The organism is Corynebacterium tuberculostearicum SK141, from assembly GCF_000175635.1.
Lineage (GTDB): Bacteria > Actinomycetota > Actinomycetes > Mycobacteriales > Mycobacteriaceae > Corynebacterium > Corynebacterium tuberculostearicum_C.
On record NZ_ACVP01000023.1, the window covers coordinates 1 to 230,686 of the forward strand.

Sequence of the window (230,686 nt, forward strand, 5' to 3'; positions counted from 1 at the left end):
ATGGAACCAGACACCCCCTCGGGCACAACCGGACCGGCGGTTACCACTAAGGTAGCCGCCGGATTTTTCTATTCAGTACTCCCACAAGGACTACGATCTCCCCCATGACCACACTTTTGAGTTGGGCGCGCAGCTTCGGCCATTTCCTCAAATCGCTCGCCTGGTCCGCTTGGCGGTCAATTCTCCAGTGGTCGATGCGTCGTTGGGTAGCCGTCCTCGCCGCCATCGTCACCGGCGTCACCCTCCTTTACTTCTTCGATCTGCCGGACGTGTCCCAGCTGCGCGACGCTTCCACCCGCTATGGCGCGTGGTTTCCTCTCCTTTTCACCCTAGGTTATGTCATATTTACGCAGCTTCCCTTTCCCCGGACGTTGTGGACGGTAGCCGCAGGAATACTTTTTGGCCCATGGAAGGGCCTCGCCCTCTCCTTGTGCGCCTTGACGGTGTCTGCGGCCCTGTCGCTCCTCATCGTCCGCACGCTCCTTGGAGACTGGATCCGTCCGCACCTGACCCACCCCGCAGTGTTTAAAATCAATGCCCACTTGGAGCGACGCGGCTGGCTGGCCATCGCTTCGCTGCGAATGGTAGCCGGCGTCCCCTTCAGTCTCCTGAATTATGTTGCCGCCCTAACTCCGGTGAAGCTTAGCCATTTCACCGTGGCCACCCTCCTCGGTTCCATCCCGACTACTGCCCTCGGCGTCTTCTTCGGCGATGCCCTCACCGGCCACACGTCGCCCGGCATCATTGTCGCCATGGTAGCTTTTGCCGCGATTGGTATGGGCGGGCTGTATATGGATTCGCGTCTCCCCACTCGCCCATAAGTCAAGTACGAGCGGTAGACTATTTCGCAATTGGTTCCTTAAGGAGGATTTTCTGTGCTTGCTGTCCACGCCCGCTACCGGGGCCGCTCCGTGCGTCGCGCAGATTTGGTCCAACGTTCTGCAACGGCTCTATCCACCCTCAATGGTGTGGGCGAGTTCCACGTGCTCGGCGTGGAAGATATTTGCGCCGTAGTTGATTCAGCAACTGCCGTGTGCGACGTGGTCATGGCCTTGCTTGCCGACGGCGACTGGGCTATCGGCATCGGCATTAGCCCCGGCAACCAGGAAGATGAGGAAGGCGCGCGCCAGGTAGCAACCGCTGCATTGCGGAAGTCCGCCCGCATGGGGCAGGTCTACGCCAAACTCAATAAGCGCGGGCGCGCCTCGGAGGCAAGTGATATTGCAGCCACCTTTGCCCTGCTTGGGTACGTTCTGCACAAGCGCACCATCGAAGGGCGCGAAGCAACCTCGCTCGTCCGCGCAGGACTCAACCAGAATGAGGCCGCCGAAGAGCTAGGAATTTCCAAGCAAGCCATGTCGCAACGCCTCCAAGCGGCCGGCTGGAGCGCGGAGATGGCGGGGTGGCAGTTGGCCGTCAACCTCATTGAACGCGCCAACCTTGCCCACCCCTAGAGCAAGTCGGACTTGCTCAACTCAGATGTAGTAACGAAGTCCACGAGGCGCTCCACGGCGCCGATCAGGCTGGAGTCCAGGTCACGGAAGGAATGCACGGAGTTATAGACATGACGCCACCCATCCTTCGGGTCGCTCCACCCTACGCGGCGGCAAATACCGGTTTTCCAATCCTCGCCGTAGGGCACATCTGGCCATTCGCGCAGGCCTACGCGCTGCGGCTTTACCGCCGCCCAGATATCGATGAAGGGATGTCCAGTGACCAGGACATGCTCTCCCACGGTTTCCGTTAATCGGGTTTCCTTGGAGCCTTGAACCAAGTGATCGGCCAATACGCCGACCCTGCGGCCCGGCCCTGGCTGAAATTCTGCGAGGCGCGCCTCCAAGTTGTCCAAACCCTCGAGGTATTCGACGACCACGCCTTCCACACGCAGGTCGTGACCCCACACTTTCTCCACAATGGCGGCATCATGCACGCCCTCCACCCAAATGCGCGATGGCGCGGCAACCTTTGCCTCCACGTTTTCTACGCGGCGGGAGCCGGAGTTGGATTTGCGGGGAGCCTGCTTTTCGACGTACCGGGTAAGCGTTACCGGCTTTCCTTCCACTAGGAACCCGCCTTTAACCAGGTTAAAGACCCGTTCTACGCCATGGCGATCCTCAAGGCGTACCACCTCACCGAAAACGGTTTTATCCACGCCCATAACAGCCCCCACAAAGTCATCGCCGCGCACTTCCACTACCATTCCGGGCTCGGCTGGTACTTCCGGGTACTGGCGCGGCTTCGACCGCGAGTGGCCAGCAAAAATATCTCCGCCATAAGGATCAAAACTCATGGCCCGTTAGTCTATCTACTAGACTGGCTCGCCATGGATATGCGCGCCGAAGTATGGTCACCTTTACAAAACACCGCCGTCTGGCTTGGCTCGTGGCTGTGGGGACATGAAACCACCGATGACTTGCTGGACGCGCTTACTGAACTAGGCGGACGTCCAGAATGCTTGGACGAATCCCCCTTCGTCGATGTGTTAGCCATGCTGCGCGCGGAGACCTCCGAGCTTACCGCTCATCGCGGTGTACGTGCAGAACCTATCGTGCGCCTCGCACTGTCCGGGCCAGGCGAGCCACCCGCATTGCCGGCAGGATCGGAGTCCTATCGCGCGGCCGCACAAAGTTCTGCCGGGGCAATCATAGTTCGCACCAATGATCCCTTGCGTAACTTAGTCCTCGTCCCCCACATTCGCCACAGCCATACAGCGTGGCAAGTGGTCGTCGAAAAGCAGCAGCTCCCCGCGCCCGCCTGGCTAAGCCCCGGTGAAGCTGATGCCCTCCTCTCTCAGGCAACCAATGAGTCCGCCGATCTCATCGCCGCAACCGGGTATAGCACCGAGGCCTTGCCCAACCCACGCCTCACCGTGGGAACCCTGAGCGACTTCTATGACACACCCGGACTTCCCCGTTCAACGCCAGCTCGAGCAGCCAAGCTCTTTGCCCGTGCCGACCGAGTGGCCGCGATCATCGAAACCGTCACTGACCGCATCAATGACCACAGCCTTGATCCACAATTGCTTCGCTTGTGGCGCCACATCCGCCAGGCCCGCATGACGGGCGTGTCTTATGCGCTTGGAGAGTTTGCCCGTTAACGCGACCAGATATCGCAGCACCCCGCCGCGCACGGCTCACCATTGACTGTGCACCCTTGCACCGTGACGCTCCCGCTGGTCTCCCACTCGCGGCCCTGCTCTAGCTCATCGATGAGATCAACGACCATCTCCGCAAACCGTGGAGTCGGACCCGCTGTACGAGTGCGCAGGACCTTGACGCCCATCTCTTCGGCTGCCTTCTGCAGCTCGGAATCGAGATCCCAGATGACCTCCATATGGTCTGAGATGAAGCCAATCGGACACACCACTACCGTGTCGATACCTTCGTTGTGGTGGATATCAGTGGTGTGATCAATAATGTCAGGCTCGAGCCACGGAGTGCGTGGATTGCCCGAACGTGACTGCCATACAAGGTCATAATCAGAAATACCGGCCCGTGCGGCCACCAACCGCGACGCCTCTGCCACCTGGCGGGAGTAAAGGTTTTTATCCCCTTCTGCGCCGCCCACGTTATCGTGCGCGACGGGAACCGAATGGGCGGTAAACAGCAAGCGAGTGGATTCCTTCTTTTCTTCCGGAACCTGTCCCCAGACCTCCGTGACAGCGGCTGCCATTTCGGCCACGAACTTCGGATGGTCGAAGAATTGGCGAATCTTAGTAAATTCAATGTCCGGCAGACCCTGCTCCGCCAGATGCTCGCGCATCCGCTGAATATCCTCATCATATTGCCGGCATGCGGAGTACCCACCCCATGCAGAGGTAGCGAAGACAGCTACCTTGCGCACCCCGTCCTGAGACATCTTCTCCGCAGTCTCACTGGCAAAGGGGTGCCAATTTCGATTGCCAAAGTAGACAGGTAGATTATGTCCGCGTTTTTTCAGCTCCACTTCGAGGTGATCGATGATTTCGCGGTTAAGCGCATTGAGCGGACTTACCCCTCCGAAGTGGTAATAATGCTCGCCCACCACTTCTAGCCGCTCGCGAGGGATACCTCGACCTCGGGTAACGTTCTCCAAAAAAGGAACGACCTCCTCGTTTCCTTCCGGGCCACCGAAAGAAAGAACGAGGAGGGCGTCGAAGTTTTGGGCATTCTGTTGTGCGTCAGTCATGCCCTAAACCATACCAACCAAAAGTTGGAGATTAGAGAAGGCGCACAACATCGGGAGTAGCGCCACCCCAGCGAACTGGAACTACTGAAACAGTCTGACCAGACTGTGGCGCTTCAATCATTTGGCCGTCGCCTAGGTAGATAGCTACGTGCTGGCTTCCACCAGCTCCGTAGAAGATAAGGTCACCGCGCTGTGCATTCGCACGAGGAACCTTCTTACCCTGCTGGTACTGCGCACCAGTGTAATGAGGAAGGTCCAGGCCGGCTGCCGCGTAGGCGTACTTGACTAGCCCCGAGCAATCGAAGCCAGACTGACCGAAGTCACCGAAGGAGTCAGCCACGCCACCATCGCGAAGCCCACCAGTAGGACCATTATTATCGCCGCCACCCCACACATAAGGGACACCAACCTGGGACTCGGCGCGAGAAATCACGGCCTCGATCTGAGCGTCTCGGCCCGCATCTGCACCAGTGGTGGTTTCCTCGGACTCAGTTACCTCATCCACCTCGGGAGCGTCAACACTGGCGGCAGGTGCAGTGTTCGGACTGCCCAAACCAAGCAAGTCAGATGAACCTTGCATGAGGGTGCGCACATCGTCCTCATCAACGGCTGCGGCGATATCATTCGCAAGTCCGAGCGCATCGTTCACGGAGGATCCAGTGCCAAAATCGACGTTCTGGAACGTCGGCGTTGTACCCTTGTTGAGGGCGTTTCCGAAGTCCGCTTCTGGAGTAGTCTTCTCCTGCTCAGCAACGGATGGAGCCTCCGGATTATCGGCAACGTCCGCACTGCCAGGAGCCTCAAGCGAGCCCCGATCTACTACCTCATCTGTAAAGCCCTGAGACTTGTCCTCGGAAGTCAAGTCTTCAGAGTTGACCGTAAAGGCGTTAGTCGAAGCTGCAGAATCAAGATTATCAACTTGATTTGGCGAGGTTGGAAGAGAATCCTGCTGCGAGAGCTGTATCCCGCTTGCTGCCCCCTCTTGGGGCGCAGCCTGCTGCTGGCGGGCAAAAGTGGCCTCCGCAAACCTTTGGGTAGCGTTTAGTCGAGCTTCATTCTGGGCCAGCTCTCGACGCTCCTGCGCGACCCGACTCTCGGCTTCTCGCTTTTCCTCCCCCGCCTGGCGCAGCTCATCTTCCAAGCTGGCAACATACTCTTCATTAGTGCCCGGCTCGCCATTCACTTGTTCCAATTGGGTTCGAATCTGAGCAATACGGTCTTCCGCTCCGGAAACATCCGCTTCCGCGCGACCTAGCTCTGCCCGGGACTCCTCTACAGCGGCCTGCAGTGAATCTGCATTGGCAACCGCACGGTCAATTGCTACGTGGTCTGAGTTTTGATCCTGGACCGTACCCGGGTTTGGCGTCGATACTTCATCGGCGCCCGCTGGGGCTACGGTGGAAAGCGTTGAAATAGCTGCGGTACCTGCTACTGCAGCAATGAAAGCGCGAACATGTCGAATGCGCGGAAGGCGAATGGTGGCCACTGAAATACTCCTAGTTTGGGCCCACGCTGCTCGTTTAGTGAGAGTCCATGAAGACTCCGGACATAGGTATGCCCGGGATCCCCGCCTGTATATTTCGCACAAACACAGGCGTTATCGCATGCCTTATTGGGCGGCCTAGAGGTTCGCCTCGAGTAGTTATTTATAGATACGCGAAACTATCCCCTGGTGCCCGCAGACACTAGAGCGGTAATTGGTATTGGACTGCCTACATTGGCTGAGACTTCACTCCGGGCGTGCACATTCTGTGGACGCTCAGCAGACTTAGGGCTTTCATGTTGGAACTAGAGAAAGTTGTGAACTTTTCGCGCCAAATATTGGCCGCCTCAAATCGCTACTGTTTCCCCACAACAGCGACATCCGGACAACTCGTACCCTGGCAAGAGAGCCTAAAGGTCTACTTGCGCGAGTCCGCCAAGCCGGACACAGATGGTCTACAACTATCCTCTGTTCAAACAAAGTCCCACGACTGTGAAATCCACTTCTATTCTTGCGCTGCGCGCGACATACGCTCCAGGGTGCGTTTTACAACCCGCGATTCCGTATGCCCCGATCACGTCTTCGTTGCACTGAGCACCGTGAGAACTGCTCTACGGGTTCTGGCAGACCTCGCCGCGGCGCCAACTGGAGTCCAAAAGGTCTAACCTTTTGAGCACTACCGAGCCGTCGAGGGCAAGCAGCCACAAACCATGAACAGGCCGCACGAAGCTGACCCTTGTGGAGTGATTCGGCGTTCCCGGACCCTATCCCTATGGACCTCTCCGTACGCACCTTCTGTAACAACAGGCTTTCAGCCTTAGCCATATAAAGGTTCGCACCAAAATTTCCACACGGTGGAGTTCTAATGAACCCGTCTCACCTCATAAACGGAAGGTGGGTTGATGTGTAATTTTTCGAACATTGTAATCGCTCAAGTTCTTTGCCTGCGTCCCAATCGTTATCGATAGGTCCCGGTTCATTGACTTCCAAGAACGGCCACTCGACGTTCTAACTTTCGCTTGAGGCGTGCTTCCCCACATACCCGTGCGAGTTCTCTCGTGACAGTCAAGGCTAAGCCCATGAACCCAGGAAGCAAGGAATGTCTCCTGAGTCGACAACCGAACCTTACGTCACGACACGCCCGTTTCGCACAATTTTCCCGCAATTCACGTGAGTCAAGTTAATTCACATGACTCAACATGTGCACCTAACCTGCAATGATTTTGTTACCATCCCGTTATTGTGACTTTAATCACTAGACAACCGGAGCCCCATACGCCCTACTAGCCCCGAGTCTGACCATAACCAGGACAACTCAACCACTCCCCCACCGGATGTCAACCCCTAAGGGTTTACTTTGACCACTCCCCCGCCCCATCCACGATCCCCAATTAGGTATCCGGCTCACGTTAAGTCCAGGCCGAACTTCTGCCTCCCCAATCCGCAACCGACTCTCCCGGCACCCCGTGAGTGAACGAAACTGCGTCATCCACATTCGCCCGGAGTCCTTCAGTACACGCCTTCGGGTCAGTTGCCCGAATTTTCCGCGCATCAAAGGCCCGCAAAAGTTTCACCCTCTAACGTGATACTTTCTCGAACAAACTTAATTTTCAGGTACTATTTGTCGAATTCTGGAAGGCCATGTTCCACGCTTCTCGCCCGACTTTCATTACTAGCCCGTCTCGCACCCTCAGGTTCCGTAGATCCTTTTCAACCATTAGGGCTTGCGACGGCCGGCCGCTAGGAAAGAGCCAACCAATACAATCACGGCGATTACGGCAACTGCCCCCACCACTGCGCCGACCGGGAAGCTGATTTGGTCTAGCCCCCTGTAGTACTCAGACAGAAGGTCTACTTGTTTAACCCCAGGCGGGATCTGTGCCTGCACCGACTCAATGTCGGCACGGCTATAAGTGTCGCTGACGGAAGAAACATGGCGAGGGGTTTGTACGATGACGGTATTCAAGCCTGTCGCATCCTGGAGCTCTTGGGCAATGTCACGGACATCAGGTGCCCGATCAGCCACCACATCAACCACGGCCACTCCGTCACCGTCTCGCAAGCCTTGAGCTACCTCCGCGTTGAGCTGTGCATCTTGGCTGAGCGTTGGGGACGTGTAGGCCACGCCATCCTCTTCCAGCTGGCCTGCCAAATCAGCTACATCTACGCCCGCGGGAACCATGTGTATCTCTTCCTTATATATAGGGCTCCTAAACTTCTTCTCCCCCAAGATACGGGCGGGCCACAGACGTCCTTCCCCTCAACTCGCCGAATTTCTCGAAAAGGTGAAAACAGAACGCTTGTACTGTTACAATGGCAGCGACCGAAGGTTTTAGCCTCTACAATATCTAGGTGAACCATCGCGTTCTTTGTCGCCTTCAACACAGCGGGCCCCATGGTCGCGTCGCGTCACACCAGTGACCAATGATGCCGAGCACTGCCCCGCGGTGACGACTGGCGGCGAGTACCAAACAGAACACACTGTTTATTAACAAGGAATGGAGCTCCCTGTGACTGAAAGCTTGAACTCCTTCGAGGCCAAGAAGACCCTTGACGTCAACGGCAAGTCTTATGACTACTTTGACATCAACACCGTCTCCGGCTTGGAGAAGTTGCCTTACTCCCTCAAGGTGCTGGCAGAAAACCTGCTGCGTAACGAGGACGGCAAGAACGTAACCAAGGACCACATCAACGCCTTGGCAAACTGGGATCCGGAGGCAGAGCCGGACACCGAAATCCAGTTCACCCCAGCACGCGTCCTCATGCAGGACTTTACCGGTGTTCCTTGCGTTGTTGACCTCGCTACCATGCGTGAGGCCGTCTCCGCACTGGGTGGCACCCCGGATCAGGTTAACCCTCTCAACCCGGCCGAAATGGTCATTGACCACTCCGTCATCGTTGAGGCTTTCGGCTCTACCGATGCGCTGGAAAAGAACGTTGAAATTGAGTACCAGCGCAACGAAGAGCGCTACCAGTTCCTCCGCTGGGGTGCTGAGAACTTCTCCAACTTCCGCGTTGTTCCTCCAGGAACCGGCATCGTCCACCAGGTAAACATCGAGTACCTGTCCCGCGTTGTATTCGACAACGAGGGCCTCGCTTACCCGGATACCTGTATCGGTACTGACTCCCACACCACCATGGAAAACGGCCTGGGCATTCTGGGCTGGGGCGTCGGCGGCATCGAAGCAGAGGCTGCCATGCTCGGCCAGCCGGTATCCATGCTTATCCCGAAGGTCGTAGGCTTCAAGCTGACCGGTGAGATTCCTACCGGCGTCACTGCAACCGACGTCGTTCTTACCATCACCGAGATGCTGCGCGAGCACGGCGTTGTTCAGAAGTTCGTTGAGTTCTATGGCAACGGCGTTAAGTCTGTCCCGCTGGCAAACCGCGCCACCATCGGCAACATGTCCCCTGAGTTCGGTTCCACCGCTGCGATCTTCCCGATTGACGAGGAGACCACCAAGTACCTCGAGCTCACCGGCCGCCCGCAGGAGCAGATCGACCGCGTCGAGGCCTACGCCAAGGCACAGGGAATGTGGCTGGAAGAGGACGCTCCAGAGGCAAAGTACTCCGAGTACCTCGAGCTGGACCTGTCCACCGTTGTTCCTTCCATTGCCGGCCCGAAGCGCCCGCAGGACCGCATCCTGCTGACCGAGGCCAAGGAGCAGTTCCGCAAGGATCTGGCTAACTACACCACCGACGAGGTTTGCGTTGACGAATCCTCTGTCGAGGCAAAGCGCATGTCCGCAGAAGGCGGCGCTCCAGTTATGGAGGACGTCACTGGCGGCTTGAACAAGGCTCGTGAGGGTCACGGCGAGTCCTCGGCTACTGGCGCGAAGGGCCGTCACTCCAACCCAATTACCGTTGAGTCCCAAAACGGTGGCGAGTTCACCTTGGACCACGGCATGGTTGCCATTGCCTCCATCACTTCCTGTACCAACACCTCTAACCCATCCGTTATGGTGGGCGCAGGCCTTATCGCCCGTAAGGCAGCAGAAAAGGGTCTGCAGTCCAAGCCATGGGTTAAGACAATCTGTGCTCCTGGCTCCCAGGTTGTTGATGGCTACTTCCAGCGTGCAGACCTGTGGAAGGATCTCGAAGCCATGGGCTTCTACCTCTCCGGCTTTGGTTGCACCACCTGTATTGGTAACTCCGGCCCACTGCCGGACGAGGTTTCCGCAGCCATCAACGAGAACGACCTCGCTGCCACCGCGGTCCTTTCCGGTAACCGCAACTTCGAGGGTCGTATCTCCCCGGATGTCAAGATGAACTACTTGGCTTCTCCAATCATGGTCATCGCCTACGCCATCGCCGGCACCATGGACTTTGACTTTGATGCACAGCCGCTGGGTCAGGATAAGGAAGGCAACGATGTCTTCCTGAAGGACATTTGGCCATCCCCGCAGGAGATTGAGGACACCATCCAGTCCGCTATCTCCCGCGAGATGTACGAGGCTGACTACGCCGACGTCTTCAAGGGCGACGATGCTTGGCGCAACCTGGACGTGCCGGAGGGCGAGACCTTCAAGTGGGATGAGGATTCCACCTACATCCGCAAGGCTCCTTACTTCGACGGCATGCCTACCGAGCCGAACCCGGTTGAGGACATCAAGGGCGCACGCGTTCTGGCAAAGCTGGGCGATTCCGTCACCACTGACCACATCTCCCCTGCTTCCGCTATTAAGCCGGGCACCCCGGCCGCGCAGTACCTCGATGAAAACGGCGTTGCCCGCCAGGACTACAACTCCTTGGGTTCCCGTCGCGGTAACCACGAGGTTATGATGCGCGGTACCTTCGCGAATATTCGCCTGGCCAACCAGTTGGTCGACGTCACCGGTGGCTACACCCGTGACTTCACCCAGGAAGGCGGCCCGCAGGCCTTCATCTTCGATGCTTGCCAGAACTATAAGGAAGCCGGCATCCCGCTCGTTGTCATCGCCGGCAAGGAGTACGGCACTGGCTCTTCCCGTGACTGGGCAGCCAAGGGTACCAACCTGCTTGGCGTGAAGGCTGTTATTACTGAGTCCTTCGAGCGCATCCACCGCTCCAACCTGATTGGTATGGGCGTTATCCCACTGCAGTTCCCGCAGGGCGAGTCCCACGAGTCCTTGGGCCTGGATGGTACGGAAACCTTCGACATCGAGGGCATCTCCGCATTCAACGATGGTTCCATCCCGAAAACCGTCCACGTCACCGCTACCAAGGAGTCCGGCGAGGCCGTCGAGTTCGATGCCGACGTCCGCATCGACACCCCGGGTGAGGCTGACTACTTCCGCCACGGCGGCATCTTGCAGTACGTTCTGCGTCAGATGGTCAAGAACTAAGCGTCTTCGCGCAGTCCTTTAGCCCAACCGATGGGTTAAAGGACTAAGTTCAGTCGACAACGCGGGGTTGCACCGCCCTCTCTCAGGAAGGGCAATGCGGCCCCGCGTTTCGTCACGTCGATTTTATTTCTTATTTAAAATTACTGATTAAACAATCTTTAGATATCCCCCATTAAGGAGAGTTCCCTACTATGCCCATCGTGAGCGAATCTGAACTTAGCCGCCGCCGGCACGACATTCTCGTAGGTGCCCGCCGCTGCTTTGCAGAGCACGGGTACGAGGGAGCGACTGTTCGGCTACTCGAACAAGCTACGGGTAAGTCACGTGGCGCAATTTTTCACCACTTCGGTGACAAAGAGTCACTATTCCTTGCCTTGGCGCAAGAAGATGCCGCTCGTCAGGCCGAAGTCGTGGCTCAAAATGGCTTGGTAGAAGTCATGCGGGAAATGCTCCAACATCCTGAGCGCCACGATTGGCTGGCCACACGCTTGGAAATCACCTCCCTGCTACGCACTGACCCCTCGTTCGCCGCTCGGTGGAAGGAAAACCAGTCGGTTCGTGATGAAGCCGTTCGCGCACGCTTGGCATCTAATGCGGATAAGGGCCGCCTTCGGGATGATGTAGAAATCGATACCTTGGCCATCTATCTTGAGGTATTTATGGATGGATTCATTAATCGGCTTGCCTTGGGCGATACCGCGGAACTAGAAAATGTTCTTGACTTAGTAGAGCAATCCATCCGCGGTGCTCAGGCGAGCCCACAGTAATCCCCCGTACATCCAATCCTGCTCCCGGCTGCTTCTTAACTGATATTGGAGAGAGCCGGGAGCAGTTTTGTATGCGCTTATAGCTGCGGCGCCAGCAGTGTCTTTTCCGTTACTTCAGCATAGGTTTCTATTTCTGCCACAAACTTAGAATCGTGGCAGGTAACTACGATGGCGCTGCCGGACTGCAGTGCGTAGTGGATGAGTTGGTGCATGAGCCAGCGGTCGGCAGCTGAAAGCAAGGTGTCTGGTTCGTCGAGCAGAACCACCGGTCGCTGCTGCCCGATCACGTGGGCAATCTGCGCAAGCCGCAGGCGAGACGATGATAGATCGAGAGGATGATCCGCCGGATTTAGTCCCAACAGGTTGCGCAAGGTGTCATTGGGGACGAATTCCTCCACTGTTGGGAACACTGCCTGATCAAATGGCGATTGCAGGGCAAGAGCGGGTGGATTCGGGACAGCTCCGGCGCCATCGAGCCCAGCCGCGGCGCGCAGGAGCGTGGTCTTGCCACTGCCGTTATCGCCACGCAGCCACGTAACCGCGGATTCCGTGATAGGGATTTCCACCGGTCCGACGCTGAAGGAAGTGCCACGGGGCTGAGAAAAGTGCCACCATTTCTTCTTTGCTGCACCCCGGCGAGCCGTTAGCGGACCGATACTCCCTGTCCGGGGGCTTGCAGAAACCCGCGGTAAGTCGACGGCCGCTACGAGTGGGTCTGTTCCGATGATGTCGCCACCCAAATCTGGCCAGGAGGAACTAGAAACGGAAATGACGCAAGTCTCCGGCATTGCCTGCAAGAGGCGAACCACTTGCGTGCGCGAATCAGCATCAAGCCCGGCTCCGGGCTCGCACACAATCATGATTTCTGGCTCGCGAATGGCAACGCAGGCTGCCGCCAACCTGCGCGTTTGGCCACCGGATAGCTGTGTTGGGTTATGTTCACAGTAGTCAGACAGTCCTACAGCGCGAAGCATTCGCTCCCCGCGCCGCTGCATTTCAGGGGCAGGCACGCCGGCATTTTCGAGGCCTAAAACCACTTCTTCGATACAGGTTTCCCGCAGGAAGCTAATCTGTGCTGAGGCATCCGCGCCGATGATGGCTTCGGTAGATAGGTGCTCGGCTAGGTGCACGGCAACGTCTTCGACGGCTGTGTCGGGCTCGACAAGTACTTGATATATGGCCCCAGGATTGGGCTTAATGCGGGCTAGATCCATGTAGCAATCACCACCGCAAGGGTTACTAGCGGAATGAGGAAGCGTACGACGCGGGAGGCCATGGAATCAGCAACGGGGCGCAGTAGGGTGCGTTGCCCTTCTTGGTCGAATCCGACGGCGGCGAGGGCCTGGCCACGTTGGGTTCCTTGGGTAAGGAGGCGAGCGATGACGGGAATAATGACGCGCGAGATGGTATTGCGCCAGGTCACGGTGATGCCGGCGAGCTGGTTTGCGTCACGCACGCAACGCCAAGCGTGCGCACCTTGGGGCAGGGTTTGCAGCGAGGCTCCAACGATATAGGCAACCTTGTGGCCAGCGCGCGACACTTGCAGCCACTTGGCGATATCAGCAATGCGCAGGGCTGCCATGGCCGCGATGAAGCAGGCCATGAGGGCGCAGAACCGCAGGGTGAGGGTGGCGGCGAGAACCAGGCCGTCGCTTGTTAGCAGCGGCAGCACTGGGTCATCACCGTAGGGGGCGTGAATGACCAGCATGGAAAGGGCCGCTGGGGCGCTTAGCGCCAATGTTGTCAAAATCACGGAAGCGTTGCGGGTAGCGGCAGTACCGCAGGCTAGGGCGATGAGCGCTACGCTTGCCGACGCCACCGGGTTATTCAGCGCCAAAGTAAGGATCCAGCCGCAGGCCGCGATGGTGACAACGGTGGCGGGATGAAGGCCGTGCATTAACGTGGCTGAAGGGATTCTCGGGTGCGCTGCGGCAGTGCCTTGACCGCTGCCCAGACAATGAGGAAAACCAGTGCCTTATCCAGGGGATCCGAAATAAAGGACTGCAGCGTAACCGAGGCGATGAGGGAATTGCCCAATTCTCGGAAGAGCGAAACAACCGCGCCCGTACCAAGACCTGCGGTACCGCCATAAACAAAGGCAGCCACTGGTGCGGCGAGCATGCCGGAAATGATTCCAATGATGGCGCCGCTGAGAATGACCCACCACACCTTAGTGAAAGCGCCCTTCTTGATTACCAGTCCGGAGAGGAACCCCGTGGCGGCGGACACGGCGGCGAAGGGCAAAGCGGCGGGGTTCAACAGTCCCCATACGACGGAGGACAAGGTACCAGTAGCCAATCCGGCGATGGGTCCCGCGAGCGCGGCTACCAGGATCGTTCCCACGGAGTCGATATACAGCGGAACACCGATAGAACCGATGATTTCGCCGACAACAATATTGAGCACTAGTGCTACCGGGATGATGGCGATGGTTCGCGCCGGTAATGCCGGAACGGTGCCGGTGAGAAGGAGCGCGGCGCCAACGAGGTAGCCGGCGAGGGTAATGAGCGCCTCGGTCGAGCCGGCAACGGATTCCCAATCAGTAGGACGCAGAAGAACCAGATAAATCCAGGTTGCGGCGACGATGAGTGCACCCGCGATGACCATAGCCTTGCGGACGGGGGTGAGAGAAAGCTGTGACACAGTAAAAGTCCAAATCCATATACCGAAAAATGGGCAAAATAAACGCCGACCGCGGATGGTGCTGCTTTCCTATGTCACCTCGGAAAGCGAGCTCGCACGGCACGTGCGCCGCGGATAATAGTAGAGGCTCTGCGTGCTAAAAGCCACTAATGCGAAACCAATAGCGTCAATGCCCGCGCGCATTCGTGGTGTGCGGCCTCCATGTCTGCGCTTGTTACCAGCCGCGCGTTGTGGGCGCGGCCCCAATGGTTGCGCAAATCTGCGACGCTCGTACCACGCAGCAGTGGCGATTCCGCCTCGACGTCCATGGTGGTTTCTATCGCGTCGAAATTGATGCGTCCGAGTGCAATCATGCAGGTCAAGAGGTCGTGAATCTGAGCTTGATATCCCTCCCCCTGTGCCTGGTGGAATTCAAAATAAAAACGCAGCACGTCCGGCAGGATTTGTGCCGTGGGGTGCTCCCCCAACAATTCCAAGGCCTCGTCTAGGCGCTGCGGAGTAATGAGAAACTGTTCCGTTACTTCGAGGGAACACAGCGTGGTGAGAACGCGTGGGGCGTTTGAATGAAAATGTTGGGCGGCGGCGTGCGGATCCACCCAAAAGTTCCATTCGGCAGTTGGCGTGGTGTTTCCGCCGTAATTGACCGCGCCGCCCATGATGGTGATGGCACCGAAGCGCGCGGCAGCCTCGCTATGGGTTGCTTCGAAGGCCGCAAGGTTGGTGACCGGTCCAGTAACGATCAGCTGCAGATCGTCATGGGTGGCTAATGCTTCTTCCCATACCTGCTGCCAATCGCGCTGTTGTAGCTTGGCGGCGGCAGCGGGGGCGTGTGCGTAGCCCAGCCCTGTCGGGCCATGGGTCTCAGGGGTGGTGGTGAGATCTACCTTGAGGGGTTGGGGTAGGCCGGGGGCTACGGGGACGTCGGAAAGCGAGCACAGGTCCAGAATCCAGCGGGCATTATCCGCGGTCCGGTGGACCTCGACGTTGCCGGCCGTGGTGGTAACCCCCACCAGCTCGATCTCCCCGGCATGATGCAGCCCCGCCAGGTACATAAGGGCGAGGCAATCGTCGACGCCGGGATCGCAATCAATAAGTACAGCTGGTGGCTTAGCAGTCATAATGCCAGCCAGTCTAGCGCCTTACTTGATGGAGCTCACCGGATTGTCGCCATCAACGAAGGCAAGCGGGGATCCCGGCAGGTTTTCACGGCCAAGGGACTCGACGATGACGTCCGCAACCAGCTCGCGAGAAGAAGTCAGAGACTCCTTCAGCTTCTTATCCTCAATCTGCTCAATGCCCTTGGCTGGTTCCTCGGTCAGCATCGCTGGCTTGAGGATGAGGTGCGGGTAGCTGGCCTGTACAAGGCGGTTGTCTACTTCCTTCTTGGACTCCACGTAGGCATACCACTTCTCATCGGCAGGATCCGTGGTTGCTACCTGGGAGCCGACATAAGAGATCATCACATAGGCAGGCACATTCTTGCCCTCCTGCTGCAACTTGTCCATGGCGTCGAGGGTAGCGAGGGCGCCATCGCGGTCGACGGCCCAGGTGAGGTCTGCCCCACCGCGGCCGCCATTGCCAGCGCCCCAGACTACAGCGTCATAAGCGGCGAAAAGCTCTGCCCACTGATCCACGGTTTGTTCAGTAATATCAGCCATAACCGGGGTCGCGCCGAGCTTTTCAATCTCGGCCTTCTGCTCTGGGTTGCGGATGAGGGAGTGGACCTCATGGCCGGCGTCAACCAGCTTAGGGGCGGTCAGCAGCCCGACCTTGCCGTGTCCACCGATGTACAGAATCTTCTTCTTATCAGTCATACCGCCCCACCGTAACAACGGCGCGGCCGGCGTGCAGACGGCCTCCTTACTCCGGCACGCACAAACCACCGCGGCGCGCTCGGCAAGCAGATAGAATTGCACGCATGTATGCCATTATGACCGTCACCGGAGCCGATAGCACCGGCATCATCGCCGCGGTGACCACTACCCTTGCAGAACTCGATATCAACGTCATTGACGTCTCCCAGACGCTCATGGGCGGATACTTCACCATGATCCTGCGCGTCGAATTCGATGCGGACAAGGTCTCCATCCAGGCCATCAAGGAGCGCATGCGCCCCGTGGCGGAGGAAAAGCACCAGTCCATCCGCATTCAGTCCGAAGACCTCTTCACCGCCATGAACGAAATTTAATATGAGTACGCGTTTTAATACCACCAATATCTTGGACACCATCGAGATGATTGAGAACTATCGTCTCGATATCCGCACCGTGACCATGGGCATCTCGCTCCTCGGATGCACCCGCTCCACCATGGAGGCTACCTGCCAGGCCATCTATGACCGGGTCACCCAGCAGGCAGGGCGCCTCGTCGAGGTATGCGAAGGCATCGAGGGCGAGCTCGGCATCCCCATCGTCAATAAGCGCATTTCCGTAACCCCCATCTCCTTGGTGGTGGCCGGCGTAGAGGGAAACCCCGTTGATGCGGCGAAGGCACTGGACAAGGCAGCCAAGGAGGTAGGCGTCAACTTCGTGGGCGGCTATTCCGCCTTGGTAGAAAAGGGCGCTACCACCGCGGAGCAAAAGCTCATCAGCTCCATTCCGGAGGCGCTGGCTACTACGGACGTCGTGTGTTCCTCCGTAAACATCGCCAGCTCCCGCGCGGGCATCAACATGGATGCAGCCAAGAAGATGGGCGAGGTCATCAAGGAAGCGGCCGAGCTGACCAAAGACGATTCCGCCATTGCGTGCGCCAAGCTCGTGGTCTTTGCAAACTCCGTGGGAGATAACCCCTTTATGGCCGGCGCCTTCCACGGCATTGAGGAACCCGATTGCGTGGTCTCCGTGGGCGTTTCCGGCCCGGGTGTGGTCGACCGTGCCTTGGGCTCGCTCGAGGGGGCCAGCTTAGACCAGGTTGCAGAAGAGGTGAAGAAGGCTGCTTTCAAGATCACTCGCGCCGGGCAGCTGGTGGGCAACATGGCCTCGGAGCGCCTGGGAGTGCCTTTCGGCATCATCGACCTTTCGCTTGCCCCCACCGCCGAATTGGGCGATTCGGTTGCGCACATCTTGGAGCACATGGGCCTAGACCAGGTAGGCACCCACGGCACCACTGCGGCCTTGGCTCTGCTTAACGACGCCGTTAAGAAGGGCGGCATGATGGCTTGTTCCCGCGTGGGCGGGTTGTCAGGTTCCTTCATCCCCGTTTCCGAGGACAAAGGCATGATCGACGCGGTCAAGTCCGGCTCCATTTCCATGGACAAGCTGGAGGCCATGACCGCTATTTGCTCGGTTGGTTTCGACATGATTGCCCTGCCGGGCGACACCTCTGCCGCGACGATCTCGGGCATGATCGCTGATGAGGCCGCCATTGGCGTGATGAACCATAAAACCACCGCAGTACGCGTCATTCCGGTACCTGGCGCCCAGGTAGGCGACGAGGTCAGCTTCGGCGGGCTTCTTGGCTACGCCCCTGTCATCCCGGTCAATCAGGTGGGCAATACGCAGTTCATAAACCGCGGCGGCTTCATCCCCGCCCCGGTGCATGGATTCCGCAACTAGCGCCAGCGACAACCGCGCCGCGGTCTAATCCGCGGCGTGCTCCTCGCCTGGCTTATCGGATTCCGCCCACGCAGCTAGGTTGGCCTGGAAGTGCTGGTAGGAGGCCTCCAACTGTTTCAGCTCCACCTCGCCGCCTACCTGGCGGCGGGCATCGGAGTAGATGGCCCGGGCGGCGTCGTCAAGCACGCGCCGGCGTTCCGCTGTGCGAAGAAGGGCAACCACCTTAGCGAGGTTATCCAGCATGCTGAGGTAGATCTCCGCATTATCGGCCGCATCGCGCCGAATCTGTGTAAACATCGCCTCGACGATCTCGTCATAGCTAAAGGTCTGATAATCCAGCCGAAATTCGCCGTCCACATGCACAATGCCCTGCGGAAGCCGCTTATCCCCAATCACGGTGAGAATCTGGGTAAAGCGGTCAATGATGTCAATTACCGTAAATGGGTCATTAACGCCGGTGCTCAAAGCGCGGGCAGCAATTTCTGCAAGGTGCCGAGCGGTAAACCGAGGATCGTGGGCAGAGGCGTTTTCGCGGTGTTGCGTGAGCACGATATGACGCTCAATATCTTCCGGCAAACGTGGCACGCCGTGGGCAATGACCTCGCCTTCCAATACGAGGTCTCCCGGTGCCACGCCGAGGTGCACCGCGCAATCCTCTTGCGCTGCAGCCTGCGCGATGGCGTCATAGTCCACGAATTTGAGATAGCCAGTCTCACTACTGCGGCGCTTTTGCGCGTTCGTGTAGAACTCTGGCCCCGGCGCTTTTACTTTCTCCTCCTCCTCACCGCGGCGGATGAGCCGGCGCATGTGGCTTTCTACGTCTTGGGCAACCACGTGCACCACGTGGGACATGCTGATGGATTGCGCAATGTGCACGATGAAGTAGATGAGGAAGACAACGCAGGCGATGGCCAGCAGAACCGTGACGGCTACATTGAGGGAAGGAACGTATTCTTCTACCCCACCGCCGCCGGTACGAACCGCGCGCAGGGATAGGAGCGCAAAAATAAAGGTTGCCAGGTAGATCGCCAACGTGGATTGAATGGAGCGATCCTTTAAAAACTCGTGCAGGAGGCGCGGGCCCATCACCGTGACGACACCGGATAGCGCGGTCAGCGTGATGAAAAAGACGGTGCCGGCCAAGGAGAGTGACGAGGTTGCTACCGCGCTTAAAATCCCTTGCGCGCTATCGGCGCTGCCGTCATAAAAGGGCGTGTCCGACACGTCAAAATTGCTACCAACCGCAATGAGCAATTCCGCGCCGATCGCGGCGATGGCCACCGCCACGGCGGGGATGAGCCAAAACTTCTCCCGCCAAGCGGGCATCCTCTCCAGCAGTGTCTTCATAAATCCCTAAGCTAGCTCCACGATCTCCATATAGTCATCGGACCACAGGTCCTCATCACCATCGGGCATGATGATCACGCGTTCCGGATCCAGTGCCTTAACCGCACCCGGATCGTGCGTCACCAGCACCACAGCGCCCGTATACGTTTTCAGTGCATCAAGCACCTGCTCGCGCGAAATCGGATCCAGGTTATTGGTCGGCTCGTCTAGCAACAGGACGTTCGCGCGGCTGGAGACCAAGGCGGCTAGCGCAAGGCGCGTCTTCTCACCGCCGGAGAGGGTACCCGCAGGCTGCTCCAGCTTCTCACCGGAGAACATGAAGGCGCCAAGCAGGCTGCGCAACTCCTGCTGATCCGCGTCTGGGCAGGCATCGATAGTGTTTTGCCACACGGACTTATCCGGGTCGATGGTGTCATGCTCCTGCGCGAAGTAGCCGATGCGCAGGCCGTGGCCGCTGACGATGCCACCTTCACCATCGGTGCGTTCCACGCCGGCAAGCAATTTCAACAGGGTGGTCTTACCTGCACCGTTGTAGCCGAGAACAACCACCCTAGAGCCTTTGTCGATAGCGAGGTCTACGCCCACGAAAACCTCCAGCGAGCCGTACATCTTGGTCAGACCCTTGGCATTCATGGGCGTCTTGCCGCACGGCGCCGGCTCGGGGAACTTAATATTGGCCACCTTATCGGCCACGCGGACCTCGTCGAGCTCGCTCATCATGCGTTCAGCACGGTGGAGCATCTGCTTTGCCGCGGCGGCCTTGGTTGCCTTGGCACCGAGCTTGGCAGCCTGCTTTTGCAGTGCAGACGCCTTCTTTTCCGCATTGGCACGCTCTCGGCGACGCCGCGCTTCATCGGTAGCACGGGCATCGAGGTACTTCTTATAACCCATGTTGTAGACGTCGGCCTCGCCGCGGACCGCGTCAAGGAACCACACCTTGTTGCACACGGCCTCCAGCAGTTCGACGTCGTGGGAAATCATAATGAGCCCGCCCTCATGCTTGGACAGGAATTGGCGCAGCCACGTAATAGAGTCGGCATCCAAGTGGTTAGTCGGCTCATCCAAGAGCAGCGTGGTCTGGGATTTGCCGGAGCCTTCAGTAGCTGCAAAGAGGATCTGTGCCAGCTCCACGCGGCGACGCTGGCCGCCTGAGAGGGTCTTGAGCTTCTGGTCTAGGACACGCTGTGGCAGGCCCAAATTATCGCAAATCTGCGCACACTCGGAATCGGCTTCATAGCCGCCGAGCGACTCGAACTGCTCCTCCAAGCGGGAATACTTACGGATAGCCTTATCCCGGAACTTATCGTCCGTGGCCGATTCCATGAGCTCTTGTTGCTTCGCCATGCGGCGCTTAAGATCATCCAGGCCGCGTGCGGAGAGAACGCGCTCGCGCGCCGTTTGCTCGATATTTCCCTCGCGGGAATCCTGGGGCAGATAACCAATGGGGCCCGAGCGAGTCACAGAACCACCATAAGGCTCCGTCTCCCCTGCCAAAATGCGCATGGTCGTCGTCTTGCCCGCGCCGTTGCGGCCGATGAGGCCGATGCGGTCGCCGGGCTGCACGCGGAGGTGCTGCCCGGGGGCGTCGAGAAGCGTGCGCGCTCCTACCCTGACTTCGAAATCATTGGTTACAATCACGAAGAAATAGTCTAGCAATTGACGCGGCCAACGCTAAGACGCACTAACGCCCCCAACAGTCACTTCCCGAATCCGAGAAATGCGCTGTTGGGGGCGTGTGATTAATACGCGATTTTAAACCGCGAAGCCGAGGGCCTGAAGCTGCTCGCGGCCCTCCTCAGTAATCATTTGCGGTCCCCATGGCGGCATCCATACCCAGTTGATGCGGACGGCATCGGCCAGCTTATTGGCCTTGACGATGTCTTCCACCTGCTCTGCAATGACATCGGTCAGCGGGCACGCCGGCGAGGTCAGCGTCATATTGATCATGACGATCTCCTTGCCATTGTCCTCTTCAAACCAAAGATCATAGACAAGGCCCAGGTCAACGACGTTAATGCCGAGCTCGGGGTCAATGACATCACGCATGAATTCGGTGACATCAAAGGCCTTAGAAATCTGCTCTTCAGTCTGCTCCGGGCGCTCGCCGCTGCCGGAGAATGAAGAGTTCTCGTTCTGATAAGGATCTACGGGTTCGGTCATCTAGTTCTCCACTTCAGTTAGTGCATCGGCGGATGCAGCCTGGAAGGCCTTCCAACCGAGGAGCGCACACTTTACGCGCGCTGGGTACTGGGACACACCGGCGAAGGCGACGCCGTCACCGATGAGGTCTTCATCGCCCTCTTCTTGGCCACGAGAGGTAATCATCTTTTCGAACTCGGCCAGCTTCTCATTGGCTTCCGCGAGCGGCAGTCCAACGATCTCTTCAGCCATAACCGAGGTGGAAGCCTGCGAAATGGAGCAGCCTTCCGCGTCATAGGAGACGTCCTCTACGGTCTTGCCGTCGTCCGAAAGGCGCACGCGCAGGGTGAGCTCATCGCCGCAGGACGGGTTCACGTGGTGAACCTCGGCCTGATATGGCTCCCTCAGGCCGGCGTGTTGGGGGTTCTTATAGTGATCCAGGATGACGTCCTGGTACATGGAATCTAGGTTCATGAGGCAACTCCAAAGAATTCGCGGGCAGCCTTGATTGCGTCCACCAGCTTATCTACTTCTTCCTCGGTGTTATATAGGTAGAAGCTAGCGCGGGCGGTGGACTGTGCGCCGCAGGCACGGTGCAGTGGCCACGCACAGTGGTGGCCAACGCGAATGGACACACCGTGGTCATCGAGGACCTGGCCCAAGTCGTGCGGGTGAACGCCTTCCACAGTGAAGGAAATGGCGCCACCGCGATTTTCGGTGGTCTCTGGACCGATGATGCGCAGACCCGGGATTTCCTTGAGCTGGCGCAATGCGCGCTCGGTGAGCTTCTTTTCGTGCGCGTGGATATTGTCCATGCCCACTTCTTCCAAGAACTTCACCGCGGCTCCAAGGCCAACCACCTGGCTGGTCATCTGCGTGCCCGCCTCAAAGCGCGTCGGCGGCTCGGCAAAGGTGGTCTCTTCCATCTTGACGATCTCAATCATGGAGCCACCGGTCAGGAAAGGTGGCAGCTTCTTGAGCAGCTCATCCTTGCCGTACAGCACACCAACGCCGCTGGGGCCACACATCTTGTGGCCGGAAAAGGCCGCGAAATCCACGTCCAAAGCATGGAAATCAACCGCCATGTGTGGCACCGACTGGCAGGCGTCGAGGACAACCATGGCGTCCACCGCGCGAGCACGGCGCACCAGTTCATCCACGTCCGCCACGGCACCCGTGACATTGGATTGGTGAGTAAACGCAACTACCTTGACGGAATCATCGAGCTCGAGCGAATCAAGATCGATACGGCCGTCTTCGGTCATGGAATACCACTTCAACGTAGCGCCGGTGCGAGCACACAGCTCCTGCCACGGCACCAAGTTGGCGTGGTGCTCCAATTCGGTGATGACAACGGTATCGCCCTCGCCCACGTAGAGGTCCCCCGCGCGCTCGTCGCCAAGCACATAGGCAACTTCGTTCAGGGCCTCAGTGGCATTTTTGGTAAAGGCGATCTCGTCGCGGTCCGCGCCCACGAATGCGGCGATAGCTTGGCGCGCGGACTCGTAGGCATCATCGGCCTCTTCTGCCAGTTGATAGGAACCGCGGTGAACAGGGGCGTTCGTGTGCAGCACAAACTCCTCTTCCGCCTTCCATACCGGCAGCGGGCGCTGGGAGGTAGCACCCGAATCCAGATACACCAGTGGCTTATCGCCACGCACCGTGCGCTGGAGAATCGGGAACTGTTCCCTAATTGCGTTTACATCAAATCCAGACATGAATCTTCTTTGGATAGTCGCGGTTGACCGGCCGAGGGTCGGTCCTTACTTGAGGAACTGGTCGTAGCCGTCAGACTCGAGCTGGTCCGCCAATTCAGCGCCACCGGTCTTGATGACGTGGCCGTCAGCGAAGACATGGACGAAGTCCGGCTTCACATAGTTCAGGATGCGCTTGTAGTGGGTAATCATCAAGATGCCACCATTGGTTTCCTTCTGGTAGCTATTGATGCCCTCAGACACGATGCGCAGAGCGTCAACGTCCAGGCCGGAGTCGGTCTCGTCCATGACTGCGAACTTCGGCTTCAGGATATCCAGCTGCATGACCTCGTGGCGCTTCTTCTCACCGCCGGAGAAGCCTTCGTTTACGGAGCGGGAGATGAAGGACTTATCAATCTTCAAGTTCTCGCGGGCCTGGGTAAGCTCCTTGTTCCATTCGCGCAGCTTCGGTGCCTCGCCGCGAATGGAGGTGACTGCGGAGCGCATGAACTGAGAGACCTTTACACCCGGTACCTCAGTTGGGTACTGCATCGCCAGGAAGAGGCCGGCGCGAGCGCGCTCATCGACGGGCATCTCCAGCAGATTTTCGCCGTCGAGAAGCACCTCGCCCTCGGTGACCTCATACTTCGGGTGGCCGGCGATGGTGTAGGACAAGGTGGACTTGCCGGAACCGTTCGGGCCCATGATGGCGTGGATCTCGCCGGAGTTGATGGTCAGGTTAACGCCCTTGAGGATTTCCTTCGGCTCGCCGCCTTCTTCCGTCGGCAGCACCTGGGCGTGGAGGTTCTTAATTTCCAGAGTAGACATAATGTGTGTGGGTTTCCTTCTATGAAAGAGTTAGGCGGAGATCTTTTCCAGTTCTTCGGAAATGCGGTTTTCCAATTCCTCGGACAGGGACTGCACCGGAATACGGTGGATGACCTCATTGAAGAAGCCACGGATGATGAGGCGGCGTGCTTCAGCCTCTGGAATGCCGCGAGACATCAGGTAGAACAACTCGATGTCATCGAAGCGACCAACGGTGGCCGCGTGGCCTGCACCGGTAATTTCACCGGTCTCAATCTCCAGGTTAGGGATTGCGTCCGCGCGAGCGCCCTCAGTCAGGATCAGGTTGTTGTTGGTCTCGTAGGTATCGGTGCCCTGTGCATTGGAGCGGATAAGGACATCGCCTACCCAGCAGGTGCGGGCCTCATTGTCCTTGGTGCCCTGCAGTGCGCCCTTATAAAGGACGTGGGAGCGGCAATTAGGGACGGAGTGATCCACCAACATGCGGTTTTCAAAGTACTGGCCTTCATCAGCGAAGTAGACGCCCAGCAGCTCTGCGTCGCCGCCTTGCTCGGTGAAGTTCACGCGAGGCACGATGCGTACCACCTCGCCGCCAAAGATGGCGGAGTTGTGGCGCAGCACAGAATCGCGGCCGAGCTGTGCCACGTGGTTAGACAGGTGTACGGCATCGTCTTCCCAATCAACGTCAACGACGACGGTCAGGTGAGCGCCATCGCCCACGATGAACTCGACGTTATCTGCGTGGGTGCCAGAGCCGACGTACTTCAGGATGACGGTGGCTTCCGCGTGGTGGCCTACCTCGATGGAGGTAGCGCCAAAGGAAGTTACGCCCTCGCCCTTGCCGGTGTAGGTAATGACCACGGGCTCTTCCACCTGAGCCTCAGCGTCAATGGTGACAACCTGGCCCTCAGGCATAGAAGTCCACGCCTGTGCCGCGACGCGGTCAGACGGGGTACCAACGCGGCCCAAGCGCTCGTCATCGCGAGCGACGGTCTCGGAGCTTACGCCTGGATGTTCGCTCACGGTGACGTCCTGTGCCACTGCCTCAGCGAACTCGCCATTGTGGAGTCCACGGAGCTTGCGCAGGGAGACAAAGCGCCACACCTCATCGCGGCCGTGCGGCACCGGGAAGTCCTCCACGTTGGTGGAGGTAAAGACGTCACCCTTGGTGATCTTATCCGGATTGAATTCGTTCGAAGCGACCATTTTCTTTAGCCGACCGATCCTTCCATTTGCAGTTCGATGAGGCGGTTGAGCTCGAGGGCGTACTCCATCGGCAGCTCCTTAGCAATCGGCTCAACGAAGCCACGCACGATCATCGCCATTGCTTCTTCTTCCGCAATACCGCGGGACATCAGGTAGAACAGCTGCTCCTCAGAAACCTGGGAAACGGTTGCCTCATGGCCCAGCGTGACGTGGTCATTGCGGATGTCGTTATACGGGTATGTATCCGAACGCGAGATATTGTCCACCAGCAACGCGTCGCACTCGACGTTAGAGGTGGAATGGTGCGCGTTCTGATTAACCTGCACCAAGCCGCGGTACGCGGCGCGGCCGCCGGCACGGGCAACCGACTTGGACACAATATTGGAAGAAGTGTGCGGGGCCATGTGAGTCATCTTGGCGCCCGTGTCCTGGAACTGGTTCTCACCAGCAAAAGCAACGGAAAGAACCTCACCCTTGGCGTAAGGACCGGTCATCCATACGGCTGGGTACTTCATGGTGACCTTGGAGCCGATGTTGCCGTCGACCCATTCCATGGTGCCGCCTTCTTCTACCTTGGTGCGCTTGGTCACCAAGTTGTAGACGTTGCTGGACCAGTTCTGAATGGTGGTGTAGCGGCAGCGGCCGCCCTTCTTCACGATGATCTCTACTACCGCGGAGTGCAGGGAATCAGACTTGTAGATAGGAGCGGTACAGCCCTCGACGTAGTGAACATAAGCGTCCTCGTCGACGATGATGAGGGTGCGCTCAAACTGGCCCATGTTTTCCGTGTTGATGCGGAAGTAAGCCTGCAGCGGAATATCTACATGCACGCCCTTGGGCACGTAGATAAAGGAACCACCGGACCACACTGCGGAGTTCAGCGCGGAGAACTTATTGTCACCGGCTGGGATAACGGTGCCGAAGTATTCCTTGAAAAGCTCAGGGTAATCACGCAGTGCGGTATCAGTATCGACGAAGATGACGCCCTGGCTTTCCAGGTCCTCACGGATCTGGTGGTAGACAACCTCGGACTCATACTGGGCTGCCACACCGGCAACGAGGCGCTGCTTCTCAGCCTCTGGAATGCCCAACTTATCGTAGGTGGCCTTGATGTCGTCCGGGAGGTCTTCCCAGGTCTGGGCCTGCTCCTCAGTGGACTTCACGTAGTACTTAATCTGGTCGAAGTCGATGCCAGACAAATCCGCGCCCCAGGTGGGAACGGGCTTCTTATCAAAGATGTTGAGTGCCTTCAGACGCTGGTTAAGCATCCATTCCGGCTCGCCCTTCTTGGCGGAAATATCGCGTACTACATCTTCATTCAAGCCGCGGCGAGCAGAAGCACCAGCCGCGTCCGAGTCGTGCCAGCCGTACTCATATGCACCAATGGAATCAATGATTTCATCATCGGTCATCTTGTTTTCGGGTGCCGATTGTGCCTGGGTCATGACTCGCTCCTTTCAGTATCTGTATTAACGGGTGTCAAGGGGATGTTCGTGGTACAGATCCCGTGACCGCCAGCAATGGAGGCCAAAGGTTGTACGTGTTTGCCTAATAGAGCAGAAAAGACTTCTTGTTCCGCCTCACACAGCTCCGGATGCTCGGCCGCCACATGGGAGACCGGACAATGATGCTGACAGATTTGCACTCCCTGACCAGCGCGGTCCACCGTGGCGGCATACCCGTGTCCGTCCAAGACCTCAGCCAGCTTACGGGCCACGTCCTCTACAGATTCGCCCTCTTCTATCAAGGGACGCACATCTGCAACGAGTCGCTCGAAGCGGACCTTGGCAAAGCGCTTAACAGCCTCAGACCCGCCGACGGCGCGTAGTGCCGTCAAGGCATCAGAGGCCAAATCATCGTAGGCGTGGCCGAATTGCGCTCGGCCACGATCGGTGAGGCGGAAATGTTTGGCTGGTCGCCCGCGACCAGAGCCGCTACCCGCTGAACCGCGGGTAACTGGGCGGCGGCGCACAACCTCCGTCAATTCCTCTTCCACCAAATTGTCTAAGTGCCGGCGGATTCCGGCAGCAGAAAGGCCAAGGCGTTCACCCAAGTGGGAAGCGGTAACGGGCCCGTCCTTCAGCAGCAACAGCATCACTTGCCGGCGGGTATCGCCATCCGTAGTGCGGGATTCCTTAGCCGCCTTGTGCGTAGTTTCTACGCGCTGAGGTGTGCTCATGCCGGGACCTCCCTTCGTGCTTCGCTCACTTACAGCCGCCCTGCAGCCGGCTCCCGTAATTCCGAGAGTCGCGCCGCAGTCCAACTGCGCCTCCTTTATTAGACAACACTAGTGTTCCTTAATTCATTCCGGAATGCCACCATTGGCCTTTCTTCGGCGTGGCACGGGGGTGGCTAACTCCCCTCATCGCCACAACTGGCGGTGCTGCGCGCGTTAAAAGGGCGGGCCTGCTGGGGTTGGGGCGGAGGATTCGCGTAAGGTCTTAACCCATGACAGGCAAATTCCGCGGCTTCCTTTCCGGCGTCAAGGCCGAGCTGCCGCAGCTGGGCACCGCTGGTTCTCGGTCTGCGCGACTACACGCCGAGGACACCGGAGCCGCGGAGCCTGATTCTCGTTTTGATTTTGTCCCCGCCAATGCGGATGGCCTAAAGCGCACCACCACCGCACAGTGGCGGACATTTTTTATCCTGCGCTGGGTGGGCACAGTTGGATCCCTGCTTATCGCCTTCGGCGCGTTGGGCGCCGGTGCCCTCCCAGTAGTGGGAAACCCTTATGACAACGTGCCTTTTGGCTCCCTCATGTCCCGCATGCTGCAGACCTCTTCTGCCATAGTCATGGTGGGAGTAGGGCTGTTGGTGGCCGCCTGGGTGTTCCTTGCCCCTTTTGTGGGCACTCCGCTGCGCCAACCCCAGGAAGGTTCGCTCACCCCAACGCGCGCCCGCCGGCTCGTGACCACCCACCAACTGTGGCGCACGTGGGCCGGCTGGGTCATCCCGCTGATTTTTACCGCCCCGCTCTTTACCCAGGACATCTACTCCTACTTGGCCAACGGTTCCATCGTGATGCAAGGCATGGATCCCTATTCTGCAGGACCGGTGCAATTGCTTGGCGCGGGTGATGAGCTCGCCCGATCCGTACCGTTTATCTGGGCCAACTCCCCCTCCCCTTATGGCCCCGTAGCACTCGGGCTCGCTGGAGTGGTGAGCGCAGTTACCTCTAATTCCATCCTCTTGGGAGTAATCGCCCACCGGCTCTTATCCATCGCCGGCATCATGCTTGCTGGGTGGGCAATCAGCTGTCTCGCGCGGCGCTGCCGGGTATCTCCAGAATCTGCCCTGTGGCTCGGCATTCTCAACCCACTGACCATCTTGCACCTGGTGGGCGGAATCCATAATGAATCCATCATGCTGGGCCTGCTCTTGGTGGGTATGGAGCTGGGCCTGCGGGGCGTCGACAAGCTAGAAAAGTCCACGCGCAGCGCCTACCTAGCACTCATTGCTTCTGGAGTTTTCCTGTCCTGCGCCGGAATGGTCAAGGTTACCGGCTTTATCGGGCTGGGCTTTGTAGGGATGGCATATGCCCGCCACCTGATAGACAAGGAGCGTGCATCACGCTGGAAGGCCTTGGCCTACGCCATTGCTCTGCAGCTAGTCATTTTAATTGCAACCATCGCCCTTATTAGCGCCCTGACCGGCATTGGCCTGGGGTGGATCACAGGACAAGGCGGGGCGGCCTCCATCCGCTCGTGGCTTTCTACCTCCACCGCCGTAGGCGTGGGTACCGGCTTTATCGGAATGCTACTGGGCCTAGGTGACCACACCGAAGCTATTCTCACCGTAACCCGTACCTTTGGTGTGCTGGTGGCAGTAGCTTTCATGGCCCGCATGCTCTTTGCAACGTTGCGCGGCCGCATCCACCCTGTGGGAGGACTCGGCACCGCCTCCTTAGTGCTGGTTATCTTCTTTCCCGTGGTCCATCCGTGGTACATCCTGTGGGCGGTACTGCCTTTGGCTGCATGGGCCAACCGGCTTATCTTCCGGTTCTGCGTCGTGGCTTATTCGGCAGCTATGAGCTTCTTTGTGCTGCCACGCGGGCTCGGGTTGCCGCCCAGCACCATCATCGTCATCTATGTGTCGGCAGCCTGCACTTTCGCAGTCATCGCCACCCTGTGGTGGGTTGCAGTGCGGCGCAGCGGAATCCGTGTCCTAAACTAATCCCACGTGAATTCCATTTCAGCCGATCGCCCAGCCCTCACCGTGGACAACGTGGTGAAAAAATATGGCTCCACCACCGCCGTTAATGGTCTAAGCCTTAGCGTTGCCACAGGTGAGGTCTTTTGCCTCCTTGGCCCTAATGGCGCCGGAAAGTCCACGACGATTGAGATGTCAGAGGGTTTTATCCACCCCACCAGCGGCACGATCGACGTCCTCGGGCTAGACCCGAGTTCCGCACCGGACAAGGTGCGCGAAAAGGTCGGCATCATGTTGCAGGGTGGTGGTTCCTACTCCGGCATCCGTGTTCTGGAAATGCTTGAACTTTCCGCTAGCTACAGCGCCCATCCCCTCTCCCCGCGCTGGCTACTGGAAACGCTCGGGCTGGAAGGGGTAGCCCGGACTCCCTATCGCAGACTCTCCGGCGGGCAGCAGCAACGGCTTTCCCTCGCCCTAGCAATCATCGGTCGGCCCGAACTAGTTTTTCTCGATGAGCCCACCGCTGGCATGGATGCACAATCCCGTTTGGCGGTCTGGGACCTTGTTCGAGCCCTTAGGCACGATGGCGTCACCATTGTTCTTACCACCCACCTCATGGATGAAGCGGAGTCACTAGCGGACCGAGTGGCCATCATGGATCATGGCGAGCTCGTAGCCCACGGCACTCCCGCGGAACTTACCGCCCAGTCGGACTCGGCAGGGCTTAGTTTCAGCACCGATATCGATGTTGATGTGGAGGCTCTGGCTAAGGCTGGAATTCGAGCGACCAAATCGCGACCGTTGCACTACCGCTTAACCCAGGCCGGCACGCCCGAGACGATTGCCGCGCTGAGCGCCGAACTTGCCCGCCAAGGAGTCCTGCTGCGGCGCTTAGACGCAGCCCACCGCAACTTGGAGGAGGTCTTCCTTGACCTCACCGGGCGCCATTTGCGCAGCTAGCTGCGCCCTCCGCCAAGATCGAATTCAATCAACTGCGTTGCGGAAAGAAGCCACCACATGAGCACTACCTTTAAAACTGGAACCTTTACCCCGGCCCCTAAACGGGCCAGCGCCGGCGCCATGTTGCTTGCGCAAGGAAAGATGGAAGCAAAACTCATGCTGCGCCACGGCGAACAGCAATTGCTCAGCGTCATCATTCCGCTGGCCCTGCTCATAGGCGCGGCCCACTTAGAGTCCCTTACCGGACATGGCCTGCACGAGGTATTTCCCATGGTGCTTGCAGTAGCGGCCACCTCCGCAGGCTTTACCGGTCAGGCCATTTCACTTGCCTTTGACCGCCGCTACGGAGCCCTTAAACGCACCGGCGCGTCCGGTGTGCCGGCTTGGGCCATCATTGGCGGCAAGATCCTCGGCGTACTCACCATGGTGGTATTCCAAATCCTCGTCCTGGGTATAGCGGCCTATATTCTGGGCCTCCGCATCAGCCTGGGCGGGGTGCTGCTCATGATTCTTTCGCTATTTTTTGGCGTTGCGGCTTTTACCGCCATGGGGCTGTTGCTCGGCGGCACCCTCAGTTCTGAGGTAGTGCTCGCGCTGGCCAACCTCATCTGGTTTCTGCTCCTCGGCGTAGTCGGCTGGACCCTCTACTCCCAGGGCCTTGGCGATAATGGCATCCTCAACGCGGTGCCGACCGTCGCCCTAGCAGGCGCGCTTACCGACGCCTCTAATTCCACCTTTCCCGGCCTCGAGCTCCTATCCTTGTTGGCGTGGCTAGCGGTGGCGTCGTTCGCTGCGGTCCGTTGGTTCCGCTTCGATGGCTAAATGTGACTTTTGTCCGGTTCCTTTCGAAACCAGAGGAATTTTTATGCCCAAAATCTCCCGACTAGTAGGATGCAATGCGTGAATTACTGGACGAAGATCAAGCGCTTCTTTAAGGAAGCCGCCCCTACACTGCAACAGCAGCGCCTCATCGCGCTCATCCTCCTCTTGTGCCAGGGTGGCATCACCGTGTCTGGTTCCATTGTCCGCGTGACCGGCTCGGGATTGGGCTGTCCCACCTGGCCGGAATGCCAACCAGGCTCCCTTGTCCCTATGGAAGGCGCTGCGCCTGCTCTCCACCAGGCCATCGAGTTTGGTAACCGCCTGCTTACTTTCGTCGTATCCGCAGCGGCAGTCGCCGCTGTCATTGCTATGCGTATGGCGCGTCGCCGCGCAGAGCTCAAGGTGTACGCATGGCTCAACGTCGCCGGCATCGTCCTGCAGGCGGTCATTGGCGGCATTTCTGTCCATCTGGACCTTCGCTGGTGGTCCGTGGCTCTGCACTTCCTGCCTTCCATGCTCTTGGTATGGCTGGCGGCAATGCTTTATTCCCGCATTCTGGAACCCGATGACGGGACGCCGCGCGCTCGCTTCCCTCAGGCGATCCGCCTCCTTGCAGCGGTCGCTACCGTTGCCCTGAGCATTGTGCTCATCACCGGCACGATGGTTACCGGTTCGGGCGTTCACTCTGGCGATTCCGGGGTGGGAATGGAAGGCCGCCTGCAGGTAGATACCGAAGCCATGGCCGTCACCCACGCCATGTGCATGTACGTCTACCTGACGCTAACGGTTGTTACCGTCTTCCTGCTTTACAAGAACCGGGCGCCACAAGATGCCAAGAAGGCTGGCTGGGTCCTCGTTGTATGCATCCTCATTCAGTGGGCAGTAGGCGTTTACCAGTTCTACATGAGCATTCCGCGCTGGACTGTCCCTTTCCACATTGCGCTCTCCTCCTTCGTCACCGCGTATACCGCCCTGCTGTGGGCGCACGGTGTACGCCGCACCGACGGCACCGCAGATCTCATCACCGGCTCTCCCAGCGGCGATGAAAAGTACGCCGCGCGCCAAGCCTCTCTCGAACGGGAGCGCGCGAACGCTTAACCCATAACGCTCACGGCCGGCCGAGGTACTGCACTCGGCCGGCTTTTTGCGCTAGCCTGGCTATATGCACGCAATTCAGGTCACAGAAACCGGCGGACCAGAAGTACTTCGCTATACCGAAGTACCCGCCCCCACCCCTAATGACGACGAGGTTTTGGTGGACGTCATCATGGCTGGCGTCAACTACATCGATACCTATTATCGTGAGGGTATCTATAACGCGGCCACCCCGTTCATTCCCGGATTCGAAGGCACCGGGCGCGTAGTCCACGACCCCAAGGGGGAAATTGCCGAGGGCACGATGGTGGCCTGGAACCAGGCTTTTGGCTCCTACGCCGAGCAGGTGTGCGTCCCACGCGAGGGACTAGTGGCGGTCCCGGATGATTTCCAGCCAGAAGTCGCTGCTTCCATGTTGCTGCAAGGCATTACCGCACACTACTTGGCGCATGGCGTTTATCAACTGGGTGAAGGCGCTTCCTGCCTGATTACCGCCGGCGCCGGCGGTGTCGGCCAGATCCTCACCCAAATGGCATCGTCGCTCGGCGCTACCGTCTATACGGTGGTTTCCACGGACGAAAAGGAAGAACTCTCCTACGCAGCCGGTGCGGATAAGGTATTTCGCTATGGCGACGGACTCGCCGAGCAGGTACGTCGCTACAACGGTGATAGGGGCGTTGACGTAGTTTACGACGGCGTCGGCAAGGCGACCTTCCACGAGTCACTCGAAGCAGTACGCCCCCGTGGCACCGTCGCGCTCTTCGGCGCCGCCTCTGGCCCAGTTGAGCCTATCGACCCCCAACTGCTGAACAAGCATGGGTCCATCTTCCTTACCCGGCCTTCCCTCGGCGCATGGACAGCCCAAGAAGGCGAGTTCCAAATGCGTGCCCAGGCGGTCGTCCAAGCTGTTATCGACGGCGATCTGAGCTTCAACGTCACGGCCTCCTACCCACTGGAAGATGCCGCTGCGGCCCACCGCGATCTCCAAGAGCGCAAGACTACCGGTTCCATCGTGCTGCGCGTCCAAGCTGGCGATAAAGCCTAAACCCACCCACGAACACCAAAAGCGCGGGAAAGCATTTGCCTTGCCTTCCCGCGCTTTCTGGTTCCTATCCTAGGTATTTGGGCACAGTTAAAATAACGTGGCCGACCAGCCGAGCATCCGGCCTAGTGGCTCCCAGCCCAATACTGCGTCGATGGACAACCCGATAAAGAGCACCGACAGATAGTTATTGGAGTAAATGAACAGGCGCATCGGCTTAACCTTGGCACCGTTCTTGACTCCCTTGTGCAGGCGGATAGCCATCCACAGGAATACCGCGCCGGAGGCAAGTGCTGCGGCCAAGTAGATCCACGAGGCAGCGGGGACGATAAGTAGGGTCACGATAACCGTGCCCACGGTATACCACACGATCTGTCGAGTGACTTCCTTCTCATCGGCCACTACGGGCAGCATCGGCACGCCGGCCTTGCGGTAGTCTTCCTTGTACTTCATGGCCAGCGCCCACGTGTGTGGCGGGGTCCAGAAGAAGATGATGAGGAAGAGTACGATTGCCTGCCACCAGCGGTCAGGTTCTCCAGCAGGAGCGTTATCCCGGATAACTGCCCAGCCGACCATCGCCGGCATGCAGCCGGCCAAGCCGCCCCAGACAATGTTTTGGGCATTGCGCATCTTCAAAAACTTGGTGTAGACGAAGACATAGAAGAAGTTCGTCAAAACCACGAAGAAGGCCGCCAGCCAGGAATGAGCTAGGACGCCCAACCACAGCACGGAGATAATGAGCATTATCCACGCGAAAATTGCTGCGTTTCGCTTGGAAATCTTGGCCCTTACCAGTGGTCGGGCCCTGGTGCGCTGCATTTTTTGATCCAGCTCGTAATCCACGACGTTATTGAACGTGTGGGCGGCAGCAGCGCCCATCCAACCGCCAAAAATGGTCGACACGATAAGCCAGATATTGTCTGAAACGGCCTCCACACCGCGTTGCGCTTGGAGCATCGCCGGGATTGCGGCCACGAGGAGGAGCTCAATGATCCTCGGTTTCGTTAGCGCAAAATAGGCCTTGATGGTCTCCAAGGGATTCCTCCACTATCTGAACGTTGGTGAACTGTGCCCCGCGCACTTCCTGCGCACGGTCACCCCTAGCGGTCGCACATGCCCGTGAAAAAGTTCCAGTTCTCTCACTCACAATTTTCGGCGCAGGGGCGAAAGACTACAGGCCTATGGCCGCTAGATTCAGTGCGCGCTCTAGCGCCCGCGCGCACTCCACTTAGCCATGCCAGCATACCTTTTATGCCTAGCTTTCTATAATTGCGCACCGCCGGTTAGAAAATTACTAGACTGAATAAAGTTAAGTACTTTTTGCCTAGACGTAAGCGAGGCTTTCCAGTGTCGAAAGATAAGTTGTCCCCAGAACTCCAAACTATGGTCGAGCGCCGTTATCCGGAGGATTGGTCGGAGTTTGACACCCGCGCCGTCGACACCGTGCGAGTTCTAGCCGCAGATGCTGTACAAAAGTGCGGTTCCGGCCACCCCGGTACGGCAATGTCCCTCGCTCCCCTCGCCTACACCTTGTATCAGCGCGTCATTAACCATGATCCCGCCGATGTGCACTGGGCCGGCCGCGACCGCTTCGTTCTATCGGTTGGTCACTCCTCCCTCACCCAGTACATCCAGCTCTACCTGGGCGGCTTTGGTTTGGAAATGGACGACCTCAAGCAGCTACGTACCTGGGGTTCGCGCACGCCCGGCCACCCTGAGGTGCACCACACCGATGGCGTGGAAATCACCACCGGACCCCTTGGCCAAGGCTTGGCTTCCTCCGTGGGCATGGCCATGGCCGCACGAAAGGAGCGCGGGCTTTTCGATCCAGAGGCACCGGCCGGCGAGTCTCCCTTCGACCACTACATCTACACCATCGCTTCCGATGGTGACCTGCAGGAGGGCGTAACCGCTGAGGCCTCTTCCCTGGCGGGTACGCAAAAGCTGGGCAACTTGATTGTCTTCTGGGACGATAACCGCATCTCTATTGAGGACGATACGAATATTGCTTTCAACGAAGACGTGGTCGCCCGCTACGAGGCCTACGGCTGGCACGTCCAAACGGTCGAATCCGGCGAAGACGTCGTAGCTATTGAGGAGGCCGTCAAGGCCGCACAGGCAGAGACCGAGCGCCCTTCCTTCATCCGCGTGAAGACCGTCATCGGCTACCCGGCCCCGAATAAGATGAATACCGGCGGCGTTCATGGCGCTGCGCTGGGCGATGACGAAGTTGCTGCCACCAAGGAGGTCTTGGGCTTCGATCCGGAGCGCAGCTTCCACATCGACGACGAGGTCATCGCACACACCCGCAAGCTGCGCGAGCGCGGCGCCGAAAAGCACGCCGCGTGGCAGAAGAAGTTCGACGAATGGGCTGCGGCTAATCCGGAGAATAAGGCACTCTTTGACCGCATGCAGGCGCACGAATTGCCGCAAGATTTCGACGCTGAATTGCCGGTGTGGGAACCGGGTGAATCCTTGGCCACCCGCAAGGCTTCTGAGGCCACCATCCAAGCCTTGGCCGCTTCCCTTCCTGAGATGTGGGGTGGCTCTGCTGACCTTGCCGGCTCCAATAACACCGTGATTAAGGGCGCGGACTCCTTCGGCCCCGCAGCCATTACCACCGATATGTGGTCGGCTCAGCCGTATGGCCGCAACCTCCACTTCGGCATTCGCGAGCACGCGATGTCTGCGATCATGAACGGTATTGCTCTGCACGGCAATACCCGCGTTTACGGCGGCACCTTCCTTATTTTCTCCGAGTACCAGTACCCCGCTGTCCGCCTGGGCTCGTTGATGTCTACCGATACCTACTATGTCTGGACCCACGACTCCATCGGCTTGGGCGAGGATGGCCCGACCCACCAGCCGGTAGAGACCCTTTCTGCCCTTCGCGCTATCCCGAACCTGTCCGTTATTCGCCCGGCCGATGCCAACGAAACCGCTCAGGCTTGGGCCGCAGCGCTCGAGTACAAGGCCGCACCAAAGGGCCTGGCACTGAGCCGCCAGGGACTGCCGGTACTGGAAGGCACCAAGGAAAAGGCACATGAGGGCGTGCGCCGCGGCGCTTATGTTCTGGTGGAAGAGTCCAAGGAAACGCCAGACGTGATCCTCATCGCTACCGGCTCTGAGGTGCAGCTTGCCGTCGCCGCCGCTAAGGAACTGGAGGCCGCCGGAACTGCCACCCGCGTTGTCTCCGCACCGTGCCTTGAGTGGTTTGATGAGCAAGATGACGCATACCGCGAATCCGTGCTGCCTAGCGAAGTACAGGCCCGCGTGTCCATCGAAGCCGGCATCGCTATGCCGTGGCACAAATACACCGGTTCCTTCGGCCGGACCATCTCCATCGAGCACTACGGCGCCTCCGCTCCTGCGGGCGAGCTCTTTGAGAACTTTGGCTTCACCACCGCAGCGGTTGTTGAAGCGGCGCAGGAATCGCTCGCCGCCGCGAAGAAGTAAACCTCCAGGACTGGATAAGGAGTAATCATGAACCACATTTCCGAACTTGCCCAGCTGGGAACCTCAACCTGGCTCGATGACCTTTCTCGCGAGCGCCTAGTATCGGGCAATCTCGAGGAGATAATTTCCACGAAGTCCATCGTGGGAGTTACCACCAACCCGGCTATTTTCGCCGCAGCGATGACCAACGGCACCGCCTACGACGCCGAGCTTTCCACGTTGAAGGAAGCCAAGGCTTCCGCGGATGAGGCGGTGTACGCATTGGCTATTGAGGACGTCAAGAATGCCTGCGACCTCTTTGCAGATATCTACTCCTCTACCAACGGCGCAGATGGCCGCGTGTCCATCGAGGTCGACCCGCGCATTTCTGATGACGCTAACGCCACCCTTGAACAGGCGCGTGAGCTGTGGTCCAAGGTTGATCGTCCCAACGTGATGATCAAGATTCCGGCCACCACCGGCTCCCTTCCGGCCATCGAAGATGCCCTGGCAGAGGGAATCAGCGTCAACGTCACCCTTATTTTCTCCGTGGATCGCTACCGCGATGTCATTGAGGCTTTCCGTACCGGCCTCAAGCGTGCCGCCGAAGCTGGCAAGGACGTCTCTACCATTCACTCCGTGGCTTCCTTCTTTGTTTCCCGTTTGGATACCGAAGTAGATAAGCGCTTGGAAGCTATTGGCAGCGAGATTGCTCTGGCACTGCGGGGTAAGGCGGGCGTCGCCAATGCACAGCGCGCCTATGCCCTCTTCCAGGATGCCTTGCTTGACGACGCCGACTTGCCGGAGGGCGCCAACCTCCAGCGTCCACTGTGGGCATCTACTGGCGTGAAGAATCCGGAATACCCAGCCACCTTGTACGTATCTGAGCTGGCTGGCCCACATACGGTCAACACCATGCCGGAAAAGACCATCGATGCGGTTCTCTCCGAGGGCAACCTCCACGGCGATGCCCTCTCTGATAGCCGCGAGGCTGCAGAAGGCGTCTTTGCCCAGCTAGAAGAGGTTGGCATTGATTTCGATGATGTCTTTGCAGTGCTGGAGCGCGAGGGCGTAGATAAGTTTGTCGCCGCGTGGGAGGAACTGCTTGCTTCCATTGAGGAGCGACTCGCGTAAACTAGCCGTGTGACTTGTGCCCCGCCGAGAATTCGGCGGGGCATTCTGCCGCTAGAATATTAGCGAGCTTAAAGCCCATAAACTCAGGAAGGATTCTTCGTGACCGACTCAGCCGCTTGGGTCAACCCCTTGCGCAATGCCAGCGACAAGCGATTGCCGCGAATCGCAGGACCCGCGGGCATGGTCATCTTCGGCGTTACCGGTGACCTAGCATATAAAAAGCTACTGCCCGCCATCTACGACCTAGCGAGCCGTGGTCTCCTCCCCGCTGGCTTTACCCTTGTGGGTTATGGTCGCCGCGACTGGGACAAGGTCGCATTCTGTGACTACGTTCGCTCAGCCGTCATCGCTGGCTCACGTACCGAGTTCAATGAAGATGTCTGGCAGCATCTATCCCAGGGCATCGAATTTGTACAAGGCTCTTTCGACGACGCTGGATTCGATCGCCTCTCGGCGCGTTTGGGCGAGCTAGATCGCGAGCGCGGCACCGGCAGCAACTGGGCATACTACCTTTCGGTTCCACCGGAATTCTTCTCCAATATCTGCCACCAGCTGGAGCGGGTGGGCATGGCCAACTCCGTCGAGGACTCGTGGCGCCGAGTAATCATTGAAAAGCCTTTCGGCCACGATCAAGAGTCTGCCCGCAAGCTCAATGAGATTGTCAACGCCGTCTTCCCTGAGTCCGCGGTGTTTCGCATTGACCATTATTTGGGCAAGGAGACGGTGCAAAACATCATGGCTTTGCGCTTTGCCAATCAGATTTTCGAGCCCATGTGGAACGCCCACTACATCGATCACGTCCAAATCACCATGGCCGAAGATATTGGTCTGGGCGGCCGCGCTGGCTACTATGACGGCATCGGTGCGGCTCGCGACGTCATCCAGAACCACCTGCTGCAGCTTTTGGCTCTGGTTGCGATGGAAGAACCGTCCTCCTTCGAGCCTGAGGCCCTGCAGGCAGAAAAGGTCAAGGTGCTGCGCGCTACCCACGCCGTGCACCCACTCAATAAGACTACAGCTCGCGGCCAGTACTCCGCCGGCTGGCAAGGCTCCGAGTTTGTCAAGGGCTTGCGCGAAGAAGAAGGCTTCGATCCGGAGTCCACGACGGAGACCTATGCAGCCTGCACCTTGGAAGTAAACTCTCGCCGCTGGGGAGGAGTACCCTTCTACCTGCGCACGGGCAAGCGCTTGGGCCGGCGCGTGACCGAAATTGCGCTGGTATTCAAGGCAGCGCCAAATCAACCATTCGTTGACGGCCAGACCGATGCGCTGGGGCGAAACGCCGTAGTCATCCGCGTACAGCCGGATGAGGGCGTCACCATGCGCTTTGGTTCCAAGGTGCCCGGCTCCACCATGGAGGTCCGCGACGTCAATATGGACTTTGCTTATGCTGAGGCCTTTACCGAGGAATCTCCGGAAGCATACGAGCGATTGATTTTGGATGCCCTCCTCGATGAGTCCTCGCTCTTCCCCACCAACGAAGAGGTAGAGCTTTCCTGGTCGATTTTGGATCCCATCATCGATTACTGGGCCGAAGCAGGCCAGCCGGAGGAATACCGCGCTGGCACGTGGGGCCCGGAATCCGCCGATAGAATGTTGCGCCGCCGGGGCCACTCCTGGCGCCGCCCATAGGAGGGACGCAGACAATGATTATTCCATTGCCCAACACCACTACGCGTGAAATCTCCAAGAAGCTAGTAGAGGCCCAAGAGCATTACACCCTTACTACCGGCCGAGTACTTACCCTAATCGTGGCGGCCCGCGAGGACGATGATCTGGAAAACATCCTGTCCTCCGTGCGCGATGCCTCCCACGAGCACCCGTCGCGCGTTCTGGTCGTCGTGACGGGCGACCCGCAGGCAGATACCCACCTAGATGCGCAGCTGCGCGTGGGTGGTGAGGCAGGTGCCTCTGAGATGGTCATCATGAAGTTGCACGGCGCTTTGGCGAACCAGGACGAGGCAGTCGTTACTCCACTGCTGCTTCCCGATACCCCCTTGGTCGCCTGGTGGCCTACCTTGTGCCCGCCTGACCCAGCTTCCAGCTCGGTGGGCAAACTGGCTCAACGCCGCATCACCAACGTTGCCCATGACGGACGCGTCACTGGCGAAGATCTGCGCACCTTATCCGCCGGTTACACGCCGGGCGATTCCGATATGTCCTGGGCCGCCATCACTTTGTGGCGCGGCGTCGTGGCCTCCGCATTGGACCGCCATCCTCACGAGCCCGTGCAGTCCGTCGAAGTGGCGGGACCTGCGGGCCACCCAGCCCCAGACTTCGCGGCCGGATGGCTCCTCGATCGTTTGGCAGTGCCCGTCCACCGCACTGTCACCGACTCTCAGGAGCCGCACTTCCCAGTGACCCACTTGCGGTTTAACCGGGAAACGAGCCACGTCGACGTAGATGTCGTCGACGAGCGCACGGTGCGTGTGTGCGTTCCAGGTTCCCCGGATTCCTTGGTGAGCCTTAGCAAGCGCTCCCAAGCTGAGGTTCTCTCTGAAGAATTGCGCCATCTGGATGCCGATAAGACTTATGCGCAAGCGCTCCGTGCGCTAGCCCAAGTAGACTACAGTAAGCAGTAAAACGGCTTAACTCTGATTCTTTGCAAAGGATAGCGATACCTCATGGTAACTCTTCACCGCGTAAGCGATGTGGATGACCTTATCTCCCAGGCCGCGCTGAAATTCGTGGATACCGTAGCGCGTATCCAAGCCGCCGGTGGCGGGCTCCACCACGATGGGGTCGCGCGAGTTGTCCTAACCGGCGGCGGCGCTGGAATTGGCGTTCTTCACGAGCTGGCCCGTTTGGATTTCGCGGCACAGCAGCAAGGCGAGGACTTTCCAGCCCAGCGCATCGATTGGTCGCGCGTTCACGTCTTTTTCGGCGACGAGCGTAATGTGCCCGTCTCTGACGCAGATTCTAATGAGGGTCAAGCACGCAGTGCCCTGCTCAACCACGTAGATATTCCGGACCAGAATATTCACGGTTTTGATCTGGGCGCGGTGTCCATGGAAGCCGCGGCGAGCGCCTATGAACCGGAGCTGAAGGAATTTGCCCCAAACGGCTTCGACCTCCATCTGCTAGGCATGGGCGAAGAGGGCCACATCAATTCCTTGTTCCCCCATTCTGAGGCGGTTCGGAAACAAGAAGAGCTAGCTGTTCCCGTTCATGACTCTCCCAAGCCGCCGAGCGAGCGGATTACCCTTACTCTTCCCGCAGTCAACAAGTCTGATCGTATCTGGCTTCTTGTAGCAGGCGAGGCCAAGGCGGAAGCTGCCAAGCACGTCGTTGAAGGCGCTGAAGCCGAAGAATGGCCGGCTGCAGGCGTGCACGGTAAGGAGGAGACCATCCTCTTCCTTGCCGATGACGCCGCATCCGAGCTCTAGGCACGGCCGCCTAGCGCGCAGCCGAGCCATACTTGAGGCTCGGCGCCAAGAAAAAGCGCCGGTACCGCTTCCCCGCCCACAGTTCCCATAGGGAACCGAGAGGTTGGAAGCCGGTACCGGCGCTTTCGCTATTCCAGCTGGTGGCTTAAGCGAATGCCTGGATGAGGTTGAGGCCTACGATGCACGCAAGCCAGATAATTACCATGACCACGGTGTAACGGTCCAGGTTCTTTTCCACGACGGTCGAGCCGGACAGGTTCGACTGCACGCCACCGCCGAAGAGGCTGGACAGGCCACCACCTTTGCCCTTGTGCAGCAGCACAAAGATGGACATCAAAATAGCTGCGATGACCAAGATGATTTCCAGTGCCAAGACCATGAGGATAATCCTTATTTCTAACGTGCGCCCCTGCGGTTGACTCTCGCCACCCGCTAGCGCGGAATCGAACTTTTAAGCTTCGCGTACAGCAAAGCAATCACACCGGCCCACTGTACACGATGGCGCGGGCTGGAACCATTCCAACCCGCGCCTTTGCGCGAACCTGTGATAGGTGATAACTCCTGTTAGCTCAGGGCATTAGCTGCGTTGGCAGCCAACTTGGCAAACTCCTCGCCGACCAAGGAAGCGCCACCGATAAGGCCGCCGTCGACGTCAGGCTTGCTGACGATCTCTGCAACGGAATCAACCTTGACGGAACCGCCGTAGAGAATACGGATACCTGCAGCAACCTCCTCGCCTGCGAGCTCCTTTACGAGCTCACGGATGGCGGCGCAGACTTCCTGGGCATCGTCTGCAGAGGCAACTTTGCCGGTTCCAATCGCCCAAACTGGCTCGTAGGCGATGACGGTCTTGGCAAGCTGGTCTGCGCTCAGGCCAGCCAAAGAATTGCGGGTCTGGTTGACCACGTAGTCCACGTGGGTACCGGCCTCGCGTACAGCCAGCGGCTCGCCTACGCACACGATAGGGCTGATGCCATTGTCCAATGCTGCGGCTGCCTTTTCTGCAACGAGCTTATCGGTCTCGCCGTGGTACTGACGGCGCTCCGAGTGGCCCACGACCACCCAGCTGCAGCCGAGCTTGGCCAGCATCTTGCCAGATACTTCACCAGTGAATGCGCCGGACTCATGCTTAGAGATATCCTGCGCACCGTAGGTGACCTGCAGCTTGTCACCTTCTACCAGCGTTTGGATAGTGCGAATATCAGTAAACGGGACCATGTAGGCCACGTCGACCTTCTCGTAGTAGTCCTTTGGCAGGGAGAAGGCGAACTTCTGAACGGAGCCGATGGCCTCGACGTGGTCGAGGTTCATTTTCCAGTTACCTGCAATAAGTGGGGTGCGTGCCATGAATATTTCCTCTCTTTTGGCAAGTTGATCAGGCAGTTTTAGGCTTCCAGGACAGATACGCCCGGAAGCTCCTTGCCCTCGAGGTACTCGAGGGAGGCGCCGCCACCGGTGGAGATGTGGCTGAAGCCGTCCTCGTCCAAGCCCAGCATACGCACGGAGGCAGCGGAGTCGCCCCCACCGACGACGGAGAAGGAACCGTTGTTTGCGGTGGCGTCGATAATAGCCTGCGCTACACCAGCAGTGCCCTTGGAGAAAGCTTCCATTTCGAATACGCCCATCGGGCCGTTCCAGAAGACGGTCTTGGAAGAAGCAAGAACCTCTGCAAATTTTTCCACGGACTTTGGTCCAATATCCAGAGACATCCAGCCCTCAGGGATGCTATCGAGCTCGACCACCTGGGTCTCTGCATCCGCCGCGAACTTGCTTGCAGCAATCAGATCAACCGGAAGCACCAGCTTGTCACCAAAGCGCTCGAGCAGGTCCTTGCAGTTTTCGATCTGATCTTCCTGCAGCAGGGACTCTTGAACGTTGTAGCCCTTGGCAGCCAGCAGGGTGTAGCACATGCCGCCACCAATGATGACCTTGTCTGCCTTGCCGGCCAGTGCTTCAATCACGCCGAGCTTATCCGAAACCTTGGCGCCGCCGAGGACGACCACGTACGGGTGCTCCGGCTCCTTAGCTACCGTGGACAGAACCGACAGTTCCTTTTCTACGAGCTTGCCTGCGTAAGCCGGCAGGCGCTTAGCGACGTCATACACAGATGCCTGCGCACGGTGGACAACGCCAAAGCCATCGGAAACAAAAGCGCCGTTATCGGCTGCCAGAGCAACGAGCTCGTCAGCGAACTGGCCGCGCTCAGCCTCGTCCTTGGAGGTCTCACGAGGGTCGAAGCGGACGTTTTCTACCAACATCACGTCACCATCGTTGAGGCCGTTGGCACGCTCATGAGCGTCTTCTCCGGTGACGTCGCCGGCTAGGGCAACGTACTGGTCAAGCGCTTCAGACAGCGCTTCAGCTACTGGAGCCAAAGAGAACTTAGGGTTTACCTCACCCTTTGGACGACCCAGGTGAGCGGAAAGAATGACCTTTGCGCCACCTTCTACCAGTGCCTTGATGGTCGGAAGAGAAGCGTTAATACGTCCGGGATCGGTAATGTTTCCCTCTTCATCAAGTGGAACATTGAAGTCAGAGCGGACGAGGACGTGGCGGGATTCGACGCCCTCCTTGAGAAGATCGTCAAGTGTCTGGAAAGCCATTATTTACTCCTTAATTAATTCGGACGGGTTAAAAGGCTATAGATATAAGAATACCGGCCACGACGCAGCGCCGTTAAGGCTTGCATCGGGACCGGATTCTCATTGTTTGAGCTCTAGTTTAGAGCTTGTCTGCCACCAGGTTGGTCAGGCGAACGAGCTGGGAGGTGTAGCCCCACTCGTTGTCGTACCAACCCAGAACCTTGACCAGGTTGCCGTTGGAGACCTTGGTCATGCCGGAGTCGAAGATGCAGCCGTGCGGGGAGGTAACAATGTCGGTGGAAACCAGCGGATCCTCGGTGTATGCGAGGGTGTCCTTGAGCTCGCCCTCAGCAGCTTCCTTCAGGGCGGCGTTGATTTCCTCGGCGGTGACATCGCGGGAAGCGGTGAAGGTCAGGTCGGTAGCGGAGCCGGTGATAACCGGAACGCGCATTGCGTAACCATCCAGCTTGCCGTCCAGCTCAGGCAGAACCAGGGATACGGCCTTAGCAGCGCCAGTGGAGGTAGGCACCATGTTTACTGCAGCGGCACGGGCGCGGCGCGGATCCTTGTGCGGAGCGTCCTGGATGCGCTGGTCGCCGGTGTAAGCGTGAACGGTGGTCATCAGGCCCTTTTCAATGCCGAACTTGTCATTGAGAACCTTTGCCATCGGTGCCAGGCAGTTAGTGGTGCAGGATGCCGCGGAGATGAGGTTGTGGTTTGCCGGATCATAGGTGTCAGAGTTGACGCCATAGACGAAAGTTGCGTCTACTTCCTTGCCCGGAGCGGAGATGATGACCTTCTTGGCGCCCGCCTCGAGGTGAGCCTTGGCATCGTTGCCGTTGGTGAAGCGGCCGGTGGACTCGATGACGAGGTCTACGTTGTACTCGCCCCACTTGAGCTGCTTCGGGTCCTTCTCTGCGGTTACCACGATGCGGTGGCCGTTAACAGTAATGGACTCATCGTCGTGAGTAATTTCGCCATCGAAGCGGCCCAGTACGGAGTCGTACTTCAGCAGGTTAGCCAGCGAGCCGTTGTCGGTCAGGTCGTTTACTGCAACAACTTCGAGGTTGTTGTCACCCTGAGCGACTGCACGGAAAAAGTTACGGCCGATGCGGCCAAAGCCATTGATACCTACGCGGATAGTCACTGTATATCTCCTCAAAGAGTCGAGTAAATGTGTGTACGGGTATTAGCGCGGGTCCTTCAATGAAGTCTGTGTTTGAGAAGCGCCCGAACGTTTTCCCTTACATTGCCAATACTACCGAGCGATTTTTGTCAGCGCAGGCTCCCAGCAACCTTGAGAACTAGTGGATGACAGACTTTCCAAAAGCGCGTACACTCTTTCCGATCCTTTTTATTTCCCACATACAAACCCGCTGGATAGGCCCGAACACGTGGGTTTGTGTTGGGTTTACAGCGTTACCGTGAGATATATCACTGCCACGCTTTAGTGATTGCGCCCGCCTCTGTCCGATCGGACATTTCGCAGCATTACTGCTGGCACCTAATAAGACGACCGTATTGTTTCCGTGACACCCACCGCACGATATGCTTTCTGTACTCACTGGCTCACAAAGCGTTTAAGGCAACCCTGCCTGCTCTAGCGCCACCGTTGGTCACCGTGAGAATGCTTCATGTGCCCGTAATCTCCTACGGGCAAGACCACCGTAGAAATCAAGGACTTCTCTTGTTCGAAATAAATACCTCTGCTGTGGGTGACAGCCTCGGGCTTACCGCCCTGGTGGCGATTCTCCCGCTCATTGCATTCTTTATCATGCTGCTAGGCGTAAAGGCACGCGCGCATACTTCTGGCGCCGTTGCCCTGGCAGTATCCCTCATTATTGCCATCGCCGGCTTCTCCATGCCGGTAGATATGGCTTTGTCCTCTGCCGTACGCGGCGGGCTGTTCGGGCTCCTGCCCATTGTCTGGGTCATCATTACTGCAATCTGGTTCTATGAAATCACCGTAGCTTCCGGGCGCTTCGAGGACCTGCGCAAGACCTTTGACCTTTTGGGTGACGGCGATATTCGCATCCAGGCTATCCTCATCGCCTTCTGTTTTGGCGGTTTGTTGGAGGCCCTCGCCGGTTTTGGTGCCCCCGTAGCCATTACCGCGACCATGGTCATGGCCCTCGGTGTGAAGCCACTGCGCGCGGCTACAGTAGTTCTGATTGCTAATACCGCTCCGGTTGCTTTTGGCGCGGTTGGCATCCCCGTAACCACCGCTGGCGAGGTAGCCGGTCGCAGCGCCGAGCAAACCCACGACATCGCAGCACTTATCTCCTTGCAGGTGCTGCTCATCGCCGCCATCGTGCCATTCCTCATCGCCTTCATCTTGGATGGCTTCCGCGGTGTCAAGGAAACTGCCCCGGCTGCTGCCGTGATTGGCATTTCCTTCGCGTTGACTCAGTGGTTGACCGCGACTTTCTTTGCGTACCAGCTCACCAACGTCATCGCCTGCATCGTCTCTTTGGGCTGTGCTTTCGCCTTCCTCCGGGTATGGAAGCCGAAGGGCGTCAAGGAGTTGCGCGAGCGTCTCGAGCTGCCTGCCGCTGAGTCCACCACCGACCTCAACGGACGCCGTATCTGGATGGCGCTGCTTCCCTACGCCGTAGTGACCGTGGTCTTTGCCGTGGCCACCGCCGCCCCAGCCATCTTCGGATTCCTCAAGCTCCACTTTGCCTGGCCTTTGCTTGATGACGCGATTGTCGACGCCGACGGCAAGCTCATGGATACCAGCTTCAGCTTCAATGTCTTTGGCAATCCAGGTACGCTCCTGCTGCTCTCGGGCATTATTGTTGCGGTTGTCTACCACTACTTCAATGAAAATGGCCGCTACAGCCTAAGCTTTGGGCAGCCGGTAAGCGCCTTTGGGGACGTAGTCAGCCGCATGAAGTTCTCGGCTCTTACCATCATCCTGGTGCTGGCCTTGGCCTATACGATGAACTACTCCGGCCAGACTATTGCTATTGGTGAGTTCGTCTCTTCTGCCGGCAGCATCTTTGCGCTCTTCGCCCCAGTCCTGGGCTGGATTGGTACCGCGGTTACTGGCTCCGATACGTCTGCTAATGCCCTCTTTGCCAACCTGCAGGTTGCAGCGGCAGAGCGAATCAGCGTGAATCCTGACCTCATGCTCGCGGCCAATACCGCAGGCGGCGTTGTGGGCAAGATGATCTCCCCGCAGTCCCTTGCAATTGCGGCTACCGCCGTCAATATGGAGGGCAAGGAATCAGTCATCCTGAAGAACGTAGTGGGCTACTCCGTGGCCTTCCTGGCCTTTGTATGCGTCATCGTGTTCTTGATGACCAACGTCCTAGGATTCCTCGTGCCCTAGTCTTTAACGCTTCTGGCTAGCCGGTTGCGCACCTGCTAGCCGGGAAGGCACTAAAAATCTCCCCGCAGCTGCGCCTACCGCTTTGGTAGCCGCACTGCGGGGAGTTCTTTTAATGTAGGTGATTCCGAGGGTCAGGATTCGTTGAAGAGGTCATCTGTAATCGCTTGATTGGTATCGGGAATATCAAGCTCTTCGGCTCGTTTATCGGCCATCGACAGCAAGCGGCGAATGCGCCCGGCTACTGCGTCCTTGGTCATGGGAGGCTCGGCCAAGCGGCCTAGCTCTTCGAGCGAAGCCTCGCGGTGCTGAACTCGCAAGCGGCCCGCGTCTGCCAAATGCTCAGGAACATCATCGCCTAGGATCTCCATGGCGCGGTCAACACGCGCTGCCGCGGTAACTGCAGCGCGAGCAGAGCGCCGAAGGTTGGCGTCATCAAAATTGTCCAGGCGCCGCGAGGTATCGTGCGCCTCCCGCTTAACGCGCTTCTTTTCCCAGCTCATTCGAGTCTCCTGAGCACCCATACGCGTAAGAAGCGCCCCGATAGCATCACCATCGCGTACAACGACGCGATCTTCGCCACGAGTCTCCTTCGTCTTCGCAGAGATACCAAGGCGGCGGGCGCAGCCCACCAGTGCCAACGCAGCCTCTTGGCACGGGCAGGTTACTTCCAGCGCGGAAGAGCGGCCTGGCTCCGTGAGGCTGCCATGGGCAAGGAAGGCTCCGCGCCATGCTGCTTCGCTATCGGCTACGGTGCCGGAGATGACCTGCGGCGGCAGCCCCACTACTGCATGGCCGGAGCGGGTGATAAGGCCCAGCCGACGGGTCAGCTCTTTCGCACCGGTGGAGATGCGAACCGTCACGCGAGTCTTCTTGGTGGTTCCTGCCGGGCCGGCGACATGGCTTTCGGCAGTGATGCCATAGAGGTCATCAAGAGCGTTGATGAAGCGCCGTGCAATAGCGTGGCTTTCTAGCTCTAGCTCATAGGACATGCTGTCGCCGGAAATATCTAGGTCGCCGGCGAAGCGCAACATCGCCGCCAGTTCGGCAGCGCGAGCGGACTGGCGTGGCACAACGACAGCCGTCAATTCTTCTTTGACCTGGTCGGTCAATGGTGTGGTCACCTAGTTCGCCCCATTTCTTTTCTCACAGTCACAAAGTTCGCATACCGGCCAGAGCCATCGCTCCCAGCCCAGTGCGGTGAAAGGATTTCTGACATCATACCGCGCGCGCCCAGTCGACGTGCAGTCGGTCAAGCGCGATCGGCCGCACGCTAGCCGGAAGAGTAGGCGCCAGTTCTAATCGCGAGCGCTGCGATAGTCCGAATATAGGTCCAGAAGTGCTGTAGACAGCTTTTCAGGGTCATGCTTATTGATGCTGCGACCATTGGCATCAACTTGGCTCACATCCGCGAAGGTAGCGCGAGCGCCTAGGGACTGCGCGGCGCGCTGAATATAGACGCGCTCACTATCGGTGGGTAAAGCCGCCTCGTCCACCAAAATGCGGTCAATCCGCAGATCGGGGGCGTGTTGAGCGAGCACATGCAAGTGGCGCTCCGCGGAGAAACCATTAGTCTCACCGGGCTCGGCCGAAAGGTTCAAAACAACAACGCGCAGCGCATCGGAAGCAGAAATCGCATCCACTACCTCCGGCACGAGAGTATGTGGCAATACCGAACTAAACCACGAGCCTGGACCGATGGTGATGAGATCCGCGCGCTGGATGGCATCGAGCGCATCCGGATTCGCGCTGGGCTGTTCGGGCACGATGCGCACGCGCCGCACCTGGCCCGGCGTGGAAGCGACGGCAACCTGGCCGCGGACTTGGCGCATGACACGGGGGTCGTCGTCAAGCCCGGCTACGTCCGCTTCAATCTCTAGGGCCTGGTTGACTACTGGGAATACCCGCCCCTGGGAATTGGTAAGTTCTGCGATGGTATCCAGGGCAGCTTGATAATCGCCGAGCACATCCGTCAATCCCGCAATCATCAGATTGCCCACCGCATGTCCTGCCATCGCGCCATTGCCACCGAAACGGTGTTGCAAAGTTCGCGCCCACAAGTCCCCCACTGGGTCACTATTAGCCAAGGCAGCCAGCGCCATGCGCAGGTCACCCGGTGGGATGATTTCCAGCTCGCGGCGCAAACGGCCAGAGGAGCCGCCATCATCCGCGACCGTAACAATGGCAGAAATATCGGCCGCCTCGCTAAAGCGTGCGGACAGAAGGGTTTGATAAAGTCCATGGCCGCCGCCAAGGCAGACCATGTGTGAAGGATTGGTCATAAAAGCGTTAAAACTCCTGTGCTCTAACCTCGAGCGATATCCCTATGTAAGGTGCTGACGTCTAAGGTGTCATTGTCCCGCAGGCGCGCCGCAATAGCCTCTGCGACGGCAACGGACCGGTGGTGACCGCCCGTGCAACCGACGCCAAGCGTGATGAAGTTCTTACCCTCATGGCGGTAGCCATCCAGCATGGTGGAAAACATCTGCAAGAAATTGTCTACGAATTCCTGCGCCGCTGGCTGCGAGAGCACATAGTGGGCAACTGGTTCATCCGTACCGCGGTATCCGCGCAGTTCTGGAACCCAATAGGGGTTGGGCAGGAACCGCACGTCTACTACTAAGTCAGCATCGCGGGGCGAGCCATTCTTAAATCCAAAGGATTCCACGGTGACATGCTGCTTTGCATTTTGCATCTCACCAAAGGCGGCCTCAATGGCACGGCGGAGATCATGAATGGATAGGTTGGTCGTATCGATAATGATATCCGCATGGGAACGCACTTCTGCCACTGCCTGGCGCTCGCGTTGGATTCCTACTTTGAGCGTGTCCCCCTCCTGCAAGGGGTGGGTGCGCCGCACCGAATCGAACCGGCGGATGAGTACATCATCGCGAGCATCCAAAAAGAGCACGGTGGGCTTCATATTTAGTTCCGTAAGCTCATCCATAATCTCCAACAGAGACCCTGGGAACATGCGCGAGCGCACATCCGTTACGGCTGCTACCTTGCCCACCGGAGTTTCCTCTTGGTTGCACAGCTTGAGCAGGTCAACAATGGCGCGAGGCGGAATATTGTGGGCCACGTAGTAGCCCTTGTCCTCAAACACTTTGGCAGCGGAACTCAACCCGCCGCCGGACATGCCGGTTATCAAAATGGGTGGAGTTTCGAAATGCGTCATGCCCAACATTCTAGCGCTTTAGGATTCGCTGCCTCTAGGAGAATTCCACTTAGTTGCCCGCAGAATCATGCAAACTCTCGTAGACGGTCTGGGCCAGTTTTGGACCAAAACCGTTGACCTCACAGATCTCTTCCACAGTGGCGGCCTTGAGCTTTTTCACCGAACCGAAATGCTTGACCAGATCGGTGCGCCGTTGCGGCCCCAATCCCGGCACGGAATCGAGAACCGAGGAACGCATCCGCTTAGAGCGCTGCTGCCGATGGTAAGTAATAGCGAAGCGGTGGGCTTCATCACGAATTTGCTGCAGGAGGAAGAGCGCTTGCGAGTTGCGCGGCAAAATCACCGGCTCATCATCGCCGGGAACCCAGATTTCCTCGAGGCGCTTGGCCAGGCCCACTAGGGTCACATCCACGATGCCTAACTCATCAAATACCTCTTGAGCCGCGGCCACCTGGGGCGCGCCGCCATCCACGATGAAAAGCTGCGGCGGGTACGCAAAGCGACGACCCGCTTCGGCAGATTCTTCCGCCACCTTCTCCTCTGCAAAGGAAGACTCTTCTACTTCCTCATCGGGATGGGCGAGCTTATCTTGCTTATGGCGCTTAAACCGACGGCGCGTGATCTCTGCGATAGAACCGACGTCATCCGACCGGCCATCGCCAGCCGCCTCCTTAATGCGGTAGCGCCTATAGTCCGACTTCTTGGGCAAACCATCTTCAAAGACCACTAGAGAAGCAACCACATCTGTGCCTTGAATGTGCGAGATATCGGTACATTCGATGCGTAATGGGGCTTGTTCCATGCCTAGGGCTTCTTGAATATCCTGCAAGGCCGCCGAGCGTGCGGTGAGGTCTCCTACCCGCTTGAGCTTATGTTGGCGCAATTGCTCCTTGGCGTTTTTCTCCACCGTGGCCATAAGCTGTTTTTTATCGCCGCGCTGAGGAACGCGCAGGTCTACTTGGGCGCCGCGCAGCTCCTCCAGCAGCGCGACGACCTGCTCCGGTTCATCCGGCAGGGCCTGAACCAAAATCTGGCGTGGAATAACCTGCACGCGGCGGGATTTCATGTGCGATTCTTGGTCCACCCCGCGCCGCTTCACGTCCGCGGCGAGCGCAGCATCTTCCCGCGCCTCTTGTTTCTCGCGCTCTACCGCATCGGAATAGAACTGGATGAGGAAATTTTGTACCAACGCGGGCAGCGCGGGATCAGGCTGCCCCTCTTCCAAGGGCTCTGAACTCGCCTGATCGCCGGCGCGTTCGACTACCCAACCGCGCTGACCGCGAATGCGCCCATCGCGAACGTGGAAAATCTGTACCGCTGCCTCAAGTTCATCCGAGTTAAAAGCAATGAGATCAGCATCCGTGCCGTCTGTAAAGACCACGGCTTGCTGTTCCATGATCTTGTCAATAGCGCCCAAGTCATCGCGCAGGCGCGCAGCGCGTTCGAACTCTAGGTTCTCGGCGGCCTGCTCCATGTCCTGGGTGAGTTTGCGGCGCACTGAACCGGTGTTGCCATTCATGAAGGACACGAGATCGTTGACCGTCTCGCGGTGGTCTTCTTTGCTTACTCGGCCAATGCAGGGTGCATCGCATTTGCCGATATAGCCCAATAGGCACGGACGCCCGAGCCGCTCATGCCGGTTATAAACGCCCTTCGAGCAGGTGCGCATGGGAAAGACGCGGGTAAGCAGGTCCAAGCTTTCCCGCACGGCCCAGGCATGAGAGTAGGGTCCGAAATAGCGCACTCCTTTGCGCCGCGGGCCGCGGTAGAAGAAGGCGCGAGGGACCGTCTCCCCGACCGAAACCGCGAGCATAGGATAGGTCTTATCGTCGCGGTACATGACGTTGAAGTGCGGATCAAAGCGCTTGATCCACGTGTACTCCAACTGCAAGGCTTCCACCTCGCTGGCAACTACCGTCCACTCCACCGAGTTGGCGGTAAGCACCATTTGGCGCGTGCGTGGGTGCAGTTGCGTGATGTCCTGAAAATAGTTGGACAGCCGAGCGCGCAGGTTCTTGGCTTTGCCCACGTAGATAACGCGGCGGTTTTCATCGCGGAACTTATAGACGCCCGGGTCGGTGGGGATGGTACCAGGAGCCGGGCGGTAGGTGGTGGGGTCAGCCAATTGTTAATCCTGAGGCATGTACTTGGCTTCCACGTCGCGGAAGCGGCGGACGTTGTCGATGACGGTGTCCTTATCGCCAGATTGCAACGCCCAGACGGGGACGAATTCGAATTCGGGCAGCTCAAGGCGTGCCATACGCTGGCCTACGGGGAAGGAAAGTCCGTAGACCACCTGCCACGGATAAAAGCGCGTGCCCACGATATTGCGGACCTCTACCCCATCCTCATTGGCGCGCAAGCGTGGACGGTTAAGAGCGATCCAGGACAGAACGGAAATCAGAACACCAACGCCAGGGAAGGCGAATTTATCGATGGTAGTCACGTGCGCACCGGTAAAGGACACATCCAAGGTGATTCCCATGAAGATATGGATGGCCATAACGAGGATCACCCAGGCGATAGCCACCTTGCGGAGGAAAGGCGAGGTTGCCGTAAACTCCCATGGCTTAGACGTGGTCTGGGCGAAGGGATCGGCACTGGTATAGGCCAATACTTCGGCGTCGCTAAGCTGGCGGCTGTGCTGCGGATTCTTTGGGGCCTGCGCCTCGTTCATGTGCATACTCCTTTGGGGCGCGCCCCGCCGGCCACCTTAGTGGTCAAGCATCGGGCGCTGACGCATTGCTAGCGGTTACTTCTGTGCTGCGTTTAGTGTACGCAACTGCAGCGCGGTATCTAAAGCTGCAATCATAGCTTCGGCGCCCTTGTTTTCTACCGAATCTGCAAAACCGGCACGGTCGATGGCTTGCTGCTGGTCGTTGACTGTCAGCACACCGTTAGCAACCGGGGTGGATTCATCGAGCGAGATGCGAGTCAGCGCCTGGGTGACAGAGTCGCATACGTAATCAAAGTGCGGGGTGCCGCCACGGATAACGCAGCCTAGCGCCACCACGGCATCGTAGGCACGGGCTGCTGCTTGGACCACAACGCCAAGTTCCAGCGCACCTACCACTCGGTATTCGTCAACCTCGGCCCCATTATCGGTTGCAGTCTGCACCGCCTGGGCATGGAGCTGGTCGCAGATTTCTGCGTTCCACGTAGCAGTAACCACGGCAACGCGCAGTCTACTGCCATCTACCTGGGCAATATCAGGCAGGCCTTCTTTACTCATCGCTATCCTTTCAATCGCACGTCAAAGATTTATTTATGTTCGGCGTCCCACTGGGCAACCTGCGGAAGGTCGTGTCCCATGCGGTCGCGCTTAGTACGCAAGTATTCAATATTATCCGCGTGTGCTGGGGTGGCCAGCGGCGTGTGGTGGCTGGCATCCACACCAAAGCCGCTCAGACCTTCGCCCTTATGCGGATTATTGGTCAAAAGGTTTGCGGATTCGATGCCGAGATCGCGAAGGATCTGCCCGGCCACGGAATACTCGCGGGCGTCCTCGGGCAGTCCCTGCTCTAGGTTGGCATCGACGGTGTCCATGCCCGAATCCTGCAGGCGGTACGCCTCCAACTTATGCAAAAGCCCGATGCCGCGTCCTTCCTGACCACGCAGGTAGATGACCACGCCGCGGCCTTCCTGGCTGATAAGGCGCATGGATTCATGCAGTTGGGGCCCGCAATCGCAGCGCCGTGAGCTAAAGGCATCACCGGTTAGGCATTCGGAATGGACGCGCACCATAACGTCGCGTGCGCCGCGCAGTTGGGCGGGATCCCCAGCGACCAGCGCAACGTGCTCCTGCCCGTCTACCTCATGGCGGTAACCGATGGCGGTGAAGTGACCATATTCGGTGGGTAGCTCAGTGGCAACCTGGCGGGTGACCTGCGTTTCATTATGGCGGCGCCACTCGATGAGCTGCGCGATAGAGATCATGGAGAGCCCATGTGTATCGGCAAAGCGGCGCAACTCTGGCGAGCGTGCCATATCCGTGGGGTCATCCTCGGAGACGATCTCGCACAGCACACCGGCCGGGCGCAGGCCCGCCAAACGGGCCAGATCAATGGAAGCCTCAGTATGGCCGTCGCGCTCCAGAACGCCACCTGGGCGGGCGCACAGCGGCACCACGTGACCTGGCCGGGTGAATTCGCCGGGCGTGGTGTTTGGGTCTGCCAGACGCCGGATGGTTTCTGCGCGCGAAGTCGCAGAAATACCGGTACTGCCCGTTGCTGCGTCCACGGTCACCGTATAGGCGGTGCCGCGCACATCCTGGTTGACCGCCAGCATCGGCGGAAGGTTCAGGCGGTTGCAATCGTCTGGCAATAAGGGTGCGCAGATATATCCAGAGGAATAGCGCACCATGAAGGCTACGAGTTCCGGGGTGGCTAGCTCCGCGGCGAAAATCAGATCGCCTTCATTTTCGCGATCCTCATCATCGATGACAACAACCGGCTTACCAGCGGCGATATCCGCGATGGCCTGGTCGATGGAATCTAGACGGATGGAATTATCACTCGCGCTCATAAGGTAGCAGTCTAGTCCTTAGCCTCAAGGGGTTGAGCTTCGGGGTGAAGCATCTTTTCTACATACTTGGCCAGCACATCCACCTCGAGATTTACCTCTCCTCCCACCGGCAAGGCGCCATGAATAGTATCGCGCAAAGTGGTGGGGATAAGGGATACCTCGAACCAGTCTGGGCCCACGGCGCTCACAGTCAGCGAGGTGCCGCTCACAGCAATGGAGCCCTTTTCCACGACGTATCGGGAAAGCTCCGACGGCAAGCTAAACCGCAGCACATCCCAGTTCTCGGAGTTAGTTCGGCTCTGCAGCGTAGCGGTGCCGTCCACGTGGCCTTGCATAATGTGCCCGCCCAGCCGGGTGGTGGGAAGCAGCGCCGGTTCGACATTGACCGGATCGCCCTCGGCAAGGCGCCCCAGGGCGGTGCGGTCAAGGGACTCCTGCATCACATCCGCACAAAAAGTATCGGCCGACAGATCCGCCACGGTAAGGCATACGCCGTTAATGGCAATGGAATCACCCAGTGCGGCCTCCGCAACGGTACGCGGGGCACGAATGCTCAAACGCAGCGCGTCTGCATGCGGTTCCATTGCCTCCACGGTGCCCAACTCTTGTACTAGCCCAGTAAACACGTCCAACCTTTCTCGCTCACTGCTTTGTCCAGCGCCTAGCGCACGTATTCAATAAGAACGTCATCACCCAGCGCCTTCATTCCCACCCGGCGGAAACGGGTGGCTTCTGCCAGCGTCTGGGTCACGGGGTGCGCGAGCACGCCGCGACCTTCGCCCAGCAAAAGTGGCGCAATATAGGCGGAGATGGCATCCACCAAGTCAGCCTTGAGAAAGCTGCTGGCCAGGCCTGCGCCTCCTTCCACGAGGACGTCGCGGGCACCGGTGGCGTAGAGTTCGTAGAGAGCTTCTTCGATGCTGTCGTACTGCTCGTACCCCAACTCGCGCAGGTGGCTTGCTGCATCGCCCGCCGATTCCAAATCACGCTTGCCAATGACCACCCGGCGGGGCTGGTGCGCGCGCAAGCTGCCGTCGCTCAAGCGCGCGGTGAGCGAGGGATTATCAGCCAGCGCCGTACCGGTACCTACCACGATGGCATCGCGGTGCGCCCTATCGGCATGCACCCAGTCACGCGCTGCCTCGCCCGTAATCCATTGGCTGGTTCCATCGGCCGCGGCCGTAAAACCGTCCAGCGTTTGCGCGAACTTCAAGGTGACGTGGGGCCGTTGGGTGCGCACGGCGAATAGCCATGGCACCAAAGCATCCTCGGCGTGCGGGGGCTTTTCTAGCTTGGCGACGTCCACTCCAGCCCCCGCCAGTACTTCTGCTCCACCCGCAGCCTGCGGGGTGGGATCGGCGTGGAGGTAGTACACGCGAGCCACGCCGGCATCGATAAGCGCCTGCGCACAGGGACCCGTGCGGCCGGTGTGCGCGCAGGGTTCCAAGGTGACCACGGCCGTGGCCCCGCGCGCCTTATCTCCGGCCTCACGCAACGCCATGACCTCGGCATGCGCACCTCCTACGGGCTGGGTGGCGCCGACGCCCACAATTTCCCCGGCTGGGGACACGATGACCGCGCCTACCGGTGGATTAGGGCTCGTGGTTCCGCGGACCTCAGCACCCGCGGCCATTGCGCGCAATAGCGCTGCGGAGATGTTGCTGTCTTGTAGCCCCGCGCCCATTAGGCACCAGCCGCCAGATCACGCAGCTGCTTCACGACGCCGGCGGGATCGTCCGACTTGAATACGGCTGAGCCTGCCACGAAAGCGTCGCAGCCCGCCTCGGCGGCTGCCCCGATGGTCTCGGGTGAAATACCGCCATCGATCTCGATGACGGTATCAAGGCCCTGATCATCAATGCTGCGGCGCAACTTACGGACCTTCTCCAGCATCTCCGGCATGAACTTTTGCCCACCGAAGCCAGGCTCCACAGACATCACGAGCACCTCATCGAAATGGTGCAGCTTATCTAACCACGGTTCGATGGCGGTGCCTGGCTTGATGGAAAAGGCCGCACGCACGCCCAAATCGCGGATGCGCTGGGCCAAGTCCACTGCCGCCTGGTCATCGGCGACGGCCTCCACGTGGAAGATAATCGTATGTGCGCCCGCCTTGGCATAGGTCTCCACCCACTTTTCGGGTTCCTCGATCATGAGGTGGACATCTAGTGGCTTATCGGTGCTGCGATGGACCGTGGCCGTGATATCTGGGCCGAAGGACAGGTTGGGCACAAAGTGCCCATCCATAATGTCCACATGGACCCAGTCTGCGGTATCAATCGCCGCTAGTTCCTCGCCCAAGCGAGAAAAATCGGCAGCCAGGATGGAAGGGGAAATGATCGGTGCGGACATGCCCACCAGTCTATCGCGATTAGTCGGCTGCGCGGCGAAGCGCCGCAAAGAACATGGCGTCGGTACCGTGCCGATGCGGCCACATCTGCACGGATTTCTCATGGCCCACATCGCCCATATCAGGAATGAGAGCATGTGCATCGAGTTCTTCGGCGCCGAGTTCGCGCACGGCGCGGTCAACGATGCCCCGGGTTTCGCGCAGATCTGGCGAACACGTGGAGTAGATAACCACACCACCTGGACGCACCAGGTTTAATGCGGAAGACAAGAGCTCGAATTGCAGCTGGTTGAGCTCAGCAATATCGGCCTCCGACTTGCGCCACCGCGCCTCTGGGCGGCGACGGAGCGCGCCAAGGCCGGAACAAGGGGCGTCGACAAGCACGCGGTCAAAGCCCTCTCCCACGCCGGGATTTCGGCCATCTGCCACACGAACGTCTACGGGCAAGTCGCTCACCGTCTTTTCAATCAGCGCCGCTCGGTGCGGAGATACCTCCACTGCATCAACATGCGCGGAGTCGATGCGGGCAAGCGCCCCCATCAAGGCCGCCTTTCCGCCGGGACCGGCGCAGAGATCCAGCCACCGGCCGGTGTCCTCGCCCTCGAGGGGCGCCTCGCATACCGCGCGGGCAATCAGCTGCGAACCCTCGTCCTGCACGGCCGCCAATCCTTGGCGCACGGGTTCCAATTGGCCGGGGTCACCGGATTCCATGTACACCGCATAAGGGGAATAACGCCCCTCCTCATTGCCGGTCATCAGGGCCAATTCCTCGGCCGAGATTTCCCCTGGGCGAGCCACCAGATGCACCGAAGGTCGATCCGAATCCGCCGCCAGGGCAGTCTCCAACTCCCCAAGGCCCAACACGCGGCTAAACGATTCCGCAATCCAGGTGGGGTGGGCATGCTTAAAGGCGATGCCGGCGATTTCCCCCTGTGGAGCGAGCTTGTCCAGCCAAGCCTTGGCCGGCGTCCGCGTAATGGTGCGCATGATGCCATTGGCAAAGCCTTTGGCCTTGACTTCACCGGCGGCTTCTACCAAACGAACGGTGGTATCAACCGCCGCGTGTGGCTCCACGCGGGTATAAAGAACCTGATAAGTGCCCAGGCGCAAGGCATCAACCACGGCGGGGGAAATGGCCTCGAGGCCGCGCGAAGAGCACTCCGCGATGACGGCATCAACTACGCCAAGGGTGCGCAGCGTGCCATAGGTGATTTCGGTGGCGAAGGCGGCGTCGCGCCCCTTGAGCTTTTGCTTGCGCAGTGCCTTGGGCAAAATGAGGTTAGCGAAGGCATCATCATCGCTTACCCTGCGCACCACGTCGAAGGCGACCGAACGCGGCGCATCCACGCCCGCGGCCAGCGCGGCCTGAATCAGACCGCCTTCCTGGCGCTTGCCGGGACGCTGGCCCTTAGCAGCCTGCCGGCCCCTATGCTGCCCACCGCGGCCGCCACGCTGCTGCCGTTGCGGGCGGCCACCGCGGCCCTTCGCACCAGTGGATTTGTGGGAGTCCTGCGGCTTGCCCGCCGGGGACTTATCCCCGGACTTGCTGCGGGAACGGAAACCACCACTCATTGAAACTTCACCTCGGCATCCTTGCCTAGTCCGCGGGCCCAATCGGCCGCATTCATCATCTTCTTTCCCGGAGGCTGGATTTTACCCAGCTGGACTGGCTGCGAACCGGTACCGATGAATACGGCTTTCTTGGCAATGTGCAGCTGCCCTGGTTCTAGTTCCTGTGGAACCGCCGCCTCTTCTATGCGGCTGACCGGTCCAATCTTCACGCGGGCCTCGTCCCACATGGTCCATGCACCCGGCCCAGGCGTGTGTGCGCGAATATGCCGATCGATGGCAAAGTCCGGTTGGGCCCACTCCACGCGTGCCTGCGCGGTAGAGATTTTCGGTGCATAGGTAGCCTCCCCCTGCTGCGGCTGCGCCTCCAGCTGTCCCGCCGCTAGGCCATCCATGGTGGCCACGAGCAGATCGCCGCCGGAATAGGCAAGGCGCGTCAACAGGTCATCGGCAGTATCGGTTCCTTTAATCTCCTCCGTCACGGTGCCGAGCACCGGGCCGGTATCAAGGCCCTCCTCAATGCGGAAGGTTGATGCGCCGGTCACGTCATCGCCTGCGGCAATGGCAGCCTGCACCGGGGCCGCGCCGCGCCATGCCGGAAGCAAGGAAAAGTGCAGGTTTACCCAGCCATGCTGTGGTAGTTCCAGCAGGTCCTTAGTCACCAGATTGCCGTAGGCCACCACCGGAATCGCCTCAGGCTGCAATTCCTTTAAGCGGGCGCGCAGCGCCTGCCCATCCTCCGAGTCAGGGCGCAGGGTGGTTGGGGTCAATACTTCAATGCCATGTTCTTGGGCGAGCGCCTTCACTGGGCTCGGGTGAAGAGTGCGGCCGCGGCCCTTCTTCGCGTCTGGGCGAGTGATTACCGCCACCACCTCGTGCGACGAGGCAAGCAGCTTTTCCAAGGCTACAACGGCTGGCTCAGGGGTACCGGCAAAAATAATCCGCATGCGGGGAAACTCTCCTCTTAATATCGTTCAAAATACTAGGCTACAACGCCGCAACGCTGCCGCCACAGCGAGTGGGCTACGAGGCGTTAAACCACTCGGATTCACGGATGGCGCGCATGGCCTCCTTGCGCACTGGCGCCTCTAGGCGTTGTAGGAAGAGCACCCCATCGAGGTGGTCGGTCTCATGCTGGATGCACCGAGCCATCAGTCCTGAGGCCACCATGGACACAGGGCGCCCCTCAATATCCTGGCCAGACACAAAAACCTGGTTGAACCGCGTGGTTTCCGCGCTAATTCCCGGAATGGATAGGCATCCTTCCGGGCCTGTTTGCTGCTGCTCTCCCACCGGAGTCCAGACCGGGTTAACAATCGCCCCGCGCAGCCCAGATTGGGTATGCGAGCAGTCATAGACAAAGATGCGCTTCAAAATCCCCACCTGATTAGCCGCTAGCCCTACTCCTCCGGCGTTATCCATGGTCTCGAGCATATCGCTCGCCAAAGCACGCAGACCGGCATCAAATTTACTAATTTCCTCCGCGCGGCTACCCAAGACTGGGTCGCCGTAGATACGCAGCTCTCGAAGGGACATGGCAATCACACCTTTCTCATGGCACCGAGACCAAGCCGGCCGGCGGTGGCGGCTTCCTCCGTCGAGACTAGCGCATGAGCACCTATGGTCCCGATATGGCTAACCCACGTGGATGGGGTCAACCACGATGCGCAAAGGCAGGTCATCCTTGCGGGCGCTGCGCGCGGCGTTGGCGCTGCGCAATGCCCGCCCCAATTGGGAACGCGGCCCCAGCGGGGTGCGCACGACCAGTCGCTGCGGTGGGCCAAAGCGCTGGCTATCGTAGTCACCAGGCAGGCTCTGCCCCGGTGGAAGGGGAACTGGGCCCAAGACCTCCGCGTGGTCTGGAAGATCCACAAGCTCGGCAAAGCCATCTAGGGATGCATCCGCACCGTCGATGGCAGCAAAATGCACCGCGGGTGGGAAGCGCACTTCGCGCCGGGCAGCAAGCTCTGCCGCGGCCGCGCCCACCATATCCCAACGCAGGAAATGCTGGACTACGGTGAGCGACTCATCGGCGGCCAGGATTACTCGACCACCCTTGAAATGCGGCTGCACCAAGGTAGCCGCCTGCGCCCACTTCGCTAGGGTATCCTCCGTGGCACGCAGGTCTTGCCGGTTGAGCAATGCCCCGGCATCCAAGAGCAACGCCGCGCCATAGGCACCATCTTTTACTTTCGGTTCCGCACCAGGGGTGGCAATCACCAGCGCCGGCGCATTGTCCACCGCATCGAGCACCTTGTTTCCGCCCGAGACCACCACCCGCGTATTGGGAAAGGCCCGGCCCATTTCTTCCGCAGTGCGCTCCGAGCCCAACACGATGGCCCGCAGGCGCGGAGACCCGCATTCGGTGCACCGATGCCGTGCCTCGATTCGGCCGCACCAGCGGCACGTAGGCATTCCTGCTTCTTCCGAGCCCGCGCTTGCCGACGCCCCCTTGGGCGGCAGCCCCAATGGCCCATTGCAATGCCGGCAGCGAGCCGGCGCTCGGCACTGGCCACAGGCCAAAATGGGTGCATACCCCTTGCGCGGTACCTGCACCAGCACCGGCTCTCCCCTATCCAGCGCCTGGTGGGCGGCTTGGAAGGCCTGTGCTTGCACTTTTGTGGTGCCGCCCCGCAGGTCGCGGGCGATCGATAGCCCAAAGGACCCGACCGCCTCGATAGCCGGGCAACGCGCCGTTATGGTTTGCTCTTTGGCCACCACATCGTGCGCCCATCCGGATTCCACGAGGAGCTGTGTCTCCGCCGTCCGCGAGTGGTTGGCCAAAACCATGCTGCAGCCTTCGAAGGCTGAGCGGGTGGTGAGCACTTCCCTCGCGTGAACATAGGGCTTGAGGTTGTCGACCAAATTATCATTGCCATCATCAAGGATCACCGCCAGCTGCAGGTCTTTGACCGGGGCAAAGGCAGCGGACCTGGTGCCAATGACCACGCGCGCTTGGCCCACTAGTGCAGAGAGATAGCGGCGATAGCGCGCCTGCGGGCCCATGCTATTAGTCAGCACCGTTATCTGCTTTGCCCCAAGTACCTGGCGCAGCGCGGCCTCTACAGCATCGACGCTCTTTTGGTCCGGGGCGACGAGGAGAACTCCGCCACCGCCAAGCGCCACTTTGGCAGCGAGGGCAGCGAGCGCATGTGCCCAATCATCGCCCGGGGCGATTTGCCAAGCGGCACGGGCGAGCTTGCCGGCCAGAATCGAATCGACGAAAGCCTCGCCATGTTGATAGGCCGACCAGCCTGATAGGTCGGGCTCGCTCGTGGTGCCGAGCTCCTCCCACGGGGTCTCTAAATCGGATTCCTCCGCCTTGGCGTGCCGCGGCGGGATAGCAGAGCGGATAATGTCCGAGCGCACGCCGCCGTAGCGGTCTGCCAGGGCGTCGACAAGCCGGGCCAGCTGCGGCGGATAAACCTGGAAGGGTGAGATAATGCGCTCGATAAAGCGCAGGTTGCCGCCAAATTCGGAGTCATGCCGGCGTTCTAAAACAATCGCGTCCACCAAGCGCCCATTGAAGCGGATGCGCACCTTAATCCCCGGTTGGGCGTCCTCCGAATCTGCCTCTTGTACGAGGTAATCAAATCCCCGGTCTAGGTGCGCGACGCCTAAAAGAGGCAACACCCGCGCAACCGGCTTCCGGGTGGCGGGTGTTTTCTTAGGCATAGGCCTCGATTCTACAGACCAGCGGCAGCACGCAATGCTTCCACTCGGTTCAACTGCTCCCACGGCAGCTCAACGTCGGTCCGTCCAAAGTGACCGTAGGCCGCAGTTTGCGCATAGATGGGGCGCAACAGATCGAGCTCGCGAATGATAGCGGCCGGGCGCAGGTCAAATACCTGATTTACCGCAGCCTGGATATTCGCATCGCTCAGGCCTTCCTTGGCAGTACCGAAGGTCTCCACGTACAGACCCACCGGCTTTGCGCGGCCGATTGCATAAGCCACCTGGACTTCAGCGCGATCTGCCAAGCCCGCGGCGACGATATTCTTAGCCACCCAGCGCATGGCATAAGCAGCGGAACGGTCCACCTTGCTCGGGTCCTTGCCAGAGAACGCGCCGCCGCCGTGGCGAGCCATGCCGCCGTAGGTATCGACGATGATCTTCCGGCCGGTAAGACCGGCATCTCCCATCGGACCGCCAAGGATGAAGGAACCGGAAGGGTTGACCAACAAGGTCGTGTCTTCGGTGTAGTACTTCTCCAAGCCGGCGTCCTTGATAACCCATTCAAGGACCTCACTGCGCAAGGGGCCTTCCAACCAAGCGCTATCGACCTCGGCATCGTGCTGCGTGGAAATCACCACGGTATCCAGGTGGGACGGCTCATTGTCATCGGTGTAGGCAAAGGTCACCTGGGTCTTGCCATCCGGACGGAGGTGATCGACGATGCTTTCCTTGCGTACCTGCGTCAGGCGGCGGGACAGGCGATGCGCCAAAGCGATGGGCAGTGGCATGTACTCAGCGGTCTCATTAGAGGCATAGCCGAACATCAGACCCTGGTCGCCTGCGCCAGCGGTATCGTTTTCGGCGTCATAGTCCTCGTCATGGGCGCGGGCTTCAGTGGAGTTGTCCACTCCGGCGCCAATTTCCTGGGACTGCTCGCCAATGGCGATATTCACGCCACAGGTGTTGCCATCAAAGCCGACTTCCGAAGAAGTAAAGCCGATGGACTTAAGGGTATCGCGCACCAGCGCCGGGATTTCCACGTATGCCTCGGTGCGAACCTCGCCCACCACGTGGACCTGGCCGGTGGTTACCAACGTCTCAACGGCCACGCGGGATGCTGGATCCTTTTCAAGCAGGGCATCAAGGATGGCGTCAGAAATGGCGTCACAAATCTTATCGGGATGGCCTTCTGTCACGGACTCGCTGGTAAAAAGACGAGTTGCCACTGCAGCGTTATCAGTCACAAAAACTTCCTTTGTTCTCACTGTTGATTCGATGCTGTGGGTTTTCTACGCCCAAGCCTAATACCTCGCAATCCTAGACCAAGCGGTCTATAAATGCAATTTTAGTTGTCTACACCTGAAACATTTCATTCACAGCCAAAAGAATCTGAGCGGCAACAACCTGCTTCGAGCCATGCTCCACGCGTTGTGGCGCGCAATCCGGACGCAAAATCCACCCTTCATTGGACTTTTGACCAAAGGTTTTTCCTCGCCCGACCTCATTGGCCATGAGCACGTCGCAGCCCTTACGCGCAAACTTTTCCTGGGCATAGTCCAAGGCGGACTTCTGGGCATCGCCAGTTTCGGCGGCGAACCCTACAATCACGCACTCGGCAGGAATTTCCGAGCGCTCGCGCGCAGCGACGAGCCCTTTGAGCACATCCGGGTTTTCCACCAGATGGAGCGTCGAGAGTGCATCGTCTGCCTGTCCCTTCTTCATCTTTGATTCGGCAACCTGCGCGGGACGGAAGTCAGAGACTGCAGCGGCCATGATCACCACATCCGCATCGCGGGACTCCTCGCGCATGGCGTCCTCCAACTCACGGGTGGAGACAATGTGCCGGAGCTTCGCGCCGCTCGGCACAGGAAGTTGTGCTGTATTACCCGCCACGAGGGTGACCTTGGACCCCATCTGGGCGGCCCATTCCGCGAGTGCAAATCCCTGCCTGCCGGAAGAACGATTACCCAAGTAGCGGACCGGATCCAGCTCTTCCTGGGTGCCGCCGGCTGATATGACGACCTTCTTGCCCTGCCAGGTGTGTTGCACTCGGTAGCCCGCCAGTTCAGTACGGACAATCTCCGCAATCTGTTCCGGCTCCGGCAAACGACCCGGGCCAGAATCTTTGCCGGTTAGGCGGCCATGGGCGGGCTCGATGACGGTGATACCGCGACGTCGCAAAGTAGCCACGTTGTCCTGCGTAGCGGGGTTATGCCACATCTCAGTGTGCATGGCCGGGGCCACAATAACCGGGCACGTCGCGACCAATACGGTGGCTGTGAGCAAATCGTCGGCTCGGCCTGCAGCCAACCGCGCGATAAGGTCTGCGGTGGCGGGCGCAATGACCACTGCATCCGCATGCTGCCCTACGTTGACGTGCTGTACCTCATCCACGGCCTCAAACACACTCGTGGAGACTGGATGGCCGGATAGAGCCTCAAACGTAGCCGCGCCCACGAAGTTCAGTGCACTTTCCGTGGGGACAACGCGGACATCATCGCCCGCTTCCCTGAGATTGCGCACAAGGTGGCACGCCTTGTAGGCGGCGATGCCGCCAGCGACGCCCAGAACAATATTGCGAGAGGTATCTTTATCAGTCACACCGCACGATGGTACCTGCCGACATAGAGAAAGGCTCCACCCGCCGCGACCAAGAGGTGCACCCCAAACCGGGGATACACGTCTGTGGCGGCGCGTGGAGCCTTAAAGCTATTACACGCTTAGTGCTAGCTACTTGCCTTCCTCGTGGTCAAGCAAGCCAGCATCAATCTCGCGCAATGCGATGGACAAAGGCTTTTCGCCTGGCTCTGGGGTAACCAGCGGGCCTACGAACTCGAAGACACCTTCATCCTGCTCTTGGTAGTAGCTATTGATCTGGCGTGCGCGCTTAGCGGCAAAGATGACCAAAGCGTACTTAGAGGAAACCTTATCCAAAAGCTCATCGATCGGGGGATCAGTAATGCCGATCGGATCATCAAATACTGGCTCCGCCTTTGCGGCTTCAGTGTTAGAAGGGGTGGTCACGTTAGTCACATGCACCTTTACATTGATTGAAGATGGTCAAAAAGGAGGTCTATGCCCGCAGGATATCACTAATGGCAGCTACTGCCTCGTCCAAATCCTCGTTCACAACGACGTGATCGAACTCGTCCTGTGCGGCTAGTTCCTCATGCGCAGTTTGCAACCTACGGTCAATGACGTCTTGTGGCTCGGTACCGCGGCCGGTGAGCCGCTCCACAAGTACCTCCCATGACGGGGGTGCCAAAAAGACCAGGTCTGCCTCCGGCAGCGCTTTCTTAACACTCCGAGCACCCGCGAGGTCAACCTCAACAAGTACTGGGCGGCCAGCGGCCAAAGCTTCCTCTACCGGCTGGGCGGGCGTTCCAGAGCGCTGCAATCCGCCGTGGATATCAGCCCATTCGAGCATCTCCCCGGCATCGATTCGCTGCTGGAAGGCTTCTGGGGTGACGAAGAAGTAGTCGACACCGTCCTGCTCCCCGGGGCGGGGCTGGCGCGTGGTCATAGACACGCTGAAGTACAGCCCCTCGACGTCACTGCGCAGACGCGAAACTACGGTGGATTTTCCCACTGCGGAAGGCCCCGCCAATACGACGAGGCGCCCGCGTGCAGTTGCGTCAGCCATGGTTGTGACTATTCGCCGTAGCCGAAACGCTCGAGGAGAGCACGACGCTGACGCTCACCTAGGCCGCGCAGACGGCGGGTCTGAGCAATCTCCAGGTCCTCCATGATTTCCTTAGCCTTGACCTTGCCAACCTTCGGCAGAGCCTCGAGGAGTGCAGAAACCTTGGTCTTGCCGATGATCTCATCGGTCTCAGCCTTTTCGAGCACGTCCTTCAGGTCGGTCTCGCCGCGCTTGAGCGCAGCCTTGAGCTCGGCGCGAGCCTTTCGGGCCTCAGCGGCCTTTGCGAGAGCTTCCTTGCGCTGCTCATCAGTCAACTTTGGAAGGGCCACGGGTTTCCTCCGATTCATTAGATTGATTCTGTTACGTCTAGTACTTGGTACCAGATTACGGCTGCCTAACGCAGTTTATACACCGCGGAAAGTCATCAATAACCTTCGAGCAAACCGACTTCTGGCAATCCTAGCACTGCTCATTGAACGGTGACGATTAGCGGGTCCAAAAGCACGCCTATTTTAGCACGTCACCGCACATACCTTAAACAAAGTACCAGGTAAACGGCGCGGCCGTTAATCAGCCACGCCGCCCCTTTTAGTCCCGGAACTCGGCCGCCACCTGAGCAACCGCTTTGCGCAGGTCAGCGACGTCAGGCCCCTGCTCCAGCACTGCTCGAGACACATTGGCGAATCCCAGCGATGGACGAGCAGAAACAATGCCGTGCACCTGCTCTGGGCCGGCGCCCTGAGCGCCAACACCGGGCAGAAGAACCGGTCCATTGAGCGCATCGAGGCGCGGTGGATTGTCCAACGTAGCGCCGACGACTACGCCGACATCGCCAGGCTTGTTAGCCTTCTGCGCCTCGACATTGAACGCGGCGCATTCATCGACGACGCCCTGAGCGATAGTGCTTTCCTCGCCCACCGGGACCGACTGGATGGCACGTGCCTCCGGGTTGGAGGTAGCCGCCAAGACGAATACACCGCGGCCGGTTTCTTCGGCCTTGGTGAATACCGGCCCGAGTGCACCAACGCCTAGATAGGGCGACACGGTCACAGAGTCTGCGCGCAGCGGCGAACTATCGCCGAGCCATGCGTCTGCGTAGCCGGCCATAGTGGAGCCAATATCGCCGCGCTTGGCATCGGCCACAGTTAGGCAGCCCGCTTCGCGCAGGGCGGCCAGAACGTCTTCGAGGACCGCAAAACCCTGGGAGCCAAAGCGCTCAAAGAAAGCAACCTGTGGCTTTACCAAGGCAGCGGTATCGCTAAAGGCTTCAACGCAGCGCATGCTAAAGGTCCGCAAACCATCAGCGGTGGGCTCCAGCCCCCACTTCTCCAAGAGATATGGGTGTGGGTCGATGCCGACGCACAGACGCCCACGTTCCTGACCGGCTTCTTCTAGCCGCTCGCCAAATCCTTTAGTGCTGTGGGCCATGCTCAAGCTCCTGGAGTGCGCGTACCTGGAGGTTGCCAATGCGCATCGCTTCGATGCCCTGGACAGCCGCGGTTACACCCTGCACGGTGGTCACCAGCGGAATCTCCATGTGGACAGCCGCGGCGCGGATATCGTAGCCGTCGTGGCGGGCACCGGCGGAGCCGGCCGGGGTATTGAGAATCCAGTCGATCTCGCCGTTGAAAATCTTATCCACGATGGACTCTTCGCCTTCCTTGGCCTCAGAGACCTTGGCGGCAACCTCGCACTCGATACCGTTGCGGCGCAGCATCTGGGCGGTGCCGGCGGTAGCGACGATGTTGTAGCCCATGTTGGCCAGGCGCTGAATCGGGAAGATCAGGGTGCGCTTGTCGCGGTTGGCAACAGAAACGAAGACGGTGCCCTCCGTGGGCGGCACGGCGAAGGCTGCAATTTCGCCCTTGGCATAGGCCGCGCCAAAGTTGGTAGCCAAGCCCATGACCTCACCGGTGGATTTCATCTCTGGCGAGAGCAACGTATCGAGCAGGCTGCCATCAGGGCGGCGGAAGCGGTTGAATGGCAAGACTGCTTCCTTGACGGCAATCGGGTGCTCCAGCGGCAAAGAGCCACCGTCGTATTCGGAAGGAATCATGCCTTCGGCGCGCAGGTCGGCGATGCTCGAGCCCATCATGACGCGAGAAGCTGCCTTAGCCAGTGGTACGCCGGTGGCCTTGGAGACGAACGGCACGGTACGGGAAGCACGTGGGTTGGCCTCAATGACGTAGAGGATGTCATCCTTCAAGGCGAACTGGACGTTCATCAGGCCCTTGACGCCAATGCCCTCGGCGAGCAAGCGGGTAGACGTGCGGACCTTTTCAATGTCCTCGGGTCCGAGCGTCATCGGTGGCAGCGCACAGGAGGAGTCACCGGAGTGAATACCGGCCTCCTCGATGTGCTCCATGACGCCGCCCAGGTAGACCTCGTTGCCGTCGCACAGTGCATCAACGTCAATCTCGATGGCGGAATCCAGGAAGCGGTCCACCAGAACCGGGTGGTCCGGAGACAGCTCGGTGGCACGCTCAATGTAGTCTTCCAGCGCCTTTTCGTCGTAGACGATTTCCATACCGCGGCCGCCCAGCACGTAGGACGGACGAACCAGTACTGGGTAGCCGATGGAGGAAGCAACCTCGCGGGCCTCCGCGAAGGAGGTGGCGGTGCCGTATTCCGGAGCTGCCAATTCTGCCTCATCGAGGACCTTGCCGAATTCGCCGCGGTCCTCGGCGGAGTCGATAGCTGCAGGGCTGGTGCCCACGACCGGAACGCCTGCCTCCTCCAAGCGAGCGGCAAGGCCCAGCGGCGTCTGGCCACCCAGCTGGACAATCACGCCAGCAACGTCACCGGAAGCGGCCTCCGCGTGGTAGACCTCCATTACGTCCTCAAAGGTCAGCGGCTCGAAGTAGAGGCGGTCTGCGGTGTCATAGTCGGTGGAGACGGTCTCCGGGTTGCAGTTGACCATGACGGTCTCATAGCCCTGCTCCGAAAGCTCAAGGGCCGCGTGAACGCAGGAGTAGTCGAACTCAATACCTTGACCAATGCGGTTAGGACCGGAGCCCAAAATGATGACCTTGCCCTTGGAGCCTTCCGGTGCCGGGCGAACCTCGGTCTCGGCATCCGGGTCGAGCTCATAGGAGCTGTAGTGGTACGGGGTCTGGGCCTCGAACTCGCCGGCACAGGTATCTACGGTCTTGTACACGGGGCGGATGCCCATGCGCCAGCGCAGGCTGCGTACGCCATCCTCGCCGTTGAATTCGGGGCGAAGGGCGGCAATCTGGGCGTCGGAAAGCCCAAAGACCTTGGCCTCGCGCAGCAGCTCCTCGGTGAGCACTGGGGCGTCGATAAGCTCCTGGCGGAAGGCCACCAACGTGGCCAGCTCAGCGATGAACCAGGGGTCAACGCCGGAAGCTTCGTGGACCTCGTCGATTGAAGCGCCAAGGCGAAGGGCCAGCTCGATGTCGTACATGCGGCCCTCGGTCGGGCGCTCCAGATCCTTGAGCACGGCCTGCAGGTCAGTAGCACGCTCGCCCGCGAAGTACTCATCCGGCTTGGTCCAGAAGCCATTGGGCTTGTTTTCCAAAGAACGCATGACCTTGTTCAGGCCCGCGATATAGTTACGGCCGATGCCCATGGCCTCGCCCACGGACTTCATGGTGGTGGTCAAGGTGTCATCGGCACCCGGGAACTTCTCAAAAGCAAAGCGTGGGGCCTTGACAATGACGTAGTCCAGGGTCGGTTCGAAGGCTGCCTTGGTCTCGCCGGTGATGTCGTTTTGCACCTCGTCCAAGGTGTAGCCAATGGCGAGCTTGGCCGCCAGCTTGGCAATCGGGAAACCGGTGGCCTTGGAGGCCAGCGCGGAGGAACGGGACACGCGCGGGTTCATCTCGATGACGATGATGCGGCCGTCTTCCGGGTTAACCGCGAACTGAATATTACAGCCGCCAGTATCGACGCCGACCTCGCGGATGATGGCAATGCCCAAGTCACGCATCTTCTGGAACTCACGGTCAGTAAGCGTCAGCGCCGGGGCGACGGTGACGGAATCGCCGGTGTGCACGCCTAGGGCGTCGACGTTTTCGATGGAGGCAACGACCACGACGTTGTCATCGCCATCGCGCATGAGCTCGAGCTCGTATTCCTTCCAGCCCAGGATGGATTCCTCAATGAGCACGTTGGCCTCAGGGGATGCAGCCAAGCCGCCGCCGGCGATGCGGTCCAAATCCTCATTATTGAAGGCCAGACCGGAGCCCAAGCCACCCATGGTGAAGGAGGGGCGGACAACAACGGGCAGGCCGAGCTTGTCGACGGTCTCGTGAACCTCATCCATGTTGTGGCACACAGCGGAGCGGGCGGACTCACCGCCGATGGAGGCGACGATGTCCTTAAACTTCTGGCGGTCCTCGCCGCGCTCGATGGCGTCAATATCTGCGCCGATGAGCTCGATGCCGTACTTGTCCAGAATTCCCTGGCGGTCAAGCTGAACTGCTGCGTTCAGCGCGGTCTGGCCGCCCAAGGTAGCCAGCACGGCGTCGATGGGGTTGCCCTCTTCGCGCTCCTTGACCAGAATCTTTTCGATGTATTCCGGCTCGATAGGCTCGACGTAGGTGTGATCCGCAAACTCAGGGTCGGTCATGATGGTGGCCGGGTTGGAGTTGACCAGAGTTACGCGCAGGCCCTCCTCCTTGAGCACGCGGCAGGCCTGGGTACCGGAGTAGTCGAACTCGCAAGCCTGGCCGATGACGATTGGGCCGGAGCCGATGACCAGGACGTGGTTGATGTCGTTGCGCTTTGGCATAGTTATTCTTCCTTTTCCTGGTTGTCTACTTATTTGGGGTGTGGTTAGCCATCAGTTCTTCAAACTGATCAAATAGCGGGTTGGCATCGTGCGGGCCCGCAGCGGATTCTGGGTGATACTGCACGGAGTAGGCCATGCCGTTGCGCAATGCCACGCCCTCGACGGTGTCGTCGTTGAGGCAGATGTGGGTGACCTGCGCGGGGCCGAAGTCGGTGGCGAACTCGGCGTCATTGCTGTTTAGGTCATAGCCTTCCGGCGCCTTCAGCGCGAAACCGTGGTTCTGGGAGGTGATATCAATCTTGCCGGTCACGTTATTGCGCACCGGCACGTTGATGCCGCGGTGGCCGAACTTCATCTTGTAGGTGTCCAGGCCCAGCGCGCGGCCCAGGAGCTGGTTGCCAAAGCAGATGCCGAAGAACGGGATCTTGGCTTCGAGCACCTGCTTGATGATGCCCACCATTTCATCGGCGGTAGCCGGGTCACCCGGGCCGTTGGAGACGAAGACACCATCCGGGTTATAAGACTTCACCTTGTCAAAGGAGGTATTCGCGGGCACGACGACGGTTTCGATGCCGCGCTGAGAAAAGTGGCGCGGGGTTGCGGTCTTCACACCCATATCGAAGGCAACGACGGTGTACTTCTTCTCCCCTACGGCCTCAACCGTGTAGGGCTCGTCAGTAGATACCTCCGCGGCGAGGTCGGCGCCTTCCATGGAGTCCTGGGACTTAACTTCCTTGAGCAACTCCTCTACCGGGCGCTTTGCAGCTTCGCCGGAGAACAGGCCGGCGGCAATGGAGCCGTAGTTGCGCAGGTGGCGTACCAAGGTGCGGGTATCGATGCCGCGGATGCCGATGACACCCTGCTTTTCCATCTCCTCGCTCAGGCTGCGCTCCGCGCGCCAGTTGGATACGCGCTGCGCGAGGTCGCGGATGACGAGGCCCGCAACCCAGATGTGGTTGCCGTGGGACTCATTGTCCTCGTCGTTCCAACCGGTATTGCCAATGTGCGGCGCTGCGGAAACCACAATCTGGCGGTGGTAAGACGGGTCCGTCATGGTCTCCTGGTAGCCGGTCATCGCCGTGGTGAATACGGCCTCGCCCAAGGTGGTGCCGGTGGCGCCAAAGCCATAACCGCGGAAGGTGCGCCCGTCCGCGAGAACGAGGATTGCTGGGGTTCTATCAGTCACGTCGTGGCCTTTCTCTGCCATATAGGTGGTCTCAGTGTGCAAGGTTAGTCTTCTTCGGAGGCTGCCAAGTCAAAAGTGACGGCACCTCGCAAAATGGTGTGGGTAACGCGGGCGCCAAATTCTTCGCCAGCGTAAGGGTTGTTTTCGGACTTGGAGGCCAGCTTCGAGGAATCAGAAACCCAGTGGTGGTTTGGGTCCACAATGGTCAAGTTAGCTGGCTCGCCCTCTGCGATGGGGCGGCCATGGCCTGGCAGGCGGGTGATTTCTGCGGGGCGCTCGGACATCACGCGGGCGACAAAGCGCCAATCGGCCAAGCCGGTCTCGACGAAGATCTTGGCAATGACGGCCAGGGAAGATTCCAGGCCCAACATGCCTGGGCGGGCATTTTCAAACTCCACGCACTTGTCTTCGGAGCCGTGCGGGGCGTGGTCGGTGGCGACGCAGTCAATGGTGCCGTTGAGCAGCGCCTCGCGCAGGGCCTCGGTATCGCGTTGTTCGCGCAGCGGCGGGTTGACGCGGAAGAGACCATCGTAGGTGCGCAGCTTGTCATCGGTCATCAATAGGTGGTGCGGGGTTACCTCGGCGGTGAGAGGAATATCCTGCTCCTTTGCCCACTTCAGCAGCTCCACGGTGCCCTGGGTCGAGGCGTGGCAGATGTGCACGCGGTTGCCGTAGTCGCGCGCCAACAAGGCGTCGCGGGCCACGATGGATTCCTCCGCCACGCGCGGCCACCCGCGCAGGCCGAGCTTGGCCGCGGTCTCGCCTTCATGGGCGGAAGCACCGCCGGTCATGCGGCCATCCTCCGCGTGCTGAGCCAGCAGCACGTCCATGCCCTTGGCATATTCCAAGGCGCGACGCATGAGCTGCGGATCCTGGACGCACTTGCCGTCATCGGAGAACATGCGCACCTTGGCGTCCGAGCGGGCCATCATGCCGAACTCAGTGAGGGTCTTGCCTTCCAGGCCCTTGGTAATGGAGCCCACCGGGTGGACGTCGCACAGCGCCAGTGCTTGGGACTTGGCCCACACGGACTCAGCGATGATCGGCTGGTCTGTCACCGGGTTGGTATTAGCCATGGTGAACACGGCGGTGAAACCGCCTTTGGCGGCAGCCTTGGAGCCGGTCTCGATAGTCTCGGTATCCTCGCGACCGGGCTCGCGCAGGTGCACGTGCATATCCACCAGGCCCGGCAAGAGCACGTTGCCCTGGCCGTCGATGACCTGTGCATCCTCGGCTTCTGGCGTGGCGCCGATGGCAGCGATGATGCCGTCCTTGACCACGACATCGGTGGGCTCGCCTTCGCCGTACAGGCGCACATTCTTAATTACCAGTGGGGTTTCCGCCGGCGCGGAAAGGCGACCGGTTTCCGGGTAAGTAGTCATTGTCTCTCCCTAAAGTTGAGTGTGGGTCGCGGTTTTAAATGCCGGCGTTTTCGCCATTGGTCAGCAGGGTAAACAGCACCGCCATGCGGGCGTGTACACCGTTGTGCACCTGCTGGAGGACTGCAGTTTTGTCCAAATCTGCGACGCCGTAGTTAATCTCCATGCCGCGCAGCATGGGGCCTGGGTGCATGACGATGGCGTCCTTGTGCATGGCCGCCGCGCGATCCTTGGACAGGCCAAAGAGGTTGGCGTATTCGCGGTGGGAGGGGAAGAAGCCGCCATTCATGCGCTCTTGCTGTACGCGCAGCATCATGATGACGTCGGCGTCTGCGATTTCCGCATCAAAGTCATAGGACACGCGCACCGGCCAATTCTCCACCCCAAAGGGCATGAGGGTGGCTGGGCCTACGAGGGTTACTTCTGCACCGAGGGTAGTGAGCAGATCTACGTTGGAGCGCACGACGCGCGAGTGCAGGCAATCGCCCACGATCTTTACCTTCAGGCCGGCAAAGCCTTCCTCGCTGTGCAGTCCTAGGCGCTGGCGCATCGTGACGGCGTCGAGAAGCGCCTGCGTTGGGTGCTGGTGCGCACCATCGCCCGCGTTGATCACTGAAGGTCCCTTGCCATTAGGGGCAACCCACTGGGCCAGCTGCTGGGGCGCACCAGAGGAAGGGTGGCGCATGATGATCGCATCGGCGCCGATGGCGGCCAAGGTCAGGCCCGTATCCTTCAGGGACTCGCCCTTCTTTACCGAGGAGGTGGAGGCGGACAGGTTAATAACGTCCGCGGACATCCACTTGCCGGCCGTTTCAAAGGAAGAGCGGGTGCGGGTGGAGTTTTCATAAAAGAGGGTATAGATGGTCCGGCCCCGCAGGGTCGGCAGCTTCTTTACCTCACGGCCTTCGAGGGCCTCGCGGAAGCGATCTGCTTCATCCATTAGACCGATAATTTCGCTTCGGTCCAGCTCTGCCATATCGATGAGGTGCTTCATGGTTATGCCTCCCCCGTTTCGGAGCCGGTTCCGTTAGTAGTTGCGGCGGCTCGGGTCAATACGACCGCATCCCGGCCGTCAATCTCGCTGTTGTATACGCTGACGTCTTCTTCTCGCGCGGTGGGCAGATTCTTTCCCACATAGTCGGCGCGGATAGGAACCTCGCGGTGGCCGCGATCTACCAGGACGGCCAGCTGAATAATGTCGGGACGGCCCACGTCACTCAACGCGTCCAAGGCGGCGCGGATAGTGCGGCCGGAATACAGCACATCGTCGACCAAAATAACGGTGGAGTTATCAATGCCACCGGTGGGAATGGTCGTCGGTTGGAGAGCGCGATGCGGTTTTCCTAGCAGGTCATCGCGGTAGAGGGTGATATCGAGGGAGCCCCACGGGACTGCAACCCCGGAAAATTCTTCAATCTTGTGCGCTAGGCGCTGTGCAAGCGGCACGCCACCAGAGGGAATGCCAAGCAGAATGACCCGCGGTGCGTCCGCGGAATCGAGCGCCGTTTTTTCAATGATCTGGTGCGCGATGCGTGCAACGGTACGCGAAACATCGTCGGAGCTTAAAAGCTCTAGCTTGTTCGCGGTAGCGTCAGTTCCACTCATCGTGACCTCCTTCCCCGCCTCACGGTGCGGTCTTTAAAGGATGCCGGTTGATGGTCTAAAAAATGTCTATGCTGTTAGACACAAAACACTCTAGCACCTTCCCCACCATTTGGGTGAGGGCGAAAAGAAGGAGGCGCATCAAGAAGTGAGTTTTTCCGCCGAACACATAGTCCCCGCCCCGCGCGAGCAGGTCTGGCAATGGCATACCCGCCAAGGCGCTTTAACCCGCCTGAACGCCCCCTTTTCCTTCATGACGCCCATCCAGCAGGCAGACAGCCTGGGCGATGGCACCTCCATCCTGGGCCTTCCGGGCGGCCTGCGCTGGACCGCTCAGCATAAACTTTCCCAGTACCGCGAGGGCTATGAGTTCACCGATGTGTGCGTAAACTCCCCCATTCGCAAATTTGCCACATGGCAGCACCACCACACCTTTGCGGACCACCCGGACGGCACGCTCGTTCGCGATGAAGTTACTACCCGCATCCCTTCGGCGGCGCTGAAATCGGTCTTTGCTTATCGGCAGCACCAGCTCATTGAGGATTTTTCCTTTCTCCAGCGGCTTGCCGACGCCTCCTTGAACACCCAACCACTTACCATCGCCATGACCGGCTCCCGCGGCAGCGTGGGTACAGCGCTTACCGTCCAACTGCGCACCGCCGGGCACACGGTGATCCAGCTCGTGCGCGGCACAGCTTCCAAGGGCCAGCGCACCTGGCGACCAGAGCAGCCCGATCCCGACCTCCTGCGCGGGGTCGACGTCCTCGTCCACCTGGCAGGCGAGCCCATCTTCGGCCGCTTTAATGACGAGCACAAGGCCGCCATCCGCGATTCCCGCGTTGGCCCCACCGAGCGCCTAGCTCAGGTAGCAGGGACTACAGATTCCGTCCACACCATGGTCTGTGCCTCTGCCGTGGGCTACTACGGATCCGACCGCGGCGATGAGGTCCTCACCGAAGACTCCGCACCTGGCGAAGGCTTCCTGGCAGACGTAGTAGTCGACTGGGAGCGCGCCTGCGAGCCTGCCCGCGCCGCGGGCGCCCGCGTGGTCAATATTCGTACCGGCATTGCCATGTCGGGCGGTTCCGGCCTCCTGCCGCTGCTGCGCGCCCTCTTCTCCACCGGCCTAGGCGGCCCCTTCGGCGACGGTGAGTTCTGGTTCAGCTGGGTTGCCCTCGATGACCTGACGGATGCCTACTTCCGCGCCATCGTGGACGATTCGCTGGAACGCCCGGTCAATGCGGCCTCGCCTAACCCGGTGCTCAACAAGGACTTCGTCAAAGCCCTTGGCTCTGAGCTACACCGTCCGGCATTGCTTCCCGTTCCACCCTTCGGTCCCGCAATCTTGCTGGGCAAGGAAGGCGCCCAAGAGTTGGCCTTGGCGCAACAACGCGTAAGCCCTACGGTTCTACACAACATCGGGCATACTTTCCGCTACCCCACGATCGATACTGCTCTCGCGCACGAACTTGGCGGCGAGCGTCTATGGCAGTCCCACTAACTGGATGGGAACTTAGGTAAACTGGCAAAGGTTGACCTTTATCCCCGATTAGTACATGGATTGAGACTACTTAAGTGTCTGAAGAACCAACCCTGTATCCCGATACGCCGGTAGAGCCCGTAACTCTCGAGCGCATCGGCGAGATCTTTGCATCTGAGAACCTGGAATACCGCCTCGAAGAGCAGCCAGTGAGCGAGGAAGAAACCGTGCAGATCCTGCGCACGGGTTTCTCCAACGTCGCCATCGCCATGCAGGTGCGCGATGATGTGCTCGTGGCGGATTCCGTGTGGCGCGGCAATGTGCCTTCTTCTGAGGGCCCTACCCTGTTGACGGTGCTCAACCAGTGGAACCAGCAGCACTTCGCGCCGACCCTGCGCTTCTTTGAGTCAGCCGAGAATACCCTCGCCGTCTCCGGCGTGCGCGAGATCAACATTGCCCACGGTTTGTCCCGCAATCAGATCGGCGCCTTCGTGATGTCCACGCTGGATTCTATGCTGCAGTCCTTCGCCTTCGTGGAAGAACACTACCCACAGCTCGTGACTTGGGAGGAGCACAACCATGACTAATGCCTCTACCGAAAACAATCTGCCGGAGATCACCCTTGACCGCGTTGTCGAGGCCATGCGCACCTTCGACATCGAATTGACCAAGATGGACAGCGACATCGAGGCAGCTACCGCCAACCTCAACGGCCTGCCCACCATGTTCGCGGTTCTCGATTCCGTGGTTATTGTCCGCTGCGATGTGCCTACCGACGCCGCCTACTCCAAGGCCGATGCCGGCCTCTTCCTCGCGGCTAACCAGATCAACTCCGTAGCCTTCGGCGCCCGCGCAGTTATCTCGGAGCACGATGACATGCTCGTGGTGCGCACCGAGCGCGATATCCCTGCCGCCGCCGGCATGACCGATGAGCAGCTGCAGGCTGCCCTGAAGTCCGCCGTGGATGGCGTCATCCGCGGCCAGGACGCCATGGTTTCTGCCGCCGAAGAGATGGCCAAGCTTGGCTCCGAGACCGCAGCCAACGCCGGATCTGGCGACGCTGCCGCAAGCGACGCCCCGCAGAGCTAAGCCGCCCTAGAATTCACTGCTCTCCCCTCTCCTTCTGCCTTAACAATGACGCAAGGGTGACGGGGAGAGTTCTTTTTGCTCTTGGCCATACTGGGCACACGGAGACGCGAGGATGAGCGTCGATTGGCACGGTCTTGGGCATGAAAATACCGCCCGCCACAGCTCTTCACCATCGAGCTGGGCGGGCGGTTTAAGTATGCGGGCCAGTCTAAACCTGACTATTCCGCAGTGGGGTCCTGCTGCGCAGAACGGTCTGCTACAGCCGAGTCATCGGCCGCGGCAGCGAAGTCCGAAGCGGTGGATGCGGAAGTATCCACGGCCGCATCATCCGCGTTGTCGGAGTCTAGCGGCTCCTCGTCGGTCGAATCTTCGCCGTCCGTATCCGCATCGCTACCCTGGTGTTCTGCGGACATCGGGTTTTCCGCAGAACGGGATTGTGCAACGTCATCCAACACAGCGTGAATGTATGGCGCCGCTTGATCGTTGGAATACTGGGAGGCAATCTCCACGCCTTCCACGACCGCAGTAGCGGTGGGAATATCCGGGTTGAACAGCAGCTCCCATACCGACAGGCGCAGGATCGCACGGTCAACGGCCGGAATGCGGTGCAGTTCCCAGTCCTCGGCAAGGAAGCGAGAGATGGTGTCATCGATGGCATCCAGCTCTTCGGCTACGCCCTTAACAATCACCTGCGTGTATTCGGCCACAGGCGCTACCGCGTTGCGATCCTCACGTGCCAAGGCGATGCGATCCTCCACGATGGCAACGGGGTCAACGTCCCTGTTTTCTGCTTCGTAGAGGATATCGGCGGCACGACGACGTGCACGGTACCGCGCGGTGTGCCGCTTGTAGTTGATATCGCGCTTAGGGGTGTTATCAGACACAGTCAGATGCCCTAGTTGTTAACGCGGGAGAGGTACTCGCCGGTACGGGTGTCGATCTTGAGAACGTTGCCGATCTCGATGAACAGCGGAACCTGGATCTCAGCACCGGTTTCCAGGGTGGCAGGCTTGGTGCCGCCGGAAGAACGGTCGCCCTGCAGGCCAGGCTCGGTGTGCTCGACCTTAAGGTCTACGGAAATAGGCAGTTCTGCAAAGAGTGCCTCATCCTCGTAGAAGGAAACCTGAACACGCATGTTCTCCAGCAGGAAGCGAGCGGCATCGCCGAACTTCTCCGGCGGGAGCTCGTACTGCTCGAAGGTCTTTTCATCCATAACAACGTAGCTGGTGCCATCGTTGTACAGGTAGGTCATATCGCGGCGGTCCACGGTAGCGGTCTCTACCTTAACACCAGCATTCCAGGTCTTGTCCACGGTCTTACCGGAGACAACATCCTTGAGCTTGGTACGCACGAAGGCTGGGCCCTTGCCCGGCTTCACGTGCTGGAACTCAACGATCTGCATCAGTTTGTTGTCGATCTTCAGAACGAGACCGTTCTTGAAATCAGTAGTATCAGCCATTGCGGTTAAACTCCCGAAAATTGTGGACTAAAGGTTGAAAACAATGTTTAAGCCTACCGGACAACTGCCCCTTGGGGTATTACCGGTCCCCCATTTCTTCCCCACAGTTACCAGCGGAGTGACTTTCGGGGCCCGCCGCCTGCCCTAAACCATCAGACACGCGAACAATCGAAGGTTTTTATCCAGCAATAACTCGCTGTACGATAAGGCTTTGCTTAATTGATTTTTCACATACCTACCAAGGATTTTTGCGATGCCTCTCAAGAAGCTCTACGCCGCGGCTACCGCTACTGGCGCAGCCGTAGCAGCACTGTCCGCTCCGCAGGCCATGGCAGCAGACGCCCAGACCGTGATGTTCGGCGATTCTGTTTTCGCCAACCCAACCTATGGCCAAGTTGGCACGACCTCGAGCTTGTCCCCTTCGGCGGGCACTACGCTCTCGTCTGCCACCCACGGCATCGAAGACGCTCCAGGCGCACCATCCCCACAGGGCTGCCCGCAGGGTCAGAGCAACGTTGGCCGCGAGCTGGGCCGTGTTTCTGGTCAGCATGTAGCCAACTACGCATGCTCTGCGGCGAAGGCCGCCGGCCACTCGCACCGCAAGGACTTCAATGAGCAGATCAACGGAGCCATTGCTAATAATGATCTCAATGGCCAAACGAAAAACGTTTTGATTCAATTCGGCGCTAATGACTTCCAGGAAATCGTGCGCCCATCGCTTTCTTCTTCCAACCCTTACTACGACGGCATGAAGAATTCGATCCAGCGGGTCCGCCACGCTGCCCCGAATGCCCACATCACCGTTGTAGGCTATCCCGCCATCTCCGCCCGCAATGGCGCGGTTTGCCCGCTGCGTACCTCCGCACCGGGTTCCTCTGAAGCCGGTTTCAACATGGACTACGCGGGCTTGGTTCGCACCGGCGAGGACCAGGTTAATAGCGCCATGTACAAGGCAGCCCGCGCAAACGGCGTGCAGTACTACGACCTACGCGCCGATTCCATTGATCACGGCATGTGCGCGCCGGACAGCACCCGCTGGGTTTCCGGCAAGTGGGAGTACTCCGTACCGCACAACCTCTTCAATCACCTCACGCACCTGGGCAACCGCAACGTCGCCCAGCTGCTTAACTCCAAGGTGCTGGCTCACTAGGCGGGCAGTTCAGTAAATTCCTTCGTCGCGGCGGTAATGATCTTCGGTGCGCCATCGGTAATGATGAGGGTATCTTCGATGCGCACGCCGCCCTTGCCAGGCACATAGATGCCCGGCTCGATGGTCAGGGTCATACCGGCGGCGAGCTCGCCCTTACCGGTCTGTGCCGCGGACGGTGCTTCGTGGACGTCTAGGCCCACACCGTGGCCCGTCGAGTGCACAAAGTAGTCGCCATAGCCGGCGGCGGAGATGAGATCGCGGCAGGCGGCGTCGACGTCGGCAAGCTTAGCGCCCGGCACCGACGCTGCCACGCCTGCCTTTTGGGCGCGGAGCACCACATCATAGATTTCCTTGGCAAAGTCATTCGCCGTGCCCACGACGTAGGTGCGGGTGCAATCGGAGTTGAACCCGCGTAGGTGAGCACCAAAATCGATGGTCACTAGGTCACCGTCCTCGATGACCCGGTCATCAGCGCCATGGTGCGGCATCGCCGAGTTCGGACCGGAAGCCACGATGGTATCGAAGCTCACTCGCTCCGAGCCGAGCATGCGCATCCGATATTCCAAATCGGCAGCCACCTGGCGCTCGGTGCGGCCGACACGCAGCTCACCAGCGGCGAGCAGATCCTCCAGCGCCTGATTAGCCAGCGCGGCAATCTCTTCCAGCTTCTCTAGCTCGAGCGAATCCTTGACCAAGCGAATTTTTTCAATGACCCCGGCAATGGGAACTAAGGTAACCGACTCCGGGGCGGACTCTTCCAGGTCCTTCAGCTCTGAGACCGAAAGGTAGTCTGCTTCAAAACCGACTCGAACTGGCCCCTCGACATCGGCAAATTGCTGCAGGAGCACCTTTCCTACCGCGCGGCCTTGGATAGCCTCCAGATCGGGAACCTCGCGGGCAATCTGCGTGGTGTACCGGCCGTCGGTAGCAACCTGCGCGGTAAGGTCCTTACGCAGCAATAGCCCGCCATTCGAGCCGGAGAATCCCGAAAGGTAGCGCACGTGCGTGAGGTGGGTGACCAGAACGGCATCGATGCGCTGGCCGGCTAGCTCCGCGGCAAGCTTGCGGCGCCGGTCACTAAAACGGGTATCTGCCAAAGCCATGATTTCATCCTTCTGGGTCGACTGCGGTGTAGAAAGTATCCACCCAGTATATCGACCCTGCCACCGCAGTTGGGCGGATTTCTTTCTAGCCGGCTGCCACCCAGCCCGTTCGTGGGGCCTATTGGCAGAGGTAGTCCACTGCCGCCACGTAGCCGAAGACACCCAACCCGGCGATGACGCCGCGGGCGATAGGGCTGAGATAGGAGTGATGGCGGAAGGGCTCGCGCGCATGCACATTGGAAATATGCACCTCTACGAATCCGGCGCCATCGGCTACCTCTGCCAGGGCATCCCGCAGGGCCACTGAGGTATGGGTAAAACCGCCGGGATTGATAATCACTGGGTGGCCCGCATCCGCGGCGGCATGCACTTTCTCAATGAGCTCGCCCTCATGGTTGGACTGAAAGCACTCTACTTCTGCACCGTGCGCGGCGGCGCGCAAGGCAATCATTTGCTCTACATCAGCCAGGGTGGTGGAGCCGTAGACATCCGGCTGGCGTTTTCCCAAGCGGTTCAAGTTCGGGCCGTTGAGGACAATAATCTTCATTTTCTACTCCGATATCGCGGCGTAGGCCGCCTCTAGCTCTTCCGTGCTGGGCCCCTCAAGACGGGTGGTCTCGCCCACCCCGGTCAAGGCTACAAACCGGATCTTTCCGTCGCGGTTCTTCTTATCGTGGGTCATTGCCTCATATAGGTCCGCGAACTGACCTGGCCAATACGTGGTTGGCAGCCCAATGCTGTGCAGGATTCGGCGGTGCTTTTCCACGAGTTCCGCGTCAATGAGGCCGCGCGCATGCGCCAGGTGGGCGATGAACATCATGCCCACGGCCACCGCGTTGCCATGGCGCCACTGATACTGTTCATGGCGCTCCACCGCATGGCCAAAGGTATGACCGTAATTGAGCGTTTCGCGCAGGCCCGATTCTTTAAGATCCTCGCCCACCACCGCGGCCTTTACCGCGATGGAGCGCTCAATTAGTTCTGGAAGATAGCCCTGGGGGTCCACGCATGCGCCGGGATCGCTCTCATAACGCTCAAGGATTACCGGGTCATGGATGAAGCCGGTTTTGATGATTTCTGCCGAGCCAGCAATGATCTCCGCCGCAGGCAGGGTATCGAGGCGCTCGAGATCCACAAACACAGAATCCGGCTCATGAAAGGCGCCAACGAGGTTCTTGCCGGCCGCGGTATTGATGCCGGTTTTGCCGCCGACGGCCGCGTCAACCATGGCCAATAGCGTGGTAGGCACCTGAATGACCTTGATGCCGCGCATCCACCCGGCCGCAGCGAACCCCGCCAAATCGGTGGTGGCGCCACCGCCGAGGCCGATGATGGCGTCACGGCGGTTAAAGCCCTTCTCCCCCAGCTGATCCCATACGCTACCGATGACGCTGAGCTGCTTGGCGGCCTCGGCATCGGGGACGTCGATAAGCGTAGGCTCCACCCCCTCAGCGGCGACGAGTTCCGCTAAGCGCTCGGCCGCGGCACGCAGCGGCGGCTGGCAGATAATGCCCGCCTGGCCTGCACCAATCTGCGCACAGCGCTGCGCGATGTCCCGGTTGAGATCGGCGCCAATGCGAACTTCATAGGGCTGTGGTCCATTAACGGCAATGCTGGGCATGATGGTCCTTTCCGTTCGCCGCCAAGCCAGCATGGCGAGGAACTAGTGGTAGCGCTGCGGAGAATCTACAGGGTATCGAGGAAGCCGAGAATATCGCCTACTACCTGCTGTGGGGTCCGGGCATCGGTGCGTACCCGGTAATCGGCCACCTCTTGGTAATAGGGGCGCCGCGCCTCCACAAGGTTGCGGTAGTGCTCAAGGGGATCTGCGGCTGCGAGAACCGGCCGATTGCTGTCCCCGGACGTCCGCCGTGCACCTTCTTCAGGGGAAATATCCAAAAAGATGACGGTATGGCGCTCCAGCAGCTCACGGGTGGCGTCCGTCAGCACTGCCCCGCCGCCGAGGCTGACTACTCCACCGGTGCGCAGTGCCGCAGCAACGTGCTCGGCTTCGAGCGCGCGAAAGTCTGGTTCACCAAGCTCGCTAAAGACTTCTCCGCACGGCTTATCCTTAGCCTGTTCGATAAGGTGGTCCGAATCCACCAGTTCGCAGCTCAAGGCGTGGGAAAGGCGGCGGCCGATGGTGGATTTACCCGCACCTGGCGGGCCAACCAAAACAACGCGTGGACGGGGCAGGCCCGTAACGGCGGTTGGGGTGGTCATAACTTACTCCTGGTCAAAAGCAAGGCGGTCCGAAACGTATTTATCATACGCGGCGATGGCCGCAGAGGTTTCTTCGAGGCTATCGCCACCGAATTTTTCTAGCACGGCGCGTGCAAGGACGAGGGCAACCATGGCTTCTGCAACGACGCCCGCCGCCGGAACCGCGCACACATCGGAGCGCTGGTGAATGGCAGTAGCTGCAGCGCCGGACTCCATATCGATGGTGCGCAAGGCACGCGGCACGGTAGAAATCGGCTTCATTGCCGCCCGCACGCGCAGCTGCTGCCCGTTGGTCATGCCGCCTTCGAGTCCGCCAGCACGGTTGCTCAGGCGGGATACGCCGTCTTCGGTTCGCACCATCTCATCGTGGGCAGCGGAACCGCGACGACGGGCCTCGGCAAAGCCATCGCCAATTTCCACGCCCTTGATAGCCTGAATGCCCATCAATGCGCTGGCCAATTGGGCGTCCAAGCGGTCATCGCCGGAAGTATGCGAGCCCAGGCCGATAGGCAGGCCATCGACCACAACTTCAACGATGCCGCCCAAGGTATCACCCTGCTTCTTTGCGGCCTCAATTTCCGCAATCATGGAGGCTTCAGCCGCCTTATCGCAGGCGCGGACCGGCGAGGCATCGATAGCCTCGATGTCCGCGAACGCTGGCGCAGGCCCCTCATAAGGCTCGGAAGCGCCAATGGAAATCACGTGGGAAAGAACCTCGACGCCCAAGGTCTCGCGCAGGAAATTGCGCGCAACGGTAGCTGCGGCCACTCGCGCCGCCGTCTCACGCGCAGAGGATCGCTCGAGGATGGGGCGTGCTTCCCTGTGGCGGTACTTCACCATTCCGGCAAAGTCCGCGTGCCCTGGGCGCGGCCTCGTCAAGGCGGCACCGCGGCCGGAGTTCATCGCTTTAATAGTGTCTTCATCGTCCATATCCAGCGGATCGGCCGACATGATGGTGGTCCATTTGGGCCACTCCGTATTGCCAATCATGATGGCGATGGGACTACCCAAGGTAAGCCCGTGGCGGACTCCACCCAGCACGGTGACCTCATCAGCCTCAAACTTCATACGGGCACCGCGGCCATAGCCTAGGCGGCGCCGGGAAAGCTGATGGGAAATATCGGCGCGGGTAATGGGGACCCCAGCGGGCATGTGCTCCAGCATCGAAATAAGAGCCTGGCCGTGGGATTCACCTGCAGTAGTCCAACGAAGCATGCGGGTATTATCGCACGGCCTGGCCAATCCAGTACCAACTTGGCCCCGCAATATATTCTTCCACCCCCTCAAAGAGGGTGCGCACATGCGATAACGACCGTTGCCGCTAGCAGCATTGCAGGACCATGCGGGCTCTCCTTCTGCCCACTGCACGCCGACCACATAAGCGTCAGGAGGGACGCGCAGCCGCTTGCCGCTACCACGCCCATAAACCCGGCCACATGCCCCACCAGCATTCCCAAGGGCCAAGCGAGTTTGATGTCGCCTCCACCGACTCCTGCACGAACTAGCCCTAGCACCAGGTACAGCCCCGGCCACCACAGCCCACTCCAATTGGCAACGGCGAGCGAGAGCACCGCAGATGGAAGGGTTAACCAGTCTGGCAATCGGCGCTGCCGAATATCCCACCAAGACAAGGTTGCTGCCCACAAACCATAAATAATTCCCCCGACTATTAGCACGGGGATCACTCTAAGGCACGCTGTGAGGAAGCGCTGGGCGTCAATGTCTACATGGCGAAGTCTGCAGTTCCTGCTACACGGGGATTCCAGCCCGCGCTTGCCGACGCCCCCTTTTTTACTTAGTCGTCTGCGACCGCTTCTGCAGCTCCTCGTGCAATGCCTTCAGCATGTCTTCCCGCGGGGCGGCCACCCCGGTAAATTGCTCGAACTGGCTAAATGCTTGGTGCGCGAGCATGACATGCCCGCCCACGGTCTTGTACCCATTGGCCGCCGCGCACGTGGTCAGCGGTGTGGGCCAAGGATCATAGATGACGTCCAGCACCGGTGCGTGGGCGAGGTCAAAGACATAATCTTTCACCGCCGCGGCTGGAACGGTGGACACAATGACATCGACGCTGCGAGCCAGCGCGGATAAGTCCCCGTCGAAGCTAACAAAGGAAAGTTCCAGCCCTAGGTTCTGCGCGAGCGGCAAAAGTTCGGTGCTGCGGTCGGAACGGTTGAGGACCGTAACCTTTTTCACCCCGCGCTCGGAAAGCGCCCACAACGCGGGACGAGCGGTGCCCCCAGCACCAATGAGCAGCGCATGAGCTGCTGGATCATCCCCCAGAAGTTCGGCGAGCGCACCGCGTACGCCCTCGGTATCGGTATTGTCCGCATACCAACCATCAGCCCTGCGCACCAAGGTATTTGCTGAGCCAATCAGTTGGGCCCGGTCACTTACGGTGTCCGCAAAGCGGAGGGCGGCAAACTTGCCGGGCATGGTCACGGAGAAACCAACAAACTCTGAGTCGCTTGCCGCCACCAATTCCGGCAAGCCTTCCGCCGATGTTTCAAAGCGGGTGTAGTCCCAACCGGCCAGCCCGGCGGCCTCGTAGCCAGCATTGTGGAGCACCGGAGACAAGGAGTGCTTGATGGGGCTACCAAGGACCGCCGCACGTGGCATGGTGTTCTACCTCTTTGTGGTTGTCGCGACTCTACTGGGCGGGCTGCTCGGCAGCGGCGTCGCCGTTGCCGGAACCAGCGCCCTCACCTTCGCGCTTGGAGTCAAGCACGCCGGAGCGGATGGCGTCATCGACGCGGCCCAAGTGCTCATCGTAGGAATCGGAGAAGACGGTGGTGCCCTCCTTGTCCACGGTGACGAAGAACTTCCAGTTGCCTTCAGCCGGCTCTTCCATGGCCTTGATTGCATCGTCCGAAGGAGAAGCAATCGGGGTATCCGGTAGGCCTTCCTTCGCGTAGGTATTCCACGGGGTCTTCTCCCCACGGGCCTCATCGGTGGTGGCCAGCTCAACGTCTTCCAAGCCGTAGTTCACGGTGGAGTCAAACTCCAGGCGCATTGGCTCGTCCAAGCGGTTGAGGATAACGCGGGCAACCTTATCGAACTCGCCCGCCGGAGCCTCGCGCTCCACCAAGGAAGCGGAGGTGAGCAGTTCATAAGGGCTCAAGCCGATAGCCTGGGCGCGTTCCTCGATATTGGTCTCGTTGTAGCGCTTGGTGGAGCGGGTGATGAGGTCCTTGAGGATATCCTTGGCCTCCATGTTGGGGTCGAGGACATACTGGCCTGGGGCAATAAGGCCCTCAATGCGCTTGGGATCATTGCCGCGCTTATTGATGGCGTCCAAGGCCCACTCCGGTGCGCCCAGCTCGGCAGGGTCGGTTTCCGCCGCAACCTTTTCCAAGTCCTCCTTCTTCAGGCAGTTGCCATCGTTGCAGCTGACCTCAGAAATCAGGGAGTAAATGCCGTAGCGGACGTCTCCGCCCACAACCTTGACGTCCTCCAAGGTGGCGCCACCTTGGACCTCGAGCATGTCCACGCGGTTATTCTCATCCAGCAGTGCCTCGACTGCCGCGTCCGCGCTCATTTCTTCCTGCAGACGATAGAAGCCCGGCTGGATTTGGCTCGCGCCGTGGTTCATCGACGCAGCAGAATCGAAAGCGTCCTGCGTCTTCACCACATTCTTTTCTACCAATGCAGGTCCGAGCTCGGACATGGACGAGCCTTCCGGCACCTCCACCAGCTGGGTGGTACCGTTGCCGGTTCCTTCATAATCGGCGGAGGTATTGCCGAGTCGGAATCCGATGTAGATAAGGGCGCCAAGGATGACGATGATCGACGCAATAACAACGGCAATGCCGCGCTGGCGGCGCTTGACGTATTTCGGCTCCATCGATCGGCCGAGGCGTTCTTGATTACGGCTCACGTGTTTTAGTCTCCTGAGTCTGAAGGCTGGTCTATTGCATCATGGGATCGTAGCGCGCTCGCGCGCCCATCCAACCAAGTCTGCAATATCTCCACCGCTGCTGCTTGGTCGATGACTTTACGGCCCTTCTTCTCGGACACGCCGGACGCGCGCAGCGCGGTGGTCGCTGCCACGGTAGTCAGACGCTCATCAGCCAAACGTACTGGTGGTGGAACTTTATCTATATTTGCATCTCGATTCAACCGACGGCGGATCCGAAACGCAATTTCTTTAGCGTGTTTTACGCTTTTGGAGCCATTTCCCTGCAAGTCCCGTGGCAGGCCAACGACAACTTCAACTGCATCATAGGAATCAATGAGCTCCAGGATGCGGTCAATATCGCCCTTATCGCGGTCTTTGAACCCGGTTTCTCGGCGCACGGTCTCCACTGGAGTGGCAAGCGTTGCTTCCCTATTGGACACTGCCACACCAATGCGCACCGTACCGACATCGAGCGCGAGCCGGCGGCCCTGCCCCGGGTCATCAACTCCGGGGCTATCTGGTTCCACTTTTGCCACGGTCGAACTCCTACAGGGACTCGAGCATGTCCTTGACAGCTTCAAAGCCGCGCTCAGCGCCGGCCGCAGTAGAGCCAGAGCCCTGGGCCATATCCGGCTTTCCGCCACCGCGGCCGTCGACGTACTGTCCAAACTCCTTGACGATGTCGCCGGACTTTACGCCGCGGCCAACAGCCTTGTCCGTGGCTGCCGCGATGAATGGGAACTTGCCCTTGTCTTCGGCGCCCAGGACGATGACGGCTTCTTCTTCGCGCAGGCGGTTGCGCAGGTCCGTTGCAACGGTGCGCAGGTCGCCACCGGTGGTGCCTTCTGGCAAGGTCAGCGCAATGACCTTGAAACCATTGACGTCCTTAGCTGCGCTGACGAACTCGGAAGCACGCGCAGCCAGCTGCTGCTTGCGCAGGGTTTCAATTTCCTTCTCCGCTGCCTTGAGTTTTTCAGACAGCTGCGCGATGCGCTCTGGCAGATCCTCGGTCTGCACCTTCAGCTCGCGGGAAACGCCCTCTACCAAGGCGGTTTCCTTGGAGTAATAACGGAAGGCATCCAAACCGGAGTAGGCCTCGATACGGCGAGCACCAGAGCCAACGGAGGACTCACCCAGCACGGACACCGGTCCGATTTCAGCGGAGGAACCAACGTGGGTACCACCGCACAGCTCGATGGAGAACGGTCCGCCGATTTCTACTACGCGGACCTCCTTGCCGTAGTTCTCACCGAATAGTGCCATAGCGCCCATGGCCTTGGCCTCCTCCAGGGAGGTCTCAATGGTGTTCACGGCAAAGTTGGAGTCGATTGCCTGGTTGGTGATCAAAGCAATCTCTTCCAACTGTGCCTGGCTGAGCTGCTCGGTGTAGTTGAAGTCAAAGCGCAGGTAGCCCGGACGGTTCATGGAGCCGGCCTGGACGGCGGTGGGGCCAAGCACCTGGCGCAGTGCGGCGTGAATGAGGTGCGTAGCAGAGTGTGCCTGGGTAGCACCGTGGCGCCACTGCTCGTCGACGGCCGCCTCAACGGACATGCCCAAGTCAAGGCCGCCGGCAGTAACCGTCGCCTTGTGTACCCACAGCTTCTTACCGATCTTTTGAACGTCGTTGACCTCAAGGAGGGATTCGCCGGCCATGATGCGGCCGCGGTCTGCCATCTGGCCGCCTGCTTCGGCGTATAGCGGGGTGTGGTCCAAGATGACCTCAACCTGCTCGCCCTCGCGTACCTGGTCGACCTTCTCGCCGCCGCGGACGAGGCCGATCACGCGGGCGTCGGAAGTAAGCTCCTCAAAGCCAGTGAAGACGGTGGGGTTATTGTCCACCCAGTCGCGGTAGAGGGAAAGGTCAGTGTGGCCGTGCTTCTTGGCCTGATTATCGGCCTTGGCGCGGCGGCGCTGCTCGCCCATGGCGTCGTTAAAGCCATCCATGTCGACCTCAAGACCAGCCTCCTGGGCCATCTCCAAGGTCAAGTCGATAGGGAAACCGTAGGTATCGTGCAGCTCAAAGGCCTTCTCGCCTGGCAGGACCTTTGCGGTCTTCGCGCGGGAGGTGGACTTGAGCTCCTGGACGGCATCATCGAAGAGGCGGGTGCCGGACTCGAGGGTCTTCAGGAAGGCCTTTTCCTCATTCACGGCAACGCGCAGGATGCGCTCACGGTTGTCTGCAATCTCCGGGTAGGACGGGGTCATGGTGTCCATGACCGTATTCATGAAGCGCTCCATAGTCGCGCCCTTAGCGCCCAGCAGCTTGGCGGAACGGATAATGCGACGCAGCAGACGGCGCAGGATGTACCCGCGGCCCTCGTTGCCCGGGGTCACGCCATCCAGGATGAGCATCATGCCGGTACGGGAGTGGTCAGCTACCACGCGGAAGCGGATATTGTCCTCGTGGGAGGCCTTGTCACCATAGGTGGCGCCGGTAAGCTCCTCGGCTACGTCAATGACTGGGCGCAGCAGGTCCGTTTCATAGACGTTGTCTACGTCCTGCAAAATGCAGGCCACGCGCTCGATGCCCAGGCCGGTATCGATGTTTTTCTTGGGCAGCTCGCCGACGATCTCAAAGTTGCCCTTGCCAATGCCCTCGCCGCGCTCATTTTGCATGAAGACCAGGTTCCAGATCTCCATGTAGCGGTTGTCATCGGCAATCGGGCCGCCGTCCTTGCCGTACTCGGGACCGCGGTCATAATAAATCTCAGAGCACGGGCCACAGGGTCCAGGGATACCCATGGACCAGTAGTTGTCCTCCATGCCGAGGCGCTGAATGCGCTCTTCTGGAACTCCGATCTTGTCGCGCCAAATTTCGGCGGCCTCATCATCATCCAGGTAAACGGTGACCCACAAGCGATCTGGGTCTAGGCCAAAGCCGCCCTCATCGACGGAGCCGGTAAGCAAGGTCCACGCATTGGTGATGGCGCCTTCCTTGAAGTACTGGCCAAAGGAGAAGTTGCCGGCCATCTGGAAGAAGGTGTTGTGGCGGGTGGTAATGCCCACCTCATCAATGTCCAAGGTGCGCACGCACTTTTGGATGGAAGTAGCAAGGCCCTTGGCAAAGGGCGGGTTCTGCTGGCCTAGGAAGTAGGGCTTAAACGGAACCATGCCGGCATTAACGAAAAGCAGGTTAGGGTCATCCAGGATCAGCGAGGCGCTTGGTACTGCCTCGTGACCAGAATTGACGAAGTGCTGGGTAAACCGTTCCCGGATCTCATGAGTCTTCACGAGCAACAATCCTAACTGTCTGAGCTTTCATCTTCTATCAAGAAGTTTCTAACCCGCCCAACTCTACCCTTCGCTGCACAGCGATTTCCCATCGGTGGGGATCAGCGCGACCGGCGAGCGTTTTTGCCTGGGCCGCGATTGCCGCGAATAATGCTGCGCAAGCGGCCTATATAGTCATAAACTCGCTTCTCAGCCCCGTGATCGGTGGGTTCATAGTAAACCGAGCCCTCCAGCTCATCGGGCAGGTACTGCTGCTCTACAACGCCGCGGGGATCATCGTGGGGGTAGACATAGCCCACGGCATTTCCCATCCGCTTGGCGCCCTCATAGTGCCCATCGCGCAGGTGCGGTGGCACATGGCCCACCTTGCCGGCCGCTACATCGGTTTGGGCCTGCGTGATGGCAGAGATAACCGAGGGCGATTTCGGCGCGGTGGCCAGGTGGATGGTGGCTTGCGCGAGCGGGATTCGCGCTTCTGGCATGCCAATGAGCTGAGCGGCCTCGGCCGCCGCCACGGCCACCTGGAGCGCGGTCGGATCGGCCATGCCGATGTCCTCGGAGGCGTGCACAATGAGCCGCCGGGCGATAAAGCGCGGGTCCTCCCCGGCTTCTACCATGCGGGCGAGATAATGCAGCGCAGCGTCGACATCGGAGCCGCGAATGGACTTAATGAACGCGGAAACCACGTCGTAGTGTTGGTCGCCGTCGCGGTCGTAGCGCACCACCGCCTTATTGACGTTGTCCGTGACCGTTTGTGGGGTAATCTCCCCTCCATCGTCGACCGCCTCGGCCGCAGCCTCGAGATAGGTCAGCGTGCGCCGCGCATCGCCACCGGCGAGGAGTACCAACTGATCCAAGGCTTCATCGGTAATCCGAATCTTGCGCTCGCCCAGGCCACGGTCGCTTTCGAGCGCGCGCTTGGCGACGCCCCTTAAGTCATCGTCGCTTAGCGAATGCAACTGCAACAGCAGCGAGCGAGACAAAAGCGGCGCGACGACGGAGAAGGAAGGGTTTTCCGTGGTTGCCGCAACGAGCAGTACCGTGCGGTTTTCCACGGCTGCGAGGAGTGCATCCTGCTGGGTTTTGGAAAACCGGTGCACCTCATCAATAAAGAGCACGGTCCGCCGGCCGTGAATGAGCTCTTGCCGGGCGTGGGTGATGACCTCGCGAACCTGCTTGACGCCCGAATCAAGCGCGGAGAGGCCCACGAAGTTCTGCCCCATTTGGCTGGCGATGAGCGAGGCAATGGTGGTCTTTCCGGTACCCGGTGGCCCGTACAAAATGACGGAGGCCTCTCCTGATCCTTCCACGAGGCGGCGCAATGGCTTGCCGGGGGCCAGAAGGTGGTCTTGCCCTACTACCTCATCCAGGTTTTGGGGACGCATCCGCGCCGCCAGTGGGGACCCAGCGTGGGTGGCGAAAAGGTTCTTCCCCGGCAGCGACGGTGCGCTGTTGTCCGGACTGGGCCCGCCAAATAATGAGTCTTGAGACACTGGAAAGCTACCTCCTAAAAGCGTGCGGGCACATCGTGATTGTCTATTCGTCATCCAAGCGGCGCGCAATGGCGCTGCCAAATTCCGCGATGGGCGCGCAGGCGGGGCCATCGCAACGCGCGGCATATCGAGATAGCGCCTCAAAGGTTTCATAGAGGTCGCGGCGCACGAGCAATTCATCTTCCGTGAACGGACCATGGTCAGCAGGGCGCAAGATGGAGCGCTGCGGATCGTGGACCACTTCGGCTTCACCCCTGGCTAGGGCAACCAGCCCTTCGATGCCGCCGGCGTGCATCGTGGTCACGCTCGATAGCGCCCAGCCGATGAGCGAGGCCACAATGAGACCATGGGTTTCTTCCGCATTGGAAAATAGCGGCCACACCTCAGATACGGCACGGGACCAAGCAGAGATGAAGATATCTGCCTCTTCGTCCGTAATCGGCTTGGAGAAGAGGAACTGTGGGAATCCGGCGATAACGCAGGCTACGTCGAAGCCAACATTGCGGAATCCTGCCCATTCATAGTCCAAGAAGTGCAGGCGCTGGGACACAATGATGTTATCCGGTGAAAGGTCGAAGGGAGTAAAGGCCCGGTCCTTGCCGGATGCCAGGGAGCGTGCGGCTTGACCCGCAAGATCCCGGAAGCTGGCCGGTGCCTCGAGCCCGGCTTTATCCAGCAAGTCGAGGCCGATGCCAATGGAGCGCTCCAGCGCCTCATCGCGCACGGACTGGTGCGGGGCCAAGTCCGGATTCTTGCGCAGCATCCTATTGAGCAGGGTTTCATAATCTTGCTCATGGCCTGCGGTTCCAGCGTGCATGTGCCCCAACGCACTGCCCAGCGAGCGCAGCACCCGCACGCGGTCATCATCGGTGGACTGTACGAGGACGTCGGCAAGCGTTTCGCCCTCGCCCAAGTCCGTCAACACAATAATGCGCTGCTCCAGATCGTGGGCAAGAAGCACCGGCCCCGGACGCACGTCCTCAGATAGCGCGGTGGTGAACTGATAAGCCACCACCTCGCGCAGCATCGCGGCATCATCGACGCCATAGCCGGTGACCGGGTTGTACTTAATGACTACCGAGCGGTGCGGCAGGAAGGCTCCGGGGGCAATCCTGGCGCGCAGGACCATTGCATTGCCGGAACCGTCCAAGCGCTCCACACCCGACATCTCCGGGGTACCACCAAAACGGCGCGACAACATCTCCGAGGCGGCCTTGATGACATCCTCGGGTGATAGCACAGCTTCGTTATCAACCATAGTTCTATCCAGTATGCCCCCTCACACCAAAGCGGGGTCACAAGTTCGCCCGCAGCGAAATTGCCGCGGACTACGATGTGCCCCGCACGGTGCGCCTGAAAGGCCGAGGTTTAAGTTCCCGGCTTACTTCTCCTCAGCAGTCTCGGCCGCAGTGGAACCAGACTTTTCCTGTTCCTTCTTCTTTTCCGGCTTGTAGTCTACGCCGGTCTCCTTGCGCTGTGCAGCAGGGATTGCCGCAGGGGCGTCGGTAAGCGGATCCACGCCGCCGCCGGACTTCGGGAACGCAATGACGTCGCGGATGGAGTCGAAGCCGCCCAACAGGGAGACGATGCGGTCCCAGCCGAAGGCGATGCCGCCGTGTGGTGGGGCGCCGTACTGGAAAGCATCGAGCAGGAAGCCGAACTTCTCCTGAGCCTCCTCGTCACCGATTCCCATAACGTCGAAGACGCGCTTCTGCACGTCCTGCTGGTGGATACGGATGGAGCCGCCGCCGATCTCATTGCCGTTGCAGACAATGTCATAGGCGTATGCCAGCGCCTCGCCCGGGTTCTGGTCAAAGTTGTCCAGGTACTCCGGCTTAGGAGAGGTAAAGGCGTGGTGAACCGCGGTCCACTTGGAGTGCCCCAGTGCGACGTCGCCAGAAGCGGTCGCATCAGCGGAAGGCTCAAAGAGCGGAGCATCTACAACCCAGGTAAAGGCCCAGTCGCCTTCCTTGATAAGGTCCAGCTTCTTTGCAATCTCGCCACGTGCAGCGCCCAGGAGGGCACGGGAAGACTTGGTGTCACCAGCGGCAAAGAAGATGGCGTCGCCCGGCTTGGCGCCGACGTGCTCTGCAATGCCCTCGCGCTCGGCGTCGGTAATGTTCTTAGCTACCGGACCGCCCAAGGTGCCGTCCTCACCCACGGTGATGTAGGCCAGGCCCTTGGCGCCACGCTGCTTAGCCCAGTCCTGCCAAGCATCGAACTGACGGCGCGGCTGGGAGGCGCCGCCCTCCATGACCACTGCGCCGACGTATTCGTTCTGGAAGACGCGGAAAGTGGTGTCCTTGAAGAACTCGGTGCACTCTACAATCTTGATGTCGAAGCGCAGGTCCGGCTTATCGGAACCGTAGTACTTCATCGCATCGGCGTAGGTCATGCGCGGGATCGGAGTCTTAATCTCGTAGCCAATGAGCTTCCACAGCTCAGTGACAATCTCTTCCGCCAAGGCGATGACATCGTCCTGGTCTACGAAGGACATCTCCACGTCCAGCTGGGTAAACTCCGGCTGGCGGTCAGCGCGGAAGTCCTCATCGCGGTAGCAACGCGCGATCTGGTAGTAGCGCTCCATGCCGGAGACCATGAGCAGCTGCTTGAAAAGCTGCGGGGACTGTGGCAGTGCATACCAGGTGCCCGGCTTCAAACGTGCTGGAACCAGGAAGTCGCGTGCACCCTCCGGGGTGGAACGGGTCAGGGTTGGAGTCTCGATTTCAGCAAAGTCATGCGAATCCAGCACCTTGCGGGCCGCGCGGTTGGCTGCAGAACGCAGGCGCAGCGCCTGTGCCTGGCGCTCGCGACGCAGGTCCAGGTAGCGGTACTTCAGGCGAGTCTCCTCGCCTACCTCACCCGAGGTGGAAGGATCATCAATTTGGAACGGCAGCGCTGCGGACTTATTCAAAACCTCAAGATCCGCGACATTGACCTCAATTTCACCGGACGGCAGGTTGGGGTTTTCTGAGCCTTCTGGGCGAGGCTCCACGGTACCGGTGACCTTAACGCAGTATTCGGAACGCAGGTCGTGGGCGCGCTCCGCCACGTCAGATTCACGGAAGACAACCTGGGCGATGCCGGAGCGATCGCGCAGGTCAATGAAGATCACACCACCGTGATCGCGGCGGCGGGAAACCCAACCGGTTAGGGTGACGGTCTCTCCTGCGAGTTCTTTGCGGAGCTCACCTGCTAAGTGGGTACGCAGCACTGTTGTTCAATCCCTTCTGAAAATTGTGTCACTTGCGGGTCCCGCCACGCGTAAACAGCGCGCGCCAAACCAAGCACAAGACTAGGAACGCGCACAATTCTACATCCCTACCGGTACGCGGAGCGCAGTTAGGTGGACGCAAGCTAACCCTGAAGGCCGCAGAAGAACCCCCGTTTCCCTCCTTCGGCTTCTTTGCAACAATCTCCATCCAGTGTATGAGGGGACCATGTGGCACTATTTAGGCATGACTTTTAGATCAGGTGCCGATTTCGGCGGCAAAGAAGCGCGTTCGGGTGGTGGTGGCGGTGGTATCGCCATTGGCGGTGGCGTCGGCTCGATTGTTCTAGTAGGCCTTTTCCTCCTCTTGGGCGGCAATCCCTCAGACTTGGGCTCAATTCTGGGCAGCGAGCAGACCCAATCCGACGGCGCTGCACAAGGCGAAAGCCCCGAATGCGAAACTGCAGAAGATGGCAACACCAAGGATGAATGCCTCGTTGAGTTCACCGGTCGCAGCGTAGACAACGTCTGGTCCAAGGTCTTGCCGGAACAGGCCGATATCCAATACACCGAGCCGGAGCGCGTGGTCTTCCACGGCGGCGTTAATACCGGTTGCGGCGCGGCCTCTTCTTCTACCGGCCCCTTCTACTGCCCGCGCGATGAGTCCGCCTATTTCGACACCGCGTTCTTTGATTCCCTGCGCAACTTCGGCGCGGAAAATGCCCCCTTGGCCCGCATGTACATCGTGGCGCACGAGTTCGGCCACCACATTCAAAACCTTGAGGGCACCCTCGGCCTGTCGGACTATGACGACCCAGGCGCCGATTCCAACGCGGTGAAGATCGAGCTCCAGGCTGACTGCTACGCAGGCCTGTGGGCTTCCTACGCCGACAAGGGCGATAACCCCTTGCTCGAGCCGATTACTAAGGAACAGGTCTCAGACGCTGTCGCGGCTGCCCAGGCGGTGGGCGATGACAATATCCAGCGCCGCTCCGGCGGCCAGGTCCAGCCTGATTCCTGGACGCACGGTTCCTCCGAACAGCGTGAGAAGGCATTCCTCGCCGGATATAACTCTGGCAAGATGTCCCAGTGCGACACCCTGGAGCGCGGCGCCTACCGCGGCTAAAACTCTCAACGTGGCCGTCGCCGAGAGCGGCGGCCATTATGTTCACAAATAGCCACATTGCTTTCACGAACTCCACATCTTGAGTTCACTTTCCTGACACCTAGGGCCTTTAGTCTGAGTGTGCATTCTCTACATAAGAATTTCCTTTGAGAATCCTCTTAACCACGCTGAGAAGCGCGGTCATCCCTCTCGTGCACGCTTTTCCTGAAAGGTTCTTCCTGTGTCTACCCCTACCACCCACATGACGGACATTGAGGCCGTCAATGGCAAGGGCAACGACTGGATTTGGCACGCCATCTTTGGCGGCCTCACAGCCGTTACCCTCATCGGTTTTATGATCTGGGGCCACGACTACGTCGATGGCTCTAAACCTATTCTGCTTGGCACTGCCATTCTCTTCGCTCTCTTCATGGCCTTCAATATTGGCGGCAATGACGTTGCCAACTCCTTCGGCACCTCCGTAGGTGCCGGGACGCTGTCCATGAAGCAGGCCCTCGTCGTCGCCGCCATCTTCGAGGTCTCCGGCGCCATCCTCGCCGGCGGCGAGGTCACCGATACCGTGCGTTCTGGCATCGTCGACCTTGACGCCATCGATGGGCTCGACCCCATGGAGTTCGTCTACATCATGATGTCGTCCCTTTTGGGTGCGGCCATCTGGCTCCTCGTTGCCACCCGTATGGGTTGGCCAGTGTCTACCACCCACTCCATCGTCGGCGGCATCGTCGGCGCCGCGCTCACCGTTGGCTTCATCACCGGCAAGGGTGGCTTGGACATGGTGCAGTGGGGCGGGATTGGCACTATTGCCATCTCGTGGGTGCTCTCCCCTGTTCTCGGCGGTCTCGCTGCGTTCATCCTGTTCAAGTGGATTAAGACCTCCATCTTGGTCTACAACGAGGAAGCAGACCAGAAGCTGCGTGAAATCAAGACCCGTCGTGCGGAGCTGCGCCAAGAGCACAAGTCTCGCTTTGCTCGCCTCAATGAGATCCAGCAGATTAGCTACACCAACGCCATGGCCCGGGACGCCGCCTTGGTGGCGGAAGAGGACTTCGATCCGGATCAGCTGGAATCTGAGTATTACCGCGATCTGTATAACCTCAACAAGGACATGGATGATGTCAAGGCTCACCGCGCCCTGGAGAGCTGGGTACCGGTACTAGCCGCCATTGGTGCCATCATCATTTCCGCCATGGTGATGTTCAAGGGTCTCAAGCACACCGGACTCGATTTCAGCGTTCTTCAGAACCTCTTGGTCATGGGCATGGTCGGCGCCGTGGTGTGGATGGCCGTCTTCATTTTCGCTCGCTCCCTGAAGAAGAAGTCGCTGGCTAAGTCCACCTTCCTTCTCTTTTCTTGGATGCAGGTCTTTACCGCTTCCGCCTTCGCCTTCTCCCACGGTTCCAACGACATTGCCAATGCCATTGGCCCCTTCGCTGCGGTTATTGACGTCCTCAAGACCGACCAAGTAAGCGATGAAGCTTCCGTGCCCGTTGCCGTCATGATTGCCATGGGCGTCGCCCTGATTTCTGGTTTGTGGTTCATCGGTCGCTTCGTGATTCAGACCGTGGGCTCGGGCCTAACCCAAATGCACCCCTCCTCCGGCTTCGCTGCTGAGCTTGCCGCCGCCGGTGTGGTGATGGGTTCATCGATCTTGGGCCTTCCGGTTTCTTCCACCCACATCCTCATCGGCGCCGTACTGGGCGTGGGCATTGTCAACAAGGCAGCCAATTGGAACCTGATGAAGCCCATCGCTTTGGCGTGGGTCATCACCCTGCCCGCCGCGGCAGTCATCGCCGCCATTACCGTGTCTGTGCTGCGCGTAGTCTTCTAGGGATAGCTCAGCGCCGCATATCCTCAGCACCCCCATTTCATCCGCTAGCCACACCGGCCATTGTGCCGGGGCTAGCGGATTGTCCATTAGGTAGCTTGGACAAACGCCCTGCTTGGCGACGCCCCCTTCTCTACACTGGCCCATATGACCGCGCACCGAGCTACTGCATTCCTGGCCGCATTCAACGACATAGAACAACACTTGCGCTCGGCTCTCAACGCTGAGAACTCCGATTCCTTCTGGTGGATAGTAGACAGGGCACGAGACAAGCACGTGCTTTCTAGTAAGCAAGCCGAGGCACTAAAAGAGTTTTCCAACCTACGCAATGCAATTGCCCACGGGCGCTACTACAAATCAGAGCCCATCGCTGAACCGCACGAGGCAGTGGTTAAGCAGATTTCAGCTCTCCGAGACATAGTGGTGTCCCCTCCCGACACACTCCAGGTTTTGCAGCCACAAAAGGTATTTACCTTGACGTCTGCCACATCAATCATGGAGGCATTTAGCGTCATAAAGGATAAGGACTTCTCCCAAATCCCCATCTACGATGAGGGCCGATTCACCGCTTTGCTAACCACCAACACTATTGCGCGATGGGTAGCCAGAGACCTCAGCGATAATCACGAGATCGATGCCGCGGACATCGCGGACATTGTGGAATACAAAGAACCCAGTGATCGCGCTATCTTTCTGGCCCGCACAGTAAGTGTGCAGGAAACGGTGGACGCCCTTTCAGAAACCGATAGCCAAGGGCATCGCCCTTGCGCCGCGGTCATCACGGAACACGGCAAGGTCAATGAGAAGCCCCTGCGCCTAGTTGCACCGGCCGATCTACCGGCACTTTTTGATGCCCTAGAATGGGAATAATTCTCCCGCAGTCGGCTTTCCCGCAGTCGGCACTGCGTCTATCTTTACTCCTGTGCACCGCATAGAAAGGCAACCATGCAATTCGGCATCTTCACTATCGGGGATTTAACTACAGACCCCATCTCAGGAAAGACACCCAATGAGGCTGAGCGCATCCGCAATTTGACGGAGATTGCGTTGAAAGCCGAAAAGGTTGGCCTTGACGTCTTTGCCACCGGCGAACACCACAACCCGCCCTTCGTTCCGTCCTCTCCTACAACGCACTTGGCGTATATCGCCGCGCAGACGGAGCGCTTGCAGCTATCTACTGCGACCACGCTCATTACTACCAATGACCCGGTGAAGATCGCAGAGGACTATGCCTTTCTGCAGCACCTTGCTGACGGCCGCGTAGACCTCATGCTCGGCCGCGGAAATACCGGCCCGGTCTATCCCTGGTTTGGCAAAGACATCCAGCAGGGTATTCCTTTGGCGATTGAGAACTACCACTTGCTGCGCAGGCTCTGGCGTGAGCCGGTTGTTAACTGGCAAGGAAAGTTCCGTGCGGGTTTGGAAGGATTTACCGCTACTCCGGCACCACTAGATGGAATTCCGCCCTTTGTCTGGCACGGCTCCATTCGTTCGCCGCAAATCGCAGAACAAGCCGCGTACTACGGCGATGGCTTCTTCCACAACAATATCTTCTGGAATAAGGAGCACACCGCCCAGTTGGTGGACCTCTACCGCCGTCGCTTTGAAAGCTATGGCCACGGCCAAGCGGACCAAGCAATCGTGGGACTTGGCGGCCAAGTCTTCATTGGCGAAACCGAACAAGAAGCCAAAGACTTCTTCCGCCCCTACTTCGACAACGCCCCAGTCTATGGCCACGGGCCAAGCCTCGAGGATTTCACGGCGCAGACTCCATTGACAGTCGGCACCGTGGAACAGGTAATCGAAAAGACCCTCAGCTTTGCAGAATGGGCCGGTGACTACCAGCGCCAGCTATTCCTCATCGATCACGCGGGACTTCCACAAGAAGTAGTTCTCCAACAGATAGAAATCCTAGGCACGCAGGTTGTCCCCGAGCTGCAACGCCGCTTTGAGCAGCGCCGTCCGAGCCACGTGCCTTCTGACCCGCCGACGCACGCAAGCTTGCTCTCTGAGCCGAATCCTTCGCACCTTCAGGTCAGCCCAGGAAAGGAAAACTAGTTATGCGCTCCCTCCTCGTTGTCTCAGCTGGCCTTTCGCAGCCGTCTTCCTCTCGCAGGTTGGCGGACATGCTCGCAGAAGCCACCCGCGCCAAAATCTCCGCGCGCGGTGAAGGAGCCGAAATCGATGTCATTGAGGTCCGCGATCTCGCTTTCGAACTAGCTACCGCCATGACCGATCAGACTGCGCAAACACCCCTTTTGGCTCGAGCCAAGCAGCAAGTTGCCGATGCCGATGGACTCATCGCCGTCACCCCTGTATTCCAAGGCAGCTATTCGGGCCTTTTCAAGATGTTCTTTGACACCTTGGAACCCCATGCCCTCGACAACCTACCCACCATCATCGCAGCGACGGCAGGGTCTTCGCGCCATGCCCTCATTTTGGACTACGCGCTCCGCCCGCTATTTAACCAACTGCACGCAAACATCGTGCCGACGGGTGTTTTTCAGGCCGCAGAAGACCTAGGCACTCCGGAGGGAGAGCGCATTGCCTCCCGCATTGAGCGCTCTGCCATCCAGCTGGCTGACCAGATCGTTACCCCGCGGGACCGGGTACCAGGAATTGCCGGCGATCTCACTGGGTTGGGAGGCCGCTCCACCGTACGGCTAGCAAAGGAGAACTTCATCCCCCTCGACAAGCTCCTGAATGGGTACGGCAAATAAGCCACAACGCGAGCAGCGCTACGCATAGACAGCGATTGATAGAAGGTGTGACTTTCGCTACCCTGGTCACATAAAATCTGCCTCTCCCCTTTGGGTCCAGCTTGACCCCAATAACGGCACAGCAAGCACCCTATAGCTATCCCTCCAGAAAGGTTCGGCACAGCTTAACTATGACAATTAGCGTCACGGACATCTTCTCCATCGGCATTGGCCCTTCCTCTTCGCACACCGTCGGGCCCATGCGCGCGGCTAAGCAATTCCTCGATTCCCTCGAGAAGCACCCAGCCAAGGTCTATACGGAGTTGCGCGGCTCGCTTTCCGCCACTGGCCGTGGCCACGCTTCCGATCGCGCCGTAATCCTTGGGCTCGCTGGCTGGGATCCGCTGAGCGTGCCTGTCGACGCCGAGCCTCACGCGGGCGGCTTTATCCCTAGCGAGGGAACCATTTCTGGTCCCCGGGGCACGGTGGACTATGAGATCGTTTTTGATAATGAACCGCTGCCCCAGCACCCGAATGGCATGATTTTTAGCGCCTGGGATGACAGCGGAAACCTGCTCGCAGAAAAGGAAGAGTACTTTTCTGTCGGCGGCGGCTTTATCCTCTCCCGCGCCGAGCTCGATGCAGAAGTCGCCGAAAGCCATGAGGTTCCCGCCGGCGTAGCCGCAGCCCAGGTAGATGACTCCGTTCCCTATGAGTTCACCACGGGCGAAGAACTGCTCAACCTCTGCGAAGCTCATGACAAAGCAATTTGGGAGCTCGTCCTTGCCAACGAGGAGGCCTTGCACCGCGATGAAGGCGGCGCGGAATACGTTCTGCGCCACCTTGATTTGGTCTGGGACATCATGCGTGAGTGTGTGACTGAGGGTATTTCCACCAAGGGCCTTCTTCCAGGTGGCCTGCGTGTGGCACGCCGTGCCCCGAAGATGTATGCCCAGTTGCTAGAAAACCAGGACGATACCAGCTGCGGTTTCTCCGCCATGGAGTGGGTTAACCTGTACGCCCTAGCGGTTAATGAGCAAAACGCTGCCGGTGGCCGCGTCATTACTGCACCTACCAACGGCGCATGCGGCATCATTCCAGCAGTACTGCATTATGCGCGCGATTTCCGCGCAGATTTCACCCGTTCGACTGCCCGTCGGTACCTATTGACCGCCGGTGCCATCGGCATGATTATCAAGGAAAACGCGTCCATCTCCGGAGCTGAGGTGGGCTGCCAAGGCGAGGTGGGTTCCGCCTCCGCTATGGCCGCCGCAGGCATGGCAGAGCTGCTGGGAGCAGCCCCGGCGCAGGTGGAAAACGCCGCTGAGATTGCTTTAGAGCATAATTTGGGCCTTACCTGCGACCCAGTGGGCGGATTGGTGCAGATTCCGTGCATCGAGCGCAATGCCATTGGCGCGGTAAAGTCCATCAACGCCGCGCGCATGGCCAAAATGGGAGAAGGCACTCACCACGTGACCTTGGATAATGCGGTACAAACCATGGCTGAAACCGGCCGCGATATGCTCTCCAAGTATAAGGAGACCTCCCTGGGCGGATTGGCCAAGACCATGGGCTTTAGCGTTTCGCAGGTGGAGTGTTAAAAAGGACTGCATGCGCGCAGATGCTCTTCACCGCCGCACCGCCATTATCGCTGCGGCATGCCAGCTCTTTCGTACCCACGGCGATGATGTCGCTTTGGAAAAGGTGGCTACGCAGGCTGGCGTAAGTGTGGCTACGGTCTATCGCAATTTCCCCAACCGTGCGAGCCTTATCCGCGCGTGCGCGGAATATATGGGTGATGGCTTTGCCGAGTTTCAACAGCGCCTCATCGCGGACTTTGAGAACTCCACCCATTCTGGGCAAGACTACGTCCGGACCTACGCCACTCATATCCTGACCATGGGACTGAACACCCTTATTCCAGCGTTCGTCCCGCAGGATTTGGACTCTCTGAGCCCCGAGCTGACTGCCCAGCGCGATCTCCTAGAGCGCAACGGCCGACGGTTTATTGAGCTGGGCCAAGAGCAAGGCGAGATTGGCCCCGGCGTCACCCACCTCGAATTCATTGTGGGACTGTTGAGCCTGGCACGACCCCGCGAGGTTGATATCGATGCCTACCAGCCGGATATTCAAGAAAAGATCATTGACCTCTTTCTGGCGGGCATAAAAAGTGGGCACCGCGCCTAAGCGCAATGCCCACCGGCTAAAGGAAATTTAGGCCTCGCCGTTCATTTCCCGAGCAAGTACGGACACTAGGTCAGAAACCTTTACGTCGTGCTGCTCATGGGCGGCAAGGTCCTTGAGCGCAACCGTACCATTTTCTAGCTCCTGCTCGCCCAAGACCAGCGCGAAGCGTGCACCGGCGCGGTCGGCACCCTTCATCGCGCCCTTCAGGCCGCGGTCTCCAAAGGACATATCCGCAGAGATTCCAGCCTTGCGGAGGTCATTGATCAGGGTGGTCATGGTGCGCTTGGCGGCAGCACCCAGTGCAACGCCAAAGACATCCACGCGCGACTCAACGCCGTCGAGGGTGATGCCCTCAGCCTCTAGCGCTAGCAGGGCGCGGTCGACGCCCAGACCGTAGCCGATACCAGATAGGTCTTGACCGCCCAGCTGGGCCATCAGCCCGTCGTAGCGGCCACCGCCACCAATGCCGGACTGCGCACCAAGTCCGTCATGGACGAACTCGAAGCAGGTCTTGGTGTAGTAGTCCAAGCCGCGGACCATACGGGGATTAATCTCGTAGGCTACGCCCATATCATCCAGCATGCCGGTGACCGTTTCGAAGTGCTCGCGGCATTCGTCATTGAGGTGGTCGAGCATCAAGGGGGCGTCGGCAAGCTGCTCTTGGACCTCTGGGCGCTTGTCATCCAGCACGCGCAAAGGGTTGATCTCTGCACGGTGCCGGGTCTCTTCATCCAAGTCGAGCTTAAAGAGGAATTTCTGCAGCTTCTCGCGGTAAGCCGGGCGGCAGTTGCGATCGCCCAGGCTGGTGAGCTCGAGGCGGAAGCCGCTTAGCCCCAGCGCGCGGAAGGAACGATCCGCCAAAGCGATGACCTCGGCGTCAAGCGCAGGATCGTCTACGCCAATGGCTTCTACACCAACCTGCTGTAGCTGGCGGTAGCGGCCAGCCTGGGGGCGCTCATAGCGGAAGAAGGGGCCAAAATAGTTGAGCTTCACGGGCAGCTGGCCGCGGTCTAGGTTGTGCTCGATGACCGAGCGCATCACGCCAGCGGTGCCCTCCGGGCGCAAAGTAACGGAGCGGTCGCCGCGATCGGCAAAGGTGTACATCTCCTTAGACACCACGTCGGTGGACTCGCCCACGCCACGGGCGAAAAGCGCGGTGTCTTCGAAAATGGGCAGCTCAATGTGCTGGAAGCCGGACAGATGTGCCTGCTCCACCATGGTCTGGCGCACCTTATAGAATGCGGCCGACTGTGGCGGGAAATAGTCTGGGACACCTTTGGGGGCGGACAGGGCTTGGAACTGCTTCTTTTTACTCACGGGTATTACAGTACCTCCCTCAATGTTGCGAAGAAGGGATTGGTCGCCCTCTCCTTGCGCATCGTGGTGGTGGGACCGTGACCGGGCAGAATGTCAAGGTTATCGGGCAGACTCCACACTGGGCCGGCAAGAGATTTTTGCATGGCATTGGGGTCCGAGTGAGGTAAGTCGGTGCGTCCAATGGCCCCGGCGAAGAGCACGTCCCCTGTTAAAGCAAAGTCCTCGGAGACAATCATCACGCATCCCGGCGAATGCCCGGGCGCGTGTTTGAGAGCAAAGGTATGACCGATAAGCTCCAGGGTTTCGCCATCGCGTAGCTCGCGGAGGTCGGAGATGGGGGTCATATGGGCGGCGTCGAAAAGCTCTTGCGCCTGGGGCGAAACACCTTCACCGCTGTCAAGCATGAACTTGTCAGCCGGGTGGATATAAACAGGGATGTCGAGCTCTTCTGCCAAAGATCCGGCATCCCGAGTGTGGTCAATATGGCCGTGGGTGAGCACGATAGCCTCATAGTCCAAGTCATGCTCGAGGACTTTTTCCATCGCATCCATGCCCGGGTCCACTATGAAGGCGCGGCGGCCTTCCGCAATCACATAGGTATTGGTCTGAAACGGACCGGCAGTAAAACCGTAGATTTCCATACCCACTACCCTAGCTGCCCGAAACAAAAAAGAGCCGGCCTCCCCCATTTTCATGATGAGTAGAGGCCGACAGCGCCGAACGGCTTAACGCAAAATATCCCAGACCTCGTCATAATCAAGCTCGGTAACCACACCTGGAACCATTTGAGTGTGGATGACCTTGTGGTTTTCATCAGCCACCACCACGGAGCGGGCAAGCAAGCCTTCCAAGACGGAATCGCGCACAGTCACGCCGAACTTCTCACCAAAGTCAGAGCGAAATGCGGAGGCAGCGATGACATCATCAATGCCGTCAGCCGCGCAAAAGCGCTTGAGGGTAAAGGGCAAATCGAGAGAAACGGAGAGAAGCTTAGTGTTATCTAGCTGCGAAACCTGCTCATGAAAACGGCGCAGCTGCTCCTGACAGGCAGGGGTTTCAATAGAGGGCAAGATGGAAATAATAAGGCGCGTGCCCGCAAAGGTCTCATTAGTAATCTGACGCAGGTCGGTACCGATGAGTTCAAATTCGGGCAGCGGGTCTCCCACTGCGGGAAGTTCACCAACGGTGGGCGTTGGCGGATCGGTAAAATCTGGTTCAACCATAGAAACCAGCGTACTTATGATTGGGCTTAAAAGCTATTAACTTGACCTATTTTCATGCCAACGCTCTCGCGAGAGTATGGAACCGCTAGACTCGGTCAGGTTGAATCATGCCACCGATAATCGCTAGAAAGGTTGACTCCCGGTGCCAAATAATCAAAAGCGCGGCGAAGAGGCGCTGAGCAAGCTCGAGCGCGAGCTGAAATCCCGTGAACGCAAACAAAAGGCACGCCCCCTAGGCGTTGTTGCCGCCTCCCTCGTAGTAATTCTCGCCCTCGTCGGCGGCATCTACTTCTTGTCCACCCGCGAAGGCGACGATGAAAACGTACAGGCTGAAGAGTCTTCCACAGCTGAGACCTCGCAGGAAACCCCACAGGCGCAGCCCATCGCTGACAAGCGCGCCAAGGCCCTGCCGGATACCGTGACCTGTAAGTACGAAGACAACGGTCAAGAGTCCAACGGCGCGAAGAAGCCAAAGGGCAAGGATATTTCCACCAAGGGCACCGTCACCGTTTCCTTTGAAACCAACCAGGGCACCATTGAGATGGAAATGGACCGCGCCAAGGCGCCGTGTACCACCAACGCTATTTCTGAGCTAGCCAAGTCGGGCTACTACGACGACACCGTCTGCCACCGTATGACCTCAGGCGGGCTCAACGTGCTGCAGTGCGGCGACCCCACCGGTTCCGGTTCCGGCGGACCTGGCTTCAGCTTTGGTGATGAGTACCCCACCGACGAGGTGGATGAGAAGGACGCACAGAACCCCGTTGTCTACCCGCGCGGCTCCGTGGCCATGGCCAACAGCGGCCCGGACACCAATGGTTCCCAGTTCTTCCTCAATTACGACGATTCCGAGCTAGCCCCGAACTACACCTACTTCGCCACCATCACCGACAAGGGCATGAAGACGATGGACAAGATTGCTAAGAACGGTGTCGAAGGCGGCCAGCCAGACGGCAAGCCGGCAAAGGAAGTCAAGATTAAGAAGGCAACCGTCAAGGCTTAAGCGGCAGAAAAGCCCTGCTTGGCGACGGCTCCCTGTAACCCACCGCACCACACCCCCTAACGGGGGCGGGTACAAGGCCCCGGCCATTCACCACACTTTCCGTGGACGAATGCGCCGGGGCTTATCCTTTCCTTAAATTAAGCTGAGCTCGACTATGGGGTTTAAGCTGCAGAAACACGAGAACACCGAAACTCCCCCAGATCACAAGAATCACAGTAGTAAACACGCAGCACACAGCGGACTTTCAGCTAGTTCATCCGATGAACAAAAACCTGCCAATACTGTTGCGGAAGGCTGTCAGCCTGTCTAGTATTTGAATCGTCTTTGAACATCCCAAGCTTGTTAGGAATCAAAAAATGAAGCTTTTCTCCCGCAAGGCACTCGTTGCTGGCGCAACCGCTCTGTCCATGACCTTCGCTGGCACCACCGTGGCTACCGCTGCTGAGTCGACCACCCAGTCCACCACTGCTAAGCCGACCACCACCAAGCCAGCTGAGCCGGCTGAGCAGGGCTCCTCCCTCAAGGATGCTGACCCTCAGGAGATCAAGGCTTGGATCGGCGTCTTCACCGCCGTTATCGGCGCTCTGGGCACCCTGTTCGCTTTCGCTGACAAGTACTTCGACCTGCCTTTCGGCAACAAGTAAGGTCACCGCTTCATAGCGATTCTTAAGCCGCTGCTTCCCTTAGTGGAAAGCAGCGGCTTTTTCGCGTGCTTTGGGGCAAAGGGAGCGCAGGGATGGTCTTTGCGTTCCTTGCCAAGCTCTGGCGTGTGCCCTAAGCGTCTTTAGCGTCTTCGATGTACTCGGACCCCACGAGGTCTTTGAAAAGCTCCGGGTCGATGGCTTGACCGACCTTGATGACGGAGACATGGCCTGTAGGCTCAAGGATCATTATCTGTACGTCTTCCATGCGGCTAATGCCGGCTCTACGGGCCGCCGAGTAGATATCCGACTCCGTAATGTGTGCGAGCGCCAAGTTATCTTCAACCATCTCGCCACTAAAGACTAAGAGGATGGGACGACGGTCTAGAAAGCGCGTCCACTTCACTACCTTGCGAATGGTACCGAAGGCTGCTTCGAGCGCCATCAGCGTGGTCAGGCCGATGACGCCGGCGGCAAGGGTCGGTGGATTGCCCACGATGACGCGGCCTGCGACCGCGCCAAACATGATAATGATGATGGCATCTGAGGCCGTCATGGACGTAAGCACACGAGAGCCAAATAGCTTCACCAGCACCATGAAGGATAGGTAGATACCCAAAGTCGCCAGCACGACAACGGGGATACGGTGCCATTCAATACCCAGTTGATAGGTAATCTCGCGCAGAAAGAGTTCTAGAGTATCCACGACTGCTTAGGTTACCTGGCAGCCACGAGACATACAGAAAAGGCGGAGCGTCACTCCCCCGTTCAGGAAGAGCCGCTCCGCCTAGTGCTGTGCTGTCTTAGATGTGGAACTGCTTGCGCAGGTCCTCAATCATCTTGCGAGCTGGGGCAGGAAGAATCTGCGGGTTCATGCCCACAACCGCAACGCCAGCTACCAGCGCTGCAACGATGGCGAATACTGCGCCGCCCACGGAAGAGCCGTTGGAGGACAAGGAAGAGCCCTTTGGCGCAGGCTTAGCTCCCGGCTCTTCGGAGCCCTCGCCGCTTACCTCGAGTGGCAAAGTTGCCTTAGTGCCGGCGTCGGTGGTGATTTCCAGGTTCTGGGTACCGCTCAGGTTCTCCGGAACGGTGAGCTTTACCGTTGCGCGACCGCGCTCACCAAATTGCGCATCGCCTTCTTGCGCAGCGTTGTCGATATCGACGGTCTGCTCAGCGTCGCCTAACTTGACGGTTGCCTTCTTGGCCATCGGCTCACCGTCGGTGGAGTAATTGAGGCTGGACAGGTTCACCGTGATTTCCTCGCCCGGCTTCACGTCCCCCTCGATGTTGGCGCCAATCTGGCCCTGGCCCGTGCGGACCTCCGATTCACCCGACTTGATGTAGTCGATCATGGCCTGAGTGTCCATGTAGCCCACATCGTTCTTGTCCTTGATGGAACCAGCGTTGAAGTAGCCGTCGCCGCCTGCTTCTTCATCACTGGAAGCAAGGAAGGAAGACAGCGCAATGGAGTAATCCTTCTTCGGATCGATTTGCTCGCCGTTGATGGTCACAGACTGTACGCGCTCGCCCTTGTCGGCCTTCTGGTCGTAGACTACTTGGACGTTATTGGAAAGCCCCATGGCCAGGCGTGGTCGGCTTCCCTCCTGCCACTGGTTTTCCAAAGCCTGGATGAACTCTTCACCGGAAATCTTGGCGGTAATCACGGAGTTGCCAAAAGGCTGTACTTCAAAGATGTCCTTGTAGGTTACGTCTCCGCCCTTCAGGTCAGCGCGCACGCCGCCGGCGTTCATAACACCGATCTCAATGTCTTCGCCCACCTGCTTGCTCATGGCATAGCGCTGGCCATCCGCAATGAAATTGTTGAGGGTGGATTCCACGCCGCGGTTGGAGCCAGGTTCTGCGCCTTCATCAGAGCCACGGAACAGGTCTTGCTGCACCTTGCCGGCGGTCTTAGAGCCTTCCACCTCGGCTTCCTTCTGCGCCTTCTCAACGATGGACGCAATCTCGGCGTCCGGATCAACAGTGGCAGCATCCGTAGCGTCGTACTGGCTGAGCTTGATGTCGGTTACCTTCTTGGCGGACTTGTCAAAGGTGATGTCGACGTCGTTAAGCAGCTTGCCATACTCATGACCCTGCGCCCACTGCAGTGGAAGGGCACCTTCGCGGGGGATTTCGCCCTTGGTGCGCTGGTGGGTATCGCCGCCGAAGAGCACGTCTACGTCCTTGTTGAATCCCTGGGCATACTCCTGGGCGTCCTCATGGAAAAGCGCGACGACGACGTCCGCCTCGCCGGATTCCTTCAGGCGGGTGGCCTCATCGTTGGTGGCCTTTACTGGATCCGTGAAGGTAACACCTGGGATCTTTGCGGCGGATACCTTGTACTTGGTGTTCTCCGTTACGGTTCCGACATAGCCCACCTTGACGCCGTCCACCTCTTCAACGTGAGAAGGCTTGAGCAAGGGTTGGCCATCCTTAAGCACGTTTGCACCCAGGATGGGGTACGTGGAGTTCGGCTGAATACGCTCGGTGAGATCTTCGGTTCCCTTATCAAACTCGTGGTTGCCTACTGCAGAAACCTTCATGCCCATCTGGTTGAGAGCCTCGAGGGTGTACTTGTCATCAGAAATTGCAGATACGAAGGCGGAACCGCCCACGTTATCGCCCGAGGAGGTCAGGTTGAATTCCTGACCTTCATTCACCTGCTTGATAAGGGTCTGCAGGCGAGCTACGCCGATTTCATCGCCAGCCTTTGCTGGGTCACCAATCTTGTCCTCCAAGTGACCGTGAATATCGGTGATATTGGTGACGGAGATGGTGGTTTTGTTTTCCTGTGCTACCGCCTGCGCGCCGGAGAGAGCAACGGCGGAAACAGTAGTGGCGGCCACAAGCTGGCCGATGCGACGGAACTGCATTGAAGTACTCCTAGATAGTGGAAAGCGACAGGATAATTTATATCGCTTTGCTAACTACTTGGCAGGAGAACTTAAGCCTGCTTGCTGGCGCTTTACCTTGCAGCAGTCAAGAATTCACGCACAGGTAACCTCCCCGATGCCTTTGCGTTGCTTGCCCCGCCCCTCCTTGAGGGTGAGGAAAGCGCCCTAGGCGGTTACGCGGTAGACGTCGAAGACGCCTTCGGTATTGCGCAGTGTGGTCATCAAGGTGCCCAATTGCTTGGTATCCGACACGGAGAATGTGAACCGTACCGTCGCGATATGGTCATCGCCGCGATTAGAGTTCATGGTCAAAACGTTGATGTTCTGATCGCTCATTACCCGAGTGAGCTCCGAGAGGAGGCCCTGACGGTCGAGGGCTTCCAATTGCAGCGTCGCAGAGAAAGCGCCCGTTGCCGAGGTAGCAGAAGACCAGGCCACCTCCAACATGCGCTCTGGTTCCGCCTTGAGCTTTTCCGCGTTAGTGCAGTCGGCTCGGTGCACGGAGACTCCCCCGCCGCGGGTAACGAAGCCGAAAATGGCATCGCCCGGCACGGGCTGGCAGCACTTGGCGAGCTTTGCCATCACATCGGGGCTGCCTTCCACCAAGATGCCCGTGCCCGATGCCGAGTCTTCGGTGTGTTGGGCGCGGGAGTGCTCAATCTCAGACAGTGGCGTGCGTGAGGCCAGGGTGTCGATGGCATCGTCTTGGTCGCCGAACATGGCAACCAATTGGTTGGCCACGTGTTGAGGAGATACGTGGCCCGCGCCGATGGCGGTATACAGCGAATCGACGTCGGTATAGTGCAGCTGCTCCGCTACCTGCTTCATGGAGCTGGCAGTAAACAGGCGGTGCATAGGCAGGCCGCCGCGCTGGACCTCGGTAGCCAGGGCATCGCGGCCGGCTTCCAAGTGTTCTTCGCGGCGTTCCTTAGCAAACCACTGCCGCACCTTTGTCTTGGCTCGAGCAGACACGAGGAAGTCTTGCCAATCGCGGGACGGACCGGCGTTGGGATCCTTTGAGGTAAAGATTTCCACCTTGTCGCCGGACTTTAGCTTCGATTCGAGCGCGACGAGCTTGCCATTGACCTTGGCACCAATACACCTATGCCCCACCTCAGTATGTACTGCGTAGGCAAAATCCACCGGTGTAGAACCGGCAGGAAGGTTTACCACATCGCCCTTCGGGGTAAAGGCGAAGATTTGCTTGGCGGTCAGGTCGTAGCGCAGCGAGTCGAGGAACTCATTGGGATCGGCGGCTTCCTTCTGCCAGTCCAGAAGTTGGCGCATCCAAGCCATCTGGTCCACTTCTTCTTGGTGGCCCGAGTTCTTGCCCTTGGTTTCTTTGTAGCGCCAGTGAGCAGCCACACCGAATTCGGCGTTGTAGTGCATCTCGTGGGTACGTACCTGGACTTCCAAGGTAGCGCCGCCATTTGCCAGCACCGTGGTGTGCAGCGACTGATACACGCCGAATCGCGGCGAGGAAATATAGTCCTTGAAGCGCCCCGGCAATGCCTGGTAGATCGAATGCACCACACCAATAGCGGCATAACAGCTATTGACGTCCTCGACCAAGATGCGGATTCCTACGAGGTCAAAGATCTCCGCGAAGTCACGGCCACGTACGATCATCTTTTGATAGATGGACCAGTAGTGCTTTGGACGGCCCATGACCTCGGCTTCAATGCCGTTTTCCTTCAGCGCCCCACTGACCTGGCTAATGATCTCCTTCAGCGCGCGGTCGCGGGAGGGGGCACGATCTGCCACCATGCGCACGATCTCGTCGTACTTCTTTGGATACAAGATGGCAAAGGACAGGTCTTCCAGCTCCCACTTCACACTGGCCATGCCGAGGCGGTGAGCTAGCGGAGCAATCACCTCGAGGGTCTGCCGCGCCTTTTTAGCCTGCTTTTCGGGCGGGAGGAACCGCATCGTACGCATATTGTGCAGGCGGTCGCTGACCTTAATGACCAGGACTCGGGGGTCGGTGGCCATGGCGACAATCATCTTACGAATGGTCTCCGCCTCTGCGGCCGAGCCCAGTGCCACCTTGTCCAGCTTGGTCACGCCATCGACCAAGCGAGCTACCTCAGGACCGAAATCCCGAGTGAGGTCCTCTAGCGAGTAGTCCGTATCCTCCACGGTATCGTGCAGCAGCGCTGCCACGATGGTGGTGGTGTCCATACCGATCTCTGCCGCGATCGTCGCCACGGCGAGCGGGTGGGTGATATACGGTTCACCGGATTTGCGAAAGACACCCTCATGGAGCCGCTCCGCGGTGTCATAGGCGCGATTGAGCAGATCAGCATCGGCCTTGGGGTGAAACTTGCGGTGGATGGACATCAACGGGTCCAGCACCGGATTTACCTTCACTCGGCCGCCGGTAAGCGAACGAGCTAGGCGAGCCGACATGCTGCGCATTCCGCCGCCGGACTGGCGCTTTACGGGTTTGTCCATGGCCAAATCTACCGCCCTTCACAGTGCCACGGGCCTTGTGGCCTCATGTCCAACTAAATCGTGCGATCTAGCTTAGGCATCCCATCTTAGTCTGTGGCATTCAACACAATGAGCGGTGGGCCGGATAAACGCTCACGCCCATTGAGACCCTTGACTTCCAGCACCACCACATTGCCAGCGACTTCGGCACCTGCGGACTCAAGCAAAAGCTTGGCACCGTGGAGGGTGCCACCGGTGGCTAAGACGTCGTCGACAAGCACCACGCGCTTGCCCTTGATGTCAACGCCGCTGGCTGGAATCTCCAGCGCCGCGGAGCCATACTCCAGCTCATATTCTTCGGTATATACCGGTGGGGGAAGCTTGCCCTTCTTGCGGATGGCCAAGATGCCTAGGCCCATCTTGTAGGCGACGGCCGAGCCGAGGAGGAATCCACGGGCGTCGAGGCCACCAATCATATCTGCGCCCAATTCCTCGCAGGCGGCCGCCAAGCCGTCCACTACGGTGCGAAATGCCTCTGGGTCCGCCAAGACTGGGGTGAGGTCCTCGAAGAGGATGCCCTCCTCCGGGAAGTCTTGAACGAGGCGAACCTTATCCTTGAGTGCCTGTGCTGCTGATTCGTAGTGCGAACTCATAATCTTCCTTGAGAAATAATTGCGAGAGGTTTTGAACGCCCGATATTCGGGGCCTATTCCTTGTCCGTTGGGGCGGTGCTGTGCCAGCGATCCATATTCCAACCGATGCCCGAGACGCCAGTGTACGGCAGGACGCCTTCCACGTCGCGGCGGACGAGGAAGACGCGCGGCTGCGCGGAGAGAGGAATGGATGGTACATCCTTCCACAGAGCCTCTTCTGTCCTCTTCAGCTCCGCAGAGTTCTTCATGCTCGACTCCACAGTGGAATACTCCGTCTGGGGATCGACTGGGCCGAGGAAGGCGTCGACGGTAGGCGCCCAGGTTTCCGGCTCCATTTCCAAGTAGTGCGGGGACATGAACTCCGCAGACGCGTCCTCGATGGTGATACCAGCCGGCTCACAGGATGCACGAAGTTGTTCCACCATGGCGGCATAACGTTTATCCGGTCCCAAGTAGCCCACCTTGATAGTGGTCCCGTTGAGATCGCCGGCCTTGGCTAAATCGGTGCCCTGGTGATCCTTCCCCACCTTGTCTAGACCGCCGGCGACCGGGTTGGTCACGGAAACGGTACGCAGGTAGGCCGGTGGCACTTCCACACCAGAGGCTGCCGAGCTTGCCTGAGCAACCGCCTGCTGATCGACGCAGGCCGCAAAGCTCTCGCGCGCCCACGGCTCCGCGAATACTCCAGCTTCAGATAGCGTGAGCGTATCCGTTAGCTCGCCGACCATTGGAGTAACCTCGTAGGGGGACTCCCCTGCCTCATCCTTCGTGCTGTCCAGCCAGTCAGGATTTTCGCTTGCGGCATCGACTACGCGCAACGCGCCTTTATCTGCGAGCTTCTGTGCATCAGCCTCCGAAGGCCAGACCACAACATGATCTTCCGCTGGGGCGTCTCCGAAGTACTTTTCGTTTGCTTTGAGAATTATCTCCCCTTCGTCGCCTACCTTGTCAATGACATAGGGTCCAAAGGAGACCTGCAGCTCGGGATCTAGTTGATCCTCGGCCACGGAAAAGCCATAGCGCCATTCCTTAGCAACCGGCGCAAGCGCCTGCATGTCTTCTACTGTCAGGGCGGCGTTGAGTTCCTCAATGCTCAACTCGGACTTCTTGGCCAGCGCATGGGCCGGCATGACCGTGCCGGCGCCAAACATGTGGCGCCAGCGCTGCCCCTGATCCTTGTTAAAGGTCAGGGTGAAGGTTTTGCTTTGGGGCTCACAGCTAAATTCCGAGATGTCATTCATCAACGGCATATGGGAGGCAAATTCAGCTGGATGAGTACCGGCCACATACGTCAACAAGTAATCATCGCAGGTAACAGGAGTGCCATCGGAGAATACGGCGTCCTCCTCCAAAGTGAGCTGAACGCTGCGCTGGTCGCTGCCGGCAACGGGCGGAAGCTCTTCAGTTTCAACCAGATCCGCATTGGGAATTAATTCGCCAGAGGGACCGGGCACAAAAAGCCCCGGATAAAGCCGCGTAGACAGCAGTCCGGCGGAGGTAGCATCACCAAAAGACGTGCCAGCATTAGTGGTGGCCAAGCGGGAATTAACCTGGTAGCCAAAGTATCCATAGGATTCTGGCTCCTGGGGAGCACTAGAGGTGTCCTCCTCGCCGCCCTGCCCGCTACAGGCAGAAGCAGCTAGAGCTAGAGCTGAAACGCACGAGGCAATGGCCTTCCTTCCCCAGTGACGATTTCTAGAACTGCTCTTTGATTTAAGCACCGTAATTTGCCCTCACTTCAGCTACCGCTTCGCCAAAATTTTACTACCGCAAGCTACCGGCCCGGGCGCCAGGTTGCGCCAGGGTGCCCAGTGGACTCGGACGGATCGTCTTCGATCTCAGCCGGGGTGGATTTTGCGCTCACTGGTGAGACCACGGTGCGACCGGAGGATGCTGCGCCGGATTCTACCGCTGCATCCTGGTCCTTGCCGGCACGGTAGTCCGCGACCCGCTTGTTGTGGCGCTTGATCTTCTTGGACATGTTGGCGAAGGTCACGACCAGCGGCGTAGCAAAGAAGATGGAGGAGAAAATGCCCTCGACCACGCCGATGAGCTGGATGAGTGCCAAATCGCGGAGGGTACCGATACCCATGAGCCACACGGCGACCACGAAGAGCGCGATGATAGGCAGCGCAGAAATTACCGAGGTAGAAATCGAGCGCATGACGGTCTGGTTAATAGCCAAGTTTGTCAGCTCAGCAAAGGTCTTCTTGCGCTGGCCCTCGAGGCCTTCCGTATTTTCGTTGATCTTGTCAAAGACGATGACCGAGTCATACATGGAGAAGGTCAGGACGGTAAGCAGACCAATAATGACGGCCGGGGAAACTTCGAAGCCAAAGAGGGCGTAAATACCGGCGATAATCACGCCGTCTGCAATCAGCGCGATGATGGCGGCAAAAGCCATGTTCTTCTGCAGGCGGATGGCCACGTAGACGGTCGCAGCCACCAAGAAGACCAGCATGGCAATGAGCATGCGCTGGGTAATAGAAGAACCCCAGGATTCGGATACCGTGGACGAGCCAATGGCATCCGGGGTGGCCTTGCCGTTTTCATCCTTCGGCTGGAAGTTGTCATAGATAGCCGCGCGGGCCGCATTCACGTCCTCTTGGCTCAGGCGCTCAGAAACGATTTCCAAGGTCTCGGAATCGCCAGCGCCCACGATGTGAACCTGCTCGGGTTCTACACCGGTGGAGTCTTCGAAGACCTGGCTTACCTCGTCTTCCTTGAGGTCGCCTGCCGGCATCGACAACGTGGTGCCGCCTTCGAAGTCAATCGAGAGCGAGAAACCACGAATGAGGATCGCGGCCACTGCGGCCACGATCAACGCGGCGGTGATGCCGTACCACAGCTTGGTGCGACCGATGAAGTCATAACCGCGCTCGTCCTCGTAGAGGCGGTCCATCCGGGAAATCTTGTGCTTAGTCGAAACAGCCATGCTTATTTCTCCTCATCTTCCGCAGCATCTACGGGACGTGCGGTTCCTGCGGCAGAACCTTCTGCCGTTTCCTTGGTGGCTGGCTCCTTTGCACTCACGGATTCAGCAGCGTTCGCTTGACGACGTCCCGATCCGAAGTAGCCGCGCTCACGGCGCTCTTCCACCAGTGCGTAGATACCGCCGAGGCCATTCATCGAAGGTTTAGCGGCAGCCGGACGGCGGCCGACCATCTGCATCAGTGGCGCCATAACCAGGAAGGATACGACCAGGTCGAAGACCGTGGTCAGGCCCATGGTAAAGGCGAAGCCCTTCACCTCACCGATGGCGAGGAAGTAGACCACAACAGAGCCAATCAGGGTCACCGCGTTACCGGTCACAATGGTGGCACGAGCGCGCTCCCACGCCTTTTGCGTAGCGGAGCGGAAGGTGCGTCCCTCGAGGAGCTCGTCCTTGATGCGTTCGTAGTAGACCACGAAGGAGTCAGCAGTTGCGCCCACACCGATGACCAGACCCGCGACACCGGAAAGGTCCAGCGAGTAGCCGATCCAGCGGCCCAGCAGAACCAGGGAGCCATAGGTCAGTACGCCAGAGGCAATGAGGAAGATGAGGGATACGCCGGCCAGCGCGCGGAAGTAGTACAGCGAGTAGGCCATCACGAGTACCAGGCCAACAAGGCCTGCAATGAGGCCGGCCTGCAGAGCGGCCTTACCCAGTGTTGGCGGGATGGACTCTACGGTGCCACCCGGCTCGCCATTTTCACCGGCGAAGGACAACGGCAGTGCGCCATACTTCAGGTTATTAGCCAGGTTTTGTGCCTCTTCCTGGCTAAAGTCACCAGTAATGGAGGTAGCAGAACCGACTGGAGTTGCTCCCTGAATGACCGGTGCGGAAATAACGCCAGAGTCAAGGGTGATGGCTACCTGGTCCTTGAGGTGTTCCTGCGTCAGGTCTGCCCAGGTCTGAGAACCGTTCGGGCCATCACCGGTCTTGAAGGAGAAGTTGATCTCCATCTGGCCGGACTGACCGTTCAGGCCGCCTTCGATCGGAGAATTGGTATCGATCTCGTTACCGGTGAGGCGGGTGCCGTTTTCGTCCTTGATGCCATTGAGAAGCGGTGCTGGCTCCAGAACGTACGGGTTGCCGTTGGAGTAGTCACAAGTAACAAATGGCTTGGCAGGATCATCGGCGCCGGCCAGTGGATCGGTGCTGCCCTGGCAGGTCATCAGCGCGGAGGCCGCAGCCTGGGTGGTCGGGTCCTCGGACTGACGATCCTTCAGCAGCATCTCCGTGACTTCATCGCGGCGCTTAGTCTGCTCGATGGAGTTGCTTGGCTCCTCAAGCGGCTTGGCGCTGACCTTAGGAGCCTTCTGTTTCTTTGGCTCCTTGCCAGTCATCTGCGCTTCTTGCTGAGCGATGGCCTGGGTCATCTGCTCCATCTGCTTATTGGCCTCGTCTGCGCTCAGTACGTCGTACTTCACCCAACGATTGGCCATATCTTCCAGCTCTTTATTGAGCTTTTCCATGTCCGGCATGGATGGCTTTGCCACCGGACGGAAGAACAGCTGCGAGGTCTGGCCCACGGCCTGTGCCTGGGAGGCGTCTTCACCTGGCACGGTAATGACCAGGGTATTGCCGTTGATGACAACCTCAGAACCAGAAACACCCATGCCGTTAACACGCTGTTCCAAAATATTGCGTGCTTGCTTGAGTTGGTCTTGGGTGGGTTCCTCGCCTTGCGGCGCCAGCGTTACGCGGGTACCGCCCTGCAAGTCGATGCCAAGCTTTGGAGTGCTTTGACGGCTACCAGTTAAAAAGATAAGCGCATAGATAACAACCACAATGAGAACGAAGAGCGCGATCGCACGCTTCGGCCATTGGCGTTTGCTATTTTTCATAGCGCCACGGGATTTTGCGGACAACGATAATCTCCTGTGCTGCTTATAACAGGGTGTTTAAACATTAAATACGGCCCCGCCATACGGCGCAGGCACGTCAACAACGCACAATCGTACGTCATCAGGCGGAGTTTTCCTTAACGAGGGCCGGAAAAGGCCCAAAGTGTGACGGGGTCTACGCTCCGCGAAGGCCCCACCTACCTAGCAAACATTAAGGTAACTCTTAGGAAGTGGCGGGCTATTTCTTCTCCTCGCCGTCAAACGGAGGGTACTTCTCATCTGGCAGGTCATCTGCCGCATCATTCTTCTCTTCCCCAGCAGCGGGACGAGACAGGTTATTGGCCTCTTGTTCGGTGCGAATCACGGCCATCTTGTCAAAAGTAACCACCACGCCAGGCGCGATTTCTAAATCCACATCCTTGTCGCTGGTGCTGCGCACCACGCCGTGCACGCCGCCCGCCGTAACGATGGCGTCGCCCGGCTGCAGGGAATTCTGGAGGGCCTGCATCTCATTTTGGCGCTGGCGCTGCTTTCGCATGGCCATAAACGAGGGAACGACGAAGAGGATGCCAATAATGATGAGAATGATGATTTCCATAGCACCCTAGTGTGCCAGACGGCGGTGCACACAGGAACCCCAGGGTGCGTCGCCAAGCAGGCTAGCCCTTGAATTAAAACAGCCCGGCCGCGCCCTCCGGCGGGGTAAGCCCCAGGTGTCGCCATGCTGCAGCGGTAGCTACACGGCCGCGTCCAGTGCGCGCAACCATCCCGGCACGCACCAGGTAAGGCTCACACACCTCCTCGACCGTCGAGGGCTCCTCGCCCACTGCGATGGCCAGCGTGCTCACGCCAACCGGTCCACCGCCGTGCCCCTTAATCAAGGCATTGAGCACCGCCCGGTCGAGGCGGTCAAGTCCCATGTCATCTACGTCAAAGACTTCGAGCGCTCCCTGGGCCGCGCTGAGATCAATCAGGCCGGTGCCATTGACCTCGGCATAGTCACGCACGCGGCGCAGCAAACGGTTAGCAATACGCGGGGTTCCGCGCGACCGAGAGCCAATTTCTACCGCCGCATCGTGGTCAATTTCCACGTCCAAGATGTGGGCGGCGCGCTTGATCACCTGGGTGAGATCGGCCGTGTCGTAGTACTCCATCTGCGCGGTGAAACCGAAGCGGTCGCGCAATGGGCCCGTGAGCATGCCGGCACGCGTGGTCGCGCCAACCAAGGTAAAAGGCGGAATCTCTAGCGGAATAGAAGTAGCACCAGGCCCCTTGCCCACAATGACGTCAATGCGGAAGTCCTCCATTGCCATGTACAGCATTTCTTCTGCTGGCCGGGCAATACGGTGGATCTCATCGATGAACAAGACATCGCCTTCCATCAGGTTAGAAAGCATTGCGGCCAAATCACCGGCGCGCTCCAAAGCCGGCCCGGAAGTCATACGCAGCGAGGTGCCCAGCTCCTGGGAAATAATCATCGCCATGGTGGTCTTACCCAGGCCAGGCGGGCCAGAGAGCAGAACGTGGTCCGGCGTAACTCCACGATTCTTAGCGCCTTTGATCACCAAGGAAAGCTGCTCGCGCACCTTGGGCTGGCCTATAAACTCATCCAGCGACTTCGGGCGCAATGACCGCTCAATATCATGTTCCTCGGAGTGTGCGGTCGCTTCGACGTCGCTATTGCGCTGCGAAGAATGCGCCGCGTCGACGCCGTCGGGGAGGTTAAATTCGGTGCGCTCAATATCGGACATGATTTTCAGCCTTCCTGCCGGTTATTTCTTCTTGCCCAACTGCGCCAGCGCCGCACGCAAGAGAGAAGACGTATCGACATCGGGATTTTCCGCGTAGGCGGATTCCACCACGGGACGCGCTCCTTTATCGGTAAACCCAAGGCCAACAAGTGCCTCAGTCACGCTCTCTACCACGGCACCACCGGCCGGCGCGATGGCGGTCTCAACCGAGCCTGCGGCGGCAGGCTCGCTTGGCGCAAAACCCGCTACCTTATCTTTCAGCTCCAGCGCCAAGCGTTGGGCCATACGCTTGCCGACGCCCGGGATAGACTGCAGCGCCTTCACATCTTCCGCACCAATTGCCGCAGCAAGCTCCCCTGCCCCCATGACCGACAGCGCCGCCAAGGCAAGTTTAGGCCCTAGGCCGGACACGGATTGCAGCACGTGGAACATCTCGCGATCCTCATCAGCGCTAAAGCCATAGAGAGTCAGAGAATCTTCCTTGACCACCAAGTTAGTAAGGACCGTGGCTTGTTCCCCGCGGCGCAAGGTGCCCAGTGTTTTTGGGGTAGCCAGAAACTTGTACCCCACGCCTGCACAATCGATAACCCCATGGTCGAGTCCAATATGGATTACCTCTCCACGCAGTGCAGCAATCATTGGCTTCTCATCCTTCCACTCTCAGTAAATTTCTCTACCGCTTCTTAGCTTGTCCGCGCACGCCACTTGTCTTGGCCCCAAGCCCAAGACCATTCCGGTCCATCCGCGCAATAGCAGGGGCACGCCAACAATGACATACCGCCAGGGCAAGTGCATCGGCGGCGTCGGCAGGCTTGGGCGGCTCCGTCAACCCCAGAATACGGGTAATCATGGTGGTCATCTGCTTCTTGTCTGCGCGTCCGTTCCCAGAGATGGCCTTTTTCACCTCGGACGGGGTGTACATGTACACCGGAATATCACGTTCAGCCGCAGCCAGCACCAGCACCCCTACGACGTGGGCCGTTTGCATGACTGTGGACACCTGGCCGCGTTCGAAGACGCGCTCGATCGCAACCACATCTGGCGAATAGTCATCCATCCACTCTTTCGCTGCCACCGAAAGGCGCAGGAGGCGCTCCGTCAAGTCCTTATCACTGGGGGTGCGAACCACGCCGACCGAAACGGGAAGGATTGCTCGGCCACGACCAGCCTGAACCACGGACAGTCCGCAGCGCGTCAAGCCTGGGTCAATTCCCATCACGCGCATTCCTTCTAGGTTCATCTCTCCCCCATTGTCATGTCGGCACCACCGTGCACTGCCTACCGCCCCATTATGGACTACACACAGGTGTTCTACAAGCGTAGCATCCAGTCAACCCATGGAAAAGCGCCGGCAACGCCTCCTGCGAACAATATCCGCGGAGCGCTACCGGCGCTAAGAGCCGTCGTTGCTACGAGGTGGTTAGTCCTCGTTCAGCTCGGCCAGAACCTCGTCGGAGAGATCCATATTGGTGTAGACGTTTTGCACATCGTCGGAGTCTTCCAAGGCGTCGATGAGGCGGAAAATCTTCTTGGCGTCATTGGCCTCCAGCGGCACCTCGACAGACGCACGGAAGTCATTGTCGGAGTCATCAACCTGAATGTCAGCTTCCTTGAGCGCGTCCTTGACTGCCTGCACGTCCGTCGGCGCGCAAACAATCTCAAACTTCTCGCCCTGGTCCTTGACCTCTTCCGCACCTGCTTCCAGCACGGCCATCAAGACGTCATCCTCCGTCAGCTCGCCCTTTTCTACCAAGACGTAGCCGGTACGGGTGAACATGTAGGCCACAGAGCCGGACTCACCCAGGTTGCCGCCGTTCTTGGACATCGCAGTGCGCACGTCGGTCGCCGCACGGTTGCGGTTATCCGTAAGGCACTCAATGAGCATGGCTACACCGTTCGGGCCGTAGCCTTCGTACATGATGGTTTCCCAATCGGCGCCGCCGGCCTCTTCACCGGAACCGCGCTTGCGAGCACGCTCAATGTTGTCATTGGGGACGGAGGCCTTCTTGGCCTTCTTGATCATGTCATCAAGTGTTGGGTTAGCCGCTGGGTCACCACCGCCGGTACGAGCCGCCACTTCGATGTTCTTGATCAGCTTGGCAAATTCCTTGCCACGCTTGGCATCGTTGGCAGCCTTCTTATGCTTGGTAGTTGCCCATTTCGAGTGGCCTGACATGTAGTCCCTTTCTAATCGGGTGCTGAAACTGGTGGCAATTATACGTGTGCTGCACGAATGCGTGAAAGCGACCCCCTTATAAGCGGGACGTTCTTATACATTGTGCCAATTGCCATGGGCAGAGCCGCTGCCCAAAATTTCATCTAAGTAACGCGTAAGCCCCTCTTGGTTCACCAACGCCACCAATTCACCCTGCTCGGTAAAAATCTTGCCACGCGCAACCGCCGTAGCATTCGACGCTGTGGGTGATACCTGCTCATACAGCAACCACTCATCCACGCGGAAGGGGCGCAGGAACCATATCGCATGGTCAAGGCTGGCCAATTGCACCTTTTCTCCCTGATGCGGAATAAGCGCGGAGCGAATCAGCGTCATATCAGACATATAGGTCAGCGCCGCACGGTGAAAGGAAGAACCCGCAGGCAGCCTGCCAGTATTGCGGAACCAGATATACCGATAGCCGGCGCCGGTGCGCTCTGCAGCCACCGGATCGCGGCCTTCTTCTGGCACGAGGCGAATATCCCACTCCTCCCACTCTTTGAGGATGATCCGGGTGGAGTACGGGGCTCCGCCGCCCATCCGAGCTGCTTCCTCGGGCCCTGGCACCTCTGGCGCAGGATCCTGATGCTGCGGGCCGCGATCCCTGTCGCGATGGAAACTAGCCATAAGAGTAAAAAGGAGCACGTCACCCTGGTAGACGCGTACCTGCCGGTTGGCGAATGATTTCCCCTCCCGAATGCGTTCGACCCGGATCTCAATTGGTTGGCTCGCATCGCCAGGGCCTACAAAGTAGCCATGCAGGGAGTGGATGTCTTTGCCAGACACAGTGCGCTGGGCTGCGGCCACTGCTTGCGCAGCAATCTGCCCGCCAAAGGTACGCTCAATCCGCGACTCCACAGCAGGGCCTGTAAAGACATCGGCCGTTTTCGTTTCCTCGACAGCCAAGACCTCGCGAATGGATGGCATCTGCACGCTCCCTATGCTCTACGTCACTTCTGCCAGCGTTTGCTGACCACACTACTCACCGGACGAGCCGACAGTTGGTTTTTCCAATTCGTCCCCCCACTTCTGGGCGCAAAAGTAGAGGAATTTTCTAGAAGAAACTATGTCCGCTACCGAAGCTGGCGCGCATTGAATAAAGTCTTTCTAGTGAAACGCATCGCTTCTGTTCCAGCAGTATGGATTGGGTGGGTCATCGCCCGCCTGGTCCTTATTTACCTACTCAAGATTGACCACAATCCCAGGGGCGATGTCGCATACTATTTTGCCGGACTCTTTGGCGACGACCCGACGATGATGACCGAATACCCTCACTCGGGCACCTGGCCCACGGTGGTCTTGGGCTGGCTGACCGGTGAGAATATCACCGCATTCTATATCGGCTTCACCATCATGACCCTGCTAGTGGACGCCGCCTTTTTAGCCCTCCTTCTGCGTCACCACGCGACTCAACCGCGCAGTTTCCAGGCCGCCTGGTTCTGGGTCCTCTTTGGCACCGCAGCTGGCCACACCTTTGTGTGGCGTCTCGATATATTCCCCGCCCTAGCCGTGGCCGGGGCAGCTGCCCTTCTAGCTACCCGCCCGCTCATCGCCTCGGCGGTACTGGGTTTTGCCACCACGATGAAGCTATGGCCAGGAGTCCTCGCTGCCGGCTTAGTGGGCCGCTTCAACAGATCCGCAACCTGGCAACGCCTACTCGCGTTTTTCTGCACCATCGTCGCAGTCTGCACCGTCACGATTGCTGCCTCTGGTACCGAGCGCCTGCTTTCACCGCTGAACTATCAGGGCGTGCGCGGTCTCCAGTTGGAGTCCATCCCGGCGACGTTCCTGTTGCTGCAGGCACATCGCACTCCAGGGCGCTGGCACTTGGGCTACGCCCCGTCCAAGAGCTTTGAGATTTCCGGGCCTGGCGTAGATACCGCAATGACGTGGAGCACGATTGCCACCATTGCCATGCTCGTTTTCGCAGTGGGCTGGGCGCTGTACCGGCTGTGTGCCGGCGGGTGGACCACCCGCACAACCATGGCGTTTTTTACCGTTATGGTCCTGCTGCTCATCGCGACGAATAAGGTTTTCTCCCCGCAATACATCGTCTGGCTGGGCCCCTTGCTTGCCGTGGTGATCCGCCAGCGCCTTCCGCAAGAATTCGCCCCCTTGCGGATATTCCAAGGCTTGTTAGCGTCCTGCACCATTATCGCCGCCGTGCTGGGCACCTTGGTCTACCCATTCAACTATGACTACATCTGGAACCACGTGGGCGAGAACATGTTCGCCGTCTACCTATTGGTAGCCCGCAATATCCTCATCGTTGTCATGGCCATCATCGGACTTGTCTGGTTTGCAGTCGAGGTGGCTCTGGCTTCGAAGATCGAGCAGGCGCAGATGCAGCAGCAAGCGCCTAACGCCCCGGAGGAAGACCCGGCCGCTAGCACCGAGGCGAAGCCGGTATTCCGCCGCCGACGCGGCCGGCACGCACTTGCGTCCTGAAATTGAGGTAGAACTGCTGCCTACTCGGCCAGCATATAGTCAAAATATTCCGGCAGCTTCGCGGTGCCGCCCAGATGAAAGAGCCGTACCGCAGGTCGCAGACGCAGCGCCCGAGTGTCGCTGACCGCCTCATTGTAGAAGCGGTGGGCAAGTTGGATGCGGCCCTCGGCGTCGGCAAGCGCGGCCGGGCGACGGTCCGCAGGAAACTCCCGCACGATGGCGGCAGATAGTTCCCGCTCGGCCATCGTGCGCGGTTCGAAGTGTCCTTGATAGAGCTCGGTAGATTCCGCCCGCTGAGCTAGCGCCGCGAGCTCTGGTGCAACGGCCGCTGTCACCGCTGCCCTGCGGTCTAGTGCCGCCTGTAGCTGGGCCAGCGAGGCATCAGTGCGGATGTGCAGCGAGTTAAGCCGCTGGGCGGTAAAAAGCGCCCACAAACCTACGATGATAAGTAGGAAGAGGACTAGGGCAATTTCTATGGCCATCAACGCTTTACCCTCACCTTGGTACCGTCTTGGACAGTCTCGTAGACCTGCATCACGGCCGCCGCTACATGGTCCCAATCATAGGTGCTGGCGCGTTGGACGCCATTGCGCACCAACTGGGCCCGATACTCGGCATCATCAAGCACCTCGTTGAGGACGCGAGCCAGATCCTCGCTGTCTTCATTGCGAAAGAGTGCGCCGGCAACCTCGTCGGAATCGGCATTGCACACCGCACGGAAGGCTTCCAGATCGGAAGCAACGACAGCTGCGCCGGCCGCCATGGCCTCTACCAGCACGATGCCGAAGCTTTCGCCACCGGTATTGGGGGCCACGTAGACATCGGCACGGCCCAGGATTTCTGCCTTTTCGGCGTCGCTGACCCGGCCTACAAAATCCACACCCTCGACCTCGCGGGCGCGGCCACCGCCCATGATGGTTACACGGATATCGTGGTGTACTTGGCGGAGCGCGCTCAGCAGGATATCGAGGCCCTTGCGCGGTTCATCCAACCGTCCCAAGAAGACAACTTCCAAGGGATCGCCGGGGGCTTTGGCCGGGCTGCGGCGCCGAGCCTGCGCGTAGACCGATGTATCCACGCCGTTGGGAATGAGCACCGGGTCGCCGCCCAATTGCTCCACCTGCCACCGCCGCGCCATATCGGATACCGCGATGCCGCCGCGGATCTTTTCCAAGAAGGGAACGAGGAATGGTTTGGCCAGAGTCAGCACCAGGGAGCTCGATGCAGAGGCGTGATAGGTCGCCACCAGTGGGCCTTGGGCCACGGCCAGCGCGGTCATGGAAAAGCTCGGGGAGTTAGGCTCATGGATGTGCAAGACATCGAAGTCGCCCTGCTTGATGAATTGCTTTACCTTGCGTGTTACGTGGGGTCCCACGGACAGGCGCGCCACCGAACCGTTATACGCGATGGGGAAAGCCGGCCCTCCCTTGACTACGAAATCTGGCAGCTGGGTGGATTCCGCAGCGGGGCCAATGACCTGAACGTGGTGCCCTTGCTCAATGAAAACTGTGGCTAGATCAAGGATATGGGCTTGAACTCCACCTGGTTCATCGAAGGAATAGGGGCACACGATTCCTATGCGCACTAGCTCTCCCCTTCCTGCGATGGCCCGGTGTGGCGGGCATTGCGGGCTTCTTTGCCCGCCCGCGCTTGCCGACGCCTCTCTATGTCCACATTCCACTGCGGCTGCAGCATATGCCAATCCTCCGGGTGGCGGCGGATATTGGCGGCGAAGCCATCGGCCATGCGCTGAGTTGTCTCCTGCAGGTCCGTTACCTCGAGCTCAGGAGACACAGAGAGCCCCCAGCCCTCGCCCTCAAACCACGAGTGCACCACGTGCAGGGCGGCGCCGGTCTCTATAGCAAGCTGTGCGGGACCGGCGGCCATATTGGCCTTTTCCCCCATGAAATCCACGGTAACGCCGCTTCGGGTCAGGTCGCGCTCAGCCAGCAGGCAGACCACGCCACCGGCTTCCAGCACCTCTTTGAGGCGGGCAAAAGGCGAGGATTCGCCGCCGGTGAGGGGAAGAACCTCAAAGCCAAGGGTTTCGCGGTAGTCCACAAAGGCGTCGAAAAGCACTGCGGGCTTAAGGCGCTCCGCAACGGTGGTGAACTGCCCATAATGGCCAACGAGGAAGACGCCCGCCATATCCCAATTCCCGGAATGCGGCAACGCCAAAATGGTGCCGCGCCCGGATTGAGCCGAAGCATCAAAATGCTCGAGGCCTTCCAAGCCACTGAGCAAGCGCTCATGCAGCCCGGCATCACCGTGGATGGCTGGCAGGCGGAAGGCCTCCATCCAATAGCGCATATAGGAGCGCACGGAATCGCGCACCAACGCGCGGGTAACGTTTTCTGGGCCTACCACGCGCGCCAGGTTGCGGCGCAAGCCCTCCATTCCGCGACCGTTGCCGCTTGCGTAGTCCGCACCCCAGCGAAAAAGCGTGCGCGCGATGGGCTCGGGCAGACGGCGCACCACCTTCCACCCCGCGAGGTAACCCGCCGCGGAGAGGTCTTCTTTGTCCCACATGGTGTTACAACCTCCTGGTTTTAGGTGGTGCAGTATGAGCTACTGCTGCTCCTGGCGGGCGGCGATAACCATACGTTGGCACACGGTAAAGACGGAGCCCACGGCCAAGATCCACAGCGCAACCTCAATGGCATGCGGTACTCCTAGGCCTTCGAGGCCGATGCCGCCCAGGGCCAAAATAAGCCGCTCGGGACGCTCGATAAGGCCGCCGACCATCTTGAATCCGGACGCTTCTCCCCTAGCCTTGATATAGGAAATGACCTGGGAACATACCAAGGTGACAAAGCAGGCAATGACCGTGATGCGGGAAGAATCCGCAGAATAAATCAGCCACCATGCAATAGCACTGAACAATGCGCCATCGGTGATGCGATCACAGGACGCATCCAAGGTCGCACCAAAGGCAGTAGCCTTGCCGCTCAGGCGCGCCATGGTGCCGTCGAGCATGTCGAAAGCGGCGAAGAGACCGGACAGGACCGCAGCGAAAAAGAGGTGGCCGGTAGGAATAAGGATCACCGAAATCGCAATGGTGACGATGGTGCCCACAACCGTGACCACATTCGGGGTCAGGCCCAGCTTCAAAAAGGCCTTCGCTATAGGTTCCACCACCACGGCGGCGGGCTTTCGCCCATGCACGCTAAGCACGCGAATCCTCCTCTTCCATCTCGCGCCATCCTTCTGCCAGCACGCGGCGCGTATCCTGCAGAAGCTGCGGTAATACCTTAGTCCCATCGAGGACAGTCATAAAGTTACTATCCCCGGGCCACCTTGGCACCACATGCAGGTGCAGGTGATCTCCTACCGAGCCGCCCGAAGCGCGACCCAGGTTCAGGCCCACATTGATGGCTTCTGGGTGCGAAACCCGTTTGAGCACCCGGACGGCCTTTTGCGCGAAGGCCATCAACTCCTGAGATTCCTCTTGCGTGAGGTTCTCCAGCTGCGATTCCTTGCGATACGGCACAACCATGAGGTGCCCGGCGTTGTACGGAAACAGGTTCAGCAATGCATAGACGGACTTGCCTCGAGCAATGATGAGCCCGTCTTCGTCGCTCCCCTGTGGGGCTTCTACGAAGGGGTCTTTAGAACGCTTGGCAATATAGGCCATGCGATAAGGAGCCCATAACCGCTCTAGGCGGTCCGGCTCGCCAGCGCCTGAGTCAACGAAGGTCTCCTCCGCAGCTTGGTTTTCAGCGACGGCGGAGCTGTCGGTTTCGTGTGTCTCTTTAGCGTCGGGCACTGATGAGCTCTTCGGTCGGCTGCTCGTTGTTGCGCTCTGCTACCCATGCGGCGATGAGCTCCACAGCTTCCTTTACCGGCACACCATTGACCTGGGTGCCGTCGAGGAAGCGGAAGGACACGGCATCAGCTTCTACGTCGCGCGCGCCAGCCACCAGCATGAACGGAACCTTACCGGTGGTGTGGTTGCGAATCTTCTTCTGCATGCGGTCATCAGAGGTATCCACATCGGCGCGGATACCCTTCTGACGCAGCTGGGTGGCAACCTCTTCGAGGTGCGGGGAGAATTCGTCAGCCACCGGAATGCCCACCACTTGGTGCGGTGCTAGCCATGCTGGGAAGGCGCCGGCGTAGTGCTCCAGCAGGACGCCAAAGAATCGCTCGATGGAGCCGAAGAGCGCACGGTGAATCATGATTGGGCGCTTCTTAGTGCCGTCCGACGCGGTGTATTCCAGCTCGAAGCGCTCCGGCAGGTTGAAGTCCAACTGCACGGTAGACATCTGCCAGGTACGGCCGATGGCGTCGCGCGCCTGCACAGAAATCTTCGGGCCGTAGAAGGCTGCACCTGCGGGATCCGGAACCAGCTCCAAGCCGGACTTTTCTGCGACCGACTGCAGGATAGACGTAGAGCGCTCCCAGATCTCATCGGAACCGACGAACTTATTCGGGTCCTTGGTAGAAAGCTCCAGGTAGAAGTCAGACAGGCCGTAGTCCTTCAGCAAGGAAATGATGAAGTCGAGGACCTTGGTTAGCTCTTCTTCCAGCTGCTCTTCGGTGCAGTAGATGTGGGCATCGTCCTGGGTAAAGCCGCGGGCACGGGTCAGGCCGTGGACCACGCCAGACTTTTCGTAGCGGTAGACGGTACCGAACTCAAATAGACGAAGCGGGAGCTCGCGGTAGGAACGGCCACGGGATGCAAAAATCAGGTTGTGCATCGGGCAGTTCATGGGCTTGGCGTAGTAGTCCTGCGGCTCCTTGACGGTATTGCCCTCTTCGTCATACTCGCCATCGAGCTGCATCGGTGGGAACATACCGTCGGCGTAGAAGTCCAGGTGGCCAGACTTCTTGAATAGGTCACCCTTGGTGATATGCGGGGTATTAACAAAGGAGTACCCAGCCTGGACGTGGCGGTTGCGAGAGTGGTTTTCCATCTCCATGCGCACGGTCGCGCCATTCGGGTGGAATACCGGGAAGCCGGAGCCAATCTCATCCGGGAAGGAGAAGAGATCTAGTTCCTGACCCAGGCGGCGGTGGTCGCGCTTTTCAGCCTCTTCCACCATGGTCTGGTAGGCCTCCAGCGCCTCCTTGGACTCAAAAGCGGTGCCGTAAATGCGCTGCAGGCCAGCCTTGGACTGGTCGCCGCGCCAGTAGGCAGCAGAAGAACGGGTCAGGGTGAAAGCCGGGATGTACTTGGTGGTCGGTACGTGCGGTCCGCGGCAGAGATCGAACCACTCTACTTCCCCGGTGCGCGGGTTGATGTTGTCATAGTGGGTGAGATCGCCGGAACCGACTTCTGCGGCCTCGTCGGAGTCAGGGTCAACATTGCCCTTGTCCTGGACCAGCTCGAGCTTGAAGGGCTCCTCGGCGAGGGCCTTTTCCGCTTCCTCAGCAGATTCGTAGACGTGGCGCTCGAAACGCTGGCCGCCCTTGATGATCTTCTTCATGCGCTTTTCAATCGCCTTGAGATCTTCCGGCGTGAAAGGCTCGGCGGTCTGGAAATCGAAGTAGAAGCCATTCTCAATGGCCGGGCCGATGCCCAGCTTAGTGCCGGGGAATTCGGCCTGCACGGCCTGGGCCATAACGTGGCCACAGGAGTGGCGGATGACGGCGCGGCCGTCTTCCTCGCTGGCGGCAACCGGGGTAAAGGTGGACTCCGTGTCTGGGGTGTGCGACAAATCAAAGAGAGTGCCGTCCTCACCGCGAACGACTACGACAGCCTCAGGGCCCTTATTGGGAAGGTTGAGCTCTCGCATTGCTGCGCCCACGGCCTGGCCGGCGGGCACGGTGAAGGAATCGTAATTGACCGGTACTGCGGGGATGAGTTCCGCCATAATCGCGCTCCTTTATGCGCTCGTGCGTCGGCGGCATACCTGGCCGCGTCCGCTATTTAAATTTTCCGATAGCCATTCTACAACCCTGCATGCTCGCAGAGCGATTTTGCCCACCATGACTCGCGCCCGTCGGCATCGCGGGTGCCCGGCGGGCAGAAATACATAGCGGAGCCAATATGGGTCAGCCACTCGTTCAGCAGGTCCGATTTATCCAAACGGGCCTGGATAGGCTCGAATTGCTTGGTGGGATCTTGCTGATAGCAGATGAAAACCTGGCCAATATTGGAAAGCTGCCCGTCCTTGCCATCGGGAGCTAACTCATAGCTGTACGGGCGGCGCAGGATGCGCTGCTCTGGATGATCGGCCGGCGGGGCGGCAACGGCCATGTGCGAGTTTTTATCGATCACTGGCAGGCCGTAGTCATCCACCGCTTCAAAGTCCGCGGCGTCAAACTCTTCTTTACCGGTAAGCGGGGCACCATTGTCGAGCCTGCGCCCCACTGCATTCTCGCGAGAAGAGCGATCTAGTTTCTCCCAGGTATCCACGTTCATCCGGATGCGGCGCACCACCATCGCCGTTCCCCCTTTGGCCCACTGCGGGCCCTCATCGATCCAGACTTGCTCTGCGAAGTCTTCTTCGCTGCGCGGATTAACGGTGCCGTCCTTTTGTCCGAACATATTGCGCGCGGTGGCGCCCTTTTCCTGGCTGCCATAGGCGTTAATAAAGCCCTGCTGCAACCACTTCACGCTGGCATAGTGCTCACCGGCGCGCACCATGTGCCGCAGGGCGTAGGTATTCATCAGTGGGTCATCACAGCAGATCTGCAAGACGATATCGCTTTGTCCCCACTTAGGCTCCAGCGCATCGCGTTTAAAGGAACGCACATCTTTCAACCACTGGGGCTTGTCCACTCCGAGCAGGTTAAAAACCTCTTCGCCTAGACCGCAGGTGATAGTTAGGTTGGCGGGTTGCTGCACCATTTCCGGCTCTAGCGTGCCTAGCGGCGGCTCCCCGGTGCACAGCGCGCGGGCGTCCTCGGTCCACAATTTCATCAGGCTGGCAAACCCCCGCTTGTCGACGCCCCTTTTAAGGTCAAACCCCACCAGGTTCAGGTGCGCCTGCTCTGCAGTAGCAATGCCCGCCTGATGCTCGCCGTCGAAAGCCACGAGGGCGTCGGCAAGCGCAGGCTGCTCCTGGGCCTCAGCACCCGGGGAAGAACCCTGGTTATTGCAGCCTGCCAACGCGAAGGCGCTAGTCGATACCGCAGCGCCGGTGAGAAATCCCCTTCTGCTGAATCCAGACATAACTAGTGGTTGTGGCCTTCCATACCGTGGCCTGCCATATCGCCGTAGTCCTCATCGCCGGCAGGCATGCTGCGCGTTTGAATCTCGCCCAGATCGAGCTCTTCGCCGCCCTCTAGCTCCACTTTGAGGTCAAGGGATTCACCGGGAGCGATGTGGTTTTCCATCTCCATGAGCATGAAGTGGTCACCACCAGGTGCCAGCTCGTGGGACTCGCCAGCTTTAACTACCAATGGGCTCGACATTTCCTGCATCTTGCCATCGACAGTCTCATGCATCTGGTTCACTTTGGCATTGAGGCTGGTGGAAAATCCAGTGATGGTGATGTCCTTGTCGGAATGGTTGACCAGGGTGCCAAAGATGGCGGTCATGTCCTTGTCCTCATTGGCGCGCACGACAGCATCCTCAAAGGTCAGTTCCTTAGATTCCGCAGCGGAGGATGTTTCCCCTGTGCTAGTGGCAGCATCCGTCTTCGACTCGGTGGAATCATTTTGGTTTTGCGGTGAGCAACCCGCCAGGGCGAGGCCGGCCACAGTCAAGCCCACAAGGGCGATGCTAGAAATCTTGGACATTATTTTTCACCTTCCGAATCAATGCGACGAGACTTGGCAATAAATAGGGCAACTACTGCGGCAATTGCCAAAACGCCGCCCACACCCAGGATGATTTTCAGCGCGGTCGGTAGGCCCTCATCCCCATCCTGGGACGCCGAATCAGCTTCAGTCGCCTCGGTGCTCTCGGAGGAGTCACCCTTGACGGAAAATTCCACTCCCCCGCGGGTAGCGTGTCCGTCCGAAGACGTGATCTGGAAACCCACCTGGTAATTACCCGGCCCAGGGTGGACATCCGCAGGGGTTTCAATGGTGAGATCCCGCTCATTGAGCTTCGGTTCCTGGCTAAAGAGTTTCTCACCAGTATCCGCGTTGGTCACGGCAAAGGTATTGAAGTCTTCTTTGGGGATACCAGAAAACTCGAGGGTGATTTCCTTCGGAAACTCGTCGAGTTGGTCGCCGTCTTTGACCGAACCGCCAATAACGGAGTCGTGCGCGAAGGCGGCCGGCATCGACCCGCCCAGAACTAGTGCTGCAGTGCCGACTGCTGCCGCCGTGCGGCGCAGCCAAGGTACGCGGTAGCCCATAAATAGCTCCTTTTGTGTTGAAAATGCACAAGTTGAATTGTCAGACATACTAGCCGCGCGGTTTGCCGGAGCGGCAATCGCGATAAGCAGCGCGTCGAGTCATATGTCGGGCTGTAGTGCGCACAAGTTCCCCGCCTTGAATAAAAAGAGGCATTTATCACTATTTAAGGAATGCCAACTCAATGATTGGAGCTGGCTCCCTCAGCATTCCCCAGCACGCCTGCTTTCAAATGCAGGACCAGTCAGCATCAAGGCAGTGACTATCGAAACCGTACCTGCAACGATGAGAGCGCAGGGCCAAATCGCGTTACCGGAATTGCCACCGATATCCGCCTCCGATAGCCCCACAGCAAATAGTGCGCTTCCTACCAAGAGTGACAGGCAGCCTGAGGCACCCACCAGTAGCGGAACTAAAACATTGCGTGACATCGCTACCCCTTCCACTGTGGCTACTGCAACTAACAGCTGTTCACCCTGCGATCCTAGCTAGACATGCGAAAAGCCACCCTATTTCTAGGGCGGCTCACCTGAGCGGATGACGAGACTCGAACTCGCGACCCTCACCTTGGCAAGGTGATGCGCTACCAACTGCGCTACATCCGCATAACAAACCGGAGTTTGTTGCAGAGCCCCAAATAGGACTCTCGTGCGCGATACTGGGATTGAACCAGTGACCTCTTCCGTGTCAGGGAAGCGCTCTCCCACTGAGCTAATCGCGCTTAATGCCCGAAGGCATTAAGAAGTTGAGGTGGAAACGGGAATCGAACCCGTGTGCACGGTTTTGCAGACCGTTGCCTCACCACTCGGCCATTCCACCGTGGCGATACCGCCTCACACAATACAGTGCTGGAGCGGATGACGAGACTCGAACTCGCGACCCTCACCTTGGCAAGGTGATGCGCTACCAACTGCGCTACATCCGCATGCGAAACCAAGCCCGGTTTCTAGGACAAAGTCCTTGTGCGCGATACTGGGATTGAACCAGTGACCTCTTCCGTGTCAGGGAAGCGCTCTCCCACTGAGCTAATCGCGCGCTATTCATTTAGAATCACTCTTCACGGGTGAAACCCAAGAAAAGCGTGGAGCGGATGACGAGACTCGAACTCGCGACCCTCACCTTGGCAAGGTGATGCGCTACCAACTGCGCTACATCCGCATTGCCCCGCGAACTTTGTACCGTTGCGGTGCGAGAAGAAACATTATCGTGCTCCGCGCCAGTTTCCAAATCCCCAGCCCAGCGGCATTCTTTCCGGTACCGATTTTTCACATTTGGGCCATCCCAAAACACACTGGTGTGATTCTCCCAAGACACTGGACCGCAGGCCGCCTCCCCTTGATGCGCACTCCTGCCCAGCCAATTAGGTGTTTGAATTTGGTGCGGTGTAGATTTAGCCACCGCAAGGTCCTATAGCTCAGTGGGAGAGCGTTCCGTTCACACCGGAAAGGTCACTGGTTCAATCCCAGTTAGGACCACAATTTCCCGCCCACCGCTCCACTCCAAAGGGGCTTGGGCGGGTTTCTTTATATGCCTGTAAAGTGTCCCGACGTGTTGTGGATTCTCTTAGGCATTTTCGCCGGACTCGTTCTACCCGTTCAGACCCTGGTTAATACGCGCCTTCGCGCATCTACTGGCACGCCGTTTTCCTCGTCGCTCATCTCGTTTGCCGTGGGCACGTTGACGTTGCTTGTCATTGCAACAGCCGTCACCGGCGGCGAGTTTGGCATTTCCCGTGCCTTTGGGGAACCGCTGTGGGTTTGGTTCGGTGGCCTGCTCGGCGTGGTTGCGCTTACTGGAAATATCCTGTTGTTTCCTCATCTGGGCGCGGTCCAGACCGTAGTCCTTCCCATCGCGGGCCAAATCATGATGGGCCTTGTCATCGATCACTTTGGGCTGTTTGACTCCCCCACTTCCCCACTGTCCCTGATTCGCACTCTAGGGGCACTAGTTGTTCTCGGTGGAGTGATTTCTATTGTCGCCAGCCCCGGCGCGCCAACGAAGCAAGAAGACAGCGCTATGGCGTTGTGGCTGTGGCGCCTCGCAGGCTTTGTCTTTGGTTGCTTTACCGCAAGCCAATCCGCCATTAACGGCCACCTGGGCCAGATTACCGGGTCGCCCGTTAGTGCGGCTTTGGTGTCTTTTAGCATTGGCGTTTCCGCGCTCGTAATGCTCAATATTGTTTTGCGCTGGCGCCCTCGCATTGAGCGTCCCGAGGGAAAGGCTAACCCGTGGTGGATGTGGGCAGGCGGCGCCTTGGGAGCCTTGTTTGTCTTTGGCAACGCGGCCTTAGTACCGCAGATTGGCACTGGGCTTACTGTGGTGGCAACCCTTCTTGGTTCCATGTTGGGCTCCGTGCTCATTGATCGGATGCGGGGTGCCCGCGTCGCCATGCGCCAGGTAGCCGGCATTGCAGTGATCTTGGTTGGCGTAATACTCATCCGCCTGGTGTAAGCCCCTCTCCTGTAGCTATGCCCGGTACTTTGCCGTGCTGGGTATCTGGTGCCTTGACTAGGCTGGGAAGGCATGGATATCTCTTCGCTATTGGGCCCCGATTCCGGTGATGTATTCACCGTCCGCACGAATATGGTCAGCACGCTAACAGGATCGGCAACCATGAACCATGTATCCGAAGACATGGGAAATGACACTGATGGGCAGCTTTTTGCTGCGCTACGTAATTGGGCAGACGTCGTGCTGGTGGGCGCGCAAACGGTGCGCGCGGAGGACTACTCCGGAGTACAACCTAACGGGGATGGTTCGCGGCCGGCTCCTATTGCCGTGCCTTCCCGCAGCCTTGATTTCGATATCACCGCGGACTTCTTCACAGACTTCACTACCCCTCCCATCATCCTGATCCCCCATAGCAGCCGGGACAATCAAGAGCTTATAAAGCGCATCGCGACCATCGAATCCACAGGCGCGGAAGTCTGCGATGCTGGCGAAGGAACCGTGCAGGACTACATATCCGTTTTAAAGGACCGCGGGTTTAAGCGCGTGCTCTGCGAGGGCGGGCCAGGAATGATTGGGCAGCTGGTAGACATCGATGCCATCGACCAGATGTATTTGACGCTGGACCCACATCTATCCACTGGTGTGGAAACTCCCATGGCAACCTTTAAGGGCGAGCATTCCCATCGCCGCATGCAGTTAGAAAATGTGGCGGACGATAAGGATGGCACGGTGTTTCTGCGGTATTCCCGCGCCCGCTAGGCCGTAGACTAAGGGGCCGTGAATTCCCGAATCAATGTCGCCGCCTGGCCCGTGGCCATCCTGCTTGTTGTGCATCGCGTGTTCATCATCGCGCGCAATGGCACGCCGACGGATGATTTCACCACCGTGTATAACGCTGTGGCACGCATGTCCACTGGCCAGCCGGTCTACGAGCAGGCTTATAACCACGTGGACCCGCTGTACCTGTATACCCCGGGAGCCACGTTGCTGCTCGCACCGCTAGCTCATATTGATTTTTCGCTAGCACGGGGACTATTCATCATCGCCAACGCGGCTGCAATCGTGGCAGCGCTAGCGGTGCTCACCCTTACGGTGGGCCGCACACTTACTTCGGCAGTGTGGCCAGTATCTATCGCTTTGGCCTTTGTCACGGAATCGGTGACCAATACACTCGCATTTACCAATATCAACGGCATTCTCTTGCTATGCATGACCGTGTTCTTGTGGGCTTTCGTGCGCGCCGAGCGCACCCCATGGCTGGGCTGGGTGGCGGGCGTGGTCATTGGCTTGGCCATCGTCATTAAGCCACAGTTTGCGCCGTTGCTCTTCCTGCCCTTGGTCAAGCTGCAATGGCGCAGTCTCGCGACTGGCATTGGCGTACCGGTCGTTCTCAACCTCCTAGCGTGGCCGCTCGTGCCGGGCGCTAGCGGCTTTGTGGATAACCTCCTGCCCTACCTCTCAGAACCCCGTGACTATGCCAATTCTTCCTGGGCAGGCTTCCACGCCTACGTTGACTTTGGTGCGGGGCTGTATTGGACCGTGTGGTTGATTTTTGCCGCGCTTTCGGCCGCAGCGATTCTCGGGCTTTTGCGCTGGCGCAACTCCGACCCGACCTTGTGGGCACTAACGACCAGCGGGGCGATCATGGTGGGTATCTTCTTCCTGTCTTCCCTTGGCCAGCAGTATTACTCCATGTGGCTATTCCCATTGATGTTTACCGTGGTGCTCAAGCGTTCGGTTTTCCATTCTGCGGGTGCGTGGTTTGCGGCCTTTCTCTATTTGGCTCCCGTTTCCTGGGCGTCTACAGCGCACCCGGATGCTGGTCGGTGGATGAATTTTTTCACGGCCACGGCGGGATGGGCGCTGCTTATCGTCGCAATTTTCGCTACGGTCGCCGGCTGGTGGCGTGCCGCACGCAGCACGGTTTAGACTCGGCCCATGACCGATTTCAAGCTCATTGCCGATACTGAATGGCGCCAGCGCTTAAGCCCCGAGGAATACTACGTCCTGCGCGAAGCCGGCACCGAGCCGCCCCACGTAGGCGAGTACACCAATACCACCACCGAGGGGGTCTATTCTTGCCGCGCGTGTGGAACGGAGCTTTTCCGCTCTACGGAAAAGTTTGAGTCCCATTGTGGCTGGCCATCTTTCTTCTCCCCGCTTGCCGGAGACAAGATCATCGAGCGCGAAGACAACTCCCTAGGCATGCGCCGCGTAGAGGTTCTGTGCGCCAACTGCGAGTCTCACCTAGGGCACGTCTTTGAGGGCGAGGGCTACGACACCCCCACTGACTTGCGCTATTGCATCAACTCCATCTGCTTGGACCTGGAGGAAAAGCCGGTAGAAGGAGGCACCGCCTAAGGTGCCATGCACAAGAAAGCGCGCCCCGTCAGCAGCCTAACGTGCAGGCTAGTGACGGAGCGCGGCTAAGGGGGGACGTCGCCAAGCAGGGCTACTGCTGGGCGGCGTTACTTTTAGGGCAGAACTGCGATGAGCTCTGCGACGTCCTTGACGCGGCGACCGGTGTGGAAAGGAATCTCCTCGCGCACGTGGTGGCGGGCTTCGGTGTAGCGCATCAGGTACATCAGGTCGACGATGCGGTGGAGCTCATCCGCCTCGAAGGCCAAAATCCACTCATAGTCACCCAGGGCAAAGGCTGGGACGGTATTTGCACGCACATCGGGGTAGTCGCGCGCCTGCATACCGTGCTCCATGAGGATGCGGCGGCGCTTTTCATCCTCCATGGTGTACCAGTCATAAGAGCGCACAAAGGGGTAAACCGAGATCCACTCCTTGGGCTCCTCACCCATGATGAAGGAGGGCAGGTGGGACTTATTGAACTCTGCTGGACGGTGCAAGGCATTGCCCACCCAGGTCACTTCGCTTACCTGGCCCAGGGTGGTCTCGCGGCGGAAGTCCCCGAAGACCTTTTGTAGGTCAGAGAATTCCTCGGCGTGCCACCAGATCATGAAGTCGGCGGAATCGCGCATAGCCGTGAGGTCGTAAATGCCGCGCACGGTTACCTTTCCGGCTTTTTCCACGCCGGCAAAGAACTCCTGCGCTTGGGCGATGATCTCCGCTCGCTCGGTGCCGAGCGAGCCCGGAATCACCTTAAAAACTGCGTGCTGGGAATATTGCTGAACCGCGTTGAGTTCCTTGTAGTCAAGCTTCGCCATTGCGTTCTCCTTTGCAGAAGCCTTTGGGTTAACGAACATATCCATCATAAGTTGGATATGAAACCTTGTCACTTCTCGGCCATAAGGAGGACGACACGCCTCCGCATCGGCGCGCCTCCCCCAGCTAGAGGACGCGAAACTATAGCTTGAACGTCGTGAGCAATTCCGAATCGACCACCCCACGCAGCGCCGAGGCCTCCGCCCCCACCCCTTTGCACGGGCAGGCGGAAAGCCACGAGCCAGCTACCCCCGCCGCTTTCACCCAAGCAGTGGAGTCCATGCACGCGGCCGACCTGCGCCCTGAGATCACCCTAGGTTCCATTCGCCCACCGCAACGCCTTGCGCCGTTTAGCCACGCAATCGGCCTCGAAGTGGGAAACGAAGACGACCCAGATATCGTGCCCACCGATGCAGAGGGCGACGCCTTTGGCCGCCTCATCCTGCTCCACGATCCGGGCGCTGAGGAAGCTTGGGAGGGCGCCATGCGCCTTGTGGCCTATATCCAGGCGGATATGGACGACGCCGTCGCCGGCGACCCGCTCTTGCCCGATGTGGCGTGGCAATGGCTCAATGAAGGCCTGGAAAAGGAAGGGGCCGACCACACCAATTTGGGCGGCACCGTCACTTCCACCGCATCCGTGCGTTTTGGCGAGATTGGCGGGCCACCGCGCGCCTACCAGATCGAAATGCGCGCTTCGTGGACTGCTGCAGGCCTCGATCTCGCACCCCACGTGCAGGCCTTTGCCCAGGTATTGGCCAACGTTGCCGGACTACCCCCTGAGGGCGTCACCGAGCTCGGCCGCTAATATGCCAGAATTGCGCAGCCGGCCGCTCGAGGGCATCCCGCCGGTTCTTGCCACCCCGGAGGAATTCACCGCTGCCGCAGCCCGCCTCGCCGCAGGTACGGGCCCCTTTGCCATCGATACCGAGCGCGCCTCCGGCTATCGCTACGATGATCGCGCCTTCGTGGTGCAAATTCGCCGCCGCGGCGCGGGCACGATGCTTTTTGCCCCTGAGGGCCACCGCGAGGAGCTTACGGCCGCCCTTGCCCCAGTGCTCAATGGCACGGAGTGGATTATTCACGCCGCCCATTCGGATTTGCCTTGTCTCGGGTGGCTCGGTCTCTTTCCCGGCTCCATCTTTGACACGGAACTGGCGGCACGGCTCGCGGGTTTTGAACGGCCCAATCTGGGCACTATGGTCGCAGAGCTTTTTGACGTCGAATTGGAAAAGGGCTACGGCGACGCCGACTGGTCCACCCCGCAGCTTAGCGAGGAGCTCAAGGCCTACGCCGCGCTCGATGTGGAACTGCTCCTCGAGCTAGCCGACGCCCTGCGTGACATTTTGGCCGAACAAGACAAGATGGACTGGGCGCTGGAGGAATTTTCCGCCATAGTCCAGGAACATTCCGGAGACTTCGCTCCCCAGCCGCATACGTGGCGCGATTTGAAGGGCATCTCCAGTTTGCGCAGCGGCAGTCAGCTCGCTGCTGCTCGAGAGCTGTGGTTTAAGCGCGACGCTATCGCTCGGCGCACGGACACTGCACCCGGGCGGGTATTAGCGAATAAGACGCTGGTAGAAATTGCGCGCACCCTTCCCACCACCGCCGGCGAGCTTGCCCGTGTCAAGGGATTTCCCCGCCGGCGCAAGGGCGCGACCGCCCAATGGATGGCTGTGCTTCACCAGGCGCGCGCCGTTCCCCCGCAGCAGCGGCCTCGCGTCCATCGCGCCCCACAACCGGTTCCTTCCAAGACCGTCTGGACCAAGGACTATCCAGACCTATGGGAGGTATACCAAACTATCCGCGCGGACATCGCCGATCTCGCTACTGAACTCGGCATGCCATCCGAGCTTCTTATCCGCCCTGCCACTGTGCGTGCAGCGGTATGGGCGAAGGTAGGTGTGCGCGCCAATAAGCGCCACCGCGGACCTGATTCTGTCGCCGGCGCCATCCGGCAGCCTGGCGACGTCGCTGCCTTCCTCCGCACGGAGGGCGCGCGCGAATGGCAAATAGAAATGACCGCCCCGATTATCGTGGACGGTCTTTTCTAGGAATATTTAGCAGGCTAGGATTAGTCCTCTTCTCCTCGCGCATTAACATCAGCGGTGAGGTTTTCTAGCCACTCGCTTATCGACGCCGCCATAAGCTCAGGCGTCAACCCGAACTCTTCCAAAACCTCGCCGCGGGAGCCATGTTTAGGGAAGTAACCCGGAACGCCGAGTCGGCGCACAGGAGTATCGACCTCGGCTGCGCTGAGGGCCTCCGAAATCATAGAGCCAATACCGCCGCGGACAAGGCCGTCTTCTGCCGTAACCACCAAGTCGTGGTCAGCGGCGAGAGCCACCACAGAGCTTGCCACCGGCGCTACCCAACGCGGGTCAATAACGGTAACGTTCACGCCCTGCTCCCCCAGCTGCTTCGCAGCCTCGATGCTGCGCGCGGACATGGCACCGATGGACACGATGAGCACCTCTGGGGTGTCCTCGCCGGCATCAGCTTCGCCATAGTGCAGGATGTCTACGCCATCGCCCAACGTATCCACCGCTTCCATATCCGGCAGCAGGTTGCCCTTAGGGAAGCGAACCACGGACGGGCCAGATTCAATCTCTAGCGACTCGCGGAAGAGCTCCCGCAGGCGCGCGCCATCGCGCGGTGCGGCAATATGCATTCCCGGCACAATGCTCATGAGCGCCATATCCCACACGCCATTGTGCGAAGCGCCATCGGAACCGGTAACTCCGGAGCGGTCAAGCACGATGGTTACCGGCAGCTTTAGCAGCGCAATATCCATAATGACCTGATCCACGGCGCGGTTTAAGAAAGTGGAATACACCGCCACGACGGGGTGCATCCCGCCGAGCGCCAAACCAGAGGCGGAGGTCATTGCGTGCTGCTCGGCAATTCCCACATCAAAGAACCGCTCTGGGAAGCGCTCTTGGAAGGGAGCCAGCCCAGTAGGACCGGCCATGGCAGCGGTAATGGCCACGATGTCATCGCGCTTTTCGGCAGCGGCCACTAGCTCTTCGGAAAAGGCAGCCGTCCAACCAGGTTGCTTGGTGCCCTTAGCCACGCCGGTGACCGGATCGATAGCACCGGTGGAGTGCATCTGGTCCTTCGGCTCATTGACAGCCGGGGCAAAACCGTGGCCCTTTTCTGTTACCACGTGCACGATGATGGGCCCGTCATAATCGCGGGCATAAGTCAGGGCATGTACCAAGCTATCGATATCGTGGCCATTGATGGGGCCGATGTACTTCATGCCCAGTTCCGGGAACATCTCGGTAGGCAAGACGGTGGACTTGACGCCTTCCTTCATGGCGTGCAAAGCATCAAAGGCACGCTCGCCTACCCATCCCATTTGCTTCAGGCGGCGCTTACCCTGTTCCATGAGCTCGTCATAACCGTGCTGAGAGCGGATGCGGCCGAGGTTTTCGGAAATGCCACCGATGGTGGGCGAATAGCTACGGCCGTTGTCATTGACCACGATAACCGCATTGCGGTCCTTGTCCTCAGAGATATTGTTTAACGCCTCCCAGCACATGCCGCCGGTGAGGGCGCCATCGCCGACAACACCGATGACATTGCGGTGACCGTCGCCGCGAATCTTGAAGGCCTTAGACAAGCCATCAACCGTAGACAGCGACGCCGAAGCGTGGGAGGACTCGGTCCAGTCATGCTCGGACTCGCCGCGGTCCGTATACCCCGAAAGGCCGTCCTTTTGCCGCAAGGTATCGAATTGATCCGTGCGCCCAGTCAGCATCTTATGCACATAGGACTGGTGCGAAGTGTCAAAAATAATGGGCTCACGCGGAGAGTCAAATACACGGTGCAACGCAATGGTCAATTCCACCACGCCCAAGTTAGGCCCCAGATGTCCGCCCGTGACGGAGACCTTGTCAATGAGGCGCTGCCTAATCTCTGCCGCCAGCTCCTCAAGCTTGTCTGCAGACAGCGCCTTGAGGTCCTGCGGCGAGTTAATGGTATCCAAGATAGTCATGGAGCGGCCTTCAACTCCTTCTGTGCTTAGTTCTTCTTTTCTACCGTACCCGCGGCGGGCGGTGAATATTATATCGGTCAATGTTCCGAGAACGGCGCGGCAACGTTCAACACCCCGCCTCGAAGCCATAAAAGCTCATTAGGCAGGGGTAATGAGCGCAATCGTTTCAAAGTGGTGCGTTCCGGGGAACGCGTTAATGAGTGCCATCTTTTCTATTCCGTATCCGTGCTGGTTCCAGTATCCCAAGTCGCGCGCGAAGGTGGCGGGGTCACATCCCACGTGAACGACCGTCTGGGGTGCAGCGGCCGCCACGGAACGAATCACATCCTCCCCTGCTCCGGTGCGCGGCGGATCAAGGACTACAGCGCCAGGCTTGGGAAGCTGTGCGGCGACTTGCTCGACCTTTGCGGACTTTACTTCCACATCGCAGTCCGCAAGGGCGGCTTGTTCCCCGGCCGTAGCCGCCGGTGAATAGTCCACGGAGATAACCTTGCCCTGCACGGCATGGGCCAGTGCGGGAACGAATAGGCCAACGCCACCGTAGAGATCCCAGGCGGTGTGCTCTTGGTACTCGCGGCCCCCGAGCCACTCCGCTATCAGATCGGTATACGCGGCCGGTGCGTGGCTGTGGGCCTGCCAGAAGGCGGTAGCAGGAAAGCTAAACGTCCGCCCGTCGACATGCTCGTGCACCTTGCCGCTGCCTTCTACCACCTCACGGATGGTCTCCACGCGGCGCCCGCGCGGGGCCTTGCGGGTTTCTACCACGTGTCGGTTGCCATCGCCATCGAGAACGGCGATGACCTCAGCGCCTGGGGTAAATCGGCGCGCGCCCTCTCCAACGAGCCCCTCTGCCAGTCCCGGAGCCAGCTGCGTACAAGCAGCGCCCGTAACAAGCTCATTGGACCGACGCTGACGGGTTCCGGCGCGCCCTTGCTTGTCGACGCCCCACCTCACCCGCGTGCGCCATCCCCGAACCGGCTCTAGAGTGTGCTGCTCAATGTTTAGTTCCTCGCCGGTGACAACGCCGGTGCGGCGCAGCTGCTCCGACAAGATCTCTGCCTTGATTCCGGTTTCGGCCGCGGGATCCAGCTCGGCAAAATCGCAGCATCCTGCTCCCTGCGCGGCAGCGGGACAAGACGATGGCACGCGCAGCGGCCCAGGGCTTAGTACGCTTTCCAGCTCTGCCTTAATGAACGACTTCTTTACACGGCCGGCCGTAGCTTTTACGACGTCGCCGGGAAAAGCGCGAGGAACGAATACCACTCGCCCATCCGGCGCCTGGCCAATTCCTTCCCCGCCGTGCGCCATGCGGTCAATGGTGACCTCAAGACTATCGCCACGGCTCATCGTTGATTCAGTCATTTTCTGCCTCAGACTTTTGTTCTCGTTCTGCGTTAGTGTGCTCACCTGTGCCCGCCGCTGCGTCAACGGCTGCATCCGCGCGGCGCACCATCCACACGGTCAGCGCCGTAACTAGAAGCGTCAATGGCCACCCCATCAGGATTCGGGTCACCCCTAAGGCAGTGGTTGCATCCGCATCATAAATGGCGCGCTGAACAACAAAGCGGGCCAGGAAGATGACCGCCCACCCGCCGGTAGCGATGGCATAAGCCCGGCGCGCCTGAGCAACCTTTTGCCACTGCATTTCCTCGCCATTAATCCCCTTCCAGATGACACCCACAGCGGGCCACCGGAAGAGGATTGATAGTACCGCGGCAATGCACAGTGCCAACGACATCCAGATGCCGTACAAGAAATACCCTTTGGCGTCACCGGTAAACCAGGCGATGGCAGCGCAAAGAGCCACTCCCAGCAGACCCGATATGGCCGGCTGCAGGGTCTCTTTCCGGACAACCCTCCAGAGTGCAATAACAACGGCCACGCCGAGCGCCGCCGCCAAGGCTGGCCCCAGCCCAAAGAAATTATTGACAGGAATCAGCACAATGACCGGCAAGGTGGCCGACACGAGCCCTGATATGCCACCCATCTGCTCCAGCAAGGTGGGTTCGGCAGCAGACTCCTCAGAGTCCAGGTTCTTAGCGTCCGGGGAAGGGTGCGGCGAGGAAGAATGTGTCACGTGGTTTACTGCTTTGCCTAGTTCTTGGAATTAGGTGCAGATCCCTCATCGGGATTCTGCGGGGACGATCCATTCTCACCCTGGTGTGGGGTACCGCCCAAATCGCGCAGGTGTTGTTCCGCCTCTGCTTCTGCCGCAGGGTCGGGGCCGCCCACGCCGTTTTCTGGGTGGTGCTGAGCATTAGCGGCTGCCTGCTGTTCTTGCTGGCGCTGGTCCATAGCCTGCTTGACCTGCTCTACGAGCTGCTCGGGCATGATGACCGGCAAAGCATTTCCTGCCAAGATGGGGTCTTCCCCGCGGTAGACGAAGGTACGGGCGGCCACCTCGCGAGCCATGTCTGCGAGGTCTGCTTCCATGCCGGCCGGCGCGGCCAGGGTCATGCGCAGCATCCAGCGCGGACCGTCTGCACCGATGACGCGGACCTGACCGTTGTCGTTCTTGCCCACGACCTCAGCACCCCAAGGGCCTGGCTCGGTAGTAACGGTAAGTCCGTCGCGGCTCATGCCCTCCTTGATTTCCTCCACGGATTCTGCCCACTGGCCTGGCTTACGTGGGGCGGCAAAGGCTACGGGAGTAATTCGGCCTACCTTGGTCACGATGTGCAGCATTCGTGGGCCCTGTTCGCCCATTTCCACCTGTACCTGGGATTCCTTTGGCAGTGGAATGCGCAGGGACCCCAGATCTAATACGCCGATGGAAAAGTCACTGAAATCGAAGGTCTCGATATCGACGGAGTCGCCGTCAAAGGGGCCGGTCTGGCCATTGATGGCATCATGGGCGAATTCGCGGGGTTCATTGCCAGAAGCCGCCGCGGCATCTGCTGCGGTGTCGCCTACTGGAGCATAAGTTTCCTGCGCTTCTGTATCCGCGGACTTGGGGTCCGCCGGCTTTTCGCTTTGGGCTGCAGGCTTTTCCTGAGCCTTCTTTTCTTCGTCGTTCTTCTTGCCAAAGGGCCAGATTCCCATGGGCGCTATGTCCTTTCTAAAAGTTTCGTTGATTCTCTACTGCTTTAACTACACACCGGTAGAGCCATAGCCGCCGGCTCCGCGGACGGTGTCATCCAATTCTTCAACCTCAGCAAACCCCACCAGCTCTACGCGCTGGACCACGAGCTGAGCGATGCGCATGCCGCGTTCGATCTCAATGGGTGTATGCCGGTCGTGGTTGATGAGGCAGACCTTGATCTCCCCGCGGTAATCGGCATCTACCGTGCCCGGGGTATTGACAATGGAAAGCCCTTGCTTGGCGGCTAGTCCGGAGCGCGGGTGAATTAAACCGACCGTTCCTAGTGGCAGCGCAATGGCAATCCCGGTGCCGACGAGGACGCGCTCGCCGGGTTGCAGGGTAAGAGATTCAGCTGCATAGAGGTCCGCACCGGCGTCACCACGGTGTGCGCGGTGCGGCAGCGGAAGCTCCTTATCCAGGCGCTTGACTTTAACGTCCCCAAAGGGGCTTTCTGGTTGAGAATGCGGAATCGAGTCAGTCACTTGGCCAATCCTACCTGCCTTGGGAGGTTCATTCTGCGGCGCGTGTGGACTAGACTGACTAGACGTGTCTGATAAATCTGCTACTTCCGCAACTCCGGCACCGTCAAGCGCCGCTTCGGCACAGGGCACGGTGGCCCCTCAGGTTCTGTACCGCGAACGCCAATGGGTCCCTTGGTACTTTTGGCTTTTTGCAGCCGCCATCGTGGGGCTTACTTCCGCTACCGCCGGCCTCAATCGCTCCATGTGGTGGACCATTATTCCCGCGATCCTCCTTGGTGCTATCGCCGTGTGGGTACTTATTACCTGGTCCAATACAGTCATCAAGGTAGAGCGCGACCCGGACGGAACGCGTTGGCTCACGGTCAAAGATGCCCAATTGCCTAACGACGTCGTCTCGCGGTCTATCACCGTTCCCAAATCTGCGCGGCGCAATGCCCTGGGCCCGCAGTTCGATCCCGCGGCGTTTTTGGTCTCCCACGCTTGGGTGGATGAGCACGCCATGATGGTGCTCAATGATCCAGAGGACGATACTCCTTATTGGCTCATCGCCTCGAAGGATCCGGAGGCTTTGCTCCACGCTTTCGTTCCGGAACAGCACTAATCTTTATTGACTTCGCACACCACAGAAAATGTGGTGGCTGCAACAGCAAACCCCGCACTCGGCACGTAGAAAATTGCCAAGTGCGGGGTTTCGTTTCTGCTGCGTATTCCTTTAGGCGCAATCCTTGCAGATTGGCTGGCCGTCCTCTTCGTGGGAGTAACGCTTATTGGACTGCACCAGGAAACACGAGCCGCAGGTAAACTCATTTTCCTGACGTGGAACTACCTCAACATTAAGCTCCTCGCCCGTGAGGTCTACTGATGGCGGCTGGAAGGCTTCGACGATTTCTCCGTCATCGTCCATGCCGTTGTTATCGCTCTCAGCGGCTTTGAGTCCTTCTAGGGAGTCAGTTTCGAGTTCATCTTCCGCGCGCCGGCGCGGTGCGTCATAATCGGTGGCCATAATGCACGCCCCTAATGGTCAAGTTGCTTTAAGGAATGGGTATTTATCGATCGCGCATAGTAAAGCACAAATGGCTAGATGTCATCTCACCGCTCGCCGGCGTGGGAAACTATTACCCCCGCAGCGATTCCGTGGCCCTGTGCGCTGCTAAAAGCTTTTCGAATGCGGGGGCCAAATCTGCCCCCGCGGCCCAGGTAAGTTCACCATCAGCGGAGCCTTTATCAAAGCCTGGATGGCGCACCACCGCACCTGCCTCGCGAGCAATGATTGCCCCTGCGGCGAAGTCCCACGCATTGATACCGTGCTCAAAGTAGGCATCAACGGTTCCCTCTGCCACCCTGCATAGGTCGAGCGCGGCAGCGCCGATGCGGCGAATATCACGCACATTAGGCAGGAGCTTGGTGAGAAGCTCGGCTTGGGCTGCACGCCGGTCAGCTTCGTAACCAAAGCCGGTGGCCACCAAGGCCAACGCAGGATCTTGTGTCTGGCCACACCGCAGTACGTGCTCAATTCCGTCCGGGCCGGTGACCGTGGCGCCCTGGCCGGCTGCGGCAGCATAGGTACGCCCGCGCGCCACGTTGACCACCGCGCCAGCTACGAGGTGCCCTTGGTATTCCGCACCAATGGATACGGCGTAGTCCGGCACCCCGTAGAGGAAATTCACGGTGCCGTCAATCGGATCGACAATCCAGGTAACCCCACTGGTCGATTCCACATTGGCGCCTTCTTCGCCAAAGATTCCGTCCCCGGGGCGCTGGGTGCGGATGGTGGTGGCAATGAACTCCTCTGTCGCGGTATCGACCTCCGTTACGGGATCTACGTCGCTGGACTTGGTGTGGGTATGCGCCGCGATGCCGTCACCTGCTACGAGTTCTGCGCGCCGCGCAGTAATTAATTCCGCAGCCCGCGTGGCGGTAGAAACGGCAAAATCCCGCAATTGGAGAAAATCGATCTGCTCAGTCATGCCAACTATTGTGCCTTCTTCTAGACTGTCGGGCATGACTACTCTTTCTGGCCATTCCTTTGGCATCGATATCGGCGGCTCCGGCATTAAAGGCGCTGAGGTGGACCTTGCCACCGGCGAATTCGTGGGTGAACGCATAAAGATCGCCACCCCACAGCCATCTACGCCCCATGATGTTGCCAAGGTGGTAGCCCACATCGTGCAGGAAAAGCAGTGGGACGGCCCCGTTGGCATCACCCTGCCTTCCGTGGTTCGCAACCAGGAAGTCGAGACTGCGGCAAATATTTCCAAGGAGTGGATGGGGGTCAACGCCACAGAACTCTTTGCGGACTACCTGGATGCAGATTTTGCCGTGCTTAACGACGCCGACGCGGCGGGACTAGCCGAGGTTGCCTACGGAGAGGACATCGCCAAGCAGGGCTCCGTTATCTTCCTAACCCTGGGAACCGGTATTGGTTCGGCCTTCTTCCTGGACGGCCAGTTGTTCCCTAATACCGAACTGGGGCACCTCACGGTGGGCGATGACGAGGCTGAGAAGATTGCGTCCTCGGCCGTGAAGGACCGCGAGGGACTCAAGTACAAGCAGTGGACTAAGCGACTCAACAAGGTCCTCGCGGAGTATGAAAAGCTCTTTAACCCGCAGGCCTTCCTCATTGGGGGTGGGATTTCCCGCAAGTTTGAAAAGTGGGGCCCACACCTTGATATTGAAACCCCCGTCATGCCTGCACAACTGCGCAATCGCGCGGGAATTGTCGGAGCTGCGATGGCGGCGGTAGACGGTTTGAAACCATAAGATTTACGCACTGCTGGTAACCCTATCCACCGGCAGGTTGGAAAGATCCTCTATACTGGGCGGTCGATCCTAAGTTAAATAGCTCTAGGGCGTGTCTGGCCTGCATAAGGCCACAACGCGCTAACATCACACTGATGCACGAGCGCCCCGCTAGGGCGCACAGAGCTGTTTCAATCAAGAAGTTAGTCGAAAGGGCGTACGTGGCAGCCACTGAATCTTCAGACCAGGCACTCGGCGAGGGCGAAAACGCCGCTGAGGCATCTACTCCTGCAAAGAAGACCGCCAAGAAGACGGCAAAGAAAACCGCGAAAAAGACGGCTAAGAAGACGGCCAAAAAGACCGCTAAGAAAACAGCCAAGAAGACTGCGAAGAAGACCGCCAAAAAGTCGGCCAAGAAGACCACTAAGAAGTCTGCGAAAAAGGCCACTAAGAAGACGGTCCGCAAATCCGCGGCAAAGAAGCAGGAATCCCCAGCCGAGTCCGAAAAGCAGGCACAGCCGGAAGCAGAAGAGGAGCTCGAGGAGGACGAGCACGACGAAGACGTCGACTTCGATCCCACCAATGCGGACATCGAAGACGATGATGACTTCGACGCCGGCGAAGACCTCGAGGACGATGACCTCGAAGAGGACTTGGACGACGACGATGAGGAAGAAGAGGAAGACTCCTCTTCCGTCTGGGACGAGGAAGAGTCCGCTGCGCTGCGTCAGGCACGCAAGGATGCGCAGTTAACCGCCTCTGCTGACTCCGTCCGTGCCTACCTCAAGCAGATTGGTAAGGTCGCCCTGCTCAACGCCGAGCAAGAGGTTTCCCTGGCCAAGCGCATCGAGGCTGGCCTGTACGCACAGCACCGCATGGATGAGATGGAAAAGGCCCGCGCCGAAGGCGATAAGGCCGCCAAGCTCTCCCCCATGGAAAAGCGCGACCTGCGCAGCATCGCCCGCGATGGCCGCAAGGCCAAGAACCACCTTCTGGAGGCCAACCTGCGTCTGGTGGTTTCCTTGGCGAAGCGCTACACCGGCCGTGGCATGGCTTTCTTGGATCTCATTCAGGAAGGCAACTTGGGTCTAATCCGCGCGGTGGAGAAGTTCGATTACACCAAGGGCTATAAGTTCTCCACTTACGCCACCTGGTGGATCCGCCAGGCCATTACCCGCGCCATGGCTGACCAGGCTCGTACCATCCGCATCCCAGTGCACATGGTGGAGGTCATCAACAAGCTGGGCCGCATCCAGCGCGAGCTCTTGCAGGACTTGGGCCGCGAGCCTACCCCGCAGGAGCTGGCGAAGGAGATGGATATCACCGAGGAAAAGGTGCTCGAAATCCAGCAGTACGCCCGCGAGCCCATTTCCTTGGATCAGACCATCGGTGACGAAGGCGATTCCCAGTTGGGTGACTTCATCGAGGATTCCGAGGCCGTCATTGCGGTCGACGCCGTATCCTTCACCTTGCTGCAGGATCAGCTCCAAGACGTGCTGACTACGCTGTCCGAGCGTGAGGCCGGCGTGGTTCGCCTCCGCTTCGGCTTGACCGACGGCATGCCGCGCACTTTAGACGAGATTGGCCAGGTCTACGGGGTTACCCGCGAGCGCATTCGCCAGATCGAGTCCAAGACGATGTCGAAGCTGCGCCACCCGTCCCGTTCGCAGGTTCTGCGCGATTACCTCGACTAATCGCTGCAGCTGCAGAACCGTAGAAAGCCCGCACCAACTTCGGTGCGGGCTTTCTGTATAGCTACTCTCTAGCCATCGTGGGCCGTTCTACCACTTGCGCAGGTATTCGATGCGCTCGCGCAGCTGGTCGGCGTTGCACAGCGCGGTGGGCGGGCCGCCACAGGCCTTGCGGACCTCGGTGTGAATAGCACCGTGCGGGCGGCCGGAGCGCTGGGCAGCGATAGAGACGACCGTATTGAGCTCTTTGCGCAGCTGGCCTAGCTCATCGACAACTCCGGTGTCGCTGGACTCAGACTCCATAGACTTCTTCCGTGAGGCCGGCGCATAGTCCATGCCGTAGAGCTTGCGGCGGTGAGCTTCCTCGGCCTCAGCCGCGCGACGAGCCTTTTCTTCCGCCTCACGGCGGTCCATTTCCTCAGATTGTTTCTTGCGCAGCAGATCCTTGACTTGGTCCGCATCGAGCAACCCGGGAATACCAAGGAAATCGGCTTCTTCATCCGTGGTCATGTCCCCAGTGTTGAACTGAGAACCGTTATAAAGCAGGCCCGAGAACTCTGCCTCGGCACCAAGCGACTCATAAGACTTCTCCAACATGTCTGGTTCGGTCTTTTTCTGATTCGCCTGCTCTAGCAGATCGTCGTCCCAGCCTTCCTTGTCGGGCTTTTCTTCACCCAAGACGTGGTCGCGGGATTTTTCCATATTTTCGGCCAAGCCCAGCAGGACAGGAACCGAAGGAAGGAAAACCGACGCCGTCTCACCCGGCATGCGCGAGCGCACGAAGCGGCCGATGGCCTGGGCGAAAAAGAGCGGGGTCGATGCCGAGGTAGCATAAACGCCCACCGCTAGGCGCGGGACGTCGACGCCCTCGGACACCATGCGGACTGCCACCATCCACTCATCGGTGGACTCAGAAAACTCCTGAATGCGGTCCGAGGAGCCGGGATCATCAGACAAAATCACCGACACTGGCGTATTAGAAAGCTGTTTGAGGATCTTGGCATACGCGCGTGCGGTCGTCGTATCCGAAGCCAGCACCAGGCCGCCGGCATCCGGCATATTGCGCCGCATTTGCATCAGGCGGGTATGCGCCGCCTGCAGCACCGCAGGGATCCACTCGCCCTTGGGGTCCAAGGCGGTGCGCCACGCTCGGGCGGTTTGCTCCGCATTCATAATGTCGCCCAAACGGGCTGCATGTTCCTCGCCGGCCGAGTCGCGCCAGCGGGCTTCGCCAGAGTAAGAAAGAAAGACAACGGGGCGCACGACGCCGTCGGCAAGCGCATCGCCATAGCCATAGGTATGGTCCGAGCGGGATACCTTGTGCCCCTCCCCATCGTCCACGTATTGGACGAATGGAATGGGCGAGTCATCGGAGCGGAAAGGCGTACCGGTCAAGGCCAGGCGGTGATTGACATCGTCGTAGGCTTCCTTGACGCCATCGCCCCAGCTCTTGGCGTCGCCTGCATGGTGAATCTCATCCAGGATCACCAAAGTGCGCCGGGCAGAAGCCACCGCGCGGTGCTTGAAAGGGTGCATACCCACTTGCGCATAAGTCACCACAATGCCGTCCATCGAGGGATTAACGGCGGAGGAATTGCTAAACGCCGGATCTAGAGCCAGACCAACGCGCGCGGCAGCGCTAGACCACTGGGTCTTGAGGTGTTCGGTAGGCACCACCACGATTACGCGCTCGACCGTACGGTCTTCCATGAGCTCGGTGGCAATGCGCAGCGCGAAGGTAGTCTTTCCGGCGCCCGGGGTCGCCACCGCCATGAAGTCCTGCGGCTTAGTGGCGAGGAATTTATCGAGGGCGGATTGCTGCCAGGCGCGAAGGTTAGTCTTTTTAAAAGTCCTCACTTGCGGCGCAGACCCTTATACACACGCTCACAATCGGGGCATACCGGAGAACCCGGCTTTGCCTGCTTGGTCACCGGGAAAGTTTCGCCGCACAGCGCAACGACGTACTTGCCGTTCACCGCGGAATCGAGGATGTGATCCTTTTTGACGTAGTGGAAGAACTTCGGCGTGTCATTATCCGTCGTCGAAGTGTCTTCACGAATATCTGGCCGTTCAATTGTCTTCGTAGTCGTAGTCACGCACTCCATTTTGCCGCATCGGCATCGAACTTTGCGAGTCAGGCGGCTACCCTTGGAGAACATGTACACGTCATGCACGCCAGCCACTGCACCCCTCTCCCCTTATCGAGGGAACGCCGACGCGCACGAGGGGAGCCGAGTCTAGGTTGTTTGGCAAAAAAGAGCGCTACCTCATCACAGATGCCAAGCTCTCGCCTGGCCAGGACCGCAAGCGCCGCGAAATTCGGTACGGAATCTTTCAGTTTTTGCGCGTTCCTTCCCTGCTCATCGCCGGCTTCTTCCTCTATATGCATTGGTGGCTTTTAGCCGCCATCATTGTCGGCGTGACATTTCCCCTCCCCTGGATAGCCGTGGTGATTGGCAACGGCAGGGGAGAAAAGAAGGATAAGCGCGAGAAAAACGTGTACAAGCCAGCCATGAACCGGCAGCTTTATAGCCAGGCCCACGCCCCACAGGTATCCGGCGGCACCGCCCGACCTATTGAGGCACACCACGACATCATCGATCACGAAGAAGAGTAAAGGACTCCTGCCTACATGACGACCGCTTTTGGCCCCGACTTTGATGCCCCCGCGCTAGCCAAGCTGGCCCCTGAGCTTTCCGACGTCTTTACTGCCGCCGGTTTTACTACCGATGGCGTAGCTGGGCACCTAGGTCCGGAAGTTACCGAGGCCCTCTTCCGCGGCGAACCCGCACCAGTTGCGCTCGCCGCGCACAGCGAATCTCAATTGGATCTTTTGATCCGCTTCTTCCTCCTGCATCAACACCTGCCGGCCACGCTTTTGGGCGAGGCGGTAGGCGCGCGCCTGGCTACCCAGTTGCTGGATGCCAATGTTGCGCTTGCCGACGCCCATGGCAAGGCCTACATTGCCCTCGATATCCGCCCCCACACCATCGTTGGCGCCAACCGTCTCATCTTCTCCGACGTCGACGCCTCCTTGGTCGACCACGTACCTGGCCCAGACCATGTGCTTGGCGTTGGCGCGGCAAGCCTCTCCCTACTGCAATCCACACCAGTAAGCCCAGTGGGCAGCGTCTTAGATCTAGGCACTGGCTCGGGCGTCCAATTGCTGGGGCAGCTCGATTGCGCTGAAAAGATTACCGCCACCGACGTGCATGAGCGTGCGTTGGAATTGGCCGAGGCTACCATTGCCGCCACTGGCGATAGCGAGAAAGTGGAATTGCTGCAAGGTTCGTGGTTCGACCCCGTAGCCGGCCGCCGCTTTGACCGCCTCGTAGCTAACCCACCTTTTGTTGTTGGCCTTCCCGAAGTTGGCCACGTCTACCGCGATTCCGGGTTAAATCTGGACGGTGCCAGCGAACTGGTTGTCTCTCGGGCCACCGACCACCTAACCCCCGGCGGAACGGCTCACCTTCTGGCCGCTTGGGTACACACCAGCGGCGAGACCTGGCAACAACGCGTTGCTTCCTGGCTGCCGGACAAAGGAATTGCTGCCTGGATCATTCAGCGCGACGTAGCCGATCCCGCACTCTATGTGTCCACCTGGCTCGAGGACGAATCCTTGGATGTACGCTCCTCTGAAGGACAAGAGCGCTCACGCGCCTGGCTGGAACATTTCCAGCAACATGAGGTCAATGGCATTGGCTTTGGATTTGTCGCTATCCAACGCATCGGCGACGATGAACCTGCCGATATCTTGGCCGAAGATATGCCGCAGGCCTTTAGCGACCCACTTGGACCTGAAGTAGAAGAATACTTTGCCCGCGTGGCGTGGTTGCGCGACCTCGTACCCGGCGAGCTACAGGGAAAGCACTTCCAGGTACGCCCGGGGCTGGCACGCGAAGATATCAGCACCCCAGATGCGGAATTGGGCCAGGGCTTTACTCGGGCCGCTCTACGCCTTACCCGTACCGACGGTCCGCGCTGGAGCCACGAAGTAGATGAACACATCGCTGCCATTGTCGCCGGACTCAACCCACAGGGCTTAAACCTAGAAGAAACCATTGGCCTGTATGCGGCGGCGCATGGTTTCGACGAAGAAGAACTCACCGCAGCCGCCCTACCCGCCGTAATCGATATGGTCCGACATGGCCTGCTTATCCCAGCCGATCTCCTCTTGGATACGGATTCGCCAGACCTCAGCTAAATCCACACTGTCCCCCACTCGCTATATAAGGAGAAGTAAACCATGCGCGCAGTTTTGACTCGGGTATCAGAGGCCACAGTGACCGTCGATGGAGAAACCGTAGGAGCCATCGATTGCCCCGAAACCGGTGGTCTTCTCGCTCTAGTTGGTGTCTCGCGCGAGGATATGGATGATTGGCAGCCCCGCGCTGAGAAAATGGCACGCAAGATTGCAGAACTGCGCATTCTTGATGGCGAAGTCTCAGTCATTGATGCCGGAGCGCCCGTGCTTGTAGTGAGCCAATTTACTTTGTACGGCCGCACCGCCAAAGGGCGGCGCCCTTCGTGGGCGGATGCCGCCCCAGGACCCGAGGCCGAACCGGTCATCGCGGCGATTATTGCGAACCTCAGGGAACGCGGCGTGTCAGTAGAAACAGGCCAATTCGGGGCTAAAATGCGCGTTTCCTCTGTGAACGAAGGACCTTTCACCGTCTTGGTAGAGACCTAGCCCGCACCCTCTATTTCCGCCCCGCGAGATCTGAAAATCGTGTTAAGCAGGCCCTTTTACAAACGTTTCCGTGACTCACACCACTTTTCCGGATTCCGTGTAGAGCAAGCCATAAAGCCCTGCGGAATGCAAATTCTCAGAGAGTGATAAATGCCCTACTCCCAGTGCAATAATTTATTATCACTCTGCAAGATTTTGTTCTATACTGAGGGCACAGCGAAGCAAAAGGGCTGGATATGCAGGATGCGAGATAGTTTCTCAAAATCCTACAAACGCAAAATTGAGTGAGAAAATTTTTCTCAATCATGGTTGCAGAAGCCCAAACGCTTCGGCCGACCAACTAAATGTAGGAAAGAAAATGTCCCACTCAATCACGCGGCGCAACAAAGCCCAGCACCCAGAGAACCAGGCTGAGATGCCCCAGGATCTCAAGACCTCCAAGGCAGCTCCCTCCTCCAAAGAATCCGCACCAGCCCCTGGCATTGACACCCCGTTCGATGGCCAGGAGGGTGCACCGAAGTGGAATAAGGAAGACACCGTATGGATGCTCTCCCTGTTCGGCACCGCAATCGGCGCCGGCGTCCTCTTCCTCCCCATCAACGCCGGTATCGGCGGCATCATCCCACTAATCATCATGACGGTCGTAGCACTGCCTATGACCTTCTGGGCTCACCGCGGAATGACCCGCTTGGTACTGTCCAGCTCCAAGCCAGACGGTGACCTCACGGACGTCGTCGAGGAACACTTTGGCAAGAAGGCCGGCGTTCTGATGAACATCCTGTACTTCCTGTCGGTCTACCCCATCCTTCTGGTTTACTCGGTAACCATCACCAACACGGTCAACTCCTTCCTGGAGCACCAGCTCGGAATCACTCCGCCGGACCGCTGGCTTACCTCCCTCCTGCTGGTAGGCGGCCTCATCCTAGTCGTCCGCATGGGCAAGGACGTCGTAGTTCACGTCATGTCCTACCTGGTCTACCCATTCATCGGCATCCTAGTTCTGCTTTCCCTCTACCTCATCCCGAAGTGGAATACCGCGCTCTTTGATTCCTTCGACCTCAACGTAGCTCGCGAGGCTTCTGGCCACAGCATGGGCGTTACCCTGATGCTGCTGGTTCCGGTTATGGTCTTCTCTTTCAACCACTCCCCGATGATTTCCTCCTTCGCCGTTGACCGCCGCCAGACCTACGGCAAGTTCGCTGAGGCTAAGTCTCGCAAGACCTTGCTCCGCGCAGAAATCCTCATGGTCGTCGTGGTTATGTTCTTCGTCTTTTCTTGCGCCCTGAGCCTCTCCCCGGCTGACATGGCAGAAGCTAAGGCACAAAACATCACCATCCTGTCTTACCTGGCAAACCACTTCGATAACCCACTTATCCAGTGGATTGCACCAGTCATCGCCATGATTGCAGTTGCTAAGTCTTTCCTCGGCCACTACCTCGGCGCAGCCGAAGGCTTCGAAGGCCTCGTCATCAAGGGCAGCAAGAACGCAAGCAAGGACGACGCAGAGTCCGCCCACAAGCTCGATACCATCACCCTCATCTTCATGCTGGTCACCGCTTGGCTCGTCGCTTGGGCTGACCCATCCATCCTGGGCATGATTGAAACCCTGTGTGGCCCGACGATTGCCATCATGCTCTTCATCATCCCAATGGTCGCCATCCACAAGGTTCCTGCGCTGAAGCGCTACAAGGGCAAGGCTTCCAACTACTTCGTCTTCTTCATGGGCCTCGTCGCCCTAGCAACCATCATCTACTCCATCGTCCAGGCCTTCTAAGCACCGCCGCAGACGAGAAAATCGCAGAGGATTCAAGGAAAGAACAATGTTCATCAGCATCTTCGATATGTTCAAGATTGGCATCGGCCCCTCAAGCTCACACACTCTTGGGCCAATGAAAGCCGGCAAGGCTTTCGTGGACGAGCTCAAGGAAAAGGACCTCTTTGACAAGGTCACTCGAGTTCAGGCAAATGTCTACGGCTCCCTCTCCCTCACGGGAATCGGCCACTCCACCGACAAGGCCATCCTCCTCGGTCTCGCCGGTGAAGAGCCAGAGACGGTTGATATCGACGGCATCTCCGAATTCATGAAGAACGTCCGCAGCAGCGAGAAGCTCATGCTGGGCGGCTCCCACGAAGTAGAATTCCCCAAGGACGGCGGCTTCTACTTCCACGACGAGTACCTGCCAATGCACGAAAACGGCATGTGTCTTATCGCCTTCGCTGGCGAGGAAGACATCCTGCACAAGACCTACTACTCAGTCGGCGGCGGTTTCATCGTCAAGCAGGAAGACTTTGCCAAGCGCACCGACGCCAAGGTTGATATCCCCTTCCCATACGCCAGCGCCGCAGAGATGCTTGAGCTGTGCGAGAAGAACAACATGACCCTCCCGGAGCTGGGTCTTGCCAACGAGTTGGCACTGCGTTCCGAAGAAGAAGTCAACGAGCACCTGGGCAAAGTTCGCGATGTCATGTACACCGGCATCAAGCGCGGCTCCGCTACCGACGGCCCACTCCCAGGCTCCCTGCTTGTCCCCCGCCGCGCCGCTGCCCTCAAGCGCCGCCTGGAGCAGTCCGAACCGCACGATGGTCTGAACATCCTCAGCTGGGTCAACATGTTCGCACTGGCCATCTCTGAAGAGAATGCAGCCTGCGGCCGCGTTGTCACCGCGCCTACGAACGGCGCCTGCGGCGTTGTCCCGGCAGTGCTGGCCTACTACGACAAGTTCGTTGAGCCCGTTACCACCGAGATGTTTGCTGATTACATCTTCGCCTGCAACCAGATTGCTTCCCTGTACAAGATGAACGCTTCCATCTCTGGCGCTGAGGTCGGCTGCCAGGGAGAGGTTGGTGTAGCGTGCTCCATGGCTGCTGGCGGTCTCGCCCAGCTCATGGGCGCTACCCCAGAGCAGGTATGCATCGCAGCTGAGATTGGCATGGAGCACAAGCTAGGCCTGACCTGTGACCCAGTCCTTGGACAGGTTCAGGTACCCTGCATTGAGCGCAACGCTGTCGCTGCCGTTGACTCCATCACAAGCGCCCGCATGGCGCTGGAGCGCGAGAGCAAGCCATGTGTTTCTTTGGACGAAGTCATCTGGACCATGTATAAGACTGGTAAGGATATGAACGCCAAGTACAGGGAAACCTCACAAGGTGGCCTGGCCCTAGCAGTTCACCCACCAGTTCCGGTGTGTGGATAGAGACCACCCTGTAAAGAAGCGATGAGCCGGGTGAGCACAGCGCTAAGCCGCTTGTGTTCATCCGGCTTTCTTGACGCCATCCCCCTTCCGCCTATTCGCTTCCGTGTGATATCTTCTCTATAACATGACAGGAATTAAAGGACATGCTTCAGCTAATGAACTTCCCTAGCGGCAGTGCCTCCGAAGAAAATTTCCTCGAGCAGTACATTCCCCTCGTCGAATTCCTCGGTAAGGCAATGGGCCCCAACACCGAAATCGTGCTCCACGATCTCGACGTTCCCGATAAATCCATCATGGCCATCGCCAACGGCCACATCTCCGGCCGGCAGCTAGGCGGCCCCGTGACCGACTTCGCTTTGTGGTTTATGAAACAAGGCGATGCCGCGGCAATCCCCATGATGACCGGCTACCGCGCCGTCAATGCGGAAGGCAAGATTTGCCGCTCGTCTAGTTATTTCATCCGAGACGACTCCGGACATATGCGCGGCATGCTGTGCATCAATGTTGATGTTTCCGAGTTGGTACATATTCGCGATGCTGCCGCTGCACTTATCGGCAACGCCGATGATCCCGCATTTGATAAGTCAAAGGCTTTTGGCGGCTACCCCGGCGCGGAGGAGCAGCCACAGCGACCCATTGCGGTACCAGACCCGGTCCCAGAAGACGAGGCTGCGGAAGAGGAGCCGGAGAAGGAAGAAGTCAGCGAATCTTTGCGTTCCAACGTGGAGCACCTTCTGGATTCCATGCTGAACTCTGCGATTTCTAACCAGAGCACGCCAGTACCTCGCATGCAGCGCGAGGAGCGACTCGAAGTGGTCTCTGACCTTGAGGATGCAGGATTCTTCCTTCTTAAAGGCGGAATTGCCGCAGCTGCAGAGCGCCTCGGCGTATCTGAGCCCACCATCTACCGCTACCTCGTACAGGTGCGTGGATAGTAGTTCCACATTTCTAGCTACTCGCCGCTCGTAGCCGTTCCCCGTGGTACCTCTCCCCCGAAAAGGTGGATTTGCACCACGGGGAACAACTGTTTTTAATGATTCTCTCCGCACCGGGAACTAAATCGCTAAAGACTCCGTTGTACTTTGTGAAACCGGCGACAAATTCAGGAGGCTTCACCATGACGAAGACATCTGCCACCACCGCCAAGGGCACTTCAAGTGCCACTACTGATGAAGAACAGGAAGTAGACCGCGGATCTCGCCGCAACCAAACCAACGATAACCCTTCTGCCGACCTCGTCCGCGTTTATCTCAACGGCATCGGCAAGACCGCACTGCTCAGCGCGGAAGATGAGGTAGAGCTCGCTCAGGCCATCGAGGTTGGTCTGTACGCGGAGTACAAGCTGAATAACGCAGAAAAGCTCACCCGCGCGGAAAAGCGCGACCTTAAGATCCTCGCCCGTGAAGGCAAAAAGGCACGTTCCCACCTGCTCGAAGCCAACCTGCGCCTCGTTGTCTCGCTGGCAAAGCGCTACACCGGCCGCGGTATGCCACTGCTGGATCTCATCCAGGAGGGCAACCTAGGCCTTATCCGCGCAATGGAGAAGTTCGATTACGCCAAGGGATTTAAGTTCTCCACTTATGCCACGTGGTGGATCCGCCAGGCAATTACCCGCGGCATGGCTGACCAGTCCCGCACCATTCGCCTCCCCGTCCACTTGGTGGAGCAGGTAAACAAGCTTTCCCGCATTAAGCGCGAGATGTATCAATCCTTGGGCCGCGAAGCTACTAACGAGGAGCTTTCGGAAGAATCCGGCATTGATGAGAACAAGATTGAAATGCTGCTGCGCCAGTCGCGCGATCCGGTCTCTCTCGATATGCCGGTAGGTACCGATGAAGAAGCTCCTTTGGGTGACTTCATCGAAGATGCGGAAGCTACCGATGCTGAAACTGCGGTCGTCGCTTCTATGCGCCACTCCGATATCCGCGGCGTGATTGACACCTTGGAAAAGCGCGAGCAGGACGTCATCCGCCTACGCTACGGCCTCGATGATGGTGTTCCGCGCACCTTGGATCAGATTGGTCGCCGCTTCGGCCTCTCGCGCGAGCGCGTACGCCAGATTGAGCGCGAAGTCATGGCGAAGCTGCGCGATGGCAATCGCGCCGATCGCCTGCGCGAGTACGCTTTGTAATCCACGCCTACTGCATTCGGCAGCACATCCTCTCCCCGGGCCCATCTGGCAACGTACCGCCATGGGCTCGGGGTTTGGCGTTGATAAGGCATCGGCTTGGTTCTTAGCGGCGAGCCAAGCCTTAGGTAGGCTAATCTGGACTGCAGAGTCTAGAAAGCGCTTTCCCGTTCTTGGGCGGGACTATAGCCGCGTAACTGTATTCACACAGAAAGGTATGCCCACGTGAGGGACCTAGTTGATACAACGGAGATGTATCTGCGGACCATCTACGAGCTAGAGGAAGAAGGCATTACTCCCCTGCGCGCCCGCATTGCGGAGCGTTTGGAGCAGTCCGGGCCTACGGTTTCCCAGACTGTAGCTCGCATGGAGCGCGATGGCCTTTTGCACGTGCGCACCGACCGCAGTTTGGATCTCACGGACAAGGGCCGCGACCTAGCTACCGCAGTCATGCGCAAGCACCGGTTGGCAGAGCGTTTGCTTACCGACGTCCTGGGGCTCGACATTGCCAAGGTCCACGACGAGGCCTGCCGGTGGGAGCACGTCATGAGCGAAGAGGTGGAAAAGCGCATGGTCGCCGTTCTCGATGACCCGACGCGGTCCCCCTTTGGCAATCCTATTCCGGCGCTGTCTGCACTTGGCTTCGATGTTCCGCAGCCGGATCAGGGCACCCGGGCGGTCGATCTCCCCAATGGCGAGCAGGTCTCCGCGACCGTCATCCAGGTCAATGAAATCCTGCAGGTTGATGATGGCACCTTTCAGGAGCTCACCGATGCCGGCATTCGTGTGGGCGCCAAGGTATCTGTAGTCAATAACAGCGGCACGATCACACTGTCGACACCGGAAGGTGGCAGCGTCGTGCTTTCCGACGATTTGGCGCACGCAGTGCGCGTGGAGGTATAGCTATGAAGCTTCTCGTCACAGGTGGCGCCGGCTATGTAGGCAGCGTCTGCGCCGCAGTATTGGTCGAACAAGGCCATGACGTAACCATCATCGATAATTTCTCCACCGGCAACCGCGAGGCCGTTCCGGAAGCTGCCCGCGTCATCGAGGGCGACGTCGCGGACAAGGCTGCCGAGGTCCTGGGCGAAGGCGGCTTCGAAGGCGTCATTCACTTCGCTGCGCGCTCCTTGGTGGGCGAATCCGTCGAGAAACCAGTTGAGTACTGGCAGCACAACGTCGTTACTACCCTTACGCTGCTGAATGCCATGCGGGATAACGACGTCAAAAACCTCGTCTTTTCCTCCACCGCTGCAACCTACGGTGAGCCCGACCAGGTGCCGATTACGGAAGACATGCCAACCCAGCCCACCAATCCGTATGGTGCGACCAAACTGGCCATCGACTACATGATCACGTCCTTTGCCCACGCCTACGGCCTGGGCGCTACCTCGCTGCGCTATTTCAATGTGGCTGGCGCCTACGGAAATATTGGCGAGAACCGCGAGGTAGAAACGCACCTCATCCCCATCGTGTTGCAGGTTGCTTTGGGCCACCGGGATAAGATTTTCATGTTCGGTGATGACTGGGATACCGCAGACGGCACCCCAGTGCGTGACTACATCCATATCCGCGATCTAGCCGACGCCCACGTGCTTGCCCTTGAGTCCAACGAATCTGGCGCCCACCGCATTTACAACTTGGGTTCTGGCGATGGGTACTCCGTCAAGCAGGTCATCGAGATGTGTCGCAAGGTCACCGGACACGACATTCCGGCTGAGGTGGCCCCACGCCGCGCGGGCGACCCAGCTACGCTCATCGCTTCCTCTGAGAAGATTCAGCGGGAGCTCGGGTGGAATCCCACCCGAACGGACCTGGAAACCATCGTCACCGACGCGTGGAACTTCACCCGACAGCTTGGCGATAAGGCACATTCCGCAAAGCGGTCCTAGACGCCGCGCGTGTTAGGCGGGGCTGTCGACGCGGAGCCCCGCCGCCTCGCGGGCTAGCTCGCAACCATGGCATAGGCTGGAGACCAACCGCTTTCCCATGCCGCTGCGATATCCCTGCGTTATGAGGCGCCCCAAATTGTGATGGGGCGCCTCTTCTACTACTACGGAAAGCGCCGGACCGGCATAAATTCCGAATTCATGGGACACCTGGCTAGCAGCATACAAAGCTAGGGCGTTATAGCGAATAGAGCCCTGGAATGTACGCGCTACCGCCAATAGCAGGTCACCTGCTTCCTGCGGCGCGGAGACGAGCTCCGTAATGACTAGGTCGCGGGTCCAAGTGGTAGACATCCACATGGCTGCCACACACAACAATTCTTCATTTTCTAGGGTTTCCTCCAGCGATTCGACTTCGCTGAGCACATAGCGAACATCGGCAATGAGGTGTTTGACCACCTGCACTGGATCTGAAGTGCCGTATCCGTGCCCGGCGCGCAGTTGGCGGGCAATCTCTTCGGCGCATCGCTCCATGGCCCTAATCTCTTCTTCCCCAAAGTATGGGTTCGGGTCCTTGAAGCGCTGGACCAAGTCATGACGGTTCAGTTCCGGAAGCATGCCGTTATTCACGCAGGCGCGCATCGTGTGGCTCGTCGAGATGGCGGGTATGGTTCCTTCCATCCAGTTCTGCAGCGGGCCCTCGCCGCTTTCTGTGGCGTGGCCAAAGATGAGGTCATAGGCGGTATCGGTGGATAGTTCTTCGGCCAGCCAGCAGGCATCGATGCCCATACCTGTCCGGTCTTGGAAATGGTAAAGAGACTGCAGAATATCCCAGAGCTCTCCTTCCTCGCGCTGGGAGAGCACGAAGCAGAAAATGATTTCAGGGTTTCCGCAGTGAAACGCTTCCATCACCTCGTGCAGGGCACCAGGCACATCGTGCAAATCGAGGCGGGCTACTGGTCCGATGCTGTGTCCGCGTTGGCTGGGTTGGATGGAGATGAGGATGACTGATTCAGTGGGAAAGAATCCGAGGATTCCTGGGATATTGGCGAGGATATCGCCGGGCGTACGGATGGGCTGAGTTGGTGTTGTGATGTCCATGGCCCCAGCTTCAACCTCGCGCGCAACTCTGTATAGGCCACCAGGGGCTAGGTGGCGAGGATCTGTGGATAGGTGGGGTGAAGGGGGCGTCGGCAAGCGGCTTTCCACACCCCGCCCGGGATTGCGCTGGCAATGCGCAGCGGTTTGGGGCACAATTGTTTATTTAACCTCGCAGTGCGCGCGGGAATAGTAAGCACGCGCGCGGCGTTGGGGTAGGTAAGAAAGCAAGGAGGTAACACAACATGCACGAAGAAGATCGCCGCATGTATGAGCTGGAATATCCGGCTCCGGTGATTAGGGATGATTCCGGTGACGGACAAGGCCCCACCATGATTGTTGCCATGCACGGTTATGCTGACGCTGGCCAGGCCATTGAGGCAAGTGCTGACCACCTGAAGGCCGCTTTGGAAGGCCGTCAGCTGGCGTCGTTTAACTCTGATGAGCTGATTGATTACCGCTCGCGCCGCCCGGCTGTCACGATCGATAAGGATCGGGCGCTGGAAATCGAGTCCATGGATCTTGGTATTAAGGTCCTGCGCGATAATTCCGGCAAGACCTTCCTACTGCTGTCTGGCCCTGAACCAGACATGCGCTGGGAGGCGTTTACTACCGCCGTGGTGAAGCTGGTGGAAAAGTTCAATATCGAAGACACCATTATGCTCTATGCCGCGCCGATGCCGGTGCCGCATACCCGCCCCACGGTGGTTACGGCCCATGGCACCTCCTCCCGCTTGACTGAGCACATGCTCTCGATGGATTCCACCATGATGGTGCCGGGCTCCGCCGCGCTGTATCTGGAAAAGGCTCTGGCGGATAAGCACCGCACGGTGGCTGGATATACCGTCCACGTGCCGCATTATCTGGCAGCTTCGCCTTATCCTCAGGCCACGTTCCAGTTGCTGGATTCGGTGGCGCGGGCGGCGCGCCTCAATATTCCTTTGGGCAGCATTGAAGCCGATATATCTCGCGTGGAAAACCAGCTGGAGGAGCAAGTTGGTGGCTCGGATGAGATCGAAGGCGTAGTCCAACAACTCGAGCAGCAATATGACGCTTACATGGAGCGCTACCGCAAGGAGCATCCGCAGGCGATCATGCCCGGCGAGGAGCCCATGCCTACCGGTGAGGAAATCAGCGAGGAGTTCCAGGCATTTTTGGCTTCCTTGGATGAAGAAGAAAGCCAGCAGATCATCAATACCGAGATCGATGACCGCGAAGATTCCGGCGAGGAGGAAGGCCCGCAGTCCTATGATGGCAAGGACGGCCCTGATTCTGCTTCGGGCGAGGGCGACTTAGGTGACGATATCTAACTAACCCGCCCCCATCGCCGCTAAGGTGGTGGGGGTGAACTTATCTCAGCTGCTGCCAGATTTAACGGAAGTACCCGAGTCCCTCGTAGACGAGGCAATTTGGGATACCTTTACCTCGTGGACCACCGGCCGGGGTATCAATTTGTACCCAGCGCAAGAAGAAGCCTCGCTCGGCATTTTGGCCGGCGATAATGTCATCCTCGCTACCCCTACGGGCTCGGGAAAGTCCATGGTGGCTAATGCTGCACATTTCATCGCCCTAGCGCGTGGCCAGCGCAGTTTCTATACCGCGCCGATTAAGGCCCTTGTGAGCGAGAAGTTCTTTGCCCTTTGCGATATCTTCGGCGCCGAGAATGTGGGCATGATGACTGGCGACGCCACCGTTAATGGCAACGCCCCCATCATCGCCGCCACCGCCGAGATTGTGGCCAATATTGCGCTGCGCGATGGCGCCGAGGCCAATATCGACCAAGTAGTGATGGACGAGTTCCACTACTACTCCGAGCCGGATCGCGGTTGGGCCTGGCAGGTGCCGCTGCTGGAATTGTCCAAAGCACAGTTCCTGCTCATGTCCGCCACTCTGGGCGATACTCAGTGGCTAGAAGAAGATCTCACCCGCCGCACCGGCCGCGCCACCAACCTCGTCGCCGGTTCCACGCGTCCCGTCCCACTGGACTTTTCCTATGTCTTTAGCGCGGTGCACGAGACCATCGAGGCGCTCTTGGCCGATAAGAAAGCACCCATCTACGTGGTGCACTTCTCGCAGCGTGAAGCGGCCGAGCGCGCCCAGGCGCTTACCTCTCTTTCGGGGATCATCACTAAAGAAGAAAAGGAAGCCATTGCCCAGGAAATAGGTGGGTTCCGCTTCACCACTGCCTTTGGCAAAGATCTGTCCAAGCTCTTGCGCAAGGGCATCGGCATCCACCACGCGGGAATGCTGCCCAAGTACCGCCGATTGGTAGAGCGCCTGGCGCAAAAGGGCCTGCTTAAGGTCATTTGTGGCACCGATACCCTGGGTGTGGGCATTAACGTGCCCATCCGCACCGTGCTGATGACTGGGCTTGCCAAGTTCGACGGCCAGCGCCAGCGCATCCTCAAATCGCGCGAATTCCACCAGATTGCCGGCCGCGCCGGCCGCGCCGGCTATGACACCGAGGGCACCGTGGTGGTCGAGGCCCCCGAGCACGAGATTGAAAATGCTAAGGAGCGCCGCCGCATCGGCGACGATCCCAAGCGCTTGAAGAAGCTGAAGAAGAAGTCCGCCCGAGAAGGCGAGGTGTCCTGGTCCGAGAAGACTTTCGCGCGCCTTACTGAGGCTGAGCCGGAACAGCTTACCTCTCAGTTCCGCGTTTCTAATTCCATGCTGCTCAACGTCTTGGCACGCCACGGCAATGGCTATGACCACATGCGCCACCTGCTGCGGGACAATCACGATAATCGCAGCAAGCAGAATAAGGACATCCTCACCGCCCTCGATCTCTTCCGCGGGCTAGTGGATTCCGGCGTGGTGCAAAAATCGACCAAGGGATTAGATATCTACGGCCGCCCCTACCATTTGGTGCGAGAATTGCCGCGAGACTTTGCTCTCAATCAGCCGCTGGGCCCATTCGCGCTGGCGGCGCTCTCGCTGCTGGATCCGGAGGAAGAGACCTATAACCTGGACGTCATTTCCGTGTTCGAGGCCATCCTGGATGACCCGCGCCAGGTGCTCATTGCCCAGCAGAAGCAGCGCCGCGGCGAAGAGATAGCCGCGCTGAAGGCGGACGGGGTGGACTACACCGACCGCATGAATATCGTAGAAGACATCACCTGGCCGAAGCCGCTCGAGGAGCTACTGGAGCAGGCCTACGATACTTTTGCTGAGACTAATGCATGGGTTAAGGAGTTCGAGCTGCGGCCCAAGTCCGTGGTGCGCGACATGCTCGAGAACGCCATGACCTTCTCGGATTTGGTCGCCACCTACGGCTTGGCCCGCTCCGAGGGCGTGATTTTGCGCTACCTGACCGACGCCTGGCGTACCCTCAAGCAATCCATTCCGGACGAGTACAACACGCCAGAACTCGAAGACATCGTTATCTGGCTAGGTGAGCTTATCCGCCAGGTGGATTCCTCGCTTGTCGACGAATGGGCGCAAATGGCCGGTGAAGACTCCCCCATCGACCAAGACACGGTGGATCGCGAGCTGGCCTTTGGCGTGGAGGACCCCACCGCGCTCACGGCCAATCGCCGCGCCTTTACCATCATGGTGCGCAATTACATGTTCCGCTTGGTGCAGCTCTTTGCTTTGGAAAAGGAAGACCGCTTGGCGGAGCTGCTTGATTACTTGGACGAGGTGCCGGACTTCGGCGCTATCCTGGATGATTACTTCGATGAGTATGATGACATCGATTCCGGCCCCGAGGCCCGCGGCCCGGGGTTTTTCCGCCTTGGCGATACTGACTCGCGTGCGTGGTCCGTGCGCCAGATCATCAAGGACCCAGACGGCGACCACGCCTACCAGTTCGTCGCTACGGTAGACCTCGATGCCTCCGATGAAGCCGGCGAGGTCCGCCTGGCGGATCTGCGCGTGGAGTACTAGCCAGCGAAAACGACAAAGCCGCCCTGGTTGCCGCGTCCGGGGGTAAGGGGGGCGTCGGCAAGCGCGAGGGCGGCTATGGGCCGGCTATTTTAGCGTGCGGCCTCGATCTGGACGGCCTGAGCCACAGCCTGGACAACGGCCGCAACCTTGACGGCCTCCCAGACCTGCTCCTTTCTCAGGCCAGCCTCGTTGAGCTCGTGAGCGTGGGCACCCAGGCAGTGCTCGCAGCCATTGATGGCGGAGACTGCGGTATTCCACAGCTCGAAGTTGGCCTTGTCTACGCCCGGCTTGGAGATGATGTTCATGCGCAGGCCGAACTTCACCTGTGCGTAGTCATCGCCCAACCAGCCCTTGGCGCGGTAGGCAACATTGTTCATCGCCATAACGGTGGCTGCGCCGTAAGCTGCCTCGAAGGCTTCCTCGGAGAGGTGCTCCTTTGCTTCCTCCGCAATCTCAGACAGCACGGTGTCATTGCGGGTTGCGGCGGCCGATGCCAGCAGGCAGCCCCAGAGCTGCTCCTCGTCCAAGTCCTTGGAACGGGTCAGGGTGCCCAGGTTGAGCTTCTGGTCCTTGGCGTACTCCGGCAGGGAAGACTTCAGATTATCAATAGACATAACTTTTCTCCTTTGCGGTTTTGATAGGAATTTTCTGCACTGGATTTAAAAGGAAACCCCGCCTTGGAAGCGGGGTAAACCTGCATCTCAGTGAGATTTAGAGTGCGGACTGAACGACGTCCATCTTGTTGATGTTCTTGGTTGGGTCGTTCTTCTCCCAGTTGCAAGCGCAGACCTCTTCGGACTGCAGGGCGTCGAGCACTCGCAGAACCTCGTCTACGTTACGGCCGACAGCATCCGGGGTGACGGATACGAACTGGATAACACCATCCGGGTCGATGATGAAGGTAGCGCGGTCAGCAACGCCATCGGCGTTTTCTACGCCCAGTGCACGGATAAGGTCGTGGCGCACGTCGGAGAACATTGGGAAAGGAACTTCCTTCAGGTCCGGATGGGTTGCGCGCCAGTTGAAGTGAGCGAACTCGTTATCGGTGGAGCCACCGAGGATCTGGGTATCGCGGTCCTGGAATTCCTCGTCCAACTTGCCAAAGGCAGCGATCTCGGTCGGGCAAACGAAGGTGAAGTCCTTCGGGTAGAAGAAGACGACCTTCCACTTACCCTCGTACTTGTCCAGGGATACCTGCTCGAAGTAATCCTCCGGCTGGTTAGCGTTGACGTCGTGCAGGTCGCCACCGGTCAGGGCGGTGAGGTTGAACTCTGGGAACTTTTCGCCGACGGTCAAAATAGGCATAGTCTTCAACTCCTTTAGCAAAGGCTTTTCCTCTAAGTTTCCTGCCGCTTTGTGTACAAGCAGCGGGGCCGGACCGTGTCCGGCCCAACACGATCAGTTATACCATCTTTTCCGCTCGCGTCAATAGCAAATCCTATAGATAAGTGTTAGAGTGATAGGCATGCATAATAAAGAGTATCGCCCTACACTTGCTCAGCTGCGCACCTTTGTCACCGTGGCGGAAAACAAGCACTTTGGTACCGCGGCCGCCAAACTCGAAATTTCCCAGCCCTCCCTCTCTCAGGGCCTCGTTGCGCTCGAGCAGGGTTTGGGTTTGCAGCTCATCGAGCGTTCTACCCGCAAGGTCATCGTCACCTCGGCCGGTGAGACCCTACTCCCCTACGCCAAGGCCACCCTCGAGGCCGCCGATACCTTCCTCGCCCATGCCCGCGGCGCCAACGGCACCCTTGCCGGCCCACTGACCATTGGCGTTATCCCCACCATCGCCCCCTACATCCTTCCCGATCTGCTCTCGATGCTGGCTGAGGCCTACCCGGATCTCGAGCCGCGCTTCGTCGAAGAGCAAACCCAGCACCTCATTACTCGCCTGCGCAATGGCAACTTGGATCTTGCCATCATGGCCCTTCCTTCCGAGGCCACCGGCATGGTCGATAGCCCGCTGTACACGGAGAAATTCTCCATTGTCTGCCCGCCCGATCACCCCATCGCCGGCCGTGAGGATGTCGAGCTTGCGGAGCTCAAGGACCTGGATTTGCTGCTGCTTGACGACGGCCACTGCTTGCGCGACCAAGTAGTCGACCTCTGCCGCCATGCCAATATCAACCCAGCAGAGGCCACCAATTCCGTCACCCGCGCCTCTTCCCTGACCACCATCATGCAGCTGGTCATGGGCGGCCTGGGCTGCACCCTCGTCCCCGAATCCGCCCTGGCCACCGAATGCCATGGCAAAGACGTCGCCATCGCCCACTTTGCCTCCGATGTCACCGCCGAACGCGAGGTGGGCCTCGTCTTCCGGTCTTCTGCCGCCCGCGCCGAAGAATTCCGCGAATTCGGCACGCTCATCACCTCCGCCTATAACAAGGCGATTGAGCGCTCCCGGCAGTAATTGCTCACTGCGGCCCCACGGGGCGTCGCCAAGCACGGCAAAGGCCACCGCCCCTGAGAGGGACGGTGGCCTTTAACTATGGTGCGCTACGCCTGCGGAAAAGTATTGCGCCCCGCGCACTGGCGGTACATATGCGCCTGTGCCAGAAGCGTAACCGGATACGCCACGATGAGGCCGATACCCAAAAGCAAGAAGCCGCCGATGATGATGAAGAAGTTCAAAATTGCTAGTAGCAACATTTGGCCGTAGTTATTCTTACCTGCCTGAAACCCCTTCTTCACGGCGTCACCAACGCTATCGCCGTCGGCCGCGAACCATTGCATCAGCGAGAAGAATGGTTGGATAAAGAAGCTAATCAGCAAAAGCACGCCGATGATGCCCATGACGCTTAATACTGCCGCAACTGCTTCGTCCTCCGTCATATTCTCGGCGTCGTTAAGCAACCCATAGACAGTTCCACCTACTGCAGCGAATGCAATGAGGCTCGCCACCGCCCCGATGACAAGCATGATGACCAGCGGCTGCCACCAACGCACGTTCTTAAAAAGGTAACCCCAACCGGTGCGGGCGTCATCGATCTGGAAAAGCGCTAGGCGCATAATTACCAGCGACAATACAAGGCTTAGGACAGTCGAAATGAGCTGAGAAACCCAAGAACCCGCGGTTGGCTCACCCGAGCCGGAGTAGCTGGCGGCATTAATGCCGCCAGCAATGGCTGCAAAAACGATACTTAGAACAAAAAGCGCTAGGGCTCCTAGGATCCACAGCTTCCAATTGCCAAAGACAGTCCGAAAAGCCCAAGAAACGGCATCAACGGCCGAAACCTTTCCGGTGTGCTGAGGCTGGCCCGCGTGGTAGCCGGCATAGCCTTGGGCGTTGTCCTCGTGGCTGCCACCATACGATGGAAGCTGGCCGTAGTCCGGCCGATCCTCGGGATGGTTGGTCGGCTCATAGCGAGGAAAATCGTCATTTCCACCCGAATACGGGTTCGTCATAGGCGGTGCTCCTCCTTCAGGAATGCACATAGAAAAATGGATAAGTATTTTCACTTTAACAACTTTTTCCTCATTTCAGGTGGACGGGTAAACTCGTTGCCTAGTCATGACTAAGAACGAATCCCCTTCTCGCGACGAGCTCTTCGCCGCACTCGAAAATGTCTCTTTGGCCGAGGCCCGCTCTTTCCGCCGCCGCCTCAAGAAGGCTCGCGCTCCTAAGGCACTGCAAGAAATCGGCGCTGAAATCCATGCCGCGGCCGAGCGCGTCGCGCTTACCGACGCCGCCGTTCCCACCATCTCTTACCCCGACGCCCTCCCAGTCACCGCCCGCAAGGACGATATCGCCGAGGCCATTCGGGACAACCAAGTCGTCATCATCGCTGGTGAGACCGGTTCTGGTAAGACCACCCAGATCCCGAAAATTTGCCTCGAGTTGGGCCGCGGCCGGCGCGGATTCATCGGCCATACCCAGCCGCGCCGTATTGCAGCGCGCACCGTGGCTGAACGCATTGCTTCGGAATTGGACCAGAAAATCGGCGAGTCCGTTGGCTACGCCATCCGCTTCGATGACCGCGTCTCTGAGACCACGGCCGTCAAGCTGATGACCGACGGCATCCTGCTCGCCGAGATGCAGCGCGACCGCTTCCTCAATAAGTACGACACCATCATCATCGATGAGGCTCACGAGCGCTCGCTCAATATCGACTTCCTCTTGGGCTACTTGAAGCGCCTATTGCCCAAGCGCCCAGACCTCAAGGTGATCATCACCTCCGCAACCATCGACCCAGAAAGCTTTGCGGCCCACTTTGCCAACGCCGACGGCAACCCCGCCCCCATTATCGAGGTCTCCGGGCGCACCTACCCCGTAGAAATCCGCTACCGGCCACTCGAGTTCGAGGCCGGCGGAAAAGTCGTGGACCAAGACCCGCTCGACGGCTTGACCGAGGCCATCGAAGAGCTCATGCGCGAAGGCGACGGCGATATTCTCTGCTTCTTCCCTGGCGAGCGCGATATCCGCGATGCCATGGAAGCCATCGAAGGCAAGAAGTGGAAAAACGTCGAGGTCACTCCCCTCTTTGGCCGCTTATCTAATCAAGAACAGCATCGCGTTTTCAGCGAACACCGTGGCCGCCGCATCGTGCTGGCCACGAATATTGCAGAAACCTCGCTTACTGTGCCCGGCATCCGCTATGTGGTTGATACCGGCACCGCCCGTATCTCGCGGTATTCCACGCGCACCAAGGTCCAGCGGTTGCCTATCGAGCCCATCTCGCAGGCCTCCGCCAACCAGCGATCCGGCCGCTGCGGCCGCGTTGCCGACGGCATCGCCATCCGCCTCTACAGCGAACAGGATTTTGAAAGCCGCCCCGAGTTCACCGATCCGGAAATCCTGCGCACCAACCTAGCCAGCGTCATCCTGCAAATGGTTTCGCTCAAGCTCGGTGATATCGAACAATTCCCCTTCATCCAACCGCCCGAGCACAAGGCCATCCGCGATGGCCTCACCCTCCTCCACGAGCTTGGCGCCCTCCACGACAAGCAAGACAAGCCCTCGCTTACCACCATCGGCCGCGATCTCGCCCGCATCCCACTGGATCCGCGCATGGCGCGCATGCTCATTGAAGCCAATACCAACGGGTGCCTCGATGATGTCATGGTCATCGTTGCCGCCATGACCATCCAGGATGTGCGCGAGCGCCCCCTGGACTTCCAGGCCCAGGCCGACCAAGCCCACGCCCGCTTCAAGGACAAGACCTCGGATTTCTTGTCCATGCTCAAGCTATGGGATTACATCAAGCAAACCCGCAACGAGCAATCCGGCAATAAGTTCCGCAAGCGCATGAAGCAGGAATTCCTCCACTACATGCGCATCCGCGAGTGGTTTGACTTGGTGCGCCAGCTCAAGGACGTCGCCAAGCAGCTGGGCTGGACCTACCAGGAAGGCACCGAGCGCCGCTCCGATGACATCCACATGTCACTCCTTTCGGGCCTGCTATCCAATATCGGCGCCCGCGACGGCAATTCCAAGGAGTTCCAGGGCGCGCGCAACACCCGCTTCCTGGTATTCCCCGGCTCTGCCCTGGCTAAAAAGCCGCCGGAATTCCTCATGGCTGCCGAGCTAGTGGAAACTTCCCGCCTCTGGGCGCGCGATGTCGCCGCCATCGATCCCGCCTGGGTGGAAAACCTCGGCGCGGACCTGCTCAAGCACAACTACTCCGAGCCCACCTGGTCTCGCAAGCGCGCCGCCGCCATCGCGCACCAAAAATCCACGCTCTACGGCGTGCCCATCGTGGCCGACCGCACCGTTCCCTACCACCGCGTCGATCCCGCCGCTGCCCGCGATATGTTCATCCGCAACGCCCTTATCGCCGGCGACTGGAACACCCACCACGCCTTTTTCAAGGCCAACGCCCAAGCGCTTGACGACGCCGCCGCATACGAAGAAAAGGCCCGCCGCCGCGGCCTCATTGTGGACGAAGACACGCTCTTCGATTTCTATGACCAGCGCATTCCGGCAAAGGTAACCACCGGCCGCCACTTTGACTCGTGGTGGAAAAAGGAGCGCCGCCGCACCCCGGATCTGCTGGATTTCGATCCCGCTAAGCTCATCGATGACTCCCATGATGTCACCGAGGAATCCTTCCCCGACCACTGGCGCAAGGGCTCTATCGATTACGAACTGACCTATAAGTTCGAGCCCGGCGATCCTCTCGACGGCGTTACCGTAATGGTTCCCATTCCTATGCTCGCCGGCTTGGATACCGAAGGCTTCGATTGGCTCGTTCCCGGTCTGCGCCTCGAGCTCGTCACCGAGCTCATCCGCAGCCTGCCCAAGGCCCTGCGCCGCACCGTCGTACCCGCGCCCGAATTTGCCGAGCGCGCCATCGACCGCCTCATCCCTTATGAAGGCCCCATCACCCAGCAGCTTGCCGACGTCCTCCGCGAACTCGGCGGTCAAGGAATCAACGCCACCGACTTCCAGGCCAGCAAGCTACCCGCCCACCTGCGGATGAACTACGGGGCCATCGATAAGCGCGGCAAAATCGTCGACTCGGACCGCGACCTCGCGGCGCTCGTCCGACGGCAGGCCGGACACATCAAGTCCTCCGTATCCCGCGTCTCGCGCACCTCCGAGTCCACCGCCGTTAGCGAATGGACCGACGACACCCTCGGCACCATCGATGACACGGTTACGACCACCGTCGACGGCCACGAAGTCACCGCCTACCCTGCCCTGGTCGCTACCAAGGACGGCGTCGAACTCAAGGTTCATCCCACCAAGGCCGCCGCAGATGCCGCCATGGTAACGACCACCCTTACGCTCCTCATGCGTGAGATATCCGTCAACGCCTCCCAAATGGTCAAGGGCCTGCCATTGCAACAGCGCGTCGCCGTCGATTCCTATCCGCACGGCGGCGCCGACGGCCTTGTCAATGACGCCCGCATCGCCGCGATCCGCGACCTGATGCTCGAAGCCGGCGGGCCCGTCCGCACCCCCGCGGCGTTTCAGAAGCTTAAAGACACCGTCAAGCCCCAGGTCCCAGGCCGCGTACGCCAGGCAGTGGTAGCTATTGCCCCCGGACTCGCCGAATACTCCAACCTGCGAGCGGAACTTGCTCATTGGGACGGTCCAGCAATCGATGACATGCGCGCACAATTGGATTTCCTCCTTCCCCGAAACGCCATCACTGTCCATGGAATGTCCCATCTGCGCCATCTACCGCGATATATCCAAGCCATGCGCATTCGCCTAGAGGATATGAACCTTGACCCCGACCGCGATGCAGACCGTCAAGCCGAGGTAGATAACGCCAAGGCCTACCTATCCAACCGCCTGCGCAATCTACCGGCCGGCCGCGAAAAGACCCGCGAGGTCAAGGACGTGCGTTGGATGATAGAGGAACTTCGAGTTTCCCTTTTTGCTCAGCGCCTTGGCACAGCCCATGCCGTTTCACTCCGGCGCATCCAAAAGGCGGTGGACAAACTGCGCTAAAAGTCCTCGCGATCGCGCCTTCGCATCAGGCGAATCTCGGATTCAAAGTCATCTGCGCTTTCAAAGGATTTATATACAGAGGCGAAGCGCAGATAGGCCACCTCGTCAAGGTCCCGCAGTGGTTCTAGGATGGCCAAGCCAATCTCGTTCGCGTTGACCTGCGAGGAGCCATGACTGCGCACGGTCTCCTCCACTTCTTGCGCCAGCTTCTTCAAGGCATCGTCGCTCACATCTCGCCCCTGGCAGGCACGGCGCACACCGCGAATCAATTTATCTCTACTAAAGGGCTCGGCCAGACCGTTTCTCTTCACCACAAGCAACACGGCCTTCTCAACCGTGGTAAAGCGCCCCTTGCACGAAGCACACTCGCGCCGGCGCCGAATCGACGCTCCAGCATCGACCACACGCGAGTCAATGACGCGGGATTGCTCATTGTGACAAAAGGGGCAATACACAGTGGTCCTTTCACTGACGTTGATACGCCAGTAGTTTACTCATCTCCAATTCCGTGCGGCCACTGGGCTTCACCCCGCTGTAGCCCCTAGTGCGCTACTGCAGCTTCAACTTGCTGCACACCAGAAGCCGGGGGTTGAGGAGCACTATTTCCTTCAGCGCCCGCAAGTCCCCCTAGCAATGTGCCCACAAAGACCGCGACACCAAACACTGCACCCAATGCGTAGTTACCTGTGTTCGACTCACCCACACTGTTTCGTCCCCTATTCGATCTGTTCCCAGAGCCTCCGGCCGACGTACGGTTCGAACGATAGGTCGTGCGATCTTCCACACGTAGGGTTCGAACATACCGAGAGCTTTCGGTGCCGCGGGCCGCAGAACCGTAGCCGCGCTCCACATCCCACACGGACGCAGAAGGCACCACTACAGGTTCGGAAGCTTTGCGAGTTACCAGGTTATTGCGAGAATTGATCAGCAGAGACATAACTTTCCTTTCGACGACTGAACCCACCGTAGGCGCCTCATGCGACACGTCATGACACCCAGTCGCCATAATGTTCGATTTAGTTGGTACGTTCGATTTATAGCATCGCTTCGAATACTTGTCCACCCCAACACGCAAATCTCGAACATCTGTACTTTTCGTGCTACAAATGACGTGTGGCAACTTTTCAGCGCCGCCAGCTAACAGACCACCGATAAATCCAGCCGATCCCCTCCGAGGAGCCAGCAATGGGCCGCAAGCCAAAGAAGACCACCGAGAAGACCGACTACGCTTCCCTGTCTGACCGCCAGCGACGAATTCTTAACGTCATTAGTGACGCCGTCATGCTGCGTGGTTACCCACCAAGCATCCGCGAAATTGGTGACGCAGCAGGCTTGCAGTCCACCTCCTCTGTTGCCTACCAGCTAAAGCAATTGGAAGAAAAGGGCTTCTTGCGCCGTGACCCAAATAAGCCGCGAGCCGTAGATGTTCGACACCTAAATACCGACGATGGCGCCAAGAAGCCGGGCCGCAAACCGGCTAAGCCCGAACAGCAGGTTCCCGCAGAGGCAGGTGCGGTTTCCTACATTCCTGTGGTTGGCCGAATCGCAGCGGGTGCGCCCATTACCGCGGAAGAAAACGTAGACACTTACTTTCCGATGCCCGATGAGGTAGTCGGTGGCGGCGACCTTTATATGCTGCAAGTGGTCGGCGACTCGATGCAGGATGCCGGCATTCTTGACGGCGACTGGGTAATCATTCGCTCCCAGTCAGTTGCAGAAGAGGGCGAGTTCGTTGCAGCGCTGCTCGATGGTGCTGAAGCTACCGTTAAGGAATTCCACCGCGATTCCTCTGGCGTGTGGTTGCTCCCCCACAACGATGCCTACGCTCCCATCAACGGCGATGATGCGGAGATCATGGGCAAGGTTGTATCCGTATTCCGTAAGCTTTAGTCACCAGCCTGACACAGATTCTATAGCCCCGCGAGGTCCTCGATTGGCCCTTGCGGGGTCTATCTATGTACACCCTTCGTTGAAGCGGCCCGTTTCCTGCCACCCCCATTTGGCTCCATTTCAGACCCGGACACCAAAAGAGACGAAAATCCCACTTTCCCACTTTTCCCTCTGACCAGGTACTTCAGCGCACCGGATATAGAATGCAGCCGTGCAAATTTTTGCTTTAGTCCGTTTATTCCCGATTTTTGAGACAATGGACTAAGCAAAACAACATCGCCGGATTTTCACTTCCGCATAAAGTGGCAACTTTTACCCCCACTACATGACGCGATGTCTCTAGATTCAAGGAGGAATCATGTACGCAGAAGAGCGGCGTCGCCAAATTGCTTCCCTCACCGCCGTTGAAGGCCGCGTCAACGTCACTGAGCTCTCGGAACGCTTCGAAGTTACGGCCGAGACCATCCGCCGCGACCTTGCGGTGCTTGACCGTGAGGGCGTCGTCCATCGCGTGCATGGCGGCGCAGTAGCCTCCCAATCCTTCCAGACCGCGGAGCTTACCCTGGATACCCGCCAGCGGTCCGCCTCCGGCGCAAAAGCGGCTATCGCCCGCGCGGCCCTAGATTTTCTTCCCCAGGGCGGCGGCAGCATTTTCTTGGACGCAGGCACCACCATTAACGCGTTCGCAGAGCTCATTGGACAGCAATACCCACAGGCGCAGTTTAATATTGTCTCCAATAGCCTGCCTATTGCGCTGTCTCTTGCAGGCAATGGCGTGCCTGACGTCCAGCTACTTGGCGGTACGGTCCGCGCGATTACCCAAGCCGTCGTTGGCGATACGGCACTGCGCACCCTGGCGATGATGCGTGCCGACGTCGCCTTTATCGGCACCAATGCCCTTACCCTGGACCATGGCTTGTCGACGGCCGACTCCCAAGAGGCAGCCATCAAATCCGCCTTTGTCACCAATGCCCACAAAGTAGTGGTCATGTGTGACTCCAGCAAGCTGGGCAATGATTACTTGGTAAGTTTCGCCTCTGCCGCCGATATCGACGTCGTCATCACTGACGCCGCTGCCCCCGATTCCTTCGTGGAGGCGCTGCGCGAGCGCGAAATTGAGGTCGTGCTCGCCAGCGAGTAATCCCCCGATCCTTCGCCTCCTTTAGGCGAAGGACTCCATGCGTTCTACCACTGCGGTACGGGCAGCGTCAGGGCTTTCCGCATCCAGTGCCACCTCGGAAAGCTGCTGGCACTGTTCCAGGGTAACCTCTGCCAGCTGCGCACCGACGCCCGCAACTGCGGTCGACGCTGCGGATAGCGAATTCACACCCAAGCCGGTAAGTACGCAGGCCAGCATCGGGTCGGCTGCCGCCTCACCGCACACGCCTACCGCAACGTTATTGGCCTGGCCCACGATGCAGGTGTGCTGAATGAGCCGCAGCACAGCCGGCTGCCACGGGTCGGTCAGGTAGGCCAGCTGAGGCGACAGGCGGTCCGCGGCCATAGTGTACTGAGTCAGGTCATTGGTACCGATGGACACGAAATCAAGGTGCGGCATAATCTTATCCGCCATGAGCGCTGCGGCCGGAACCTCGATCATCGCGCCGGCAGTCAGGCCGCGCTCGCGACACAGGCCAGCAAACCACTGGGCCTCAGTAGAGGTGGCAACCATAGGAGCCATCACCCAGGTAGAGGCTTTGTCATCGCGAGCCTCAGCCGCCTGAGCAATCGCATCCAGCTGGCGGGTCAGCAAAGCCTCATTATCGCGTGCAATACGCAGGCCACGAACGCCCAAGGCTGGGTTTTCCTCGGAACTTAGCGTGGCATAAGAGATAGGCTTATCGGATCCGGCATCTAGCGTACGCACGACAACCTTTGATTCAGGGAAGGCATTAAAGACCTTGCCGTAAATCTTTGCCTGCTCGTCAACGCTGGGCTCTTCACTGGCCGAGAGGAACGACAGCTCCGTGCGGTACAGACCAATGCCCTCTGCCTGAGAATCCGAAGCAATGCGAGCGGCGTTGCCATCAGCGACGTTGGCAAGCAGCTGCACACGGTGGCCATCTTTGGTTTCCGCCGGTCCACGCCACTGAGCAACGCGTGCCGCACGTTCGCGGTACTCGGCCACAGCCTTCGTGGAAGCCTCTTCGTCGGCCCCAAGGGTGACGGCGCCCACTGCGCCATCGACGAATACCAGCGTGCCGCTTTCAATATCGCTCAGCGCCGCGCCCACAGCAACGATGCACGGAATATCGAGCTGACGGGCGATGATGGCCGTATGGCTGGTAGGTCCACCAAGCTCGGTGACAAGGGCCTTGATGTGCTTGGTATCCAGCGTCGCGGTATCGGCCGGGGCCAAATCGTCCGCGAACAGCACGGCCTCGCCGTCTACGAGCGGCAGGCCCGGCTCGTCCTCGCCGCGCAGCTCTGCGATTACGCGGTCGCGCACGTCCTTCAAGTCAGTGGTGCGCTCTGCCATCACTCCGCCGGCGGCTTCGAACATGGTGACAAACTTATCGGTGGCGCCGACAGTAGCGAACTCCGCATTCCGGCCGGTGCGGATGTTTTTGCGCACGGCCTTATGCCAGCCTCGGTCCTTGACCATGCCGGCCGTTGCAGTCAGAACTTCCGCAGCCTGGCCTTCGGCGGCAGCAGCCCGCTGCTCCAAGCGGCCAGCGACAGTATCTACGGCCGCAAGGAAGCGGTCATATTCAGAATCGCTCGCTTGCTCTGGGTCAATGCTTCCCTCGGTAGGCAGGGCCGGGCGAGGGCGGACCCACACGGCTTCGGCGTAGGCGACTCCGGCAACGACACCGGTTCCTTTGATTGTGGACTCAGACGCGTTTTCCATGAGCGTACTTCCTTCGAAGATAGCGGTTTATTAACTTCCAGAACACCACAAATCGGATAGAAAAGCAATGTATACCACAGAAATTCTGTTGACTTTCGGACACAATCGGACAAGAATCAACATTAAGGGCGGGCCATGCCCGCGAGGTTCTCTCCAACGGCGTTCGGCCCCAATATACAACCTGCGAAAGGGACAACTTGATTCTCACGCTGACCCCCAATCCCAGTATCGACGCCACCCTTGTGCTCAGCGAGCCATTGACCTCCGGTGATGTCCACCGGGCCAGCGAGGTCACCCAGGTTGCTGGCGGCAAGGGTGTAAACGTCACCCATGCCGTGCACTTGGCCGGCGAGCAATCCTTGGCTCTTTTCCCGGCCCACGACTCCGATTCTTTCCTAAATCTCATCCACTCGGCCGGGCTGCCTTCCTCTGCAATCCCCATGGACGGCGCAGTTCGCGTCAATACCACCATCACAGAGCCTGATGGCACTACCACCAAGGTCAACGGCCCAGGCCCTGCGCTTTCCGACGCCGACTCCCGCGCCATTACCTCCGAGCTCACCGCCCGCGCCCTTGCCTCCGACTGGGTGGTCCTAGCCGGCTCCCTGCCGCGTGGCGTTAACACCGATTGGTATTGCGACCTCATCTCCGCGGTCCGCGCGGCCGCACCACAGGCTCGCATTGCCGTCGATACGTCAGATGCCCCAATGCAGGCCATTGGCGAAAGCCTCAATTCTGCTGCGCCGGATCTCATTAAGCCGAACGGCCTAGAGCTCGGCCAGCTCACCGGAACCGACGGCCGCGAACTAGAAAACCAGGCCGCACGCGGCGAGTACTCGGGGGTTGTTCGGGCGGCCCGGGACGTCGTCAAGCAGGGCATCGCAGAAGTACTCGTCACCCTTGGCGGTGCCGGCGCGGTGCTGGTTACCGCGGATGGCGCTTGGGCTGCAACTCCACCGCCAGCAACGGTGAAATCCACCGTAGGCGCCGGTGACGCCGCGCTCGCCGGATACCTCCTCGGCCGCACCACCGGTAAGTCGCCGGCCGATAGCCTCGCGCAGTCGGTGGCCTACGGAACTGCGGCTGCATCCAAACAAGGCACCCAATTCCCTCGCCCAGAAGAACTCGATATCGCACATACCCTCGTAAACTCGCTAGCCTAAGGAGTGCCTAATCATGGCTTCCGACCTCATCACTACCGACCTAGTCGCGCTCGACGCTGACTTCGGCGACAGCGTTGACTCCGTCATCACTAACCTGGCCACGCTAGTCCATGACACCGGCCGAGCCACCGACATCGCCGGTTTGGCACAGCCCGCCATCGACCGCGAGGCCAAGGCCGGTACCGGCGTCCCCGGCGGCGTCGCCATTCCACACTGCCGCTCCGAGGCAGTGACCGAACCTACCCTCGCATTCGCCCGCCTGAGCCGCGGCGTGGATTTCTCCGGCCCCGACGGCGACGCTCAGCTCGTCTTCCTCATCGCGGCCCCGGCCGGCGGCGGCAAAGCCCACTTGAAGATTTTGTCCAAGTTGGCCCGCGCTCTAGTACGCAAGGACTTCCTCGAGTCCCTGCGCAACGCCCCCACCAAGGAGGAAATCGTTCGGCTTGTGCTGGACGTAGTCAATGCCGAAAAGCCGAAGAAGAAGCCGGCCGAGGAACCGGCCGCCCAGGGCGCTGCTGCCGGCACTGCCGCAACTGGTGCCGGTGCCGGTGCCGCCGGCTCCTCCGCCGCCGCGCCCTCGGCCGCAACCCCGACTAACGCAGAAGCTTCGGCCGATGTCACCCGCATCGTGGCCATCACCGCCTGCCCCACCGGCATCGCCCACACCTACATGGCGGCCGACGCCCTCACCCAAACCGCAGCCGAGCGTGATGATGTATCTCTGACCGTTGAGACGCAGGGCTCGTCTAACAATGAGTCCGTCTCCCAATCCACGATCGACGCGGCCGATGCGGTCATCTTCGCCACGGACGTCGGCGTGCGCGACCGCGAACGCTTCGCCGGCAAGCCGGTAATCGAATCCGACGTCAAGCGCGCCATCAACGAGCCCGGCACCATGCTCGATGAGGCCGTCGCTGCCGCTCACAACCCGCACGCCCACAAGGTCTCTGGCACCGCTACCCGCGCCGACGTGGAAGAAGAAGGTCAGTCTCTCGGTTGGGGCAAGCGCATCCAACAGGCAATTATGACCGGCGTGTCCTATATGGTCCCGTTCGTCGCGGCCGGCGGCCTGCTGCTCGCCCTCGGCTTCCTTTTCGGCGGCGCCGATATGGCCAACGGCTGGCAGGCACTATCGACGGACTTTTCGCTCGGCAACCTCCCCGGCCACGACGTGACCATTGACGGCGAACTCATGCACTTCGAGCGCTCCGGCCTGCTGCTCTACCTTGGCGCAGTTCTCTTCGCTATAGGCCAAGCAGCAATGGGCTTCATCGTCGCCGCACTGTCGGGCTACATCGCCTTTGCGCTGGCCGGCCGTCCGGGCATTGCTCCGGGCTTCGCTGGCGGCGCCATCGCCGTTATCTTGGGCGCTGGATTCATCGGCGGCCTGGTAACCGGCCTTCTGGCGGGCTTTATCGCCATGTGGATTGGCAACTGGAAGGTACCGCGTTGGCTAGGCTCGCTCATGCCGGTTGTTATTATCCCGCTGCTGACCTCTCTAATCGTCGGCCTCGCAATGTACCTGCTGCTGGGTGCACCGTTGGCAGCCATCATGGAAGGCCTGCAAAATTGGCTATCGTCCATGTCCGGTTCCTCGGCTGTATTGCTGGGCATCATTCTCGGCCTGATGATGTGCTTCGACTTGGGCGGCCCAGTCAATAAGGCGGCCTACCTCTTCGCCACGGCCGGGCTGTCTACCGGTGACGAGTCCTCCATGCAGATCATGGCCGCCGTCATGGCGTCCGGCATGGTCGCACCAATTGCGCTGTCGCTGGCTACGTTTATCCGCAAGTCGCTGTTTACCCCGGCCGAGCAGGAGAACGGCAAGTCTGCCTGGCTGCTGGGTCTGTCCTTCGTCTCGGAGGGCGCCATCCCGTTTGCGGCGGCCGATCCGTTCCGCGTCATCCCTTCGATGATGGCCGGCGGCGCGGTGACGGGCGCGATTTCGATGGCCCTGTCGGTCAGTTCCCGTGCCCCGCACGGCGGCGTGTTCGTCTTCTTCGCCATTGACCCGTTCTGGGGCTACCTCGTGGCCATTGCGGCCGGCGTGGTTGTCTCCACTGCGGCGGTGCTGGCGATGAAGCAGTTCTGGCCTAACAAGGCCGCCGAAGAAGCCGCCCAGAACGTGGCAGCATAAACCAAACACTCGTACACTAGATTGTAAAAATCCCCGTAAGAAAGGATATTTTCCATGGCTTCCAAGACTGTAAAGGTTGGCTCCTCTGTAGGCCTGCACGCACGTCCTGCATCTATTATCGCGGACGCTGCCGGCGAGTTCGATGAGGATATCTTCCTCAACCTGGTCGGCGACGATGATGAGGATGAGACCGATGCGGCCTCTTCCCTGATGATCATGGCTCTTGGCGCAGAACAGGGCGATGAGGTTACCGTCACCTCCGAAAACGAAGAAGCAGTGGAAAAGATTGCTGCTCTTATCGAGAAGGACCTGGACGCTTCCTAAGTCCTAAAACGGTTCCACTTTAGGCTCCCCACCCTTGCGGTAGGGAGCTTTTCGCTTGCCGACGCCACCTATCCCCACGGTGGCACCCACGTCACCTGCCCGCGCACGCGGGCTAGCCGGCCACGGCGCGGCGGGGCGTTGGGGTCATCGTCATTGACGCCATTGTGATAGGGACAGCAGGTCGCGAGGTTGCTAATTGGTGGATTAGTGTAAACCCTTTAGGGGGTAGCACCTGCCCTGCCCGACCCCACCGCCAAGGGCTGCAAACATGCAGGTGGGAAATGCGATTTAAGGCGTTGAACGAGCGCCGGTGGTGTGTTGGTAGGGGCTAACGCCTCTCAAGGCCGCGTGGAACACCGCCTAGACATAGAACACCGCCCCGGTGCTCAATGTGCGAGCACCGGGGCGGTGAGGTCTTGACATGATAGTTGGCTAACCAACTACGCCCTTATTTTATCAGTAATCAAAGCCGGGCAGGCCGCGCGTGCCGGTGACGTCGTAGTTCTCGTCTCGGTTATCCGCGGTCTTAATTCCCTCTACGCCGCTGCCCCCATTGGCAATGCGGGCACCGATAGCGTCGAGGTCGGCCTCCTGCCCCGCTTCGTCGAGGTGGTGAGCACCTGGGCCGGGCCGTGACTCATTTAGCCGCCATGGCCGAGACTCCTCTTCATCGGCGGGGTCGTCCTGTTGGTAGCTCACAACCTCCCCGTGGGTGGGGTTGTAGACGCGGTGGCCGAGGGCGTCCAATTCGTCATTGTGACCATAGACGCGGCCGCCTAGTTGTGCCGAGTCTGTTTCGTCACAGCGACCATAAATACGAGCGCCCAATTGTCCTGTCTCGGTGTTGGTGCTGCGCCCATAGACGCGGGCGCCAATCTCGGTTAGTTCATCTCTGTATGCCATTAGCTGTGTTTCCTTTCTCTTTCTTGCCCGGCGTTGATACGCCTAGCAATTTCACCCCGGTAGGCCTTTCGCTGCGCAATGAATATGTCGAGGTCACGTTCACGCCGGGCAAAAAAGTGGCCGGGGTGTCCACTCAAGTTGTCGATATAACGCTTGGTAAGACCGCCATAGCTTCGCCCCGGTCTAAGTGATTTCAACACCTCCACCACTTCACCCCGGGCGGGCATTTGAGGGTCTCGAGCAACCCGGCGGGCTAGTTCAAAGCACCCTACAACCTCTCGAGGCTCAATGTGTCCACGGGCCGCGGCTGTCACATGTGCCACGTATTCGTTGTGCTTTTCTATAAGCGCTTTCTTGCCGTGGGCGTTCTTTCCCTCTTTATCCCACGCCGCTAGGGCCTCAGCGTCCTCGTCGTCTACGGGTAGCCCCATAGCTTTGTGAGCTAAGGCCCTCTGCCATGAGCCATGCGGGTGGCACGGCCATACTTTCAGGTCGAGGCCGTCCATGGCATTTAGTTCTCGTAGGGGTCGTCTACCGCGTCAAGGTCATAGTCGTCGACCTCGGCGTCCTTGTACTCAAACACCGTCGGGTTGTATTCCTTGAGCGCCGCTAGTGACTGCTCGGGCGTGGCCATGCCGAAACGCTCATACGGCTCGTGCCAGCCTTTTCCACGGTAGGGGTCGCCAACAGTGCGCTTACGGTAGTCGAACCACGCGTCAACTGCATTAATAGCGCTAATGCGGTGTTCAAGCTCGGGTAGGTCGTCGCCAAGCGGGTCGGCAAGCGGCGCGATATGTCCAAGCCCCTTGCACACCGCCTCAATATCTCCCATGCCAAGCGCGTCTAGTGCACACGTTTGGGCGTCGAACATTAGGGCACGGTAGCGCGCCCGGTTGCTAGTCAGTTCTTCCAAGCGGTTGAACACGTCACGCTCGGGGTTAGGCGTATCGCTTACATCGTTAAAAGCCATGGCGCGGGCTAGTGGAATGTGTGCCCCGTGGTTGTCCACTAAATTCCATGCTCGCACCGCCCGGCGGTAGGCCGTGATAGTGGCCTCGGGCGTGGTGGCCGGGTCAATCAACTCAAGAATTGAGTCCATGCGGTTGCCGCGGCGGGCACGGTCGAGGGCGTTGTCGTCTAGCGCTTCCAAGGCCTCGGTGTATTCCGTTGCCAGATTGTCGAACCATGCACGCACGTCAGGCTTGCACGATTCAATTAGCGCCTCGGTGGAATAGTCAGGCTTGTCGTATTTTGCAATAAGTCCATTCAAGACGTGCTGGCGCGCTGTAGCTAGGCGGCGGGCCTCGGGGGTTGAGGCTGCCTTTTGTTCCCACCGCAGGCCCCACTCGTCCTTAAACTGCACAGGCACGGTGGTGTTTTCGGCAGGGGTTGGGGAAAGAATAAGCTCGTCTAGGTCTTTGAAACTTGCCCTGTTGAGCTTCACCCACTTGGCGGCCGCGGCCTGTAGCTTGTCGTCGCTTGCCTTATTGGCGTAGTGGTCGTCAAAGTCAGCCATGCGGGCGGAAATTTTTTCGTCCGCTCGTGCCATAGCCTCGGCGGCGGCCGGGCGGGCACCGGTCATGCTTAGCGCGGCCGATACAGCGGCAACGCGATTAGAAAAATGTGCAATTGGCTCGGTAGCCATAGTGTCAATGTCCTTTACTCGTTAAGAAACGGTTGTTGGTCATGGCACTTTGGGTCGGGTCGGGTCGGTATCGGGGCGCACCACTTGCCTTTTATTGTGAGCTGTATTAGCGGCGTTGGCAAGAATTGAAAAGGGTACTATTTGTGCTGGAAACGAGTACCTTTAGCGTGTTTCCCAAGGTTAAATAACATGACTGTGTTTATGTCGCTGGCACGACCGGGGGTAGCAAACGGGGGTGTTTCACAGCTCTGGCACCAAGGCAGGCACCGCGGGTAGAGGTACTACGCGGCCGGGCGCGGCGTGTCTGCATAGCAAAATACGCTTGGGCAGCGGCCACCTCGGGCTTATTGGGGTCGCCGTTCATGGCGACAAGGTAGGCGGCCATGCGGTCGAGGTGGAAGTCGTCACGTTGAATACCGCCGCGGCCCTCACGTTGTACAACCTTGGGGGATTGCACAAAGTTGCAGTTCACGCCCGCATTTTCGGCCGATTTACAGGCACGGTACAAAGGGTTGGTGAACTCGCGCCACGCTGCATATCCCATGAGCGGCATGAGGTCACGGGCAGACCAATAGGCATTGCCCTCGGCGTCGGTGCGTGCGATTTGGTCAAACGGGGCTGTGTGCCTCTCTCGCGCCCTGTAGTGCCGGTCTGGATAAGTTATGCCGCCGAGGCGTGAAAGGCCGTCTATGGCCGCGTGAGGCGTTAATTTCGCGCTGTTTGGCCCCTCGGCGTGGTCTACCAGTCCAACAAAGTGGGTGGATTAGGCCCGCGGCGGGAACGCCGCCCGTCGCCGCGAGCGGAGTTGCACGAGCGGTGCGCGGGTTTTACCTCTCCCATGAGGTCACCGCCTTGGCTAAGGGGTACAAGGTGGTCGAGGGTGAACGCCCGGCCGTGCGTTGGCGGCAAGTTCATGTCGATAGCGCCACCGCACAACCAGCACACAGCTAAAGCCGGGTCGCGCTCAAGTTTGCGCCGCCAACTGGTGACCTTTTTGCGCCATGAGTGGGAAAAGGCATAAGGGTCGGTGGTCTTATCGCGCTTTTTGCGGGGTGCTTGGGGTCTAGTCACGGCTGTTGTTCCTTTCGCGTTGGTGCGCTACGGCCATTTTATGCACGTTTTATACACCGCATGAGGGGAAATTTATGTGCCGGTTCCGAGCGTTTGGGTTACGCGGTACAAGTTTCCATATACCGGGGAGATAGAGAGGCCGGGGCCGAGGGGAGTCACCCCCACCCCGGCAAGGGGCCGGAGACTAGGCCAATGGAAATTATACGCGAGATTTCCAATTATTCAGTTCCATCTTTCATTGGTGTTGCTCACTACGCGCGGCCGCGGCGTGAGACATGTCCACACAGCGGGTTCAAACCCCTTTATTTTCCCTTTGATTTCACATCGGTTTTGGTGTCCTTGGTGTGTGTCTCTCCCCTAAAGGAGAGAGACACACGGACACAAGCGCATCATTTTTGTTTATAGACACGCACCCAGACACACATCACGAGGGCTCATTTATATTGCTTGAGCTGCGTTAATGGTGTCTTTTTCTTGTGTCCCGGTGCATGTCTGTATGTAGCAAAATCTTGTGTCCCAGACACAACACCCGAAATTACATCGGGACACAAGATATAGGTATTATTTTTACCACTATTCAAGGGCCTCTATGGCGTCCTTTTCAGCGTCCAATTTGATGTGCTCAACCAAGGCTCGGGCGGGTGCGGATATGTCAGCGCCGGGGGCGGCTACCCAAGCACGGCTACCGCGTTTCTTTCGGGCAATAAGGCCTTTATCCTTGGCCCGGTTAAGGGCCGTGGTAAACCTCTTCGCGCCGCCCGTGGTGCGCGGTGATAGTTCTTTCCACAGGTTCTTAAGGCGCGCCTCTGGCAACCCGTCGCCGTCGTCGTAGGTGGCGACAATGGCATACACAATCTCGTGCAGGCTTGGGCGCTTTTCGTCACCGAGGCCGGTTAGATAGAGGTCTACACGGCTAACAGCACCGTCGGTAGCGGTAGCTTGCTTGGCGCGCTTGGTGTCCTCATGTGGCGGGTCTACAGTCACCGAGAGACCGCCGCCTGTACCGTCCACGGTCACTGTTGCCACGCGTGCTTGGCGGTGCTGGTTAGGGGTCTCTGCGAACTTTCGCACGCCGCCGCCCTTATCCTTGCCAATGTAGACCTCGAGGGTGCCCACCTTGCCTTGGGCAGGCGGGGTGAGCACGTCCACGGTGTAGGCCGCGCCGGTAAGCTGGCCCATCTTCTGATTTGAGCCCACTGCGAAACGCCCGCCGGTGCCATTTTTGACCACGTGGTCTACCACGACGACGGCCGCGCCGGTGGACGTGGCTAGATAGTTGACCACTTTGCCAAACCACTGAACGACGTCGTCGCCGTCATTTGAGTTCAGCCCGGCGTCCGATAGCGCCGTGGTTACGCCGTCAATTACAACGAGGCCATATGACTGCCCGGCCATGTAATCCAGCCCCTCGGGCTCTACGCAATTGCCGCCCGCGGGCTCGGGGTTCCAATAGTCAAGCATGGATAGCGTCGCCTCGTCCGGTGTTCCCATCGCTCGCAAACGGCCGATAACGCTAAGGGCGGTGTCCTCATAGTCAAGGTAAAGCACGCGCTGCCCGTCGGTAATGAGCTTGGCGGCTAGTGCCTGCATGAGTAGAGACTTGCCAGACTCACTTTCGCCATGCACGCTGTGCGAGCGGCCGGGGTAAAGCAGATTTTCGCCGTCGGTGCGCGTCCACAAGGTTGGTGTGGGTGGGGTGTAGTCGTCGGCCAAAATGACGCTTAGGTCTACTTTGCCGCGCGGCTGTGTGGCCTCTCGGCTAGTGCCGCTGCCTCGCAATTCAGCGGCGCTTAGCGCCTGCCCGCCGGTGGAATAGTCAAGCCCTAAAGCCTCAAACGCGGCCGAGGTGTCGCCGTCGTGGTGCATATAGGTCACGTAGTCGAACTTGCTTACCCTCTTGCCCTTGTCCTCTATGACGTCCATGAGCTTTTGGGGCGGGTTATCTGTCCATACGGCAAGTGCACCGCCGTTGTTGGATAGCTCGCACTGTCCGGTGTGTGCCGTTGCGGATTTGGGGTTAGCGTGCGTGCCTGGTGCTGTATAGATGTCACACCCACAGCTGTCGCTGTCCCCGGTGTTAATCCAGTCGTCGGGGATTAGTAGCTGTTCCCACTCTGTTTCTTGCGCCCACTGGTCAATGCTGGTTACCGGCGTGCTGTTGGGCTCTCGCGTGGTCTTGGTCTCGGGCTTGTCCACCCGGCGTGCAGCCTCAATGACGGCACTGCCTTGCACGCTGCTATAGACGGCGCCCTGCACTACGTAAGCAGGCTGGTTAGGGTCTGCCACGTCGGTGCGCACGCTGCCCGGTAATACAACGTAGCGGTCGCCGGTCATTACGGTGGCGGCGCCTGCTTTGGACTCTTTGAGCTCCCCAGCATTTTCGGCGTCAATCCACCAATGGCCGCCGCCATGGTGCACCCCGGCGGTGCCCGGGGTGGCTACGGTAGCCCGCGGCATAGAGGTGGCGTGCTCTTTCTGCCATTCCTGCCAATCCTCGACCTCGGCCGGGGTATCGGCGTCCACCACAACAATCCCACTGGCACCGAGGTTCATTCCCAGATTGCAGCCGGTGGAATACATGGCGTCAAAGGTAGCCGGGTCGGTGGTAGCCCCGTGCACGCCGTTCGGTGTCGCTGGTAGCTTTTCCCCGGCCCTAAGCGGCAACACCGCTACGCCCTCGGCCTGTAGGGCATGCACGTAGTCCAGCACCAAGTCACGGCCGTCTAAATCTACGCGCGCGGCGCTGCTAAGAATGTCCGTTAACCGTTCTGCCCGGCTCAAACCATGCTGTGCGGACTGTGTGGACTCAAGATTATGGGTTACCATAGTAACTGTCACTTTCTTTGTTGTTGGTGGTGGCATGGTGGCCCTCGCTGTGAGTCCTTTCGGCGGGGGTCTTTTCCATGCGCGATTTCTTGCCGTGATACCAAGGCAGGACAAGGCCTACTTTCACCCACTTTTGATTAGCGGGGGCAGGCTTGGGCCGCTGCCTTAGATGGTCGGGTAGTACTTCGCCTTTTGGTTCACCGCGGTTGCCAAGGCGGCGGCGTAATTGGCGGCGCTCTTCGAGGGTTTGCGGGTGGTCAGCGCAGAACGTTATCTGTGGCGGTGGTTCAGGCACTGTGTAATAGATTCTCGGAGGGGTGGCAATGGTAAATAAGTCTCCCAATACCCACCCTGCGCCGGTTTGCTCCCATACGCCCACGACGGTGCCGGGGTGCAGACATATTGGTTCCATCTACACCACCGCCTTATTGGCTCGGTAGATGGAGGTCAATCGGTCTAGGCGCTCGGGGCTTAAGGCAGGCGCGCGGCGGGCCTCGTGGGCGGCCTTGAGAGTGTCCACCGTGGCGAAAGAAAGACGGATATATTCCGCGCGCTGCGTAGGCGTCATTGCGGGTGCGGTCATGGCTTATGCACCCACCTTGGACAAAATGGCGGCTACATCGTCAATATGAGCTTGGGTGAGGGCAGGCGCCTCGGCCATGATTTTGCGGGCGTACTCACTGATTCGGCACGCGGCTAGGTCTTGTTCCAGCTCGGTGGTGTCAGTGTCTGGGTGCCAGCGCCTTTTCGCGTTAAGGCGCCCGTTTAGGCGATATACGGTTGGTGATTCTTTGGGGGCCATTGTCGGCATACCTTTCAGACCTTTCTCGGAAGAAAGGTTGTTAGGCCACCGTTTAGGCAGGGTATGGAGGCTCCCCGCGGCTTAACGTGGTGAATACCGTGTACCCACTCTCTAAGGTGGGGTTGGCTCGTTTAGTAGACCACGCCGATAAAGTTGTGCCTCAATTATAAACTATAGAGTTTCATAGTTCAACCGAGGGGGTGCCCCCATTGAGATAATCGCCCCACCACTGCCGAAGCTGTGCCCCGCTCACTGTGTGTACGCGGTGGCACTTGGTACATTCCACGGCGTAAACGTGCTCACCTACAAACGCATTGGGCTTGCCCGGTTGTCCCGATTCAGTCACCACAGCGTTACGCACTGCCATGGTGAACGTGCCCCCAAGTCCGCGGTTGTCATGGGCACCACGCTTGAGCCACATGAGGTTAGAGACCGGCCGAGGCGCCCCTTGTGGCGTAGGCCGACACTTGCATTTAATTTTCAGTACGCGAGAGGCCATGGTTACGCTTTCCAATCTACGGTGACATATTCAGGGTTGAACTTAGATTGCGGGCCGCCGGTGTGCTCTATGGTGATGGTCATTAGCGCTCGGATAAGTTCGCGCTTTAGTTCAAGCGTGGCTGTTACCCACCATGCGCGAACATCGGCAACCCCGGCCACCTCGGATAAGACACCGCCCGCGCCTGCCAGCTCTACAAGCTCGGCGTCGATAGCCTCAAGCTGGTCTGTTAACGCTTTGTTCATACGGCCGAACTGATCCATGCCCACGTTTCCTAGCGTGGCCTGTTGCTCGAGGTCTGCCATACGGCCTCGCACCATATCGCGTGTTGCCGTCAACTCTGCCCGGCGATCTGTATCCACACCGGCGGCAAGCTCGCCCACAATGTCACTAGCCGAAAGACGGGCTAGAACTAGGTTCGTAATGTAGTTTTCCAGCGGCTCGGCAATGCGCGATGGGTGGCCGCCGCCACGCTCTTTGCAGTAGTACACGCGCTTCGGCTGTCCCTCGCCCTTTTTCTTGTACCACTTTTTACGGCAGGATATGGGCGCACCACACTTGCCACACAGCGCAATTCCGCTAAGCAAGTGTTGCGGGGCGTTGCCTACACGGTTGGTCGTGCGAGCCGGGTTGGTCAGGTGTGCCCACAACGCCTGCCATACCTCGGGGTCGAGCACCGGCTCCCAATTGCCGCGGCCGATAATTCCGAGCTTCTCCCACGCGCTCAACTTCTCCCACTCGGCGGCGGTGTAGTCCTTTTTCTTTAACCCGTAATGCGTAAACCCGCCCATTGTTGGCGTTAGCAAGCTCTTGCGTAAGTTCTGTGCATTGGGGCGGCCGCCGCTGGTTGTGGTAACGCCCTTTTCCTCCCACTCACGGGCAATACGGCGTAGCGACTCCCCTGCCAAGATACGGGTTGCCGCGTCACGTACAAGGGGTGCCTCGGTGGGGTGAGGCTCACCGCTGCGGGTGTATCCAAACAGCCGGTTGGGCTTGGTGGGATAGTCCCCACGGCTGCGGTGCTGTGCAAAGGCGGCGGCCACACGGGTGGACTTAATCGCACTTTCCCACTGGCTCACGCCCGACAACATCGTGCTAATAAGGTCGACGTTGGGGTCGTCTAGGGCTTGCTCGCCGCCATTGACATAGATAAGGCGGCAGTGGGTGTTTTTGAGGGTGGCCTTGAATATTCCATATTCGCTCACGTTGCGGCTAATGCGGTCGGGTGCGAACGATAGCACCGCGCCAATCTTGCGGGCTTCAACGTCGGCTACAAGGTCAATAAAGCCGGGGCGCCTCTTTCCCGAGTAAGCAGAAATGGAGTTATCGGAATATACGCGGGACACCTCAAGGCCGTGCTCGGCGGCCAATTTACGGCACATTTCCTCTTGGCGCTCAACACCGGCACCGTCGTGCTTGTCTAGGGAAATGCGCACGTAGATACCGGCGGGCAGCGTTGTGGTGGTGGTCTTTTGGGTCATATAGATAGTTGTACACCAATTCACCTATGAGCTTCGCAGCGTTGGTCTCGCCGCCATGCTTCCAGGCTTTGAGGTGGTGAATCTGGCACTTGTCGGCGGGGTAGTTACAGCTCTCCCACGGGCATACCGGGTTGACCGCAGCCGCCATGAGCCGCTGCTTGTCGTTGGCCACGCGCGAGGTCCGGTAGAGGTTGACCGGCCCCTCGTGGGGATGGACGAGCGTGACATAGCCGTGATCGCTCAGTGTCCGCGCGACAAGCTCCGCTCCGGTGATTCGAGCGCCATTGGTGAGTTGGAGGGTGATTTCCTCCCCGCCGCCGTCGACTATTCGGTCGAGTTCATCAAGGGTGAGAACCACCTGCGTCGTCACCGTCGCTCGCGTCGCATCCGCCTTGCCAAAGAAGAGTTCTTTGGCAGATTCCAGGGGCTTATTGGCATCCAATGCAGCGTGCATATCCGCCACATCGGCCGAATCCCCGGTAATGGTCAGTGACCAAGGGCCGCCGGAGCGGCGGGTGATGCGCACTCCCTTTTCGGGCGTACGGCGCGGTCGCAGTTCGCGTACCAAGGCGCGGGCGCGCTTTTCTAGGGCGGTGGCGCTGCCGCGAAAGGCACACAGTTCGGTGCGTAGTGTCCAGGCATCGCGCTGCGTCGGCAAGCGCAAGGCGTATTTTTCAATCAGCAGTAGCACGTCGAGGGAATGCCTAGTCTGCCGCGCCGCTCGCTGTTTGGCAGCAAAGCCGCACCGGCCGAAATAGGTATCGCATAGACGCAGCAGGTCGCGCGCGGCGATGTCGGAGGCGCCCCGCGCGATGAGCTCGCGATCGCTCAGCCCTTGAACGGCGGCGACAATGTCCATGCCGGCGTTCACTGCGTTTAAGTATGCGTCCAATGCGGTCATGCCGCTAAGTTAAATAGCCCCCACACGCCCACGCGAGCCGCATATCGGCCCGCTGTGGATAACCCGCGTTGGCCCGTCAACAACACTGCCCGCCGCGGGCGCGCGACGGGCAGTTATCCACAGGTGGAAATTTAGTACTTGGCGCCGTGACCCTCGCCGACGGAATCGTAGAGCTTCTTCATAATCGGATAGGCCACGATGATGCCTACCGAGCCCCACGCAATGCCCTCGAGGGAGACCCCGCCCACGGTGAGGGTCAGGTTGCCGATGCCCGCGATAAGCGCCACCGCGGCCGCAGTCAGGTTGACCGGGTTATTGAAATTAACCTTATTATCCATCCAGATGCGCACACCTAGCATGCCGATGAGTCCATACAGCACGATGCAGGCACCGCCCAGGACGCCGGTCGGGATGGTGAAAATCAGCGCACCAAACTTCGGCACGAAGGCCAAAAGGATGGCGGTAAAGGCTGCTACCCAGTAGGCGGCGGTGGAATACACGCGCGTTGCGGCCATCACGCCGATATTTTCGGCGTAGGTCGTGGTACCGGAGCCGCCAAAGCCGCCGGCAAGGGTAGACGCGAGGCCATCGGCGATCAGAGCGTCACCGGCCAGGTCATCGAGATCGCGCTTTGTCATCTCGGAGACGGCCTTGACGTGGCCGACGTTTTCCGCGATGAGAACTACCAGTACAGCAAGTGCCACGGCAATGGCGGAGACGTTGAAGGAAGGCGCGTGGAATTCCGGCAGGCCCACCCACGGGGCGGCATCGATCGCCGCCACGGCGTCATCGCCGAGGTTGCCGGTCAGCGCAGCGAAAACCCAGCCGACGACCACGCCGAGCAGGATGGACAGGCGCGAGACCATACCGCGGCCGGCGACGGTGGCCAGCAAGATAACGAGCAGTGTCACGGCGGCCACGAGCGGCTGGGAGGCAAAGTTCTCGGCCGCATTCGGCGCTAGGTTCAGGCCGATGAGGGCCACAATCGCACCGGTGACGGCCGGCGGCATGACGGCGTCCAGGACGCGGCGGCCGGCGATTTTGACTGCCACGCCCACCGCGGCCAAGACGAGGCCGGTGACCAAAATAGAGCCTGCTTGCGCGGCGATGCCGTACTGCTGCGACGCCGAAAGAGGTGCAATGAACGCGAACGAGGAGCCGAGGTAGGACGGCAACCGGTTGCGCGTGATAAGCAGGAACACAATTGTGCCGAGGCCGGAAAAGAGCAGCGTCGTATTGACGGGGAATCCGGTCAAGGTGGGAACCAAAAGCGTAGCGCCGAACATGGCCACCACGTGCTGCATTCCGATGCCGATGGTTCGGCCCCAGCTGAGTCGTTCTTCCGGCGCCACGACCGCGCCCGGTGCAATCCTTTTACCGTCTCCGTGGACGGTCCAACCTTTTAAGCTCACGAGCCTTAATTATGGATCACCCGGGGTGGTTTTAGGAAACTTCCTCCACGATGAATTCGGCGAGTTCGCGGGCGGTGGGTGCGGGAAGGCGGACGTCGACAAGCGTGCCATCGGCCGTGTACTCCTCGTGGCGCACCGTGCCCTCGGCATGTACGCGGGCCACCACATCGCCGCGGGTAAAGGGAACCTGCAGCTTGACGTGGCTATCGCGGGAGTTGAGGAAGAGCTCTACGCGCGCGGTAAGCTCGTCGATTCCCTCGCCCGTGCGCGCGGATACGTAGACTACGTCCTCGTGGTCGAGTACGTGACGCAGCTCGGCAAGCACCAGCGGGTCGGCCTGGTCGATCTTATTGATCACGATGATCTCGGGCGGGGCCTGCTCGCCGGTTTCGGACACAATGTCATAAATGACCTGGTTGACGGCCTCAATCTGCTTGAGCGGGAATGGGTCAGAGCCATCGACCACGTGCAACATAATATCGGCGGCCAGCACCTCTTCCAGGGTGGATTTGAACGCCTCGACCAGCTGTGTGGGCAAGTGGCGGACAAACCCGACGGTATCGGTGAAAACGACCTGGCGGCCGTCGGCAAGCGTGGCACGGCGAGTCGTGGGGTCCAACGTGGCAAAGAGTGCGTCCTCTACCAGCACGCCGGCGCCGGTCATGGCGTTAATGAGCGAGGACTTTCCGGCGTTGGTGTAGCCGGCAATGGCTATCTGCGCGATGGTCGAGCGCTGGCGCTTGGAACGCTTGACCTCACGGGCGGTCTTCATAGCGCGCAGCTGCTTGCGCAGCCGGGCCATCTCCGTGCGGATGCGGCGGCGGTCCGTCTCAATCTTGGTCTCACCGGGACCACGCAGGCCGACGCCGCCGTTGGAGCCGGCGCGTCCGCCCGCCTGGCGCGAAAGGTTGCCGCCCCAACCACGGGTATGGGTGTAGAGGTATTCCAGCTGCGCCAAGGAAACCTGCGCCTTGCCCTCTTTGGACTTGGCGTGCTGGGCAAAGATGTCAAGGATGAGCATCGTGCGGTCAATGACCTTGGTGTTAAGCGCGCGCTCGAGAGCGGTGAGCTGGCCAGGATTGAGCTCGCCATCGCACACCACGGTATCGGCGCCGGTGGCCTCGACGATGTCGCGCAATTCCTTGACCTTGCCGGAGCCAATGAAGGTGCCGGAATCCGGCTTATCGCGCTTTTGGTAGATCATCTCTACTACTTCGGCGCCGGCGGTCTCGGTCAGCGCTGCAAGCTCGTCCATGGTGGCTTCGACTTCGGCCACGGTCCCTTCGGTCCACACGCCAACCAGAATGACGCGCTCGAGGCGCAGCTTTCGGTACTCCACCTCGTAGCCATCGGTGGTGTCCTCAGCGCGGATGGTGGTCTCACGGGTAACGCGACGGAAGGCGTTACGCTCTGCCAGGTCAAGGTCACCGGTGGTGGGCGTCGCCTCTGGTGCGGCCGGGGCGTCGTTAAAGCGGAACGCGCGGGCGAGGAGATCGTCGTTATTGTGCTGGGAAAATTCGGTCATACTACCTCTCATTTTGGCACGTTACGGCCGAAAGCGGGAATTGCGGATTCTTAGCTGGCTGCACAAGGCGATACAATGGCGGGCATGAACGTTAAGGACACTGGGGTGAAGCAGAATACCGAGATGCAGGCCATTGGCCTCAATTTCGAACGCTGGCAGGACGCCGTTGAGGCCGCCATCGCTAGCGATCGCTTGGCCGTTACCGGTGAGGTACGCGGTGGCCAGCTGATTCAGTTCACCGATCCATCGGGCGCGCAACTCAATATTCTCGCGGTGGAGCCTTTTGCTACCTACATTGGCTTCGATGCCGTTACGCAGGGATTCGCCCACGTAGAGATGGTCAACGATGTTCTCGCGCTGCTGGAGATTATCGATCCTTTCGGTACCACCATCGCCCAGGCCACCGCGAACTTGGCGCAGGGGCCTTTGCTTGCCGACGAACCCTTGCAGCAATGGCAGCAAATCTCCCTCACCGCCATGGGCCTTGATGTCCGCACCTACGAGTCGGCAGATGCCTATGAGGCGGCCGAGGGCGAATTCCCGGCGCTCTTCGAGTCCGCAGGAGCAAAGGTTATTTCCTCCGGCTCTGGCGCGGAGGTTCCTACCCCAGCCGCTACTTTTGCGGCCCGCGTCATGGAATCCGAGTGGCGTACCAATGAGCTAACCGGCGAGAAATTCGCCCACCTCGTCATGGATGGCCTCTTCCCCTTCGATCTCTGCCTGCCTGCAGGGGGCGACGAGCTACCGGCCAAGGACTCTATCGTGGCCGGCACCGCCCTGCTGACGGCTTCTATTGAAATGCCCAGCGGTGGCTGCGGCGACGGCGCTGGCTGCGGTTGTGGCTCTGGTGGCTGCGGCTGCGGCGGCCACTAAGAACTGACGCAAAGGTCTGGTGGAATAGCTGTGTGGATGCCTTTTCCGGAAAATGCGAGAAACCGGCGGGTGCTGGTTCTCGCGCTGATCCTGATCGGATCAGTGGCGGTTGTGGCAACCCTAAAACTTCCCGGGGTTTTCATCGCGGCACTACTTATCGCGGCGGCGCTGCTTATGCTCCACACCCGGCCGGACGCCTCGGAGCAGGCGGCGCTGCGCAGCTCTATTCGGCTCTCGGCCGAAGATATTGAGGACGTCTTGGCGGAGTACGAAGACTTCCGGTCCTCCGAGGCGGCCGAGAAGATCGCGGACCGCACGCTCTACCGGCCGGCGCTTTTAGATCTGGATTGTTCCGACCCCACCATCGAAGCCTTCCACTATGAGATTTCCGGCGCTCGGCGATTCCTGCGCCGGTTGAACCTGCGCGTGAATGCGGAAGAGGTCAGCACCAACGAGCTGGAGTCCTTGCTCAAGGTGACCGATGAACGAGCCCGCGAGCTCAAGGAAACCTGGCTATCGGCCCGCCGCGCCGCCTTTGCGCTCGGGCCGAAGTACGAAAAGAACGAAGTAAAAAATCGCGCCCTGCGCCGCCAAGCCCTCGAAGAGCAAGCGTTCGAGGAAGAGGAAAACGAAGGGCGCAGCGCCTAAACACTCACCGCGCACCGCGTGCGTCGGGCACGACGCGGTCTAAAGGGAGGTCTCGCCGGTGGCGACGATCGCCGACGGGCCGGTCAGGCGCGAGCCTCCCTCGTAGATGTCCACGGTCACTTCCCCGCCGGGGACGTGTACGTGCACGGTGCCGTGAGGGGTGGTGGTGTGGTCCACGGCGGCGTCGGCAAGCGCGGCGGTCGCGGCCGCCACGGTGCCGGTGCCGCAAGAGCGGGTCTCTCCTACCCCGCGCTCAAAGACGCGCATGTGCACGTGGCCATCGCGCAGCGGGGTCACGACCTCAACATTCACGCCGGCTGGGAAGAAGGCTTCATCGATGACTGGCTGCTCGAAAGTCTTGGCCGCAAGTCCCTCGGCGTCCAGCCCCGGCACTACGGCCGCGAGGTGGGGGTTGCCCATGTCGACGCCTAGACCGGCGTAGCTCTCCCCGGCCATAGACGCGGTGGATACACCCGTTACTTCGGCCGGTCCCATCTCTACGGTGACCTCGGCCGCTTGCTCATCACACGAGTGCACCGTCACGCGCTTGGCGCCGGCGCGGGTACCGATGGTGAACTCGTCTTCTTCGACGAGGCCGCGCGACCGGAGCCAGTGGGCGAAAACGCGGGTGCCATTGCCGCACATTTCGGCCACGGAACCGTCGGCGTTGCGGTAATCCATAAACCAGTCAGTGGGCGCGATGCCCTCGGCCAGCGCCTCGATTTCCCCGGCCGCGAGCAAGGCCTCGGCGCGCACGACGCGCAGCAATCCGTCGCCGCCGATACCGGCGCGGCGATCGCACAGCGCCGCTACGCGCTCGGGGGCAAGCGGCGTGGCGGCCGCGTGGTCTTCGACGATGACAAAGTCGTTCTCAGTTCCATGACCCTTGGCAAATTTCATGCTCCCTACCCTAGCGCGCGCAGCGCTTGGGCGGTCGTATCGCCCGCGGCATCCAGCCATGTGATGCGCTTATCGCGGTTGAACCAGGAACGTTGGCGGCGCACGTAGCGCCGTGTCCCGGTAATTGTGCGATCGACGGCCTCATCCCAGGTGAGTTCGCCGCGCTGGGCTTGAAATACCTGCGCATAGCCAATGGCGCGCCCGGCCGTGGAATCGGCGACCAAGCCTTGGGCTTGAAGGCGCTCGACTTCCTCGATGAGCCCGCGCTCAAACATCTGGCGCGTGCGCAGCTCGATGCGCGGATTAAGCCAATCTGCGGTGGTGCGCAGGCCGAGCAAACGGGTACCCCACCGCGGCGGGGCGTCCTTCGGCGGCTGGCTGGCTTTATAGGGCTTGCCGGTCAACTCGATGACTTCAAGGGCGCGCACGGTCCGGCGCGGGTCCTTATCTTCAATGATGGCGGCCGCGGCCGGATCCACCTGCGCCAGCTCCTCGTGCAGGGCATCGGTACCGATTTCTACGCGCCGGGCTTCATACTTGGCGCGGACAGCGGGGTCGGTGGGTGGGAACTGCCAGTCGTCGACAAGCGCTTGGGCATAAAGCATGGAGCCGCCGACCAAGATTGGTGTCTTGCCGCGGGCCATGATGCCTTCCACGTCCGCGATGGCATCGCGCTGGTAGCGGGCCACAGAAGCGGTTTCGGTCACGTCCCACACATCGAGCTGGTGGTGCGGGATTCCCTCGCGCTCGGCCGGGGTGAGCTTGGCGGTGCCAATGTCCATACCGCGGTAGAGCTGCATGGAATCGACGTTGACCACCTCGCCGTCCAGCTCCTGCGCCAGCGCCAACCCCAGCGCGGATTTGCCGGAGGCGGTGGGTCCAAACACTGCAATCGGGCGCATTAGACCTCCCATCCTGCAACGTAGCGGCCGACGCCCAAGGTGGCGTCGGTGGCCAGCAATTGCGCCTTCTTTGACTGTAGGCCTGCTAACTCCTCCCACAGTGCGGGCTCTACCACACCGCGCTGGGAAAGCCACTCGCCTGCCTTGCTTGCCGACGCCCCCATGAGCAACTCCTCGCACCACTCGTGCGCTTCCTGGGCACCGGGAACGAGCGCCAAGGGGGCGCGCTCGGTCAGGCCTGCGCTGCCATCTGCTACGACGATGGTGAGCGCCGCCGGATCCGGCTGGCCGATGTGCTCCCGGCTAGCGCGGGCGTTAAGCTGCGGCACGCTGTGCAGCACGTACCGGGCCATGATCTCCGGAAGAAAGTTACCGCCGCCTAGGTCCGTAGCCGCGCCCCAGGCCCGTAAGCTACCGGTATGGGCGGTATACCAGCGCTTATCCTGACTTCCGACGATATCTACTTCCGCTATTCCGGCGGCCGCAGCCTCCACTGCGAGCGTACGGGCAGCGGCAAGCAGTGCGCGGGATGCGGCGTCATGAGCGGCAAGCTCCACGGCCAGCGCCGGTGAGGCTGGCATTACCATGAGATTGAACATTATTCCTCCATACTATCTACCCAAGTGGAGGTAATTAAATAGAATCTGGGCACGCGCGGGATATTCGCGGTAATGTATCCAGTGATTTTATTCGGCAGCCGTGACGCGCGGCGATCTATACATAGGAGGGCTTGTCATGTCTCCCATCCCTACCCCAGGTTCCATGCCCAAGAAGGGCCCTCGTCCCACCGCAAAGCCTGTCCCCGTGCAGGCACCAAGCAAGAATGACCCGGCCAAATGGGGCCGCGTCGACGCGGATGGTTCCGTCTTCGTTTCCGCTCCGGAGGGCGAACGCAAGATTGGCGAATGGCAGGCCGGCACCCCCGAGGAGGGCCTGAAGCACTACGGCGCGCGCTACGACGATCTCTCCACCGAAATTGAACTGCTCGAGGCTCGCCTGCGCGCCAACCCCAGTGAGGCCGCTGGCATCAAGAAGACCGCAGCGCAATTACGCGACACCCTGCCTACCGCTGCGGTTATCGGTGATATCGCAGCACTTGACCGCCGCCTTGTTGCCGTCATTGAGCACTCGGTAGAAGCCGGCGAGCAGGCGCAGGCCGATAAGGAGCGTCGCCGCGAGGAAGCTATTGCTGCCAAGGAGAAGCTGGCGGCGGAAGCAGAAGAGATTGCCGAAAACTCCACCGAATGGAGGGCCGCCGGCGACCGCATCCGCGCCATCTTAGAAGAGTGGAAGCAGATTAAGGGCATTGATCGCAAGACCGACGATGCCCTGTGGAAGCGCTACTCCCGCGCCCGCGACTCCTTCAACCGCCGTCGGGGCTCCCACTTTGCCGAGCTGGACCGCGCCCGTGCGGTTGCCCGCAAGAAGAAGGAAGAACTCGTCGAGCGTGCCGAGGCCATCCAGGATTCCACCGAGTGGGGCCCCACCGCCCGCGCCTACCGCGATTTGATGACCGAGTGGAAGGCCGCCGGCCGCGCCCCGCGCGACGTGGACGATAAGCTATGGGCCCGCTTCCGCGCCGCCCAGGACAAGTTCTTCAATGCCCGCAATGCCGTCAATGACGAGCGCGACCGTGAGTTTGCAGAAAATGCCAAGGCCAAGGACGCCTTGATTGCGGAATACGACGGCCAGATCGACCCGTCCAAGGGCATCGAGGGTGCGAAGGCCAAGCTGCGCGAGCTGCAGGAAAAGTGGGAAGAGGTGGGCTTCGTTCCCCGCAAGCAAGTGCGCGAGTACGAGTCCAAGATTGAGGCGCTGGAGCAGCGCGTCACCGAGGCAGAAAAGTCCGAGTGGCGCCGCACCGACCCAGAGGCGCAAGCACGCGTGGCGCAGTTCCAAGCTAAGGTCGATGAGTTTAACTCTCAGGCCGAGGCAGCTGAGGCCAAGGGCAATGCGAAAAAGGCCGCTGATCTGCGCGCGCAGGCCGAGCAGTGGCAGGCTTTTGCCGACGCCGCCGCTAACGCCGTCAACGATAAGTAGTGCACCTCGTCCACATTGCGCGGCCACCACGGCCGCCGCACTCACCTACCGCCGAATCTCGGCCCAGCGAACCTGCGGACTGCATTCGCAGCTTCGTCTTTTGGGCCAACTTGGCGGCCCAAGAAGCAAGCGGCGATGCCGCGGCATCGACGTCGCCAGGCCGCGTGGTTCAGCGCCTGCAGGGATCTAGCGAATCACAGACCCATCTCTTTGCCGTAGTGGACGGCGACTCCACCCTTGGTGAGGTTTCTGAGCTGGGACTGCCGCTCATCCCCTCGGTGGAGCCGAGCCCGGAGCTGGATTACCTCGGGTTCATCCACATTAGCCTGCCGCTGTTGGAAGAGCGCGAGGCCACAGAGATTGAATGCGTGCTGTGCGACCTGCCTCTGCCCGGCGAGCAGCTCGATGAGGAAGGGCGCAAGGTTGCCGAGTGGATGGGTACGAAGGCGCTGGAGCTGGCCCGTAAACTCGGCCGCACCGTAGCGCACGTAGGACTATTGCACCCGCCGGGCGCGGATCCAGACTACGACGCTATGGGCAGCATCTACCGCCATCTGGGATTTACGCAGAGGCATGCGGAGCACCAGCTGGTAATGGACATCCCCGAAAGCCCTGTCGCAGCACTGCTCCCGGCTGGAATCACCGCCCGAGTCTGGCCGGATTACGACATCCCTGAGGGCTACCTCGACGAGGTCATGCGGCTGCTTAGCCTAGCGTCCAAAGACGCGGAGACCGGGGATCTGACGGTGGAGCCCATCGTGTGGACGCGTGCTCGATTGCGCGAAGCGCACAGCCGCCTGCGCTCTCGTCGCGGGCACACGCTTCTTATCGCACTTACCGCCGAGGACGGGAGCATTCTCGCACTGACCGAAATGGCTAGGCACGAGGACGCGAATCCTGAAGTATGCGAGTGGACTCTGACTGTGACCGATCGCCCGCACCGCCGCCGCGGACTTGCGCAGCTAGCCAAGCTCACAGCGCTGCATGAGGTGGCAGGCTATTGGCCGCGAGTGCGGCGCTGCTATTGTTCCGTTGCCGCCAAGGACGCGGCCATGAATGCCATTTACCGCAGCCTGGGTGCCCGGGAACTTTCCCGTTCTTCTGCGTGGGAGTTGCGGCTGCGGGATTAGTGGCCGTAGGCCTACTGCTCGCCGCGCTGGGCGCGATGACGTTCGGCAGCTTGCTTGCGGCGATTGTCTTCCAGTGGCTCCCGCTGCGGTGCCGCGTCAATCCTGGATTGAAATTCGCCCACCTCATCGAGCTGTCCGGCGGTGGCGCGCACGCGGGCTTCGGCGGCCTTCTGCTCTGGGCTGCGGCGCAGCGCCACCATGCTATAGGCCAGAAATGCTAGGAAGGTAGCTAGCATTCCTACCCACATTCCCAGCGACGCCCCGTCGGCGGTAGAGCCACGGAACCAGAAGCCCCATAGGTTGGCAAAGAAGGACACCGTCACCAACATCCATGCAATCAGCCCAGGCGTGGCGCGACGGGTGAACAGCGTCACCGGAGTAAGAATGCCCAAACCAATGAGCGCGAGCCACGCAGAGACGGTTTCCATGATGGAAATCCTCACGCCACTAGATGTGGTGCCGAACGTCAATGCCTCCCAACCATGAGCCGGACCGGCGTAGGGCAAAATCAGGTAGAGGATATAGACCACCACTGCAATGCACAGCGTGACCTTGTGACCGCCGAGGTCCATTGTTTGTGCTGCTCTACGCTCAGCGTTAGCTGCATTGTGGGCTGCGGTGGTCGAACGTTCCTCAGTCATGGCTCCCTAGCCTACTCCCCTGCTAGCAACCGCAGGAATCGCCGGAATCGGCGGCCGCGGGCTTGCCAATCGACGGCAATCCCAGACCGACGCCGATGGGTGCGGTGGTAGGCGTTTCGCCGGCAGCGGACATATCGCCGGCCTTGGTGCGGGTGTGGGAGGTAACGGCGGCGTCGGCAAGCAAGAAGAAGGAGCCCGCACCGGTTACCTGGGTATGCACCACATCGCCCGGGCGAATCTCCGCCGAAATATCCGTGCCGTCAGAGTCAACCGGGGTGAAATGCACTAGGCGGCCATCGCGTGCACGGCCGGTCATGCGGTGGGTTTCATCGTTTTTGCGGCCGCCTTCGGCCTGCACCAAAAGCTCCACATCCGTACCAATGAGCTTCTTGTTTTCCTCTGCCTGAATGCTGTCTTGCAGGGCAACGAGACGCTCGAAACGATCCTGGACGACCTCCTTGGGAATCTGGTCCTCCATTTCCGCAGCCGGGGTTCCCGGGCGCGGCGAATACTGGAAGGTAAAGGCCGAGGCAAAGCGAGCGCGGCGCACAAGCTCCATGGTGTCTTGGAAGTCTTCCTCGGTCTCGCCCGGGAAGCCCACGATGATATCGGTCGTGATTGCGGCGTGTGGAATCTTGTCCCGTACCTCGTCCAAAATCCGCAGGAACTTCTTGGTGCGGTAGGAACGGCGCATGTCCTTAAGGACCTTGTCGGAGCCAGACTGCAGTGGCATATGCAGCTGCGGGCACACTGCCGGTGTCTCGGCCATGGCATCGATGACGTCGGAAGTAAACTCCGCTGGGTGCGGGGAGGTAAAACGTAGGCGTTCAAGGCCTTCGATCTTGCCTACCTCGCGCAGCAGCTTAGAAAAAGCGAAACGGTCACGCGGCATATCGGGATCGGCGAAATTGACGCCATAAGCATTGACGTTTTGCCCCAACAGGGTGACCTCGGATACGCCCTGATCTACTAGGGCTTTGACCTCGGCCAAGATATCGCCGGGTCGGCGGTCCTCTTCCTTGCCGCGCAGGGAAGGAACGATACAGAACGTGCAGGTGTTATTGCAGCCTACGGAAACAGAAACCCAGCCGGCATAGGCAGACTCACGCTTGGCTGGCAAGACAGACGGAAAAGCCTCGAGGGAATCAACGATTTCTACCTGGGCTTCATCGTTGTGTCGGGCGCGCTCCAGCAGCGTCGGCAGGGCCGCCATATTGTGAGTGCCGAAGACAGCATCAACCCACGGGGCATTATCTAGGACGGTGTCCTTGTCTTTCTGCGCCAAGCAACCGCCCACGGCAATTTGCATGCCGGGATGATTTTCCTTTGTCTTCTTCAAGGCACCCAAGGTGCCGTAGAGCCGTTTATCGGCATTTTCGCGCACGGCGCAGGTATTGAAGACGATGAGATCTGGCTCCACGCCTTCGCCGGCGGCCGCGTAGCCGGCCTCCTCCAAGAGACCAGAGATGCGCTCGGAATCGTGCACATTCATCTGGCAGCCGAAAGTTCGGACTTCATAAGTACGGTTATCTGCGATTGTCTGCTCCACGTCGGCATAGTTTAGCCATGAAGCTAGGCATCTCATAACTGCCGGACTTAGCCATTCCGGCGCTACCCTGCCTTGGCCGTATCAGTCCTCTGCGCGCAGCTCCACGCACCGCGCGTCAAGGGCTGCGATTGCGTTCTGCAGCGACATTCCTTCATTGAAGCCGCGGCGTGCCAGCACCCCCACAATGCGACGTAGGGCCTTGTCGCGCTCCTTGCGATCCTCCGGTACGGATTTAATGGAGCGAGCCTTCTTTTCCGCAAGGGCCTGTGCCATGGCTTCTTCATCGGCAGGGTCAATCTGCTCGAGCGCCTCAGCACGATCGGCCTCGCTCACGCCCTTTTCCCGCAATTCCCTGTTGAGAACCGAGCTGGACTTGCCGCGCCGCTTATGCCGTTGGCGCACCCACTCGTGTGCAAAGGCGGCGTCATTCACCAGCCCCGCATGGGCTAAATCATCTAGCACGTCCTCAACGACATCTGGCTCAAACTCGGCCTTTACTAGACGATCATAGAGCTCTTTCCGGGACCTAGAACGCTGATCCAATAGGCCCAGCGCCCGAGCGCGGACCTTGGCCTTGGCTTCCTCTGCCTCTCGATCAAAAAGCCCGCCCCCAGCTGCTCCATTCTCATAGGCCTCGAGGGCCTGGCGGAGTTGGGCGAGCTTTTCGGGGGTGGGCTGATTCATGATGCAGATTCAAATGGTACGCGGAGTGTGTGGGTACGGGGTTAGACGATTCTAGTCGTCATCAAAATCGACGTTTGGAACGAGATCAACGGACTCATCGGTCAATGGGTCATCGGCACCAGGAACGTCCATCGCGGCACCCTCCTCGCCTTCGGCCGCGGCCTCGCCGATACCGAGCTTCTGGAAAATCTTCTGCTCGATTTCATTGGCTAGATCCGGGTTATCCTTCAGGAAATTACGCGCCTTCTCCTTACCCTGGCCCAGCTGGTCGCCTTCGTAGGTAAACCAGGACCCGGACTTGCGGATGAAGCCGTTTTCAACGCCAAGGTCGATGATGGACGACTCGCGAGAGATGCCTTCGCCATACATGATGTCGAACTCGGCAATTTTAAATGGTGGCGAGACCTTGTTTTTTACTACCTTGAGCTTGGTGCGGTTACCGATGGCATCCTGGCCATCTTTTAAGGTCTGGATGCGGCGGATATCGCAGCGCACGGAAGAGTAGAACTTGAGCGCCTTACCGCCGGTGGTGGTCTCTGGCGAGCCGAACATCACGCCAATCTTTTCGCGCAGCTGGTTAATGAAGATAGCGGTGGTACCGGAGTTGTACAGGGCACCGGTCATCTTGCGCAGCGCCTGCGACATCAGGCGGGCCTGGAGGCCGACGTGACTATCGCCCATCTCACCTTCAATTTCCGCCTTCGGGGTAAGGGCAGCAACGGAGTCAACGACAATGATGTCAATTGCGCCAGAGCGTACCAGCATATCGGCGATTTCCAAGGCCTGTTCACCGGTATCTGGCTGGGAAACCAAAAGGTTATCGGTATCCACGCCAAGCAGGCGAGCATACTGCGGGTCGAGCGCGTGCTCGGCGTCAATAAACGCGGCAATGCCGCCGTCCTTTTGTGCAGATGCAATGGCGTGCAGCGCAACAGTGGTCTTACCAGAAGACTCCGGGCCATAGATTTCTACGATGCGCCCACGCGGGAAACCACCAATACCCAGAGCAACATCGATTGCGGTATTACCGGAAGAAATGGCCTTAATCGGTGGGCGGTTGTCATCACCCAGGCGCATCACAGCGCCTTTGCCGTAATCCTTCTCAATCATGGCCATTGCGGCATCGAGGGCCTTCTGGCGGTCATCTCCCTTAGAGGCGGCAGAAGAAGACTTCTTTTTGGTTGCCATTAACTTTCATCCTTATCTTTAACGACGATGTACTAACGCATTATTAGACTGCCGTGGAACTCAAACGGTTCCCTCCGTCAACGCCATCCCACTGTAGACGACTGCATCGACACCTCCGCCATATTACATACATCTGTTCGAATTTTGAAAGTGGACACGCCAGTCCGCCACATTCAACGGCGCTATAAAGTAGGGTAATCGACTCCCAACCTGCGCTCCTTCGGTACATCAAAGTCATCGCACAGGCTCAGCCAGACGCGACGCGGATCGACGCCGCGTTCGATAAGCTCATCGGGCGTTGCCCCGAGGTCGGGCAAGACATGGGAGTGGCTAATCCACTTTCCTTTAGACTCGCCAAATTCGTCCACAATGAACTGGTGATACTCGGTCAATCGCATGCGCGCTATCCTACTCAGCACTTAAGCACGGGCGCCAGCGGTCCAGAAAGCGTCGATTGGGAGCCCGCCGCAATGGCCCTGCCTCACAGTTATCAGCCTTGGATGAACACCGTTCAAAACCCTCAATTGTCTGCAGTTTTCATGCAGTGCTAACCTCTTGAGCATGAAAAAGAACTCTCTGGCAACCACCATTGCCTATGTTGCCGTGTTTACCGCTCTCGTCATCGTCCTTGCCTTCGTGTCCATCCCTATCGGTTCGGCCGGCGTGCCCATCGTGCTGCAAAACGCAGCGCTGATCCTCGCCGGCCTTATTTTGGGTAGCAAGCGCGGCGGATACGTGGGGCTCCTCTTCCTGTTCCTAGGCCTTGCCCTCCCAGTTCTGGCGGGTGGTGGTACCACGCTGCGCGCCCTAGCAGGCCCAACCGCGGGCTACATCATCGGCTATGTAATCTCGCCGGCGGTTGCAGGTGCAATTGCCTACCGCTCCCCTAAGAACAAGGGCGGCATGGCCGTCGTACTTGCCGTGGCCGCAATTGTCGGCCTTGCCGTCCAATACGTCTGCGGCGCCTTTGGTCTCATGATCCGCTCCGGCTTGGAAATTGGTCCAGCCTTCGCCGCCCAATTGCCCTTCATCCCTGTCGATGCCGGAAAGCTTGTAGTTGCCGTCATCATCGCTCTCGGCGTGCACGCGGCATTCCCCGACCTGATGGGACGAAAGGCCGACTAGTGCCCACGATCGACTTTTCCTCGGTCACGGTGGCTTTTGAAGACACCGTGGTGCTCGAGGACATCAACCTCACCCTCACCGAACAACGCATTGGCATCATCGGCCAGAATGGTGGCGGGAAATCCACCTTGACCAGGCTCATCAATGGATTGGGCGAGCCTAGTGAAGGTACGGTGACGGTGGACCAGATGGACGTCGCCAAGCAGGGCAAAAAGGTGCGCGAAAAGGTGGGGTTTGTCTTTTCGGATGCCGAAAACCAGATTGTCATGCCCAATGTGCGCGATGACGTCGCCTTTTCGCTCCGCCGCTTTAAGCTGCCCAAACACGAGCGCCTCGCCCGCGTGGATGCTGCCCTCGAGCGCTTCGGACTCGCCGAATTTGCTGAGCGCTCACCGCATACGCTCTCCGGCGGACAAAAGCAACTACTCGCGCTGGCAGCGGTCATGGTCATCGACCCGATTCTCATCATCGCTGATGAGCCCACTACCCTGCTGGATCTGCGCAACCGAGATCGAATCAAAAGAGAATTCGCGCGTTTGGAACAGCAACTAATTGTGGTGACGCACGATCTGGAATTTCTGCGCGATTTTGATCGGGTCATTTGCATCGATAACCACCGCATCGCCGCGGATGGCCGGCCTGCGGAGGTCATAGATTTTTACCAAGACCTCATGGCCCAGCGGCCGCTGTAGGGAGACTTGTCATGCAACGACGCACGAATCTCCCACTTTCCGTCTATGTTGATGGCACCAGCTTTGTTCATCGCATCAAACCTAGCTGGAAGATCGCATTCCTCTTAGTCTTTATCATGGTCACCAGCATCTTTTTCAAGTCCATTCCGTGGGCAGCAGGCGGCGTCATTTTTGTCGTCTTTCTCTATGCTTGCGCCCGGATTCCACTGGGCATTGCGTGGAGTCAGATCTGGCCGCCTCTCTTTTTCCTAGTCCCCTTGGCAGGCTTTCAATGGTGGGCAAAGGACTTCGACTATGCGGCGGTGATGTTCCTCAATGTCTTCGCCGCTATGATGGCTGCCTTCTTGCTCACGCTGACCTCCACGGTCGATGAGATTATGGAGTCGCTGGAAGAGTCGCTACAGCCCCTAAAGCGCTTCGGAATACCGGTAGAAAACATCAGCTTGGCTATGTCACTGACTATTCGTCTCATCCCGTTGATGTTTGAAACCGTCTATGAAGTCCTAGATGCCCGCAAAGCGCGCGGTGCCGGGATGTCCCCGCTCGCATTTGGCACCCCGGTTATCATTCGCTCCATCCGGCGAGCGCGCGCCATGGGTGAGGCTTTGCAGGCCCGCGGCGTCGGCGACTAGCAGCAACAGTTATCGCCTCCCACGCACCACCACATGATGGCCGAGGGAGGCGATAACTATTTAAAAGACTGTCGGGGGTTTACTCCCCACGCAGCTCACGCAGCCGGGCCTGCACAGCATCGTTGTTGGCACTGCCTGGCTGAGCAGCGTTGTCGGCAGCAGAGCCAGAAGCTTTATTGCCCTCAATGGCCTGAGCCTTATTGCCTTCCACGGACTTAGCAGAGTTCATTTCACTGCGAATCTGCTCCAAGCGGGAATGACCGGCCATCTGTATGCCCGCCTGCTGAACCTCGGCCATGCGGTTTTCCACGGAGTTCTCAGCCAGCTCAGCCTGACCCAGGGCCTTGGAGTAACGGCGCTCAATCTTATCGCGCACAGCATCCAGAGACGGCGTATTGCCATTGGCGCTCAACTCGTTCATGGAGTTCAAAGACTCGGAAACCTTTTCCTGCATCTTTGCCTGCTCGAGCTGGGAAAGCAGCTTGGAGCGCTCATTGACCTTTTCACGCAGCGCGGCATTGTTGCGCTGAACCGCATTCTTGGCCTTTTCTGCCTGCTGCAGTGCTTGGTCGTGCAGCTTCTTGGTATCTTCCACGGACTCCTCAGCCGTAACCAGCTGGGCAGCGAAGGCCTCTGCCGCGTTCTCGTACTCCACGGCCTTATTTTCATCGCCCTTGGCACGGGCCTGATCAGCCAATTCCAGAGCCTGGCGAGCATTGCCCTGCAGCTTTTCTACTTCTGCCAAACGGCGGTTAAGCTGCATTTCCAACTGGCGCTGGTTACCAATCACGGCGGCCGCCTGCTGAGACAGCTCCTGGTGCTGGCGCTGAGCATCTTCAATAGCCTGCTCGATCTGCACCTTCGGATCGGCGTTTTCCTCGATCTTATTATCGAAGAGAGCCATCAGGTACTTCCAGCCCTTAACAAATGGGTTCGCCATGGTGTGCTTCAACCTTTCTAGGTTAAAAATGTGCGTAATGTTCTGCTGCTTATACTAGCGAAGCGCTGTTTCCACCGCTTGCACTCCCCGCGGTCGCGGGCGCTTGCCGACGCCCCCATAACCACCACAGCCGACCTTCCTCGCAAGAGAATAGGACGGCTGTTGACATAGACCGCTGACCGCTGTGGGCTAAAGCTCTGATGCGGCAGGTGCCGTATGGGCAAGCTCCTCATCCATGGAGGGCAGGGCCATGTAACCGGCCGCTTCAATCAATACGTCCGAGACTGAGCAATCCAGCGCGTGGCACACAGACGCAAGAAGCTCAGAGGAGACCTCCTTGCGGCCGCGTTCGAGCTCTGAAAGGTAACCCGGCGATACGCGGGCCACCCCGGCCAATTCGCGCAGGGTCACTCCCTTGTCCGCGCGGAAGGCGCGCAGCGTCAACCCAAGAGCCTCACGCAAAAGCGGCTCAGGGGTACGAGCAGTGGCGGGCGCCGCTGGTGCAACAGCGCCGTTTACCGGGTGTTCGAGGACAGCAGTAGAAGTGTTCATCACTATAGTCAACGCTCCTTGTCTCGCTATTGTTCCCGCAGTGCCGGATTTTCTTCCAAAGTTGAGCACAGGAGACGCAAGGCGGCTGCGACCGTGGCCTCTCTGATTTCGTTTCGCTCTTTCCCCAACCCGGAAAGCTGTTGGGAAAATCCGACTCCGCTAGGAGAAAAAATTCCGATATAAACCGTGCCCGCCGGCTTGCCTTCTTGTAGGTCTGGTCCTGCCACTCCGGTAAGGCCTATCCCCCAGTCCGCACCGGTTTCTGCCACCGCCGCGCGCGCCATTGCAAGGGCAGTCTCCCCAGAAACCACACCGGCTGCTTCGATATCGGCTACTGGTTGGTGCAAAAAGTGGGATTTCACCTCGGTGGCATATGTTATAAGCCCTCCGCGCAACACAGCCGAAGCTCCAGGGACAGAAGCCACCGTGGCACTGGCCAACCCAGCAGTAAGTGACTCACAAAAGGACAAAGTTTCGCCGCGCTCGGTGAGTTCAGATACGAGGCGGGCCGCCATGGAGCTCATGAACTACCTAGCTATTCTGCTTCTTGCCGTCGATGAGGTACTGAACGCCGGTAACCACGGTCACCACTGCAGCCAAGAGCATCACCAAGAAGGTAGGAACGTTCATCCACTCCGGCAGCGGCCACAGGTACAACCCTACTGCCAAGGATTGCAATACAGTCTTCAGCTTGCCGCCCTTCGAAGCAGGAACGACCTTGCCGCGGCGCAACAAAACCATACGCCAGATGGTGATTCCGAACTCACGAATGAGAATGACCACGGTAATCCACACTGGCAGTACCCCAATGATGTTGAGGCATACCAGTGCGGTAGTCATAAGCGCTTTATCCGCGATGGGATCAGCAATCTTGCCAAAATTGGTGATAAGGCCACGGGCACGGGCGATGTCCCCGTCGAGCTTATCTGTGAGCATTAAGGCCGCAAATAGCCCAAAAGCCCACCAGTCATGGCCAACAATCACCAGCCATGCGAAAACCGGAATGAAAAGAATGCGCAGGCTGGTGAGAATATTTGGCAGGTTCCAATTGGATACCTGTGGATTCACATCCGAAGATTGCGCTGACTGTGTTCCGGGTTGATTCACGTTATACATACTACCTGTTAGCACCAAGCACCTGCGCTTGGATGCCCCTGCATTTTAAAATGCGAAGCATGAAGTATTTTGCTGTTAGCTACGACTACAACCCCAAGAATCCTGAGATTGCTAAGGCCCGCCCCGCGCACCGCGAGTTTACCGCGCAGCTTTTTGAGGAGGGCACCATCATTGCCACTGGCCCGTTGACGGATTCCAAGGGCGGCGCGCTCATCATCGTGGGGCTTGCCGACGACGCCGTGGTCGCCGACGCCATCGCCCTCATGGACCAAGACCCCTTCTACCAGGCCGGCTGCATTACCGGCCGCAGCTTCCACGAATGGAATCCCGTTAACGCCTGCTTCTAGTGCGGTAGCTCTTCCTTGGGCAGGTCTTCGGCCTTGCCCAAGAATTCGCCCTTCTTGTTGCGGACGATCTTATTGCCTTCCTCGTCCCAGTCGAAGTGATTGTGCGATACCGGCACTCCGCCTTGGTTCTCATCGCGCTTGTTTTTAATAATCGAGGCGATAACCGTAATAACCAGTACGCCCACAATCACGATAAGTGAGGTAATAGTGGAAAATTCTGGGATAGACTCCACGTTCTCGCCGCCGTTTACAAACGGCAAGTTATTCTCATGCAGCGCATGGAACATGAGCTTCACACCGATGAAGCCCAAGATGATGCCCAAACCATAGGGCAGGTACACCAGGCGATCCAGCAGGCCATCCAGCAGGAAGTACATCTGGCGCAAGCCCATGAGGGAGAAGGCATTCGTGGTAAAGACCAAGAACGCTTCCGAGGTAATGCCGTAAATGGCCGGAATGGAGTCGAAGGCAAACATCACGTCGATAAGGCCAATGGACACCAACGCAATAAATAGCGGGGTGAACGCGAATTTCCGCTTGCCCGAGGAATCTTCCAGGCGGTGCGTGAGCTTATCGCCGTGGTAGCGCGGGGTGACGTGGACTACCTTGCGGATCAGCTTGATGATGCCCATGTCATTGGGATCGGTTTCGGGGGCGTCGCGGATCTCATCGACGATGAGCTTGATAGCTGTGTAGATGAGGAATATCGCGAACAGGTAGAAGATATCGGACCATGCCGCGATGACCGCAGCACCCAAAAGGATAAACACCAGGCGGCATGCCAAGGCAATGACGATACCGATGAGCAATACCTTTTGTTGGTACTTCCGCGGGATCTTGAAGGCGCCCATGATAAGCGCGAAAACAAAGAGGTTATCTACGGATAGCGCCTTCTCTGTCACGTAACCCGTGAGGAATTGGATGCCGTGCTCGTGATCCCAAATGGCCCACACACCGGCACCAAAAAGTAAAGCGATACCGACATAGAATAGGGTCCAGAACCCGGATTCCTTCAGCGTCGGCTCGTGCGGGGTGCGCACGTGGGAGTAGAAATCAAAAACAAAGAATCCAAGAATGACGACGATAGAAATCGCCCAGATCCACAATGGCACATGCATTGGTACATCCCTCCGGTCGAAGATACAACAAATTGACCGGAGGTCTCCCCCGCCCGGCGAACTAAATTCCGCTGGGCCGGCACGACCGGGAGCGTAATGCTACCGTGCTGACGATCGATGCCGAAGGATGGGGTACTCCCCTCCAAGACCCGTCCAACCTTACACGATCTTAGAAGGCGCCTGCCGAAGGGTTATACGTCGCCTGAACGGTACGGGTGTCGCCGGCATCGCCCTGCGGGGAGGAATCGGCGCCTGCGGAAGAATCGGCGTCGGAAGTAGCGGCAGCTTCCTCCTGCTCTTGCTGCTGCATCTCCTCCTGAATCTCCTTCGGGGCTTCGGCAGGATCGGCGCCCTTAATCATCCAGATGATGGTATCGAGCTCTTCCGGCTTCACTAGGACCTCGCGGGCCTTGGAGCCCTCGGACGGTCCGACGACGCCACGAGATTCCATCAGGTCCATGAGACGACCGGCCTTGGCAAAACCGATGCGCAGCTTACGCTGCAACATAGAAGTCGAGCCCAACTGGGCGGTGACCACCAGCTCGACGGCCTCGAGGAGGTCGTCCATGTCCTTGCCAATTTCCTCATCGATTTCCTGCTTGGCCTCGGATTGCTTCTCTTCAGTCACGCCCTCGGTGTAGTTCGGCGCAGCCTGCGACTTGGCGGCATCGACAACCGCCATGACTTCATCATCCGAGACGAATGCGCCCTGCATACGCACAGGACGCTTGCCCTGCGGAATGAAGAGGCCATCGCCCATACCAATGAGCTTTTCCGCGCCACCCTGGTCCAAGATAACGCGAGAGTCGGTCAACGAGGACGTCGCGAACGCCAGACGCGATGGCACGTTGGTCTTAATCAGGCCGGTCACCACGTCCACGGACGGGCGCTGGGTTGCCAACACCAGGTGAATACCGGCGGCACGCGCCTTCTGGGTGATGCGGACGATGGAGTCCTCAATTTCCTTTGGCGCGGTCATCATCAGGTCGGCCAACTCGTCAACAACACAGACGATGTACGGGTACGGGCGTACCTCGCGCTCGGATCCTGCCGGTGCCTGGTATTCGCCGGAGACCACCTTGCGGTTATAGTCCTCAATCTTGCGCACACGAGCGGCCTTCATATCCATGTAGCGCTGCTCCATCTCCTCCACTAGCCACTGCAAAGCTGCTGCGGCCTTCTTCGGCTGGGTAATGATGGGCGTGATCAAGTGCGGAATGCCCTCGTACGGGGTAAGTTCCACCATCTTCGGGTCCACCAAGATGAGGCGAACCTGCTCAGGGGTGGCTCGGGTGAGCAGCGAGACCAACATGGAGTTGACGAAAGCGGACTTACCGGAACCGGTAGCACCGGCGACCAGCAAATGCGGCATCTTTTGCACCGAGAACGAGGTGTATTCGCCTTCGATGTCCTTGCCCAAACCGATGAGCATGGGATCCGGTGAGCTGGTCATGCTTGGCGCATCAAGCACCTCGCGCAGGTGCACCATTTCGCGGTCTGGGTTTGGAACCTCAATGCCGACGGCCGACTTGCCGGGGATGGGCGTGAGCAAACGTAGATTATCCGTGGCCACGGCGTAGGCCAGATTGGACTGCAGGTTCGTAATCTTCGATACCTTGACGCCTGGTCCCAGCTCGATTTCATAACGGGTCACTGTCGGGCCACGGCTAAAGCCGGTTACCTGGGCATCGACCTTGAACTCTTCGAAGACATCGGTGATGGCCTCAATGATGCGGTCATTAATCTCAGTGCGCTCCTTGGCTGGAGTGCCCGGGGTCAGCAGGTCCGTGGTGGGAACCGCGTAATTCTCGTTGCCAAATTGCGCGGACGGCGCAGGAGCGGCAGAAGTTCCCGTTTCCCCTGCGGCCTCGGCCGCAGGCTCGGTGGCGTCCACCTGTGCGCCGGTCGTAGCGTCGCGTCCGGAGCGCTCGCGGAAGAGTTGGCGGGCCTTCTCATGCGCGGACGAGACCGCATCAGCGCCTCCTTCCACCGCAGATCCAGCAGCGCCTGCAGCTGCACCGGCTGCTGCAGCGCCAGCGGCACCGGCAGCACCCGCAGCAGCAGTCTTTGCCGCGCCACTTGCTGCTCCCGCAGCACCCGCGGCGCCCGCGGTCGCACCAGCGGCCGAGCCAATTGCGTTACCGGCGGCGGTGCCAGCATCAGAGCCCGCCGTGGCCGAGCGAGAAGAACGCGAAGCAGGGCGCTGGCGGGCGGAGCCTAGAACGCGGGTTGGTTCCGGATCCCCAGAGTCCGATTGTGCCGGCGACGACGAAGCGGCGTCTTCTACTACCGGGATCTCATCGGTATCCCCAATATCACGGGAGACAGGCTTTTCAGCCGCGTTAGACACGGACTGGAAGCCGCCTCGCGTTGGTGCGCTAAAGGCGCGAGTGGCCTGTTCCTCCTCTGCTGTAGCAGGGGAATCCACCGGGTAAGAAGAACCACGCGGGGCGGGGTCTTCAGTGGGACGTCGAAAAGCGCGCAGGCTTCCACCACGCTCAGAGGAACGGCGCTTAGCTGCAGGTCGTGCCGGGCGCTCGCTGCGCTCGCGTCCTTCCGCGATGTCATCAATATCGCCAGTCACGTGGCCGTAGAGGTCATCGCCCTCTTCGTCGTAATAGTCTTCATCCGTACCACCAAAGCGGGAGAAGGCCGCAGCAATGGCATCGGCCACCAACTCATAGGCCTCGCGGATAGTAATGCCGGTGACTAACAAGGCGCCGTAAATAATGACGAGGAAAAGCAACGGCACTGCGACGAAAGAGGTAAAGGCCGTCTCCAGAAGGCCTCCGATGGCGTAGCCGATTACACCGCCAGCACCACCGGCGCTGTCCGGAGTAAAGCCAAGCTCAGGGGTACCAGCAAAGATGTGGATCAAGCTGAGCATGGCCAGGACAATGATGCTGATACCGCCCACAATGCGCGGCTTAAAGTGCCCCGCTGGGCCGGAGATATCCATCATCAAGGCAATGGCCAAGGCCACCAGTGCCACCGGCAGGACCCAGGCGCCTGCACCAATGACATAGCGGACAATATTGCCCACCCAGGCGCCTACCTGACCGGCAACGCCGAACCAAACGGTGGCCGCAAGCACGATGGCAATGCCAATTAGAACAAGCGCCACCGCATCAGGATTTTTCACCTGAATACCGCGTGACTCTTCCTCGCTTACTTCCATGGTCGAAAGCTCTTCTTCCGCGGCTACATCGCGCGCCCGAGTAACCTTGCTCTTCTTCTTTTTCTCCCCGCGTGCAGAAATTTCTTCCGGCTCCCTCGTCGTCTCGTACTCCTCGGTGTCATATATGTCTTCGCTGGGCTTGAGCCCGGCCACGCCATGGCTTACGCCCCGCGCCATATTTCCCATGCCGCGGGCCGTGGCACCAAAGGCAACACCCAAGCCTTTGCCGACGGCCCGGAACGCACTGCCCGTACGCTCCTGCGAGGTTGCCGCCGCGCGCCGATGCGAAGACGTCATAGCCAGGTTTTCCGGCATGCCAGCACCGGACCGGCTGCGGCCCGACGGCCGTGAACGATTCGACTTTCGGCGCGTTCCGCGCGAAGAGGAATTTTTGACAGACATACCTCTACCTTAGCCGCGCCACCCCATAAATCACATTAGCCACACGCGTTTCCCTAACACCTGAACCCACAATCTCACGGCGAACGCTTCCCACGCACCCAAAAGCTAAGAAACTGACATTAAATCAAGATTAGAGAATTGACTTTACGATAGCTTCGGAGTCACCTTCAATCTTGACTTCAGCAGCATCACGCCCGAAGGCCCAGAGGATGAGCTCGCCTACCTCGCCCGAAACGCGGACCACGGCATCGCCCTTCTCCGCCACGCCATGCGTATCTGCGGCAACGATTCGCGGCAATCCTTCCGGCTGCAGAATGACCGGACGTTCAGATTTGCGCAGGGCCACCTTAGCCAAGGGCTTTAGGTAGCTATGCATATGTTGCTTGATGTGTGCCGAAAAGTCGCGAGGGCCCATGCCATTAGCGCGGCGAATATCCTCGTGGTGAACAAAGTGCTCCACAAAGTTTTGCTGTGCATCCACGAACCGAACCGGGTTATAGGCAGCAGGTCCCCTCCCCCAGTCATCAACTAACTCATCAAAGTCGCGTTCGGCCACCTTGCGTGATTCCTTTTCCAGACGGCCGGAAAGTGCGTTGACGAAGATGCCGGCGGCCGCATCGGGGCGGTTTTCTCGCACCCACAAATGTACGGCTAGGTCGCGGTTTGTCCAGCCCTCACACAAGGTAGGGGCATCGGGACCAAGCTTATGAAATAGCGCTACCATTTTGGCGCGCTCAGCAGAAGAAAACGACATAAGCCCCAGCATACCGAGCTAACTGGCATGCTGGGGCTTTGTCTCACTTAGCGCAAGGAACCCGTATTACTTACAGGGACTCACGTGAAGCGTCGACGTCTTCTTCATCGGTAACCAAAGGGCCGGAGTTGGTCGGCACGATGGTCGGAAGGATAACCGGCTCGCGCTTGTACTTGGAATCCATGAGCTTGGATACCTTACGGCGCAGCTTCTGCACCATGCGGTAGGTATCATTCTCGCCTTCAGCGGCGAGATCGTTCATGGTGTTTTCCACCATCTCCGCAACCTCCGGCACGATGCCGCGGTCATCATCGGAGAAGCCTGTGGTAGATACCGTTGGGTGCTCCAGCAGGCGCGAAGTGCGGTTATCAATCACACAGGTGATAGAAACCACGCCGCCGGTACCCAGGTTGGTGCGATCAGCCAAGGTATCGGCATCCACATCGCCCATGGACACGCCGTCGACGTACAGGTTACCCACCTGCATCTGGCCTACGACCTCGGCGCGGCCCTTGCGCAGGTCCACGACGACGCCGTTTTGTGCCAGCACCGTACGGTCGCGGTCCACACCGGTGGAGATAGCCAGTTCCTTATTGGCGCGCAGGTGGCGCCACTCGCCGTGCACCGGCATAGCGTTGCGCGGGCGCGCTGCGTTGTACAGGAAGAGGAGCTCGCCAGCGTAACCGTGACCGGAAGCGTGCACCTTTACGTCCTGGTTGGTAATAACGTTGGCACCAATCTGGGACAACATGTTGATGACGCCGTAGACGGCTTCCTCATTGCCCGGGATGAGCGAGGAGGAGAAGATAATGGTATCGCCATCGCGGACAGTAATCTGTCGGTGCTCACGGCGGGCCATACGAGACAGAGCTGCCATAGGCTCACCCTGCGTACCGGTGGTAATCAGCATGGTCTTATGCGGAGCCATCTTGGCGGCCTCATCGATCGGAATGATGGTGCCGCGTGGGACCTTCAAGAAGCCCATCTTCTCTGCGATTTCCATGTTGCGCATCATCGAACGGCCGTTGAAGGCCACCTTGCGGCCGTTTGCCACGGCAGCGTCGATAGCGGCTTGGACGCGGTAGACGTTGGAAGCGAAGGAAGCCAAGATAACGCGCTGCTTAGCGCCGGCAACGAGGCGCTTGAAGTTGGCAGGAATATCACCCTCGGATGCCGAAACACCGGGGACAGTGGCGTTGGTGGAATCGCACAGCATGAGGTCAACGCCCTCATCGCCATAGCGGGACAGGGCTGGGAGGTCCGTTGGACGGTTATCCAGCGGGGTCTGGTCCAGCTTGATGTCACCGGTGTGGATGATATTGCCAGCTGGGGTACCCAGCATGATGCCCAAGGCATCCGGCACGGAGTGGTTGACTGCCCAGAAGCGTACGCGGAACGGACCGTAGGTTACGTCGGACTTTTCATTAACCTCGACGAACTTCGGCTTCTGGCGGTGCTCCTTACACTTTGCAGCAATAAGCGCGATGGTGAAGCGGGAAGCAACGATGGGGATATCCGGACGCAGCTTAAGCAGCCACGGGATAGCGCCGATGTGGTCCTCGTGCGCGTGAGTAACGACGAGGGCCTTGACCTTGTGGATTTTCTTCTCAATCGGGCCAAAGTCAGGCAGGATGAGGTCCACGCCTGGCTCACCGGAGGATGGGAAGAGCACACCACAGTCGATGATGATGAGGTCATCGCCGTACTCGAAGACGGTCATATTACGGCCGATCTCCGAGATACCGCCCAGAGCGTAAATGCGCAGGGCGTCCTTCGGCTGCTTCGGTGGCTCCGGCAGGCGCTTGGTCAGATCCGCGCCCTGCATAGACTTGGGCACGTTGCGGCGGCCACGGTTATTGCGGCCTCGGCCCTTACCATTCTTTCCGTTGCCGTTGCCGTTCTTGCCGCCGTGGTTATTGTTTCCACCGTGGTTATTGCCATTGCCATTCCCGTTGCCACCACGGCCACGGCCGCGGCTGCCACGGGAACGGGAGCGACGGTTGTTGCCGCCATCAGTGTTGTTGTCGGAGGAATTCTTCTTGCCAGAATTATCTTTGTCGCCCTTAGCGGAATTATCCTGCGCGGAATTGCCCGCGTCAGTTGCTGGGGCTTGGAAAACTGGCGAAGCCGCCTCGTTGGAGGCGGTTTCGTTTTCCGCCGGTGGGCCCGCCTTGCGGGTCACCTTGCGGGAACGGTTACGGGGTTCATTCATTCTTAGAGGACTCCAGATTGTTCCAGATCACGGCGAAGTACCTCGCGTTCCTCCTCGCTCGCAGCGGTGACAGGAAGACGGGTATCGCCAACTTCGATGCCCTGCAGGCGCAGGGCTTCCTTTGCAAACGTCGCTCCGCCCAACCGAGCTTGTGCATGGGTGAGCGGAAGGAGCGTAGTGACATTGATTTCTCGGGCGCGGGCCATATCGCCCGCGTCGAAAGCTTCATAAAGTTCTACCAAGGCACGCGGTGCAACATGGCCGATGACGGAGATGAAACCAGAAGCGCCGAGGGAAAGCCACGGCAGGTTAATCGGATCATCACCGGAATACCAGGCCAAACCGGTTTCTTGGATTAGTTCTGCGGCCGCAGGAAGGTCGCCCTTAGCGTCCTTTACGGCTTGGATGGTCGGCAAATCCGCAAGGCGGCGGAGGGTATCCGGCGCCACTGGGATGCCCGAGCGGCCAGGGATGTCATAGACACAGATCGGTAGATCCGTGGCTTGCGCGACTGCGGCAAAGTGCTCGTAAACGCCCTTTTGAGAGGGCTTGGAGTAGTACGGAGTTACCACTAGCAGGCTATCGGCCCCCGCATCTGCGGTGGCCTGCGCCAACTTAATGGAGGTTGCGGTGTCATTCGTTCCGGCACCGGCGCAAAGCTTTGCGCGGTCTCCTACTTCTTCCTTTACGGCTTTGAGCAGCTCCAGCTTCTCTTCAACTGAAGTGGTCGGTGATTCGCCGGTGGTTCCACCAAGGATGAGCGAATCAACGCCATTGTCAACGAGATGAGCTGCTAGGCGACGACCTGCTGCAACGTCCAGCGCACCGTCACGGTCAAACGGGGTGACCATGGCGATGCCGATGCGTCCAAAGGTGTCGACGCCAGTCTTTGCTGTCATACCTGTGCTCATAGCCGTCAAGATTACCCTTTTGGCTTGCAATTAGCCGCATCGGGGTCTCGCGCGTGTTAGGCGTAGGGGCTTGCCGCCATCTGGGTCCCATCAGCCAGAGTGGTGATATTGAAATCATCAAAGAGCACTGGCGCCTTGCTTTGCAGCAGTTTCAGGCACTCCACCGCAACGTGGCGAAGCTCCTCGTCGGCCTGCTCGGCGGCACGAGCACCAATAAAGTGACGCCACGCGCGATAGTTGCCAGTGACAACAATGCGCGTTTCTGTGGCGTTTGGCAACACAGCACGCGCCGCCTGACGGGCCTGCTTCTTGCGCAGGAGAGCGTTGGGCTCATCCAGCTTCTCTTCCAGTGCGCTAAGCAGTTCATCGTAGACAAAGCGAGTCTCATCTACCGCTTGCATTACCAATCGGCTTAGTTGCTCGTCTTCGGCCACCAGTTTTGGTAGAACTACTTCGGTCTCTTCTGGGTGGACAAAGCGCTGGGAGAGCTGCGAGAAGGAAAAGTGCCGATGGCGGACGAGCTCATGGCTCGCCGAACGCGACAGCCCTGTGATGTACATCGTGGCCGTGGCATGCTCGAGCAACGCAGTATGGCCTACCTCCATGATGTGGTGCAGGTAGGCTTCATTGGTTGCTGTCCGGGGGTTTGGCTTATCAAAAGACTCGTAGCAGGCCCGTCCAGCGAACTCGACAAGTGCTTCCCCATCAGAGGCCGAGTCATCCGCGTGCCACTCCACGCCCCGCGGGGCGTGGAACTGTGTTGCGGCAATGAGCTGAATGTCTAGCTCACTTGCTTTAGCCATGGCTTAAAGCCCCAGGTACTTATCGAGGCCCACGACTAGGCCTGGGTGATCCGCAATTTGGCGCACACCCACCAGTACGCCCGGCGTGAAGGACGCGCGGTCATAAGAATCCTGGCGGATGGTCAGCGACTGACCTTGAGCACCAAAGATGACCTCCTCGTGTGCCACCATGCCACGGGTGCGTACTGCGTGAATCGGAATGCCGTCGACGGTAGCGCCGCGGGCACCATCGAGTTGCTTTTCCGTGGCATCCGGCATGTCTCCCAGACCAGCCTCCTTGCGGGCGGCGGCAATTCCCTCAGCGGTATGGATCGCAGTACCGGACGGCGCATCCAACTTGGTTGGGTGGTGGAATTCGATAACCTCTGCAGTCTCAAAGAACTTGGCAGCCTGCTTAGCTAGCACCATGGTGAGAACTGCAGAAATGGCAAAGTTCGGCGCAATGAGGACATTGCCGGCACCGTCCTGCTTGGTCCATTCCTCCACCTGAGCCAAGCGCTCCTTATCAAAGCCGGTGGTTCCCACCACGCAGTGGATTCCGTGGGCAATGCAGAACTCCAGGTTGCCCATTACCGAATCTGGCTGGGTAAAGTCCACGATGACCTCTGCGTGGGCGTCGATAAGCTGCTGCAGATCATCACCGCGGTCAATTTCCGCTACCAGTTCGAGGTCGTCTTCCGCGTTGACACCTGCAACGATTGCCTGGCCTACGCGTCCGTGCGCGCCTAGTACGCCAACCTTGATAGCCATGGTGTGTTCTCCTTCTTCAGCCACATCGGTAGTACTTTTCTCCCCATCCTAACGCGCATGGGGGTTGCGCAATTCCTCGCCTTCCTTGGAACGGACTTGCGCTCTCCGACGATGCCCCTCACTCTCACTAGGATGGCGGGCATGCAGATCTATATCGCTCCGTTCCTGTAGACGACGTTGCCCGCGCTCGCGATTTTTACGTCAATACCCTTGGCTTCCGAGTTAAGGATGACGTAACCAACGGCGATTTCCGCTGGCTCACCGTCACCAATGCTGAAGGTGAGGGAGATACCGAGCTACTTTTGGAGCCGAAGGGCCATCCCGCCGCCAAAGACTATGCCGCAGCACTCAAGGCCGACGGCATTCCAGCCACCCAGTTCCTGTCCGCCGATGTGAAAAAAGAATACAAAGAGCTCAGTGACAAGGGCGTGAAGTTCACCATGGAGCCCACCGATGTTGGCCCGTCCATCATCGCTGTATTCGATGACACCGTGGGCAACCTTATTCAGCTGGTGGAACTAAAGAAGTAGCCGCACCCTCCCCTCTCACACGGGTTAACAATTGCATCACTTCCTACAGTCCGTCCCATCTGCCCCAGTAGAATGGGTGTAACGACACGGTAAGCACCAAGGAAGTGATGAATATGTCTCCCTCAGTTTTCTCTCGCCCTCTCGCCGTGACCATCAGCGCAGGATGCGCAATAGCACTTGCCGCTTGTTCCGATAAAGACACTACGAAGGCAGGCGCGCTGACTTTCAGTGAGGTTCAGTCAGCTACCGACACCGCTGAAGTTCAGACCTCCTCCGCTACCCCTGCTACTTCTTCTGCCCCGCGCAGTACCTCGGCAGCGGATGCAGAAAAGCAGAAGCTCCCCCAAGACTCAGCCCCACTGGCATTCGCCGGTATGGGCACGCCCTCGCTCGAGGACCAACAGCACATGCCGGAGGGGCTCGGAAACCTCATTCCCACGGGCGTGCGAGTGGGAGCACACGATGGCTTCACCCGCGTCGTCATCGACCTGGAGGGAGAAGGCGAACCGGGCTGGTTTACGACCTATACCGATAGCCCTGCCCACCAGGCATCCGGAAAGCCGGTTGAGGTCCAAGGAAATACTTTCCTCAACCTCGGCATTGAGGGAACGCCGTGGCCTGCTACCCCAGAGCTGAAAGCAAAGTACATGCAGCCAGGCACTACCCCTGGTGCCGGGGTGGTTAGCGAAGTCAACTACACCACCACCTTTGAGGCGCAAACCCAGCTCATTATCGGTCTAGAGAAGAAGACCGCCTATTCCGTGACGTATCTGAAAGACCCGTCCCGCGTGGTCATTGACTTCCAGAACTAAGGTTTAGTGGCCCTTCCGGTTTTAGAGTGCATTGATTTTGTCCAGTAGTTGTCCGGAGTGGATCAGGCACCGCAAGATGTAGTGGTTGAGGTTTTTGAATCCTAGGGCGATGCCACGTAGGTGTTCGAGTCTGCCGTTGATTGCCTCGACGGGGCCGTTTGAGGCACCGATATCAAAGTAGGCAAGCACATCTTTGCGTCGACGCCACAGGGTGCATCCCAGTTGGGCGAGCTCTTCTAAGCCTTTTGGTAATCCTTTACGCAGGGTGTGGATGATGCGTTCCATGAGCTTTTTGCCTTCCGATTTCTTCGGATGCGCGTACGCTGCGATCATGTCTTGGTAGAGCAACCACGTTACTTCTAGGGCCACGTAGTCGTCATCGGTGGCCCACAGCATTTCTAAGCGTTGCTTTTGCCGCTCGGTGAGATAGTTCGTCCTGGTCAACAGGGTGCACCGGTGCTTATACAGTGGGTCATCTTTGCGTCCGCGGCGCCCAGTGGTCTCGCGTTGGAGTCTTTGTCGGCAACTGGTGAGCTTGTCGGCTGCCAGATCCACCACATGGAAAGAGTCCATGACTTTGTCCGCCTGTGGTAGTTGCTCCTCGACTGCGGTGGCATAACCGGTGACCCCATCCATTGTCACCACCTGTATCTGCTCCCGGAAGCTGGGGTTGCGCTCTTTAAGCCATCCGCTGAGCACATCTGCGGACCTGCCCGGTCGCATGTCTAACAAACGAGCAGGCCCACGCCCGTCCACCAGCGGGGTGAGGTCAAAGAGTATGGTCACCAGGTTTGATGCCTGGCCTGGTTTTCTGGTGTGTTTCCATACATGTTCATCGACTCCGAGGACGCGAACCCCGTCTAGGTGGCAGGGGTCGCCGTAGACAAGCTGGCGGCAGGCGTCCAGTGCGACTTTATTGACCAGGTCCCAGCCCACACCGAGTGCTTTGGCGGTAGCTGACACACTCATCCGGTCAATAGCAAGGCGTTGCAAGATCCAGCGGGTGACCCGGTGGGTGAGCTTGGCGCCGTCATCCGCGCAGGTTAAAGATTCTTGGAAGATCTTTCTCTTACATGAGGTGGTTGTGCACCGGAATCTAGGGACTTTTACGTGCAGCCTAGTAGGAAATCCAACAACAGGAAGATCAACGAGTCGACGGGTGATGTGGTCGCGCAGCATTCCTGGCTGTCCGCAGTCCGGGCACACGCCGGTAACGGCTACTGGTTTAGCCTCAATGATGGTCAGCGGTCCGGCATCAGCGGCACCGGTGATGGCAAGTCCGATTTCCGCGGTACGGCAGATAGTGTCGGCGACGAGGTCTCCAGTAGGCTTCACAGTACGGATCCCTGGTGGGTTTAGATGGTTGTGTAGGAACTTTCATCTTCACACCAGGGACCCCTATATGTTGTGGTGACCCGCTGAACCCGTCGTGTTCTACTTCACCCCGCTACGCACCCCAAAACCGGAAGAGCCGGTTTAGCGGCGCCTCTAGATGGTGCACATCTACGAAGAAAGGCTCTGCCTTCCAGCGAGTGGGCTGGAAGGCAGAGCCTTCTTTGGGCTTAGGGATTAGTCCTCCACCGGAACCAGGGAAATCTTGCCGCGGTTATCGATATCCGCGATTTCTACCTGAACCTTATCGCCAACGTTGATGACGTCTTCTACCTTCTCGATGCGCTCGTCGCCACCCAGGTTGGAAATGTGGATCAAGCCATCGCGACCAGGCGTCAAGGAAACGAATGCGCCGAACGGAACGGTCTTTACCACGGTACCCAGGAAGCGCTCTCCTACCTTCGGCAGCTGCGGGTTAGCAATGGAGTTGACCTTATCGATGGCAGCATCCGCAGCCTCACCGGTAGCAGCGGAAACGTAGACGGTTCCGTCATCCTCGATGGAGACATCGGCGCCGGTTTCCTCGGTGATCTGGTTGATGGTCTTGCCCTTTGGTCCGATAAGCTCACCGATCTTATTAACCGGGATCTTCACGGAAGTGATCTTCGGAGCAAGGCCAGACATCTCGTCCGGGGTATCGATGACCTCAGCCATGGTTTCCAGGATGGTAGAGCGGGCATCGCGAGCCTGCTCCAGTGCTTGGGCCAGGACCTTGGACGGGATGCCATCCAACTTGGTGTCCAGCTGCAGGGCGGTGATGTACTCAGAGGTACCGGCGACCTTGAAGTCCATATCGCCAAAGGCATCCTCGGCGCCGAGAATATCGGTCAGGGCGACGAACTTCTCCTTGCCGTTTACTTCGCCAGAGACCAAGCCCATAGCGATGCCAGCTACCGGAGCCTTCAGCGGAACGCCGGCATTGTAGAGGGACAAGGTGGAGGCACACACAGAGCCCATCGAGGTAGAGCCATTGGAGCCCAAGGCCTCAGAGACCTGGCGGATGGCGTATGGGAAGTCCTCACGGGATGGGATGACCGGAAGCAGAGCACGCTCGGCCAAAGCACCGTGGCCGATCTCGCGGCGCTTCGGAGAGCCCACGCGGCCGGTCTCGCCGGTAGAGAATGGCGGGAAGTTGTAGTGGTGCATGTAGCGCTTGGATTCCACCGGGGTCAGGGAATCAATCTGCTGCTCCATCTTGAGCATGTCCAGGGTGGTAACACCCAGAATCTGGGTCTCACCGCGCTCGAACAGGGAGGAACCGTGAGCACGCGGAACCAGGTCCACCTCGACGGAGAGGTCACGGATATCGGTAACGCCGCGGCCATCGATACGGAAGCCCTCGGAGAGGATCTTCTGGCGCACGATCTGCTTCATCAAAGCGTTATAAGCGCCGCGGATCTGCTTAGACGCATCGGCCTCTTCCAAGTCTTCGAACTGGTCCAAGAGCTTTTCTTCGACCTGCTCCATGTATTCATTGGTGGCGTCGTCGCGTTCCTGCTTGCCCGGAATGGTCAGCAGCTTTTCTAGCTTCTTGGTAGCAGCCTTTTCCACTGCCGCGAAGACATCATCGCCGTATGCCGGGAAGAGTGGGAACTCCTGGGTTTCCTTGGCGGCACGATCCGCCAGACCGTTCTGGGCCTCGCACAAGGTCTTAATGAATGGCTTTGCTGCCTCCAAGCCTTCAGCGACGGCTGCTTCCTGCGGTGCAGGAGCGCCGTCGGCAATGCGCTCGGCAACGTTGGTGCCGGCACCGGCCTCAACCATCATGATGGCTACGTCGTCCTTGCGGCCCTTTTTGACGATGCGACCGGCAACGACCATCTCAAAGAGAGCGCGCTCGTGCTGCTCGTGATTCGGGAACGCTACCCACTGGCCTTCCGGGTGCTTATCGTCAGCAATCAGTGCCATGCGGACACCGCCGACTGCACCGGAGACGGGCAGGCCGGACAGCTGGGTGGCGGCGGAGGCGCCGTTGATGGCAACGACGTCGTAATACTCTTCCGGATCCTGGGACATCACGGTGACAACGACCTGAACCTCGTTGCGCAGACCCTTGACAAAGGTTGGGCGCAGCGGGCGGTCGATGAGGCGGCATGCCAGGATGGCCTCAGAAGAAGGGCGGCCCTCACGGCGGAAGAAGGAGCCCGGAATCTTGCCGGCGGCGTACATGCGCTCTTCTACGTCCACGGTCAGGGGGAAGAAATCGAATCCCTCGCGCGGCTGGTTGGACGCAGTGGTCGTGGCCAGCAACATGGTGTCATCGTCCAAGTAGGTGGTCACGGAGCCGTCTGCCTGGCGGGCCAACTGGCCGGTTTCAAAGCGCAGGGTGCGGGTGCCAAAGTCACCATTGTCTAGCGTGGCAATGGCCTCGGTAATGCCAAAGTCCTCGTCAATATTGAACTCGACGGAGTTCTGAACGCTCATTAAAAAATGTCTCCTTGAGTGGTTTGGGCGATCGTCGATGCCGCCTGGTCGATTTTGTCTATGACAACGGTGTCAAATTCTAACAGAAAAACCACAAAAGCCCCGCCAAAGGGCGGGGCGAGGTGGCCGAAGCTGGGCCGGAATTAACGGCGCAGACCCAGGCGAGAGATCAGATCACGGTAGCGATCAACGTTGTTCTCAGCCAGGTACTTCAGCAGGCCACGACGGCGACCAACCATCAGCAGCAGACCACGACGGGAGTGGTGATCGTGCTTGTGGAACTTCAGGTGCTCGGTCAGAGTATTGATGCGGGAGGTCAGCAGGGCAACCTGTGCCTCAGGGGAACCGGTATCGGTTTCGTGCAGGCCGTACTCCTTGAGGATTTCGGCCTTCTTCTCAGTGGTCAATGCCATGAGTATTTCTCCTTTATTTCAGTCCACATTATCGTGACGCATAAGCCAGCGCGATGCGCATTGCTTGTGCGTGCCGCAACTGCTGTGAACCGCAGTCGCTAAGCCAAACAAACACCTTACAGCGCCCAGGCAGAAAAAATCAAAACCACATGGCTTCTAGGCTGTGCTTTTAGAGCTGGCTGAAGAGCGTCTCAAGGCGTTCGACAAACTCTCGCACAAAACGCTCACTATCCACACCCACAGCCACCCGTGCGGTGGGCGGCGCATCCAATCGCTTTTCATCCGCGATTGTCCGTCCACGGGTAGGGCCGGTGGTGTCAGTCTTGAGGTTTATCGAAAGGACGTCGACAAGCGTGGCATCTGCTGCCACCGCAGCGGCCAATGGATCGTGCAAGCCGCACCCGCCCAAGTGCGGCGATGTGGTGGCGTAAGCGCGGATGTAATAGTCCACCATGTCCGCAAAAATGCGGCCGGCGTGGGTGCCGGTAGCGCGCCAACGAGCGGACTCCGCCGTGGTCAATAGGGTGCGCAAGGTGACATCCAAGCCCACCATGGTGGTATCGCTCGTGTGGCGGAAGAGGTAATCGGTAGCTTCCGGATCCTGGGAGATATTGGCCTCAGACCACGGCGTGACGTTGCCAGGAACGGTAAGAGCCCCACCCATCATCACTAGGTGTGCGGCTGTGGCAAAGGAGGGGTCCTGCTGCATGGCGGCAGCAATCGTGGTGGACGGGCCGGTCGGAATGATTACTAGATCATCGCCGTGCTCGTGCAGAGCCTCGATGAGGAAATCGGCCGCTGGTTGGGACTGCGCCTGGGTAGTTGCCGGCGGAAGCAGGACCTCCCCCACGCCGTTGTGGCCGTGAATAAAGGAAGAAATCTCACTTGGCCGAAACCCATCCGGGCTAGGCCCGGCAAACACTGGAATATCGTCTTGGCCCAGCAGCTCTAGAAGAGCCAGGGTGTTGCGCACGGCCAAGGGCACGGTCACGTTGCCGTACGTACAGGTCACGCCGATGAGGTCCAGGTCCGGATGGGCGATGGCATACGCCAGCGCTAGGGCATCATCAATGCCGGTATCAAGATCGAGAATCGCCTTCATTTATTTCTCCCGCAGGAAGTAGTCTTTCGCGGTCCAGCCCTGCGCCTTCGCGTCGGCAGCGAGCACCTGGCGGGCCTTGGCTACGTCATTGGCCATGGCCTCAAGCAGCTCGTCTACGGAATTAAACTTCACCATATCGCGGAGGTGGCCCACAAAGTGCACCGTAGCCTCGTAGCCATACAGGTCAGCGTCGCGGTCGAGCACAAAGGACTCGATAGAGCGCTCCTCATCGCCGAAGGTGGGGTTGGTACCTACGGAAATCGCGGCCGCATAGGCCACGCCAGGCCGCATATCCCCCTCGATATCGGAGTCAGAGTGGACGATGAACCAGCCCGCGTACACACCATCGGCCGGAATAGCCACTGTATCCGGGAAATACTGATTGGCCGTGGGGAATCCGAGCTCCTTGCCACCACGTCCTGCGCCGCGCACTACGGGCCCGGTCACAGTGAAATGGCGGCCGAGAGCCCAGTTAGCGGATTCGATGTCCCCCTGCGCAAGGCACTCACGGATGTGGGTGGAACAAATGCGCACGCCCTCATCATCCAGCAGTGGGACGATGTCCACACTAAAGCCATACTCGGCACCAAAGTCCTGCATAGCCTGGGCGGTTCCGGTCGCGCCGGCGCCAAAGGTGAAGTTCTCGCCTACCACGATGTGCTGTGCAGCGAGCTTTCCTACCAATAAATCCTCTACGTAGGGTCGCGGCTCCACCCCAGCAAGGTCGCGGGTGAAGTCAATAACGAGCACGGTTGCAATGCCCATCTCTTCGGCCAATTCCAGTCGGCGTTCAAAACTCAGCACCGCCAAGGGCGCACGCTCTGGGAGGAATACCGACACCGGGTGCGGGTCAAAGGTCACCATGACAGGGCGCTCACCATGAGCGCGTGCATGCTCCACGCAGGCGGCGATGAGCTGCTGATGGCCCCGGTGCAGGCCGTCAAAGACGCCGATGGTTACTGACGTTGGGCCCATTTCCGCGGGGATGTCATCGATTCCGTACCAAATATCCACGCAGACCATCGTAGAGCATAGACTTAGAGGCTATGACTGATGCGCTCGCAAACTCCGGACTCGTCATCGTAGACAAACCCGCCGGCATGACCTCCCACGATGTTGTCGGCCGCCTACGCAGGTGCTTTCACACAAAGAAGGTAGGCCACGCCGGCACCCTCGACCCCATGGCCACCGGCGTGCTTGTCCTTGGCATGGAGCGTGGCACCAAATTCTTGGCCCACATGGTTGCCTCCACTAAGTCCTATGACGCCACCATTCGCCTGGGCGCCGCCACCACAACCGATGACGCCGAGGGAGAATACTCTTGGGGCGCTAGCGCTGCAGCCATTGACCGCGCCGCAATCGAGGCAGAGATTGCCAAGCTCACCGGCGACATCATGCAGAAGCCCGCGGCCGTTTCCGCTATTAAAATTAACGGCCGCCGCGCCCATGAGCTGGTGCGGGAGGGCCAGGAGGTAGACATTCCCGCCCGCCCAGTAACGGTAGATAAGTTTGACGTTCTGGCAGAGCGCCGCGAGGGCGACTACATCGATCTAGACGTCACGGTGGATTGTTCTTCCGGTACCTATATTCGCTCCCTAGCCCGCGATCTGGGCGAGGCCCTGAAGGTGGGCGGGCACCTGACCGCCTTGCGCCGCACTAAGGTGGGGCCTTTTGCGCTTGCCGACGCCCTCTCGCTCGACGCCCTGGCCGATTCCCCGCGCCTTTCCCTCAGCTTGGATGAGGCCTTGGCTCGCTGCTTCCCCGTCCTTTCCGTCACAGAGGAGGAGGCAGCCGCCCTCGCCATGGGCAAGTGGCTAGAGCCCCGCG

General features: G+C 59.2%; 208 protein-coding genes, 7 tRNA genes and 2 pseudogenes (1 of these 217 cut by a window edge). 71 read left to right on the forward strand and 146 right to left on the reverse strand.

From position 1 onward, the window contains the following. Window positions 1–104: 104 nt before the first annotated feature. The gene (locus tag CORTU0001_RS06500; protein WP_005328372.1) at window positions 105–821 is read left to right on the forward strand and encodes a TVP38/TMEM64 family protein; all 717 of its coding nucleotides are present in this window, start codon (window positions 105–107) and stop codon (window positions 819–821) included. A gap of 54 nt (window positions 822–875) precedes the next feature. Further along, window positions 876–1,454, forward strand: coding sequence for a hypothetical protein (locus CORTU0001_RS06505; RefSeq protein WP_005328374.1), 579 nt, complete (start codon window positions 876–878; stop codon window positions 1,452–1,454). Here CORTU0001_RS06505 and CORTU0001_RS06510 read toward each other — a convergent pair. After that, window positions 1,451–2,290 carry a DUF3097 domain-containing protein gene (locus tag CORTU0001_RS06510; RefSeq protein ID WP_005328377.1) on the reverse strand — a complete coding sequence of 280 codons (840 nt, stop codon included), beginning with the start codon at window positions 2,288–2,290 and terminating at the stop codon, window positions 1,451–1,453. The genes CORTU0001_RS06505 and CORTU0001_RS06510 overlap by 4 nt on opposite strands. Before the next feature lie 33 nt (window positions 2,291–2,323). On the opposite strand from CORTU0001_RS06510, the gene CORTU0001_RS06515 reads away from it, so the two are divergent. Next, complete coding sequence (locus CORTU0001_RS06515) at window positions 2,324–3,097, forward strand: hypothetical protein (RefSeq protein ID WP_005328378.1); 774 nt, start codon at window positions 2,324–2,326, stop codon at window positions 3,095–3,097. Here CORTU0001_RS06515 and CORTU0001_RS06520 read toward each other — a convergent pair. From CORTU0001_RS06520 to CORTU0001_RS06530, 3 genes are all read right to left on the reverse strand, one after another. Then, a complete protein-coding gene (locus CORTU0001_RS06520) occupies window positions 3,094–4,167 on the reverse strand; it encodes a ferrochelatase (RefSeq protein WP_005324811.1) in 1,074 nt (357 codons plus the stop codon). The genes CORTU0001_RS06515 and CORTU0001_RS06520 overlap by 4 nt on opposite strands. Window positions 4,168–4,198: 31 nt before the next feature. Further along, window positions 4,199–5,653 carry an NlpC/P60 family protein gene (locus tag CORTU0001_RS06525; RefSeq protein ID WP_005328380.1) on the reverse strand — a complete coding sequence of 485 codons (1,455 nt, stop codon included), beginning with the start codon at window positions 5,651–5,653 and terminating at the stop codon, window positions 4,199–4,201. 1,714 nt (window positions 5,654–7,367) lie between these two features. Then, the gene (locus tag CORTU0001_RS06530) at window positions 7,368–7,832 is read right to left on the reverse strand and encodes an Rv1476 family membrane protein (RefSeq protein ID WP_005328382.1); all 465 of its coding nucleotides are present in this window, start codon (window positions 7,830–7,832) and stop codon (window positions 7,368–7,370) included. Window positions 7,833–8,160: 328 nt separating this feature from the next. Between CORTU0001_RS06530 and can the strand changes: the two genes are divergently transcribed. Together can and CORTU0001_RS06540 are read left to right on the forward strand one after the other, a co-directional pair. Next, window positions 8,161–10,974 (forward strand): aconitate hydratase, encoded by a 2,814-nt coding sequence (gene can / locus CORTU0001_RS06535; RefSeq protein WP_005328384.1) that lies wholly within the window; start codon window positions 8,161–8,163, stop codon window positions 10,972–10,974. A gap of 191 nt (window positions 10,975–11,165) precedes the next feature. Beyond that, entirely contained in the window at window positions 11,166–11,741 is a 576-nt protein-coding gene (locus CORTU0001_RS06540) for a TetR/AcrR family transcriptional regulator (protein WP_005324819.1), read from the forward strand. A gap of 77 nt (window positions 11,742–11,818) precedes the next feature. Here the strand turns inward: CORTU0001_RS06540 and CORTU0001_RS06545 are convergent, their stop codons facing one another. From CORTU0001_RS06545 to CORTU0001_RS06565, 5 genes are all read right to left on the reverse strand, one after another. Next, the gene (locus tag CORTU0001_RS06545) at window positions 11,819–12,955 is read right to left on the reverse strand and encodes an ATP-binding cassette domain-containing protein (protein ID WP_005328385.1); all 1,137 of its coding nucleotides are present in this window, start codon (window positions 12,953–12,955) and stop codon (window positions 11,819–11,821) included. Further along, complete coding sequence (locus CORTU0001_RS06550; protein WP_005328386.1) at window positions 12,946–13,638, reverse strand: energy-coupling factor transporter transmembrane component T family protein; 693 nt, start codon at window positions 13,636–13,638, stop codon at window positions 12,946–12,948. Before CORTU0001_RS06550 ends, CORTU0001_RS06545 begins: the two co-directional genes overlap by 10 nt. After that, window positions 13,638–14,348, reverse strand: coding sequence for an ECF transporter S component (locus tag CORTU0001_RS06555; protein ID WP_179387566.1), 711 nt, complete (start codon window positions 14,346–14,348; stop codon window positions 13,638–13,640). Before CORTU0001_RS06555 ends, CORTU0001_RS06550 begins: the two co-directional genes overlap by 1 nt. A 182-nt stretch (window positions 14,349–14,530) precedes the next feature. Continuing rightward, complete coding sequence (locus tag CORTU0001_RS06560; RefSeq protein WP_005324824.1) at window positions 14,531–15,502, reverse strand: nucleoside hydrolase; 972 nt, start codon at window positions 15,500–15,502, stop codon at window positions 14,531–14,533. A gap of 21 nt (window positions 15,503–15,523) precedes the next feature. Continuing rightward, entirely contained in the window at window positions 15,524–16,198 is a 675-nt protein-coding gene (locus tag CORTU0001_RS06565) for an NAD(P)H-binding protein (RefSeq protein WP_005324825.1), read from the reverse strand. Window positions 16,199–16,302: 104 nt separating this feature from the next. Here CORTU0001_RS06565 and CORTU0001_RS06570 point away from each other — a divergent pair, with 104 nt between their 5' ends. Next, window positions 16,303–16,572 (forward strand): ACT domain-containing protein, encoded by a 270-nt coding sequence (locus tag CORTU0001_RS06570; protein ID WP_005324826.1) that lies wholly within the window; start codon window positions 16,303–16,305, stop codon window positions 16,570–16,572. A 1-nt stretch (window position 16,573) separates the two neighbouring features. Continuing rightward, the gene (locus tag CORTU0001_RS06575) at window positions 16,574–17,938 is read left to right on the forward strand and encodes a PFL family protein (RefSeq protein ID WP_005324827.1); all 1,365 of its coding nucleotides are present in this window, start codon (window positions 16,574–16,576) and stop codon (window positions 17,936–17,938) included. A 24-nt stretch (window positions 17,939–17,962) separates the two neighbouring features. Here the strand turns inward: CORTU0001_RS06575 and CORTU0001_RS06580 are convergent, their stop codons facing one another. From CORTU0001_RS06580 to CORTU0001_RS06620, 9 genes are all read right to left on the reverse strand, one after another. Continuing rightward, a complete protein-coding gene (locus CORTU0001_RS06580) occupies window positions 17,963–19,285 on the reverse strand; it encodes a DUF2254 domain-containing protein (protein WP_005324828.1) in 1,323 nt (440 codons plus the stop codon). 6 nt (window positions 19,286–19,291) lie between these two features. Further along, window positions 19,292–20,923: an ABC-F family ATP-binding cassette domain-containing protein gene (locus CORTU0001_RS06585; RefSeq protein WP_005328391.1), complete on the reverse strand. Its 1,632-nt coding sequence runs from the start codon at window positions 20,921–20,923 to the stop codon at window positions 19,292–19,294. Window positions 20,924–21,037: 114 nt separating this feature from the next. Then, complete coding sequence (locus CORTU0001_RS06590) at window positions 21,038–21,445, reverse strand: metal-sulfur cluster assembly factor (protein WP_005324830.1); 408 nt, start codon at window positions 21,443–21,445, stop codon at window positions 21,038–21,040. Further along, window positions 21,446–21,898, reverse strand: coding sequence for a Fe-S cluster assembly sulfur transfer protein SufU (sufU, locus tag CORTU0001_RS06595; RefSeq protein WP_005324831.1), 453 nt, complete (start codon window positions 21,896–21,898; stop codon window positions 21,446–21,448). Beyond that, window positions 21,895–23,142, reverse strand: coding sequence for a cysteine desulfurase (locus CORTU0001_RS06600; protein WP_005324833.1), 1,248 nt, complete (start codon window positions 23,140–23,142; stop codon window positions 21,895–21,897). Before CORTU0001_RS06600 ends, sufU begins: the two co-directional genes overlap by 4 nt. Before the next feature lie 45 nt (window positions 23,143–23,187). Further along, window positions 23,188–23,946 carry a Fe-S cluster assembly ATPase SufC gene (gene sufC / locus CORTU0001_RS06605; protein WP_005324834.1) on the reverse strand — a complete coding sequence of 253 codons (759 nt, stop codon included), beginning with the start codon at window positions 23,944–23,946 and terminating at the stop codon, window positions 23,188–23,190. Between the two features lie 30 nt (window positions 23,947–23,976). Continuing rightward, complete coding sequence (sufD, locus tag CORTU0001_RS06610) at window positions 23,977–25,131, reverse strand: Fe-S cluster assembly protein SufD (protein WP_005328395.1); 1,155 nt, start codon at window positions 25,129–25,131, stop codon at window positions 23,977–23,979. A 5-nt stretch (window positions 25,132–25,136) separates the two neighbouring features. Further along, window positions 25,137–26,576, reverse strand: a complete 1,440-nt coding sequence (sufB, locus tag CORTU0001_RS06615) for a Fe-S cluster assembly protein SufB (RefSeq protein ID WP_005324837.1) — start codon at window positions 26,574–26,576, stop codon at window positions 25,137–25,139. Beyond that, complete coding sequence (locus CORTU0001_RS06620) at window positions 26,573–27,310, reverse strand: helix-turn-helix transcriptional regulator (RefSeq protein ID WP_005328398.1); 738 nt, start codon at window positions 27,308–27,310, stop codon at window positions 26,573–26,575. The genes sufB and CORTU0001_RS06620 overlap by 4 nt, the downstream gene beginning before the upstream one ends. Window positions 27,311–27,579: 269 nt before the next feature. Here CORTU0001_RS06620 and mptB point away from each other — a divergent pair, with 269 nt between their 5' ends. The 5 genes from mptB (at window position 27,580) to CORTU0001_RS06645 (ending at window position 33,202) form a co-directional block, all read left to right on the forward strand. Next, window positions 27,580–29,304 carry a polyprenol phosphomannose-dependent alpha 1,6 mannosyltransferase MptB gene (gene mptB, locus CORTU0001_RS06625; protein WP_005328401.1) on the forward strand — a complete coding sequence of 575 codons (1,725 nt, stop codon included), beginning with the start codon at window positions 27,580–27,582 and terminating at the stop codon, window positions 29,302–29,304. A gap of 6 nt (window positions 29,305–29,310) precedes the next feature. After that, window positions 29,311–30,240, forward strand: coding sequence for an ABC transporter ATP-binding protein (locus tag CORTU0001_RS06630; protein ID WP_005328403.1), 930 nt, complete (start codon window positions 29,311–29,313; stop codon window positions 30,238–30,240). 57 nt (window positions 30,241–30,297) lie between these two features. Continuing rightward, window positions 30,298–31,062, forward strand: coding sequence for an ABC transporter permease (locus CORTU0001_RS06635; protein WP_005328404.1), 765 nt, complete (start codon window positions 30,298–30,300; stop codon window positions 31,060–31,062). Window positions 31,063–31,131: 69 nt separating this feature from the next. Further along, a complete protein-coding gene (locus CORTU0001_RS06640) occupies window positions 31,132–32,160 on the forward strand; it encodes a COX15/CtaA family protein (RefSeq protein ID WP_034668402.1) in 1,029 nt (342 codons plus the stop codon). Between the two features lie 64 nt (window positions 32,161–32,224). Continuing rightward, the gene (locus CORTU0001_RS06645) at window positions 32,225–33,202 is read left to right on the forward strand and encodes a quinone oxidoreductase family protein (RefSeq protein ID WP_005328406.1); all 978 of its coding nucleotides are present in this window, start codon (window positions 32,225–32,227) and stop codon (window positions 33,200–33,202) included. An 87-nt stretch (window positions 33,203–33,289) separates the two neighbouring features. On the opposite strand, the gene CORTU0001_RS06650 is transcribed toward CORTU0001_RS06645, so the two are convergent. Then, window positions 33,290–34,234, reverse strand: coding sequence for a heme o synthase (locus CORTU0001_RS06650; protein WP_005324847.1), 945 nt, complete (start codon window positions 34,232–34,234; stop codon window positions 33,290–33,292). 348 nt (window positions 34,235–34,582) lie between these two features. On the opposite strand from CORTU0001_RS06650, the gene tkt reads away from it, so the two are divergent. The 5 genes from tkt to pgl all read left to right on the forward strand — a co-directional run bounded on the left by tkt (window position 34,583) and on the right by pgl (window position 41,154). Continuing rightward, window positions 34,583–36,655, forward strand: a complete 2,073-nt coding sequence (gene tkt / locus CORTU0001_RS06655; protein ID WP_005328407.1) for a transketolase — start codon at window positions 34,583–34,585, stop codon at window positions 36,653–36,655. Window positions 36,656–36,682: 27 nt separating this feature from the next. Next, window positions 36,683–37,768, forward strand: coding sequence for a transaldolase (tal, locus tag CORTU0001_RS06660; RefSeq protein ID WP_005328408.1), 1,086 nt, complete (start codon window positions 36,683–36,685; stop codon window positions 37,766–37,768). Window positions 37,769–37,867: 99 nt separating this feature from the next. Further along, window positions 37,868–39,400 (forward strand): glucose-6-phosphate dehydrogenase, encoded by a 1,533-nt coding sequence (gene zwf / locus CORTU0001_RS06665; protein WP_005328410.1) that lies wholly within the window; start codon window positions 37,868–37,870, stop codon window positions 39,398–39,400. Window positions 39,401–39,414: 14 nt separating this feature from the next. Beyond that, on the forward strand, window positions 39,415–40,350 hold the full coding sequence (locus tag CORTU0001_RS06670) for a glucose-6-phosphate dehydrogenase assembly protein OpcA (RefSeq protein ID WP_005324852.1): 936 nt from the start codon (window positions 39,415–39,417) through the stop codon (window positions 40,348–40,350). Between the two features lie 42 nt (window positions 40,351–40,392). Continuing rightward, a complete protein-coding gene (gene pgl / locus CORTU0001_RS06675; protein WP_005328413.1) occupies window positions 40,393–41,154 on the forward strand; it encodes a 6-phosphogluconolactonase in 762 nt (253 codons plus the stop codon). A gap of 145 nt (window positions 41,155–41,299) precedes the next feature. Here the strand turns inward: pgl and secG are convergent, their stop codons facing one another. The 4 genes from secG to gap all read right to left on the reverse strand — a co-directional run bounded on the left by secG (window position 41,300) and on the right by gap (window position 44,883). Further along, window positions 41,300–41,533 (reverse strand): preprotein translocase subunit SecG, encoded by a 234-nt coding sequence (gene secG, locus CORTU0001_RS06680; protein ID WP_005324856.1) that lies wholly within the window; start codon window positions 41,531–41,533, stop codon window positions 41,300–41,302. Between the two features lie 185 nt (window positions 41,534–41,718). After that, on the reverse strand, window positions 41,719–42,501 hold the full coding sequence (gene tpiA, locus CORTU0001_RS06685; RefSeq protein WP_005328415.1) for a triose-phosphate isomerase: 783 nt from the start codon (window positions 42,499–42,501) through the stop codon (window positions 41,719–41,721). A 38-nt stretch (window positions 42,502–42,539) separates the two neighbouring features. Beyond that, window positions 42,540–43,757, reverse strand: a complete 1,218-nt coding sequence (locus CORTU0001_RS06690; RefSeq protein WP_005328416.1) for a phosphoglycerate kinase — start codon at window positions 43,755–43,757, stop codon at window positions 42,540–42,542. Between the two features lie 118 nt (window positions 43,758–43,875). Next, a complete protein-coding gene (gene gap / locus CORTU0001_RS06695; RefSeq protein WP_005328420.1) occupies window positions 43,876–44,883 on the reverse strand; it encodes a type I glyceraldehyde-3-phosphate dehydrogenase in 1,008 nt (335 codons plus the stop codon). 540 nt (window positions 44,884–45,423) lie between these two features. Between gap and CORTU0001_RS06700 the strand changes: the two genes are divergently transcribed. Beyond that, the gene (locus CORTU0001_RS06700) at window positions 45,424–47,070 is read left to right on the forward strand and encodes an L-lactate permease (protein ID WP_005328423.1); all 1,647 of its coding nucleotides are present in this window, start codon (window positions 45,424–45,426) and stop codon (window positions 47,068–47,070) included. A 131-nt stretch (window positions 47,071–47,201) separates the two neighbouring features. Here CORTU0001_RS06700 and whiA read toward each other — a convergent pair whose 3' ends face one another. The 25 genes from whiA to pyrR all read right to left on the reverse strand — a co-directional run bounded on the left by whiA (window position 47,202) and on the right by pyrR (window position 74,929). Beyond that, the gene (gene whiA, locus CORTU0001_RS06705) at window positions 47,202–48,191 is read right to left on the reverse strand and encodes a DNA-binding protein WhiA (protein ID WP_005324866.1); all 990 of its coding nucleotides are present in this window, start codon (window positions 48,189–48,191) and stop codon (window positions 47,202–47,204) included. Between the two features lie 174 nt (window positions 48,192–48,365). Next, window positions 48,366–49,349, reverse strand: coding sequence for a gluconeogenesis factor YvcK family protein (locus CORTU0001_RS06710; RefSeq protein ID WP_005324869.1), 984 nt, complete (start codon window positions 49,347–49,349; stop codon window positions 48,366–48,368). Between the two features lie 23 nt (window positions 49,350–49,372). Further along, entirely contained in the window at window positions 49,373–50,254 is an 882-nt protein-coding gene (gene rapZ, locus CORTU0001_RS06715; protein WP_034668409.1) for an RNase adapter RapZ, read from the reverse strand. Window positions 50,255–50,294: 40 nt separating this feature from the next. Beyond that, a complete protein-coding gene (uvrC, locus tag CORTU0001_RS06720) occupies window positions 50,295–52,370 on the reverse strand; it encodes an excinuclease ABC subunit UvrC (protein ID WP_005328428.1) in 2,076 nt (691 codons plus the stop codon). A gap of 3 nt (window positions 52,371–52,373) precedes the next feature. Continuing rightward, window positions 52,374–52,922, reverse strand: a complete 549-nt coding sequence (locus tag CORTU0001_RS06725; RefSeq protein ID WP_005328429.1) for a PH domain-containing protein — start codon at window positions 52,920–52,922, stop codon at window positions 52,374–52,376. Between the two features lie 75 nt (window positions 52,923–52,997). Beyond that, window positions 52,998–53,477 (reverse strand): 6,7-dimethyl-8-ribityllumazine synthase, encoded by a 480-nt coding sequence (gene ribH, locus CORTU0001_RS06730; RefSeq protein WP_005328431.1) that lies wholly within the window; start codon window positions 53,475–53,477, stop codon window positions 52,998–53,000. Between the two features lie 29 nt (window positions 53,478–53,506). Beyond that, window positions 53,507–54,769 (reverse strand): bifunctional 3,4-dihydroxy-2-butanone-4-phosphate synthase/GTP cyclohydrolase II, encoded by a 1,263-nt coding sequence (locus tag CORTU0001_RS06735; protein WP_005328433.1) that lies wholly within the window; start codon window positions 54,767–54,769, stop codon window positions 53,507–53,509. An 11-nt stretch (window positions 54,770–54,780) separates the two neighbouring features. Further along, the gene (locus tag CORTU0001_RS06740; protein ID WP_005328435.1) at window positions 54,781–55,395 is read right to left on the reverse strand and encodes a riboflavin synthase; all 615 of its coding nucleotides are present in this window, start codon (window positions 55,393–55,395) and stop codon (window positions 54,781–54,783) included. 35 nt (window positions 55,396–55,430) lie between these two features. After that, a complete protein-coding gene (ribD, locus tag CORTU0001_RS06745) occupies window positions 55,431–56,453 on the reverse strand; it encodes a bifunctional diaminohydroxyphosphoribosylaminopyrimidine deaminase/5-amino-6-(5-phosphoribosylamino)uracil reductase RibD (RefSeq protein WP_005328444.1) in 1,023 nt (340 codons plus the stop codon). Continuing rightward, window positions 56,453–57,121 (reverse strand): ribulose-phosphate 3-epimerase, encoded by a 669-nt coding sequence (gene rpe, locus CORTU0001_RS06750; RefSeq protein WP_005324881.1) that lies wholly within the window; start codon window positions 57,119–57,121, stop codon window positions 56,453–56,455. Before rpe ends, ribD begins: the two co-directional genes overlap by 1 nt. Before the next feature lie 19 nt (window positions 57,122–57,140). Then, window positions 57,141–58,691: an RsmB/NOP family class I SAM-dependent RNA methyltransferase gene (locus CORTU0001_RS06755; protein ID WP_005328447.1), complete on the reverse strand. Its 1,551-nt coding sequence runs from the start codon at window positions 58,689–58,691 to the stop codon at window positions 57,141–57,143. Next, window positions 58,688–59,635 (reverse strand): methionyl-tRNA formyltransferase, encoded by a 948-nt coding sequence (gene fmt / locus CORTU0001_RS06760; RefSeq protein ID WP_005328449.1) that lies wholly within the window; start codon window positions 59,633–59,635, stop codon window positions 58,688–58,690. Before fmt ends, CORTU0001_RS06755 begins: the two co-directional genes overlap by 4 nt. A gap of 76 nt (window positions 59,636–59,711) precedes the next feature. After that, window positions 59,712–60,224, reverse strand: coding sequence for a peptide deformylase (gene def / locus CORTU0001_RS06765; RefSeq protein WP_005328451.1), 513 nt, complete (start codon window positions 60,222–60,224; stop codon window positions 59,712–59,714). A gap of 99 nt (window positions 60,225–60,323) precedes the next feature. Beyond that, window positions 60,324–62,363 (reverse strand): primosomal protein N', encoded by a 2,040-nt coding sequence (locus CORTU0001_RS06770; RefSeq protein WP_005328452.1) that lies wholly within the window; start codon window positions 62,361–62,363, stop codon window positions 60,324–60,326. A gap of 11 nt (window positions 62,364–62,374) precedes the next feature. Next, a complete protein-coding gene (metK, locus tag CORTU0001_RS06775) occupies window positions 62,375–63,607 on the reverse strand; it encodes a methionine adenosyltransferase (protein ID WP_005328454.1) in 1,233 nt (410 codons plus the stop codon). A gap of 109 nt (window positions 63,608–63,716) precedes the next feature. Next, window positions 63,717–64,964, reverse strand: coding sequence for a bifunctional phosphopantothenoylcysteine decarboxylase/phosphopantothenate--cysteine ligase CoaBC (gene coaBC, locus CORTU0001_RS06780; RefSeq protein WP_005328455.1), 1,248 nt, complete (start codon window positions 64,962–64,964; stop codon window positions 63,717–63,719). A 129-nt stretch (window positions 64,965–65,093) separates the two neighbouring features. Then, window positions 65,094–65,396, reverse strand: coding sequence for a DNA-directed RNA polymerase subunit omega (gene rpoZ, locus CORTU0001_RS06785; protein ID WP_005324891.1), 303 nt, complete (start codon window positions 65,394–65,396; stop codon window positions 65,094–65,096). A gap of 40 nt (window positions 65,397–65,436) precedes the next feature. Next, window positions 65,437–66,006 (reverse strand): guanylate kinase, encoded by a 570-nt coding sequence (gene gmk / locus CORTU0001_RS06790; protein WP_005328458.1) that lies wholly within the window; start codon window positions 66,004–66,006, stop codon window positions 65,437–65,439. An 8-nt stretch (window positions 66,007–66,014) separates the two neighbouring features. Next, window positions 66,015–66,335: an integration host factor, actinobacterial type gene (gene mihF, locus CORTU0001_RS06795; RefSeq protein WP_005328460.1), complete on the reverse strand. Its 321-nt coding sequence runs from the start codon at window positions 66,333–66,335 to the stop codon at window positions 66,015–66,017. A 259-nt stretch (window positions 66,336–66,594) separates the two neighbouring features. After that, entirely contained in the window at window positions 66,595–67,434 is an 840-nt protein-coding gene (gene pyrF, locus CORTU0001_RS06800) for an orotidine-5'-phosphate decarboxylase (protein ID WP_005328462.1), read from the reverse strand. Beyond that, the gene (gene carB, locus CORTU0001_RS06805; RefSeq protein ID WP_005328465.1) at window positions 67,418–70,759 is read right to left on the reverse strand and encodes a carbamoyl-phosphate synthase large subunit; all 3,342 of its coding nucleotides are present in this window, start codon (window positions 70,757–70,759) and stop codon (window positions 67,418–67,420) included. Before carB ends, pyrF begins: the two co-directional genes overlap by 17 nt. Before the next feature lie 25 nt (window positions 70,760–70,784). After that, window positions 70,785–71,966, reverse strand: coding sequence for a glutamine-hydrolyzing carbamoyl-phosphate synthase small subunit (carA, locus tag CORTU0001_RS06810; protein ID WP_034668507.1), 1,182 nt, complete (start codon window positions 71,964–71,966; stop codon window positions 70,785–70,787). A 23-nt stretch (window positions 71,967–71,989) separates the two neighbouring features. Then, a complete protein-coding gene (locus CORTU0001_RS06815) occupies window positions 71,990–73,327 on the reverse strand; it encodes a dihydroorotase (protein WP_005328467.1) in 1,338 nt (445 codons plus the stop codon). Window positions 73,328–73,361: 34 nt separating this feature from the next. Continuing rightward, window positions 73,362–74,318, reverse strand: a complete 957-nt coding sequence (locus CORTU0001_RS06820; protein ID WP_005328468.1) for an aspartate carbamoyltransferase catalytic subunit — start codon at window positions 74,316–74,318, stop codon at window positions 73,362–73,364. Between the two features lie 2 nt (window positions 74,319–74,320). Further along, on the reverse strand, window positions 74,321–74,929 hold the full coding sequence (gene pyrR, locus CORTU0001_RS06825) for a bifunctional pyr operon transcriptional regulator/uracil phosphoribosyltransferase PyrR (protein ID WP_005328471.1): 609 nt from the start codon (window positions 74,927–74,929) through the stop codon (window positions 74,321–74,323). A 145-nt stretch (window positions 74,930–75,074) separates the two neighbouring features. Between pyrR and CORTU0001_RS06830 the strand changes: the two genes are divergently transcribed. The 3 genes from CORTU0001_RS06830 to CORTU0001_RS06840 all read left to right on the forward strand — a co-directional run bounded on the left by CORTU0001_RS06830 (window position 75,075) and on the right by CORTU0001_RS06840 (window position 77,495). Continuing rightward, a complete protein-coding gene (locus CORTU0001_RS06830) occupies window positions 75,075–76,427 on the forward strand; it encodes a TIGR01777 family oxidoreductase (RefSeq protein ID WP_005328473.1) in 1,353 nt (450 codons plus the stop codon). 74 nt (window positions 76,428–76,501) lie between these two features. Continuing rightward, window positions 76,502–76,993, forward strand: coding sequence for a YbjN domain-containing protein (locus CORTU0001_RS06835; protein WP_005328475.1), 492 nt, complete (start codon window positions 76,502–76,504; stop codon window positions 76,991–76,993). After that, window positions 76,986–77,495, forward strand: coding sequence for a YbjN domain-containing protein (locus tag CORTU0001_RS06840; RefSeq protein WP_005328477.1), 510 nt, complete (start codon window positions 76,986–76,988; stop codon window positions 77,493–77,495). The genes CORTU0001_RS06835 and CORTU0001_RS06840 overlap by 8 nt, the downstream gene beginning before the upstream one ends. A gap of 218 nt (window positions 77,496–77,713) precedes the next feature. On the opposite strand, the gene nusB is transcribed toward CORTU0001_RS06840, so the two are convergent. After that, on the reverse strand, window positions 77,714–78,379 hold the full coding sequence (nusB, locus tag CORTU0001_RS06845; protein ID WP_005328479.1) for a transcription antitermination factor NusB: 666 nt from the start codon (window positions 78,377–78,379) through the stop codon (window positions 77,714–77,716). 11 nt (window positions 78,380–78,390) lie between these two features. Beyond that, window positions 78,391–78,954 carry an elongation factor P gene (gene efp / locus CORTU0001_RS06850; RefSeq protein ID WP_005324919.1) on the reverse strand — a complete coding sequence of 188 codons (564 nt, stop codon included), beginning with the start codon at window positions 78,952–78,954 and terminating at the stop codon, window positions 78,391–78,393. 253 nt (window positions 78,955–79,207) lie between these two features. Between efp and CORTU0001_RS06855 the strand changes: the two genes are divergently transcribed. Further along, window positions 79,208–80,104, forward strand: coding sequence for a GDSL-type esterase/lipase family protein (locus tag CORTU0001_RS06855; protein ID WP_005328481.1), 897 nt, complete (start codon window positions 79,208–79,210; stop codon window positions 80,102–80,104). On the opposite strand, the gene CORTU0001_RS06860 is transcribed toward CORTU0001_RS06855, so the two are convergent. The 13 genes from CORTU0001_RS06860 to aspS form a co-directional block, all read right to left on the reverse strand. Further along, on the reverse strand, window positions 80,101–81,207 hold the full coding sequence (locus tag CORTU0001_RS06860) for an aminopeptidase P family protein (protein ID WP_005328483.1): 1,107 nt from the start codon (window positions 81,205–81,207) through the stop codon (window positions 80,101–80,103). The genes CORTU0001_RS06855 and CORTU0001_RS06860 overlap by 4 nt on opposite strands. A 118-nt stretch (window positions 81,208–81,325) precedes the next feature. Continuing rightward, window positions 81,326–81,754 (reverse strand): type II 3-dehydroquinate dehydratase, encoded by a 429-nt coding sequence (gene aroQ / locus CORTU0001_RS06865; RefSeq protein WP_005328485.1) that lies wholly within the window; start codon window positions 81,752–81,754, stop codon window positions 81,326–81,328. A 3-nt stretch (window positions 81,755–81,757) separates the two neighbouring features. Beyond that, window positions 81,758–82,828, reverse strand: coding sequence for a 3-dehydroquinate synthase (gene aroB / locus CORTU0001_RS06870; RefSeq protein WP_005328487.1), 1,071 nt, complete (start codon window positions 82,826–82,828; stop codon window positions 81,758–81,760). A 65-nt stretch (window positions 82,829–82,893) separates the two neighbouring features. After that, on the reverse strand, window positions 82,894–83,430 hold the full coding sequence (locus tag CORTU0001_RS06875) for a shikimate kinase (RefSeq protein ID WP_005328489.1): 537 nt from the start codon (window positions 83,428–83,430) through the stop codon (window positions 82,894–82,896). 3 nt (window positions 83,431–83,433) lie between these two features. Continuing rightward, window positions 83,434–84,645: a chorismate synthase gene (gene aroC / locus CORTU0001_RS06880; protein ID WP_034668414.1), complete on the reverse strand. Its 1,212-nt coding sequence runs from the start codon at window positions 84,643–84,645 to the stop codon at window positions 83,434–83,436. 68 nt (window positions 84,646–84,713) lie between these two features. Further along, window positions 84,714–85,115 (reverse strand): A24 family peptidase, encoded by a 402-nt coding sequence (locus CORTU0001_RS11490; RefSeq protein ID WP_341858110.1) that lies wholly within the window; start codon window positions 85,113–85,115, stop codon window positions 84,714–84,716. Between the two features lie 106 nt (window positions 85,116–85,221). Then, on the reverse strand, window positions 85,222–86,049 hold the full coding sequence (locus CORTU0001_RS06885) for a shikimate dehydrogenase (RefSeq protein ID WP_005324941.1): 828 nt from the start codon (window positions 86,047–86,049) through the stop codon (window positions 85,222–85,224). Between the two features lie 31 nt (window positions 86,050–86,080). Then, on the reverse strand, window positions 86,081–87,274 hold the full coding sequence (mltG, locus tag CORTU0001_RS06890; protein ID WP_034668418.1) for an endolytic transglycosylase MltG: 1,194 nt from the start codon (window positions 87,272–87,274) through the stop codon (window positions 86,081–86,083). A 38-nt stretch (window positions 87,275–87,312) separates the two neighbouring features. Continuing rightward, window positions 87,313–87,864 (reverse strand): Holliday junction resolvase RuvX, encoded by a 552-nt coding sequence (gene ruvX, locus CORTU0001_RS06895; RefSeq protein ID WP_005328491.1) that lies wholly within the window; start codon window positions 87,862–87,864, stop codon window positions 87,313–87,315. Between the two features lie 10 nt (window positions 87,865–87,874). Next, window positions 87,875–90,559 (reverse strand): alanine--tRNA ligase, encoded by a 2,685-nt coding sequence (gene alaS / locus CORTU0001_RS06900; protein WP_005328492.1) that lies wholly within the window; start codon window positions 90,557–90,559, stop codon window positions 87,875–87,877. A 101-nt stretch (window positions 90,560–90,660) separates the two neighbouring features. Next, entirely contained in the window at window positions 90,661–92,052 is a 1,392-nt protein-coding gene (locus tag CORTU0001_RS06905; protein ID WP_034668420.1) for a replication-associated recombination protein A, read from the reverse strand. Between the two features lie 43 nt (window positions 92,053–92,095). Beyond that, window positions 92,096–93,310, reverse strand: a complete 1,215-nt coding sequence (locus CORTU0001_RS06910; protein ID WP_005328494.1) for a protein kinase family protein — start codon at window positions 93,308–93,310, stop codon at window positions 92,096–92,098. A 123-nt stretch (window positions 93,311–93,433) separates the two neighbouring features. Beyond that, entirely contained in the window at window positions 93,434–95,266 is a 1,833-nt protein-coding gene (gene aspS, locus CORTU0001_RS06915; protein WP_005328495.1) for an aspartate--tRNA ligase, read from the reverse strand. A 244-nt stretch (window positions 95,267–95,510) separates the two neighbouring features. Here aspS and ypfJ point away from each other — a divergent pair, with 244 nt between their 5' ends. From ypfJ to CORTU0001_RS06950, 7 genes are all read left to right on the forward strand, one after another. Further along, entirely contained in the window at window positions 95,511–96,389 is an 879-nt protein-coding gene (ypfJ, locus tag CORTU0001_RS06920; protein ID WP_005328496.1) for a KPN_02809 family neutral zinc metallopeptidase, read from the forward strand. 241 nt (window positions 96,390–96,630) lie between these two features. Beyond that, a complete protein-coding gene (locus CORTU0001_RS06925) occupies window positions 96,631–98,217 on the forward strand; it encodes an inorganic phosphate transporter (protein WP_100067819.1) in 1,587 nt (528 codons plus the stop codon). Between the two features lie 144 nt (window positions 98,218–98,361). Continuing rightward, a complete protein-coding gene (locus CORTU0001_RS06930) occupies window positions 98,362–99,084 on the forward strand; it encodes a CBS domain-containing protein (protein ID WP_005328498.1) in 723 nt (240 codons plus the stop codon). Window positions 99,085–99,159: 75 nt separating this feature from the next. After that, complete coding sequence (locus tag CORTU0001_RS06935) at window positions 99,160–100,272, forward strand: LLM class flavin-dependent oxidoreductase (RefSeq protein ID WP_005328499.1); 1,113 nt, start codon at window positions 99,160–99,162, stop codon at window positions 100,270–100,272. Between the two features lie 2 nt (window positions 100,273–100,274). Next, window positions 100,275–100,934, forward strand: a complete 660-nt coding sequence (locus CORTU0001_RS06940) for an FMN reductase (RefSeq protein ID WP_005328501.1) — start codon at window positions 100,275–100,277, stop codon at window positions 100,932–100,934. Between the two features lie 170 nt (window positions 100,935–101,104). Beyond that, complete coding sequence (locus CORTU0001_RS06945) at window positions 101,105–102,514, forward strand: L-serine ammonia-lyase (RefSeq protein WP_005328502.1); 1,410 nt, start codon at window positions 101,105–101,107, stop codon at window positions 102,512–102,514. A 10-nt stretch (window positions 102,515–102,524) separates the two neighbouring features. Continuing rightward, on the forward strand, window positions 102,525–103,100 hold the full coding sequence (locus CORTU0001_RS06950; RefSeq protein WP_005328503.1) for a TetR/AcrR family transcriptional regulator: 576 nt from the start codon (window positions 102,525–102,527) through the stop codon (window positions 103,098–103,100). 27 nt (window positions 103,101–103,127) lie between these two features. On the opposite strand, the gene hisS is transcribed toward CORTU0001_RS06950, so the two are convergent. The 3 genes from hisS to tpx all read right to left on the reverse strand — a co-directional run bounded on the left by hisS (window position 103,128) and on the right by tpx (window position 105,640). Next, on the reverse strand, window positions 103,128–104,417 hold the full coding sequence (gene hisS, locus CORTU0001_RS06955; protein ID WP_005328504.1) for a histidine--tRNA ligase: 1,290 nt from the start codon (window positions 104,415–104,417) through the stop codon (window positions 103,128–103,130). A gap of 5 nt (window positions 104,418–104,422) precedes the next feature. Further along, the gene (locus tag CORTU0001_RS06960) at window positions 104,423–105,058 is read right to left on the reverse strand and encodes an MBL fold metallo-hydrolase (protein WP_005328505.1); all 636 of its coding nucleotides are present in this window, start codon (window positions 105,056–105,058) and stop codon (window positions 104,423–104,425) included. Between the two features lie 84 nt (window positions 105,059–105,142). Next, a complete protein-coding gene (tpx, locus tag CORTU0001_RS06965) occupies window positions 105,143–105,640 on the reverse strand; it encodes a thiol peroxidase (RefSeq protein WP_005324967.1) in 498 nt (165 codons plus the stop codon). Between the two features lie 142 nt (window positions 105,641–105,782). On the opposite strand from tpx, the gene CORTU0001_RS06970 reads away from it, so the two are divergent. Next, entirely contained in the window at window positions 105,783–106,643 is an 861-nt protein-coding gene (locus CORTU0001_RS06970) for a peptidylprolyl isomerase (protein WP_005324968.1), read from the forward strand. Window positions 106,644–106,999: 356 nt separating this feature from the next. Next, window positions 107,000–107,287, forward strand: coding sequence for a hypothetical protein (locus CORTU0001_RS06975; protein WP_005328506.1), 288 nt, complete (start codon window positions 107,000–107,002; stop codon window positions 107,285–107,287). Between the two features lie 130 nt (window positions 107,288–107,417). Here the strand turns inward: CORTU0001_RS06975 and CORTU0001_RS06980 are convergent, their stop codons facing one another. The 13 genes from CORTU0001_RS06980 to CORTU0001_RS07040 all read right to left on the reverse strand — a co-directional run bounded on the left by CORTU0001_RS06980 (window position 107,418) and on the right by CORTU0001_RS07040 (window position 122,990). Continuing rightward, a complete protein-coding gene (locus CORTU0001_RS06980) occupies window positions 107,418–107,990 on the reverse strand; it encodes a DUF421 domain-containing protein (protein WP_005328507.1) in 573 nt (190 codons plus the stop codon). A 97-nt stretch (window positions 107,991–108,087) separates the two neighbouring features. Then, window positions 108,088–110,160: a bifunctional metallophosphatase/5'-nucleotidase gene (locus CORTU0001_RS06985; protein WP_005328508.1), complete on the reverse strand. Its 2,073-nt coding sequence runs from the start codon at window positions 110,158–110,160 to the stop codon at window positions 108,088–108,090. 186 nt (window positions 110,161–110,346) lie between these two features. Then, a complete protein-coding gene (locus CORTU0001_RS06990) occupies window positions 110,347–112,635 on the reverse strand; it encodes a RelA/SpoT family protein (protein WP_005328509.1) in 2,289 nt (762 codons plus the stop codon). Window positions 112,636–112,721: 86 nt separating this feature from the next. Beyond that, window positions 112,722–113,267: an adenine phosphoribosyltransferase gene (locus tag CORTU0001_RS06995; protein ID WP_005324978.1), complete on the reverse strand. Its 546-nt coding sequence runs from the start codon at window positions 113,265–113,267 to the stop codon at window positions 112,722–112,724. Between the two features lie 53 nt (window positions 113,268–113,320). Further along, a complete protein-coding gene (locus CORTU0001_RS07000) occupies window positions 113,321–114,805 on the reverse strand; it encodes an ABC transporter substrate-binding protein (RefSeq protein WP_005328511.1) in 1,485 nt (494 codons plus the stop codon). Window positions 114,806–115,041: 236 nt separating this feature from the next. Further along, entirely contained in the window at window positions 115,042–116,202 is a 1,161-nt protein-coding gene (secF, locus tag CORTU0001_RS07005; protein WP_005324980.1) for a protein translocase subunit SecF, read from the reverse strand. Between the two features lie 2 nt (window positions 116,203–116,204). Further along, complete coding sequence (gene secD / locus CORTU0001_RS07010; protein WP_034668424.1) at window positions 116,205–118,097, reverse strand: protein translocase subunit SecD; 1,893 nt, start codon at window positions 118,095–118,097, stop codon at window positions 116,205–116,207. A gap of 238 nt (window positions 118,098–118,335) precedes the next feature. After that, complete coding sequence (gene yajC, locus CORTU0001_RS07015) at window positions 118,336–118,695, reverse strand: preprotein translocase subunit YajC (protein ID WP_005328518.1); 360 nt, start codon at window positions 118,693–118,695, stop codon at window positions 118,336–118,338. Between the two features lie 73 nt (window positions 118,696–118,768). Next, window positions 118,769–119,848: a Holliday junction branch migration DNA helicase RuvB gene (gene ruvB, locus CORTU0001_RS07020; protein ID WP_005328519.1), complete on the reverse strand. Its 1,080-nt coding sequence runs from the start codon at window positions 119,846–119,848 to the stop codon at window positions 118,769–118,771. A gap of 21 nt (window positions 119,849–119,869) precedes the next feature. Continuing rightward, window positions 119,870–120,487 (reverse strand): Holliday junction branch migration protein RuvA, encoded by a 618-nt coding sequence (gene ruvA / locus CORTU0001_RS07025; RefSeq protein ID WP_005328521.1) that lies wholly within the window; start codon window positions 120,485–120,487, stop codon window positions 119,870–119,872. A gap of 34 nt (window positions 120,488–120,521) precedes the next feature. Next, entirely contained in the window at window positions 120,522–121,088 is a 567-nt protein-coding gene (gene ruvC, locus CORTU0001_RS07030) for a crossover junction endodeoxyribonuclease RuvC (RefSeq protein WP_005328522.1), read from the reverse strand. Between the two features lie 180 nt (window positions 121,089–121,268). Further along, on the reverse strand, window positions 121,269–122,024 hold the full coding sequence (locus CORTU0001_RS07035; protein WP_005328529.1) for a YebC/PmpR family DNA-binding transcriptional regulator: 756 nt from the start codon (window positions 122,022–122,024) through the stop codon (window positions 121,269–121,271). 93 nt (window positions 122,025–122,117) lie between these two features. Then, window positions 122,118–122,990, reverse strand: coding sequence for an acyl-CoA thioesterase (locus CORTU0001_RS07040; protein ID WP_005328530.1), 873 nt, complete (start codon window positions 122,988–122,990; stop codon window positions 122,118–122,120). A 183-nt stretch (window positions 122,991–123,173) separates the two neighbouring features. Here CORTU0001_RS07040 and CORTU0001_RS07045 point away from each other — a divergent pair, with 183 nt between their 5' ends. After that, on the forward strand, window positions 123,174–124,511 hold the full coding sequence (locus tag CORTU0001_RS07045; RefSeq protein ID WP_005328531.1) for a glycosyltransferase 87 family protein: 1,338 nt from the start codon (window positions 123,174–123,176) through the stop codon (window positions 124,509–124,511). A 20-nt stretch (window positions 124,512–124,531) separates the two neighbouring features. On the opposite strand, the gene CORTU0001_RS07050 is transcribed toward CORTU0001_RS07045, so the two are convergent. The 15 genes from CORTU0001_RS07050 to CORTU0001_RS07120 form a co-directional block, all read right to left on the reverse strand. Further along, window positions 124,532–124,993 (reverse strand): hypothetical protein, encoded by a 462-nt coding sequence (locus CORTU0001_RS07050; RefSeq protein WP_005328532.1) that lies wholly within the window; start codon window positions 124,991–124,993, stop codon window positions 124,532–124,534. After that, on the reverse strand, window positions 124,993–126,096 hold the full coding sequence (locus CORTU0001_RS07055) for a glycosyltransferase family 4 protein (RefSeq protein WP_005328533.1): 1,104 nt from the start codon (window positions 126,094–126,096) through the stop codon (window positions 124,993–124,995). Before CORTU0001_RS07055 ends, CORTU0001_RS07050 begins: the two co-directional genes overlap by 1 nt. After that, entirely contained in the window at window positions 126,096–127,040 is a 945-nt protein-coding gene (locus CORTU0001_RS07060; protein WP_005328534.1) for a phosphatidylinositol mannoside acyltransferase, read from the reverse strand. Before CORTU0001_RS07060 ends, CORTU0001_RS07055 begins: the two co-directional genes overlap by 1 nt. A gap of 39 nt (window positions 127,041–127,079) precedes the next feature. Next, the gene (gene pgsA, locus CORTU0001_RS07065; RefSeq protein ID WP_005325002.1) at window positions 127,080–127,685 is read right to left on the reverse strand and encodes a phosphatidylinositol phosphate synthase; all 606 of its coding nucleotides are present in this window, start codon (window positions 127,683–127,685) and stop codon (window positions 127,080–127,082) included. Beyond that, window positions 127,678–128,277, reverse strand: coding sequence for an HIT family protein (locus tag CORTU0001_RS07070; protein ID WP_034668426.1), 600 nt, complete (start codon window positions 128,275–128,277; stop codon window positions 127,678–127,680). The genes pgsA (CORTU0001_RS07065) and CORTU0001_RS07070 overlap by 8 nt, the downstream gene beginning before the upstream one ends. Further along, window positions 128,264–130,327 (reverse strand): threonine--tRNA ligase, encoded by a 2,064-nt coding sequence (gene thrS / locus CORTU0001_RS07075; RefSeq protein WP_005328537.1) that lies wholly within the window; start codon window positions 130,325–130,327, stop codon window positions 128,264–128,266. Before thrS ends, CORTU0001_RS07070 begins: the two co-directional genes overlap by 14 nt. Window positions 130,328–130,404: 77 nt before the next feature. Next, window positions 130,405–131,631 carry a Dyp-type peroxidase gene (locus CORTU0001_RS07080; RefSeq protein ID WP_005328538.1) on the reverse strand — a complete coding sequence of 409 codons (1,227 nt, stop codon included), beginning with the start codon at window positions 131,629–131,631 and terminating at the stop codon, window positions 130,405–130,407. Window positions 131,632–131,633: 2 nt separating this feature from the next. Then, on the reverse strand, window positions 131,634–132,200 hold the full coding sequence (locus CORTU0001_RS07085; protein ID WP_005328539.1) for a copper chaperone PCu(A)C: 567 nt from the start codon (window positions 132,198–132,200) through the stop codon (window positions 131,634–131,636). Further along, window positions 132,200–132,766, reverse strand: coding sequence for a copper resistance CopC family protein (locus CORTU0001_RS07090; protein WP_005328541.1), 567 nt, complete (start codon window positions 132,764–132,766; stop codon window positions 132,200–132,202). The genes CORTU0001_RS07085 and CORTU0001_RS07090 overlap by 1 nt, the downstream gene beginning before the upstream one ends. Window positions 132,767–133,296: 530 nt before the next feature. Next, window positions 133,297–133,369: transfer RNA gene (locus CORTU0001_RS07095), tRNA-Gly, on the reverse strand. A 44-nt stretch (window positions 133,370–133,413) separates the two neighbouring features. Next, a tRNA-Val gene (locus tag CORTU0001_RS07100) sits at window positions 133,414–133,485 on the reverse strand. 27 nt (window positions 133,486–133,512) lie between these two features. Further along, a tRNA-Cys gene (locus CORTU0001_RS07105) sits at window positions 133,513–133,583 on the reverse strand. A gap of 30 nt (window positions 133,584–133,613) precedes the next feature. Then, a tRNA-Gly gene (locus CORTU0001_RS07110) sits at window positions 133,614–133,689 on the reverse strand. 38 nt (window positions 133,690–133,727) lie between these two features. Continuing rightward, a tRNA-Val gene (locus tag CORTU0001_RS07115) sits at window positions 133,728–133,799 on the reverse strand. A gap of 47 nt (window positions 133,800–133,846) precedes the next feature. Beyond that, window positions 133,847–133,922, reverse strand: a tRNA-Gly gene (locus tag CORTU0001_RS07120). 245 nt (window positions 133,923–134,167) lie between these two features. Here CORTU0001_RS07120 and CORTU0001_RS07125 point away from each other — a divergent pair. The 5 genes from CORTU0001_RS07125 to msrB all read left to right on the forward strand — a co-directional run bounded on the left by CORTU0001_RS07125 (window position 134,168) and on the right by msrB (window position 137,576). Then, window positions 134,168–134,239, forward strand: a tRNA-Val gene (locus tag CORTU0001_RS07125). Between the two features lie 73 nt (window positions 134,240–134,312). Then, on the forward strand, window positions 134,313–135,215 hold the full coding sequence (locus CORTU0001_RS07130; RefSeq protein WP_005328543.1) for a DMT family transporter: 903 nt from the start codon (window positions 134,313–134,315) through the stop codon (window positions 135,213–135,215). Between the two features lie 72 nt (window positions 135,216–135,287). Next, window positions 135,288–135,974 (forward strand): pyrimidine reductase family protein, encoded by a 687-nt coding sequence (locus CORTU0001_RS07135; RefSeq protein ID WP_005328546.1) that lies wholly within the window; start codon window positions 135,288–135,290, stop codon window positions 135,972–135,974. An 18-nt stretch (window positions 135,975–135,992) separates the two neighbouring features. Further along, window positions 135,993–137,144: a glycosyltransferase family 87 protein gene (locus CORTU0001_RS07140; RefSeq protein ID WP_005328548.1), complete on the forward strand. Its 1,152-nt coding sequence runs from the start codon at window positions 135,993–135,995 to the stop codon at window positions 137,142–137,144. A gap of 9 nt (window positions 137,145–137,153) precedes the next feature. Beyond that, on the forward strand, window positions 137,154–137,576 hold the full coding sequence (msrB, locus tag CORTU0001_RS07145; protein ID WP_005328550.1) for a peptide-methionine (R)-S-oxide reductase MsrB: 423 nt from the start codon (window positions 137,154–137,156) through the stop codon (window positions 137,574–137,576). A 113-nt stretch (window positions 137,577–137,689) separates the two neighbouring features. Here msrB and hemQ read toward each other — a convergent pair whose 3' ends face one another. Then, window positions 137,690–138,391 carry a hydrogen peroxide-dependent heme synthase gene (gene hemQ / locus CORTU0001_RS07150; protein ID WP_034668512.1) on the reverse strand — a complete coding sequence of 234 codons (702 nt, stop codon included), beginning with the start codon at window positions 138,389–138,391 and terminating at the stop codon, window positions 137,690–137,692. Between the two features lie 146 nt (window positions 138,392–138,537). Here hemQ and CORTU0001_RS07155 point away from each other — a divergent pair, with 146 nt between their 5' ends. Continuing rightward, complete coding sequence (locus CORTU0001_RS07155) at window positions 138,538–139,197, forward strand: DUF3000 domain-containing protein (RefSeq protein ID WP_005328552.1); 660 nt, start codon at window positions 138,538–138,540, stop codon at window positions 139,195–139,197. Window position 139,198: 1 nt separating this feature from the next. Continuing rightward, window positions 139,199–140,443 carry an HRDC domain-containing protein gene (locus CORTU0001_RS07160; RefSeq protein ID WP_005328553.1) on the forward strand — a complete coding sequence of 415 codons (1,245 nt, stop codon included), beginning with the start codon at window positions 139,199–139,201 and terminating at the stop codon, window positions 140,441–140,443. Window positions 140,444–140,463: 20 nt separating this feature from the next. Here the strand turns inward: CORTU0001_RS07160 and dxs are convergent, their stop codons facing one another. The 5 genes from dxs to dut form a co-directional block, all read right to left on the reverse strand. Beyond that, a complete protein-coding gene (gene dxs, locus CORTU0001_RS07165; protein ID WP_034668428.1) occupies window positions 140,464–142,389 on the reverse strand; it encodes a 1-deoxy-D-xylulose-5-phosphate synthase in 1,926 nt (641 codons plus the stop codon). Window positions 142,390–142,527: 138 nt separating this feature from the next. Beyond that, window positions 142,528–143,751 carry a class I SAM-dependent RNA methyltransferase gene (locus CORTU0001_RS07170; protein ID WP_005328555.1) on the reverse strand — a complete coding sequence of 408 codons (1,224 nt, stop codon included), beginning with the start codon at window positions 143,749–143,751 and terminating at the stop codon, window positions 142,528–142,530. Beyond that, on the reverse strand, window positions 143,744–144,466 hold the full coding sequence (locus CORTU0001_RS07175) for a DUF3159 domain-containing protein (RefSeq protein ID WP_005328556.1): 723 nt from the start codon (window positions 144,464–144,466) through the stop codon (window positions 143,744–143,746). The genes CORTU0001_RS07170 and CORTU0001_RS07175 overlap by 8 nt, the downstream gene beginning before the upstream one ends. Before the next feature lie 17 nt (window positions 144,467–144,483). Next, the gene (locus CORTU0001_RS07180; RefSeq protein WP_005328557.1) at window positions 144,484–145,431 is read right to left on the reverse strand and encodes a DUF3710 domain-containing protein; all 948 of its coding nucleotides are present in this window, start codon (window positions 145,429–145,431) and stop codon (window positions 144,484–144,486) included. Window positions 145,432–145,479: 48 nt separating this feature from the next. Beyond that, window positions 145,480–145,953 carry a dUTP diphosphatase gene (dut, locus tag CORTU0001_RS07185; RefSeq protein ID WP_005328558.1) on the reverse strand — a complete coding sequence of 158 codons (474 nt, stop codon included), beginning with the start codon at window positions 145,951–145,953 and terminating at the stop codon, window positions 145,480–145,482. Between the two features lie 130 nt (window positions 145,954–146,083). On the opposite strand from dut, the gene CORTU0001_RS07190 reads away from it, so the two are divergent. Further along, window positions 146,084–146,554, forward strand: coding sequence for a DUF3093 domain-containing protein (locus CORTU0001_RS07190; RefSeq protein WP_005328559.1), 471 nt, complete (start codon window positions 146,084–146,086; stop codon window positions 146,552–146,554). Window positions 146,555–146,665: 111 nt separating this feature from the next. Here CORTU0001_RS07190 and CORTU0001_RS07195 read toward each other — a convergent pair whose 3' ends face one another. Then, window positions 146,666–146,956, reverse strand: coding sequence for a DUF4193 domain-containing protein (locus tag CORTU0001_RS07195; RefSeq protein WP_005325023.1), 291 nt, complete (start codon window positions 146,954–146,956; stop codon window positions 146,666–146,668). A 112-nt stretch (window positions 146,957–147,068) separates the two neighbouring features. After that, a complete protein-coding gene (locus tag CORTU0001_RS07200; RefSeq protein WP_034668434.1) occupies window positions 147,069–147,956 on the reverse strand; it encodes an inositol monophosphatase family protein in 888 nt (295 codons plus the stop codon). Between CORTU0001_RS07200 and ppgK the strand changes: the two genes are divergently transcribed. Beyond that, window positions 147,955–148,713 (forward strand): polyphosphate--glucose phosphotransferase, encoded by a 759-nt coding sequence (ppgK, locus tag CORTU0001_RS07205; RefSeq protein WP_005328563.1) that lies wholly within the window; start codon window positions 147,955–147,957, stop codon window positions 148,711–148,713. The two genes, CORTU0001_RS07200 and ppgK, sit on opposite strands and share 2 nt — an antisense overlap. A 134-nt stretch (window positions 148,714–148,847) precedes the next feature. Beyond that, on the forward strand, window positions 148,848–150,386 hold the full coding sequence (locus CORTU0001_RS07210; RefSeq protein WP_208853861.1) for an RNA polymerase sigma factor: 1,539 nt from the start codon (window positions 148,848–148,850) through the stop codon (window positions 150,384–150,386). 87 nt (window positions 150,387–150,473) lie between these two features. Here the strand turns inward: CORTU0001_RS07210 and CORTU0001_RS07215 are convergent, their stop codons facing one another. Beyond that, window positions 150,474–152,240 (reverse strand): DEAD/DEAH box helicase, encoded by a 1,767-nt coding sequence (locus CORTU0001_RS07215; protein WP_005328565.1) that lies wholly within the window; start codon window positions 152,238–152,240, stop codon window positions 150,474–150,476. Then, the gene (locus CORTU0001_RS07220; protein ID WP_005325062.1) at window positions 152,237–152,488 is read right to left on the reverse strand and encodes a DUF3039 domain-containing protein; all 252 of its coding nucleotides are present in this window, start codon (window positions 152,486–152,488) and stop codon (window positions 152,237–152,239) included. The genes CORTU0001_RS07215 and CORTU0001_RS07220 overlap by 4 nt, the downstream gene beginning before the upstream one ends. A gap of 137 nt (window positions 152,489–152,625) precedes the next feature. On the opposite strand from CORTU0001_RS07220, the gene CORTU0001_RS07225 reads away from it, so the two are divergent. The 9 genes from CORTU0001_RS07225 (at window position 152,626) to galE (ending at window position 162,287) form a co-directional block, all read left to right on the forward strand. Beyond that, window positions 152,626–153,000, forward strand: coding sequence for a DUF3099 domain-containing protein (locus tag CORTU0001_RS07225; RefSeq protein ID WP_005325064.1), 375 nt, complete (start codon window positions 152,626–152,628; stop codon window positions 152,998–153,000). Window positions 153,001–153,015: 15 nt separating this feature from the next. Beyond that, window positions 153,016–154,587: a DUF7782 domain-containing protein gene (locus CORTU0001_RS07230; protein ID WP_005328570.1), complete on the forward strand. Its 1,572-nt coding sequence runs from the start codon at window positions 153,016–153,018 to the stop codon at window positions 154,585–154,587. Window positions 154,588–154,629: 42 nt separating this feature from the next. Beyond that, on the forward strand, window positions 154,630–155,073 hold the full coding sequence (gene dtd / locus CORTU0001_RS07235) for a D-aminoacyl-tRNA deacylase (RefSeq protein ID WP_005325066.1): 444 nt from the start codon (window positions 154,630–154,632) through the stop codon (window positions 155,071–155,073). Window positions 155,074–155,431: 358 nt separating this feature from the next. Continuing rightward, window positions 155,432–156,847, forward strand: coding sequence for an SLC5/6 family protein (locus CORTU0001_RS07240; protein WP_005325068.1), 1,416 nt, complete (start codon window positions 155,432–155,434; stop codon window positions 156,845–156,847). 46 nt (window positions 156,848–156,893) lie between these two features. After that, window positions 156,894–158,267, forward strand: a complete 1,374-nt coding sequence (locus tag CORTU0001_RS07245) for an L-serine ammonia-lyase (protein ID WP_005325070.1) — start codon at window positions 156,894–156,896, stop codon at window positions 158,265–158,267. A gap of 143 nt (window positions 158,268–158,410) precedes the next feature. After that, the gene (locus CORTU0001_RS07250) at window positions 158,411–159,202 is read left to right on the forward strand and encodes a helix-turn-helix transcriptional regulator (protein WP_034668437.1); all 792 of its coding nucleotides are present in this window, start codon (window positions 158,411–158,413) and stop codon (window positions 159,200–159,202) included. Window positions 159,203–159,384: 182 nt separating this feature from the next. Then, a complete protein-coding gene (locus CORTU0001_RS07255; RefSeq protein WP_005325073.1) occupies window positions 159,385–160,398 on the forward strand; it encodes a sigma-70 family RNA polymerase sigma factor in 1,014 nt (337 codons plus the stop codon). 222 nt (window positions 160,399–160,620) lie between these two features. Then, window positions 160,621–161,298, forward strand: a complete 678-nt coding sequence (locus tag CORTU0001_RS07260) for a metal-dependent transcriptional regulator (RefSeq protein WP_005328577.1) — start codon at window positions 160,621–160,623, stop codon at window positions 161,296–161,298. A gap of 2 nt (window positions 161,299–161,300) precedes the next feature. Beyond that, complete coding sequence (gene galE / locus CORTU0001_RS07265) at window positions 161,301–162,287, forward strand: UDP-glucose 4-epimerase GalE (protein WP_005328578.1); 987 nt, start codon at window positions 161,301–161,303, stop codon at window positions 162,285–162,287. 12 nt (window positions 162,288–162,299) lie between these two features. On the opposite strand, the gene CORTU0001_RS07270 is transcribed toward galE, so the two are convergent. Further along, window positions 162,300–163,385 carry a DUF4192 domain-containing protein gene (locus tag CORTU0001_RS07270; protein ID WP_005328580.1) on the reverse strand — a complete coding sequence of 362 codons (1,086 nt, stop codon included), beginning with the start codon at window positions 163,383–163,385 and terminating at the stop codon, window positions 162,300–162,302. A gap of 242 nt (window positions 163,386–163,627) precedes the next feature. Here CORTU0001_RS07270 and CORTU0001_RS07275 point away from each other — a divergent pair, with 242 nt between their 5' ends. Together CORTU0001_RS07275 and CORTU0001_RS07280 are read left to right on the forward strand one after the other, a co-directional pair. Next, complete coding sequence (locus CORTU0001_RS07275) at window positions 163,628–164,692, forward strand: PAC2 family protein (RefSeq protein WP_005328582.1); 1,065 nt, start codon at window positions 163,628–163,630, stop codon at window positions 164,690–164,692. A gap of 34 nt (window positions 164,693–164,726) precedes the next feature. Next, on the forward strand, window positions 164,727–167,270 hold the full coding sequence (locus CORTU0001_RS07280) for a DEAD/DEAH box helicase (RefSeq protein WP_005328583.1): 2,544 nt from the start codon (window positions 164,727–164,729) through the stop codon (window positions 167,268–167,270). A gap of 89 nt (window positions 167,271–167,359) precedes the next feature. Here CORTU0001_RS07280 and ahpD read toward each other — a convergent pair whose 3' ends face one another. Both ahpD and CORTU0001_RS07290 read right to left on the reverse strand, forming a co-directional pair. Continuing rightward, window positions 167,360–167,884 carry an alkylhydroperoxidase, AhpD family gene (gene ahpD / locus CORTU0001_RS07285; protein WP_005328585.1) on the reverse strand — a complete coding sequence of 175 codons (525 nt, stop codon included), beginning with the start codon at window positions 167,882–167,884 and terminating at the stop codon, window positions 167,360–167,362. A 97-nt stretch (window positions 167,885–167,981) separates the two neighbouring features. After that, complete coding sequence (locus CORTU0001_RS07290) at window positions 167,982–168,575, reverse strand: peroxiredoxin (protein WP_005328586.1); 594 nt, start codon at window positions 168,573–168,575, stop codon at window positions 167,982–167,984. Window positions 168,576–168,735: 160 nt separating this feature from the next. Here CORTU0001_RS07290 and CORTU0001_RS07295 point away from each other — a divergent pair, with 160 nt between their 5' ends. After that, entirely contained in the window at window positions 168,736–169,680 is a 945-nt protein-coding gene (locus CORTU0001_RS07295; protein ID WP_005328587.1) for a hydrogen peroxide-inducible genes activator, read from the forward strand. Window positions 169,681–169,766: 86 nt separating this feature from the next. Here the strand turns inward: CORTU0001_RS07295 and CORTU0001_RS07300 are convergent, their stop codons facing one another. Further along, entirely contained in the window at window positions 169,767–170,675 is a 909-nt protein-coding gene (locus CORTU0001_RS07300; RefSeq protein ID WP_005328588.1) for a hypothetical protein, read from the reverse strand. Window positions 170,676–170,781: 106 nt separating this feature from the next. Here CORTU0001_RS07300 and hrpA point away from each other — a divergent pair, with 106 nt between their 5' ends. Then, window positions 170,782–174,669, forward strand: coding sequence for an ATP-dependent RNA helicase HrpA (gene hrpA / locus CORTU0001_RS07305; protein WP_005328589.1), 3,888 nt, complete (start codon window positions 170,782–170,784; stop codon window positions 174,667–174,669). Here the strand turns inward: hrpA and nrdR are convergent. Continuing rightward, window positions 174,666–175,124 carry a transcriptional regulator NrdR gene (gene nrdR, locus CORTU0001_RS07310; protein WP_005328590.1) on the reverse strand — a complete coding sequence of 153 codons (459 nt, stop codon included), beginning with the start codon at window positions 175,122–175,124 and terminating at the stop codon, window positions 174,666–174,668. The two genes, hrpA and nrdR, sit on opposite strands and share 4 nt — an antisense overlap. A 730-nt stretch (window positions 175,125–175,854) precedes the next feature. Here nrdR and lexA point away from each other — a divergent pair. Together lexA and CORTU0001_RS07320 are read left to right on the forward strand one after the other, a co-directional pair. After that, the gene (gene lexA, locus CORTU0001_RS07315) at window positions 175,855–176,559 is read left to right on the forward strand and encodes a transcriptional repressor LexA (RefSeq protein ID WP_005328592.1); all 705 of its coding nucleotides are present in this window, start codon (window positions 175,855–175,857) and stop codon (window positions 176,557–176,559) included. Window positions 176,560–176,917: 358 nt separating this feature from the next. Further along, window positions 176,918–177,700 carry a DeoR/GlpR family DNA-binding transcription regulator gene (locus CORTU0001_RS07320; RefSeq protein ID WP_005325096.1) on the forward strand — a complete coding sequence of 261 codons (783 nt, stop codon included), beginning with the start codon at window positions 176,918–176,920 and terminating at the stop codon, window positions 177,698–177,700. Window positions 177,701–177,721: 21 nt separating this feature from the next. On the opposite strand, the gene ptsP is transcribed toward CORTU0001_RS07320, so the two are convergent. Further along, complete coding sequence (ptsP, locus tag CORTU0001_RS07325) at window positions 177,722–179,410, reverse strand: phosphoenolpyruvate--protein phosphotransferase (RefSeq protein ID WP_005328594.1); 1,689 nt, start codon at window positions 179,408–179,410, stop codon at window positions 177,722–177,724. 197 nt (window positions 179,411–179,607) lie between these two features. Here ptsP and CORTU0001_RS07330 point away from each other — a divergent pair, with 197 nt between their 5' ends. Genes CORTU0001_RS07330 through CORTU0001_RS07340 form a run of 3 tightly spaced genes read left to right on the forward strand, consistent with a single transcriptional unit; the run spans window position 179,608 to window position 183,034 of the window. After that, on the forward strand, window positions 179,608–180,573 hold the full coding sequence (locus CORTU0001_RS07330; RefSeq protein WP_005325099.1) for a 1-phosphofructokinase family hexose kinase: 966 nt from the start codon (window positions 179,608–179,610) through the stop codon (window positions 180,571–180,573). A gap of 13 nt (window positions 180,574–180,586) precedes the next feature. After that, window positions 180,587–182,710, forward strand: coding sequence for a PTS fructose transporter subunit IIABC (locus tag CORTU0001_RS07335; RefSeq protein WP_005328598.1), 2,124 nt, complete (start codon window positions 180,587–180,589; stop codon window positions 182,708–182,710). 54 nt (window positions 182,711–182,764) lie between these two features. Continuing rightward, window positions 182,765–183,034 carry an HPr family phosphocarrier protein gene (locus CORTU0001_RS07340; RefSeq protein ID WP_005325102.1) on the forward strand — a complete coding sequence of 90 codons (270 nt, stop codon included), beginning with the start codon at window positions 182,765–182,767 and terminating at the stop codon, window positions 183,032–183,034. A 68-nt stretch (window positions 183,035–183,102) separates the two neighbouring features. Here CORTU0001_RS07340 and CORTU0001_RS11960 read toward each other — a convergent pair. The 12 genes and pseudogenes from CORTU0001_RS11960 to hflX form a co-directional block, all read right to left on the reverse strand. Next, window positions 183,103–183,231 (reverse strand): annotated as a pseudogene (locus CORTU0001_RS11960) (HNH endonuclease signature motif containing protein); the annotation flags it as partial. A gap of 259 nt (window positions 183,232–183,490) precedes the next feature. Further along, window positions 183,491–183,937, reverse strand: coding sequence for a hypothetical protein (locus tag CORTU0001_RS07345; protein WP_005328606.1), 447 nt, complete (start codon window positions 183,935–183,937; stop codon window positions 183,491–183,493). Continuing rightward, entirely contained in the window at window positions 183,937–184,443 is a 507-nt protein-coding gene (locus CORTU0001_RS07350; RefSeq protein ID WP_034668440.1) for a hypothetical protein, read from the reverse strand. Before CORTU0001_RS07350 ends, CORTU0001_RS07345 begins: the two co-directional genes overlap by 1 nt. A 5-nt stretch (window positions 184,444–184,448) precedes the next feature. Then, the gene (locus tag CORTU0001_RS07355; RefSeq protein ID WP_005328607.1) at window positions 184,449–185,582 is read right to left on the reverse strand and encodes a hypothetical protein; all 1,134 of its coding nucleotides are present in this window, start codon (window positions 185,580–185,582) and stop codon (window positions 184,449–184,451) included. Between the two features lie 738 nt (window positions 185,583–186,320). Continuing rightward, window positions 186,321–186,653 (reverse strand): HNH endonuclease, encoded by a 333-nt coding sequence (locus CORTU0001_RS11885; protein WP_208853862.1) that lies wholly within the window; start codon window positions 186,651–186,653, stop codon window positions 186,321–186,323. Between the two features lie 573 nt (window positions 186,654–187,226). Then, window positions 187,227–189,479, reverse strand: coding sequence for a bifunctional DNA primase/polymerase (locus CORTU0001_RS11295; protein ID WP_005328614.1), 2,253 nt, complete (start codon window positions 189,477–189,479; stop codon window positions 187,227–187,229). A gap of 412 nt (window positions 189,480–189,891) precedes the next feature. Continuing rightward, window positions 189,892–190,062: a hypothetical protein gene (locus CORTU0001_RS11735; protein WP_005328615.1), complete on the reverse strand. Its 171-nt coding sequence runs from the start codon at window positions 190,060–190,062 to the stop codon at window positions 189,892–189,894. Between the two features lie 3 nt (window positions 190,063–190,065). Continuing rightward, window positions 190,066–190,281 (reverse strand): hypothetical protein, encoded by a 216-nt coding sequence (locus CORTU0001_RS07375; RefSeq protein WP_005328616.1) that lies wholly within the window; start codon window positions 190,279–190,281, stop codon window positions 190,066–190,068. Window positions 190,282–190,782: 501 nt separating this feature from the next. Beyond that, complete coding sequence (locus CORTU0001_RS07380) at window positions 190,783–192,261, reverse strand: recombinase family protein (protein ID WP_034668441.1); 1,479 nt, start codon at window positions 192,259–192,261, stop codon at window positions 190,783–190,785. Continuing rightward, entirely contained in the window at window positions 192,176–193,162 is a 987-nt protein-coding gene (locus tag CORTU0001_RS07385; RefSeq protein ID WP_034668443.1) for an HNH endonuclease signature motif containing protein, read from the reverse strand. Before CORTU0001_RS07385 ends, CORTU0001_RS07380 begins: the two co-directional genes overlap by 86 nt. Window positions 193,163–193,293: 131 nt before the next feature. Then, window positions 193,294–194,574 (reverse strand): uracil-xanthine permease family protein, encoded by a 1,281-nt coding sequence (locus CORTU0001_RS07390; RefSeq protein WP_034668445.1) that lies wholly within the window; start codon window positions 194,572–194,574, stop codon window positions 193,294–193,296. Between the two features lie 31 nt (window positions 194,575–194,605). Then, on the reverse strand, window positions 194,606–196,099 hold the full coding sequence (gene hflX / locus CORTU0001_RS07395; RefSeq protein WP_005328622.1) for a GTPase HflX: 1,494 nt from the start codon (window positions 196,097–196,099) through the stop codon (window positions 194,606–194,608). A gap of 75 nt (window positions 196,100–196,174) precedes the next feature. Between hflX and CORTU0001_RS07400 the strand changes: the two genes are divergently transcribed. Both CORTU0001_RS07400 and CORTU0001_RS07405 read left to right on the forward strand, forming a co-directional pair. Continuing rightward, a complete protein-coding gene (locus CORTU0001_RS07400; protein ID WP_005328624.1) occupies window positions 196,175–196,972 on the forward strand; it encodes a hypothetical protein in 798 nt (265 codons plus the stop codon). Between the two features lie 36 nt (window positions 196,973–197,008). Continuing rightward, window positions 197,009–197,620 (forward strand): hypothetical protein, encoded by a 612-nt coding sequence (locus tag CORTU0001_RS07405; protein WP_034668447.1) that lies wholly within the window; start codon window positions 197,009–197,011, stop codon window positions 197,618–197,620. Between the two features lie 39 nt (window positions 197,621–197,659). On the opposite strand, the gene dapF is transcribed toward CORTU0001_RS07405, so the two are convergent. The 3 genes from dapF to CORTU0001_RS07420 are packed head-to-tail and all read right to left on the reverse strand — an operon-like array spanning window position 197,660 to window position 200,021. Then, the gene (gene dapF, locus CORTU0001_RS07410; RefSeq protein WP_005325108.1) at window positions 197,660–198,520 is read right to left on the reverse strand and encodes a diaminopimelate epimerase; all 861 of its coding nucleotides are present in this window, start codon (window positions 198,518–198,520) and stop codon (window positions 197,660–197,662) included. Between the two features lie 5 nt (window positions 198,521–198,525). After that, complete coding sequence (gene miaA / locus CORTU0001_RS07415; RefSeq protein ID WP_208853863.1) at window positions 198,526–199,434, reverse strand: tRNA (adenosine(37)-N6)-dimethylallyltransferase MiaA; 909 nt, start codon at window positions 199,432–199,434, stop codon at window positions 198,526–198,528. Next, window positions 199,422–200,021: a hypothetical protein gene (locus CORTU0001_RS07420; protein ID WP_005328630.1), complete on the reverse strand. Its 600-nt coding sequence runs from the start codon at window positions 200,019–200,021 to the stop codon at window positions 199,422–199,424. The genes miaA and CORTU0001_RS07420 overlap by 13 nt, the downstream gene beginning before the upstream one ends. Before the next feature lie 136 nt (window positions 200,022–200,157). Between CORTU0001_RS07420 and CORTU0001_RS07425 the strand changes: the two genes are divergently transcribed. Beyond that, complete coding sequence (locus tag CORTU0001_RS07425) at window positions 200,158–201,462, forward strand: DUF349 domain-containing protein (protein WP_005328631.1); 1,305 nt, start codon at window positions 200,158–200,160, stop codon at window positions 201,460–201,462. Further along, complete coding sequence (locus CORTU0001_RS07430; RefSeq protein ID WP_005328634.1) at window positions 201,462–202,592, forward strand: GNAT family N-acetyltransferase; 1,131 nt, start codon at window positions 201,462–201,464, stop codon at window positions 202,590–202,592. Before CORTU0001_RS07425 ends, CORTU0001_RS07430 begins: the two co-directional genes overlap by 1 nt. Before the next feature lie 11 nt (window positions 202,593–202,603). On the opposite strand, the gene CORTU0001_RS07435 is transcribed toward CORTU0001_RS07430, so the two are convergent. The 5 genes from CORTU0001_RS07435 to CORTU0001_RS07455 form a co-directional block, all read right to left on the reverse strand. Continuing rightward, complete coding sequence (locus CORTU0001_RS07435) at window positions 202,604–203,233, reverse strand: Rv2732c family membrane protein (RefSeq protein ID WP_034668449.1); 630 nt, start codon at window positions 203,231–203,233, stop codon at window positions 202,604–202,606. A 22-nt stretch (window positions 203,234–203,255) separates the two neighbouring features. Next, entirely contained in the window at window positions 203,256–204,818 is a 1,563-nt protein-coding gene (miaB, locus tag CORTU0001_RS07440) for a tRNA (N6-isopentenyl adenosine(37)-C2)-methylthiotransferase MiaB (RefSeq protein ID WP_005328636.1), read from the reverse strand. 45 nt (window positions 204,819–204,863) lie between these two features. After that, complete coding sequence (recX, locus tag CORTU0001_RS07445) at window positions 204,864–205,466, reverse strand: recombination regulator RecX (RefSeq protein ID WP_005328637.1); 603 nt, start codon at window positions 205,464–205,466, stop codon at window positions 204,864–204,866. Window positions 205,467–205,517: 51 nt separating this feature from the next. Then, window positions 205,518–206,654 (reverse strand): recombinase RecA, encoded by a 1,137-nt coding sequence (recA, locus tag CORTU0001_RS07450; RefSeq protein ID WP_005328639.1) that lies wholly within the window; start codon window positions 206,652–206,654, stop codon window positions 205,518–205,520. Window positions 206,655–206,836: 182 nt separating this feature from the next. Continuing rightward, on the reverse strand, window positions 206,837–207,052 hold the full coding sequence (locus CORTU0001_RS07455; RefSeq protein ID WP_005328641.1) for a DUF3046 domain-containing protein: 216 nt from the start codon (window positions 207,050–207,052) through the stop codon (window positions 206,837–206,839). 163 nt (window positions 207,053–207,215) lie between these two features. Between CORTU0001_RS07455 and CORTU0001_RS07460 the strand changes: the two genes are divergently transcribed. From CORTU0001_RS07460 to CORTU0001_RS07470, 3 genes are read left to right on the forward strand one after another with little or no spacing between them, the layout of a single operon-like run. After that, window positions 207,216–207,779 carry a biotin transporter BioY gene (locus tag CORTU0001_RS07460; RefSeq protein WP_005328643.1) on the forward strand — a complete coding sequence of 188 codons (564 nt, stop codon included), beginning with the start codon at window positions 207,216–207,218 and terminating at the stop codon, window positions 207,777–207,779. Next, window positions 207,779–208,471, forward strand: a complete 693-nt coding sequence (locus CORTU0001_RS07465; protein WP_005328644.1) for an energy-coupling factor ABC transporter ATP-binding protein — start codon at window positions 207,779–207,781, stop codon at window positions 208,469–208,471. Before CORTU0001_RS07460 ends, CORTU0001_RS07465 begins: the two co-directional genes overlap by 1 nt. A gap of 11 nt (window positions 208,472–208,482) precedes the next feature. After that, window positions 208,483–209,103 carry an energy-coupling factor transporter transmembrane component T family protein gene (locus CORTU0001_RS07470; RefSeq protein WP_005328645.1) on the forward strand — a complete coding sequence of 207 codons (621 nt, stop codon included), beginning with the start codon at window positions 208,483–208,485 and terminating at the stop codon, window positions 209,101–209,103. Between the two features lie 79 nt (window positions 209,104–209,182). On the opposite strand, the gene CORTU0001_RS07475 is transcribed toward CORTU0001_RS07470, so the two are convergent. The 4 genes from CORTU0001_RS07475 to pgsA (CORTU0001_RS07490) form a co-directional block, all read right to left on the reverse strand. Next, window positions 209,183–210,043, reverse strand: a complete 861-nt coding sequence (locus CORTU0001_RS07475) for a PspA/IM30 family protein (RefSeq protein WP_005328646.1) — start codon at window positions 210,041–210,043, stop codon at window positions 209,183–209,185. 189 nt (window positions 210,044–210,232) lie between these two features. Beyond that, entirely contained in the window at window positions 210,233–210,595 is a 363-nt protein-coding gene (locus tag CORTU0001_RS07480) for a helix-turn-helix domain-containing protein (protein WP_005325127.1), read from the reverse strand. 26 nt (window positions 210,596–210,621) lie between these two features. Further along, window positions 210,622–211,119, reverse strand: a complete 498-nt coding sequence (locus CORTU0001_RS07485) for a CinA family protein (RefSeq protein ID WP_005328648.1) — start codon at window positions 211,117–211,119, stop codon at window positions 210,622–210,624. 7 nt (window positions 211,120–211,126) lie between these two features. Then, complete coding sequence (pgsA, locus tag CORTU0001_RS07490) at window positions 211,127–211,711, reverse strand: CDP-diacylglycerol--glycerol-3-phosphate 3-phosphatidyltransferase (RefSeq protein WP_034668451.1); 585 nt, start codon at window positions 211,709–211,711, stop codon at window positions 211,127–211,129. A 59-nt stretch (window positions 211,712–211,770) separates the two neighbouring features. Between pgsA (CORTU0001_RS07490) and CORTU0001_RS07495 the strand changes: the two genes are divergently transcribed. Beyond that, window positions 211,771–212,058, forward strand: a complete 288-nt coding sequence (locus CORTU0001_RS07495; protein ID WP_005328651.1) for a YciI family protein — start codon at window positions 211,771–211,773, stop codon at window positions 212,056–212,058. Here CORTU0001_RS07495 and CORTU0001_RS07500 read toward each other — a convergent pair. The 7 genes from CORTU0001_RS07500 to dapB all read right to left on the reverse strand — a co-directional run bounded on the left by CORTU0001_RS07500 (window position 212,055) and on the right by dapB (window position 222,186). Beyond that, window positions 212,055–213,176 (reverse strand): TerC family protein, encoded by a 1,122-nt coding sequence (locus tag CORTU0001_RS07500; protein WP_005325135.1) that lies wholly within the window; start codon window positions 213,174–213,176, stop codon window positions 212,055–212,057. The two genes, CORTU0001_RS07495 and CORTU0001_RS07500, sit on opposite strands and share 4 nt — an antisense overlap. Window positions 213,177–213,345: 169 nt before the next feature. Then, window positions 213,346–216,669, reverse strand: coding sequence for an FtsK/SpoIIIE family DNA translocase (locus CORTU0001_RS07505; protein ID WP_005328653.1), 3,324 nt, complete (start codon window positions 216,667–216,669; stop codon window positions 213,346–213,348). Window positions 216,670–216,886: 217 nt separating this feature from the next. Then, the gene (locus CORTU0001_RS07510) at window positions 216,887–217,522 is read right to left on the reverse strand and encodes a TIGR03085 family metal-binding protein (protein WP_005328655.1); all 636 of its coding nucleotides are present in this window, start codon (window positions 217,520–217,522) and stop codon (window positions 216,887–216,889) included. 58 nt (window positions 217,523–217,580) lie between these two features. Further along, window positions 217,581–219,722: a ribonuclease J gene (locus CORTU0001_RS07515; RefSeq protein ID WP_005328657.1), complete on the reverse strand. Its 2,142-nt coding sequence runs from the start codon at window positions 219,720–219,722 to the stop codon at window positions 217,581–217,583. Window positions 219,723–219,724: 2 nt separating this feature from the next. Then, a complete protein-coding gene (dapA, locus tag CORTU0001_RS07520; protein WP_034668455.1) occupies window positions 219,725–220,633 on the reverse strand; it encodes a 4-hydroxy-tetrahydrodipicolinate synthase in 909 nt (302 codons plus the stop codon). A 56-nt stretch (window positions 220,634–220,689) separates the two neighbouring features. Further along, complete coding sequence (thyX, locus tag CORTU0001_RS07525) at window positions 220,690–221,436, reverse strand: FAD-dependent thymidylate synthase (protein ID WP_005325145.1); 747 nt, start codon at window positions 221,434–221,436, stop codon at window positions 220,690–220,692. 3 nt (window positions 221,437–221,439) lie between these two features. After that, window positions 221,440–222,186, reverse strand: a complete 747-nt coding sequence (gene dapB / locus CORTU0001_RS07530) for a 4-hydroxy-tetrahydrodipicolinate reductase (protein WP_005328661.1) — start codon at window positions 222,184–222,186, stop codon at window positions 221,440–221,442. A 141-nt stretch (window positions 222,187–222,327) separates the two neighbouring features. On the opposite strand from dapB, the pseudogene CORTU0001_RS11505 reads away from it, so the two are divergent. Both CORTU0001_RS11505 and CORTU0001_RS07540 read left to right on the forward strand, forming a co-directional pair. Continuing rightward, a pseudogene (locus CORTU0001_RS11505) lies at window positions 222,328–222,716 on the forward strand (VOC family protein). A gap of 113 nt (window positions 222,717–222,829) precedes the next feature. Next, window positions 222,830–223,528, forward strand: a complete 699-nt coding sequence (locus tag CORTU0001_RS07540) for an AMIN-like domain-containing (lipo)protein (protein WP_034668528.1) — start codon at window positions 222,830–222,832, stop codon at window positions 223,526–223,528. A 21-nt stretch (window positions 223,529–223,549) separates the two neighbouring features. Here CORTU0001_RS07540 and CORTU0001_RS07545 read toward each other — a convergent pair whose 3' ends face one another. The 5 genes from CORTU0001_RS07545 to CORTU0001_RS07565 all read right to left on the reverse strand — a co-directional run bounded on the left by CORTU0001_RS07545 (window position 223,550) and on the right by CORTU0001_RS07565 (window position 229,882). After that, on the reverse strand, window positions 223,550–224,863 hold the full coding sequence (locus tag CORTU0001_RS07545) for an ISL3 family transposase (RefSeq protein ID WP_005328666.1): 1,314 nt from the start codon (window positions 224,861–224,863) through the stop codon (window positions 223,550–223,552). Window positions 224,864–225,097: 234 nt separating this feature from the next. Next, window positions 225,098–227,344, reverse strand: a complete 2,247-nt coding sequence (locus tag CORTU0001_RS07550; RefSeq protein ID WP_005328668.1) for a polyribonucleotide nucleotidyltransferase — start codon at window positions 227,342–227,344, stop codon at window positions 225,098–225,100. A 143-nt stretch (window positions 227,345–227,487) separates the two neighbouring features. Next, complete coding sequence (rpsO, locus tag CORTU0001_RS07555; RefSeq protein WP_005278802.1) at window positions 227,488–227,757, reverse strand: 30S ribosomal protein S15; 270 nt, start codon at window positions 227,755–227,757, stop codon at window positions 227,488–227,490. 169 nt (window positions 227,758–227,926) lie between these two features. Then, entirely contained in the window at window positions 227,927–228,859 is a 933-nt protein-coding gene (locus tag CORTU0001_RS07560) for a nucleoside hydrolase (RefSeq protein ID WP_005328669.1), read from the reverse strand. After that, on the reverse strand, window positions 228,860–229,882 hold the full coding sequence (locus CORTU0001_RS07565; RefSeq protein WP_005328670.1) for a bifunctional riboflavin kinase/FAD synthetase: 1,023 nt from the start codon (window positions 229,880–229,882) through the stop codon (window positions 228,860–228,862). Window positions 229,883–229,905: 23 nt separating this feature from the next. Here CORTU0001_RS07565 and truB point away from each other — a divergent pair, with 23 nt between their 5' ends. After that, window positions 229,906–230,686 carry the 5' portion of a tRNA pseudouridine(55) synthase TruB gene (gene truB / locus CORTU0001_RS07570; RefSeq protein ID WP_005328674.1) on the forward strand. It continues 113 nt past the right edge of the window, so 781 of the gene's 894 nt are visible here — the first part of the coding sequence; it begins with the start codon at window positions 229,906–229,908; its stop codon lies beyond the right edge, outside the window.

Coding starts and splice junctions, on each gene's coding strand:
- CORTU0001_RS06500 (WP_005328372.1), top strand. CDS start 105: ATGACCACACTTTTGAGTTGGGCGCGCAGCTTCGGCCATTTCCTCAAA.
- CORTU0001_RS06510 (WP_005328377.1), bottom strand. CDS start 2,290: ATGAGTTTTGATCCTTATGGCGGAGATATTTTTGCTGGCCACTCGCGG.
- CORTU0001_RS06515 (WP_005328378.1), top strand. CDS start 2,324: ATGGATATGCGCGCCGAAGTATGGTCACCTTTACAAAACACCGCCGTC.
- CORTU0001_RS06520 (WP_005324811.1), bottom strand. CDS start 4,167: ATGACTGACGCACAACAGAATGCCCAAAACTTCGACGCCCTCCTCGTT.
- CORTU0001_RS06530 (WP_005328382.1), bottom strand. CDS start 7,832: ATGGTTCCCGCGGGCGTAGATGTAGCTGATTTGGCAGGCCAGCTGGAA.
- CORTU0001_RS06540 (WP_005324819.1), top strand. CDS start 11,166: ATGCCCATCGTGAGCGAATCTGAACTTAGCCGCCGCCGGCACGACATT.
- CORTU0001_RS06545 (WP_005328385.1), bottom strand. CDS start 12,955: ATGGATCTAGCCCGCATTAAGCCCAATCCTGGGGCCATATATCAAGTA.
- CORTU0001_RS06550 (WP_005328386.1), bottom strand. CDS start 13,638: ATGCACGGCCTTCATCCCGCCACCGTTGTCACCATCGCGGCCTGCGGC.
- CORTU0001_RS06555 (WP_179387566.1), bottom strand. CDS start 14,348: ATGGTCATCGCGGGTGCACTCATCGTCGCCGCAACCTGGATTTATCTG.
- CORTU0001_RS06560 (WP_005324824.1), bottom strand. CDS start 15,502: ATGACTGCTAAGCCACCAGCTGTACTTATTGATTGCGATCCCGGCGTC.
- CORTU0001_RS06565 (WP_005324825.1), bottom strand. CDS start 16,198: ATGACTGATAAGAAGAAGATTCTGTACATCGGTGGACACGGCAAGGTC.
- CORTU0001_RS06570 (WP_005324826.1), top strand. CDS start 16,303: ATGTATGCCATTATGACCGTCACCGGAGCCGATAGCACCGGCATCATC.
- CORTU0001_RS06575 (WP_005324827.1), top strand. CDS start 16,574: ATGAGTACGCGTTTTAATACCACCAATATCTTGGACACCATCGAGATG.
- CORTU0001_RS06580 (WP_005324828.1), bottom strand. CDS start 19,285: ATGAAGACACTGCTGGAGAGGATGCCCGCTTGGCGGGAGAAGTTTTGG.
- CORTU0001_RS06590 (WP_005324830.1), bottom strand. CDS start 21,445: ATGACCGAACCCGTAGATCCTTATCAGAACGAGAACTCTTCATTCTCC.
- sufU (WP_005324831.1), bottom strand. CDS start 21,898: ATGAACCTAGATTCCATGTACCAGGACGTCATCCTGGATCACTATAAG.
- CORTU0001_RS06600 (WP_005324833.1), bottom strand. CDS start 23,142: ATGTCTGGATTTGATGTAAACGCAATTAGGGAACAGTTCCCGATTCTC.
- sufC (WP_005324834.1), bottom strand. CDS start 23,946: ATGTCTACTCTGGAAATTAAGAACCTCCACGCCCAGGTGCTGCCGACG.
- sufD (WP_005328395.1), bottom strand. CDS start 25,131: ATGGTCGCTTCGAACGAATTCAATCCGGATAAGATCACCAAGGGTGAC.
- sufB (WP_005324837.1), bottom strand. CDS start 26,576: ATGACCCAGGCACAATCGGCACCCGAAAACAAGATGACCGATGATGAA.
- CORTU0001_RS06620 (WP_005328398.1), bottom strand. CDS start 27,310: ATGAGCACACCTCAGCGCGTAGAAACTACGCACAAGGCGGCTAAGGAA.
- mptB (WP_005328401.1), top strand. CDS start 27,580: ATGACAGGCAAATTCCGCGGCTTCCTTTCCGGCGTCAAGGCCGAGCTG.
- CORTU0001_RS06635 (WP_005328404.1), top strand. CDS start 30,298: ATGAGCACTACCTTTAAAACTGGAACCTTTACCCCGGCCCCTAAACGG.
- CORTU0001_RS06640 (WP_034668402.1), top strand. CDS start 31,132: ATGCAATGCGTGAATTACTGGACGAAGATCAAGCGCTTCTTTAAGGAA.
- CORTU0001_RS06645 (WP_005328406.1), top strand. CDS start 32,225: ATGCACGCAATTCAGGTCACAGAAACCGGCGGACCAGAAGTACTTCGC.
- tkt (WP_005328407.1), top strand. CDS start 34,583: ATGGTCGAGCGCCGTTATCCGGAGGATTGGTCGGAGTTTGACACCCGC.
- tal (WP_005328408.1), top strand. CDS start 36,683: ATGAACCACATTTCCGAACTTGCCCAGCTGGGAACCTCAACCTGGCTC.
- CORTU0001_RS06670 (WP_005324852.1), top strand. CDS start 39,415: ATGATTATTCCATTGCCCAACACCACTACGCGTGAAATCTCCAAGAAG.
- pgl (WP_005328413.1), top strand. CDS start 40,393: ATGGTAACTCTTCACCGCGTAAGCGATGTGGATGACCTTATCTCCCAG.
- secG (WP_005324856.1), bottom strand. CDS start 41,533: ATGGTCTTGGCACTGGAAATCATCTTGGTCATCGCAGCTATTTTGATG.
- tpiA (WP_005328415.1), bottom strand. CDS start 42,501: ATGGCACGCACCCCACTTATTGCAGGTAACTGGAAAATGAACCTCGAC.
- CORTU0001_RS06690 (WP_005328416.1), bottom strand. CDS start 43,757: ATGGCTTTCCAGACACTTGACGATCTTCTCAAGGAGGGCGTCGAATCC.
- CORTU0001_RS06710 (WP_005324869.1), bottom strand. CDS start 49,349: ATGACCAATCCTTCACACATGGTCTGCCTTGGCGGCGGCCATGGACTT.
- rapZ (WP_034668409.1), bottom strand. CDS start 50,254: ATGTTGGGCATGACGCATTTCGAAACTCCACCCATTTTGATAACCGGC.
- CORTU0001_RS06725 (WP_005328429.1), bottom strand. CDS start 52,922: ATGAACGAGGCGCAGGCCCCAAAGAATCCGCAGCACAGCCGCCAGCTT.
- ribH (WP_005328431.1), bottom strand. CDS start 53,477: ATGAGTAAAGAAGGCCTGCCTGATATTGCCCAGGTAGATGGCAGTAGA.
- CORTU0001_RS06735 (WP_005328433.1), bottom strand. CDS start 54,769: ATGAGCGCGAGTGATAATTCCATCCGTCTAGATTCCATCGACCAGGCC.
- ribD (WP_005328444.1), bottom strand. CDS start 56,453: ATGGGCGCGGGGCTACAAGACAGCAACATCTCCGCAGCGCTATTGCGC.
- rpe (WP_005324881.1), bottom strand. CDS start 57,121: ATGTCCGCACCGATCATTTCCCCTTCCATCCTGGCTGCCGATTTTTCT.
- CORTU0001_RS06755 (WP_005328447.1), bottom strand. CDS start 58,691: ATGAGTGGTGGTTTCCGTTCCCGCAGCAAGTCCGGGGATAAGTCCCCG.
- fmt (WP_005328449.1), bottom strand. CDS start 59,635: ATGCGGATTATTTTTGCCGGTACCCCTGAGCCAGCCGTTGTAGCCTTG.
- def (WP_005328451.1), bottom strand. CDS start 60,224: ATGTCCCTTCGAGAGCTGCGTATCTACGGCGACCCAGTCTTGGGTAGC.
- CORTU0001_RS06770 (WP_005328452.1), bottom strand. CDS start 62,363: ATGCCTAAGAAAACACCCGCCACCCGGAAGCCGGTTGCGCGGGTGTTG.
- gmk (WP_005328458.1), bottom strand. CDS start 66,006: ATGGCTGACGCAACTGCACGCGGGCGCCTCGTCGTATTGGCGGGGCCT.
- pyrF (WP_005328462.1), bottom strand. CDS start 67,434: ATGGCCCACAGCACTAAAGGATTTGGCGAGCGGCTAGAAGAAGCCGGT.
- carB (WP_005328465.1), bottom strand. CDS start 70,759: ATGCCAAAGCGCAACGACATCAACCACGTCCTGGTCATCGGCTCCGGC.
- carA (WP_034668507.1), bottom strand. CDS start 71,966: ATGGCAGAGAAAGGCCACGACGTGACTGATAGAACCCCAGCAATCCTC.
- CORTU0001_RS06815 (WP_005328467.1), bottom strand. CDS start 73,327: ATGACTACTTACCCGGAAACCGGTCGCCTTTCCGCGCCGGCGGAAACC.
- CORTU0001_RS06820 (WP_005328468.1), bottom strand. CDS start 74,318: ATGAAGCACCTCATCGATATGGCAGAGCTGGACCGAAGCGAAATTATC.
- pyrR (WP_005328471.1), bottom strand. CDS start 74,929: ATGAGTGGAACTGACGCTACCGCGAACAAGCTAGAGCTTTTAAGCTCC.
- CORTU0001_RS06840 (WP_005328477.1), top strand. CDS start 76,986: ATGACTAATGCCTCTACCGAAAACAATCTGCCGGAGATCACCCTTGAC.
- efp (WP_005324919.1), bottom strand. CDS start 78,954: ATGGCTGATACTACTGATTTCAAGAACGGTCTCGTTCTGAAGATCGAC.
- CORTU0001_RS06855 (WP_005328481.1), top strand. CDS start 79,208: ATGCCTCTCAAGAAGCTCTACGCCGCGGCTACCGCTACTGGCGCAGCC.
- CORTU0001_RS06860 (WP_005328483.1), bottom strand. CDS start 81,207: ATGGCTTTGGCAGATACCCGTTTTAGTGACCGGCGCCGCAAGCTTGCC.
- aroQ (WP_005328485.1), bottom strand. CDS start 81,754: ATGAAGATTATTGTCCTCAACGGCCCGAACTTGAACCGCTTGGGAAAA.
- aroB (WP_005328487.1), bottom strand. CDS start 82,828: ATGCCCAGCATTGCCGTTAATGGACCACAGCCCTATGAAGTTCGCATT.
- CORTU0001_RS06875 (WP_005328489.1), bottom strand. CDS start 83,430: ATGACCACCCCAACCGCCGTTACGGGCCTGCCCCGTCCACGCGTTGTT.
- aroC (WP_034668414.1), bottom strand. CDS start 84,645: ATGCTTCGTTGGACTACTGCAGGTGAATCCCACGGCCAGGCTCTTATT.
- CORTU0001_RS06885 (WP_005324941.1), bottom strand. CDS start 86,049: ATGCCACGTGCGGCGGTCCTTGGTAGCCCCATCAAGCACTCCTTGTCT.
- mltG (WP_034668418.1), bottom strand. CDS start 87,274: ATGGAGCCGAAATACGTCAAGCGCCGCCAGCGCGGCATTGCCGTTGTT.
- CORTU0001_RS06910 (WP_005328494.1), bottom strand. CDS start 93,310: ATGGTTGATAACGAAGCTGTGCTATCACCCGAGGATGTCATCAAGGCC.
- ypfJ (WP_005328496.1), top strand. CDS start 95,511: ATGACTTTTAGATCAGGTGCCGATTTCGGCGGCAAAGAAGCGCGTTCG.
- CORTU0001_RS06925 (WP_100067819.1), top strand. CDS start 96,631: ATGACGGACATTGAGGCCGTCAATGGCAAGGGCAACGACTGGATTTGG.
- CORTU0001_RS06930 (WP_005328498.1), top strand. CDS start 98,362: ATGACCGCGCACCGAGCTACTGCATTCCTGGCCGCATTCAACGACATA.
- CORTU0001_RS06935 (WP_005328499.1), top strand. CDS start 99,160: ATGCAATTCGGCATCTTCACTATCGGGGATTTAACTACAGACCCCATC.
- CORTU0001_RS06940 (WP_005328501.1), top strand. CDS start 100,275: ATGCGCTCCCTCCTCGTTGTCTCAGCTGGCCTTTCGCAGCCGTCTTCC.
- CORTU0001_RS06945 (WP_005328502.1), top strand. CDS start 101,105: ATGACAATTAGCGTCACGGACATCTTCTCCATCGGCATTGGCCCTTCC.
- CORTU0001_RS06950 (WP_005328503.1), top strand. CDS start 102,525: ATGCGCGCAGATGCTCTTCACCGCCGCACCGCCATTATCGCTGCGGCA.
- CORTU0001_RS06960 (WP_005328505.1), bottom strand. CDS start 105,058: ATGGAAATCTACGGTTTTACTGCCGGTCCGTTTCAGACCAATACCTAT.
- tpx (WP_005324967.1), bottom strand. CDS start 105,640: ATGGTTGAACCAGATTTTACCGATCCGCCAACGCCCACCGTTGGTGAA.
- CORTU0001_RS06975 (WP_005328506.1), top strand. CDS start 107,000: ATGAAGCTTTTCTCCCGCAAGGCACTCGTTGCTGGCGCAACCGCTCTG.
- CORTU0001_RS06985 (WP_005328508.1), bottom strand. CDS start 110,160: ATGCAGTTCCGTCGCATCGGCCAGCTTGTGGCCGCCACTACTGTTTCC.
- CORTU0001_RS06990 (WP_005328509.1), bottom strand. CDS start 112,635: ATGGACAAACCCGTAAAGCGCCAGTCCGGCGGCGGAATGCGCAGCATG.
- CORTU0001_RS06995 (WP_005324978.1), bottom strand. CDS start 113,267: ATGAGTTCGCACTACGAATCAGCAGCACAGGCACTCAAGGATAAGGTT.
- secF (WP_005324980.1), bottom strand. CDS start 116,202: ATGGCTGTTTCGACTAAGCACAAGATTTCCCGGATGGACCGCCTCTAC.
- secD (WP_034668424.1), bottom strand. CDS start 118,097: ATGAAAAATAGCAAACGCCAATGGCCGAAGCGTGCGATCGCGCTCTTC.
- yajC (WP_005328518.1), bottom strand. CDS start 118,695: ATGGAAATCATCATTCTCATCATTATTGGCATCCTCTTCGTCGTTCCC.
- ruvB (WP_005328519.1), bottom strand. CDS start 119,848: ATGTCCGATATTGAGCGCACCGAATTTAACCTCCCCGACGGCGTCGAC.
- ruvA (WP_005328521.1), bottom strand. CDS start 120,487: ATGATTGCTGCACTGCGTGGAGAGGTAATCCATATTGGACTCGACCAT.
- ruvC (WP_005328522.1), bottom strand. CDS start 121,088: ATGAACCTAGAAGGAATGCGCGTGATGGGAATTGACCCAGGCTTGACG.
- CORTU0001_RS07035 (WP_005328529.1), bottom strand. CDS start 122,024: ATGTCAGGCCACTCGAAATGGGCAACTACCAAGCATAAGAAGGCTGCC.
- CORTU0001_RS07040 (WP_005328530.1), bottom strand. CDS start 122,990: ATGCCATCCATTCGCGAGGTCTTGGCTGTCGAGGAAACGAAAACGGCC.
- CORTU0001_RS07050 (WP_005328532.1), bottom strand. CDS start 124,993: ATGGCCATAGAAATTGCCCTAGTCCTCTTCCTACTTATCATCGTAGGT.
- CORTU0001_RS07060 (WP_005328534.1), bottom strand. CDS start 127,040: ATGTGGGACAAAGAAGACCTCTCCGCGGCGGGTTACCTCGCGGGGTGG.
- thrS (WP_005328537.1), bottom strand. CDS start 130,327: ATGGCGGAACTCATCCCCGCAGTACCGGTCAATTACGATTCCTTCACC.
- CORTU0001_RS07080 (WP_005328538.1), bottom strand. CDS start 131,631: ATGTCTGGATTCAGCAGAAGGGGATTTCTCACCGGCGCTGCGGTATCG.
- CORTU0001_RS07085 (WP_005328539.1), bottom strand. CDS start 132,200: ATGTCCAAGATTTCTAGCATCGCCCTTGTGGGCTTGACTGTGGCCGGC.
- CORTU0001_RS07090 (WP_005328541.1), bottom strand. CDS start 132,766: ATGGGCTACCGCGTACCTTGGCTGCGCCGCACGGCGGCAGCAGTCGGC.
- CORTU0001_RS07135 (WP_005328546.1), top strand. CDS start 135,288: ATGGATATCTCTTCGCTATTGGGCCCCGATTCCGGTGATGTATTCACC.
- msrB (WP_005328550.1), top strand. CDS start 137,154: ATGACCGATTTCAAGCTCATTGCCGATACTGAATGGCGCCAGCGCTTA.
- hemQ (WP_034668512.1), bottom strand. CDS start 138,391: ATGGCGAAGCTTGACTACAAGGAACTCAACGCGGTTCAGCAATATTCC.
- CORTU0001_RS07160 (WP_005328553.1), top strand. CDS start 139,199: ATGCCAGAATTGCGCAGCCGGCCGCTCGAGGGCATCCCGCCGGTTCTT.
- dxs (WP_034668428.1), bottom strand. CDS start 142,389: ATGACTATCTTGGATACCATTAACTCGCCGCAGGACCTCAAGGCGCTG.
- CORTU0001_RS07170 (WP_005328555.1), bottom strand. CDS start 143,751: ATGACTGAATCAACGATGAGCCGTGGCGATAGTCTTGAGGTCACCATT.
- CORTU0001_RS07180 (WP_005328557.1), bottom strand. CDS start 145,431: ATGGGAATCTGGCCCTTTGGCAAGAAGAACGACGAAGAAAAGAAGGCT.
- CORTU0001_RS07195 (WP_005325023.1), bottom strand. CDS start 146,956: ATGGCCACCGATTATGACGCACCGCGCCGGCGCGCGGAAGATGAACTC.
- ppgK (WP_005328563.1), top strand. CDS start 147,955: ATGACTACTCTTTCTGGCCATTCCTTTGGCATCGATATCGGCGGCTCC.
- CORTU0001_RS07200 (WP_034668434.1), bottom strand. CDS start 147,956: ATGCCCGACAGTCTAGAAGAAGGCACAATAGTTGGCATGACTGAGCAG.
- CORTU0001_RS07210 (WP_208853861.1), top strand. CDS start 148,848: ATGCACGAGCGCCCCGCTAGGGCGCACAGAGCTGTTTCAATCAAGAAG.
- CORTU0001_RS07220 (WP_005325062.1), bottom strand. CDS start 152,488: ATGGAGTGCGTGACTACGACTACGAAGACAATTGAACGGCCAGATATT.
- CORTU0001_RS07230 (WP_005328570.1), top strand. CDS start 153,016: ATGACGACCGCTTTTGGCCCCGACTTTGATGCCCCCGCGCTAGCCAAG.
- dtd (WP_005325066.1), top strand. CDS start 154,630: ATGCGCGCAGTTTTGACTCGGGTATCAGAGGCCACAGTGACCGTCGAT.
- CORTU0001_RS07240 (WP_005325068.1), top strand. CDS start 155,432: ATGTCCCACTCAATCACGCGGCGCAACAAAGCCCAGCACCCAGAGAAC.
- CORTU0001_RS07245 (WP_005325070.1), top strand. CDS start 156,894: ATGTTCATCAGCATCTTCGATATGTTCAAGATTGGCATCGGCCCCTCA.
- CORTU0001_RS07250 (WP_034668437.1), top strand. CDS start 158,411: ATGCTTCAGCTAATGAACTTCCCTAGCGGCAGTGCCTCCGAAGAAAAT.
- CORTU0001_RS07255 (WP_005325073.1), top strand. CDS start 159,385: ATGACGAAGACATCTGCCACCACCGCCAAGGGCACTTCAAGTGCCACT.
- galE (WP_005328578.1), top strand. CDS start 161,301: ATGAAGCTTCTCGTCACAGGTGGCGCCGGCTATGTAGGCAGCGTCTGC.
- CORTU0001_RS07270 (WP_005328580.1), bottom strand. CDS start 163,385: ATGGACATCACAACACCAACTCAGCCCATCCGTACGCCCGGCGATATC.
- CORTU0001_RS07275 (WP_005328582.1), top strand. CDS start 163,628: ATGCACGAAGAAGATCGCCGCATGTATGAGCTGGAATATCCGGCTCCG.
- ahpD (WP_005328585.1), bottom strand. CDS start 167,884: ATGTCTATTGATAATCTGAAGTCTTCCCTGCCGGAGTACGCCAAGGAC.
- CORTU0001_RS07290 (WP_005328586.1), bottom strand. CDS start 168,575: ATGCCTATTTTGACCGTCGGCGAAAAGTTCCCAGAGTTCAACCTCACC.
- CORTU0001_RS07295 (WP_005328587.1), top strand. CDS start 168,736: ATGCATAATAAAGAGTATCGCCCTACACTTGCTCAGCTGCGCACCTTT.
- CORTU0001_RS07300 (WP_005328588.1), bottom strand. CDS start 170,675: ATGACGAACCCGTATTCGGGTGGAAATGACGATTTTCCTCGCTATGAG.
- hrpA (WP_005328589.1), top strand. CDS start 170,782: ATGACTAAGAACGAATCCCCTTCTCGCGACGAGCTCTTCGCCGCACTC.
- lexA (WP_005328592.1), top strand. CDS start 175,855: ATGGGCCGCAAGCCAAAGAAGACCACCGAGAAGACCGACTACGCTTCC.
- CORTU0001_RS07320 (WP_005325096.1), top strand. CDS start 176,918: ATGTACGCAGAAGAGCGGCGTCGCCAAATTGCTTCCCTCACCGCCGTT.
- ptsP (WP_005328594.1), bottom strand. CDS start 179,410: ATGGAAAACGCGTCTGAGTCCACAATCAAAGGAACCGGTGTCGTTGCC.
- CORTU0001_RS07335 (WP_005328598.1), top strand. CDS start 180,587: ATGGCTTCCGACCTCATCACTACCGACCTAGTCGCGCTCGACGCTGAC.
- CORTU0001_RS07340 (WP_005325102.1), top strand. CDS start 182,765: ATGGCTTCCAAGACTGTAAAGGTTGGCTCCTCTGTAGGCCTGCACGCA.
- CORTU0001_RS07345 (WP_005328606.1), bottom strand. CDS start 183,937: ATGGCATACAGAGATGAACTAACCGAGATTGGCGCCCGCGTCTATGGG.
- CORTU0001_RS07350 (WP_034668440.1), bottom strand. CDS start 184,443: ATGGACGGCCTCGACCTGAAAGTATGGCCGTGCCACCCGCATGGCTCA.
- CORTU0001_RS07355 (WP_005328607.1), bottom strand. CDS start 185,582: ATGGCTACCGAGCCAATTGCACATTTTTCTAATCGCGTTGCCGCTGTA.
- CORTU0001_RS11295 (WP_005328614.1), bottom strand. CDS start 189,479: ATGGTAACCCATAATCTTGAGTCCACACAGTCCGCACAGCATGGTTTG.
- CORTU0001_RS11735 (WP_005328615.1), bottom strand. CDS start 190,062: ATGACCGCACCCGCAATGACGCCTACGCAGCGCGCGGAATATATCCGT.
- CORTU0001_RS07375 (WP_005328616.1), bottom strand. CDS start 190,281: ATGGCCCCCAAAGAATCACCAACCGTATATCGCCTAAACGGGCGCCTT.
- CORTU0001_RS07380 (WP_034668441.1), bottom strand. CDS start 192,261: ATGACCCAAAAGACCACCACCACAACGCTGCCCGCCGGTATCTACGTG.
- CORTU0001_RS07385 (WP_034668443.1), bottom strand. CDS start 193,162: ATGACCGCATTGGACGCATACTTAAACGCAGTGAACGCCGGCATGGAC.
- hflX (WP_005328622.1), bottom strand. CDS start 196,099: ATGACCGAATTTTCCCAGCACAATAACGACGATCTCCTCGCCCGCGCG.
- CORTU0001_RS07400 (WP_005328624.1), top strand. CDS start 196,175: ATGGCGGGCATGAACGTTAAGGACACTGGGGTGAAGCAGAATACCGAG.
- CORTU0001_RS07405 (WP_034668447.1), top strand. CDS start 197,009: ATGCCTTTTCCGGAAAATGCGAGAAACCGGCGGGTGCTGGTTCTCGCG.
- dapF (WP_005325108.1), bottom strand. CDS start 198,520: ATGAAATTTGCCAAGGGTCATGGAACTGAGAACGACTTTGTCATCGTC.
- miaA (WP_208853863.1), bottom strand. CDS start 199,434: ATGGGAGGTCTAATGCGCCCGATTGCAGTGTTTGGACCCACCGCCTCC.
- CORTU0001_RS07420 (WP_005328630.1), bottom strand. CDS start 200,021: ATGTTCAATCTCATGGTAATGCCAGCCTCACCGGCGCTGGCCGTGGAG.
- CORTU0001_RS07425 (WP_005328631.1), top strand. CDS start 200,158: ATGTCTCCCATCCCTACCCCAGGTTCCATGCCCAAGAAGGGCCCTCGT.
- CORTU0001_RS07435 (WP_034668449.1), bottom strand. CDS start 203,233: ATGACTGAGGAACGTTCGACCACCGCAGCCCACAATGCAGCTAACGCT.
- miaB (WP_005328636.1), bottom strand. CDS start 204,818: ATGAGATGCCTAGCTTCATGGCTAAACTATGCCGACGTGGAGCAGACA.
- recX (WP_005328637.1), bottom strand. CDS start 205,466: ATGAATCAGCCCACCCCCGAAAAGCTCGCCCAACTCCGCCAGGCCCTC.
- recA (WP_005328639.1), bottom strand. CDS start 206,654: ATGGCAACCAAAAAGAAGTCTTCTTCTGCCGCCTCTAAGGGAGATGAC.
- CORTU0001_RS07455 (WP_005328641.1), bottom strand. CDS start 207,052: ATGCGATTGACCGAGTATCACCAGTTCATTGTGGACGAATTTGGCGAG.
- CORTU0001_RS07460 (WP_005328643.1), top strand. CDS start 207,216: ATGAAAAAGAACTCTCTGGCAACCACCATTGCCTATGTTGCCGTGTTT.
- CORTU0001_RS07470 (WP_005328645.1), top strand. CDS start 208,483: ATGCAACGACGCACGAATCTCCCACTTTCCGTCTATGTTGATGGCACC.
- CORTU0001_RS07475 (WP_005328646.1), bottom strand. CDS start 210,043: ATGGCGAACCCATTTGTTAAGGGCTGGAAGTACCTGATGGCTCTCTTC.
- CORTU0001_RS07480 (WP_005325127.1), bottom strand. CDS start 210,595: ATGAACACTTCTACTGCTGTCCTCGAACACCCGGTAAACGGCGCTGTT.
- CORTU0001_RS07485 (WP_005328648.1), bottom strand. CDS start 211,119: ATGAGCTCCATGGCGGCCCGCCTCGTATCTGAACTCACCGAGCGCGGC.
- pgsA (WP_034668451.1), bottom strand. CDS start 211,711: ATGTATAACGTGAATCAACCCGGAACACAGTCAGCGCAATCTTCGGAT.
- CORTU0001_RS07495 (WP_005328651.1), top strand. CDS start 211,771: ATGAAGTATTTTGCTGTTAGCTACGACTACAACCCCAAGAATCCTGAG.
- CORTU0001_RS07500 (WP_005325135.1), bottom strand. CDS start 213,176: ATGCATGTGCCATTGTGGATCTGGGCGATTTCTATCGTCGTCATTCTT.
- CORTU0001_RS07505 (WP_005328653.1), bottom strand. CDS start 216,669: ATGCCGGAAAACCTGGCTATGACGTCTTCGCATCGGCGCGCGGCGGCA.
- CORTU0001_RS07510 (WP_005328655.1), bottom strand. CDS start 217,522: ATGCTGGGGCTTATGTCGTTTTCTTCTGCTGAGCGCGCCAAAATGGTA.
- CORTU0001_RS07515 (WP_005328657.1), bottom strand. CDS start 219,722: ATGAATGAACCCCGTAACCGTTCCCGCAAGGTGACCCGCAAGGCGGGC.
- dapA (WP_034668455.1), bottom strand. CDS start 220,633: ATGAGCACAGGTATGACAGCAAAGACTGGCGTCGACACCTTTGGACGC.
- thyX (WP_005325145.1), bottom strand. CDS start 221,436: ATGGCTAAAGCAAGTGAGCTAGACATTCAGCTCATTGCCGCAACACAG.
- dapB (WP_005328661.1), bottom strand. CDS start 222,186: ATGGCTATCAAGGTTGGCGTACTAGGCGCGCACGGACGCGTAGGCCAG.
- CORTU0001_RS07540 (WP_034668528.1), top strand. CDS start 222,830: ATGTCTCCCTCAGTTTTCTCTCGCCCTCTCGCCGTGACCATCAGCGCA.
- CORTU0001_RS07550 (WP_005328668.1), bottom strand. CDS start 227,344: ATGAGCGTTCAGAACTCCGTCGAGTTCAATATTGACGAGGACTTTGGC.
- rpsO (WP_005278802.1), bottom strand. CDS start 227,757: ATGGCATTGACCACTGAGAAGAAGGCCGAAATCCTCAAGGAGTACGGC.
- CORTU0001_RS07560 (WP_005328669.1), bottom strand. CDS start 228,859: ATGAAGGCGATTCTCGATCTTGATACCGGCATTGATGATGCCCTAGCG.
- CORTU0001_RS07565 (WP_005328670.1), bottom strand. CDS start 229,882: ATGGTCTGCGTGGATATTTGGTACGGAATCGATGACATCCCCGCGGAA.